Source organism: Ferrovibrio sp. GW821-FHT12F09 (assembly GCF_058806775.1).
This window is the reverse complement of the sequence record NZ_JBXAPZ010000001.1, coordinates 1,909,258-2,134,633: the sequence shown is the minus strand read 5'-3', so window position 1 is coordinate 2,134,633 and position 225,376 is coordinate 1,909,258. Positions and strand designations below refer to the sequence as shown.

The 225,376-nt window shown below is 64.2% G+C and carries 218 protein-coding genes, 1 tRNA gene, 1 other RNA gene and 1 riboswitch (2 of these 221 running past the window's edge); of the genes, 99 read left to right on the top strand and 121 right to left on the bottom strand.

Features of this window, described 5'->3' with window-relative positions:
* On the top strand, positions 1-467 hold the 3' portion of the coding sequence (locus AC1ROB_RS10550; protein WP_492971219.1) for a GNAT family N-acetyltransferase. The gene continues 55 nt to the left of window position 1, outside the view; 467 of the gene's 522 nt are visible here — the last part of the coding sequence; its start codon lies off the left edge, out of view; the stop codon is at positions 465-467.
* On the opposite strand, the gene AC1ROB_RS10545 is transcribed toward AC1ROB_RS10550, so the two are convergent.
* The 3 genes from AC1ROB_RS10545 to AC1ROB_RS10535 form a co-directional block, all read right to left on the bottom strand.
* A complete protein-coding gene (locus tag AC1ROB_RS10545; RefSeq protein WP_492971220.1) occupies positions 464-1,642 on the bottom strand; it encodes a DUF1501 domain-containing protein in 1,179 nt (392 codons plus the stop codon). The two genes, AC1ROB_RS10550 and AC1ROB_RS10545, sit on opposite strands and share 4 nt — an antisense overlap.
* Before the next feature lie 2 nt (positions 1,643-1,644).
* Entirely contained in the window at positions 1,645-2,997 is a 1,353-nt protein-coding gene (locus AC1ROB_RS10540) for a DUF1800 domain-containing protein (RefSeq protein WP_492971221.1), read from the bottom strand.
* A gap of 96 nt (positions 2,998-3,093) precedes the next feature.
* A complete protein-coding gene (locus tag AC1ROB_RS10535) occupies positions 3,094-3,327 on the bottom strand; it encodes a hypothetical protein (protein WP_492971222.1) in 234 nt (77 codons plus the stop codon).
* 146 nt (positions 3,328-3,473) lie between these two features.
* On the opposite strand from AC1ROB_RS10535, the gene AC1ROB_RS10530 reads away from it, so the two are divergent.
* The gene (locus AC1ROB_RS10530; protein WP_492971223.1) at positions 3,474-4,430 is read left to right on the top strand and encodes a M14 family metallopeptidase; all 957 of its coding nucleotides are present in this window, start codon (positions 3,474-3,476) and stop codon (positions 4,428-4,430) included.
* Positions 4,431-5,492: an AbrB family transcriptional regulator gene (locus AC1ROB_RS10525; RefSeq protein WP_492971224.1), complete on the top strand. Its 1,062-nt coding sequence runs from the start codon at positions 4,431-4,433 to the stop codon at positions 5,490-5,492. It abuts the gene before it with no gap.
* Positions 5,493-6,136: 644 nt separating this feature from the next.
* On the opposite strand, the gene AC1ROB_RS10520 is transcribed toward AC1ROB_RS10525, so the two are convergent.
* Positions 6,137-7,885: an IlvD/Edd family dehydratase gene (locus AC1ROB_RS10520; RefSeq protein ID WP_492971225.1), complete on the bottom strand. Its 1,749-nt coding sequence runs from the start codon at positions 7,883-7,885 to the stop codon at positions 6,137-6,139.
* Between the two features lie 302 nt (positions 7,886-8,187).
* Between AC1ROB_RS10520 and AC1ROB_RS10515 the strand changes: the two genes are divergently transcribed.
* Positions 8,188-8,877 carry an FkbM family methyltransferase gene (locus AC1ROB_RS10515; protein ID WP_492971226.1) on the top strand — a complete coding sequence of 230 codons (690 nt, stop codon included), beginning with the start codon at positions 8,188-8,190 and terminating at the stop codon, positions 8,875-8,877.
* A gap of 10 nt (positions 8,878-8,887) precedes the next feature.
* Here AC1ROB_RS10515 and AC1ROB_RS10510 read toward each other — a convergent pair whose 3' ends face one another.
* Positions 8,888-9,673, bottom strand: a complete 786-nt coding sequence (locus AC1ROB_RS10510) for a methyltransferase domain-containing protein (RefSeq protein ID WP_492971227.1) — start codon at positions 9,671-9,673, stop codon at positions 8,888-8,890.
* A 47-nt stretch (positions 9,674-9,720) separates the two neighbouring features.
* On the opposite strand from AC1ROB_RS10510, the gene AC1ROB_RS10505 reads away from it, so the two are divergent.
* Positions 9,721-10,242 carry a thioesterase family protein gene (locus AC1ROB_RS10505; protein WP_492971228.1) on the top strand — a complete coding sequence of 174 codons (522 nt, stop codon included), beginning with the start codon at positions 9,721-9,723 and terminating at the stop codon, positions 10,240-10,242.
* 102 nt (positions 10,243-10,344) lie between these two features.
* On the opposite strand, the gene AC1ROB_RS10500 is transcribed toward AC1ROB_RS10505, so the two are convergent.
* The 5 genes from AC1ROB_RS10500 to AC1ROB_RS10480 form a co-directional block, all read right to left on the bottom strand.
* On the bottom strand, positions 10,345-10,647 hold the full coding sequence (locus tag AC1ROB_RS10500) for a cupin domain-containing protein (RefSeq protein ID WP_492971229.1): 303 nt from the start codon (positions 10,645-10,647) through the stop codon (positions 10,345-10,347).
* A gap of 144 nt (positions 10,648-10,791) precedes the next feature.
* Positions 10,792-11,604 (bottom strand): RNA methyltransferase, encoded by an 813-nt coding sequence (locus AC1ROB_RS10495; protein ID WP_492971230.1) that lies wholly within the window; start codon positions 11,602-11,604, stop codon positions 10,792-10,794.
* Positions 11,604-13,211, bottom strand: coding sequence for a citramalate synthase (gene cimA, locus AC1ROB_RS10490; protein WP_492971232.1), 1,608 nt, complete (start codon positions 13,209-13,211; stop codon positions 11,604-11,606). Before cimA ends, AC1ROB_RS10495 begins: the two co-directional genes overlap by 1 nt.
* 1 nt (position 13,212) lies before the next feature.
* A complete protein-coding gene (gene gltX, locus AC1ROB_RS10485; RefSeq protein ID WP_492971233.1) occupies positions 13,213-14,538 on the bottom strand; it encodes a glutamate--tRNA ligase in 1,326 nt (441 codons plus the stop codon).
* Complete coding sequence (locus AC1ROB_RS10480) at positions 14,535-16,211, bottom strand: NAD+ synthase (RefSeq protein WP_492971234.1); 1,677 nt, start codon at positions 16,209-16,211, stop codon at positions 14,535-14,537. Before AC1ROB_RS10480 ends, gltX begins: the two co-directional genes overlap by 4 nt.
* 120 nt (positions 16,212-16,331) lie before the next feature.
* Here AC1ROB_RS10480 and curA point away from each other — a divergent pair, with 120 nt between their 5' ends.
* The 3 genes from curA (at position 16,332) to AC1ROB_RS10465 (ending at position 19,573) form a co-directional block, all read left to right on the top strand.
* A complete protein-coding gene (gene curA, locus AC1ROB_RS10475; RefSeq protein WP_492971235.1) occupies positions 16,332-17,342 on the top strand; it encodes an NADPH-dependent curcumin/dihydrocurcumin reductase in 1,011 nt (336 codons plus the stop codon).
* Positions 17,343-17,391: 49 nt separating this feature from the next.
* Entirely contained in the window at positions 17,392-18,378 is a 987-nt protein-coding gene (locus AC1ROB_RS10470) for a Bug family tripartite tricarboxylate transporter substrate binding protein (protein WP_492971236.1), read from the top strand.
* A gap of 118 nt (positions 18,379-18,496) precedes the next feature.
* Positions 18,497-19,573 (top strand): NAD(P)H-dependent flavin oxidoreductase, encoded by a 1,077-nt coding sequence (locus AC1ROB_RS10465; protein WP_492971237.1) that lies wholly within the window; start codon positions 18,497-18,499, stop codon positions 19,571-19,573.
* A gap of 128 nt (positions 19,574-19,701) precedes the next feature.
* On the opposite strand, the gene AC1ROB_RS10460 is transcribed toward AC1ROB_RS10465, so the two are convergent.
* From AC1ROB_RS10460 to AC1ROB_RS10435, 6 genes are all read right to left on the bottom strand, one after another.
* Entirely contained in the window at positions 19,702-20,880 is a 1,179-nt protein-coding gene (locus AC1ROB_RS10460; protein WP_492971238.1) for a nicotinate phosphoribosyltransferase, read from the bottom strand.
* The gene (locus AC1ROB_RS10455; RefSeq protein WP_492971239.1) at positions 20,864-22,252 is read right to left on the bottom strand and encodes a class II 3-deoxy-7-phosphoheptulonate synthase; all 1,389 of its coding nucleotides are present in this window, start codon (positions 22,250-22,252) and stop codon (positions 20,864-20,866) included. Before AC1ROB_RS10455 ends, AC1ROB_RS10460 begins: the two co-directional genes overlap by 17 nt.
* Before the next feature lie 184 nt (positions 22,253-22,436).
* Positions 22,437-23,114 carry an acetyltransferase gene (locus AC1ROB_RS10450; protein ID WP_492971240.1) on the bottom strand — a complete coding sequence of 226 codons (678 nt, stop codon included), beginning with the start codon at positions 23,112-23,114 and terminating at the stop codon, positions 22,437-22,439.
* Positions 23,111-24,625 carry a glycosyltransferase gene (locus tag AC1ROB_RS10445; protein WP_492971241.1) on the bottom strand — a complete coding sequence of 505 codons (1,515 nt, stop codon included), beginning with the start codon at positions 24,623-24,625 and terminating at the stop codon, positions 23,111-23,113. Before AC1ROB_RS10445 ends, AC1ROB_RS10450 begins: the two co-directional genes overlap by 4 nt.
* A 66-nt stretch (positions 24,626-24,691) precedes the next feature.
* Positions 24,692-25,456 carry a hypothetical protein gene (locus tag AC1ROB_RS10440; RefSeq protein WP_492971242.1) on the bottom strand — a complete coding sequence of 255 codons (765 nt, stop codon included), beginning with the start codon at positions 25,454-25,456 and terminating at the stop codon, positions 24,692-24,694.
* A gap of 12 nt (positions 25,457-25,468) precedes the next feature.
* Positions 25,469-26,878: an FAD-binding oxidoreductase gene (locus AC1ROB_RS10435; protein WP_492971243.1), complete on the bottom strand. Its 1,410-nt coding sequence runs from the start codon at positions 26,876-26,878 to the stop codon at positions 25,469-25,471.
* Between the two features lie 156 nt (positions 26,879-27,034).
* Here AC1ROB_RS10435 and AC1ROB_RS10430 point away from each other — a divergent pair, with 156 nt between their 5' ends.
* On the top strand, positions 27,035-29,380 hold the full coding sequence (locus AC1ROB_RS10430) for an ATP-dependent helicase (protein ID WP_492971244.1): 2,346 nt from the start codon (positions 27,035-27,037) through the stop codon (positions 29,378-29,380).
* Positions 29,381-29,388: 8 nt separating this feature from the next.
* On the top strand, positions 29,389-30,285 hold the full coding sequence (locus tag AC1ROB_RS10425; RefSeq protein WP_492971245.1) for a 50S ribosomal protein L11 methyltransferase: 897 nt from the start codon (positions 29,389-29,391) through the stop codon (positions 30,283-30,285).
* Positions 30,286-30,344: 59 nt separating this feature from the next.
* On the opposite strand, the gene AC1ROB_RS10420 is transcribed toward AC1ROB_RS10425, so the two are convergent.
* Together AC1ROB_RS10420 and AC1ROB_RS10415 are read right to left on the bottom strand one after the other, a co-directional pair.
* Positions 30,345-30,845, bottom strand: a complete 501-nt coding sequence (locus AC1ROB_RS10420; protein WP_492971246.1) for a DUF1127 domain-containing protein — start codon at positions 30,843-30,845, stop codon at positions 30,345-30,347.
* A gap of 382 nt (positions 30,846-31,227) precedes the next feature.
* On the bottom strand, positions 31,228-31,581 hold the full coding sequence (locus tag AC1ROB_RS10415; protein ID WP_492971247.1) for a DUF1127 domain-containing protein: 354 nt from the start codon (positions 31,579-31,581) through the stop codon (positions 31,228-31,230).
* A 197-nt stretch (positions 31,582-31,778) separates the two neighbouring features.
* Between AC1ROB_RS10415 and AC1ROB_RS10410 the strand changes: the two genes are divergently transcribed.
* Together AC1ROB_RS10410 and AC1ROB_RS10405 are read left to right on the top strand one after the other, a co-directional pair.
* Positions 31,779-33,782 (top strand): M24 family metallopeptidase, encoded by a 2,004-nt coding sequence (locus tag AC1ROB_RS10410; RefSeq protein ID WP_492971248.1) that lies wholly within the window; start codon positions 31,779-31,781, stop codon positions 33,780-33,782.
* 52 nt (positions 33,783-33,834) lie between these two features.
* On the top strand, positions 33,835-34,536 hold the full coding sequence (locus AC1ROB_RS10405; RefSeq protein ID WP_492971249.1) for a ribonuclease activity regulator RraA: 702 nt from the start codon (positions 33,835-33,837) through the stop codon (positions 34,534-34,536).
* On the opposite strand, the gene AC1ROB_RS10400 is transcribed toward AC1ROB_RS10405, so the two are convergent.
* Genes AC1ROB_RS10400 through AC1ROB_RS10385 form a run of 4 tightly spaced genes read right to left on the bottom strand, consistent with a single transcriptional unit; the run spans position 34,533 to position 39,861 of the window.
* A complete protein-coding gene (locus AC1ROB_RS10400) occupies positions 34,533-35,219 on the bottom strand; it encodes a 3'-5' exonuclease (protein ID WP_492971250.1) in 687 nt (228 codons plus the stop codon). The two genes, AC1ROB_RS10405 and AC1ROB_RS10400, sit on opposite strands and share 4 nt — an antisense overlap.
* Positions 35,220-35,223: 4 nt before the next feature.
* Positions 35,224-37,329: an NAD-dependent DNA ligase LigA gene (gene ligA / locus AC1ROB_RS10395; protein WP_492971251.1), complete on the bottom strand. Its 2,106-nt coding sequence runs from the start codon at positions 37,327-37,329 to the stop codon at positions 35,224-35,226.
* Between the two features lie 2 nt (positions 37,330-37,331).
* Positions 37,332-39,014: a DNA repair protein RecN gene (gene recN / locus AC1ROB_RS10390; RefSeq protein WP_492971252.1), complete on the bottom strand. Its 1,683-nt coding sequence runs from the start codon at positions 39,012-39,014 to the stop codon at positions 37,332-37,334.
* A 19-nt stretch (positions 39,015-39,033) separates the two neighbouring features.
* Positions 39,034-39,861: an outer membrane protein assembly factor BamD gene (locus AC1ROB_RS10385; RefSeq protein ID WP_492972205.1), complete on the bottom strand. Its 828-nt coding sequence runs from the start codon at positions 39,859-39,861 to the stop codon at positions 39,034-39,036.
* 456 nt (positions 39,862-40,317) lie between these two features.
* Here AC1ROB_RS10385 and AC1ROB_RS10380 point away from each other — a divergent pair, with 456 nt between their 5' ends.
* Positions 40,318-40,713, top strand: coding sequence for a helix-turn-helix domain-containing protein (locus AC1ROB_RS10380; RefSeq protein WP_492971253.1), 396 nt, complete (start codon positions 40,318-40,320; stop codon positions 40,711-40,713).
* Between the two features lie 78 nt (positions 40,714-40,791).
* Here the strand turns inward: AC1ROB_RS10380 and lpxC are convergent, their stop codons facing one another.
* The 17 genes from lpxC to AC1ROB_RS10295 all read right to left on the bottom strand — a co-directional run bounded on the left by lpxC (position 40,792) and on the right by AC1ROB_RS10295 (position 60,829).
* Positions 40,792-41,754, bottom strand: a complete 963-nt coding sequence (lpxC, locus tag AC1ROB_RS10375) for a UDP-3-O-acyl-N-acetylglucosamine deacetylase (RefSeq protein WP_492971254.1) — start codon at positions 41,752-41,754, stop codon at positions 40,792-40,794.
* Between the two features lie 165 nt (positions 41,755-41,919).
* Positions 41,920-43,704, bottom strand: coding sequence for a cell division protein FtsZ (gene ftsZ, locus AC1ROB_RS10370; RefSeq protein ID WP_492971255.1), 1,785 nt, complete (start codon positions 43,702-43,704; stop codon positions 41,920-41,922).
* Positions 43,705-43,825: 121 nt separating this feature from the next.
* Positions 43,826-45,067 carry a cell division protein FtsA gene (gene ftsA / locus AC1ROB_RS10365; protein ID WP_492971256.1) on the bottom strand — a complete coding sequence of 414 codons (1,242 nt, stop codon included), beginning with the start codon at positions 45,065-45,067 and terminating at the stop codon, positions 43,826-43,828.
* A 33-nt stretch (positions 45,068-45,100) separates the two neighbouring features.
* Positions 45,101-46,024 (bottom strand): cell division protein FtsQ/DivIB, encoded by a 924-nt coding sequence (locus AC1ROB_RS10360; protein ID WP_492971257.1) that lies wholly within the window; start codon positions 46,022-46,024, stop codon positions 45,101-45,103.
* Complete coding sequence (locus tag AC1ROB_RS10355; protein WP_492971258.1) at positions 46,012-46,926, bottom strand: D-alanine--D-alanine ligase; 915 nt, start codon at positions 46,924-46,926, stop codon at positions 46,012-46,014. Before AC1ROB_RS10355 ends, AC1ROB_RS10360 begins: the two co-directional genes overlap by 13 nt.
* On the bottom strand, positions 46,923-47,849 hold the full coding sequence (murB, locus tag AC1ROB_RS10350) for a UDP-N-acetylmuramate dehydrogenase (protein ID WP_492972206.1): 927 nt from the start codon (positions 47,847-47,849) through the stop codon (positions 46,923-46,925). Before murB ends, AC1ROB_RS10355 begins: the two co-directional genes overlap by 4 nt.
* A complete protein-coding gene (gene murC, locus AC1ROB_RS10345) occupies positions 47,849-49,285 on the bottom strand; it encodes a UDP-N-acetylmuramate--L-alanine ligase (protein ID WP_492971259.1) in 1,437 nt (478 codons plus the stop codon). The genes murB and murC overlap by 1 nt, the downstream gene beginning before the upstream one ends.
* The gene (gene murG / locus AC1ROB_RS10340) at positions 49,282-50,439 is read right to left on the bottom strand and encodes an undecaprenyldiphospho-muramoylpentapeptide beta-N-acetylglucosaminyltransferase (protein ID WP_492971260.1); all 1,158 of its coding nucleotides are present in this window, start codon (positions 50,437-50,439) and stop codon (positions 49,282-49,284) included. The genes murC and murG overlap by 4 nt, the downstream gene beginning before the upstream one ends.
* A complete protein-coding gene (gene ftsW / locus AC1ROB_RS10335; protein WP_492971261.1) occupies positions 50,436-51,560 on the bottom strand; it encodes a putative lipid II flippase FtsW in 1,125 nt (374 codons plus the stop codon). Before ftsW ends, murG begins: the two co-directional genes overlap by 4 nt.
* Positions 51,557-52,945: a UDP-N-acetylmuramoyl-L-alanine--D-glutamate ligase gene (gene murD, locus AC1ROB_RS10330; protein ID WP_492971262.1), complete on the bottom strand. Its 1,389-nt coding sequence runs from the start codon at positions 52,943-52,945 to the stop codon at positions 51,557-51,559. Before murD ends, ftsW begins: the two co-directional genes overlap by 4 nt.
* 7 nt (positions 52,946-52,952) lie before the next feature.
* Positions 52,953-54,038, bottom strand: a complete 1,086-nt coding sequence (gene mraY, locus AC1ROB_RS10325) for a phospho-N-acetylmuramoyl-pentapeptide-transferase (protein WP_492971263.1) — start codon at positions 54,036-54,038, stop codon at positions 52,953-52,955.
* Between the two features lie 15 nt (positions 54,039-54,053).
* Positions 54,054-55,484 (bottom strand): UDP-N-acetylmuramoylalanyl-D-glutamyl-2,6-diaminopimelate--D-alanyl-D-alanine ligase, encoded by a 1,431-nt coding sequence (locus tag AC1ROB_RS10320; protein WP_492971264.1) that lies wholly within the window; start codon positions 55,482-55,484, stop codon positions 54,054-54,056.
* On the bottom strand, positions 55,484-56,974 hold the full coding sequence (locus tag AC1ROB_RS10315; RefSeq protein ID WP_492971265.1) for a UDP-N-acetylmuramoyl-L-alanyl-D-glutamate--2,6-diaminopimelate ligase: 1,491 nt from the start codon (positions 56,972-56,974) through the stop codon (positions 55,484-55,486). The genes AC1ROB_RS10320 and AC1ROB_RS10315 overlap by 1 nt, the downstream gene beginning before the upstream one ends.
* Positions 56,961-58,826, bottom strand: coding sequence for a peptidoglycan D,D-transpeptidase FtsI family protein (locus tag AC1ROB_RS10310; protein ID WP_492971266.1), 1,866 nt, complete (start codon positions 58,824-58,826; stop codon positions 56,961-56,963). Before AC1ROB_RS10310 ends, AC1ROB_RS10315 begins: the two co-directional genes overlap by 14 nt.
* A gap of 1 nt (position 58,827) precedes the next feature.
* Entirely contained in the window at positions 58,828-59,355 is a 528-nt protein-coding gene (gene ftsL, locus AC1ROB_RS10305; protein ID WP_492971268.1) for a cell division protein FtsL, read from the bottom strand.
* Positions 59,352-60,371, bottom strand: coding sequence for a 16S rRNA (cytosine(1402)-N(4))-methyltransferase RsmH (gene rsmH, locus AC1ROB_RS10300; protein WP_492971269.1), 1,020 nt, complete (start codon positions 60,369-60,371; stop codon positions 59,352-59,354). Before rsmH ends, ftsL begins: the two co-directional genes overlap by 4 nt.
* Positions 60,368-60,829, bottom strand: coding sequence for a division/cell wall cluster transcriptional repressor MraZ (locus AC1ROB_RS10295; RefSeq protein ID WP_492971270.1), 462 nt, complete (start codon positions 60,827-60,829; stop codon positions 60,368-60,370). Before AC1ROB_RS10295 ends, rsmH begins: the two co-directional genes overlap by 4 nt.
* A 306-nt stretch (positions 60,830-61,135) precedes the next feature.
* Between AC1ROB_RS10295 and AC1ROB_RS10290 the strand changes: the two genes are divergently transcribed.
* A complete protein-coding gene (locus AC1ROB_RS10290; protein WP_493000524.1) occupies positions 61,136-61,684 on the top strand; it encodes a hypothetical protein in 549 nt (182 codons plus the stop codon).
* A gap of 15 nt (positions 61,685-61,699) precedes the next feature.
* Here AC1ROB_RS10290 and AC1ROB_RS10285 read toward each other — a convergent pair whose 3' ends face one another.
* The 5 genes from AC1ROB_RS10285 to AC1ROB_RS10265 all read right to left on the bottom strand — a co-directional run bounded on the left by AC1ROB_RS10285 (position 61,700) and on the right by AC1ROB_RS10265 (position 67,776).
* Complete coding sequence (locus tag AC1ROB_RS10285) at positions 61,700-63,130, bottom strand: PepSY domain-containing protein (RefSeq protein ID WP_492971272.1); 1,431 nt, start codon at positions 63,128-63,130, stop codon at positions 61,700-61,702.
* A gap of 4 nt (positions 63,131-63,134) precedes the next feature.
* A complete protein-coding gene (locus tag AC1ROB_RS10280) occupies positions 63,135-65,282 on the bottom strand; it encodes a TonB-dependent receptor (RefSeq protein ID WP_492971273.1) in 2,148 nt (715 codons plus the stop codon).
* Positions 65,283-65,405: 123 nt separating this feature from the next.
* A riboswitch (cobalamin riboswitch) is annotated at positions 65,406-65,591 on the bottom strand.
* Between the two features lie 31 nt (positions 65,592-65,622).
* Positions 65,623-66,021: RNase P RNA component class A (gene rnpB, locus AC1ROB_RS10275), an RNA gene on the bottom strand.
* Between the two features lie 70 nt (positions 66,022-66,091).
* Positions 66,092-66,865 (bottom strand): peptidoglycan recognition protein family protein, encoded by a 774-nt coding sequence (locus AC1ROB_RS10270; RefSeq protein ID WP_492971274.1) that lies wholly within the window; start codon positions 66,863-66,865, stop codon positions 66,092-66,094.
* The gene (locus tag AC1ROB_RS10265; RefSeq protein WP_492971275.1) at positions 66,862-67,776 is read right to left on the bottom strand and encodes a DMT family transporter; all 915 of its coding nucleotides are present in this window, start codon (positions 67,774-67,776) and stop codon (positions 66,862-66,864) included. Before AC1ROB_RS10265 ends, AC1ROB_RS10270 begins: the two co-directional genes overlap by 4 nt.
* Positions 67,777-67,920: 144 nt before the next feature.
* Between AC1ROB_RS10265 and AC1ROB_RS10260 the strand changes: the two genes are divergently transcribed.
* Entirely contained in the window at positions 67,921-68,478 is a 558-nt protein-coding gene (locus AC1ROB_RS10260) for a winged helix DNA-binding protein (protein WP_492971277.1), read from the top strand.
* 76 nt (positions 68,479-68,554) lie between these two features.
* Positions 68,555-72,223, top strand: coding sequence for a hydantoinase B/oxoprolinase family protein (locus AC1ROB_RS10255; RefSeq protein WP_492971278.1), 3,669 nt, complete (start codon positions 68,555-68,557; stop codon positions 72,221-72,223).
* A 13-nt stretch (positions 72,224-72,236) separates the two neighbouring features.
* Here the strand turns inward: AC1ROB_RS10255 and AC1ROB_RS10250 are convergent, their stop codons facing one another.
* Entirely contained in the window at positions 72,237-72,776 is a 540-nt protein-coding gene (locus AC1ROB_RS10250; RefSeq protein ID WP_492971279.1) for an AAA family ATPase, read from the bottom strand.
* 175 nt (positions 72,777-72,951) lie between these two features.
* Between AC1ROB_RS10250 and AC1ROB_RS10245 the strand changes: the two genes are divergently transcribed.
* Both AC1ROB_RS10245 and AC1ROB_RS10240 read left to right on the top strand, forming a co-directional pair.
* Positions 72,952-74,031, top strand: coding sequence for a hypothetical protein (locus tag AC1ROB_RS10245; RefSeq protein WP_492971280.1), 1,080 nt, complete (start codon positions 72,952-72,954; stop codon positions 74,029-74,031).
* 75 nt (positions 74,032-74,106) lie between these two features.
* Entirely contained in the window at positions 74,107-75,768 is a 1,662-nt protein-coding gene (locus AC1ROB_RS10240; RefSeq protein ID WP_492971281.1) for an isovaleryl-CoA dehydrogenase, read from the top strand.
* On the opposite strand, the gene AC1ROB_RS10235 is transcribed toward AC1ROB_RS10240, so the two are convergent.
* From AC1ROB_RS10235 to AC1ROB_RS10220, 4 genes are all read right to left on the bottom strand, one after another.
* Positions 75,765-76,676: a diacylglycerol/lipid kinase family protein gene (locus tag AC1ROB_RS10235; RefSeq protein WP_492971282.1), complete on the bottom strand. Its 912-nt coding sequence runs from the start codon at positions 76,674-76,676 to the stop codon at positions 75,765-75,767. The two genes, AC1ROB_RS10240 and AC1ROB_RS10235, sit on opposite strands and share 4 nt — an antisense overlap.
* Before the next feature lie 192 nt (positions 76,677-76,868).
* Positions 76,869-77,666 (bottom strand): TerC family protein, encoded by a 798-nt coding sequence (locus tag AC1ROB_RS10230; RefSeq protein ID WP_492971283.1) that lies wholly within the window; start codon positions 77,664-77,666, stop codon positions 76,869-76,871.
* Between the two features lie 130 nt (positions 77,667-77,796).
* Positions 77,797-78,483 (bottom strand): cation efflux transmembrane domain-containing protein, encoded by a 687-nt coding sequence (locus tag AC1ROB_RS10225; protein ID WP_492971284.1) that lies wholly within the window; start codon positions 78,481-78,483, stop codon positions 77,797-77,799.
* A 3-nt stretch (positions 78,484-78,486) separates the two neighbouring features.
* Positions 78,487-78,813 (bottom strand): ArsR/SmtB family transcription factor, encoded by a 327-nt coding sequence (locus AC1ROB_RS10220; protein WP_492971285.1) that lies wholly within the window; start codon positions 78,811-78,813, stop codon positions 78,487-78,489.
* A 207-nt stretch (positions 78,814-79,020) separates the two neighbouring features.
* Between AC1ROB_RS10220 and AC1ROB_RS10215 the strand changes: the two genes are divergently transcribed.
* Genes AC1ROB_RS10215 through AC1ROB_RS10205 form a run of 3 tightly spaced genes read left to right on the top strand, consistent with a single transcriptional unit; the run spans position 79,021 to position 81,423 of the window.
* Entirely contained in the window at positions 79,021-79,980 is a 960-nt protein-coding gene (locus tag AC1ROB_RS10215) for a hypothetical protein (RefSeq protein ID WP_492971286.1), read from the top strand.
* A 13-nt stretch (positions 79,981-79,993) separates the two neighbouring features.
* Complete coding sequence (locus AC1ROB_RS10210) at positions 79,994-80,674, top strand: SDR family oxidoreductase (protein WP_492971287.1); 681 nt, start codon at positions 79,994-79,996, stop codon at positions 80,672-80,674.
* Positions 80,668-81,423 carry an SDR family oxidoreductase gene (locus AC1ROB_RS10205; protein WP_492971288.1) on the top strand — a complete coding sequence of 252 codons (756 nt, stop codon included), beginning with the start codon at positions 80,668-80,670 and terminating at the stop codon, positions 81,421-81,423. Before AC1ROB_RS10210 ends, AC1ROB_RS10205 begins: the two co-directional genes overlap by 7 nt.
* A gap of 6 nt (positions 81,424-81,429) precedes the next feature.
* On the opposite strand, the gene AC1ROB_RS10200 is transcribed toward AC1ROB_RS10205, so the two are convergent.
* Genes AC1ROB_RS10200 through AC1ROB_RS10175 form a run of 6 tightly spaced genes read right to left on the bottom strand, consistent with a single transcriptional unit; the run spans position 81,430 to position 88,221 of the window.
* Positions 81,430-82,071, bottom strand: a complete 642-nt coding sequence (locus tag AC1ROB_RS10200; protein ID WP_492971289.1) for a class I SAM-dependent methyltransferase — start codon at positions 82,069-82,071, stop codon at positions 81,430-81,432.
* 4 nt (positions 82,072-82,075) lie between these two features.
* A complete protein-coding gene (locus AC1ROB_RS10195) occupies positions 82,076-82,534 on the bottom strand; it encodes a GNAT family N-acetyltransferase (protein ID WP_492971290.1) in 459 nt (152 codons plus the stop codon).
* Positions 82,531-85,245 (bottom strand): methionine synthase, encoded by a 2,715-nt coding sequence (gene metH, locus AC1ROB_RS10190; protein WP_492971291.1) that lies wholly within the window; start codon positions 85,243-85,245, stop codon positions 82,531-82,533. The genes AC1ROB_RS10195 and metH overlap by 4 nt, the downstream gene beginning before the upstream one ends.
* Positions 85,242-86,324, bottom strand: coding sequence for a homocysteine S-methyltransferase family protein (locus AC1ROB_RS10185; RefSeq protein WP_492971292.1), 1,083 nt, complete (start codon positions 86,322-86,324; stop codon positions 85,242-85,244). Before AC1ROB_RS10185 ends, metH begins: the two co-directional genes overlap by 4 nt.
* Entirely contained in the window at positions 86,324-87,238 is a 915-nt protein-coding gene (metF, locus tag AC1ROB_RS10180; protein WP_492971293.1) for a methylenetetrahydrofolate reductase [NAD(P)H], read from the bottom strand. The genes AC1ROB_RS10185 and metF overlap by 1 nt, the downstream gene beginning before the upstream one ends.
* Complete coding sequence (locus AC1ROB_RS10175) at positions 87,235-88,221, bottom strand: ArsR/SmtB family transcription factor (protein ID WP_492971294.1); 987 nt, start codon at positions 88,219-88,221, stop codon at positions 87,235-87,237. Before AC1ROB_RS10175 ends, metF begins: the two co-directional genes overlap by 4 nt.
* 169 nt (positions 88,222-88,390) lie before the next feature.
* Between AC1ROB_RS10175 and AC1ROB_RS10170 the strand changes: the two genes are divergently transcribed.
* A complete protein-coding gene (locus AC1ROB_RS10170) occupies positions 88,391-89,008 on the top strand; it encodes an MlaC/ttg2D family ABC transporter substrate-binding protein (RefSeq protein WP_492971295.1) in 618 nt (205 codons plus the stop codon).
* Positions 89,009-89,081: 73 nt separating this feature from the next.
* On the opposite strand, the gene phoB is transcribed toward AC1ROB_RS10170, so the two are convergent.
* The 8 genes from phoB to hutG form a co-directional block, all read right to left on the bottom strand.
* Positions 89,082-89,804 carry a phosphate regulon transcriptional regulator PhoB gene (gene phoB / locus AC1ROB_RS10165; RefSeq protein ID WP_492971296.1) on the bottom strand — a complete coding sequence of 241 codons (723 nt, stop codon included), beginning with the start codon at positions 89,802-89,804 and terminating at the stop codon, positions 89,082-89,084.
* On the bottom strand, positions 89,801-90,520 hold the full coding sequence (gene phoU, locus AC1ROB_RS10160) for a phosphate signaling complex protein PhoU (RefSeq protein WP_492971297.1): 720 nt from the start codon (positions 90,518-90,520) through the stop codon (positions 89,801-89,803). Before phoU ends, phoB begins: the two co-directional genes overlap by 4 nt.
* 20 nt (positions 90,521-90,540) lie before the next feature.
* Positions 90,541-91,338: a phosphate ABC transporter ATP-binding protein PstB gene (gene pstB, locus AC1ROB_RS10155; protein WP_492971298.1), complete on the bottom strand. Its 798-nt coding sequence runs from the start codon at positions 91,336-91,338 to the stop codon at positions 90,541-90,543.
* A 48-nt stretch (positions 91,339-91,386) separates the two neighbouring features.
* Positions 91,387-92,721, bottom strand: coding sequence for a phosphate ABC transporter permease PstA (pstA, locus tag AC1ROB_RS10150; protein WP_492971299.1), 1,335 nt, complete (start codon positions 92,719-92,721; stop codon positions 91,387-91,389).
* Positions 92,714-94,096, bottom strand: a complete 1,383-nt coding sequence (gene pstC / locus AC1ROB_RS10145; RefSeq protein WP_492971300.1) for a phosphate ABC transporter permease subunit PstC — start codon at positions 94,094-94,096, stop codon at positions 92,714-92,716. The genes pstA and pstC overlap by 8 nt, the downstream gene beginning before the upstream one ends.
* A 92-nt stretch (positions 94,097-94,188) precedes the next feature.
* The gene (locus AC1ROB_RS10140) at positions 94,189-95,232 is read right to left on the bottom strand and encodes a PstS family phosphate ABC transporter substrate-binding protein (RefSeq protein ID WP_492971301.1); all 1,044 of its coding nucleotides are present in this window, start codon (positions 95,230-95,232) and stop codon (positions 94,189-94,191) included.
* A 149-nt stretch (positions 95,233-95,381) separates the two neighbouring features.
* A complete protein-coding gene (locus tag AC1ROB_RS10135; RefSeq protein ID WP_492971302.1) occupies positions 95,382-96,800 on the bottom strand; it encodes an ATP-binding protein in 1,419 nt (472 codons plus the stop codon).
* The gene (hutG, locus tag AC1ROB_RS10130; protein WP_492971303.1) at positions 96,797-97,603 is read right to left on the bottom strand and encodes an N-formylglutamate deformylase; all 807 of its coding nucleotides are present in this window, start codon (positions 97,601-97,603) and stop codon (positions 96,797-96,799) included. Before hutG ends, AC1ROB_RS10135 begins: the two co-directional genes overlap by 4 nt.
* A gap of 160 nt (positions 97,604-97,763) precedes the next feature.
* Between hutG and AC1ROB_RS10125 the strand changes: the two genes are divergently transcribed.
* The 3 genes from AC1ROB_RS10125 (at position 97,764) to soxZ (ending at position 99,293) form a co-directional block, all read left to right on the top strand.
* Positions 97,764-98,414, top strand: a complete 651-nt coding sequence (locus AC1ROB_RS10125) for a TerC family protein (RefSeq protein WP_492971304.1) — start codon at positions 97,764-97,766, stop codon at positions 98,412-98,414.
* 88 nt (positions 98,415-98,502) lie between these two features.
* On the top strand, positions 98,503-98,961 hold the full coding sequence (locus AC1ROB_RS10120) for a thiosulfate oxidation carrier protein SoxY (protein ID WP_492971305.1): 459 nt from the start codon (positions 98,503-98,505) through the stop codon (positions 98,959-98,961).
* Positions 98,962-98,963: 2 nt separating this feature from the next.
* On the top strand, positions 98,964-99,293 hold the full coding sequence (gene soxZ / locus AC1ROB_RS10115; protein WP_492971306.1) for a thiosulfate oxidation carrier complex protein SoxZ: 330 nt from the start codon (positions 98,964-98,966) through the stop codon (positions 99,291-99,293).
* Here soxZ and AC1ROB_RS10110 read toward each other — a convergent pair whose 3' ends face one another.
* Both AC1ROB_RS10110 and hrpB read right to left on the bottom strand, forming a co-directional pair.
* Entirely contained in the window at positions 99,294-100,286 is a 993-nt protein-coding gene (locus tag AC1ROB_RS10110; RefSeq protein ID WP_492971307.1) for a response regulator transcription factor, read from the bottom strand.
* A gap of 56 nt (positions 100,287-100,342) precedes the next feature.
* Positions 100,343-102,877, bottom strand: a complete 2,535-nt coding sequence (gene hrpB / locus AC1ROB_RS10105) for an ATP-dependent helicase HrpB (protein WP_493031418.1) — start codon at positions 102,875-102,877, stop codon at positions 100,343-100,345.
* Positions 102,878-102,931: 54 nt separating this feature from the next.
* Here hrpB and AC1ROB_RS10100 point away from each other — a divergent pair, with 54 nt between their 5' ends.
* The 6 genes from AC1ROB_RS10100 to AC1ROB_RS10075 all read left to right on the top strand — a co-directional run bounded on the left by AC1ROB_RS10100 (position 102,932) and on the right by AC1ROB_RS10075 (position 108,653).
* Entirely contained in the window at positions 102,932-103,879 is a 948-nt protein-coding gene (locus tag AC1ROB_RS10100) for a DMT family transporter (protein WP_492971309.1), read from the top strand.
* A 136-nt stretch (positions 103,880-104,015) separates the two neighbouring features.
* Positions 104,016-104,771: an ABC transporter ATP-binding protein gene (locus AC1ROB_RS10095; RefSeq protein ID WP_492971310.1), complete on the top strand. Its 756-nt coding sequence runs from the start codon at positions 104,016-104,018 to the stop codon at positions 104,769-104,771.
* Entirely contained in the window at positions 104,764-105,474 is a 711-nt protein-coding gene (locus AC1ROB_RS10090) for an ABC transporter ATP-binding protein (RefSeq protein ID WP_492971311.1), read from the top strand. The genes AC1ROB_RS10095 and AC1ROB_RS10090 overlap by 8 nt, the downstream gene beginning before the upstream one ends.
* 27 nt (positions 105,475-105,501) lie before the next feature.
* On the top strand, positions 105,502-106,713 hold the full coding sequence (locus tag AC1ROB_RS10085; protein WP_492971312.1) for an ABC transporter substrate-binding protein: 1,212 nt from the start codon (positions 105,502-105,504) through the stop codon (positions 106,711-106,713).
* Positions 106,714-106,777: 64 nt separating this feature from the next.
* Positions 106,778-107,659 carry a branched-chain amino acid ABC transporter permease gene (locus tag AC1ROB_RS10080; protein ID WP_492971313.1) on the top strand — a complete coding sequence of 294 codons (882 nt, stop codon included), beginning with the start codon at positions 106,778-106,780 and terminating at the stop codon, positions 107,657-107,659.
* A gap of 10 nt (positions 107,660-107,669) precedes the next feature.
* On the top strand, positions 107,670-108,653 hold the full coding sequence (locus AC1ROB_RS10075) for a branched-chain amino acid ABC transporter permease (protein WP_492971314.1): 984 nt from the start codon (positions 107,670-107,672) through the stop codon (positions 108,651-108,653).
* 66 nt (positions 108,654-108,719) lie between these two features.
* Here AC1ROB_RS10075 and rfbA read toward each other — a convergent pair whose 3' ends face one another.
* Both rfbA and rfbB read right to left on the bottom strand, forming a co-directional pair.
* Positions 108,720-109,589: a glucose-1-phosphate thymidylyltransferase RfbA gene (gene rfbA / locus AC1ROB_RS10070; RefSeq protein WP_492971315.1), complete on the bottom strand. Its 870-nt coding sequence runs from the start codon at positions 109,587-109,589 to the stop codon at positions 108,720-108,722.
* Positions 109,586-110,656 (bottom strand): dTDP-glucose 4,6-dehydratase, encoded by a 1,071-nt coding sequence (gene rfbB, locus AC1ROB_RS10065; RefSeq protein ID WP_492971316.1) that lies wholly within the window; start codon positions 110,654-110,656, stop codon positions 109,586-109,588. The genes rfbA and rfbB overlap by 4 nt, the downstream gene beginning before the upstream one ends.
* A 123-nt stretch (positions 110,657-110,779) precedes the next feature.
* On the opposite strand from rfbB, the gene uvrB reads away from it, so the two are divergent.
* The 8 genes from uvrB (at position 110,780) to AC1ROB_RS10025 (ending at position 118,570) form a co-directional block, all read left to right on the top strand.
* Positions 110,780-113,017, top strand: coding sequence for an excinuclease ABC subunit UvrB (uvrB, locus tag AC1ROB_RS10060; protein ID WP_492971317.1), 2,238 nt, complete (start codon positions 110,780-110,782; stop codon positions 113,015-113,017).
* Positions 113,017-113,808 (top strand): SDR family oxidoreductase, encoded by a 792-nt coding sequence (locus AC1ROB_RS10055; RefSeq protein ID WP_492971318.1) that lies wholly within the window; start codon positions 113,017-113,019, stop codon positions 113,806-113,808. Before uvrB ends, AC1ROB_RS10055 begins: the two co-directional genes overlap by 1 nt.
* 1 nt (position 113,809) lies before the next feature.
* Positions 113,810-114,238 carry a dihydroneopterin aldolase gene (gene folB, locus AC1ROB_RS10050; RefSeq protein ID WP_492971319.1) on the top strand — a complete coding sequence of 143 codons (429 nt, stop codon included), beginning with the start codon at positions 113,810-113,812 and terminating at the stop codon, positions 114,236-114,238.
* 333 nt (positions 114,239-114,571) lie between these two features.
* Positions 114,572-116,467 carry an excinuclease ABC subunit UvrC gene (gene uvrC, locus AC1ROB_RS10045; protein WP_492971320.1) on the top strand — a complete coding sequence of 632 codons (1,896 nt, stop codon included), beginning with the start codon at positions 114,572-114,574 and terminating at the stop codon, positions 116,465-116,467.
* 63 nt (positions 116,468-116,530) lie between these two features.
* Positions 116,531-117,112 (top strand): CDP-diacylglycerol--glycerol-3-phosphate 3-phosphatidyltransferase, encoded by a 582-nt coding sequence (pgsA, locus tag AC1ROB_RS10040; protein WP_492971321.1) that lies wholly within the window; start codon positions 116,531-116,533, stop codon positions 117,110-117,112.
* A 1-nt stretch (position 117,113) separates the two neighbouring features.
* Positions 117,114-117,365, top strand: coding sequence for a molybdopterin converting factor subunit 1 (gene moaD, locus AC1ROB_RS10035; RefSeq protein WP_492971322.1), 252 nt, complete (start codon positions 117,114-117,116; stop codon positions 117,363-117,365).
* Between the two features lie 4 nt (positions 117,366-117,369).
* Positions 117,370-117,834 (top strand): molybdenum cofactor biosynthesis protein MoaE, encoded by a 465-nt coding sequence (locus AC1ROB_RS10030; RefSeq protein ID WP_492971323.1) that lies wholly within the window; start codon positions 117,370-117,372, stop codon positions 117,832-117,834.
* 109 nt (positions 117,835-117,943) lie between these two features.
* Positions 117,944-118,570 (top strand): PAS domain-containing protein, encoded by a 627-nt coding sequence (locus tag AC1ROB_RS10025; RefSeq protein WP_493031415.1) that lies wholly within the window; start codon positions 117,944-117,946, stop codon positions 118,568-118,570.
* A 73-nt stretch (positions 118,571-118,643) separates the two neighbouring features.
* On the opposite strand, the gene AC1ROB_RS10020 is transcribed toward AC1ROB_RS10025, so the two are convergent.
* Positions 118,644-119,528, bottom strand: coding sequence for a branched-chain amino acid aminotransferase (locus AC1ROB_RS10020; protein ID WP_492971325.1), 885 nt, complete (start codon positions 119,526-119,528; stop codon positions 118,644-118,646).
* Between the two features lie 175 nt (positions 119,529-119,703).
* On the opposite strand from AC1ROB_RS10020, the gene AC1ROB_RS10015 reads away from it, so the two are divergent.
* Genes AC1ROB_RS10015 through AC1ROB_RS10005 form a run of 3 tightly spaced genes read left to right on the top strand, consistent with a single transcriptional unit; the run spans position 119,704 to position 122,226 of the window.
* Positions 119,704-120,198: a MarR family winged helix-turn-helix transcriptional regulator gene (locus AC1ROB_RS10015; RefSeq protein WP_492971326.1), complete on the top strand. Its 495-nt coding sequence runs from the start codon at positions 119,704-119,706 to the stop codon at positions 120,196-120,198.
* Between the two features lie 14 nt (positions 120,199-120,212).
* Positions 120,213-120,896, top strand: a complete 684-nt coding sequence (locus tag AC1ROB_RS10010; RefSeq protein ID WP_492971327.1) for a response regulator — start codon at positions 120,213-120,215, stop codon at positions 120,894-120,896.
* A gap of 16 nt (positions 120,897-120,912) precedes the next feature.
* Positions 120,913-122,226, top strand: a complete 1,314-nt coding sequence (locus AC1ROB_RS10005) for an ATP-binding protein (protein WP_492971328.1) — start codon at positions 120,913-120,915, stop codon at positions 122,224-122,226.
* 11 nt (positions 122,227-122,237) lie between these two features.
* Here AC1ROB_RS10005 and AC1ROB_RS10000 read toward each other — a convergent pair whose 3' ends face one another.
* From AC1ROB_RS10000 to proC, 5 genes are all read right to left on the bottom strand, one after another.
* A complete protein-coding gene (locus AC1ROB_RS10000; protein WP_492971329.1) occupies positions 122,238-122,672 on the bottom strand; it encodes a DUF2914 domain-containing protein in 435 nt (144 codons plus the stop codon).
* 44 nt (positions 122,673-122,716) lie between these two features.
* Complete coding sequence (locus AC1ROB_RS09995) at positions 122,717-123,055, bottom strand: tRNA-binding protein (RefSeq protein ID WP_492971330.1); 339 nt, start codon at positions 123,053-123,055, stop codon at positions 122,717-122,719.
* A gap of 87 nt (positions 123,056-123,142) precedes the next feature.
* Entirely contained in the window at positions 123,143-123,568 is a 426-nt protein-coding gene (locus AC1ROB_RS09990) for a phasin family protein (RefSeq protein WP_492971331.1), read from the bottom strand.
* Positions 123,569-123,684: 116 nt separating this feature from the next.
* Positions 123,685-124,341 (bottom strand): TetR family transcriptional regulator, encoded by a 657-nt coding sequence (locus tag AC1ROB_RS09985; RefSeq protein WP_492971332.1) that lies wholly within the window; start codon positions 124,339-124,341, stop codon positions 123,685-123,687.
* 56 nt (positions 124,342-124,397) lie between these two features.
* Complete coding sequence (gene proC, locus AC1ROB_RS09980; protein WP_492971333.1) at positions 124,398-125,201, bottom strand: pyrroline-5-carboxylate reductase; 804 nt, start codon at positions 125,199-125,201, stop codon at positions 124,398-124,400.
* Positions 125,202-125,330: 129 nt separating this feature from the next.
* Between proC and AC1ROB_RS09975 the strand changes: the two genes are divergently transcribed.
* Positions 125,331-126,845 carry a glycosyltransferase family 39 protein gene (locus tag AC1ROB_RS09975; RefSeq protein WP_492971334.1) on the top strand — a complete coding sequence of 505 codons (1,515 nt, stop codon included), beginning with the start codon at positions 125,331-125,333 and terminating at the stop codon, positions 126,843-126,845.
* A 33-nt stretch (positions 126,846-126,878) separates the two neighbouring features.
* Here the strand turns inward: AC1ROB_RS09975 and AC1ROB_RS09970 are convergent, their stop codons facing one another.
* Positions 126,879-127,382: a type III secretion system chaperone family protein gene (locus tag AC1ROB_RS09970; RefSeq protein WP_492971335.1), complete on the bottom strand. Its 504-nt coding sequence runs from the start codon at positions 127,380-127,382 to the stop codon at positions 126,879-126,881.
* 278 nt (positions 127,383-127,660) lie between these two features.
* A complete protein-coding gene (locus tag AC1ROB_RS09965) occupies positions 127,661-127,927 on the bottom strand; it encodes an accessory factor UbiK family protein (RefSeq protein WP_492971336.1) in 267 nt (88 codons plus the stop codon).
* A 192-nt stretch (positions 127,928-128,119) separates the two neighbouring features.
* Here AC1ROB_RS09965 and lysS point away from each other — a divergent pair, with 192 nt between their 5' ends.
* The 12 genes from lysS (at position 128,120) to AC1ROB_RS09905 (ending at position 138,540) form a co-directional block, all read left to right on the top strand.
* Positions 128,120-129,640 (top strand): lysine--tRNA ligase, encoded by a 1,521-nt coding sequence (lysS, locus tag AC1ROB_RS09960; protein ID WP_492971337.1) that lies wholly within the window; start codon positions 128,120-128,122, stop codon positions 129,638-129,640.
* A complete protein-coding gene (gene lgt / locus AC1ROB_RS09955) occupies positions 129,640-130,443 on the top strand; it encodes a prolipoprotein diacylglyceryl transferase (RefSeq protein ID WP_492971338.1) in 804 nt (267 codons plus the stop codon). The genes lysS and lgt overlap by 1 nt, the downstream gene beginning before the upstream one ends.
* Positions 130,440-131,528 (top strand): class I SAM-dependent methyltransferase, encoded by a 1,089-nt coding sequence (locus tag AC1ROB_RS09950; RefSeq protein WP_492971339.1) that lies wholly within the window; start codon positions 130,440-130,442, stop codon positions 131,526-131,528. Before lgt ends, AC1ROB_RS09950 begins: the two co-directional genes overlap by 4 nt.
* Positions 131,525-132,316, top strand: coding sequence for a peptidoglycan editing factor PgeF (pgeF, locus tag AC1ROB_RS09945; protein ID WP_492971340.1), 792 nt, complete (start codon positions 131,525-131,527; stop codon positions 132,314-132,316). The genes AC1ROB_RS09950 and pgeF overlap by 4 nt, the downstream gene beginning before the upstream one ends.
* Before the next feature lie 63 nt (positions 132,317-132,379).
* Complete coding sequence (locus AC1ROB_RS09940) at positions 132,380-133,255, top strand: hypothetical protein (protein ID WP_492971341.1); 876 nt, start codon at positions 132,380-132,382, stop codon at positions 133,253-133,255.
* 97 nt (positions 133,256-133,352) lie between these two features.
* Positions 133,353-134,285 (top strand): ribose-phosphate pyrophosphokinase, encoded by a 933-nt coding sequence (locus AC1ROB_RS09935; protein ID WP_492971342.1) that lies wholly within the window; start codon positions 133,353-133,355, stop codon positions 134,283-134,285.
* Between the two features lie 93 nt (positions 134,286-134,378).
* On the top strand, positions 134,379-135,092 hold the full coding sequence (locus tag AC1ROB_RS09930) for a 50S ribosomal protein L25/general stress protein Ctc (protein WP_492971343.1): 714 nt from the start codon (positions 134,379-134,381) through the stop codon (positions 135,090-135,092).
* Between the two features lie 73 nt (positions 135,093-135,165).
* A complete protein-coding gene (gene pth, locus AC1ROB_RS09925) occupies positions 135,166-135,819 on the top strand; it encodes an aminoacyl-tRNA hydrolase (RefSeq protein ID WP_492971344.1) in 654 nt (217 codons plus the stop codon).
* A 1-nt stretch (position 135,820) separates the two neighbouring features.
* On the top strand, positions 135,821-136,921 hold the full coding sequence (gene ychF, locus AC1ROB_RS09920; RefSeq protein WP_492971345.1) for a redox-regulated ATPase YchF: 1,101 nt from the start codon (positions 135,821-135,823) through the stop codon (positions 136,919-136,921).
* A gap of 20 nt (positions 136,922-136,941) precedes the next feature.
* Positions 136,942-137,406, top strand: a complete 465-nt coding sequence (locus AC1ROB_RS09915; RefSeq protein ID WP_492971346.1) for a MaoC family dehydratase — start codon at positions 136,942-136,944, stop codon at positions 137,404-137,406.
* 8 nt (positions 137,407-137,414) lie between these two features.
* Complete coding sequence (locus AC1ROB_RS09910; protein WP_492971347.1) at positions 137,415-137,861, top strand: MaoC family dehydratase; 447 nt, start codon at positions 137,415-137,417, stop codon at positions 137,859-137,861.
* A gap of 13 nt (positions 137,862-137,874) precedes the next feature.
* Positions 137,875-138,540, top strand: coding sequence for a dienelactone hydrolase family protein (locus AC1ROB_RS09905; RefSeq protein WP_492971348.1), 666 nt, complete (start codon positions 137,875-137,877; stop codon positions 138,538-138,540).
* Between the two features lie 7 nt (positions 138,541-138,547).
* Here AC1ROB_RS09905 and AC1ROB_RS09900 read toward each other — a convergent pair whose 3' ends face one another.
* The 6 genes from AC1ROB_RS09900 to petA form a co-directional block, all read right to left on the bottom strand.
* Entirely contained in the window at positions 138,548-139,402 is an 855-nt protein-coding gene (locus AC1ROB_RS09900) for a VOC family protein (RefSeq protein WP_492971349.1), read from the bottom strand.
* A 21-nt stretch (positions 139,403-139,423) separates the two neighbouring features.
* A complete protein-coding gene (locus AC1ROB_RS09895; RefSeq protein ID WP_492971350.1) occupies positions 139,424-139,954 on the bottom strand; it encodes an adenine phosphoribosyltransferase in 531 nt (176 codons plus the stop codon).
* Positions 139,955-139,976: 22 nt separating this feature from the next.
* Positions 139,977-141,041 (bottom strand): S-methyl-5'-thioadenosine phosphorylase, encoded by a 1,065-nt coding sequence (locus AC1ROB_RS09890; protein ID WP_492971351.1) that lies wholly within the window; start codon positions 141,039-141,041, stop codon positions 139,977-139,979.
* 122 nt (positions 141,042-141,163) lie between these two features.
* Positions 141,164-141,940, bottom strand: coding sequence for a cytochrome c1 (locus AC1ROB_RS09885; RefSeq protein ID WP_492971352.1), 777 nt, complete (start codon positions 141,938-141,940; stop codon positions 141,164-141,166).
* Between the two features lie 13 nt (positions 141,941-141,953).
* Positions 141,954-143,207, bottom strand: a complete 1,254-nt coding sequence (locus AC1ROB_RS09880; RefSeq protein WP_492971353.1) for a cytochrome b — start codon at positions 143,205-143,207, stop codon at positions 141,954-141,956.
* A 12-nt stretch (positions 143,208-143,219) separates the two neighbouring features.
* The gene (gene petA / locus AC1ROB_RS09875) at positions 143,220-143,753 is read right to left on the bottom strand and encodes a ubiquinol-cytochrome c reductase iron-sulfur subunit (RefSeq protein ID WP_492971354.1); all 534 of its coding nucleotides are present in this window, start codon (positions 143,751-143,753) and stop codon (positions 143,220-143,222) included.
* 200 nt (positions 143,754-143,953) lie between these two features.
* On the opposite strand from petA, the gene AC1ROB_RS09870 reads away from it, so the two are divergent.
* Both AC1ROB_RS09870 and hemF read left to right on the top strand, forming a co-directional pair.
* Positions 143,954-144,442, top strand: coding sequence for a tRNA (cytidine(34)-2'-O)-methyltransferase (locus AC1ROB_RS09870; RefSeq protein ID WP_492971355.1), 489 nt, complete (start codon positions 143,954-143,956; stop codon positions 144,440-144,442).
* A complete protein-coding gene (gene hemF, locus AC1ROB_RS09865; RefSeq protein WP_492971356.1) occupies positions 144,439-145,308 on the top strand; it encodes an oxygen-dependent coproporphyrinogen oxidase in 870 nt (289 codons plus the stop codon). The genes AC1ROB_RS09870 and hemF overlap by 4 nt, the downstream gene beginning before the upstream one ends.
* A gap of 576 nt (positions 145,309-145,884) precedes the next feature.
* Here hemF and AC1ROB_RS09860 read toward each other — a convergent pair.
* From AC1ROB_RS09860 to AC1ROB_RS09845, 4 genes are read right to left on the bottom strand one after another with little or no spacing between them, the layout of a single operon-like run.
* A complete protein-coding gene (locus tag AC1ROB_RS09860; protein WP_492971357.1) occupies positions 145,885-147,150 on the bottom strand; it encodes a CCA tRNA nucleotidyltransferase in 1,266 nt (421 codons plus the stop codon).
* Positions 147,151-147,156: 6 nt separating this feature from the next.
* Positions 147,157-147,411: a DUF6111 family protein gene (locus AC1ROB_RS09855; protein ID WP_492971358.1), complete on the bottom strand. Its 255-nt coding sequence runs from the start codon at positions 147,409-147,411 to the stop codon at positions 147,157-147,159.
* Positions 147,408-148,118 carry a CoA pyrophosphatase gene (locus tag AC1ROB_RS09850; RefSeq protein ID WP_492971359.1) on the bottom strand — a complete coding sequence of 237 codons (711 nt, stop codon included), beginning with the start codon at positions 148,116-148,118 and terminating at the stop codon, positions 147,408-147,410. Before AC1ROB_RS09850 ends, AC1ROB_RS09855 begins: the two co-directional genes overlap by 4 nt.
* Entirely contained in the window at positions 148,115-148,699 is a 585-nt protein-coding gene (locus tag AC1ROB_RS09845; RefSeq protein WP_492971360.1) for a DUF1285 domain-containing protein, read from the bottom strand. Before AC1ROB_RS09845 ends, AC1ROB_RS09850 begins: the two co-directional genes overlap by 4 nt.
* 47 nt (positions 148,700-148,746) lie before the next feature.
* Here AC1ROB_RS09845 and AC1ROB_RS09840 point away from each other — a divergent pair, with 47 nt between their 5' ends.
* Genes AC1ROB_RS09840 through AC1ROB_RS09825 form a run of 4 tightly spaced genes read left to right on the top strand, consistent with a single transcriptional unit; the run spans position 148,747 to position 155,544 of the window.
* On the top strand, positions 148,747-149,745 hold the full coding sequence (locus AC1ROB_RS09840; RefSeq protein WP_492971361.1) for an AAA family ATPase: 999 nt from the start codon (positions 148,747-148,749) through the stop codon (positions 149,743-149,745).
* Positions 149,742-150,662, top strand: coding sequence for a DUF58 domain-containing protein (locus AC1ROB_RS09835; protein WP_492971362.1), 921 nt, complete (start codon positions 149,742-149,744; stop codon positions 150,660-150,662). The genes AC1ROB_RS09840 and AC1ROB_RS09835 overlap by 4 nt, the downstream gene beginning before the upstream one ends.
* 3 nt (positions 150,663-150,665) lie before the next feature.
* Entirely contained in the window at positions 150,666-153,431 is a 2,766-nt protein-coding gene (locus AC1ROB_RS09830; protein WP_492971363.1) for a DUF4159 domain-containing protein, read from the top strand.
* A gap of 10 nt (positions 153,432-153,441) precedes the next feature.
* Complete coding sequence (locus AC1ROB_RS09825; RefSeq protein ID WP_492971364.1) at positions 153,442-155,544, top strand: hypothetical protein; 2,103 nt, start codon at positions 153,442-153,444, stop codon at positions 155,542-155,544.
* 4 nt (positions 155,545-155,548) lie between these two features.
* Here the strand turns inward: AC1ROB_RS09825 and AC1ROB_RS09820 are convergent, their stop codons facing one another.
* On the bottom strand, positions 155,549-156,070 hold the full coding sequence (locus tag AC1ROB_RS09820) for a GNAT family N-acetyltransferase (RefSeq protein WP_492971365.1): 522 nt from the start codon (positions 156,068-156,070) through the stop codon (positions 155,549-155,551).
* A 285-nt stretch (positions 156,071-156,355) separates the two neighbouring features.
* Positions 156,356-157,300: a LysR family transcriptional regulator gene (locus tag AC1ROB_RS09815; RefSeq protein ID WP_492971366.1), complete on the bottom strand. Its 945-nt coding sequence runs from the start codon at positions 157,298-157,300 to the stop codon at positions 156,356-156,358.
* Positions 157,301-157,414: 114 nt separating this feature from the next.
* Here AC1ROB_RS09815 and wrbA point away from each other — a divergent pair, with 114 nt between their 5' ends.
* Both wrbA and AC1ROB_RS09805 read left to right on the top strand, forming a co-directional pair.
* The gene (gene wrbA / locus AC1ROB_RS09810; protein WP_492971367.1) at positions 157,415-158,014 is read left to right on the top strand and encodes an NAD(P)H:quinone oxidoreductase; all 600 of its coding nucleotides are present in this window, start codon (positions 157,415-157,417) and stop codon (positions 158,012-158,014) included.
* 55 nt (positions 158,015-158,069) lie between these two features.
* A complete protein-coding gene (locus AC1ROB_RS09805) occupies positions 158,070-158,801 on the top strand; it encodes a pirin family protein (protein ID WP_492971368.1) in 732 nt (243 codons plus the stop codon).
* On the opposite strand, the gene AC1ROB_RS09800 is transcribed toward AC1ROB_RS09805, so the two are convergent.
* On the bottom strand, positions 158,802-161,231 hold the full coding sequence (locus AC1ROB_RS09800; RefSeq protein ID WP_492971369.1) for a DUF3772 domain-containing protein: 2,430 nt from the start codon (positions 161,229-161,231) through the stop codon (positions 158,802-158,804). It lies immediately after the preceding gene.
* A gap of 179 nt (positions 161,232-161,410) precedes the next feature.
* On the opposite strand from AC1ROB_RS09800, the gene AC1ROB_RS09795 reads away from it, so the two are divergent.
* The 4 genes from AC1ROB_RS09795 (at position 161,411) to AC1ROB_RS09780 (ending at position 166,909) form a co-directional block, all read left to right on the top strand.
* Positions 161,411-162,844: a dihydrolipoyl dehydrogenase family protein gene (locus AC1ROB_RS09795; protein ID WP_492971370.1), complete on the top strand. Its 1,434-nt coding sequence runs from the start codon at positions 161,411-161,413 to the stop codon at positions 162,842-162,844.
* An 18-nt stretch (positions 162,845-162,862) separates the two neighbouring features.
* Positions 162,863-164,287, top strand: a complete 1,425-nt coding sequence (locus AC1ROB_RS09790) for a sensor histidine kinase (RefSeq protein ID WP_492971371.1) — start codon at positions 162,863-162,865, stop codon at positions 164,285-164,287.
* 148 nt (positions 164,288-164,435) lie between these two features.
* Positions 164,436-164,996, top strand: a complete 561-nt coding sequence (locus tag AC1ROB_RS09785) for a hypothetical protein (protein WP_492971372.1) — start codon at positions 164,436-164,438, stop codon at positions 164,994-164,996.
* Positions 164,997-165,067: 71 nt separating this feature from the next.
* Positions 165,068-166,909: an adenylate/guanylate cyclase domain-containing protein gene (locus tag AC1ROB_RS09780; RefSeq protein ID WP_492971373.1), complete on the top strand. Its 1,842-nt coding sequence runs from the start codon at positions 165,068-165,070 to the stop codon at positions 166,907-166,909.
* 3 nt (positions 166,910-166,912) lie between these two features.
* Here AC1ROB_RS09780 and AC1ROB_RS09775 read toward each other — a convergent pair whose 3' ends face one another.
* Positions 166,913-168,421 carry a 3-hydroxyacyl-CoA dehydrogenase gene (locus AC1ROB_RS09775; protein ID WP_492971374.1) on the bottom strand — a complete coding sequence of 503 codons (1,509 nt, stop codon included), beginning with the start codon at positions 168,419-168,421 and terminating at the stop codon, positions 166,913-166,915.
* A 137-nt stretch (positions 168,422-168,558) separates the two neighbouring features.
* Here AC1ROB_RS09775 and AC1ROB_RS09770 point away from each other — a divergent pair, with 137 nt between their 5' ends.
* On the top strand, positions 168,559-169,023 hold the full coding sequence (locus tag AC1ROB_RS09770; RefSeq protein ID WP_492971375.1) for an Hsp20 family protein: 465 nt from the start codon (positions 168,559-168,561) through the stop codon (positions 169,021-169,023).
* Positions 169,024-169,046: 23 nt separating this feature from the next.
* Positions 169,047-169,292 carry a DUF1150 family protein gene (locus AC1ROB_RS09765; RefSeq protein WP_492971376.1) on the top strand — a complete coding sequence of 82 codons (246 nt, stop codon included), beginning with the start codon at positions 169,047-169,049 and terminating at the stop codon, positions 169,290-169,292.
* Positions 169,293-169,339: 47 nt separating this feature from the next.
* On the opposite strand, the gene ptsN is transcribed toward AC1ROB_RS09765, so the two are convergent.
* The 10 genes from ptsN to AC1ROB_RS09715 all read right to left on the bottom strand — a co-directional run bounded on the left by ptsN (position 169,340) and on the right by AC1ROB_RS09715 (position 176,717).
* On the bottom strand, positions 169,340-169,804 hold the full coding sequence (ptsN, locus tag AC1ROB_RS09760; RefSeq protein ID WP_492971377.1) for a PTS IIA-like nitrogen regulatory protein PtsN: 465 nt from the start codon (positions 169,802-169,804) through the stop codon (positions 169,340-169,342).
* 54 nt (positions 169,805-169,858) lie between these two features.
* Positions 169,859-170,188 carry a ribosome hibernation-promoting factor, HPF/YfiA family gene (hpf, locus tag AC1ROB_RS09755; RefSeq protein ID WP_492971378.1) on the bottom strand — a complete coding sequence of 110 codons (330 nt, stop codon included), beginning with the start codon at positions 170,186-170,188 and terminating at the stop codon, positions 169,859-169,861.
* A gap of 197 nt (positions 170,189-170,385) precedes the next feature.
* Positions 170,386-171,033, bottom strand: coding sequence for a carbonate dehydratase (can, locus tag AC1ROB_RS09750; protein ID WP_492971379.1), 648 nt, complete (start codon positions 171,031-171,033; stop codon positions 170,386-170,388).
* A gap of 10 nt (positions 171,034-171,043) precedes the next feature.
* Entirely contained in the window at positions 171,044-172,597 is a 1,554-nt protein-coding gene (gene rpoN, locus AC1ROB_RS09745; RefSeq protein WP_492971380.1) for an RNA polymerase factor sigma-54, read from the bottom strand.
* 13 nt (positions 172,598-172,610) lie between these two features.
* The gene (gene lptB, locus AC1ROB_RS09740) at positions 172,611-173,399 is read right to left on the bottom strand and encodes an LPS export ABC transporter ATP-binding protein (protein WP_492971381.1); all 789 of its coding nucleotides are present in this window, start codon (positions 173,397-173,399) and stop codon (positions 172,611-172,613) included.
* Positions 173,396-174,007 (bottom strand): LptA/OstA family protein, encoded by a 612-nt coding sequence (locus tag AC1ROB_RS09735; RefSeq protein WP_492971382.1) that lies wholly within the window; start codon positions 174,005-174,007, stop codon positions 173,396-173,398. The genes lptB and AC1ROB_RS09735 overlap by 4 nt, the downstream gene beginning before the upstream one ends.
* A gap of 5 nt (positions 174,008-174,012) precedes the next feature.
* Positions 174,013-174,696, bottom strand: coding sequence for an LPS export ABC transporter periplasmic protein LptC (gene lptC, locus AC1ROB_RS09730; RefSeq protein ID WP_492971383.1), 684 nt, complete (start codon positions 174,694-174,696; stop codon positions 174,013-174,015).
* 8 nt (positions 174,697-174,704) lie between these two features.
* Entirely contained in the window at positions 174,705-175,814 is a 1,110-nt protein-coding gene (locus AC1ROB_RS09725; RefSeq protein ID WP_492971384.1) for a KpsF/GutQ family sugar-phosphate isomerase, read from the bottom strand.
* A gap of 142 nt (positions 175,815-175,956) precedes the next feature.
* Positions 175,957-176,571, bottom strand: coding sequence for a ribonuclease D (locus AC1ROB_RS09720; protein WP_492971385.1), 615 nt, complete (start codon positions 176,569-176,571; stop codon positions 175,957-175,959).
* 59 nt (positions 176,572-176,630) lie between these two features.
* Positions 176,631-176,717, bottom strand: a tRNA-Leu gene (locus tag AC1ROB_RS09715).
* Positions 176,718-176,897: 180 nt separating this feature from the next.
* Between AC1ROB_RS09715 and AC1ROB_RS09710 the strand changes: the two genes are divergently transcribed.
* Together AC1ROB_RS09710 and AC1ROB_RS09705 are read left to right on the top strand one after the other, a co-directional pair.
* The gene (locus AC1ROB_RS09710) at positions 176,898-178,013 is read left to right on the top strand and encodes an NAD(P)/FAD-dependent oxidoreductase (protein ID WP_492971386.1); all 1,116 of its coding nucleotides are present in this window, start codon (positions 176,898-176,900) and stop codon (positions 178,011-178,013) included.
* Positions 178,013-178,879: an SMP-30/gluconolactonase/LRE family protein gene (locus AC1ROB_RS09705; protein WP_492971387.1), complete on the top strand. Its 867-nt coding sequence runs from the start codon at positions 178,013-178,015 to the stop codon at positions 178,877-178,879. Before AC1ROB_RS09710 ends, AC1ROB_RS09705 begins: the two co-directional genes overlap by 1 nt.
* On the opposite strand, the gene AC1ROB_RS09700 is transcribed toward AC1ROB_RS09705, so the two are convergent.
* Positions 178,866-179,801 (bottom strand): fumarylacetoacetate hydrolase family protein, encoded by a 936-nt coding sequence (locus tag AC1ROB_RS09700; RefSeq protein WP_492971388.1) that lies wholly within the window; start codon positions 179,799-179,801, stop codon positions 178,866-178,868. The genes AC1ROB_RS09705 and AC1ROB_RS09700 overlap by 14 nt on opposite strands.
* Before the next feature lie 6 nt (positions 179,802-179,807).
* Positions 179,808-180,584 (bottom strand): cyclase family protein, encoded by a 777-nt coding sequence (locus AC1ROB_RS09695; protein ID WP_144069049.1) that lies wholly within the window; start codon positions 180,582-180,584, stop codon positions 179,808-179,810.
* A gap of 137 nt (positions 180,585-180,721) precedes the next feature.
* On the opposite strand from AC1ROB_RS09695, the gene AC1ROB_RS09690 reads away from it, so the two are divergent.
* The 7 genes from AC1ROB_RS09690 to AC1ROB_RS09660 are packed head-to-tail and all read left to right on the top strand — an operon-like array spanning position 180,722 to position 187,364.
* Entirely contained in the window at positions 180,722-181,456 is a 735-nt protein-coding gene (locus tag AC1ROB_RS09690) for a GntR family transcriptional regulator (RefSeq protein WP_492971389.1), read from the top strand.
* A 51-nt stretch (positions 181,457-181,507) separates the two neighbouring features.
* A complete protein-coding gene (locus AC1ROB_RS09685; RefSeq protein WP_492971390.1) occupies positions 181,508-182,455 on the top strand; it encodes an ABC transporter substrate-binding protein in 948 nt (315 codons plus the stop codon).
* On the top strand, positions 182,452-183,261 hold the full coding sequence (locus AC1ROB_RS09680; RefSeq protein ID WP_492971391.1) for an ABC transporter ATP-binding protein: 810 nt from the start codon (positions 182,452-182,454) through the stop codon (positions 183,259-183,261). Before AC1ROB_RS09685 ends, AC1ROB_RS09680 begins: the two co-directional genes overlap by 4 nt.
* The gene (locus tag AC1ROB_RS09675; RefSeq protein ID WP_492971392.1) at positions 183,258-184,019 is read left to right on the top strand and encodes an ABC transporter permease; all 762 of its coding nucleotides are present in this window, start codon (positions 183,258-183,260) and stop codon (positions 184,017-184,019) included. Before AC1ROB_RS09680 ends, AC1ROB_RS09675 begins: the two co-directional genes overlap by 4 nt.
* On the top strand, positions 184,016-184,789 hold the full coding sequence (locus AC1ROB_RS09670) for an ABC transporter permease (protein WP_492971393.1): 774 nt from the start codon (positions 184,016-184,018) through the stop codon (positions 184,787-184,789). The genes AC1ROB_RS09675 and AC1ROB_RS09670 overlap by 4 nt, the downstream gene beginning before the upstream one ends.
* A gap of 8 nt (positions 184,790-184,797) precedes the next feature.
* Positions 184,798-185,373, top strand: coding sequence for a cupin domain-containing protein (locus AC1ROB_RS09665; protein WP_492971394.1), 576 nt, complete (start codon positions 184,798-184,800; stop codon positions 185,371-185,373).
* 17 nt (positions 185,374-185,390) lie between these two features.
* A complete protein-coding gene (locus tag AC1ROB_RS09660; protein ID WP_492971395.1) occupies positions 185,391-187,364 on the top strand; it encodes an acetoacetate--CoA ligase in 1,974 nt (657 codons plus the stop codon).
* On the opposite strand, the gene AC1ROB_RS09655 is transcribed toward AC1ROB_RS09660, so the two are convergent.
* Entirely contained in the window at positions 187,361-188,260 is a 900-nt protein-coding gene (locus AC1ROB_RS09655) for a DMT family transporter (RefSeq protein ID WP_492971396.1), read from the bottom strand. The two genes, AC1ROB_RS09660 and AC1ROB_RS09655, sit on opposite strands and share 4 nt — an antisense overlap.
* Before the next feature lie 222 nt (positions 188,261-188,482).
* Here AC1ROB_RS09655 and AC1ROB_RS09650 point away from each other — a divergent pair, with 222 nt between their 5' ends.
* Together AC1ROB_RS09650 and AC1ROB_RS09645 are read left to right on the top strand one after the other, a co-directional pair.
* Complete coding sequence (locus AC1ROB_RS09650; protein ID WP_492971397.1) at positions 188,483-189,478, top strand: TAXI family TRAP transporter solute-binding subunit; 996 nt, start codon at positions 188,483-188,485, stop codon at positions 189,476-189,478.
* A 141-nt stretch (positions 189,479-189,619) separates the two neighbouring features.
* Positions 189,620-191,644, top strand: a complete 2,025-nt coding sequence (locus AC1ROB_RS09645) for a TRAP transporter permease (RefSeq protein ID WP_492971398.1) — start codon at positions 189,620-189,622, stop codon at positions 191,642-191,644.
* A gap of 4 nt (positions 191,645-191,648) precedes the next feature.
* Here the strand turns inward: AC1ROB_RS09645 and AC1ROB_RS09640 are convergent, their stop codons facing one another.
* The 3 genes from AC1ROB_RS09640 to AC1ROB_RS09630 form a co-directional block, all read right to left on the bottom strand.
* Positions 191,649-193,430: a glycoside hydrolase family 17 protein gene (locus AC1ROB_RS09640; protein WP_492971399.1), complete on the bottom strand. Its 1,782-nt coding sequence runs from the start codon at positions 193,428-193,430 to the stop codon at positions 191,649-191,651.
* A gap of 38 nt (positions 193,431-193,468) precedes the next feature.
* Positions 193,469-196,123, bottom strand: a complete 2,655-nt coding sequence (locus AC1ROB_RS09635; RefSeq protein ID WP_492971400.1) for a glycosyltransferase — start codon at positions 196,121-196,123, stop codon at positions 193,469-193,471.
* A 193-nt stretch (positions 196,124-196,316) separates the two neighbouring features.
* On the bottom strand, positions 196,317-196,790 hold the full coding sequence (locus tag AC1ROB_RS09630) for an Lrp/AsnC family transcriptional regulator (protein WP_492971401.1): 474 nt from the start codon (positions 196,788-196,790) through the stop codon (positions 196,317-196,319).
* Positions 196,791-196,927: 137 nt separating this feature from the next.
* Here AC1ROB_RS09630 and AC1ROB_RS09625 point away from each other — a divergent pair, with 137 nt between their 5' ends.
* The 3 genes from AC1ROB_RS09625 to AC1ROB_RS09615 are packed head-to-tail and all read left to right on the top strand — an operon-like array spanning position 196,928 to position 199,505.
* The gene (locus AC1ROB_RS09625; RefSeq protein ID WP_492971402.1) at positions 196,928-197,896 is read left to right on the top strand and encodes a DMT family transporter; all 969 of its coding nucleotides are present in this window, start codon (positions 196,928-196,930) and stop codon (positions 197,894-197,896) included.
* A gap of 11 nt (positions 197,897-197,907) precedes the next feature.
* Positions 197,908-198,285, top strand: coding sequence for a VOC family protein (locus AC1ROB_RS09620; protein ID WP_492971403.1), 378 nt, complete (start codon positions 197,908-197,910; stop codon positions 198,283-198,285).
* A gap of 17 nt (positions 198,286-198,302) precedes the next feature.
* Entirely contained in the window at positions 198,303-199,505 is a 1,203-nt protein-coding gene (locus tag AC1ROB_RS09615; RefSeq protein ID WP_492971404.1) for a pyridoxal phosphate-dependent aminotransferase, read from the top strand.
* Here the strand turns inward: AC1ROB_RS09615 and AC1ROB_RS09610 are convergent.
* On the bottom strand, positions 199,486-199,860 hold the full coding sequence (locus AC1ROB_RS09610; protein ID WP_492971405.1) for a hypothetical protein: 375 nt from the start codon (positions 199,858-199,860) through the stop codon (positions 199,486-199,488). The genes AC1ROB_RS09615 and AC1ROB_RS09610 overlap by 20 nt on opposite strands.
* A 155-nt stretch (positions 199,861-200,015) precedes the next feature.
* Positions 200,016-201,209, bottom strand: coding sequence for a class I SAM-dependent rRNA methyltransferase (locus tag AC1ROB_RS09605; protein WP_492971406.1), 1,194 nt, complete (start codon positions 201,207-201,209; stop codon positions 200,016-200,018).
* A 77-nt stretch (positions 201,210-201,286) separates the two neighbouring features.
* On the opposite strand from AC1ROB_RS09605, the gene AC1ROB_RS09600 reads away from it, so the two are divergent.
* Genes AC1ROB_RS09600 through AC1ROB_RS09590 form a run of 3 tightly spaced genes read left to right on the top strand, consistent with a single transcriptional unit; the run spans position 201,287 to position 203,080 of the window.
* Entirely contained in the window at positions 201,287-201,697 is a 411-nt protein-coding gene (locus tag AC1ROB_RS09600) for an HIT domain-containing protein (protein WP_492971407.1), read from the top strand.
* Positions 201,698-201,714: 17 nt separating this feature from the next.
* The gene (locus tag AC1ROB_RS09595; protein WP_492971408.1) at positions 201,715-202,020 is read left to right on the top strand and encodes a SemiSWEET family sugar transporter; all 306 of its coding nucleotides are present in this window, start codon (positions 201,715-201,717) and stop codon (positions 202,018-202,020) included.
* Positions 202,021-202,063: 43 nt separating this feature from the next.
* Positions 202,064-203,080 (top strand): TAXI family TRAP transporter solute-binding subunit, encoded by a 1,017-nt coding sequence (locus tag AC1ROB_RS09590; RefSeq protein ID WP_492971409.1) that lies wholly within the window; start codon positions 202,064-202,066, stop codon positions 203,078-203,080.
* A gap of 104 nt (positions 203,081-203,184) precedes the next feature.
* Here the strand turns inward: AC1ROB_RS09590 and AC1ROB_RS09585 are convergent, their stop codons facing one another.
* Positions 203,185-203,847, bottom strand: a complete 663-nt coding sequence (locus AC1ROB_RS09585; protein WP_492971410.1) for a glutathione S-transferase family protein — start codon at positions 203,845-203,847, stop codon at positions 203,185-203,187.
* 122 nt (positions 203,848-203,969) lie between these two features.
* Here AC1ROB_RS09585 and AC1ROB_RS09580 point away from each other — a divergent pair, with 122 nt between their 5' ends.
* The 3 genes from AC1ROB_RS09580 to AC1ROB_RS09570 all read left to right on the top strand — a co-directional run bounded on the left by AC1ROB_RS09580 (position 203,970) and on the right by AC1ROB_RS09570 (position 207,047).
* Positions 203,970-205,343, top strand: a complete 1,374-nt coding sequence (locus tag AC1ROB_RS09580; protein ID WP_492971411.1) for a leucyl aminopeptidase family protein — start codon at positions 203,970-203,972, stop codon at positions 205,341-205,343.
* A 198-nt stretch (positions 205,344-205,541) separates the two neighbouring features.
* A complete protein-coding gene (locus AC1ROB_RS09575; protein WP_492971412.1) occupies positions 205,542-205,742 on the top strand; it encodes a hypothetical protein in 201 nt (66 codons plus the stop codon).
* A gap of 624 nt (positions 205,743-206,366) precedes the next feature.
* Positions 206,367-207,047 carry a LuxR C-terminal-related transcriptional regulator gene (locus tag AC1ROB_RS09570; RefSeq protein WP_492971413.1) on the top strand — a complete coding sequence of 227 codons (681 nt, stop codon included), beginning with the start codon at positions 206,367-206,369 and terminating at the stop codon, positions 207,045-207,047.
* A gap of 5 nt (positions 207,048-207,052) precedes the next feature.
* Here AC1ROB_RS09570 and AC1ROB_RS09565 read toward each other — a convergent pair whose 3' ends face one another.
* Both AC1ROB_RS09565 and AC1ROB_RS09560 read right to left on the bottom strand, forming a co-directional pair.
* Positions 207,053-207,583: a hypothetical protein gene (locus tag AC1ROB_RS09565; protein WP_492971414.1), complete on the bottom strand. Its 531-nt coding sequence runs from the start codon at positions 207,581-207,583 to the stop codon at positions 207,053-207,055.
* Between the two features lie 109 nt (positions 207,584-207,692).
* Positions 207,693-208,358 (bottom strand): LuxR C-terminal-related transcriptional regulator, encoded by a 666-nt coding sequence (locus AC1ROB_RS09560; protein ID WP_492971415.1) that lies wholly within the window; start codon positions 208,356-208,358, stop codon positions 207,693-207,695.
* Positions 208,359-208,715: 357 nt separating this feature from the next.
* Here AC1ROB_RS09560 and AC1ROB_RS09555 point away from each other — a divergent pair, with 357 nt between their 5' ends.
* The 5 genes from AC1ROB_RS09555 to AC1ROB_RS09535 all read left to right on the top strand — a co-directional run bounded on the left by AC1ROB_RS09555 (position 208,716) and on the right by AC1ROB_RS09535 (position 212,475).
* The gene (locus tag AC1ROB_RS09555; protein WP_492971416.1) at positions 208,716-209,513 is read left to right on the top strand and encodes a CsgG/HfaB family protein; all 798 of its coding nucleotides are present in this window, start codon (positions 208,716-208,718) and stop codon (positions 209,511-209,513) included.
* Positions 209,510-210,526, top strand: a complete 1,017-nt coding sequence (locus AC1ROB_RS09550) for a hypothetical protein (protein ID WP_492971417.1) — start codon at positions 209,510-209,512, stop codon at positions 210,524-210,526. Before AC1ROB_RS09555 ends, AC1ROB_RS09550 begins: the two co-directional genes overlap by 4 nt.
* Before the next feature lie 84 nt (positions 210,527-210,610).
* A complete protein-coding gene (locus AC1ROB_RS09545; RefSeq protein WP_492971418.1) occupies positions 210,611-211,018 on the top strand; it encodes a hypothetical protein in 408 nt (135 codons plus the stop codon).
* Between the two features lie 24 nt (positions 211,019-211,042).
* Positions 211,043-212,002 (top strand): tetratricopeptide repeat protein, encoded by a 960-nt coding sequence (locus tag AC1ROB_RS09540; RefSeq protein ID WP_492971419.1) that lies wholly within the window; start codon positions 211,043-211,045, stop codon positions 212,000-212,002.
* Complete coding sequence (locus AC1ROB_RS09535) at positions 211,999-212,475, top strand: hypothetical protein (protein ID WP_492971420.1); 477 nt, start codon at positions 211,999-212,001, stop codon at positions 212,473-212,475. The genes AC1ROB_RS09540 and AC1ROB_RS09535 overlap by 4 nt, the downstream gene beginning before the upstream one ends.
* Positions 212,476-212,526: 51 nt before the next feature.
* On the opposite strand, the gene AC1ROB_RS09530 is transcribed toward AC1ROB_RS09535, so the two are convergent.
* Complete coding sequence (locus tag AC1ROB_RS09530; protein ID WP_492971421.1) at positions 212,527-212,973, bottom strand: TfoX/Sxy family protein; 447 nt, start codon at positions 212,971-212,973, stop codon at positions 212,527-212,529.
* A gap of 278 nt (positions 212,974-213,251) precedes the next feature.
* A complete protein-coding gene (locus AC1ROB_RS09525) occupies positions 213,252-214,022 on the bottom strand; it encodes a GGDEF domain-containing protein (protein WP_492971422.1) in 771 nt (256 codons plus the stop codon).
* A gap of 182 nt (positions 214,023-214,204) precedes the next feature.
* Here AC1ROB_RS09525 and purE point away from each other — a divergent pair, with 182 nt between their 5' ends.
* The 3 genes from purE (at position 214,205) to AC1ROB_RS09510 (ending at position 216,371) form a co-directional block, all read left to right on the top strand.
* Positions 214,205-214,756, top strand: a complete 552-nt coding sequence (gene purE / locus AC1ROB_RS09520) for a 5-(carboxyamino)imidazole ribonucleotide mutase (RefSeq protein ID WP_492971423.1) — start codon at positions 214,205-214,207, stop codon at positions 214,754-214,756.
* The gene (locus tag AC1ROB_RS09515) at positions 214,753-215,850 is read left to right on the top strand and encodes a 5-(carboxyamino)imidazole ribonucleotide synthase (protein WP_492971424.1); all 1,098 of its coding nucleotides are present in this window, start codon (positions 214,753-214,755) and stop codon (positions 215,848-215,850) included. The genes purE and AC1ROB_RS09515 overlap by 4 nt, the downstream gene beginning before the upstream one ends.
* 146 nt (positions 215,851-215,996) lie before the next feature.
* Entirely contained in the window at positions 215,997-216,371 is a 375-nt protein-coding gene (locus AC1ROB_RS09510; protein WP_492971426.1) for a hypothetical protein, read from the top strand.
* Between the two features lie 22 nt (positions 216,372-216,393).
* On the opposite strand, the gene AC1ROB_RS09505 is transcribed toward AC1ROB_RS09510, so the two are convergent.
* Both AC1ROB_RS09505 and def read right to left on the bottom strand, forming a co-directional pair.
* Positions 216,394-217,044, bottom strand: a complete 651-nt coding sequence (locus AC1ROB_RS09505; RefSeq protein WP_492971427.1) for a COQ9 family protein — start codon at positions 217,042-217,044, stop codon at positions 216,394-216,396.
* The gene (gene def, locus AC1ROB_RS09500; RefSeq protein ID WP_492971428.1) at positions 217,041-217,574 is read right to left on the bottom strand and encodes a peptide deformylase; all 534 of its coding nucleotides are present in this window, start codon (positions 217,572-217,574) and stop codon (positions 217,041-217,043) included. Before def ends, AC1ROB_RS09505 begins: the two co-directional genes overlap by 4 nt.
* A gap of 207 nt (positions 217,575-217,781) precedes the next feature.
* Between def and rpsU the strand changes: the two genes are divergently transcribed.
* Positions 217,782-217,988, top strand: a complete 207-nt coding sequence (rpsU, locus tag AC1ROB_RS09495; protein ID WP_492971429.1) for a 30S ribosomal protein S21 — start codon at positions 217,782-217,784, stop codon at positions 217,986-217,988.
* A 116-nt stretch (positions 217,989-218,104) separates the two neighbouring features.
* On the top strand, positions 218,105-219,769 hold the full coding sequence (locus AC1ROB_RS09490) for a sensor histidine kinase (protein ID WP_492971430.1): 1,665 nt from the start codon (positions 218,105-218,107) through the stop codon (positions 219,767-219,769).
* Between the two features lie 3 nt (positions 219,770-219,772).
* Here AC1ROB_RS09490 and AC1ROB_RS09485 read toward each other — a convergent pair whose 3' ends face one another.
* From AC1ROB_RS09485 to AC1ROB_RS09455, 7 genes are all read right to left on the bottom strand, one after another.
* On the bottom strand, positions 219,773-220,978 hold the full coding sequence (locus AC1ROB_RS09485) for a cytochrome-c peroxidase (protein ID WP_492971431.1): 1,206 nt from the start codon (positions 220,976-220,978) through the stop codon (positions 219,773-219,775).
* Positions 220,975-221,379 carry a hypothetical protein gene (locus tag AC1ROB_RS09480; protein ID WP_492971432.1) on the bottom strand — a complete coding sequence of 135 codons (405 nt, stop codon included), beginning with the start codon at positions 221,377-221,379 and terminating at the stop codon, positions 220,975-220,977. Before AC1ROB_RS09480 ends, AC1ROB_RS09485 begins: the two co-directional genes overlap by 4 nt.
* 5 nt (positions 221,380-221,384) lie before the next feature.
* Complete coding sequence (locus AC1ROB_RS09475; protein ID WP_492971433.1) at positions 221,385-222,218, bottom strand: amidohydrolase family protein; 834 nt, start codon at positions 222,216-222,218, stop codon at positions 221,385-221,387.
* Between the two features lie 122 nt (positions 222,219-222,340).
* A complete protein-coding gene (locus AC1ROB_RS09470; protein WP_492971434.1) occupies positions 222,341-223,450 on the bottom strand; it encodes a 5-methyltetrahydropteroyltriglutamate--homocysteine S-methyltransferase in 1,110 nt (369 codons plus the stop codon).
* Between the two features lie 23 nt (positions 223,451-223,473).
* Positions 223,474-224,187 (bottom strand): ABC transporter ATP-binding protein, encoded by a 714-nt coding sequence (locus AC1ROB_RS09465; RefSeq protein WP_492971435.1) that lies wholly within the window; start codon positions 224,185-224,187, stop codon positions 223,474-223,476.
* Complete coding sequence (locus AC1ROB_RS09460; protein ID WP_492971436.1) at positions 224,180-224,935, bottom strand: ABC transporter ATP-binding protein; 756 nt, start codon at positions 224,933-224,935, stop codon at positions 224,180-224,182. Before AC1ROB_RS09460 ends, AC1ROB_RS09465 begins: the two co-directional genes overlap by 8 nt.
* Positions 224,932-225,376, bottom strand: partial view of a branched-chain amino acid ABC transporter permease gene (locus AC1ROB_RS09455; protein WP_492971437.1) — the 3' portion only. The gene runs 581 nt beyond the window's last position; the window shows 445 of its 1,026 coding nt (coding positions 582-1,026); its start codon lies beyond the right edge, outside the window — the gene reads right to left on this strand; it ends in the stop codon at positions 224,932-224,934. The genes AC1ROB_RS09460 and AC1ROB_RS09455 overlap by 4 nt, the downstream gene beginning before the upstream one ends.

Genomic DNA, 225,376 nt, shown 5'->3' with positions numbered 1-225,376 from the left:
TCGAACGCGCCGCCGCCCAGGCTTTCATCGCCGTCGGCTATCCGGCCATTGCCAGTTATGAACCGACCCATGGCGACGACCTGCGCGAGGCGGTTGAAGACGGCACGCTGTTCGTCGCCGCCGATATTGCCGACCGGCCAGTGGGCTTCCTGCTCTGCAGCGAGCTGGATCACGGCCTCTATGTCCAGGAAATCAACGTCCACCCTGACCATGCCGGCCATCGCCTGGCCGTGCCGCTGCTGACGGCAGCCGAGACGCTGGCGCAGACCCTGGACCTGCGGCTACTGACCTTGACCACCTTCCGCCATGTGCCGTGGAACGCGCCCTATTATACGAGGCTCGGCTTCGCCGCGATCCCGAACGACATGATCGGGCCGAACCTGCGCATTGTGATTGCGCGCCAGCACAAGGCCGGTCTCGACAGCGCCGACCGCGTGGCCATGCAGCGTGCCGTCCCGGCGCCCTAGCCGCGGATGATATCCGCCGTCGGCACCAGCGCGCTGTCGGGGAACAGCCGCGCCATGGTGGCGGCGCCGTCGAGGCCGAAATGCGCCGCAGCGATACCCTTGTACAGTGCGGTGAGATGCGTGGTCGGCGCGACGTCGCGGCCCTGATAGAGCTGCGGCTGCTTCAGCCCCGGCCAGTCGGCCAGCACGCGCCCGCCCCTCACCGCACCGCCGAGCAGGAAGCCGGCGCCGCCGGTGCCATGATCGGTGCCACCCGAACCGTTCGGCATCGCCGTGCGGCCGAATTCGCTGACCGCGAGGATCGCTGTGTCGCGCCACACCGGGCGCAGGCCATCGGCGAGCGCGGCCAATGCCTGCGACAGCACGGTGAACTGTTGCGCCAGGCGATTGGCTTCGGCGCTGTGGGTGTCGAAGCCGTTCATTTCGATCACGGCGATGCGCGGGCCATCGGGTCGCGCCAGCCGCGCCGCCGCCAGTTGCGCCAGGCCGACCACCGCCTGCAGGCTGCCGGGCCGTGTCATCTCGCGCGGCGCATCGGCTTCCATCTGCGCCGCCGCCATGGCGGGACCGAGCACGGTGTCTTCCGACCACAGCGCCATCATGCGGTCGACGAACACCGCCGGCGCGCCGGGCAGTTTGTCGGGCGCAGCAGAGTCGATGCCGACCGGACCGCGCAGCGCAAAGGGTACGGTGGGGCCGACCGCGAGGCCGAGACGGCGACGACCGGCGGCTTTCTCATGTTCGGCGAGCAGGCGGTTGAGCCAGCCCGCCGTGCCGGAGGTCGGGCGCTCCAGCCCGGCTTCGAGTTCGTCCTGGGCGGAGAAATGCGAGCGGTCGCGATGGCTGCTGGCCACGGCATGGATCGGCAGCAGATCGCCGGCGTCAAAGAAGGATTTCAGCGGCGCCAGATTGGCATGCAGCGCGAAGACATGATCCAGCGGCACCGGCGTCTGCTGGTCGAGGAATTCGCCGCGCAGCCTTGCAAAGCCCGGATCGCCAATCGGCATGATCGCCGCCAGCCCATCCATGCCGCCGCGCAGGATGAAAAACACGAAACGTTTTTCCGTCGCCGCCGACGCAAAGGCGATGCGCGGCATGGCCATGGTGGCCGCGCTGCCGAGCGTGAGCAGGCGGAGGGCATCGCGGCGGGTGGCGGAGGATGCTGTGCGATCCATGCTCACCGCCACTGGAATTCCGGCGCCGCCAGCACGGTGGCGAGCGCGGCGGGGCGGCTTTCGGCCCGCTGCACCGCCTGCCGCGTATCGGGCCGGGCCCGTGCACCGATGGCGAGATCGAGCAGCGTCATCGGCTCAGTGCTGTTGCGCGCGCGCTGGGCCAGTACGAAGGCCAGTTCGATGCGCTGGCGCAGCGCGTCGGGCGCCATCCATTCATTGGCGCGATCGGACCAGCCAGCGGGAGACGGCGGCTGGAACGGTGCCTGGCCGAATTGCCGCAGTAGGCCGATGAAGCGCTGCGGCGGCAGATCGGCATTGCTGAGCCGCACGGCGGCCAGCATGAAGTCGCGCGGATTGCGCAGCTTGCGGTATTGCGGATCCCAGGCTTCGGGCAGGTCGATCAGCGTCAGCGCCAGCTGCCGCAGGTCGCCCTGCGTGTCGCGGAAGGTTTTCGCCAGGGTGGCAACAGCACCCGGCGGCGGATCGTCGGCGATGAAATGACGGGCCAGCTTCAGCGCCAGATGCTGCGCCGTCTCGGGCTGGGCGGCCAGCATCTGCAGGGCGGCGATGCCCTGGTCGGAACTCTGCTGGCTGAAATTGTAGCCCAGCAGCGCCTGCGGGCCGGGCTCGTGGATATTGGGGCGGAAGCAGGCGGCGCCCAGCGTGCAGCCCTCCTGCGGATTGCGGCCGACCGACCAGCCGGTGAGGATCTTCGCCAGCGCGATCACATCGGCCTGGGTGTAATGCGCCGCCGGGCTGATGGTGTGCAGCTCCAGGATCTCGCGCGCATGATTCTCGTTGAGGCCGACCTGGCGGCGCGCGCCGGCCTTCGACGATGGCCCCAGCGATGAGGCATTGTCGAGATAGAGCAGCATCGCCGGATGGCCGGTGACGGCGAGCAGCATGTCGGAGAAGCGGCCGAAGGCATGGGGCCTGATCGCCTCGCGTTCATAGGCGCCAACCAGCGCCATAACGATCTGGTCGCGGCCGGCGACGGTGAAATGGTTGGCCCAGAACTGCACCCAGCGTTCGGCAAAGGGCGCGTCGCTCTGCGCCTGCGCCTGGAACAGCGTCGTCAGTTCGGTCTGGATATTCTGCTGCAGCACCTGGCGCGCGGCCTTCTCGGCCTCGGCCAGATCCTTCTGCTTCGCCTGGCGATAGGCATAGAAGGCGCTGGCCTGGCTCTGGGCCGAGGGCAGGCTGGCGAGCGCCGCCGGCATGACCGCCGCACTGCCCTTCGCCGGCACCTGGCCCTTCAGCCAGCCGCGCGGATCGGACTCCAGCGCCGCCGCATCGGCGGGGCGGATGCCGAGGCCGAAGCGGTTGGCGGCGTGGATGGCACTGGCAGACAGCATGGACACCTGTTCATGCAAGGATACCGCAGTTCACGTCCCGGCGGCGGCAATCCTGCGCCGTCCGCTGTGACAAATGCCCTGTGACAAATCCCGAAGTCAGGCCAGCAGGTCGATGAACAGGCCCTGCTGGTCAAGCTGCGCCTTGAGCGCGATGGCCGAGGCCCCCTCCTGGCCCTGCGCACCCTGCAGCAGGGCGGCGGCCTGGGCCATCACATCGGCATTGAGGCTGCCGCTGCTCACCGCCTTCAGCGCGACAAGCTGCGCCTGTTCGGCGCGGGCCAGGCCCGCCAGAGCAACGGAAATACCGGATGCACCCGTAATCGTCGTCATGCCGCAACCCTAGCGGAGGGTGGAATATTCCTCAACCGGGGACTCAACCCCACCCTGCCGCTGGGCTGGCCCGGACGATGGCGCTACACTGCCTGCTATCGATTCTCATCGCATAATCTCCCCATAAATCGACATTGAACGGACCGATGACCGCTCTGCCTCCCAATCCCCTGCTGCCCATCCCGATCGCCCAGTACCGCGAGGGCAATACCGGCGTCCCCTATGCGCACCAGTTCGATTCCGGCCTGCCCGGTCCGCATGTGGCGATCACCGCGCTGGTGCATGGCAACGAGGTCTGCGGCGCCCATGTGCTGGACCTTTTGCTGCGCGAGAAATTCCGCCCGGCCCAAGGCAAGCTGACGCTGATCTTCTGCAACGTCGCCGCCTATACCCGTTTCGATCCCGACGAGCCGGCCGCCTCGCGCTTCATCGACGAGGACATGAACCGCGTCTGGGGCGCCAATGCGCTGGACGGCGACCGCCGCTCCATCGAGCTGGACCGCGCCCGCGAGATCGAGCCGCTGATTGCCGAGGTCGATCTGCTGCTGGACGTGCATTCGATGCAGCAGCCCTCGCCGCCGCTGATGCTGTCGGGTCCGCTGGCCAAGGGCCGCACACTGGCCGCCCAGGTCGGCGTGCCAGCCACCGTGGTGGCCGACCAGGGCCACAAGGCGGGCCTGCGCATGCGCGACTATGGCGGCTTCGGCGATCCCGACAGCGCCAAGAATGCCCTGCTGGTGGAATGCGGCCAGCACTGGGACCAGGCCAGCAAAACCGTGGCGATCGAAACCGTGTTCCGTTTCCTGAAAAGCACCGGCCTGGCCACCGATGCCGACCTGGCCCGCCATGGCGTGACGCCGCGGCCGGCGCAGCCGCAGAAATTCGTCGAGGTGACCGAGGCCGTCACCATCGCCACCGAGAGCTTCGCCTTTGCGCAAGCCTTTACCGGACTGGAAGCGATTCCCGCCGCTGGTACAGTGATCGCCCATGACGGCACGCAGCCCATCGCCACGCCCTATGACGACTGCGTGCTGATCATGCCGACCAAGCGGCTGAAACCGGGCCAGACCGCCGTGCGGCTCGGCCGCTACATCACCGCGTAAATGTTCAGACAGCTCGGCTTCAGCCTGCCTGCTCTGTGCATCGGCGCAGTGGGCGGCGCGGCCTTTCTGTACCTGCGCATGCCGCTGGCCTGGATGCTGGGCAGCATGTTCCTGGTCGGGCTCTGCGCGCTGGCCGGGCTGGACAAGAAAATCCGCATCACCGTCAACCCACTGCTGCGCGCCATCATGATCACGGTGATCGGCGTCATGCTGGGCAGCACCTTCAAGCCCGAAATGATCGAGCGCGCCCGCGAATGGATCGGGCTGATCGTGCTGATGCTGGTCTATATCCCGATCGTCACCGCGATCTGCTACGTGATGTTCCGTCGGCTGGCGCGGCTCGATCCGGTGACCGCCTATTTCTCGGCGGCGCCCGGCGGCCTGCAGGAAATGACCCTGGTGGGGGAACATTACGGCGGCGACGGCCGCAGCATCATCCTGACCCATGCGCTGCGCGTCTTCATCACCGTGATGACCGTGCCGGTGTATTTCCGCTTCGTGGAAAACCTCAACGTGCCGCCGATGGCGCAGGGCCCGCATATGTGGCAGCTGCCATGGCATGAAGGCGCGCTGCTGGTGGCCTGCGGCGTGGTCGGCTGGTATGCGGCGCGCTTCCTGCGCATCCCCGCCGCCCAGCTGGTCGGGCCGATGGTGGTCTCGGCCATCGTGCACCTGTTCGGCTGGTCGCATGCGGCGCCGCCGCCGGAACTGGTCGCCACCGCGCAGGTGGTGATGGGCGCGGCGCTCGGCTGCCGCTTCGTCGGCACGCCGCTAAAAGAGGTCGGCCGCATCGCCACCTATGCCGTGCTCGCCACCTTTGCCATGTTGGCGGTGGCGGTGGTGATGACGGTGTGGTTCGCCGACTGGGCCGGCATCAAGAGCGAGGCGCTGATGCTGGTGCTGTCGCCCGGCGGCATGGCCGAGATGAGCCTGGTGGCGCTCGGCCTCGGCGTCGAGGTCGCCATCGTGGCATCGATGCATATTTTCCGCATCGCCGTGGTGGTGATCGCCGTGCCCTTCGCCTTCCGGCTGCTGGGCCTGAAGGCGAAACCGACGGACTGAGAGCCGGCTTTATCCGGGCTTATCCGAGTCTTATTCGACTCTTATTTGCGCTTATTCGATCCTTATTTGCGCTTATTGGAGTCTTATTCCGGCGTATTCGATCCTTATGCCGGCTTATCCGGTCCTTATGCCGATGAAACGGACCGCCGAGCGTCCTGCCGCACGGCAATGAGGGTTTTCAGACCTAACCCGCTGATCTGTCAGGACCGGCCGGCTGCACAGCGCGCCAAACCGAACCAAGCATTGCCAATCTGAGCCATCCTAGAGCCAAACTTGGCCAAGCCTGGCCATCTGGAACCATCTGCGGCCTTTGCAAGCCAGTCTGAGCTCAGCCTTTTCATACCGGTGTATGGCAATCGCGGGCTGGCGGAGGCTTATGCGAGTCTTATTCCGGCTTATTCGAGTCTTATTCGACTCTGTTCGCGCCGCTTCGTTTGCGTTCTCGGGTGTTCGTTTGGCTTCGCTGGCGTTCGTTTGGCTTCCGGCGCGCCATGCCGACCGATCCGCACAGGACCAAGCCATGACGACCCGGTCGCGCGTACCGGGTTATGCGGGAGCAGATTCACGATGGGCAAGAACGGCAGAGTCTGCTGTCAGGTAAGACTCCGCCCTGCGGCGTCAATGAGATTAAAGAGATTTAATCTTCACGGCACCTTTTTCGTAATCGCCGGCAGGGCGAAATCGAAGTCGCAGCCCTGTTCGGCCTGGGTCACCGTATCGAAATAGAGCCGCTCGTAACCGCGGCGGCCTTCGCCTGAGGGCAGCGGCGGCAGCGCGACGCGGCGCTTTAGTAGCTCGGCCTCGTCCACCAGCAGATCGATGCGGCGGCCTTCGGTGTCGAGCCTGATGCGGTCGCCCGTCTTCACCAGCGCCAGCGGACCGCCGGCGGCAGATTCCGGCGCGATATGCAGCACGATGGTGCCGTAAGCCGTGCCGCTCATGCGCGCGTCCGAGATGCGCACCATGTCTTTCACGCCCTGCTGCGCCAGCTTTTTCGGGATCGGGATATAGCCGGCCTCGGGCATGCCCGGCGCGCCCTTGGGGCCGGCGTTGCGCAGCACCAGGATGTCATCGGGTTTCACATCGAGATCGGCAGAGTCCAGACGCGCGGCCATGTCGGGCAGGCTGTCGAAGACCACGGCGCGGCCTTCATGCTGCAAGAGGCTTTGCGTCGCTGCCGCCTGCTTGATGATGGCGCCGTCGGGCGCGAGGTTGCCGCGCAGCACCGCCATCGCGCCGTTTTTGTACACGGGCGCGGCCATGGTACGGATCACGTCCTGTTTCCAATTGGGCGGCATGGCGTCGATATTCTGGCCCAGCGTCCTGCCGGTGACGGTGAGGCAGTCGCGCTCGATCAGGCTACCCAGCTCGCGCAGGATCGGCGTCAGACCGCCGGCCTTGTGCAGGTCTTCCATGTAATGCTGACCGGTGGGTTTCAGATCGACCAGCACCGGCGTCTCGCGGCCCATTTTGTCGTAGCCTTCGAGGTCGACGGCAATGCCGCTGCGGCCTGCCATGGCCGTCAGATGAATCAGCGCATTGGTGCTGCCGCCGACCGCGAGCAGCACGCGCAGCGCGTTGCGATAGGCCGCCGGCGTCAGGATCTTGTCCGGCGTCAGGCCTTCGGCCGCCATCGCCACGGCGCGCGTGCCGGTCTGTTCAGCCAGACGGCGACGTTCGGCATGCACCGCCGGCACAGCGGCGCCACCGGGCAGCATCATGCCGAGCGCTTCCACCGTGAGCGCCATGGTGGACGCCGTGCCCATCACGCCGCAGGTGCCGATGGTGGGCGCCAGTTCGGAATTGACCTCGTTGATCTCCTGGTCGTTGACCTCGCCGGCGCGGTAGCGCGCCCAGAAGCGGCGGCAGTCCGTGCAGGCGCCGAGCTTCTCGCCGCGCCACGATCCTGCCAGCATAGGTCCTGTCACCAGCATAATGGCCGGCACATTGGCGCTGGCGGCGCCCATGAGAAGCGCCGGCACGGTCTTGTCGCAGCCGCCCATCAGGATCACCGCGTCCATCGGCTGGGCGCGGATCATCTCTTCCGCATCCATCGCCATCAGGTTGCGCAGATACATGCTGGTGGGATTGGCGAAGCTTTCCTGGATCGAGATCACCGGAAACGGCACCGGGATGCCGCCGGCCAGCATGACGCCGCGCGAGGCCGCCTCGATCAGGTCGGGCACATTGCGGTGACAGGCATTGTAGCCCGAGTCCGTATCGACGATGCCGATGATCGGCCGCTCCAGCGCCTCGTCGGTATAGCCCAGCGCCTTGATGAAGGCCTTGCGCAGGAAGACGGAGAAGCCGGCATCGCCGTAATTGGCGAGGTTGCGCTTCATGCCCCGGGCCTGGGCGGCGGCGGGTTTGGCGGCGGGCTTCTTGTCGGACATAGAGTTCACTCCCAGGGACGAGGCTTTTTTGTATCGCGCCGGTAGCCGCTACACCAGCCCTCCCCGTGGCATGATCGCATCCCACAAAGATCGAAAAGATCGTCACCCTCGGGCTTGTCCCGAGGGTCCATCCCATGGCCGTGGCGCGCGGGTTAGCGCCGATGGATCCTCGGAATAAATCCGAGGATGACGGCCTGTGGTGTCCTGTCGAACCGGGCCTGTAGTGACCTTCCTGCCGCGGCTGGAGTTGGCGCCCGGCCCTGCCTATACTCGCGCCGGACACAGCGGGAGATGCGGGCGTTATGGGAGTTCCGGCGGATGCGTGGCGGGCCAGACCGTCGCTGCGCGAGAAATTACGGCTGCTGCGCAAACGCTGGTGGCGCAAATCCTGGTCGCAGTATGGCGAGGATATCAGCCTGCTGACCCTGTTCGACGGCCGCCGCGACGGCATCTATGTCGATGTCGGCTGTTTCCATCCGCGCCGCTATTCCAATACCCGCGCGCTGTACGAGCGCGGCTGGCACGGCGTCAATATCGACATCTCGCCGCGCAAGATCGCGCTGTTCGATTTCGACCGCCCGCGCGACCGCAATGTCTGCTGCGCCGTGACCAAGGAGCCCGGCGAGATCACCGCCTATGTCTTCGGCGACGGCAGCGCGCTCGACACCACCGACAAGGCCGTGGCCGATGAATGGGCCCGGCGGTTCAAGACCAGCTATATCGCCGCCACTGTGCCCTGCCGGCCCTTGCGCGATATCCTGCATGACGCCGGCATCACCCGCGTCGATTACCTGAATATCGATGTGGAAGGCGCCGAGATGGGCGTGCTGGGCGGGCTGGATTTCGACCGCATCGCGCCGGGCTGCATTTCGGTGGAAATCCATGGCGAGATCGCGGCGGCGCTGCAAAGCCCGGTCTATCGTTTCCTTACCGAACGCGGCTATGCGCTGCACTCCTGGGTGCGGCCGACGTTCATTTTCCTGAAGGCGTGAACGCGCCGGCCTAAAGCGGCTTCTGGGCCAGGATGAACAGGCGGCGGAAGGGAAACAGCGTGCGGCCGTCCTCTTCGCGCGGATAGGCCTGGGCAATGCGGGCGCGATAGTCGGCCTCGAAGACGCTGCGCTCGGGTTCCTCCAGGCGATCGAGGAAGGGCTTGAGCGCGCTGCCCTTGGTGAATTCGGCCACCGGATTGGCGCCCGACATCACTTGCAGATATTCGCTCTCCCAGATCTCGAGCGTGGCGCAGTGCTGCTGCAGGATGCGCCAGTAAACCGCCGGCTCGGCCACCGGATAACGCCGCAGATGCGGCTCCAGCCGCGACCGCCAGGGCCCGAGCTCAATCGTGTCGGTGATGCAGGTATGGGATTTGGCGCCGTGGTTGCGCGGCATCTGCACCGCCAGCCAGCCGCCGGGTTTCAGCCCCTGCAGCAGGCCGGGGAACAGCGTCTCGTGATCGCCGAGCCATTGCAGTGCCGCGTTGCTGTAGATCAGGTCGACCGGCGCGTCGGGCTGCCAGGCGGCGATATCGGCTTCAATGAAGCGCGCGGTCGGATAATCGGCCTGCGCCTTGGCCAGCATGGTGGCTGAAGCATCGACGCCGGTGAGCTGGGCCTGCGGCCAGCGCTGCCGCAGCAGCGGCGTCAGGTTGCCGGGACCGCAGCCGAGATCGACCACCCGCATTTCCGCATGGAGGTCAGGCGCCGCCAGCGGCACGCGGGCCAGCAGGTCGAGTGCGGGGCGCAGCCGCTCGCCGGCGAATTTCAGGTATTGCGTCGGGTCCCAGGACATGATTACCAAGGCTACCCGAGGAAACGAAACCGGCAAGGCGATTTGTTATGAATTCTTCTCAAGACCGGCGCGATTACGCTCAACAGGCCTTCGACGCGCCGCTGGAGCTGACCGGCATGGCTGTCCAGCCTGAGCACATAGATGCCAACGGCCATATGAATGTCGGCTATTACAACGTGATCTTCGACCAGGCGCTGGACAGGTTCTTCACGCCCTTCGATCTCGACTGGTCCTATGTGCAGCGCACCAATCTCTCCACCTTCGTGCTGGAGACCCATGTCTGTTACCTGCAGGAGGTGCTGGAGGGCGATCGTTTACGCTTCACCTTCCAGCTGCTGGATTTCGACGCCAAGCGCATCCATTACTTCATGCAGATGCATCACGCCGAGAAGGGCTATCTGGCGGCGACGAGCGAGCAGATCCTGGTGCATGTGGATCTGGCGACGCGGCGCTCCAGTCCCTTCCTGCCCGAACACCAGACCTTGTTCGCCAACATGCTGGCCGGCCATGCCAAACTGCCGAAACCGCGCCAGGCCGGCAAAAGCATCGGCATGACGAAGAAACCATAAATCGTCATCCCGGCCGCAGCGAAGCGGAGAGCCGGGATCCCATTTTTGAAGGCCAAAACAAATGGGACCCCGGGTCATGCCCAGGGTGACGGCTTTGGCGTCTTACGCCCCGATCTTGATCTCGACTTCCACGAAGGCCATCGCGGCCTTGCCGGCGTTGATCACGTCATGGGCCACGCCCTTGGGGCGCGAATAGCTGCCGCCGGCCTGCATCTCGATCAGGCTTTCGCTGCCATCCTGGGCAATGATCTTCATCATGGCGTCGGTCAGGTAGGTCACCGTGTAGGGATACTGGTGCACATGGAAACCGGTGGCAGCGCCGGGCGCGAAATCCCAGCGCGTGATGCGCACGCGCTCGTCGTCGGCCTGCTGGGTCGGGGTGGCTGATCCGGTCGCCTGGCACATGGGGGCTCTCCTGTTTTCGCTGCGCCGATCCTAGGCCGTGGCGGCAGAACCGGACAAGCGCGGAATTGTCACGCTGCAATCCGCAGCAAACAGAAAAGCCGTCACTCTCGGAATAAACCCAAGGATGACGGTCTATTGTGAGGCCTAGTCCTGCTGTTTCTTGCGCAGGGCCGCGCGCAGCGGCCGCCCCTGCGCGATCGCCTTCAGCATGCCGCGGAAGGTATGGACCTCCTGGCTGGCCAGCGGCACGCGCTGCAAAGCCGAGCGCAGGTTGCGCAGGATGGCGCCACGCTTGGGCTCGACATTGTGGAAGAAGGCGGATTTGTCCAGCTCGTCGGCCAGATGGTCGAACAGGCCCTGCAGCTCTTCCTGGGTGGCGAAACCGCCGCGCACGGTGTCGAGCCGGCTCGGCGCGGTGTCGTCGTTTGCCGTGAACCATTCATAGCCGAGCAGCAGCACGGCCTGGGCGAGGTTCAATGACGAGAAGCCGGGATTGAGCGGCACGCTGATGCCGACATGAGCCAACGCCACATCCTCGTTATCCAGTCCGGTGCGTTCGCGGCCGAACAGAATCCCGACGCGGAAGCCATCACGCTCCTCGGCGCGCATGCGGGCGGCGGCCTCGCGCGGCGTGACCACCTCTTTCATCATGTCGCGATGGCGCGCCGTGGTGGCATAGATGCGATGAAGATCGGCCACCGCCTCGGCGGTGCTTTTGAACACGCTGACCGCATCCAGCACCGGATCGGCCTTGCTGGCCAGCACATAGGCGGCCGGGTTGGGCCAGCCGTCGCGCGGATTGACCAGGCGCAGTTCGGTGATGCCGCAGTTCAGCATGGCACGGGCGGCGGCGCCGATATTCTCACCGAGCTGCGGCTCGACCAGCACCACCACCGGTCCGCGCCGTAGCGGCCCCGGCGGCGCGAATTTCCCGAGCTTGGGTCTGTTGGTCGGCATTACTTGGAAGGCTGGGCGCCGTCGCGCAGCAGCTTCCACTGGATCGAATCCATCAGCGCCACAAAGGCCGCGTCGATGATGTTGGGCGAGACGCCGACGGTGAACCAGCGATTGCCCTGGCCATCGGTGCTTTCGATCATCACCCGCGTGGTCGCATCGGTGCCGCCATTGAGGATACGCACCTTGAAATCGGCCAGCCGCAGGTCGTCGATATAGCTCTGGTAGCGGCCAAGGTCCTTGCGCAGCGCCTGGTCGAGCGCATTGACCGGGCCGTTGCCTTCGGCCACCGAGAACAGCGTCTGGCCATCGACATCCAGCTTCACCGTGGCTTCCGAGATGGTCACCAGTTCGGCGCGGGCATTGAAGCGGCGCTCGACCTGGACGCGGAAGCTGCGGATCTTGAAAAAGTCAGGCATCTGGCCGAGCGTGCGGCGCGCCAGGATTTCGAAACTCGCCTCGGCGCCGTCGTAGGAATAGCCCTGGGCCTCGCGCTGCTTCACATCCTCCAGCAGCGCATTCAGCCGGCTGTCATTCGGATCGTAGGCGATGCCGGCCTCGGTCAGCCGCACCAGCAGATTCGAGCGGCCGGCCTGGTCGGAGATCAGGATCTGGCGCTTGTTGCCCACGCTTTCCGGCGGCACATGCTCGTAGGTGCGCGGGTCTTTCATCACCGCCGAGACATGCAGGCCGCCTTTATGCGCGAAGGCCGAGGCGCCCACGTAAGCCGCATGGCGGTTCGGCGCGCGGTTGAGCAGCTCGTCCAGCGTGCGCGAGGTGGCGGTCAGATGGGTCAGGTCCTGTTCGCTCAGGCCGATATCGACATGGTCGGCGAACCAGGGCTTGAGCATCAGCGAGGGAATCAGCGCGATGAGGTTGGCATTGCCGCAGCGCTCGCCCAGGCCGTTCAGCGTGCCCTGCACCTGGCGCACGCCGGCTTTCACGGCGGCCAGCGTGTTGGCCACGGCATTTTCGGTGTCGTTATGGGTATGCACGCCAAGGCGCGAGCCGTCGCCGAGTTTCTGCACGACTTCACTGACGATGCGTTCGACTTCCCAGGGCATGGTGCCGCCATTGGTGTCGCAGAGCACGGCCCAGCGCGCACCGGCGTCCAGCGCCGCCTTCAGGCAGTCAAAGGCGAACTTTGGATTGGCCTTGTAACCATCGAAGAAATGCTCGGCATCGAACATCGCCTCGCCGAATTTCTTATGCGCCGCCGCGATGCTGTCGGAGATCAGTTCGATATTCTCGGAAAGCGGAATGCCGAGCGCCACATCGACCTGGAAATCCCAGCTCTTGCCCACCAGGCAGGCGGAATCGGCGCTGGCATTGAGGATCGCAGCGAGGCCGGGATCGTTGTCGGTCGAGCGGCCCGGCCGCCGGGTCATGCCGAAGGCGACGAATTTGGCGCGCTTCAGTTCCGGCTTGGTGGCGAAGAATTCGGAATCGGTGGGATTGGCGCCGGGCCAGCCGCCCTCGATATAGGCGACGCCGAGCCGGTCCAGCGCCCTGGCGATGACGCGCTTGTCCTCGACCGAGAAGTCGACGCCCTGCGTCTGCGCCCCGTCGCGCAGCGTCGTGTCGAAGAGATAAACCCGGTCCTTGCTCACGTCAGACTCCCGTCAGCCGCTTGACGACGCGATCCCGTCCGATCAGCGGCAGCAGCGGCGCCATTTCAGGCCCCTTGTCGCGCCCGGTCAAGGCCAGGCGCAGCGGATGGAACAGACCCTTACCCTTGGCGCCGGTCTTGGCGGAAATTGCAGCCGTCCAGGCCTTCCAGGTGGCGGCGTCCCAGGGCTCGGCCGGCAGGGTCTCGGCGGCGGCAGCGATCACGGCCGCATCCTCGATCACCGGACTGATCTCGCCAGCGACGACGGGCCACCAGTCGGCGGCCTCGGCCAGCCGGCCGATATTACCACGGATGGCGAGCCAGAAGCTTTCCGTGGCGCCAGGCGGCAGGCGGTCGCGCAGGGCGGCGAAATCCATCGCATGCAGGATTTTCGCGTTCAGCAGGTCGAGTTCATGGGGATCGAGCCGGGCCGGTGCGCGGCTGAAGCGCGTCAGGTCGAAGTCCGCGACCAAGGCCTGGTTGTCGTGCTGCGGCTCCACCGGATCGGCCGAGCCCAGACGGGCCAGCAGGGAATTCAGCGCCATCGGTTCGTAGCCCTGCTCGCGCAGGTCGGCCAGCGACAGCGAACCGATGCGTTTGGACAGGCCGCCGCCTTCGGCATCGAGCAGCAGCGAGAAATGCCCGAAGACCGGCACGGCATAGCCCAGCGCCTCGAACAACTGGATCTGCGACGCCGAGTTGGTGACGTGATCCTCGCCGCGGATGATATGGGTGATGCCAAGGTCGCCGTCATCGACCACCGAGGAGAGCGTGTAGAGCGGATAGCCGTCCGAGCGCACCAGCACCGGATCGCTCAAGCTCGCCGTATCGATCTCGACGCGGCCATGGATCAGGTCGTCCCAGCCGGTGACGCGATGCTCCAGCTTGAAGCGCCAGTGCGGCTTGCGGCCCTCGGCTTCCAGCTTCGCGCGGTCGTCGTCGGTGAGTTTCAATGCGGCGCGGTTATAGACCGGCGGCTTCTTCTGGCTGAGCTGCACCTTGCGGCGCAGGTCGAGTTCTTCCGCCGTCTCATAGCAGGGATAGAGCCGGCCGCTGCTTTTCAGTTTTTCCGTCGCCGCCGTGTACAGCGCGAAACGGTCCGACTGTTTCGCATAACGGTCCCAGTCGAGCCCAAGCCAGCGCAGGTCGGTCTCGATACCTTTGGCAAACTCATCGGTCGAGCGCGCGGTGTCGGTATCGTCCAGCCGCAGCAGGAAGCTGCCGCCGGATTTCCGCGCGAACAGCCAGTTCAGCAGCGCGCCGCGCGCGTTGCCGACATGCAGCCGGCCCGTGGGGCTCGGCGCGAAACGGACGGCAACCGGGCTCATTTATTCTGATCCCGGAAGGCGTTGGTAATCGGATAGCGGCGGCCGCGGCCGAAATTGCGCGCGGTCAGGTTGACGCCGGGCGGTGCCTGCCGGCGCTTGTATTCGGCGATATACAGCAGATGCTGGATGCGGCGCACGACGTCTTCGGGCTGGCCTTTGGCGACGATCTCGCGGACCGGCATCTCCTTTTCCACCAGCATTTCCAGGATGGCGTCGAGCTGCTCATACGGCGGCAGGCTGTCCTGGTCGAGCTGGTTGTCGCGCAGTTCCGCCGTCGGCGGCCGCTCGATGATCGCCGGCGGAATCACCACGCCGGCCGGGCCCAGGCTGTTCAGCGGCCGGTTGGCGTTGCGCCAGTGCGACAGCTCGTAGACCGTCATCTTGTAGACGTCTTTTAGCACGCTGTAGCCGCCGCACATGTCACCATAGAGCGTGGCATAGCCGACCGACATCTCGGACTTGTTGCCGGTGGTCAGCACCATATGGCCGAACTTGTTCGACAGCGCCATCAGCGTGACGCCGCGGATGCGCGACTGCAGGTTCTCTTCGGTAATATCGGGCTTGGTGCCCTTGAAGGCCGGGCCGAGCATGCATTCGAAAGCGCCGAAGGCCGGCTCGATCGGGATGGTCTCGTAGGGCACGCCCAAAGCTTTGGCGCAATCGGCGGCATCGTCCAGGCTGCGCTGCGAGGTGTATTTCGACGGCAGCATCACGCAGCGCACACGATCCGGCCCCAGCGCATCGACGGCGACGGCGGCCGAGATGGCGGAATCGATGCCGCCCGAGAGGCCGAGCACCACGCCGGGGAAACGGTTGCGGTTCACATAGTCGCGCAGGCCTTCCACCATGGCCTGGTAGATGCTGGGCAGGCGCTCCATCGGCTTTTCGACCCTGCCCGGTTCGCAGACCCAGCCGTCGTTGCCGCGATGCCATTCGCTGACCGTAAAGTCGTCGATGAATTCCGGCTGGCGGATGGGCAGGCTGTGATCGGCATTGACGACAAAGCCGCCGCCATCGAAGACCAGTTCGTCCTGGCCGCCGGTGCGGTTGACATAGAGCAGCGGCAGGCCGGTCTCGACCACGCGCGCCACCACCAGCGGCAGGCGCTGGTTCCATTTGTCGGTCTCAAACGGCGAGCCGTTCGGCACGACGAGAATCTCGGCGCCGGTCTCGGCCAGGCATTCCGACACATCGGGCAGCCACATGTCTTCGCAGATCATCACGCCCAGCCGCACGCCACGGAAGACGATGGGACCCGGCAGAGGCCCGGCGGTGAAATGGCGCTTCTCGTCGAAGACGCCGTAATTGGGCAGTTCGTGCTTGTGCCGCACGGCGGCGATCTGGCCGCCCTCGAGCAACAGGGCGGAATTGTAGAGATTGCCGTTCTCGCGCCAGGGCGAGGTGACCAGCACGGCCGGGCCGCCATCGGCGGTCTGCACGGCCAGCTCGCGCACGGCGGCCTCGCAGGCCTCCTGCACCGAGGGACGCAGCACCAGGTCTTCCGGCGGATAGCCGATGATCACCAGCTCGGGCAGGACGACCAGATCGGCCCGGGCCTCGGCGGCGCGCGCACGCGCCTGCTCGACCAGCCTGCGGTTGCCGGGAATGTCGCCCACGGCCGGATTGACCTGGGCCATGGCGATGCGGAGACGGTCTAGCGGGGCGGCGGACATGGTGTTTATGGCTTTCAGGACCGATACTTAACCCTACGGCAGGCTTATCTCAAGCCGGGCGCCAGTTTACAGTGGCCGCCAAGGGATTAGATAGCCCGTACAGACGCCAGGGAGGCCTCAATGTCCGCGAAAAATACTCAAGTTCTGATGAAACAGCACCCCAAGGGCGCCGTCACCGAGGCCGATTTCGAGATCGTCCAGCGCGACATCCCGAAACCCGGTCTGGACCAGGTTCTGATCCGCAACGTCTATCTCTCGCTCGACCCCTATATGCGCGGCCGCATGGATGCCGTGCGCAGTTACGCGGCGCATCTCAATCCGGGCGACATGATGGGCGGCGGCACGGTCGGCCAGGTGATCGAGAGCAATGTCGAGAAGCTGCCGGTTGGCACCTATGTGAACGGCATGCTGGGCTGGCAGGGCTATGCGGTGGCCAAGGCCAACGAACTGCGCGTGCTCGATCCCAAGGTGGCGCCAATCTCGACCGCGCTGGGCGTGCTGGGCATGCCGGGCTGCACGGCGCATTACGGCCTGATGGAAATCGGCGCGCCCAAGGCGGGCGAGACCGTCGTCGTCTCGGCCGCTTCCGGCGCGGTCGGCGCCGTGGTCGGCCAGGTCGCCAAGATCAAGGGCTGCCGCGTGGTCGGCATCGCCGGCGGCAAGGACAAATGCGATTACGTGGTCAAGGAACTCGGCTTCGACGCCTGCATCGACTACAAGGCGCCCGACATGCAGGCCGCCTTCAAGGCCGCCACGCCGGATCGCGTCGATGTGTATTTCGAGAATGTCGGCGGTGAAATCATGGAAATGGTGTTCAACCGCCTGAACGGCTTTGCCCGCGTCGCCATCTGCGGCCTGATCTCGCAGTATAACGGCCAGCCCTACCCCTTCACCGGCATGCGCCACATTCTCGTAAACCGTGCAAAGGTGCAGGGCTTCATCATCTCCGAGCATATGCCCTACTGGCCCGGCGCGATCACGGAGATGGCCGGCTGGATCAAGCAGGGCAAGCTGAAATACAAGGAAGACATCGCCGAAGGGCTGGAGAATGCGCCCAAGGCTTTCATCGGGCTGCTCTCGGGCAAGAATTTCGGCAAGCAGCTGGTGCGCATCGCCCCGGAATCCCTGTAATCTTGCTGCCAAGCGTTTTTGAAAAAAGCCGTTTCGCGGAGGAAAATCCATGTTCAATCGTCGCCAGTTCATCGAACTCGCGGGTAGCGCCGCCGCCGTTGCGCTGCTGCCGCGGTTTGCGTTTGGTCAGGTCTGGAATCCGGGCAAGCCGGTCACCGTCGTCGTGCCCTATCCGGCCGGCGGACCGACCGACAGCCTCGCCCGCCTGGTCAGCCAGGAAATGGCCAAGGAGCTGGGCCAGACCATCGTGGTGGAAAACGTGCCCGGCGGCGCTGGCGCCATAGGATCTTTGCGCGTGGCGCGCGGCCCGGCCGACGGCAGCGTGCTGATTGCCACCACCAACCAGACCCATGCCACCAATATCTCGCTGCTGCCCAATGGCGGCGGCTACGATCCGGTGAAGGACTTCGCCCCCATCGCCCTGCTGGCCGACCTACAACATATCCTGGTAGTGAAGAACGACCTGCCGGTGAAGTCCGTGGCCGAGCTGCTGGCGCTGGCGAAGAAAGACCCCGGCAAGATCAACTGCGGCTCGACCGGTCAGGGTTCGGCCTCGCATCTGACGCTCGAGCTGTTCAAGTCCAAGGCTGGCGTCAACATGACCCATGTGCCTTACAAGGGTTCGGCGCCGCTACTGCAGGACCTGCTGGGTGGCCATGTGGATTGCAGCTTCGCGACGACTCCCACGGTGCTGGGCCAGATCCAGGCCGGCAAGCTGCGCGCGATTGCAGTCGCCTCGCCCAAGCGCTCGCCGCATCTTCCTGAATTGCCGACCATTGCGGAAGCCGGCGTGAAGGGCGTGGAGGCCGATGCCTGGCTCGGCTTCTTCGCGCCCGCCGGCGTGCCGGAAGCCGGCCTCGCCCGCTATCGCCAACTGGTGCTCAACGTCATGAAGAGCGATGCGGTGCGCGCCACCTTCATGAGCCAGGGCATGGCGGTGAATGTGAAGGACCACACCGCCTTTGCCGCCTTCCTGCAGGACGACATCAAGCGCTGGGCGGAAGTTATCAAGACCGCAGATGTGAAGCCGGAATAACCGGCTCACCCTGCAGAACCGACAGCGCCGCCGGGAGCAATTCCGGCGGCGTTTTTCATAGGCGGGCCGACCGGCTTGCGCCTAGGATGGCGGCAAGAAACTGCCCCGGAGGAAACCCATGACCGTCTGGCCCGACCGACGCATTCTGGATCTATTCGGCATCGACCTGCCGATCCTGCAGGCGCCGATGGCCGGCGCCAGCACGCCGCAGATGGCGATTGCCGTCTGCGAGGCCGGCGGGCTGGGCGCGATGCCCTGCGCCATGCTGAGCCATGAGCAGGCGCGCACGGCGCTCGACATCATCCGCCAGGCCACGAGCAAACCGCTCAACCTGAATTTCTTCTGCCACACGCCGGCGGCACCGGACCCGGCGCGGCTGCAGGCCTGGCGCGCCAGGCTGGCGCCCTATTACCGCGAATTCGGTCTGGATACGGAAGCACCGCTGCCGGCGACCGGGCGCGCGCCGTTCGACGATGCCTTCTGCCAGCTGGTCGAACGCTACAGGCCGGAAGTCGTGAGTTTCCATTTCGGCCTGCCGCCGCAGCCGCTGCTGGACCGCGTGAAGGCCACCGGCGCGAAAGTGATCGCCTCGGCGACCACGGTGGAGGAAGCCGTCTGGCTGGAACAGCAGGGCTGCGACGCGATCATCGCCATGGGACTGGAAGCCGGCGGCCATCGCGGCAATTTCCTCTCCATGGACATGTCGCAGCAGATCGGGCTGTTCGCGCTGCTGCCGCAGGTGGTGGATGCCGTGCGGGTGCCGGTGATCGCCGCCGGCGGCATCAGCGATGCGCGCGGCATCGTCGCCGCCCTGGCGCTGGGCGCATCGGCCGTGCAGATCGGCACGGCCTACCTGCTCAGCCCGGAAGCCACCATCGCGCCCTATCACAAGGCCGCGCTGAAGAGTGCGCCGAGCGACGCCACCGCGCTGACCAACCTGTTCACCGGCCGGCCGGCGCGCGGCATCATGAACCGGCTGATGCGCGAACAGGGTCCGCTGTCGCCCGATGCACCGGCCTTCCCCACCGCCGGCAGCGCGCTGGCGCCGATCCGGGCCAAGCTGGAGCCGGCCGGCAATGGCGAGTTCAGCAACCAGTGGTCGGGCCAGGCGGCGCGGCTGGCCGTGGAACTGCCGGCCGGCGAGCTGACCCGCAGGCTGGCAGCAGAAGCGCTGGCGAAACTGGGACGCAGGTGACTGGCAAGGCCGTCATTTCTATTTATCCCGTCATCCCCGCGAAAGCGGGAATCCAGAGCTACAAGCTCAGGCGGTTGCCCTGGGTTCCCGCTTACGCGGGATCGACGATTGATGAATGACCTGTGGTCTCAGCGCCGCAGCAGGAACTCGCGGCCGACCTTGACGCTGGGCGCGCCGTCATAGGCGACGATATCGGCGGTGGCATAGGTCTCCACCCAGCTATCGGGCAGATACGAGCCGGTGCCGACAATATCGATCGGTGCCGAGACGCTGGCCATCACCTTGCACTTCGCCGCGTTGAAACCGCTTGAGGCCACGATCTTCACGTTGAAGAAGCCGGCGCGGTCGAGCGTCGAGCGCATGTGATAGATGGCCGCAGCCGAGACGCCGGTGCCGACCAGCCAGCGCAGCTCATGCTCGGTGCGGTACTGGCGGATGGCGTTGGGCACATGGCGTTCCAGCACGGCGTAAGACGCCTGCGGATCGAGGCCTTCGATATAGCGGCCGCCATGGGTATCAAGGCGAACAGCAAGGCGGCCTTCATTGGCAGCCTCGGGGAAGCGGTTGCACACCGCCAGCGCGTCGGTGACTTCCTGGCCGTAATAGTCGACCAGCACGGTCATCTGCTCGCCGGGGAAAGTCTCGGCATAAAGCTCGGCAGCGCGCAGGGTCGAGCCGGCATAGCCGATCAGGGCATGCGGCATGGTGCCGAAGCCCTTCTCGTTGCCGAAATAATGCGCCGTCGCATCGGTGGCATTGCCGATGAAGCCGGCGGCGCCGACATCGCGCCGCGCCGCCTTGCCGCCGACCGAGGCGGCATAGGCCATCATCTCGGCCATCTCGGCGCCGGCGCAATGGCGCGCATCCATGGCGAGGAAGCGCACATTGGGCAGATCGCAGCACATGGAATAGGCGTTGTAGGCGGCGACGCAGGTGGCGCCCAGCTTCTGCAGGTAGATGGTTTCCAGATCGACCAGCTGCGCCATCGCGCCAGTCAGATACAGCAGCGGCTCGCCGGCGCCGACCCAGGTGCCTTCCTCATGCAGCAGCTCGATGCCGAATTTCACGCCGCGGGCCGCCGCCACCTTCTCAAGCCATTCGACAACCAGTCTCGGGCAGAAGATGACAGGCCTGCGCATGAAGACCGCATAGGTGACGGTCTTGTCGCCGGTCTGCTGGACGATTTCCTTGGTCTTCTTGAAATAGGTGTCGGTATGCGCCGCGATCTGGCGCTCCAGCTCGGCCGCCTGGGCCGGCGGCACGAGCTGGGTCACATCAGAGGCCTTGGTCTCAGGCTTGTGCGGCATGGCGCTGGCTGCCCCGGTTCATGCGTTCGAGCTTCAGCATCTCGGCAATCAGGAAAGCCAGTTCCAGCGACTGCGAGGCATTGAGCCGCGGGTCGCAATGGGTGTGGTAGCGGCTGGACAGGTCGTCGTCGCCGATCGCCTGGGCACCGCCCATGCATTCGGTGACGTCCTGTCCGGTCAGCTCCAGATGGATGCCGCCGGCATGGGTGCCTTCGGCGAGATGGACTTCGAAGAACTGGCGCACTTCCGACAGGATGCGGTCGAACGGCCGCGTCTTGTAGCCCGAGGTGGAGGTGAGCGTGTTGCCGTGCATCGGGTCGCAGGACCAGACCACGCTGCGGCCTTCCTGCGCGACCTTGCGCACCAGCGCCGGCAGATGCTTCTGCACCTTCTCATGGCCCATACGGGCGATGAGGGTGAGACGGCCGGGCCGGTTCTGCGGGTTCAGGATATCGATCAGGCGGATCAGCTCGTCCGGATCGGACGTCGGGCCGCATTTCAGGCCGATGGGATTCAGCACGCCGCGCAGGAATTCCACATGGGCGCCATCGAGCTGGCGGGTGCGGTCGCCGATCCACAGCATATGCGCCGAGGTATCGACCCATTCGCCCGAGGTCGAGTCCACGCGGGTCATCGCCTGCTCGTAGCCGAGCAGCAGGGCCTCGTGGCTGGTGTAGAAATCGACGGTGCGCATTTCCGGCGTGCGCTCCGGCGTGATGCCGCAGGCTTCCATGAAATCCAGCGTCTCGGTGATGCGGGCCGCCACATCCTGCCAGCGTTCGGCTTCCGGGCTTTTCGCCACGAAGCCGAGATTCCAGCCGTGCACGCGATGCAGGTCGGCATAGCCGCCCGAGGCGAAGGCGCGCAGCAGGTTCAGGGTCGCGGCGGCCTGGCTGTAGGCCTGCACCTGACGCATCGGATCCGGCACGCGGTTGGCGGTGTCGAAATCCATGCCGTTGATGATGTCGCCGCGATAGCTCGGCAGCTCGACATCGCCGCGCTTCTCGGTGTCGGACGAACGTGGCTTGGCGAACTGGCCGGCCAGACGGCCGACCTTCACCACCGGCAGCGCCGCGCCGAAGGTGAGGACGACAGCCATCTGCAACAGGACGCGGAAGGTGTCGCGGATATTGTTGGCGCTGAATTCGGCAAAGCTCTCGGCGCAGTCGCCGCCCTGCAGCAGGAAGGCGCGGCCCTCGGCCACCTTGGCCAGGCCGGCGGTCAGATTGCGTGCCTCGCCGGCGAAGACCAGCGGCGGATATTTCGACAGCTTCTCCTCAGCAGCGGCCAAAGCGGCTGCATCGGGGTAATCCGGCACCTGCCGGATCGGTTTGCTGCGCCAGCTATCCGGCGACCATTTCCGCGCACTCATGGGGTCCTCAGGGGCTAACTGCTTCGTAGGCTTACAACTTTTGGATCAGGCTAGAATAGAGCCCGGGGCGACGCTTTTCCAGCCGCCCGCGCGAAGACCGGGTATTTCACAGCCAAAGCAAGGCCATCCGGGCGGAAAGCCCAGATGCGGCAAGCCTTTGCCGGGCCGGATTCAGGCCCGGAGATCAGGCCGGCTGCGGGTCCCTGGGCTTGAGCGGCCTGGCCGGATTGCCGGCCACGGTGCTGTGGGCGGCCACATCCTTGACCACCACGGAGGCCATGCCGACCAGGGCGCTCTCACCGATCTTGATATAGGGCCGGATCGCCGCGGCGCCGCCAATGAAGGCGTTGCGGCCGATCTTGACGAAGCCCAGCACGGTGATGCCCGACGACAGCGTGGCGAAATCGCCCACCGAGGAGTGATGGTTGATGACGGTGTTCTGCAGGATGATGACATGGTCGCCGATGGTGGCCTCGGCGCAGATCACGCTGTTGGCCATGATCGCAGTGCCGGCGCCGACCTTGCAGTTCGGCGAGACGGTGGCGGTCGGGTGGATGATGGTCTCGTATTTCGCCGCCGGAATCTTGGCGCGCTTGTTCACATCGGGCTTCTTGGTGTAGCTCGCGGCGCTGGCGATGCCGTTGATGAACTGGCAGTCGCCGAACTTGTGCGCATCGGCGATCTTGCCCAGCACCGGATAGCCCAGCACCTTTTTGCCCTTGTTGGCCGGAATGTCGTCGAGGAAGCCGCGCAGGTCGTAGACCTGGCCGCGGAGTGAACGACGGTTGATCTCATCGACGGCGTCGAGGATCGACAGCGAATTGCCGCCGGCGCCCAGGATGACTAACGGAATCGGTTTCATGCTGCGCCCGCCTCGGGTTTTTTCAGGTCTGTCAGAATCTGCATGAAGCGCCGCCCCATGCCATCGGAATCGGTGAGGTAGCGGCGATAATACGCATTGCCCGCCGCCCCCACCGCCTTGCGGAAATCAGGCTCGCGCGCCAGCCGGCCGGCGGTGGCGACATAGTCGTCGGCATCCTGCGCATAAAGCAAGGGCGCGCGGCCGTCATCGCCCGGTGACAGCAGCCGGCGAATCTCGTCGGCCGCTGCGCCGCCCTGCTGCAGGGGGCGCAGGAAATGCATGCCATACTGGGTTTCCGGCGCGGCATAGGACAGGAAGGCCGTCCCCGCCTCCAGCGCCTGGATGCCGGTGAGGCCGCAGCCGAAAGGAAAGCTTTCAAGAAAGACATCGAGCACGCGGGCGTACATGGGTGTATCGACCCAGCCGACGAAATGGCAGCGGTCGGCCACGCCGGCCTGGTCGAAATGACCCTGGATGGCCTGCAGCCGCTCGCGCCCGGTCCACAGGAAGCCGGCCTGCGGATTCTCACGCAGGATGCGCACCACCGCATCGAGGAAGGGCACGGCATTCATCTTCTCGGTGCGCGCCAGCGTGCCGAACAGCACATCATGCTGGGCGAAGCGTGCCCGTGTTGTCGCCACCTTGGCCGGATCGACCGCGCCCGACGGCTTCGACATCATGAAGGGCACGACATCCCAAGTTTCGCCGTGCTGCACACGCGTTTGCTCCGACCAGGCGCCATAGGTGATGAAGCCGTCGATTTCGGGAATCTGGAAGGGATGGAATTTCAGCGTCCAGAACACCTGCACCGGCGCCAGCTTCATTGCCATCGCATAGGGCGCCGTGGCCGGCGCCGAGACCCAGACGAAATGGCTGACGCCTTCGGCGTCCATATGCCGCCGCAACCACTGCATCTTGGCGGCAAAGCCTTTCGGCGCATCCGGCTGGCGGTCGATATTGACGATCTGCGCGCCGGTCTGCTGCACCAGCGCATCCAGTTTGTCGGCGCCGCCTTCGAGGACATAAACGATGGGCGCGTCATGCCAGGGCAGGCCCTGGGGGCGATGCTTCAGCAGTTCGAGCATCGCCTCGGTATGACCCAGCACATGTTCGGCATAAAGCAGGAAGGCAGTGCGCCAGGGCTTTGCCGCGCTCGGCGCCCAGAGCGGACGCGGCAGGGCAGCATCCTGCTGGCGGCGGCCGAAGTCTGCCGTCGGACCGAGCCAGGACTGGAAGCAGGCCCGCGCATGGGCCTCGGTCTCGATCTTCTTGACGAAGCGGTTGTAGAGCATGAGCTGCAGGCTGGCGACCAGATCGGGCGTGGCACGGCCGAGCTGGATTCCCTGCGCCATCAGCTGCACCAGATGGTCGCGCACCTTGGCCGCCTGCTCATGTTCGCCGTAATCATGCGCCAGCCCGCCGAGCGTGAGCAGCGCATCCAGATTGCCCGGCTGCCGGTTCACGGCATCGACGGCGGCAGCCAGATCGGGCGGCAGGTTTGGCTGGGTCATCGGCGGCAGGCGGAATCAGGGGACACTATCATCCGGCGACCATGCCCGGACGGCCTAAAAAAAGCCTTAACCCTGCGCCGGCTCTGTCGGTTTTGCGCTCATGATGCCGCGATACTTGCGCTGCACCGGCCAGACATGCGGCACCAGCTTCTGCCGCTCGGCCAGCAGCAGGATGGCGCTGTCGGGTGGCGGCGTGAAGCGGTTCACCGGTTCGAGCCTGGTGGTCTTGTAGCCGATGCGCGGATTGCCGGTCACGCCCAGCAAGGTGTCGATGCGGAAGCCGTTGTCGCCCAGATAATCGGGATAGACGGTGGGCGAGAAATTCCAGAAGCCGTGATTGGTGCGGGTCAGCGGTGCCGAATGCACCAGATAGCCGCCCGTGGCCACCGCATCGCAGACATTGCGGAAAGCCTGTCCGACATTGAAGCAATGCTCGCAGGTGCCCGGATCGATCACGATATCGAACCGGCCGCGCATGTCTTCGGGCAGCGGTTCGTTCAGGTCGACGATGCGTTCCATGCCGCGATGCACAGCCACATCGGAAACCACCACATCGACGCCGAGCGCGTTGAACAAACTGATCGAGTCATAGAACGGCCCGGTCCAGACATCTGACAGGCCGTGCCATTTGAGAATCCTGGCCGCATCGGTGCGCACGCCAAGGCCGGCCACCAGCACCGGATCGAACATCTTCTGCAGGATGTCCTGCGGCACCAGCAGGTCGGGATAGCCGAAGGTCAGCGCCTGCAGCCTTGCCTCCGCGCCAAGCCGGGCGCGGCGATGCTGCATGGCCTGGGTCGCCAGGGCGAGCGAGAGATAGGTCAGCGCCATGGTCGCAGCGGATCAGATGCTGAAGATCTTGCCCGGATTCATCAGGTTGTCGGGATCGAGCGCCTTCTTGATGGCGCGCATCACCGCCACCGCCTCGCCATGCTCGGCAGTCAGATACTTCATCTTACCGCGGCCGATGCCGTGCTCGCCGGTGCAGGTGCCTTCCATGCGGAGCGCGCGATGCACCAGGCGCTCGCTGAAGGCTTCGACGGTCTCGACTTCCTTGGCATTGCTGCGGTCGACCACCACCGAGAGATGGAAGTTGCCGTCGCCGACATGGCCGACCAGCGGCGCCGTCAGCCCGGTCTTCACCACGTCTTCCTTGGTTTCCAGAATGCATTCGGTCAGGCGCGAAATCGGCACGCAGACATCGGTGGCCATGATCTCGCAGCCCTTGCGCAGGGCCTTGCAGGCATAGGCCGCATTGTGGCGTGCCTCCCACATCTTGGCGCGCTCTTCCGCCTTGGTCGCCCACCGGAAGCCTTCGCCGCCATGTTCGGAGGCAATGCCCTGCACCATCTCGGCCTGCTCGGCCACACCGGCTTCGGAGCCGTGGAATTCCAGCATCAGCATATTCTGCACCGGCAGATCGAGCTTGGAATACTTGTTGATCGCATCGGCCTGCACGTCATCCAGCAGTTCGATGCGGGCGACCGGAATGCCGGCCTGGATGGTCTGGATCACGCTGTTGACCGCGCCTTCCAGGGTGGCGAACGAACAGGTGGCCGCCGCCATCGCCTCGGGGATACCGTACAGCTTCACGGTGATTTCGGTGATGATGCCGAGCGTACCTTCCGAGCCGACATACAGCCGCGTCAGGTCGTAGCCGGCGGCCGACTTCTTGGCGCGCTTCGATGTGCGGATGATGCGGCCATCGGCGGTCACCACCGTCAGCGCCAGCACATTCTCGCGCATGGTGCCGTAGCGCACGGCATTGGTGCCGCTGGCGCGGGTGGAGACCATGCCGCCGATCGAGGCATCGGCGCCCGGATCGATCGGGAAGAACAGGCCGGTGTCGCGCAGGTATTCGTTGAGCTGCTTGCGGCGCACGCCAGGCTGCACGACAACGTCCAGGTCTTCGGCATTGACCTTCAGCACCTGGTTCATCTGCATGAGGTCGACGGTGACGCCACCCTGCACAGCGGTGACATGGCCTTCCAGCGAGGTGCCGGCGCCATAGGGAATGATCGGCAGGCCATGGGCGGCGCAGATCTTCACGACCTCGGCCACCTCTTCGGTGTTGCGCGGGAACACCACCGCATCGGGTGGCAGCGGCGTCGCCCAGGACTCGTCGCGGCCATGCTGGTCGCGCACCGCCTGGGCCGTGCTGAACCGGTCGCCCAGAAGCTGCTTCAGCGCGGCAAGCGCCGCTTCAGTGGCGGCGGGGGTCAGACGAGGCTGGGCGGCAGCAACGGGGGCCATGGCGTATTCTCCTTGGAATACCAATAGAGGTAGCGCTTTGTCGCACCCATAGCAATTGGCGGACCATGGCCGGCGGGCCGCAGAATACGCAGGCTTATGCTGCACTGCATGGGCGGCGGGGTGGTCAGCCCTCCCCGCTTACGCTATGTAGGCGGCATGTCCGCCGACCCCTTCGATCTCTCCGGATTCGAGCCGGAAAATAGTCCTGAACCGAATGACCCGGTGACCGCCGCAGCGATGCCGGCGCCCGACTGGCTGACCAAGCTGAACGAAGCCCAGAGCGAGGCGGCCAATCATCTGGATGGGCCGTTACTGGTGCTGGCTGGCGCCGGCACCGGCAAAACCCGCGTGCTAGTCTCGCGGCTGGCGCATATCCTGTATCGCCGGCTGGCCTGGCCGAGCCAAATCCTGGCCGTCACCTTCACCAACAAGGCCGCCCGCGAAATGCGCGAGCGCGTGGAAAAGCTGGTCGGCAATGCGGTCGAGGGCCTGTGGCTCGGCACCTTCCACGGCATCTGCAACCGCATCCTGCGCCGCCATGCCGAGCTGGTGGGCCTGAAGCCGAATTTCACCATCCTGGACGACGACGACCAGCTGCGGCTGCTCAAGCAGCTGATCGAGGCAGAAGGCCTGGATGACAAGCAGCTGCCGCCGCGCATGCTGAAAGGCCAGTTCGACCGCTGGAAGGATCGCGGCTATGTGCCGGGCAAGATTCCCGAGAGCGAGACCGGGTTTGCCGAGGGCCGCGGCGCCAAGCTTTACGCCTTCTACTGCCAGCGCCTGCTGCAGCTCAATGCCTGCGACTTCGGCGACCTGCTGCTGCATAACCTGACGTTGTTCCGCGAGCATGCCGAGGTGCTGCAGAAATACCAGCACCAGTTCCGCTACATCCTGGTGGACGAATACCAGGACACCAACGTGGCGCAGTATCTGTGGCTGCGGCTGCTGGCGCAGACGCACAAGAATATCTGCTGCGTCGGCGACGACGACCAGTCGATCTATGGCTGGCGCGGCGCCGAGGTCGGCAACATCCTGCGCTTCGAGCAGGATTTCCCCGGCGCAAAAATCGTGCGGCTGGAACGCAACTACCGCTCGACGCCGCATATCCTCGGCGCCGCATCTGGCCTGATCGCCCATAACGAAAGCCGGCTGGGCAAGACGCTGTGGACCGACCTGAACGAGGGCGAGAAGGTCGTCGTGCAGGGCGTATGGGACGGCGACGAGGAAGCCCGGCTGGTGGGCGAGGAAATCGAAACGCTGGAACGTGCCAAGGTGTCGCTGAACCAGATGGCGATCCTGGTGCGCGCCGGCCACCAGACCCGCGCGTTTGAGGAACGCTTCCTCACCATCGGCGTGAAATACCGCGTGGTGGGCGGTCTGCGGTTTTACGAGCGCCGCGAAATCCGCGATGCCATCGCTTACCTGCGCGTGCTGATGCAGCCCGATGACGATCTGGCCTTCGAGCGCATCGTCAACCTGCCCAAGCGCGGCCTGGGCGAAAGCACCATGCAGACCCTGCACAAGCTGGCGCGCGCGGCGCAGAAATCCCTGACCGCCACGCTGCAGGACCTGCTGCAGACCGACGAGATCAAGCCCAAGCAGCGCAACACGCTGCGCAAGCTGCTGGAGGATTTCGAACGCTGGCGCCGGCAGGCCGCCGAGCTGCCCCATACGGAAGTGGCGCAGATCGTGCTGGAAGAATCCGGCTATATCCAGATGTGGCAGGACGACAAGTCGCCCGAGGCACCCGGCCGGCTGGAAAACCTGAAAGAGCTGATCGGCGCGCTCGGCGAATTCGAGAATTTTGCCGGCTTCCTCGATCACGTTGCGCTGGTGATGGACACCGAGAATAACGAAGACGCCGAGATGGTCAGTCTGATGACCCTGCATGCGGCGAAGGGCCTGGAATTCGACCATGTCTTCCTGCCCGGCTGGGAGGAAGAGCTGTTTCCCAGCCGCCGCTCGCTGGAAAACAACGGCGTCGCCGGCCTGGAGGAAGAACGTCGCCTCGCCTATGTCGGCCTGACCCGCGCCCGCAAGCGCGCGCAGATCACCTTTGCCGCCAACCGCCGCATCTACAATCAATGGACCAGTGCGATCCCGTCGCGCTTCCTGGATGAGCTGCCGCGCGAGCATGTCGATCAGCGTGCTCAGCCCGGCCTCTATCGCGGCGCCCAGGGCATTGGCTATATCGGCGGCGGCTTTAGCGAAGAGGCCGCGGCCACGCGCAGCAGCTACCAGGGCACCAGCTGGGATTTCTCGCGCAAGAAGACGCCCAACATGATCAAGGGCGGTGTGATCGAAGGCCGGGCCCGCCGCATCAGCGACGACGACGTGGTGCAGCGCAGCCCCGATGACACCGGCTTCAATGTTGGCGACCGCGTCTTCCATCTGAAATTCGGCTACGGCAAGATCCGCAGCATGGATGGCAACAAGCTGGTGGTCGGCTTCGAAAAGGCCGGCGAGAAGCGCGTCATCTCCTCCTTCGTCGAGAAAGCCTGACCGCCTGCATGCCTGTCTCCCCTGAATTCTGGTCGGCCGAACTGGATGTGCCGGTCGATCTGGTCGCCGCCGCCGAAGAGATGCTGGGCGAGGCCGGCCTGGCCGTGTCGTCCTATGAAGTGCCCAGGCCCGGCCTGGCGATGAGCCCGGACTGGCGCGTGCAGGTGCTGTTCGACGCACCGCCGGATCAGAAAGACTGGCGCCGCCGCCTGAAGGATATCGCCGCCGGACTGGGCATCGCCGCCGCCATCCGCTTCGGGCATCTGCCGGCCAATGACTGGGTGCGCCATACCAACAAGCTGAATGCGCCGATCCATGCCGGGCGGTTCTTCCTCTATGGCGCCTATGACGCGGATGCGATTCCGCCGGGCAGTTTGAGCATCCTGCTGGATGCCGGGCTGGCCTTTGGCACCGGGCGCGCGCCCTCCACCTTCGGCTGCCTGCTGGCCATCGCCGATCTCTGCCGCGTGCAGCCGCCGGCGCGCATGCTGGACATGGGCACCGGATCGGGCGTGCTGGCGATGGCTGCGGCGAAAGCCGGCGCCAAGCAGATCGTCGCCGCCGATATCGATCCGGTGGCGGTGGATGTGACGCGCGACAATGTGAAGCTGAACGGGCTCAGCGCCCGTATCGCGGCGCTGACGGCGAGCCGTCCGGAGGATCCGCGGCTGACGACGCGCGGGCCTTACGATCTGGTGGTGGCGAATATCCTGGCCGAGCCGTTGTGCCATATGGCGACGGGCCTGAGCCGGCTGGTGGCCGCAGGCGGCCAGCTGGTGCTCTCCGGCCTGCTGGCCAGGGAAGAGCGCCTGATCGTCGCCCGTTACCGGGCAACGGGTCTTACTCTTGCGCGGCGAATCCCGCGCGAAGGCTGGCACACACTCGTCTTCAAGCGCCGCGCTTAACACGCGGGCGGCCGCCTTCAAGCGCCGCGCCTGATCGCGCGGCGCCGCATCGTCGCCGCTTAGGCGGCGACGACCTGCTTCTGCTTCAGCACCTGGACCTTGGCTTCGCCGGCATTCTCGTTCGACGGCTCGCCACGATACATCTCGCCGGCAACCGCCGCCGGAATATCCGAACGGCTCAGACCCATGTCATGCAGGGTGCGATCGTCCAGGCCGCGCAGTTCGGCTTCGGCGGCAGCACGCTGCCACAGGGCCGAAATCTGCTCCGAGACCGAAGCGATCAGATTGCCGAGCGACTGGCCGACCAGCGCGAGGCGAACGTCTTTCGCCGGCACGCCAAGCGCCAGCAGGTCGGCGCGGCTGAAATCGGACAGGGTGCTGACCGGCTTGGGCGGGCCGAACACGGCCTTCCAGGCCCGCGTCAGGCCAAGCGCGATGATACGGGCGCGGGCGCGACGGGCCTCACGCTCGAGCTGCACATAGTCCGTCAGGCCGAGATACAGATGCGGCAGGCTGTTGATGGTGGTGGGGGTAATCTGTGTAGCGCGCGGGGTTTGCATGGCTATCTCCTTCACGTTGGAAAAGCCGCCCCGGGTGTTCCTCAGCCAGACCTTGCATTCTTAAAGTACGTCAGTGTGGCTGACCCAAATATTGCACTGCGTCATTTACTTTGCAAGTGCAATATTGTTAAATTTTTGAACAAAATCAATTATGTATATTTTTTGATCCGCTGCCTAATATTTCCGCCTGCTGATTAATCAGTCCGAAAAACCAGATTCTGTTGCAGCTATGCATCAGTGGAATGACGGCAGACAATAAAAAGGCGCGGCCGAAGCCGCGCCTTTTGCCTGATCGATACCGGGTCGCGTCATCCCCACGGGGGGGGGAGGAGGACTTCGGGGACGGACTGCGCCCCGGCTCGATCAGAAAACGTTGAAAACCTTAGGCGGCTTCGCGCGGCACCAGGCGGGTCACGGTCGCGGTGTTTTCGTTCACCGCGGCGACCAGCGGGCGCTCGATCAGACCGGCCACGGCGGCCGGAATCTGCGAGCGGTTGAGGCCGATGTCACGCAGCATGGCGTCGTCGAGGCCGTTCAGCTCGTGCATCGCGCGCTGCTGGGCCAGATGGGCCTTCACGCGGCTGCTGGTGCCCTTCAGGGCGGTCCAGGCACGATAAACGAGGTCGGCAATGGCTTCGGCGCGAATACGACGCGCGTAAGCTTCAACCTCGGCCTGAGTCAGCGGGCTCAGGTTAGCGGGATAGCCGAAAGCGGTCTGGTTGCGCAGGGTGGTCATGGTAGTCTCTCCGTTCTGGTGGTCCGGGCAGTCATTGCATCGCGGCCACGTCGAGAATATTGCACTGCATCCTTTAAAAATCAATGACTTAGCTATGTATTGTTTGCCTACGCAGTATTGCAGAAAACGCATAGCTCGATCTGGACTCCGGGCCCGGAGGGCTCCATAATTCCAATGACACAGCAACGGGTTAGACCATGACGCTGCACCAGCCTGCCCCGCTTTCCACCCTCCTCGCGGGCCTGCCCGAATCACTGGCCGGCTGGCTGCGCGGCATCGCCGCCGCCCCGGTCGTCTTCGGCGGCTTTCCCGGTCTGACCCTGCTGCCGGCCGATGCCGCCCTGCCCCGCGACAAGGCCGCCGGCCTGGTGGCCGAACTGGCCGCGCGCTATGCCGCCGCAATCGAGGACCGCGCCGCCGTGGCCGCACGCCTGGCCAGCTTACGCGCCGAACTGGCCCACCGAGGCCTCGCCGGCCTGATCGTGCCGCTGACCGACGAATACCAGAGCGAATATGTGCCGCTGCGCGCCCGGCGCCTGAGCTGGCTCAGCGGATTCACCGGTTCGGCCGGCCTGGCCATCGTGCTGACCGACAAAGCCGCCGTCTGGAGCGATGGTCGCTACACCCTGCAGCTGGCTGCCCAAGTGGATGGCGCGCTGTTCGAGCGCCTGCATGTCACCGACGAGCCCGCCAGCGCCTGGCTGAAGGCCAACCTGAAGGCCGGCGACAAGCTGGCCTATGATCCCTGGCTGCATACCGAAGGCAGCGTGAAGGGCTTTGCCGCCGCCTGCGAGGCCATTGGCGCCGCGCTGGTGCCGGCCGAGAGCAATCCCATCGATACGGTCTGGACCGACCAGCCGCCGCCGCCGCTGGGTCCCGTCCGCGTGCAGGACCTGACGCTGGCCGGCCGCAGCCCGCAGGACAAGCGCAGCGAGATCGCCGCCGGCGTGAAACAGCGCAAGGCCGATGCCGTGGTGCTGACCCTGCCGGAATCGATTGCCTGGCTGCTCAATATCCGTGGCAGCGATGTGCCGCATACGCCCCTTCCGCTTTCCATGGCGATCCTGCACAACGATGGCACCGTCGATCTTTATATCGACAGCCGCAAGCTGGATGGCGACGTGCGCAAACACCTGGGCGATGTGCGGCTGCATGATGCCTCGGCCTTTGCGCCGGCGCTGACCGCGCTGGGCGAAGCCCGCAAGACCGTGCAGGTCGATCCGGCCACCAGTGGCAGTTATGTGCTGCAGCGCCTGGAAACCGCCGGCGCGACGCTGCTGCGTGCCGACGATCCCTGCCTGCTGCCGAAAGCCTGCAAGACCGACGCCGAGCTGGAGGGCACCCGGGCCGCCCATCGCCGCGACGGCGCCGCGGTGAGCAAGTTCCTCGCCTGGCTGGATGCGGAATCGATGAAGGGCGAGCTCGATGAACTGAAGGCCGCCGACAAGCTGCAGAGCTTCCGCCGCCTGTCGAACGAGCTGCGCGACCTCTCTTTCTCCACCATTTCGGGCGCCGGCCCGAATGGCGCCATCGTGCATTACCGGGTGACGGCGGCGACCAACAAACCGTTCGTACGCAACAGCCTCTACCTGGTCGATTCCGGCGGCCAGTATCCCGACGGCACCACCGACATCACCCGCACGGTGGCGGTGGGCGAACCAACCGAAGAGATGCGCGACCGCTTCACCCGCGTGCTGCGCGGCCATATCGCACTGGCGACCGCGAAATTCCCCGATGGCACTTCGGGCCAGCAGCTGGATGCGCTGGCGCGCAAGCCGCTGTGGGAGATCGGGCTGGATTACGACCATGGCACCGGCCATGGCGTCGGCAGCTATCTCTCGGTGCATGAAGGTCCGCAGCGCATCGCCAAGCTTGGCACTGCCGTGCCTCTCCAGCCAGGGATGATCGTCTCCAACGAGCCGGGCTATTACAAGACCGGCGCCTATGGCATCCGCATCGAGAACCTGGTCGCCGTGCGCGTGGAGACCGAGAAGGCCGAGAACGGCAAGCGCTGGCTCGGCTTCGAGACCCTGACGCGCGCCCCGCTGGACCGCCGCCTGATCCTGCTCGATCTGCTGACGCCGGCCGAGGTCGGCTGGATCGATGCCTATCACGCCCTGGTCTGGCAGGAGATCGCGCCGCTGGTGGACGATGCCACGCGCGCCTGGATGAAGCAGGCGACGGCGCCGTTAGGCGCGTAAAAAACAGATGGGCCGTTAGGCGCATAAAAACGATAACCGGGAGAGAAACACGATGCTGGATGCACGGATCAAGGCGGCGCTGGAACTGGTGACCACCGCAACGCTCACCACGGTGCTGCTGAAAAAGGGCCTGCGCAATGTCTGGCTGCGTGGCGCCAAGCCGCTCACGCCGCAAAGCAAGCGCATTGTCGGCGAGGCCTTTACGCTGCGCTTCGTGCCGGCGCGCGAGGATCTGGCGACGCCGGCCAGCTGGGCCTCGTCGCGCTCGACCCGCGGCGCCATCGAGGACATGCCGGAGGGCTGCATTGCCGTGGTGGATGCCATGGGCATCACCGATGCCGGCATCTTCGGCGACATCCTCTGCGCCAGAATGCAGAAGCGTGGTGTGGCTGCATTGGTGACCGACGGCGTGGTGCGCGATGCCGCCGGCGTGATTGGCACCGGCCTGCCTGTCTGGTGCGACGGTGTCGCCGCACCGCCGTCCGTGGCCGGCCTGACCTTTGTGAACTGGCAGGAACCGATCGGCTGCGGCGGCGTCGCCGTCTATCCCGGCGATGTGATCGTGCTGGATGCCGATGGCGCCGTGCTGATCCCGCAGGCGCTGGTCACCGAGGTGACGGCGGAATCGGTGGAGCAAGAGAAACTTGAGACATGGATCATGGGCGAAGTCGACAAGGGCCTCGCCCTGCCCGGCCTCTATCCGCCCAATGCCGAAACCAAGGCGCGCTACGAAGCCGACATGAAGAAGGGCTAGAGCCGCCGCAGCCAGGCCGGCCCGCGCTGGCGCCGGAAACCGGCACGGTCGCTCAGCGTCGAGCAGGCTTCGTGATAGCCCGGCTCAAGCCGGCCGGCGCGGATGCTCCAGCGCGACAGCGCATCGGTCAGGCTGGGAGCTTCGGCTTCTGCTGTGGCGCGGATGGCGATGCCGGCGCAGGCGGCGGCGTCGCTGTCGGCGGCATGATGGACCAGCTCCAGCCCCAGATGCCCGGCCACGGTCGGCAGCTTGTGATTCTCCAGCTGCGGCCAGGCGGCGCGCGCGATCTTCACCGTGCAGAGATAGGACAGCGTCGGCTGCGCCAGGCCGTAATGCCGGAGCGCGCCGCGCAGCACGCCGATATCGAAGGGCGCGTTATGGGCCAGCAGCAGCGGCGTGGCTTCCAGATGCGGCAGCAGTTCGTCCCAGATGGCGGGGAATTCCGGCTCGTCTTCCACCTGATGCGGCTCGATGCCATGGATGGCGACATGCCAGGGATTGAAGCGCATGTCATGGGGCCGCACCAGGCGATGCGCCGTATGGCTCACCTGCCCTTCGCTGATCCAGGCCAGGCCGATGGAACAGATGCTGCCGGCCGATGCGTTGGCCGTCTCGAAATCCAGCGCGATAGCACTGGCGCCTGCGGTGTCGGCAAGCGGTGGAATCTGCCGCTGTTGCAGCATCGGCTCAGCCGCCGATCAGGTTGAGCCAGTCGTCTTCGCTCAAGACGGCGACGCCATGCTTCTGCGCCTCGGCCAGCTTGCTGCCGGCGCCCGGCCCGGCCACCAGATAGTCGGTCTTCTTCGAGACCGAACCGGCGACCTTGGCGCCGAGCGCCAGCGCCCGCGCCTTGGCTTCGTCGCGGGTGAATTTTTCGAGCGAGCCGGTAAACACCACCGTCTTGCCGGCCACGGCGGAATCCGTCGCCGGTTTCTCGGGCGGCACCACCTCGGTCAGTTCCTGCAGCAGGTGATCGATCACCTGCCGGCTCTGCTTGCGGGTGGCAAAGGCAAGGATGGCCTCGGCCACCACATCGCCCATCTTGTCGATGCTGTTGAGGTCGCTCCAGGCTTCGCCATGGCGATCCTGCGCGGCGTCCATAGCCTCCAGCCATTTCTGCGGTGTTTCGTAATGCATGGCCACCAGACGGGCGCGTTCCTGACCGACATGACGGATGCCGAGCGCAAACAGGAAACGGTCAAACCCGATGATGCGGCGCTGGTCGATCGACCGTATCAGGTTATCGACCGAGGTATCGCCATAACCTTCCTTCTTGCGCAACTCGGCGGCGTGCTTCTTCGGCAACCTGAAAATATCGGACGGTTCCTTGACCCAGCCCCATTCATAGAAGGCGGCGATCTGCTTTTCGCCGATGCCTTCGATATCGAAGGCATTGCGCGAGACGAAATGGCGCAGGCCTTCCGTCGCCTGGGCCGGGCAGCTGATGCCGCCGGTGCAGCGGCGGCGCACATCCTCGGCGCCGGCGGCATCGACTTCGCGTTCGGCCGGCTGCTTGCAGACGGGACAGATTTTGGGGAAATCGAATTCCTTTGCGCCCTTCGGGCGTTTCTCCAGCACAACGCTGACGACCTGCGGGATGACGTCGCCGGCACGCTGGATAATCACCGTGTCGCCGACGCGCACATCCTTGCGCTGGATTTCGTCCTCGTTATGCAACGTGGCATTCGAGACCAGAACGCCGCCGACATTCACCGGCTTCAGCTTGGCCACCGGGGTGAGCGTGCCGGTGCGGCCGACCTGGATGTCGATATTTTCCAGAATCGTCTGCGCCTGCTCGGCGGGGAATTTATGGGCGATGGCCCAACGCGGGCTACGGCTGACAAAGCCGAGCCGCTCCTGCCAGTCGAGGCGGTCTACCTTGTAGACCACGCCATCGATATCGAAGGCGAGTTTGGCACGCCTCGCCGCGATGTCGTTGTAATAGGCCATCAGGTCGGCAACGCTGTGACAGGCCACGACATGGGGATTGAGCGTGAAGCCCCAGCCGTCGAGCTTCTTGCGCACATCGCCGAGCGTCCCGGTGAAGGGCTCGGAGACCTCGCCCCAGGAATAGCCGAAGAAACGCAGCGGGCGTTTTTCCGTGATTTTCGGATCGAGCTGGCGCAGAGAGCCGGCGGCGGCATTGCGCGGATTGGCGAAGATCTTCTGGCCCGCCGCTTCCTGAGCTTCGTTCAGCTTCAGAAAATCGGTGCGCGTCATATAGACCTCGCCGCGTACCTCCAGCACATCGGGCCAGCCCTTGCCACTCAGCTTATGCGGCACGTCCTGCTTCAGCGTACGGATATTGGCGGTGATATCCTCGCCTTCCTGGCCATCGCCGCGGGTGGCGGCGCGTACCAGTTCGCCACCCTCGTAACGCAGGGACGCGGAAAGGCCGTCGATCTTGGGTTCGGCGATCAGGGTGAGATCGTCGCCCTCTTTCAGGTTGAGGAAGCGGCGGATGCGGCCGAGGAAATCGGCGACATCCTCTTCGGCAAAGGCATTGTCGAGCGACAGCATCGGTTTGCTGTGCCGCACCTTGGCAAACCCCGCTGCCGGCGCCGCGCCGACGCGACTGGAGACGCCCAGCATGGTCTTCAGATCGGGGAACTGCGCCTCGATCTCCAGCAGGCGCTTTTTCAGCGCGTCGTATTCGGCATCGGTGATGCTGGGCGCATCCTGCTGGTGGTAGCGCGTGTCATGGGCGGCGATCTCTTCTTCCAGCCGGGCGTGTTCCAGCTTGGCCTGACGCGGGCTGAGGTCCGTCACAGGCTTTTCGCGCTGCCGACTCATGCTTAGGCGTCCTGGCCGGCCAGCAGACTGTCGGCAGCGGCGCGGGCCGCATCGGTGATGGTGGCGCCGGCCAGCATGCGGGCGATTTCCTCGCGGCGGTCGCCGGCATTGAGCGGCGCCACTTCGGTGAGCGTGGTGCGGTTCTTGGCATTGCCGGCCTCGCGCTTGGCGATACGCCAGTGCTGGTCGCCCCGCGCCGCTACCTGTGGCGAATGGGTGACGACGAGCACCTGCACCTTTTCCGCCAGCATGGCCAGCCGCTGGCCTACGGCGGCAGCCGTGGCGCCGCCGACACCGCGATCGACCTCGTCGAAGATCAGCGTGCCGGCCGAGCCGCGACCGGCAAGCACGACGCGCAACGCCAGCATGAAACGGCTGAGTTCGCCGCCCGATGCGATCTTGGCCAGCGAGCCCGGCGCGGTGCCGGGATTGGTGGCGGCCAGGAACTGCACGCGGTCGGCGCCCTCCGGGCTCCAGTGTTCAGGCGGCAGGGCTTCGACCGCGATGGAGAATTTCGCCGCGCCGAGTTTGAGCGGGCTGAGTTCCGCCGCCACGGCCTTGTCGAGTTTGGTGGCCGCCTTGCGCCGCGCCGCCGAGATCGCCTCGGCTTTCGTCTGGTAGGCGGCCTTCGCCGCCGTGGCGGCTTTTTCCAGCTTGCCCAGCGAAGCGGCGGTATTGTCGATCAGGTTCAGCCGCTCGACATACTGTTCGGTCAGCGCCGGCAGCGCATCGACGGCGACATTATGCTTGCGCGCGGCGGCGCGCAGCGCGAACAGCCGCTCTTCCACGCGCTCCAGCTTCTGCGGATCAAGGTCGAGGTCGCGCGCGGTCTGGTCCAGCAGCGCGGCCAGCTCGCCGGCCTGCACCAGAACCTGGTCGGCCAGCGTCACCACCGGATCGAGCTTGCCCGCCGCCTTGTCGGCGACGCGCTCCAGCGCACGCAGGCAGGCGCGCAGGCGGGCATCGACGCCACCGCCCTGTTCTAATGCGCTTTGCGCTTCCTGCATTGCCACCGCGAGCTTCTCGCCCGACTGCATCAGGCTGCGCTGGGCCGCCAGTTCGGCATCCTCGCCCGGCTGTGGCTTCAGGCCTTCCAGCTCGGCCACCACGTGACGCAGGAAATCTTCCTCGCGGCGTGCCTGCTCGGCGGTCTGGCGCGCCGTCGCCAGCGCGGCCTCGGCTTCGCGCATGGCCTGATGCGCCTCGCGCAGGCCGGCCACGTCCTTTTCCAGCCCGGCATAGTCATCCAGCAGGGCGCGATGGATGGTGACATCGGTCAGGCCCTGCTCGTCATTCTGGCCGTGGATTTCCACCAGCGTGTCGCCGATGCGGCGCAGCAGCGCGACGCTGACCGCCTGGTCGTTGACGAAGGCGCGGCTCTTGCCGTCCTGGCCGACCACGCGGCGCAGCACCAGCTCCTCGGCGCCTTCCAGCGCCTGTTCCGAGAGGATGCCATGCACAGGATGTTTCGCCGGCAGGTCGAAGCTGGCCGTCACCACGCCCTGGGCGGCGCCGCTGCGCACCAGTGCCGCATCGGCGCGGCGGCCGAGCGCCAGCCCCAGCGCATCGAGCAGGATCGACTTGCCGGCACCGGTTTCGCCGGTGAGCACGCCAAGCCCGGACTCGCAGGCGAGATCAAGTTTCTCGATCAGGACAATGTCGCGGACGCCGAGACTGGTCAGCATGAATGAGCCCGCGGTTAAGTCAGAAAATATTCCACCAGGACTTCTTGTCCGCGGTCTTGGTGGTGCCCGGGACAGCCTCGCCGGTCACCAGCGTATAGGTGTCGACATACCATTCGCTGCCCGGATAGTTGTAGCCGAGCACGGCGGCGACATTCTGCGCTTCCTCGACGATGCCGAGCGACATATAGGCCTCGGCCAGGCGATGCAGCGCTTCCGGCACATGGCTGGTGGTCTGGAATTTCTCGATCACCACCTTGAAGCGGTTGATCGCGGCAATCTGCTGCTTCTGCCGCAGGTAATAGCGGCCGATGGTCATTTCCTTGCCGGCGAGATGGTCGCGGGTCAGATCGATCTTCAGGCGCGCGTCACGGGCGTATTCGCTGGTCGGATAGCGGCGCACCACTTCCTCAAGCGAGGACAACGCCTGCTGGGTGATCTTCTGGTCGCGGCCCACATCGGTGATCTGCTCGTAATAGCTGATGGCCACCAGATAATAGGCGTAGGGCGTCTCGCGGCTGCCCGGATGCAACTGGATGAACCGCTCGGCCGACGAGATCGCTTCGGAATAGTTGTTCTGCTGATAGTAGGCATAGGCCGCCATCAGCTGAGCCTTGTTGGCCCAGACCGAATAGGGATGCTGACGCTCGACCTCGTCAAAACCCTTGGCCGCCGCTTCCCATTCCTGGTTGGCGGTCGCATCCATGGCGATGTTGTAGAGGTCCTCCACCGGCCGCTCGACATAGGGCTTTTCCTTGGCGCCACAGGCGGCAAGGCCCAGCAATAGCAGGGCGGCAGCGGCGTGGCGCGCGACGGCAAACAGCCGCGACGAATCCGGGCGTGGATACATAGGCATGGCGGGATTCTGTCGCATGGCCCCCGGCCAAAATCAAGAACGCCGCCAGCCCCGGCATAGCCCTGATTCGGCCCCCATACCCCGGATGGGGGCCCGGCTGTCGCCGCAACTGACCGGGAGGCCTACGCCTTTCGTACAGCCCTTGCGAGTGGAAATGCCTATGTATTCATTATTGCTGCGCTTTTTCTGATTACACACAACCTATACTTCTGAACGATTTCCACCCGGGCCAAATTCGCCTATTACATGTATCGTTACTCGGTTTCGGACGGTTTCCGCTTGGGTTCAATCCCGCGTCACGAGTAAGTGGCGGTTTTGAGCGGTCAGAATGGTCCTCCGATGGCTGATCCGCAGGCTGACTGGCTGATGCCGGAATTGCCTGCGCTGACCCGCCCGGGTTGAACAGTGAGATGGCCGGGATGATCCGGCCGCGCCATGAGGTGACATCAGATGGGTAAAATCGCAACGCGCGTCGACGAGTATGTGGGTGAACGCATCCGGGCTCGCCGTACCGAACTCGGGCTGACCCAAGAAGAACTGGCAAACTCGCTGAAGATTTCCTACCAGCAGGTCCAGAAATACGAGACGGGCGCCAATCGCGTCAGCGCCGGCCGCCTGTTCGAGGTGGCCCAGCGCCTGCAGGTCGACATGTCCTTCTTCTTCGATGGCCTGGAAGCCCGCCTGGAAAGCAAGCCGATGGAACATGGCGGCAAGAACCGCTCCACCATCGAGCTGGTCCGCAATTTCAGCGATATCGAAGACACCACCATCCGCTCCGCGGTGGCCGGCCTGATCAAGAGCATCGCCAGCCGTTACAAGGATGAGGAAGTCGGCACCGCCGACTGATCCCGCCCGGATCTGGAATTAAAAAAAGCCCCGCAGTGAAAGCTGCGGGGCTTTTTCTTTGTCTGAAGCGCAGGCGGCTTAGAGCGCAGCCTCGGCGGCGATGGCCGGACGCTGGCGCGCGCCGCCCATCTCTGCAGCCGGCATGAGACGGGCGGTCTCGCGGGCCTTGGTATGGGTGGTCCAGGCATAGGCGCTCTGGTCGGCGAACAGCGTCTTGAGCAGTTTGTTGTTCAGGGCATGGCCCGAACGACGGCCTTCGTAGCGGCCGATGATCGGCGCAGCGGCCAGATACAGGTCGCCCAGGGCGTCGAGAATCTTGTGGCGGACGAACTCGTCGTCGTAGCGCAGGCCGTCGTCGTTGAGGATGCGGTCATGGCCGAGGACTACGGCATTCTCCAGCGAACCGCCACGGGCCAGGCCCATGGCGCGCAGCTGTTCCACTTCCTGCACGAAGCCGAAGGTGCGGGCGCGCGCAATATCGGCCTTGAAGCGGCCCGGTTCCAGCTGGAACTCGGCGCTCTGGCGGCCGATCATCTTGTTGGCGAACTCGATCTCGAAATCGATGCTGAAGCCTTCGGCCGGCACCAGCGAGGCGCTGGCGGCGCCATCGCGCACTTCCACGGCCTTGAGAACCTTGAGATAGCGGCGCGGGGCGACCTGCTCGATCACATCGGCGCATTCGATCAGGAAGACGAAGGGCGCGCTTGAGCCGTCCATCACCGGCACTTCCGGACCATCGATGTCGATCAGGACATTGTCGACGCCCAGGCCGGCCAGCGCGGCCATCAGATGCTCGACCGTACCGATCGAGACGCCTTCACCGGCAGCAACCGTGGTGCACATGCGCAGATCGGTGACCTGGTCGAAGCGGGCGCTCACCAGCGGACGGCCCGGCAGATCGACTCGGCGGAACACCACACCCGTGTCGGGCGCAGCCGGATTCAGCACCATATGGACCTTGGCACCGCTGTGCAGGCCGATGCCCGAGCACTTGATGCGGTTCTTCAGCGTCTTCTGGGCAATCTTACCGGTGTTCAGCACACGGGAACTCCTTGAACCAGATCGCGAATCGGACAGATGCGCGCACAAACGAAACCGGGGATGGTTGTAACAACCACCCCCGGGAACAACAAATCACTCTATGTAACCAGATGTAACGCTGCCGGACCTAGTCAAACCATTGATCCGGCAGTGTTTTTCGGCCGCCTAATTGGCCTGTCGGCGCAGGAAAGCGGGGATGTCCAGCAGGTCGTCCTGCTGGCGAGTCGGGGCCGGCCGTTCCGTGGTTGTCAGACCCAGATCGGCCTGCCGCGGCGCCGGCTGAACCGGGGCCTGCGCGACGGCATCCTGCTGCGGCTGCGGCATCGGCGCCACGGGCGCAGCCGGACGGCTGAACTGCGGCTCGGCCTGACGCATGACCGTCTGCGGTTCGGCCTCGGCGCGGCGCGCCGCACCGGTGATGCGATCGAACAGGCTGGCCTTCTTCTTCGGCTCGGCCGGCTTGTTGACCATGTCGGCTTCGGCGAAGGGATCGGGCTGGCGGAGCATCTCCGGCGCACGCGCCGGCATCTGCTGGGCAGCCGGTGGCACGAAGGCCTGGGCTGCCTGGGTTTCGGCCAACTGCGCCGCGAAGGGACGCGCCTGCTGCAACTCCATCGCCGGCGCAGCGGCGACGGCGACAGAGGCATCGGCCAGCGGATGAGCCAGCGGTGCAATCGCCGCGTCCGGCAGCGGCGCCGGCGGCGGCAGTTCGAAGTTCACTTCCGGCCGCACGGCGGGCGCAAGCTCAGGCTCCGGCATCGCCAGGGCGGTGGCACCGGCCGTCATCGGCTGCGGCGCCGCCATGACCGGGGCCTGCATGACGGCAGCCTGCTGAGCCACGACCGGCTGGGTCTGCGGCATTGCAGGCTGCGGCATCGCAGGCTGGGCCGGGCGCGGCATGCCGCCGAAGGCGATCGGCTTGGCCTGCGGCGGCGTCACCAGACGCAGGCTCGGCGAGGTCTGCGGCTGACCGGCCTGCTGGGCCACAACATCGATGCCGGTGGCGACCACGGAAACCCGCATGCGGCCTTCCATATGGGCGTCCAGCGTCGAACCGACGATGATATTGGCTTCCGGATCCACTTCCTCGCGGATGCGGTTGGCGGCTTCGTCAACCTCGAAGAGCGTCAGGTCCGGACCGCCGGTGATATTGATGAGCACGCCGCGGGCGCCCTTCATCGAGATATCGTCCAGCAGCGGGTTGGCGATGGCGCGCTCGGCGGCCTCGATGGCGCGATGCTCGCCCTCGGCCTCGCCGGTGCCCATCATGGCCTTGCCCATCTCGCTCATCACCGAACGGACGTCGGCGAAGTCGAGGTTGATCAGGCCGGGCATCACCATCAGGTCGGTGATGCCGCGCACGCCCGACTGCAGGACGTTGTCGGCCATCTTGAAGGCGTCGGCGAAGGTGGTCTTTTCGTTCGCCACCCGGAACAGGTTCTGGTTCGGGATGATGATGAGCGTGTCGACATACTGCTGCAGCTCGCGGATGCCGGCCTCGGCCAGCTTCATGCGCTGGCTGCCTTCAAACGAGAACGGCTTGGTGACCACGCCCACGGTCAGGATGCCCATTTCCTTGGCAGCCCGGGCGATGACCGGGGCGGCGCCGGTGCCGGTGCCGCCGCCCATGCCCGCGGCCACGAAGGCCATGTGGCTGCCCTGCATGTGCTCGAGGATCTGTTCGATCGATTCTTCCGCCGAGCCGCGGCCGACCTCCGGCCGGGCGCCGCAGCCCAGACCCTGGGTCAGGGCGGTGCCCAGCTGGATGCGCCGATCGGTGAGCGACATGTTCAGCGACTGGGCGTCGGTATTGGCAGCCACGAACTCGACGCCCTCAAGCTGGGCGGCGATCATGTTGTTCACTGCATTGCCGCCGGCACCGCCGACGCCAAAGACGACGATGCGGGGCTTCAGCTCTCGCGTAGTCGGCATGGTCAGATTAATCCCCATGTTCTCCTCCAAGGGTTCAACTGTTGCAATTACCAATGTCACCGCGCGATGCAAGTGACATCGTAAAAACCGCGTGGATGCTGAGTATTTTGATCATCATCTTGGCCACGCGATTCACGGCTCAGAAATTTGTACGCAACCAGCGGCCGATTCGTGACATCGCGCCGTTGGGTGCAGGTTCAGGTTCGGGCAGGCGAATGACTCGTTCAGCCGTCTGCTGCTGTGCGTACGAAAGGAGTCCGGCGCAGGCCGAGAAGGCCGGGCCGCCGGTCGCTTCAGCCAGGCCGCCGACCCGGATCGGGCGGCCCAGACGCACCTGTTTGTCGAGCGTGCGGGCGGCGAGCTCGCGCACGCCCTGCAACTGGCTGGCCCCGCCGGTGAGCACCACACGGCGGCCGGCCAGCTTCTCGAATCCGGACTGCACGAGTCGCTCGCGCACCTGTTCCAGAGTCTCTTCGAGTCGGGGTTTGATGATGCCGGTCAGAATGGAGCGCGGCACCTGGTTATGGGCATGGTCGTCGGTCTCGCCCACCTGGGGGACATCGATGGTCTCGGTGTCATCCGACGGGCTCGGCAGGACCGTGCCATAGAGGGTCTTGAGGCGTTCGGCATGGGCCAGCGGGGTCGACAGGCCGCGGGCGATATCGTTGGTCACGTGGTGGCCGCCCAGCGGCACGACATCCACATGTACCAGCTGGCCGTCGTAGAAGACCGCCAGGCTGGTGGTGCCACCGCCCATGTCGAGCAGGGTGACGCCGAGGTCCATCTCGTCCTCGACCAGGCAGGCCAGGCCGGCCGCAAAGGGCGAGACGATCCGCCCGGCGATGCGCAGATGGCCGCGGGCGACGCAGGTGGACAGGTTGCGCAACGGGCCGGAGCCGGCCGTGATCACATGCATGTTCACGCCGAGCCGTTCGCAGGCCATGCCGCGCGGGTCCTTGATGCCGCGCGAACCGTCGATGGTGTAGCCGACCGGGATCGAATGGACGATCTCGCGGTCGCCGGCATGTTCGTGGCGGCGGCCCTGGTCCAGCACCAGGCCGACATCATGATCGGTGACCTCGTGGCCGTCGATGGCGACTTCGACGCCGACGCTGTGCGACTGCGGATTACCGGCATTGACGCTGACAAAGACGTCGCGGATGGTTTCGCCGCACATGCGCTCGGCAGTTTCCACCGCGGCGCGGATCGACTGTTCGGCGCCGTCCATATCGATCACATTGCCGTTGCGCAGGCCGCGCGACAGCTGATGCCCGATCCCGATGACCCGCAATGCGCCGCCATCGGACCGGGCGATGAAGCAGCAGACCTTGGACGAGCCAATGTCAAGAGCGGCAATCAATCCATTGCGCGATACAGCCATGGTCCTACTTCCCCTCGCATCCAATGCGGTTCGTCATGTGCGCTTTCCGGTCTTCTTATGGGTCGTCACCGGTACCGGCGCATCGGCTTCCGGGTTCATCTGTACGATCAGGCGATCATCGAGACGCAGATCGACCACCTTGATGTCGCGGCGCAACAGCCCGTGGCTGCGCTCCAGATCGATCAGTCGTGCCCATGCAGCGGCAGGGTTGTCTTCCGGCAGCCGCGCGACAACACCGTTGTCGAATTCGATATCCCAGCGGCGATTGCGTACGCGGATGGCGTTCACCACGCGGCTGGCCAGAACCGGCTCGCTCTGCAGCATCTCCAGCAGGTCATGCGCCTTGTCGGAAGCGCCGGCCCCGACCAGCAGGAACAGGTGATGGAAATCGGGCCGGTCGCCCTCCTCCAGCACCTTGCCATCGGTGTCGATCAGGTAGACGCGGCCATCGATCTGCCAGCGGGCAAAGGCCTCGCGCTCGACGATCTCGATATGCAGGGTATCCGGCAGCTGGCGCCAGACGGTGGCCTGCTTCACCCAGCCGAGGGTCTCGACGCGGCGGCGCACGGCGTCCAGATCGAGGCTGAGGATCGGCTCGTCGCGCTCGACGCCAACCGCTTCGGCCAGCGCATTGATCGGCGTGTGCACGCGGCCCTGCAGATTGACCTCGCCCAGCCGCATGTCGATGGTGGCGCCGGCTTCTCCAATGATGTCCTGAGCAGCAAGACGCGCCTGTGCCGGCAGATCGGTCCTGAACCAGACATAACTGCCGCCACCGACCAGGCCAGTCAGCAGCAGAACCGCCAGAGTTTGTTTGATGCGACGCCACAGCACCGACTTGGGCCTGCGCCGCGCCGGCGGCAGCGGCCGGCAATAGCCCTTCGGGCGCGCCGGCGGCAGCATCGGCGCACAAGGGGCGCAGGGGCGATCTTCGGGTAGGACGACTAGCGATCGCATGAGGCGTCCTCCACCATCCAACGCACCAGCTTGCCAAACGTGACCCCGCTATGGGCAGCGATTTCCGGCACCAGCGACAGCGGCGTCATGCCCGGCTGGGTGTTGATTTCCAGCAGATAGAACTTGCCAGTGCCGCCATCGATATCGTCGTAGCGCCAGTCGGAGCGTGTGACGCCGCGGCAGCCCAGCGTCTGGTGCGCCTTCAGCGCCAGCGCGCAGATATAGTCGTAGGTGTCCTGGGGCAGCGGCGCCGGCATCAGATGCGTCGCCTTGCCATCGGTGTATTTCGCTTCGTAATCGTAGAAGCGGCCATGGGCCTTGATCTCGATGGCGCCGAGCACGCGGTCGCCCATCACCGCGATCTGGATTTCGCGGCCGGGAATATACTGTTCGACCAGCACATGCTCGCCGAAATGCCAGGTGGCATCGTCCTGCGGCTGGTAGTTGTCGCCGTTGAAGACGATATGCACGCCGACCGACGAGCCCTCGTTCAGCGGCTTGATCACATAGGGGAACGGCATGACCGGTCCGGCCGTGAAGGCCGAGCGGTGCACCACCTTGCCATCGGCCATCGGCAGGCCGTGATTGCGCCAGACGTCTTTCGCCATCGGCTTGTTCATCGCCAGAGCCGAAGCCAGCACGCCGGAATGGGTATAGGGAATGGCCAGCAGTTCCAGCAGGCCCTGCACGGTGCCGTCCTCGCCGTAAGGGCCGTGCAGCGCGTTGAAGGCCACATCGGGCTTCAACGCCGCCAGCCTGGTGGCCACATCGCGGTCGACATCGACTTCGCTGACCTTGAAGCCCTCTTCATGCAGGGCTTTCGCGACAGCGCGACCAGACGTGAGCGACACTTCGCGCTCCGACGACCAGCCACCCATCAGGACCGCCACATGGTTTTTCATGCGCGGGACTCCTTGCCTATACGCTTGATTTCCCAGCGCAGCTCGATGCCGCTCTGCGCTTTCACTTTTTCCCGCACGGTCTCGCCCAGAGTTTCCAGATCGGCGGCCGTGGCATTGCCGCGGTTGATCAGGAAGTTGCAATGCTGCTCAGAGACCTGCGCATCGCCCACCACCAGGCCACGGCCGCCGGCGGCGTCGATCAGTTGCCAGGCCTTGTGTCCTTCCGGATTGGCAAAGGTGCTGCCGCCGGTGCGCGAACGGATCGGCTGGCTGCCTTCGCGGGCGGCCTGAATCTCGTCCATGCGGGTCTGGATTTCGGCCTTGTCGCCGGCACGGCCTTTCAGACGGGCGGCGGTGAATATCCAGTCGTCCGGCACATCGCAATGGCGATAGCTGAACCCCATCTCGGCGGCCGAAAGGCGATGCAGGTTGCCGTGATCGTCGATGGCCTCGGCCCAGAGCAGCACATCCTTGAACTCTGTGCCGTAGGCGCCGGCATTCATGCGCAGGCCGCCGCCGACCGTGCCGGGGATACCCCGCAGGAATTCCAGGCCGGCGATACCATGCATCTGCGCCGTCTGCGCCACATTGACATCCAGCGCACCGGCACCGGCGGTGATCTCATCGCCTTCGGCTTCGATCTCGACGAAGCCGCGGCCGAGCCGTATCACCACGCCATCGATGCCGCCATCGCGCACCAGCGTGTTGGAACCGACGCCCAGCACGGTGACGGCCACATCCTGCGGCCGGTTCTTCAGGAAGCCGATCAGATCGTCGCGGTCGGCGGGACGGAACATCACTTCCGCCGGGCCGCCGACGCGGAACCAGGTGATATCGGCCAGCGACGCAGCCGCCGACAGCCGACCGCGCACGGCCGGCAGCCGGGCGATCAGGTCGTCGTGACGGATCTGCGCTGCAGCCATCATGCCGCCCCCTTGTCGTAGAGGGCCTGCAGCTCGCCGGGCAGCGCATTGGCCCAGCTGGTGATATTGCCCGCACCCAGGCAGACCACGAGGTCGCCAGCGGAAGCCTCCTGCTTCGCCAGTTCGGCCAGCTGCTCGGGCGACTGCAGCGCCAGCACGCGGCGATGGCCACGGTTGCGCAGGCCTTCGACCAGGGCGTCACGGCTGACGCCGTCGATCGGCGCTTCGCCAGCGGCATAGACATCGGCGACGATCACCGTGTCGGCGTCGTTGAAGCAGCTGCAGAAATCCTCGAACAGGTCGCGCAGGCGGGTGTAGCGGTGCGGCTGTACAACGGCCACCACCTTGGCCTCGGGGCGTTCGCCGATGGCCAGGCGCGCGGCGGAAAGGACCGCGGAGATTTCTACCGGATGATGGCCGTAATCGTCCACCACGGTGATGCCGCCAGCCTCGCCGGTGATGGTGAAGCGACGCTTGACGCCGCCGAAGCTGCCTAGCGCCTTTTTCACCACCTCGCCGTCGAAGCCCATCTCGCGGGCGATGGCCACCACGACCAGAGAATTCTGGACGTTATGACGGCCGAACATCGGCAGACGGATATCCGAAATGCTGCTGGGATCGCCGCCGCGGTTACGGTCGGTGATCTGCACATCAAAAATGGCACCGCGTGCATCGAAGCGCACATTCAGCGCGCGCACATCGGCCTGCGGCGAGAAACCGTAGGTCACCACGCGGCGGTCGGTGATGCGGCCGATCATCGCCTGCACTTCCGGATGGTCGATGCAGAGCGTGGCGAAGCCGTAGAAGGGAATGCTCTCGACGAACTGCTTGAAGCCGTCGCGCACCTTGTCGAAGGTGCCGTAGTGGTCGAGATGCTCGGGATCGATATTGGTGACCACGGCAATAGTGGCGGGCAGCTTGAGGAAGGTGCCGTCACTCTCGTCGGCCTCCACCACCATCCACTCGCCTGCGCCCAGGCGGGCGTTGGTGCCATAGGCATTGATGATGCCGCCGTTGATGACGGTGGGATCGATGCCGGCGGCTTCCAGCAGGGCAGCGACCAGCGAGGTGGTGGTGGTCTTGCCATGGGTGCCGGCGATGGCGATGGCCCATTTGAGCCGCATCAGTTCGCCCAACATCTCGGCGCGACGCACCACCGGGATCAGGCGCGCGCGGGCCGCCTTCACTTCCGGATTGTCGGCCTTCACGGCGGATGAAATCACCAGCACTTCGGCGGCGGCGACATTCTCTTCGCGATGGCCTTCGAAGACGGTGATACCGAGATCGCGCAGGCGCTTGACGTTATAGTTCGCCGAGATATCCGAGCCCTGCACCTGGTAACCCAGATTGTGCATGACCTCGGCAATGCCCGACATGCCGATGCCGCCAATGCCGACGAAATGGATGATCCCGATATCGAGCGGCAACGCTCTCATGCCGCGGTCCTCTTCATGCTGTGATCTTTACTGGCGTCGGCGGCCTTGACGGCCTGCTGGCGCTGCTCGGTAACAGTGCGCTCGACCAGATCGGCCAGCGCCTGGGCGGCCAGCGGCCGGCCGACGCTGCGCGAGGCCGACGCCATTGCGGCCAGCGTTGCCGGATCGCCAAACAGCTCGACAAAGGCGGCAGCGGCGCGCTCGGCGGTGAATTTGTCCTGCGCGATCACCATGGCACCGCCGGCTTGGGCCAGCGCCTGGGCATTGGCGGTCTGGTGGTCGTCCATAGCATGGGCATACGGCACCAGCAGCGCCGGACGACCGACCACGGCGATCTCGGCGGTGCTGCCGGCGCCCGAGCGGCTGACCACCAGGTGCGCTGTGGCAAGGCGCTTGTCGATATCGGCGAAGAAAGCCGCGGTCTCGGCGGCGATGCCGGCAGCGTCATACGCTGCGCGCACGCCTGCCAGATCTTCCGGCCGGCATTGCTGCTGCAGCTTCAGGCGGCGGCGCAGATCGGCCGGCAGGCTGGCCAAGGCAGCCGGCACCACATCGGACAGCACGCGCGCGCCCTGGCTGCCGCCCATCACCAGGATGCGGATATTCTGCTCTGGCGCATGATAGGGAATATCGGCGGCTGCCAGGATGGCCGGCCGCACCGGATTGCCGGTGACAGTCGCGGCCGCATCTGCGGGCAGGAAATGCGTGGCCGGGAAGGACGTGGCGATGCGGGCGGCAAAGCGCGCCACCAGCCGGTTGACGCGGCCGAGCACGGCATTCTGCTCGTGGATCAGAATGGGAATTTTCTTCAGCTTGGCGGCGAGCAGCAGCGGCAGCGCCGGATAACCACCGAAGCCGACCACGGCGACCGGCCGCGTCAGCGCCAACAGGCTGAAGGCGGCGATGACGCCGCGTGCGATCTCGACCACGCTGAGCAGCTTACCGATCACGGAGCGACCGCTCGGCGTGCCTGCGGGAATGCGATAGAGCGGTAGTTCGGGCAGAGTCTTGCCAAAGCCGGTGCCGCGCGTATCCGTCACCAGGCCCACGCGATGGCCGCGGCGCAGCAATTCGGCGGCCAGCGCCTCGGCCGGGAAGACATGGCCGCCGGTACCGCCGGCCGCAAGCAGGATCGGATTTTCGGCAGCGCTCATCGCACCACCCCGTTATCCGGGCGCCAGCGCGTCAGCGCCAGCAGCATGCCCATCGCAAAAGCGAGCGCCAGCAATGACGAACCGCCATAGGAAATGAATGGCAGGGTCATGCCCTTGGTCGGCAGCAGATGCAGGTTCACGCCGATATTGATCACGGCTTGTAAGCCAAACTGCGTTGTGAGACCCGCAGCCGCCAGCAGCACGAACAGGTTATTCTCGGTCATCAGGCGCGAGAAGCAGCGCAGCACGATGAAGGCGAAGACGCCGACGATGAACAGGCAGGCCAGCAGGCCAAATTCCTCACCGGCAACGGCGAAGATGAAATCGGTATGGGCGTCGGGCAGCACGCTCTTCACGGCGCCCTCACCCGGGCCGCGGCCCCAGATGCCGCCGCTGGAGAAGGCCTCCATGGCGCGTTCGATCTGGTAATTCTCCTTGCCGGCTGGATCGAGGAAGCGATCGATGCGGCTGGCCACATGCGGGAAGATCAGGTAGGCGCCGAAGATGCCGGCCAGACCCATGGCACCGAGGCCGAGCACCAGCACAATCGGAAGTCCGGCGATGAAGAATTGCGCCATCCATACGGCGCAGACCACCACGGCCATGCCGAGATCGGGCTGCAGCAGCAGCACGCCGACGACCAGGCCGCAGAGCGCGGTCGAGATCGCCCAGCCGGGGAAGCCCGTGCCCTTGCGCCATTCGGCGAACAGCCAGGCCGCAACCACGGCGAAGGCCGGCTTGACGAATTCCGACGGCTGGATCGACAGGCCGCCGAAGGAAATCCAGCGATGGGCGCCCTTGACCTCGATACCCATGACAAAGGTGAGGCACATGCCGACCAGGGCGCCGAGGAAGACCACCATGGCGACGCGGCGGATGCCGACCGGATCGAGCAGCGATGTGCCGATCATGATCAGCATGGCCGGCACCAGGAAGACCAGCTGACGCTGCACGAAATGGAAGTTGGTCAGGCCGATGCGGTTGGCCACCGCCGGCGAAGCCGCAAGCGTGAGCACCGTGCCGATGGCAATCAGCACGGCGATGGCGATCAGCAGCCAGCGGTCGACGGTCCACCACCAGCGGCCGAGAATGGAGGTATCGGTGCGCGAAAAGGTCATCATGCCGCGGCCCCCTGTTCGAAACCGCTGCGGGCCTGCACCAGGCGGATGAATTCGTCGCCGCGATGCTCGAAACTCTTGAACTGGTCATAGGATGCACAGGCCGGCGACAGCAGCACCACGGCATCCGTCGCCTTGTCGCGCTTCGCCGCAGCCAGCGCGTCGTCGAGCGCCTTGTCGAGCGTACCGCAGAGCGCATGCGGCACCGCAGATCCCAGCGTGGCGGCAAAGGCCGGCGCCGCCTCGCCGATCAGGCTGGCATGACGGATGCGCGGGAACAGCGGCTTCAGGCCGGTGATGCCGCCTTCCTTGGCCTTGCCGCCGGCGATCCAGTAGATCGCGGCAAAGGAAGACAGCGCCTTCTCGGTGGAATCCGAATTCGTAGCTTTAGAATCGTTGATGCAGGGAATGCCATCGATGCTGCCGACGCGCTGCAGGCGATGTTTCAGGCCGGGGAAGCTGGCGATACCGGCGCGGATGGCATCGGCATCGAGGCCGGCAGCGCGGGCCGCGGCATACGCGCAGGCGATGTTCTGGCCGTTATGGGCACCGGGCAGGTTCAAGAAGTCGAGGGCAAAGACCGGCTTGCCGTTATCGTAGAGCTGCCCGTTCACGGCGCTGACGCCATCGTCCAGCACGCGCTGAATCGAGACCGGCACGATCCGGCGGCCGGACTGCTCGGCAACAAGGCTGGCGTGAATCGCGCGGCAATGTGCGTCATCGATGCCGATCACGGCGGTGTCGCCGGCTTTCTGACCCGCGAAGACGCGCGCCTTGATGGCCGCGTAACGCTCCATGCTGCCATGGCGGTCGAGATGGTCGGGCGTGATGTTGAGCAGGATGGCGATCTGCGCCTGCCAGCCGGGCGTCAGGTCCATCTGGAAGGACGACATTTCCACCACATAGACGCCGTCCTGCGCCGTCTCGAAGCGCGGCAGATCCAGCACCGGCAAGCCGATATTGCCGCCCATCGCGATGCTGCGGCCAGCCGTCTTCAGCACATGTGCCAGCAAGGCCGTGGTGGTCGATTTGCCATTGGTGCCGGTGACGCCATAAACCACCGGATGCAGTTCGCGCAGCAGCAGCTCGATATCGCCGATGACGGCCAGACCGGCGCGCTGCGCTGCGGCGGCCACCTGGTTGGGCACCGGATGGGTCAGCGGCACGCCCGGCGCCAGCGCCAGACCGGCGCAGCCGACCAGCGCGCCTTCATGCAGCTGCATCGGCTGGAAACCGGCGGCGGCGGCGGCGGCCCGCGAGGCTTCGTTGTCGTCCCACAGGCGCACCTCCGCACCGCCGGCAATCAGCGCCCGCGCCGTGGCCAGCCCGCTGCGCGCGAGGCCGAACACTGCCCAGGTCTGCTTTGCCGTATGGGTGAGCGCGATCATATGTGGCTTACCGCAGTTTCAGGGTAGAGAGGCCAGCCAGCGCCAGGATCACCGCGACGATCCAGAACCGAATCACGATGGTCGGCTCTTTCCAGCCCTTCTTTTCGTAGTGGTGATGCAGCGGCGCCATGCGGAAGACGCGCTTGCCGGTCAATTTGAAAGATGCGACCTGCACCATCACCGACACTGTTTCCAGCACGAAGAGTCCGCCGATGATGGCCAGCACCAGTTCGTGCTTGACGATGACGCTGACCGTGCCGAGCGCGCCGCCCAGGCTCAGCGAACCGGTATCGCCCATGAAGACCATGGCCGGCGGCGCGTTAAACCAGAGGAAGCCGATACCGGCGCCGACCAGGGCGCCACAGAAGACCGCCAGTTCACCGGCGCCGGCGACATTGTGGATCTGCAGGTAATTGGCGAAGACGGTATTGCCGACCAGGTAGCAGATCAGACCGAAGCTGGCAGCCGCGATCATCACCGGCACGATGGCCAGGCCATCCAGACCGTCGGTCAGGTTCACGGCATTCGATGCACCGATCATCACGAAGGCGGCGAAGGGGACCATGAACCAGCCGAGGTTCAGCAGCACATCCTTCAGGAACGGCACAGCCAAGCTGGTGTTGAGCGGCGCGGCGGCGATCTGGTTGATCCAGACGGCGGCGATGCCGGCAATAACGACCTGCAGGGCCAGTTTCAGCTTGCCCGGCACGCCCTTGGGGTTCTGCTTGGAGACCTTCAGGTAATCGTCATAGAAACCGATCAGGCCGAAGCCAAACGTGACCAGCAGTACGACCCAGACATAGCGGTTGGTGAGATCGGCCCAGAGCAACGTGCCGACGCCGATGCCCAGCAGCATCAGGAAGCCACCCATGGTGGGCGTGCCGCGCTTCTCCAGATGGCCCTGCGGACCGTCCTCGCGGATCGGCTGGCCCTTGCCCTGCTTGGCGCGCAGCCAGTCGATCAGCGGCTGGCCGATCACGAAGGACAGCACCATGGCGGTGAGGATCGCGCCGCCGGTGCGGAAGGTGATGTACCGGAACAGGTTGAGGATGTTGAAGTCCTCGGCCAGCGGATACAGCAGGTGATACAGCATACGTACAGACTTTCCTTACCAGCCGTTGGCGGCGCGCGGCTGCGGCGCCGGATTCAACAGGTCTTCAACAATCTTGCCCATGCGGCTGCCGAGCGAGCCCTTCACCAGCAGCACGTCGCCGCTGCGGATAGCGCGGCGCAGCGGCTGGATCAGTTCGATGGAATTGGCGGCATGATGGCCGCGCATCTGGGCCGGCAGCCGGTCGTACAGTGCGCGCATCAGCGGGCCGGAAGCAAAAACCAGGTCGATCTGCTCGCGCACCAGATCGTCGGCCAGCGCGGCATGGGCAGCTTCGGCATCGGGGCCAAGCTCCAGCATGTCGCCCAGCACGGCGATGCGGCGGCCGCGCGTGTTGCTGGGTTTGGCCATGGCGAGGACGGCATAGGCCGCACGCATGCTCGGCGGGCTGGCGTTATAGCTGTCGTCGATCAGTTCGATGCTGCCGCCGTCGCGCCAGTCCAGCATATGGCGCTCGCCGCGCCCCTTCGGGGCGGTAACGCCGGCCAGCGCAATGCCGGCCTCGGCCAGATCGGCGCCGGCCAGATGGGCCGCCGCCAGCACACCGAGCGCGTTCAGCACCCAGTGCCGGCCCGGCGCACCGATCTTGAAGGTCATCTGGTGACCGAGGATATCGGCGGCAACGCAGGAGCAGGCACTGTTGGGGGCATATTTCACCAGGCGCGCCTGCGCTTCCGGATGTTCGCCGAAACCGATGACTTCGGCGGCGCCGGCAGCACGGGCCGCCGCAGCCACGCGCTCATACTGGGCATTGTCGCGATTGATGATGGCGATGCCGCCCGGCTCCAGGCCGGCGAAGATTTCCGACTTGGCGTCGGCAATGCCTTCGATGCTGGCGAAATTCTCCAGATGCACCGCTTCGACGGCCGTGATGATGGCGATATGCGGCCGCGTCAGATTCGACAGCGGCGCGATCTCACCCGCATGGTTCATGCCCAGTTCGATGACGGCAAAGCGACTGTCGATGGGCATGCGGGCCAGCGTGAGCGGCGCGCCCCAATGATTGTTCAGGTTGCCCAGCGTGGCATGGGTGGCGCCCTGCTCGGCCAGCACGTGACGCAGCATTTCCTTGGTCGAGGTCTTGCCGACGCTGCCGGTGATCGCAATCACCTTGGCACCGCTGCGCTGACGCGCGGCCGCCGCCAGTTCGTTCAGCCCCTGCAGCGTGTCTTTCACCTTCAGCAGATTGGCGCCGGGCAGCAACGTTTCCGGCCCCTTGTCGACCATTGCGGCAGCGGCACCTTTCGCCAGCGCATCGGCGACGAAGACATGTCCATCGAAATTCGGACCACGGATGGCGACGAAGAGATCGCCGAAGGCCACCGTGCGGCTGTCGATGGACACACCGGTGGCCGTCCAGAAGCCGTCGCTGTTGCCCTGCGTGGCAGACGCGGCTTCGGCGGAGGTCCAGAGCGCGAAAGCTTCCATTAATCTTTACCCCCGTATGGTGCGCTGCCCGAACCAGACCCTGCATCGATCGCAGACACGGCTTCGCGGGCAACCAGCAGGTCGTCGAAGGGACGGATTTCCGCACCAACGATCTGACCCTGTTCATGGCCCTTGCCGGCCAGCAGCAGCAGATCGCCCGGCTGCAGATCCTTCACCGCGGTGAAAATTGCGTTGCGGCGATCGCCGATCTCGATGGCGCGCGGCGCGGCGGCCATGATCGCGGCGCGGATGCCGGCGGCATCTTCGCTGCGCGGATTGTCGTCGGTGACATAAACCCGGTCGGCGAGTTTCGTGGCCACTTCGCCCATCAGCGGGCGCTTGCCGCGATCGCGGTCGCCGCCGCAACCGAAGACAACGACCAGACGTTGCATGGTATGCGGACGGGCCGCCTTCAGTACGGTTTCCAGCGCATCGGGCGTATGGGCATAATCGACAAAGACGCTGGCGCCGTTCCTGCGCTGCGCCGCCTTCTGCATCCGGCCCGGCACGCCGTCGAGCTTTGCGAGCACATCCCAGGTCTCGGCGCTATGACCGCCGCAACCGATCACGAGACCGAGCGCCGCCAGCACATTGCCGGCCTGGAAACTGCCGACCAGCGGCAGATCGACCGTGCGGCGCACGCCGAAAGCCTCGACTTCCATATCCAGGCCACCGGTATGGGGCACGGCGGCCAGCAATTTCAGTTCCGTCCCGAGCTGGCCATAGCGGATCAGGCGCTGGCCACGGCGGCGGCACAGGTTTTCCACCTGCACGCCCAGGGCGGAATCCATATTGATCACCGCCGTGCCCTTGGGCGGCAGCAGCGTGTCGAACAGCCGCAGTTTGGCAGCGAAATAGGCCTCGACCGTCGGATGGTAATCCATATGGTCGCGGGTCAGGTTGGTGAATGCGGCGGCCTGCGGCTGGATGCCGTCGAGACGATACTGGTCGAGGCCGTGACTGGAGGCTTCGAGGGCCAGATGCTCGATACCGGCGGTCTTGGCAAGATTCAGCAACTCGTGCAGGCGCACCGGATCTGGTGTGGTATGCGCCACCGGCTCGTCGATGCCGGCGCCATGCAGACCCAGTGTGCCGAGGCTGGCGCTCTTGATGCCAAGATGTCGCCAGAGCTGCGCGGTGAAATGCGCCACCGAGGTTTTGCCATTGGTGCCGGTAACGGCGGCGATATGCTTCGGCTGCGCATTGAAAAAGGCGGCTGCCATCAGCGCCAGACGCCGGCGCGGATTGCTGTCGGTCACGAAGGCGATCTGATCGGCAAAAGCCGGATCGACATGATCGCTCAGCACCGCCACGGCGCCCTTGGCGCGCGCATCGGGGATGAAGCGATGGCCATCGGCCTGGGTGCCCTTCAGCGCCGCGAAGACATAGCCCGGGCGCACGGCGCGACTGTCGGCCGTCAGGCCGGCAATATCCAGCCCGGCAGTACGGGGATCGAGCGACAGATCGGCGCAGAGATCACTGAGACGCAAGTTTCTTCTCCTGCGTCTTCGGCGTCACGGCTGTCGCGGGTACGGCAGCGGGCGCGGCGTTGAAATTCGGCACCGGATGACCCGGGATCGGCACATACATGGCCTGCTTCAGCGCCGGTGAATTCTCGTCCACCGGCGGCACGCCCAGCATCGGCGCGATGCGGTTGATAATGCGGCCGGCGGCCGGCGCGGCGGTCCAGCCGGCGGTGGCGAAACCGAAGCTGCTCTTGTTGCCCTTCGGCTCATCGACCATGATCTGTACGATGTAGCGCGGGTTATGCATCGGGAAGCCGGCGACGAAGGTGTTGAAGTTCGCTTTCTTGTTATAGCCGCCGCGCGCGTTGACCTTTTCCGACGAGCCGGTCTTGCCGCCGACCAGATAGCCATTCACGGCCGCCTTGCTGCCGGTGCCTTCGTCCACCACCAGCAGCATAAGCTTGCGCATGGTGTCGCTGACATCGCGGCGGATCACCTGGCGGCCGGGCGCCGGCAGGCCCGGCGGGCGCTTGATGAGGGTCGGCGGATGCAGCACGCCGCCATTGGCGATGGCCGCCGTGGCGGTTGCCAGCTGCAACGGCGTCACCGACATGCCATGGCCGAAGGCAATCGTCATGGTCTCGACGGTCTTCCAGTTGCGCGGCACCAGCGGCGCACCGACTTCCGGCAGCTCGATGGCCGGCTTATTCAGCATGCCGAAGCGGGTCATGAATTCGCGCTGGCGATCCGGACCGACATCGACGGCCATCTTGGCCGAGCCGATGTTGGACGAGTACATGAAGATTTCCGGTACGCTGAGCCAGCGGTTCTTAGCGTGATCGTCCTTGATGGTGAAGCGCGAAATCTGGATCGGCCGGCTGGCATCGTAGCCGCCGTTCAGCTTGACCGTGCCGAAATCCAGCGCCATCGCCGTATTCAGCGTCTTCATGGTCGAGCCCATTTCATAGACGCCGAGCGTGATGCGGTTGAACCGCGACTCCGTGCTGGCCGTGCCGGGCTCGGCCGGATCGAAATCCGGCAGGCTGACCATGGCGATCACTTCGCCGGTATGGATATCCAGGACGATGCCGCCGCCGCCGATGGCATTGAACTGCTCGACGACCTTGGCCACCTCGTCGCGCACCACATGCTGCACGCGCACATCGATGCTGAGCTCCAGCGGATCGCCGGTGCGCGAGGGATCTTTCAGCTGCTCATCGAAATACTGCTCGATGCCGGAGATGCCCTTGCCGTCGATATCGGTGTAGCCGAGCACATGCACGGCCAGCGAACCCTGAGGATAGACGCGGCGCTGTTCGTTGTGGAAATACAGGCCCGGCAGACCCAGACGGTTGACCTCATACTGCTCGCGCGGCGTGAGGCCGCGCTTGAGCCAGACGAAGCTCTTGCCCGACGCCAGCTTGTTGGCCATATCGCCGGCCGACAACTCGGGCAGCACCTGGGCCAGCCGCAACGCGGCCTGCTGCGGATTCTGCACCTTGCGCGGATCGGCATAAAGCGAAGCGATCTTCAGGTTGGTCGCCAGCATATTGCCGCTGCGGTCGACAATCGGCTGGCGCTCCATCAGCGCCGTCCTGGCGATCAGTTCCGGATTGACGCCGCGCGCCACAGCCGGCTCGGTCGCACCACGGATGACAGTCAGTTCGACCAGACGACCGGCCAGCAGCACGAAGGCCAGCGAGAACAGGCCGATGCCGATCACCAGACGGCCGCGGCTGGAATCCAGCGCCTGCTTGGCGGCGCCATCCAGGCGCACCAGCGCCGGATTGCCCGGCATGTCGGCGGGCGTACAGGGCGAGCGCATGGGACGCTGCGGCGGCTTGGCATTTTTCGGCGAACGACGGAACAGCGCCATGTTACTGGGCCCTCCGCGTATCTTTGCCGGTGCCGCGCTGCATCGCGCCGAGCACGGCCGCCACTTCGGAATCGAAACCGACCGCAGCTTCGGCAGCAGGCCTGGCGACAACCTGCACAGGCGGGGCGGGCTGAAGGCCGGCCTGCGCGGCGGCCGGCTGGGCAGGCGGCCCGACCGGCAGGGCCGCCATCGGCGGCAGAGCCGGCGGTTTTGCCGGCGCCGGCTGGCCGCCGGTCATTGGCTGGCCACGATCCTGGCGCCAGGGCAGCGCCTCGAGGCCGACAATGTCTTTGGCGGTGGCCGAGCGCATATCGAGCAGGCGCTGCGCCTTGCTCTGCAGATATTCCGGGCGGCTGAGATAGCTCCACTCGGCCTGCAGCACGCCAATGGTCTCGCGCTCCTGGCTGAGCGCACGATTCATCTCGATCAGTTCGTCTTCCAGACGCTGCACTTCATAGGATAGCTGGTAGAGGCCGAACGACACCACGGCCAGCAGCAACAGGGCGATCAGGGACAGGCCGCGGCTCATGCAGCCTCCCGCAGATCGTCGTCGGGCCAGACCGGCGCGGCCGTGCGCCGGGCGGCGCGCAGCTTGGCCGAGCGGGCCCGCGGATTGGCGGCAACTTCAGCCTCGCCCGGCGCCATGGCGCCTTTGTGGATGGCGACGAAAGATGGCGCACGCTCGGTGGCGGTCGCCTGCGGCAGATGGCGCGAGGCGCCGACAGTCTTGCCGCTGCGGCGATCCAGAAAACGCTTCACCACCCGGTCTTCCAGCGAATGGAAGGATACGACTGCCAGCCGGCCTTCCGGCTTGAGCAGTTTTTCGGCAGCGGCCAGGCCGCGCTTCAGTTCGCCCAGTTCGTCATTCACCACGATGCGCAGCGCCTGGAAGGTGCGGGTCGCCGGATTGATGCCGGGCGTGGCGCGCACGACGCGGGCGACGACCTCGACCAGCTGCTTGGTGCGGGTGATTGGCTGTTCCGCACGGGCGGCGACGATGGCGCGGGCCACCGCACGGGCGCGGCGCTCCTCGCCATAGAGATAGATGATATCGGCCAGCTCGGCTTCGTCGCGGGTGTTGACGATATCGGCGGCCGTCTCGCCGCGATCCGACATCCGCATGTCGAGCGGGCCGTCATGCTGGAAGGAAAAGCCGCGCTCGGCCTGGTCGAGCTGCATGGAGGACACGCCGATATCCAGCGCCACGCCGTCCACGGCCTCGATGCCGATCGCCGACAGCAATGCGGCCATGTCGCCGAAGCGACCTTCGAGCAGACGGAAACGGTTTGGGAAAGCGGCATCGATGCGGTCGGCATGGACGCGCACGGTGGGGTCGCGGTCGATGCCGATCACCTGGCACTCCGCCGCAGCCAGCAAGGCCGAACTGTAACCACCCGCACCAAAAGTACCATCCACAAGCACGTCGCCGGCGCGCGGGCCAAGCGCCGAAACCACTTCCGCCCGCATCACCGAGAGATGAACCTGTCCTGCGGCTTTTTCATGGCCGTTTTTGCTGTCGGGGCGAAAACGGTCCGCCGGGCTCACGATGCCGCCCCCGCTCCGCCGCGCAGGTAAGCCGCGGCCTGGGCGCGCGCCTCGGCGGCGCGGGCCTCCCAGGCTTTCGGTTCCCAGATCTGGAAGCTGTGGCGGCGCCCGACAAAGACCGCCTCACCCGGCGCAGCAAGGCCGGCATGGTCGAGGAACTGAGGCGCGAGCTGGACGCGGCCTTCCTGGTCGAGATTCAGCTCGTTCAGAAACGGCAGCAGGCCGTCGATCAGCATCTCACGCTCGGGATGCAGGTCGGGCAGCTCGTCGATGCGGCGGTTGACACCATCGAGATAGTCGCGCCCGCCGGCAACCAGCGCCGGGGCAGCGATATCGGGGCCCAGAATCAGACCGCCATCGGGATGTTTGCGGGTCAGCAGGGCGCGATACGGCGCCGGTACGGAAACCCGTCCCTTGGCGTCAATCCGGTTTCGAAAGGTTGAGAGGAAGAATTCCACTCAGCCGCCCCTGCTGGTCAATCCCGGACGAAACACCCCCCTTGGGTGGCCATAACCTGGGATGAGATGGGGTAGCATGGGATAATATGGGCGTCAATGGAAATTAACGGTCTGTTATGGTGAGTCGGGCCAATGTTCTCCGCAACTTGCGCCATGATCGATCCTATTATTTTCGCTTAATGTTCTCTTTTGTTCTCAAGAGATCTCTTGTCTCTTGCTGCGTCGCGCATTACACCGGACGGCGTTACGGGGATGGCATGAGAGCGTGTGACAATGGTCAAAACAGGCCGCAACCTTACGGATAGGTTGGCTTCGGCGTTCCTTGCCGCACTGGTAGCGCTGCTGGTTCCACTGGCGGCGATCGCCGCCGTCAACGAATTCCTGCCGCGCGATGCGCCGCAGCTGAAGCGGTTCGCCGTCGTCGCCAGCACGGCCAACAACCAGTGCATCACCGCCCAGCTGATGAACAACGATGTGCGCCGCTTGCGCGCCACCGCCCTGCTGTCGCCCTGCGAATTCAATATCGACAACCTGACGCAGGGCTTTTTCATCAGCCGGCCGCTGCAGCCCGATGGCTACCAGATCTTTTTCGCCGCCAATCCGTCCTACTGCCTGGCGATGGAGCCGCGCGCCAAGCTGCTGGTGATCTCCGCCTGTGCACTCAACAACGAGATGCTGGAACAGCTGCCGCAGCTCTGGGACATCAAGAACGGCGGCCTGGCGCTGAAAAGCGAAGGCAAGAAATTCTGCCTCGATACCCGCGCGAAGCAGGGGTTCTCGGCGATCTTCGAGCCGCATTTCAGCGAATGCCCGGAACAGGTGCCGGATGCCTTCCTGCTGCGGGTGAGCCGCTGACCTGACGGCGTTTGCCTAGTGGCGTCTGGCCGCTTTGCGACGGAGATGCCGCCAGCCAATGACAATACCGGTCACTGACATCGCCAGCCCAACCAGCGACGTGATCCATATCACCAGCTTCCAGGCCGGCGGCACATGCCGCAGCCCTGCGAAATCGAAACTGTGCAGCGCGTTGAACAACCAGCGGTAGCTGCGTCGACTGTCGTCCACCCGCGTCAGGATATCGCCGGTGAGCGGATCGATATGGAACCAGGTGCTGTCAGGATCGTCGAAGCCGATCCGCAGCACGGGCAGCAGGCGCCGCGTGTGATGCGAATACCAGTATTCGTCCTCCTGGGTGAGCACCGCCTGCAGCACGGGCTTTGACTGCGGCATCAACTGCGCCGCGGCTGCGAAAACCTCCCCGGTCGCAAATGCTGTGCCGATGGCCTTGCCGTCGCCGCGATACTGCACGACCAATGACCGGCCGCCGATCCAGAGAAACCGCATCTCGACGACACCCTCAGCCGGCACCACGGCCAGCGGGAAATCCGTCGCTCCATGACCGGCATAGCGCTGCAGTGCGGCAACATCCGTATTGCGCCCGGAGAACCAGTAGTTCGGATTCATCGAAATCCAGCCACTGAATATCCAGGCCAGCAGAAACAGGCTGCCGATCACGCCAGCCCAATGATGCCACAGCATCCAGCCGCGATAGGGCGACATGGCGCCGTTTTTGTAACGGCGCTGGGGCCGCAGACGCTGGATGCCGATCCAGATTCCCGTCACCGCCACGACAATGCTGATGCCGGAAATCCACAGCACGACATCGCGCCACAGCGGCGCATCGGCGCGCAGCGCGGTGGGGTAGATCCAGTGCGGCACACTGCCGAGCCAGTTCCAGAAGCGCTCGCTGCGCCGGGTATCCAGCGCGATCTCGCCATTGCGCGCCGAAACGTAAAGCTGTGTGCCGGCAGCATCGTTGAGCGAGACCAGATGGAACGGTCGCAGCGGATCGTAGCGCGCCGTGACGCTCCACTGGTCGCGATCCTCCAGCTCGACCGTGGCCTGCGGCGCCGGTCTTACACTCTGCACGATTGCAAGGGCGGCAACCGCGTCGATGACCTCGATGCGCCGTCCGTCGCGCGCCGATACGGTCAGCCGCGCATTGTCCCAGGCAGTGACCCGGTAAACCGGCTCATCCCCCAGCATTTCCAGCCGCAGCGCGCGTGGCCAGCCGCCCTGCCCGGCCGCGGCGAGCGCCGCGCTGGGCGAGAGGCGAACCTGCTGCCCGTCGAGTACGGGCAGCAGAGCGCGACGTTCGGTCTCCGTCAGGGCCGGGAATCCGACATAGATCATCACCACGCCGGAAAAGAACCACATGGCGAAGAGCAGGCAGGTGGCAATCCCGATCCAGCGATGGATCAGATACAGCCAGCGCTGCACCTGACGGAGGGTGCGCTTCATCGCATCAGAACCTGATCGTGGTGGTGAGCAGCGCTGTGCGCGGCGCCCCCAGCAGCCATTGGGTGGTGCCCGACGAAGATACCGCATAAACCTCGTCGAACAGGTTGAAAATACGCAGCCCCACGCTGGCATGCGGCACCGGCTGCCAGGTCACGCCGAGATCGACCACCATGTAGTCCGGCCGTGTCTGGGTGTTGGCATTGTCGCTGTAAGTTTCCCCGACCCAGCGGACGCCACCGAGCGCTTTCCATTCCGGAGCAAACTTCCAGGTCAGCCAGAAATTGGCAAGCTGTTCGGGCACCTGCGGCGGTGTTTTGCCGGCCCGCGATACGGCAACACCACCGACCGATTCCACGAAATCGTCAAAGCGGGCATCCAGCAGTGCAGCATTGGCCTCAACCCGCAGGGCCGAGGTCAGGTCGAAACCGAGCGTAGCCTCGACACCGCGCGAGGATTGTTCGCCGACCTGCTGGGTAACCGCAGGATTGGTAGGCGACCGCGACAGGATATCCGTCTTGACGATGTGATAGCCGGCGAAAGTCCATTCGCCGCGCCCCTGCATGAAGGTCTGTTTGATGCCGGCTTCATACTGTTCGCCGGTCGCCAGTTTGAAATTCGTGTTGGCGGAGCTCAGGCTGATGATGCCGCCGACCGGGTCGGCAGCCGTGGCGTATTGACCATAAAGCGCCGTATTGGGGAAAATGTCGTATACGGTGCCGGCACGCCAGCTGATGGAGGTGAAGTCCTTCTGGAAACTGGCTCCCGGCGTGACCAGATCGGTGCGTTGCATGTCGATATTGTCGTAGCGCAGTCCACCGATCAGCGACCATTTATCGGTGACCGACAAACGGTCCTCGGCAAACATCGCATACTGGTCGGTGCGTGTATCATAGCGCGGAATGAAATTGCCCTGACCATAAAACCCCGGATTAAAACCGAAAGGATTGACCTGACTGCTGAAACCATTCGTACCGTCATTCACGTGACGAAAATCGATACGGTTCACGTCGAAACCGACCACAGTCTGGTTCTTCATCCCCAGCACGCTGTAATCGACAGCGAGATCGCTGCGATTGCCGTATTGCTGCTGGTCATGCAGGATTTCGAGATAGCTGGTACGCCCGATATTCCCGGTCGCGGCGTTATAGGTGTAACCTTCCGCATTGCGCCAATGGCGGTCGCTGGTCAGCATGTAGGTGGTATTATTGACCTTGATATTGTCAGCCGCCTGCCACTCCATGTTCAGACGCGTCCAGTTGTCGCGATACTCGATCAGGCTGTCGCTAACATTGAAATTCTTCTTGCGCAGGCTTTCATCCAGCCGCCCGTTAATCAGTGGCGTTCCGAAGTAGCGCTGCGGCTGCTGATAGCCATAATCATGCGACAGGGTGATGGCGAAATTTTCGGAAGCTTCAGCCCGTAGCGCCATCGACAGCGCCAGGCTTTCATTTTCGCCACGATCAACCCAGCCGTCCGATTTCTTGCCGCTGATATTGGCACGATAGAACAGTTTGCCGCCGAGCGGACCCCCACTGCCGGCGGCGGCGCGACGCGTCATGTCGGAACCGAATTCCAGCAGGGCTTCATTCTCAAAGGTCTTGCTCGGCTTTTTCGGGATCACGTTGAGCACACCACCGATGGCACCTTCGCCATACATCACCGAAGCCGGGCCGCGCAGCACCTCGATGCGATCGACCGACCAGGTGTCGAAAGGGAACGTCACCGTGCCGGCGCCGACATAAAGCTGGGTGCCGTCATACAACTGCATCACCGAACTGTGGCCGGTGAAACCGCGCACGCCGAGGCTGGTGCCGCCGTTGCCCGGCGCGGCCAGGGAATTGAAGCCGGTCGCGCGCGCGGCCGCATCATTGATGCTGGTATAACCACGCTCGCGGATGGTTTCGCCGGGTATCACTTCGACGCTCGCCGGCGTCTCCAGCGCGGTAAGGCCGAGCCGGCTGCCGGTGGCGGTCGGCACGGTCAGGTCCAGGCCGACCGGCTCCTCGATCAGCTGGCCACCCACGGTCAGCGGTGGCAGGACGGTGTCCTGGGCCTGCGCCAGTGGCGCAGCAATCAGCAGAGCAGCGGTGAAACCGGAAAACGAGCGGAAAAAGCGGACAGATTGCGTCCGGCGTGACGGGAAGCGGGCCATGGAAAAACCTCATGCGGTCGGCCTTGTGGCACGTCACCGCGAACGAGGTTTTCCGCCGATGCCCTGAGGATAAACAGGCGACCGATGGATTACCCACCGGAACACCCTGCCCGATGTGATCGCGTGTGACCACGGATGACGGCAGGTCTCCTGGCTCGCGGGTCGCTGTCTTTCGCCGCCTTCCCAGGACCGTGCGGCCCCAGTGGCTCTGTGACGAAAGACTCTCCGCTTACAGTTGCAGGGGCAGCCACGGCATCAAACCGCGTTCCCAGTTAGGCCCTTGCGGGCACCGTCGCCGGGCAACCTGCACGGCGATACTTTGCTTGTCAATTGGATGAATGGTGCCAGACGGCCTGTAAGCCGGGTTCTGTCCCCCCACTTTCGTGGGATGGACGGCCATTCCTCTGGGATGCCCGTTACCGGACACCTCGCGCGACCGACCCGGATAGCGGACCGAAAACAGTCCTGCAGACTTGCGCCTGCCGCCATCCCTATTTGGTCTTGCTCCCGGTGGGGTTTGCCGTGCCGCTTCCGTTACCGGTCGCGCGGTGCGCTCTTACCGCACCCTTTCACCCTTACCATCAGGCTCCAACCCGAAAAGATTGGCGCGTGATGGCGGTCTGCTCTCTGTGGCACTGTCCCTGGGGTCGCCCCCGCCGGGCGTTACCCGGCACCGTGTTTCCGTGGAGCCCGGACTTTCCTCGACGCTTTGACACGCCGCGGCCGTCCAGCCGTCTGGCACCGGGCGCAGAGGTAGGCCCAGACGGAGACGGCGTCAAGCAAAAGGGCGGATCAGCGTGCTGCGCGCCCTAACTGGCCGCACGGTCGGCGCTGGCGCGCCGCATGGTGACCTGTTCCGAGATATGGTGGATCAGGCTGGTGGTTTCTGCGTCGCTGACGCCATCGACTTTGTCCTGGCGCCAGTGCCGCTGGAAAGCCCTCACGGCGGCTTCGGTGAGCGGATCGTAGATGCCGCTGCCCTCGATGGCATAGCCGATGCGGTCGAGCGCCACCTGCAGTTCCAGCACCGCGCCGTTGCGCTCGCCCGGGCCCATGACCGGTGCATTCGCCGCAACCCGGAAATCGCCGCTCCACCAACGGCCAAAGCCGGCCGCCGCCAGGCGGTGCCAGGGGAACAACTCACCCGGATCTTCCTTGCGGCTGGGCGCGATATCGGAATGGGCGACATAATTGCCCGGCATCACATGATGCCGCGTGGCGATATCGGCCAGCAGAGCCAGCAGGGCGTCGATCTGTTCCACCGGGAACTGGCGATAGCCGAATTCGTGACCGGGATTGACCAGCTCGATGCCGATGGAACGCGCATTGACGTCGCGCACGCCGCGCCAGAAGGCCACGCCGGCATGCCAGGCACGCTTGTCCTCCGGCACCAGGCGATAAATCGTGCCGTCTTCATCGATCATGTAATGGGCGCTGACCTTGGCATCCGGGTCGGCCAGGCGCTGCAACGCCGCAGCCGCAGTCTGCATGCCGGTATAATGCAGCACGATCATATCGACCGGGCGGCGGCCGCTGCGGTCGTCAAAATTCGGCGAGGGATGGTCAATCAACGGAAGCGTCATTCGCCAGCCGCCTTGGTTTCCAGCGCCACCTTTTCCGGCGTCACGCCACGCGCGTCAGCCGCTTTGCTCTCGCGCATGGCGACAATCAGAACACCCAGAAGGGTAATAACCGAACCGATAATCACACGACCACTCAGTTGCTCGTTGAGGAAAAACACGCCGGCCAGCACGCCGAAGATCGGCGACAGCGTGAAGCCCGGATTGACGATGCTGACCGGATAGCGCCGCAACAGATAGTAGGCGCCGCCATGCCCGATCAGGGATACCAGTGTCGCGGCATAGACAATTGCACTCCAGTGCCAGACGCTGGCCGACACAACCTGTTCAACATGGCCATCTTCCAGCGCCAGGGAAATCAGCAGCAGGCTGGGCGCGCTCAGGATGCCAACCCAGGCCTGCATGGTGAAAGTATGCACGTCGTGTATGCGGCGCACCATGATCTGGCCGACCGAGAAGATGATCACGGCCACCAGGATCAGCCCGATGGCGACCTGGTAGTTCATCACTTTCGGGTCGAAACTGATGACGACTGCACCAATGAAGGCCAGGGCGATGCCGAGACTGCGTTTCCAGCGCACCCGCTCGCCGAGGAACAGGATCGCCATGAGGGTCGAAATCGGCACGCCCAACTGGGTCACCACCGCCACCACCGAGACGTCGTCCGCCTTGGCAATGCCGATGATGATCAGCACGAAATGCAGGGTTCCCATGCACAGGGCGGCAATCACAACATTGCGCATCTGGCCGGGACACCAGCGCAGCCAGGGGAGCATCAGGACAGCGACCAGGCCAAAGCGCAGGGCGGTGAAAAGGACCGGCGGGAAGTGGTTGACCGCGAGTTTGGTGACGACAAAATTGCCGCCCCAGATGGCGCAGATCAGCAACATCAGGGCAAGGTGCTGGGGCTTCATGGGCGGGGACCCTAGCAAAGCCGGCCGGTCGCGGGCTACGGTTCTTTCTGTCCCGGCCATGCACTGCCTGCATGGGCGGTATGCGGGGGTTTGCGGAACCATATCCCTGCCCGCTTTCGAGGCATCCCAGACAGGCAACCGGCCATGGCAAAAGCAAAGATACCCGCATCGAAAAAGCCGGCCAAAGCAAAGCCGGCGGCACGGCGGCCGATTGTGTCCTCGGCGCATCTGGCCAGCGAAAAGCTGGAAGGCCTGAGCGAGTTCGAATTCGCCCTGATGATGACCGGCAATGCCTTCAGCCGCTGGATCGTGCGCTGCATGACGGCGGCAGGTCAGGGCGACCTGGCGGCCCTGGACGTGATGGTGCTGCATGGCGTCAATCACCGCGAGCGGCCCAAGCGACTGGCCGACCTCTGTCTGGTGCTGAATGTGGAAGATTCCCACACCGTCAATTACGGCCTGAAGAAGATGGTGCGGCTGGGCCTGATCGCCGGCACCCGGCGCGGCAAGGAAATCTTCTACAGCACCACGCCCAAAGGCCGCGCGCTCTGCCTGGAATACCGTAAAATCCGCGAACAGCTGCTGGGTCAGGCCTTTGCCCTGATCGGGCAGCCGCAAGGTGATCTGTCCCGAGTGGCCGACCTGATGCGAGCGTTGTCGGGCAGCTACGATCAGGCTGCCCGCGCCGCCGCCTCACTGTAGCCGTCTTCCGACGTTGACAAATTGTCAACGTTTCGTCACCGTCAGCGCCGCCTTCCCTTGAGCTTCCGGAGCCGCCATGACCCAGTCCCAGACCTCTGCCTCGTTGACCGACCAGTGGGAATTCTGGATCGACCGCGGCGGCACCTTCACCGACATCGTCGGGCGCCAGCCGGATGGCGGTATCGTCACCCATAAGCTGCTGTCGGAAAACCCCGAGCGCTACAAGGATGCCGCCGTGCAGGGCATCCGCGACCTGCTCGGCCTGAAGGCCGGCGACGCCCTGCCCAAGGGCAAGATCGCCGCCGTGAAGATGGGCACGACTGTTGCCACCAATGCGCTGCTCGAGCGCAAGGGTGACCGCGTGCTCCTGCTGGTCTCGGAAGGCTTCGGCGACCAGCTCCGCATCGGCTACCAGACCCGGCCGAATCTTTTTGCCCTGCATATCCAACTTCCCGAGATGCTGTATGAGCGCGTGGTGGAAATCCCCGAGCGCGTGCGCAACGACGGCAGTATCGAGACGCCGCTGGATCTCGCCGCCGCCAAGGCGGCCCTGAAGGCCGCCCATGCCGACGGCATCCGCAGCGTCGCCATCCTGTTCATGCACGGCTACCGCTATACCGAGCATGAGGCCAAGATCGCGGCCCTGGCGAAGCAGCTCGGCTTCAGCCAGGTCTCGGCCAGCCACCATGTTTCGCCGCTGATCAAGTTCGTCAGCCGCGGCGACACAACGGTCGTCGATGCCTACGTCTCCCCCATCCTGCGACGGTACGTGGATCAGGTCGGCAGCGAACTGGATGCCGCCAACACTGCGCTGCGCCTGATGTTCATGCAGTCCAACGGCGGTCTGGCCGATGCCAACTTCTTCCAGGGTAAGGACAGCATCCTGTCCGGCCCGGCCGGCGGCGTCGTCGGCCTGGTCGAGACCTCGACGCGGGCCGGCTTCACCAAAGTGATCGGCTTCGACATGGGCGGCACGTCGACCGATGTCAGCCACTATGCCGGCGAATACGAACGTGCCTTCGAGACCATGGTGGCCGGCGTGCGCATGCGCGCGCCGATGATGATGATCAACACAGTGGCCGCCGGCGGCGGCTCGATCCTGCATTTCGACGGCGCGCGCTATCGTGTGGGGCCGGACTCGGCCGGCGCCAATCCCGGCCCGGCCTGCTATCGTCGCGGCGGGCCTCTCGCCGTCACCGACTGCAACGTGGTGCTGGGCAAGCTGCAGCCCGATTTCTTCCCCGCCGTCTTCGGCCCCAATGGCGACCAACCGCTGGACGATGCCGTGGTGAAGACTAAGTTCGCCGCGCTGCAGGCGCAGGTGAAGGCCGAGAGCGGCGACACCCGCAGCATCGAGGAGATGGCGGAAGGGTTTCTCGCCATCGCGGTCGAGAACATGGCCAATGCGATCAAGAAGATCTCGGTGGCGCGCGGCTATGACGTGACCAAATACGTGCTGTCCAGCTTCGGCGGCGCCGGTGGCCAGCATGCCTGCCTGGTGGCCGATGCGCTCGGCATGACCGAGGTGCTGTTGCATCCGCTGGCCGGCGTGCTCTCGGCCTATGGCATGGGCCTGGCCGACCAGCGCGTGCTGAAGGAAAAATCGGCGGAAGTGACCTTGCAGGAAAGCGCCCTGCCCGGTCTGTCGAAGGAACTCGACATCCTGGCCGAGGGTTCGCGCGCCGAAATGCTGAAGCAGGGCGTGGCGCCCGAGAAGATCACGGTGATCCGCAAGCTGCATGTGCGCTATGGCGGCTCGGACTCTGCTTTGGAAGTCGAGTTCGGCTCTCTGACGGAGATTAAAACTGCGTTTGAAACCGCGCATCGGCAGCGCTTCGGCTTCATCAGCCCTGAAAAAACACTGATCGCCGGCAGTGTCGCCGTCGAAGTGGTCGGCCAGGGCGAACGCGCGCCGGATGCGGTGGAACAGATCGTCGATCCGCGCAGCCAGGATGCCATCCCGGTGCTGGCCAAGCGCAAGGCCTATATGGCCGGCAGCTGGCGCGACACGCCGGTCTACGACCGCGCCACCCTGCGGCCGGGCGAAACCATCAAGGGCCCCGCCATCGTGATCGAGCCGACCAGCACCATCGTGCTGGAGCCCGGCTGGCAGGCGAAGCTGACCGAACGCTGCGACCTGGTGCTCAAACGCGTGGAGGCCCTGCCCGAGCGCCGCGCCATCGGCACCTCGGTCGATCCGGTGATGCTGGAAATCTTCAACAACCTGTTCATGTCGATCGCCGAGCAGATGGGCAGCGTGCTGGAGAAGACCGCCTATTCGGTCAATATCAAGGAGCGCCTCGATTTCTCCTGCGCCATCTTCGATCTGGACGGCGAGCTGATCGCCAATGCGCCCCATATGCCGGTGCATCTGGGCTCGATGTCGGAAAGCATCAAGACCGTGATGCGCAAGCGTGCCGGCCAGATGAAGCCCGGCGATGTCTATGTGCTGAACGCGCCCTATGCCGGCGGCACCCATCTGCCCGACGTCACCGTGATCACGCCGGTGTTCGACAAGGCCGGCCAGGAGGTGCTGTTCTATCTGGGCAGCCGCGGCCACCATGCCGATATCGGCGGCACCACGCCGGGCTCAATGCCGCCGGATTCCCGCACCGTCGAAGATGAAGGCGTTCTGCTCGACAACGTGCTGCTGGTCGATGGCGGCCGCATGCTGGAAGACGAGATGGTGGCGCTGCTCAAGGGCGGCAAGTATCCCTCGCGCAATCCGGCGCAGAATATCGCCGACCTGAAGGCGCAGATCGCCTCCTGCGAGAAGGGCGCGCAGGAGCTGCGCAAGATGGTCGACCAGTTCGGCCTCGACGTCGTGCGTGCCTATATGAACCACGTGCAGGACAATGCCGAGGAATCCGTGCGCCGGGTGATCAGTCGCCTCAAGGACGGCGAATTCACCTATCCGATGGATGACGGCTACGAGATCAAGGTGAAGGTGACGGTCAACCACAAGGACCGCACCGCCAAGATCGACTTCACCGGCACATCCGGCGTGCACCCGACCAACTACAACGCGCCGACCGCCGTCTGCGTCGCTGCCGTGCTCTATGCCTTCCGCTGCCTGGTGGACAGCGACATCCCGTTGAACGGCGGCTGCCTGAAACCGCTGGAGATCATCATCCCGAAGAACTCGATGCTGGATCCGGTCTATCCGGCTGCCACGGTGGCCGGCAATGTCGAGACCAGCCAGTGCATCACCGACACCATCTTCGGTGCGCTCGGCGTGATGTCGGCGGCCCAGGGCACGATGAACAATTTCACCTTCGGCAATAACGAATACCAGTATTACGAGACGATCTGCGGCGGCAGCGGCGCCGGTGCGGATTTCGACGGCTGCGACGCCGTGCATACCCATATGACCAATGCCCGCCTCACCGACCCCGAGGTGCTGGAATTCCGCTTCCCCGTGCTGCTGGAGAGTTTCCGCATCCGGCGCGGCTCGGGCGGCAAGGGCCGGCACAAGGGCGGCGACGGTACTATTCGCCGCATGCGCTTCCTCACGCCGATGACCGCGACATTGCTGTCCTCGCACCGCACCGTGCCGCCCTTCGGTCTCGAAGGCGGCGCGAATGGCGAGACAGGCCACCAGTGGGTGGAGCGCACGTCGGGCGAGAAGACCGAACTGGAAGGCCGCTGCTCGACACCGATGCAGCCGGGCGATGTCTTCGTCATCTCCACACCCTCGGCCGGCGGCTTCGGCAGGGCGGTGGACCTGAAGCAGGCGGCGGAGTAATCCGCCGCCACCTTCAAAGCCGTTTCAGCCCCAGCGCCTTCACGATCAGCGCCGCCGCCTCCGACGGTGTATGCCTGCCTGTATCCACGCTGACAGCCGCTTTCGGCATATGCGAGGTGGCGAAGACATGGGCGGCATCCAGCTTCTCGTAGACCTCATGCGAGGTCAGCTTGCCGGTCTGGCGGCGCGACTGGCTGTCGATGCGGCGGTAGATCTCCTCCGTCGGGCAGGTCAACTCGATGAACTGCACCCGGCCCGCGCCGGCCTGCACCGTGGCCACAGCCTTTTCGACGAAATCCGGCTGCACCGTGGTTTCCGGTGCGAAGGTAAAGATCATGCCCGGCAGTTTCTCCATGCCGGCGCGGGTGAAAACCGAGAGCCAGATCTCCTCACGCAGGGCCACGAACGGCGCGCTGCCGAATTCGAACACCGACAGCAGCAGATCGACGGTCAGGTGGTTGTGGAACAGCCGGTAGCCGGTGAGCGCCGCCAGCTCGCGCGCCACGGTGAGCTTGCCGACCGCCGGTTTGCCATAGAGAAACAGCAGATGCATAGCCGCAGCTTAAGGCCAAGCTGCGCGGCGTGAAACCGCATCCGCGCCGTTTGCCGCAAAAAACGACCCCGCATTGCCTCAATTCGGCCACACCTCCTGCGGTAAAGATGCAGTAAGGACTCTGTGGCAGTCTCGTGCTGCCACTGGTCCGACCATGCCGGGGGAAGCCAATATCGTGTTTCGCCGCGCCCGATCCCGCGCCGCCCTGTTCGCAGTCCTCGCCGGACTCGCGACAGCCCTGCCGGCTGCCGCCCAGGATGCACCACCGCTCTGCCCCGTTTTCGTCAGCGCTGCCGATCCCGCCTATTGCCACGCCGCTGTTTCACTGCCGTCTGCGGCCGCTGACGGGGAACCGGAAATCGTGCCGCTGGCCTACGACCCCGAGACCGGCATGCGTATGCTCAGTCGCCGGCCCTTATTCGGACCGAACGAGATCAGCCTGCTGACCCGCAGCCGCGAGGCCAGTTCCGACTATGCCGGCGACAGCGACAAGATCGGCATCGCCAGCGATGCTGCCGCGCTGCAGCCGCGCACGGTCAATGCCGCCTATGACCTGCCCTTCTTCGACGGACTGGCGCTGGACAACACCAGCGGCGTGAGTCAGCGCGAAGGCGAAGCCGGCGCCGATGACCCGGCAAAATCGGTCAACAGCAAGTTCGGCCTCGCCTACGAGGAATATGGCGTCACCTTCCGGGTCAATCCGGATGCGGCGATCAACTGGGGCGATCTGGCCGGCAGCGGCAACCGGCGCCTTGGCATCGACAACCAGATTTCCACCACGCTGGCGCGCGACCTGACGCTGACACTGTCGTCGGGTTACGATTCGATGGCCTATGCCGGCAATGCCCTGGCCAACACCGATACCCAGCGCCACCGGATTGCACTGGCGCAGCATTTCCAGAGCGGCTACAGGCTCGGTGTCTCGGGCCAGCGCCGCAACGAAACCACCTCCCTGCAGGAACGCGATCTCAATATCCTCGGCCTGATGATCGGCGTGCCGCTGGGCCAGAGCCTGAACCTGACCGCCAACCACGAATTTGGCCTGACACAGAAATACGACCTGCAGCGCGGCAATACCGTGCCACTGCCCGGCAGCCAGCAGATGCTGGACCTGCAGCTGCACTGGACGCCGATGGCCCTGGCCAGCCGGGCGATGACGCTGATGGCCGGCTATACGGTGAACCAGCAGAGCGAGGCCGGCATCGCCGACCCCTATACCAGCCAGGCCCGGCTCAACCTGGCGATGCGCTTCTGAGAACGGCCCTGCCGCAACGGCAGACTTCCCAAACCGCCGCAGCTTGCTAGACTCCTCTGCAAAGGGAGACATGCCATGAGCGCGCAGCCAGCCGATGCCGCCGAGACCCATGAGGTCCTGAACCAGCCGCCGGCGCTGGAGGATTACAACCTCTTCACCACCGACAAGGCGCTGCTGAATGCCGCCGAGGTGCATGGCGCCGGCTGGGCCCATGACCGCCTCACCGTCTATGGCAGCCGCCTGGGCGATGCCGCCACCATCGAGATGGGCCGGCAGGCGCATAAATTCCCGCCCCAGGCCAAGCTGTTCGACCGCTTTGGCCATCGCGTCGACGACGTGGAATTCCATCCGGCCTGGCATGGCATCATGGACCTGATCATCGGCGAGGGCCTGCATAGCGCGCCCTGGGCCGAACCCAAGCCCGGCGCCCATGTCGCCCGCGCCGCTGCCTATATCATGCATGCGCAGATCGAGCCGGGCAGCCAATGCCCGACCACCATGACCTATGGCAGCGTGCCGGCGATCAAGCGCGATGCAGCCCTGGCCGAGACCTGGCTGCCGAAAATCTATTCGCGCCAGTATGACGGCAGCAACAAACCGATCGCGCAGAAGACCGGTGCCCTGATCGGCATGGGCATGACCGAGAAGCAGGGCGGCTCGGACGTACGCACCAATTCCACGGTGGCGCAGCCCGTCAATGGGGGCGGTTCGGGCGGCGAATATGTCATCACGGGCCACAAATGGTTTTTCTCCTGCCCGCAGAATGACGCGCATCTGGTGCTGGCCCAGGCGCCGGGGGGCTTAAGCTGCTTCTTCGTGCCGCGCTGGCTGCCCGACGGAACCAAGAACCCGGTGCTGATCCAGCGCCTGAAGGACAAGGTCGGCAACAAGTCGAATGCCTCGTCGGAAGTGGAATTCCGCAATGCCCATGGCTGGCTGCTGGGCGAGGAGGGCCGCGGCGTGCCGACCATCATTGAGATGGGCACCTATACGCGACTGGATTGCGCGCTGGGCTCGACCGGCCTCTTACGCGGCGCTGTCGCGCAAGCCTTGCATCATGTGGCGCATCGGCGCGCTTTCCAACGTCACCTGATCGACCAGCCGCTGATGGCCAATGTGGTGGCCGACCTCGCCATTGAATCCGAGGCTGCGACGCAGCTCGCCTTGAGACTGGCCCACGCCTTCGACCGTGCCGACAGCGATCCGGCCGAAGCCGCCTTCCGTCGGCTCTGCACCCCGGCGGTGAAATACTGGATCTGCAAACGCGCGCCCAATGCCGTGGTGGAAGCCATGGAGGTGCATGGCGGCAACGGCTATGTCGACGAGGGCCCGCTCGGCATGCTGTACAAGGAAATCCCGCTCAATTCGATCTGGGAAGGTTCAGGCAATGTGATGTGCCTGGACGTGCTGCGCGCCCTGCAGAAAAGCCCGGACGGGCTGGAGGCCTATTTTGCCGAGCTGAAGCCGGCGCGCGGCAGCGACAAGCATCTGGATGCGGCAATCAGCGATCTGAAAACCGAATTCGCCGACCAGACCGAGATCGAACATCGCGCACGCCGCGTGGTGGAAAAGATGATGGCGGTTCTGCAGGGCGCACTGCTCGTGCGCCACTCTACGCCTGTCGTCGCCGATGCCTTCTGCGCCTCGCGGCTGGGCGGCGACTGGGGCCATGCCTTCGGCACGCTGCCCAAGGGCGTCGACACCCATGCCATCGCCCTGCGGGCACAGCCAGCCTAGACGGAGTCAGCCTTCTCTTCCACCGGCACCCGCACCTTGAGCGCCTGTGGCGCGACCGCGTAGCGGATCGGGCCTTTCAGCATGTCGATCTCGCCGTCATTGGCCACCGGCTTGGTGCGGCTGAAATCGATCTTCAGGTGATGCGCCTTGATCACTTCCAAAGCCGGATCGTTTTCCAGAGTGCCGAGAAACAACTTGGCCAGCTGACTAGCCGAGCCGAGCCAGGTCTTCTCGTGGCTGACATAGACGGTGAGTTCGCCGCTCTGCAGATCGGCGCGGCTGAACAGACGGCCGGCATTGAATTCATAGGCCCCGACCGCGACCACGATGGCAGGTGAGAGAATCTCGCGACGCTGGCCCTGGTGTTCGATGGTGATTTCCATCATCCGGTGCCGCTTCACCGCGCGCCAGGCCGAACGGATCATCGCCGGCCATTTGTTAAGACCGAACAGGCGACGCCGCCGTTCGCGGTCGACCACCATTTCGGGATAGAGCCCGAGCGCCGATTTGTTGAGGAAGAGGCTCTGGTTGACCCGGCCGACATCGATGGCGGCAACCTTCGCACCGCATATGGCCGCAACCGCCTGCTCGATCTGCAGGGGAATGTTCAGGTCGCGCGCCAGCAGGTTCATGGTGCCAAGCGGCAGCACACCCAGAACGATATCGCGCTTCATGGCCAGTTCGGCGGCCGAACGCAGCGTGCCGTCGCCACCGCCGACCCAGACTTCGGCGCTGCCCTGGGCGGCACTGATCAAGGCCTTGGGCAGCTGTTGCGGCGCCACCACCTGCACATCGACATCCGGATGGCCGGCCGCCGTGACGCTCTTGTGGATCAGGTCACGCAGGGCCGCCGCACCATACTGGCGCGCGGTGCCGGATTCGGCATTGATCACAACGGTAACGGACATCGGAGCTTACCAGGGCAGGAAGAGGCCAGATCTGCGCCGGCCCGAATCAGGCCGAGGCCAAGCATAACGATCACACCCGCGCTAACGATCCCGACAATATGCCCTAACAAACAGGGTGGCCTCGGTTGAGAGGCCACCCTGCCCGGCGAATGCGGCGGAATGACGGTGCGAAACGGCGCCGCCGGGTGGCGATTACTCGCCGGCCGCCTTGTCGTTATTGCGGATATCGCGGAAGGGCTGGCTCAGCTTGGCCCGACGCGAGGCCATATTGAGTAGCTCGACCGTCACCGAGAAGGCCATGGCACCGTAGATCATGATCTTCGGGATCTCGACATCGAAGCCCTCGGCCACCAGGGCCATGCCGATCATGACGAGGAAGGACAGCGCCAGCATGACGATGTTGGGATTCTTCTTCACGAAACGGGCCAGCGGTTCGGCCAGCGCCACCATGATGGCAACCGAGATCAGCACGGCGGCCACCATGATTTCGATCTGGCGGGCCAGGCCGATGGCGGTGATCACGCTGTCGAGCGAGAAGACGATATCCAACACGGCGATCTGACCGATGATGGCCCAGAAGGCCGGGTACTTTTTCTGCACCGGCTTGCCGTCGCTCGCGGGTCCCGCCTCGCCCAGTTCGTCGCTCTCCTTCGGCGTGACGCGCTCATGAATTTCCATGGTCGCCTTCCAGATCAGGAACAGACCGCCGAGGATCAGCACCAGATCGCGGCCGGAGATTTCCTGCTCGAAGACCGTGAACCACGGCGCGGTGAGCGTGATCAGCCAGGCGGCCGAGAGCAGCAGCATGACGCGGGTGATGACGGCGCCGAGCAGGCCGAGCTTGCGGCCCAGCGGCTGCTGCGCTTCCGGCAGGCGGCTGGTGAGAATGGTGATGAAAATCAGGTTGTCGACGGCAAGAACGAGTTCGAGCGCGATGAGGCCGACCAGCGCGAGCAGGGCAGCGGGATCGAGAAAGACAGAGAGGTCCATGGAATAGTCATCCTGGGCTGGGGCTTTTGCGAAAAGCCGTCCGACATCGCTGCCATCCCGTATATGGCAACCAGAGGGGCCCGGACGTGGGTGGGAATGTACGGTGAATTACGGCAATTTCAAGGCCACATCAGTCGGCATGGCCGATTTCTGCCGTGGCGGACCGGGTTTCACGCAATTCCTGCCGGGCATGGGCGATTACCTGGGCCGCCCCCCAGAGCGCCAGGCCAGCCATCAGCGCGGCCACGGCCAGATCGGGCCAGGCACTGCCGGTGGCAAAGACGCCGCTGGCCGCGAGCAACACGGCGACATTGCCCAGGGCATCGTTACGGCTGCAGATCCACACCGCGCGCATATTGCTGTCGCCCTTACGGAAGCGGAACAGCAGCACGGTGACCAGCACATTGACCGCCAGTGCGGCAACGCCGACCACGCCCATGGTGGCCGGTTCAGGCACCGTGCCATCGATCAGATGACGGATCGTCATCGCGGCAACCCAAAGACCGAACAGCCCCATGGTGACGCCCTTCAGCAATGCGGCGCGGGCGCGCCAGACCAGCGCCATGGACAGCACTGCCAGCGCCAGGCCGTAATTGGCGGCGTCACCCAGGAAATCGGCGGAGTCAGCCAGCAGCGAGGTGGAATTTGCACTCAGACCGGCGCCCAGTTCCACGATAAACATGCCGGCATTCAGCAGCAGCGCGATCCACAGCACAGGACGCGCGGCGCCGGCACTGTGATCGTGACCGCCCGGGCCGTGATGATGATCGTGGTCATGGCCGTGATCGTGACTGGGACCGCAGCAGCTCGCACCCATGTCTCACTCCTTCTCCGCCGGGTGACCATGGGGTTCGGTCACATGGGCGATCATGTCGTCGAGCATGTGCCGCACATGGTCGTCGGCCAGCTCATAGTGAATCTCGCGGCCCTTGCGCACGGCCTGCACCAACCGCGCCGCCTTCAGCAATCGCAGGTGATGGCTGGCGAGTTGCGGCGACAGGCCGGCGGCGGCGGCGGCCATGCTGGCCGGGGTGCCGCCCTTCTGCAGCATCAACACCAGCTTCAGACGGCTGTGATCGCCCAGCAGCCGGAACATGTCGGCGAGCTGAACCGTGTGATGATCTTCGATGGCGCGAGCATTAAACATTTAAACAGGTATTTAACTGTTTTATCGATGAGTGTCAAGCAGGACAATTGCGGCCTCGCCAGGGTCCCGGCAACGGGTCTATGCTACTCTGACAAAACAATAAAACCACAGCCGTCGCGTGATGATCCGTATGCCTCGCCCCCTCAGCCGCACCGCCTCATGTTCTGGGTATGTTTCACGTGAAACACCCCCCCAGGAGCCCAGCCGATGATCCGGACCCTCGTCTGGTGGCCGCTGGACTACATGGGCCGCCATGCCACCAAGTTCCTGTTCGGCGGCGTACTGGTCGGCCTGCTGATCCCGCCGCTGGCCAGCCTGCTGCGCCCGGGCCTCGTGATCTTCCTGCTGCTGCCGCTGACCCTGGCACTGATGCGGCTCGACTGGAGTGCCTTCCAGGCCTATGCCCGGCGCCCCTGGCTATTCCTGCCGGTGATCGTCTTCCTGCTGCTGGTCTGCCCGCTGCTGATGTTCGCGGTGCTGACGCCGCTGGGCCTGCCGCGACCGCTGATGGAGGCCATCGTGCTGATGTCGGCGGCGCCGCCGATCACCGGCACGGTCGCCATCGCCCTGATCCTTGGCCTTGATGCCGCCTTTGCCGTGATCGCCATGGTGATCGCCACCGCCCTGGTGCCCTTCACCCTGCCGCCGCTGGCCTTGCTGCTGCTCAATATCGAGGTGCAGATGTCACTCGTGGAATTTATGGGGCGCCTGGCCGTGATGGTGGGCGTTGCCTTCGGTGCAGCGCTGCTCGCGCACTGGAAACTGCCGCCGGGCTGGCTGCAGAAGAACAAGCAGCTGATGGATGGCAGCTCCGTACTGGCCCTGGTGCTGTTCGCCATCGCCATCATGGATGGCGTCCTGGTCAAACTGATGGCGCAGCCGGGTTATGTGTTGCTGGCCACAGCCTCCGCCTTCATCGCCAATCTGGCGCTGCAGGCGCTGGGCTATGCGGTCGGCCGCACCGTGTTTCGCCTTGGCCAGCCGGCAGCGTTGACGCTCGGCATCCTCACCGGCAACTGCAACATGGGACTGGTGATGGTGTCGCTGGCCGACCGCGCCGTCTTTGACATGGTGGTCTTCTTCGCCATGGGGCAGTTGCCCATGTATATGCTGCCCGGCCTGCTGCAGCCGCTGTATCGTCGCGTCGCCACACGCGCGTCCTCATAAGGAGAGAGAGCCAATGCCCACATTGCTGATCACCGGCGCCAATCGCGGCATCGGCCTGGAACTGACCAAGCGTTACGCAGCAGCCGGCTGGACGGTGATCGCCGCCTGCCGCGATCCGCAGGCGGCGACCGCGCTGAAGGCCGTGCCGGGCGTGACCGTCGAGGCACTGGATGTGACCGATTACAAGGCAGTGGATGCGGTGGCGCAGAAATACGCCGGCACCGCCATCGACCTGCTGCTCAACAATGCCGGCATCTACGGCCATCGCGACGGTGCCCTGACGGTGAGCGACTTCGACACCTATCTTCAGGTGCTGCAGGTCAACAGCGTGGCGCCGCTGAAAACCGCGCTGGCCTTCCTGCCGCATCTGAAAGCCGCGAAAGGCGGCGCGAAGATCGCCACGATTTCCAGCCGCATGGGCTCAATTTCACAGGCCCGCGGCGGTTCCTATGCCTATCGTGCGTCCAAGGCGGCAGTCAATGCCGGCATGCACAGCCTGGCGATGGACCTGAAATCGGCCGGCATCACCGTGATCGTGCTGCATCCCGGCTGGGTGAAGACCGACATGGGCGGCGCCGGCGCCGATATCGACGTAACAACCAGCGCCACCGGCCTGCAAAAAACCATCGACGGCGCAGCTCTGAAAGACACCGGAAAATTCCTCAACTACGACGGCAGCGAAATCCCATGGTAAGTCCAGCAAAAAACATCCTGGTCACCGGCGGCAGTCGCGGCATCGGTCGCGCGGTCGCCATTCTGGCCGGCAAACGCGGCTGGTCGGTCGGCGTGAATTATGCCGGCAATGCGGCTGCGGCACAGGAAACGGTCAAAGCCGTGCAGGCTGCCGGCGGCAAGGCCGTGGCGATCCAGGGTGATGTTTCCCGTGAAACCGATGCCATCGCCATGGTGCAGGCCACGGTGAAGGCGTTTGGCCGGCTGGACGGGCTGGTGAACAATGCCGGCGTGGTGGCGCCGACTGCCGACCTGATGGACATGAGTGTTGAGCGCCTGCAGCGCGTCTTCGACATCAACATCCTGGGCAGCTTCATGGTCGCCCGTGAGGCTGCCAGGACGATGGCGAAAAGCAAGGGTGGCAAAGGCGGCGCCATCGTCAATCTCTCGTCGGTCGCAGCCCGGCTTGGTTCGCCCAACCTGTTCCTCGATTATGCGGCCTCGAAAGGCGCCATCGACACCTTCACGCTCGGACTGTCCAGGGAACTGGCGCCCGAAGGCATTCGCGTGAACGCGGTGCGGCCCGGCATCATCGAAACCGAAATCCATGCCAGCGCCGGCGAACCCGATCGTGCCGAACGTCTGGGCAAGACCGTACCGCTGGGCCGTGCCGGCACGGCGGAGGAAGTGGCAGAGTCGATCATCTGGCTGCTGGACGATGCCTCGTCCTATGTCACGGGTGCGCTGCTGGATGTCGCCGGCGGACGCTGAGCCGCGTCAGCCGAAGGAGACGGCGCGCTCCGGGTTTTCGTCGCCGTAGATACGTTCGACGATCACCACGAATTCGGCTGGCGACTGACGCTGCGCGCGAACGCGGCGGAACAGCGCATCCCACCAGGCGGTCGGCCGCAGGGTGACATGGGCGTTCATGCCATTGGGCAGGGTTTTGCCGGCGGGATAGGTGGCGACGCCGGCATAGACAAAGTGACGGGCGTAATCGAACAGCTCGCCCACTACCCAGTCCATATCCTCTTCCGGGATATGCTCAAGCACATCGGTGCAGATCACCGCATCGAATGTCCCCTCCGGCAGCGCCGCATAGGGCGCATAACCCGGATCGTAGAGCCGCACCGCGTCCAGGCCCCACAAGGCCTTCAGCCCCTTTACCTCGCGGCTCGGCAGCTTGAACACCGTGTCCTCGTAATGCTTGGCCTTGCCGGCCCCGTAATCGAGCAGCGTTTTCGATCCGAACTTTTTGACCAGCGAGCGTATGGTGCTGATATGCACCGACAGGCTGCGGCCATCGAACATTTCATCCGCATCCACATCCAGCTTGGCATCGCCTTCGTCATGCAGCTGGCCGTAATAACCGAGAAGTTCGGTAAAGCGCGGGCTGGGCGACTGGCGGCTGTAGGTCATGCGGTCAGGCCAGGTACAGTTTCATGCCGACATGGCTGGCCTTGAAGCCGAGCCGCTCATAAAGCCGATGGGCACCCTGGCGGCTGTTGTCAGAGGTCAGCTGCACCATCTTGCACCCCTTCTCTTTTGCGCGTGCAACGGCATAGCCGATCAGCTCCGAGCCGAGCCCCTTGCCGCGCAGCTTGGATTCGATGCGGACCGCCTCGATCTGGGCGCGCTGCTTGCCCAGGCTGCCGAGGCCGGGAAGAATCAATAACTGAAGACAGCCGATCACCGCGCCGCCTTCATCCAGCGCCAGGATCACTTCGGCGCCGATCTTCTGCAGTCCGGCAAAGGCAATGCCATACTCCGCTGGCAGCGGATCGGTATAACGCTCACGGCCGCCGCCCAGATGGTCGTCGGCCAGCAGGCGCACGATCTCGGGGAGGTCAGCCGCGTTGGCAAGGCGAAAGCCGAGGCTCACTCCGCCGCCTCGGCCGCATCGCGCGCCGGATCATAGGCGAGATTGGGCGCCAGCCAGCGCTCCATCCGGGCCAGGTCCATGCCCTTGCGTTTGGCATAATCGGCCACCTGGTCGCGTTCGATGCGACCGACGCCGAAGTAGCGCGCCTCGGGGTGGCTGAAATACCAGCCGCTGACCGCTGCCGAAGGCCACATGGCAAAGCTTTCGGTCAGCGTGATGCCGATGGTCTCGGTCGGCTTGAGCAGACCGAACAGCGTGGCCTTCTCGGTATGGTCGGGACAGGCCGGATAGCCGGGCGCCGGACGGATGCCGCGATACTTCTCGGCGATCATGTCTTCGTTGCTCAAGGCTTCATCGCCGGCATAGCCCCAGAATTCCTTGCGCACGCGCTCGTGCATATGCTCGGCAAAGGCTTCGGCCAGACGGTCGGCCAGGGCCTGGGCCAGGATACCGGAATAATCGTCCTGCTTGGCCGTGAACTCGCGCTTGATCCAGTCATCCAGCCCGATGCCGGCAGTGACGGCGAAGGCGCCGACATAATCGGTGATGCCGCTGCCCTGCGGTGCGACAAAATCGGCCAGGCAATGATTGGCGCGATCACGGTCGCGCTTCATCTGCTGGCGCAGCATATGCAGCCGCGCCACCTCGGCGGGTTGCCCGGGTTCCGCATAGAGCGCGATGTCGTCGTCATCGACCTGGTTGGCCGGCCAGAAACCGATCACGGCGCTGGCCTTGATCGGCTTTTCCTCAACGATGCGCTTCAGCATGGCCCGCGCATCTTTGAACAGATTGGTGGCCGCTTCGCCCACCACCGGGTCTTTCAGGATATCAGGATACTTGCCGCGCAATTCCCAGGACGCGAAGAACGGCGACCAGTCGATGCGGTCGATCAGCGTCGCAATCGGATAATCCTCGAATACGCGGGTGCCGAGGAATTTCGGCTGCGGCGGCTGGTAGCCGGCCCAGTCGATCTTTGCCTTGTTGCGACGGACATCGGCGATCTTCTGGCGCGGACCGGTATTGCGTTCGCGCGCGTGAATCTCGCGGATCTTTTCGTATTCGCTGGAAATCTCGCCGGCATAGACCGGACTGTCATTGGCCGAAACCAGACGGCCGGCGACGCCCACCGCGCGCGAGGCATCGGTGACATAGACCACCGGACCCTTGTAATTCGGTGCGATCTTGACGGCCGTGTGGACCTTCGACGTCGTTGCGCCGCCGATCAGCAGCGGCAGGGCAAAGCCCTCGCGCTGCATCTCACTGGCGACATAGCACATCTCGTCCAGGCTCGGCGTGATCAGCCCGCTGAGGCCGATAATGTCGACCTTCTGCTTCTTCGCCTCTTCCAGGATGCGGGCGCAGGACACCATGACGCCAAGGTCGATGACTTCATAATTGTTGCACTGGAGCACGACGCCAACGATGTTCTTGCCGATATCGTGCACGTCGCCCTTCACCGTGGCCATCAGCACCTTGCCATTGGTCTTGACCGGGCCGCTGTTCTTCTCGGCCTCGATGAACGGCAGCAGATAGGCCACGGCCTTTTTCATCACGCGGGCGGATTTCACCACCTGGGGCAGAAACATCTTGCCGGCACCGAACAGGTCGCCGACCACGTTCATGCCGTCCATCAGCGGGCCTTCGATCACCTCTAGCGGCTTGGACACCGTATGGCGGGCTTCCTCGGTGTCTTCATCGATGAAATCGGCGATGCCATGCACCAGGGCATGGGTCAGGCGGGCGCGCACATCCTTCTGGCGCCAGGACATGTCAATTTCCTGGGTCCGGCCGCCGCCCTTGAAGCGCTCGGCGATTTCCAGCATGCGTTCGGTCGCATCGGGCCGGCGGTTGAGCAGCACGTCTTCCACGCGCTCGCGCAGTTCGGCGGGGATGTCTTCATAAACCGGCAACTGGCCAGCATTGACAATACCCATGTCCATGCCGTTCTGCATGCCGTAATACAGGAACACGGCGTGCATTGCCTCGCGCACCTGCTCGTTGCCGCGGAAGGAGAAGGACACGTTCGAGACGCCGCCCGAGATATGGCAATGCGGCAGGTTCTCGCGAATGCGCCTGGCGCCCTCGAAGAATTCGACCGCATAGTTGTTGTGCTCCTCGATGCCGGTGGCAACCGCGAAGATATTCGGATCGAAAATGATGTCTTCCGGCGGGAATCCGATCTCTTCCGTCAGCAGCTTGTAGGCCCGGGCACAGATTTCGTATTTGCGATCGGCCGTATCGGCCTGGCCCTGTTCGTCGAAAGCCATGACCACGACGGCGGCGCCATAACGCCGCACCTTGCGGGCATGCATCAGGAAAGCCTCTTCGCCCTCCTTCATGCTGATCGAATTGACGATGGCCTTGCCCTGCACGCATTTCAGGCCAGCCTCGATCACATCCCATTTGGAACTGTCGATCATGATCGGCACGCGCGAGATATCGGGTTCGGAGGCGATCAGGTTCAGGTATTTGATCATCGCCGCCTTGGAGTCGAGCATGCCCTCGTCCATGTTGATGTCGATGATCTGGGCGCCATTCTCGACCTGCTGACGCGCAACCGTCAGCGCCGCATCGTAATCGTCGCTCAGGATCAGCTTGCGGAATTTCGCCGATCCGGTGACGTTGGTGCGTTCGCCGATATTGATGAAGACCGGGCCATTGAAGCCACGGTTTTCAGACTCGGGGGAAAAAGACTCGTCGATATCGGTCATGCGGCAGGCACGGCAAAGGGTTCAAGGCCGCTGAGGCGAAGCTGCGGCGGGATGGTCGGGATGCGGCGCGGCTTCACGCCCTTCACACTGTCGGCGATCGCCTTGATATGGTCCGGCGTGGTGCCACAGCACCCACCGACGATGTTCACCAGGCCATGCTCGGCCCATTCGCGCAGATGCTCGGCCGTCTCATGCGGCGGCTCGTCATATTCGCCAAACTGGTTGGGCAAGCCGGCATTGGGATAGGCGCTGACCGGCACATCGGCGACACGGCTCAACTCGGCGATATAGGCGCGCATCTGCTGGGCGCCGAAAGCACAGTTGAGGCCGACCGAAAACGGCTTGGTATGCCGTAACGAATTCCAGAAGGCTTCCGTGGTCTGGCCCGAGAGCGTGCGACCGGAAAGATCCGTAATGGTGCCCGAGATCATGATGGGCCATTCCTCGCCCAACTCGTCGAAAAGCTCATAGACGCCAAAGGCCGCGGCCTTGGCATTCAGCGTGTCGAATACCGTTTCGATCAACAGCAGATCGGCGCCGCCTTCGACCAGGCCACGCGCCTGTTCCTTATAGGCGTCCTTCAGTTCATCAAACGAGATATTACGGAAATCCGGACGGTTCACGTCGGGCGACAGCGAGGCCGTGCGGTTGGTCGGCCCGATTGCGCCGGCGACAAAACGCGGCTTCGAAGGATCCTTCGCCGTATATTCATCGGCGGCCTGGCGCGCCAGCCGCGCGCCTTCCAGGTTGATGTCGTGGACAGCAGCCTCCAGGTGGTAATCGCCCTGGCTGATCCAGGTGCCGCTGAAGGTATTGGTCTCGATGAGGTCAGCACCGGCGTCCAGGTATTCCCTGTGTACGGCCAGGATCACATCGGGCCGCGTGATGTTCAGCACATCGTGATTGCCCTTGAGGTCGCTGTTCGAACCCTTGAAGCGATCGCCGCGATAATCCTCCTCGGTCAGCTTGCGCCGCTGCAGCATGGTGCCCATGGCGCCATCCAGCACCAGGATACGCTCCTTGGCGGTCTTGCTCAGCAGGGCGCGGCGGGCCTTGCGGATTTCGGCGGTGTCGAACATCAGGCGGCCGCCTCTCCGGCAATGGCCGGCTTCGGCCGCACGCCAAGCACATGGCAGATCGCATAGGTGAGATCGGCGCGGTTCAGCGTATAGAAATGGAATTCGTCGATGCCGGCTGTCAGCAGGCGGCGGCACTGTTCGGCGGCCAGATGCGCCGCCACCATGCGGCGGGTCTCCGGGTCTTCGTCCAGGCCATCGAACTGGTCGGCCATCCAGGCCGGGACGCTGGCGCCACAGGCGGCCGAGAATTTCACCACCTGGCGGAAATTGGTGACCGGCAGGATGCCCGGCACGATCGGCACGGTGATGCCGGCCGAGCGCGCCCGGTCGAGAAAGCGGAAATACACATCCGTGTCGAAGAAATACTGCGTGATGCAGCGGGTGGCACCGGCATCGACCTTGCGCTTGAGATGCTCCAACTCGACGCGCGGCGAGGCGGTATCGGGATGGCCTTCCGGATAACAGCCGACGCTGATCTCGAAATCGCCGATCTTCTTCAGGCCGGCAATCAGGTCAGTGGAATTGGCATAGCCCTGCGGATGCGGTGCAAAACCGCCGGTGCCCTCCTGCGGATCGCCGCGCAACGCCACAATATGGCGGATGCCAGCCTGCCAGTAGTGCTGAGCGACTTCATCGACCTCGCCCTTGGAAGCGCCGACACAGGTGAGATGTGCCGCCGGCCTGAGGCCGGTTTCCTTCAGGATACGCACGACGGTGTTATGGGTGCGCTCGCGCGTGGAACCACCAGCGCCATAGGTGACCGAGACGAAGCGCGGATCAAGCGGCGCCAGGCGAGTGACACTGCGCCACAGACTCTCTTCCATCTCCGCGGTCTTCGGCGGGAAGAATTCGAACGAGACCTTCAGCGGACCAGACCGGCGGGCGGCATGAGCGTTGGGTTCCGGGAGCGTCATTCTGCGGCACTCTTCTGCGAGGGAGACAGGGCGGCACTACGCTTGACCGCGTGCCAGACATGAACGGTGAGCGATTGTCCGGGCAAGGCGATGGCCGGCTCGACATCGAGGCCGGCATGGACGCACCAGCCGCGCAATTCGGCATCGGCAAAACCCAGCCGGCGATGCGCATGGCGGTTGCGCAGGTCTTCCAGATCGTGCGGCGCAAAATCGACGATCACCAGACGGCCGCCGGGACGCAGCACTCGCACGGCCTCCTGGATCGCCTTTTGCGGCTCATCGGCGAAATGCAGCACCTGATGGATCACGGCGGCATCCACGCTGGCATTGTCCAGCGGCAGGGCATACATGTCGGCCTGGCGCACCTGGCAGTTTTTGATCCCGGCGCGCTCCAGATTGGCACGAGCAATGCTCAGCATGTCGCGGCTCAGATCGACGCCCAGGCCGCGCTTGACCTTGTGGCCGAGAATTTCCAGCAGACGGCCGGTGCCGGTGCCGATATCCAGCAGGTCTTCTATGGCTCCGCCCTGGGCCAGCAGACGCAGCACGGCGGCCTCGACCTGGGCTTCATCCACATGCAGCGAACGGATCGCCGACCACTGCGCGGCGTTGTCGCGGAAATAGCGCTCGGCAGCCTCGGCACGGGCCCGCTTCACGGCAGCAAGACGTTCGGCATCGCGCGCCAGCGTGGCATCATACGGCGGCAACAGGCCACTCACCGCACGCACCAGCGGCGCACCGGGCAGCCGGTCGCCAACACGGTAGAAGGCCCAGGTGCCTTCCGGCACGCGTTCCAGCAAGCCCGCCTCGCAAAGCAGCTTCAGATGGCGCGAGACACGCGGCTGGCTCTGGCCCAGAATCTGGGTCAGTTCGGAAACGGTGAGTTCGCCCTGGGCGCAAAGCGCCAGCAGGCGCAGGCGTGTGGGTTCGGCCGCGGCGCGCAACGCGGCCATCAGAATATCGAGGGTCAGGGGCGACTCCATGGTCATGTAAATGATATAAACATATCTTTATGTATTTGTGTAGAGCTAACTACCCTGTAAAAAAAGAATCATCGCCTTCCCGCCGCCGTCAGGCTATGGTTCGGCCGCTTTAATGCCGCATTTGCCAGCGAAAAAACTATTCCCTTCCGCCTCTTAGCCGGGATTCCCCATGCCGACCGCCCTGCTTTCCCGTCGTTTCGCGATCCTTGCCGGTGCCATCCTGGCGCTGGCCACCCTCCTGCCCTCCGGCTCAGCCCGGGCAGCAGCGGCCGATCAATTCATTCGCGAGACCGGCGGCGACACCATGAAGGCGCTGGGCGATCGCTCTTTAACAACGGAAAAGCGTGAAGCGCTGGTTCGCACCCTGCTGAGCACCCATCTCGATCTTGAGGCGGTCGGCCAGTTCTGCCTCGGCCGCTACAACCGCGGCCTGACCGATGCGCAGCGCCAAGAATACAACAGCCTGTTCGAAGATTACCTGGTGAAGGTCTATTCCCAGCTGCTGTCGCAATATAACGGCGAGACCCTCGATGTCCGCGATGGTGTCAAATCTGCCGGCAGTGAACAGGTGGTGGAGTCCGTGATCGTCCGCCCGAACGGCCCGCCGATCCGTGTCGAATGGAAGACGCATGAGAAGAACGGCAAACCGCTGGTGACCGATGTGGTGGTGGAAGGCGTGTCAATGGCCTTCACCCAGCGCCAGCAGTTCGAATCCGTCATCCAGAATAACGGCGGCAAGGTGGATGCCCTGTTCGCCGCCATGAAGAAACAGATCGGCCGCCGCTAAAGCGCACTGCGGCAGAGACAAAAAGAGCCGGCCGTTGCGAAACGGCCGGCTTTTTCTTTGCCATGAGATCCTGTCAGGCCATGGCGGCCGCGGTGGCAGAGGATAGTTCAAGCGCATAGCCGGCCGACCGCACGGTGCGGATCACATCGCTTTCGCCATTCCCGTTCAACGCCTTGCGCAGTCGGCGGATATGCACGTCGACGGTACGCTGTTCGACATAGATGTCGCGCCCCCAGACCGCATCCAGCAGCTGGTCGCGCGACAGCACGCGGCCGGGATGCTCCAGGAAATAGCGCAGCAGGCGGAATTCCGTCGGGCCAAGATGCACATCGCGGCTGTTGCGCGTGACCTTGTGGGTGGCGATATCCATCACCAGGCCACCATAGGTCAGCACCTCCTCTGCCAGCGCCGGCCGGATGCGACGCAGCACTGCGCGGATACGGGCCAGCAACTCGCTCGGCGAGAATGGCTTGGCGATATAATCGTCGGCCCCGGCATCCAGGCCCCGCACGCGGTCGGCCTCCTCGCCCCGCGCCGTCAGCATGATGATCGGTACGTTGCGGGCATTGGGATCGCGGCGCAGCTGGCGGCAGACTTCCAGGCCGGACAGACGCGGCAGCATCCAGTCCAGCAGGATCAGGTCCGGCATATGCTCGGCCACCTTCAGCAGAGCCTGTTCGCCGTCCATCGCCTCGTCGACGGTGTAATTTTCCTTTTCGAGGTTATAGCGCAGCAGTGCTAGCAGCGCGGCTTCATCCTCGATGACAAGGACGCGCGGCTTGATTGCAATATTCATCGCTGGCCTCCCGGCGCATTCACCACGGCATAAGCCGTATCGTCGCCCTTCGGACGGTCTTCCTTCTGCATTTCGCCCGTCACCGTATAATGGATCAGCTCCGCGATATTGGTGGCGTGATCACCGATGCGCTCGATATTCTTGGCAATAAACAGAAGATGCGTGCTGCTGGTGATCGAACGCGGATCTTCCATCATATAGGTCAGCAACTCGCGGAACAGGCTGGTGTAAAGCTCGTCCACCTCCTCATCACGGGCCCAGACCGCATCGGCCTTGGCTGCATCCGCCGTGATATAGGCGTCGAGCACGTCCTTGATCAGCGCCTGGACCAGCGCCGCCATGCGCGGGATGGCGTGTACCGGACGCACCAGGGGCGCCTGGTTCAGCGCCACAGCGCGTTTGGCGACATTCTTGGCATAGTCGCCGATACGCTCGATCTCCGAGGAAATCCGCAGCGCAGAAACAATCACCCGCAGGTCATTGGCCAGGGGCTGACGCCGGGCCAGCAGCTCAACGGCGAAATCGTCGACCTGGTTGCGCAGAAGATCGATCTTGGCGTCATTGAGCACAACGGCGTTGGCCAGTTCGCTGTCGCGTTTCACCACAGCCTCGACGGCGCCGGACAGCTGCGACTCAGCCTGCCCACCCATCTGCACGATGAGGGTGGAGAGCTTTTTCAGCTCTTCGTCATAGCTCTGGACGATATGTTGCGGCATTGGACTGTCCTCTTTCGCGATCAGCCGAAGCGGCCGGTAATATACCCCTGGGTGCGTTCATCCTTGGGGTTCGTGAAAATCACTTTGGTATCGTCGGTCTCGACCAGATTGCCCAGATGGAAGAAGGCAGTCTTCTGCGAGACGCGGGCTGCCTGCTGCATCGAATGGGTCACGATGACGATGGTGTACTGCTCACGCAGTTCGTCCATCAGCTCTTCGATATGTGCGGTAGCGATCGGATCCAGCGCCGAACAGGGCTCATCCATCAGGATCACCTCTGGCGCCACGGCAATGGCACGCGCGATGCACAGACGCTGCTGCTGGCCGCCCGACAGGCCGGTACCAGATTCCTGCAGGCGATTGCCGACTTCCTTCCACAGGCCGGCCTGTTTCAGCGAAGTCTCGACGATATGATCGAGATGTTCGTTGCTTTCAGCCAGGCCGTGAATGCGCGGCCCGTAGGCGACGTTTTCATAGATCGTCTTCGGGAAAGGGTTCGGCTTCTGGAAGACCATGCCGACCCGGGCGCGCAGCTGTACCACATCGACTTTGTTGTCGTAGACATCCAGCCTGTCGAGGCGGATATCGCCGACCACGCGGCAGTCGCGGATGGTGTCGTTCATACGGTTGAGGCAACGCAGGAAGGTCGACTTGCCGCAGCCCGACGGGCCGATCAGCGCCGTGACGGCGCGGGCCGGGATATTGAGGTCGACGTCGCGCAGCGCCTGCTTCTCGCCATAGAAGACGCCGACTTTCTGCGCCACCATCTTGATTTCGATCTCGGACTGGCGGAGATCGACGCCGTTACCGTTCTGCATGAAAAATCCTTATGGCTCCGAATTGGGGTGTGGCTTCACGCGTCAGGCCTACCAGCGGCGTTCGAATTTCTTGCGCAGCAGAATGGCGGCAAGGTTCATCAGCAACAGGAAGACCAGCAGGACGATGATGGCTGCCGAAGTCTTTTCGACAAAGCCACGCTCCGAACTGTCAGCCCACATGAAAATCTGCACCGGCAGCACGGTGGCGGCATCGACCGGTGTAGCCGGGATATCGACGATGAAGGCGACCATGCCGATCATCAGCAGCGGCGCGGTCTCGCCCAGCGCATGAGCCATGGCAATGATCGTGCCGGTGAGAATGCCCGGCATGGCCAGCGGCAGCACATGATGCAGCACCACCTGCAGCGGCGAGGCACCAAGGCCCATGGCGGCCTGGCGGATCGAGGGCGGCACGGCACGCAGGGCGGCACGGGAGGCGATGATGATCACCGGCAGGCTCATCAGCGCCAGCACCAGGCCACCGACCAGCGGCGCCGATCGCGGCATACCGAAGAACCCGATGAAGACGGCCAGGCCAAGCAGGCCATAAACGATGGATGGTACGGCAGCCAGGTTATTGATGTTGACCTCGATGACTTCGGTCCAACGGTTCTTCGGGGCAAATTCTTCCAGATAGATCGCCGCCATGATGCCCAGCGGGAAAGCGACAACCAGGGTTACGATCAGGGTGAAGAACGATCCCACCACGCCGCCCCAGACACCGACCAGTTCAGGTTCGCGACTGTCGGCGCCGGTGAAGAAGCGGGTGTTGAACTGCAATTCCAGATCGCCGGTCGACCGCAGGGTTTCGATCCAGCGGACCTGGTTGTCCTTGACCCGGCGCTGGTCTTCCGGTGCGTTGACATCGACCTGCTTCTTGACGAAGACATCGATATCCGAAGATGTGGGCAGCCAGACCTTGATGGTCTGACCGATCAGGGTCGGATCGGCAACCACCATGCGGGCAACCTGCGACTCTGCACCGGAGCTGACCAAGGCCTGCAGACGGCGGCGGTCGCCGCGAGACTGTGCCTCAGGGAACTTCTTCTGCAGCGTCTCCAGGATGATGCCGCCGTAATTACCCTGCATGATCTTGCGGGTATCGGTGGTACCAACCGGCGCGATCTGTTCGGCACTCAGCTGCAGATCCAGCCGGATATGGGTCTGCTGGAACGCGGTGAAGCCGTTCGAGGCGATGGTGACGAGCAGGATCACCAGCGCCGCCAGCGAGAACAGGATGGCGGCCAGACCGATCAGCTTGAAGCGGCGCTCAGAGGCATAACGGGCCTTGAGGCGGTTTCTGGCCTCTTCGGTCATGTGTATGCCGGGCGACACGGCAGTCGGCGCCGTATTCGGAACAGTATCGGCGAGAATATCAGTCATATTGTTCCCGGTATTTCTTGACGATGCGCAGGGCAACGATGTTCAGGCTGAGCGTGACGATGAACAGCACGAGGCCCAGGGCGAAGGCGGCCAGCGTCTTGGGGCTGTCGAATTCCTGGTCGCCGACCAGCAGCGAGGCGATATGCACGGTTACTGTGGTGACGGCTGCCAGCGGATTGGCCGTCAGGTTGGCAGCCAGGCCGGCCGCCATCACCACGATCATGGTTTCGCCGAGCGCACGGCTGAAGGCGAGGATGACCGACGCCGCGATGCCCGGCAGTGCGGCAGGCAGAATAACCCGCTTGATCGTTTCCGACTGCGTGGCGCCAAGTCCGTAAGAACCATCGCGCAGGCTCTGCGGCACGGCGTTGATGACGTCGTCCGACAGCGAGGAAACGAACGGGATAATCATGATGCCCATGACGAGGCCGGCGGCGAGCGCCGACTGCGAGGCGACCGCCAGGCCGATATTCTCGCCTATATCCCGAATGAACGGCGCCACCGTGAGGGCGGCGAAGAAGCCGTAGACCACGGTGGGAATGCCGGCCAGCACTTCCAGGGCAGGCTTAGCAAAGGCGCGCACCCTAGGTGCAGCATATTCCGCCATATAGACGGCAGCCATCAGGCCGACCGGCACCGCGACGATCATGGCGATGGCGGCGATCAACAGGGTACCGGCAAACAGCGGCACCGCGCCGAAAGCACCCGACGAACCGACCTGGTCAGCACGGATCGCCATCTGCGGCGACCAGGTGAGACCGAACAGGAATTCGAAAGGATTAACCGCCGCGAAGAACCGCATCGCTTCGAAGACCAGCGAGAGCACAATGCCCACCGTGGTCATGACCGCCAGGGTCGAGCTGACGATCAGCAGCACATTGGCCACCTGCTCGACGCGGTTGCGTGCCCGGAAATCGGCCGCGATACGGCTGCGGCCGAACAGCAGGCCGGCAATGCCCAATGCGAGAACAATCACCCATAGAGCCGTAGTGCCGATCTGGCGCAGGCCGATGTAATGCTCCACCACGGGACGGATCGTTGCATCGGCCTTGTCCAGCGGAATGTTGCCATAGGCCATGTTGCGAATGTCGGAGATCACCAGGCCGAGCTGGTCGGCCGGCAGGCGGCGAACCGCCTCGGGCAGTTCGGCCACCACCAGCTGGCGTACCAGTGTATCTTCGAACGAAATCCAGATGCCGAACAGCAGCAGCGCCGGCAGGCCGCACCAGATCACGACATACCAGCCGTAGAACATCGGCAGGGAGTGCAGGTTGCGGATTTTACCGCCGGCCGCAGCCAGCGCGCGGGACTTGCCCAGGTAATAGCCGGCGACAGTGAGGCCGATGAGAACCACGAACAGCAACGACAGCGACATCGTATTCCCCGGCAAAAAATTCAGTAAATGCGATAAGAAATTCAGTCGATCGAAAGAACCGGCGGCCGGAAACCCGGCCGCCGGAGCCGTCTTTACATGGACAGGTTGGTCAGGCCGGTCACCTGCGAGCGGACACTGTCCAGCTCCTTCTTCGGCATGGCGACAAGGCCCTTCTTCTCCAGGTAGCCGCCCTGCGCCATGGCGCGGTCGCTGACATACTCGGCGAGGAATTCCTTGATGCCCGGCACGACGCCGATATGGGCCTTCTTCGCATAGACGAAGAGCGGGCGTGACACCGGATACTTGCCATCCGAAATGGTGTCGAAGGTCGGGTCAATACCGTCGACCTTGGCGCCATGCAGCTTGTCCATGTTCTCTTCCAGGAAGGAGAAGCCGAACACACCCATCAGGCCCGGCTGACCCGAGGCCAGACGCTGCACGATCAGGTTGTCATTCTCGCCAGCCTCGATGAAGGCGCCGTCTTCACGGATCTTGCCGCAGGCCGTAGCCTTCGCCTTCGCATCGGCGATGGCATTCACTTCCGGGAACTTCTTGCAGCCGACATCCAGAACCAGTTCGACGAAGCTGTCGCGGGTGCCGGAGGTGGGCGGCGGGCCCATTACTTCGATCTTCCAATCCGGCAGGCTGGCATTGACCTGCTTCCAGGTCTTGTAGGGGTTCGGCGCCATCTGGCCGTTCACCGGTACCTGGGCGGCGAGCGCCAGCCAGATGTCTTCGCGCTTCAGGTTGATGTCCGGCGTGCCCTTCTTCAGGGCGACGGCGATGCCGTCAAAGCCGACCTTCATTTCCACGATGTCCTTCACGCCGTTGGTGGCGCAGGCATCGAACTCGGCCTTGGTCATGCGGCGCGAGGCATTGGTCATGTCGGGATGCTGGGTGCCGACGCCGCCGCAGAACAGCTTCATACCGCCGCCGGTGCCGGTGCTTTCCACGATCGGGGCCTTGAAGCCGCCCGACTGGGCAAAGCGCTCGGCCACCGTGGTGGTGAAGGGATAAACGGTCGAGGAGCCGACAACACGGATTTGATCGCGCGCCTGCTGCGCAGCGGCCGGTTCGGCGAGGCCGAGAGACGCCAGTGCGGCGAGCCCGGCGAGAAGGAGAGCCTTGTTGGTCACGGTATACCTCATCGTGGTTGGCATGGCGCAGGTCTGCGCCGCGGATCACCGAATGAGGGGCCTCAGAACGTGTCTCATCCGGTGGCCGCGACTCCTAAGGCGACCGGGTGACATGGTTATTTCAGTTATATTGCACTCGTGTGACAGTGCTAGACCGGTTTGGCGCTTGTCTCAGATGAATAGGGAACAGATGGTAGACGAATGATGAATTCACTGCCTTTCCCGAGTTCGGATTCAATGACAAGCCGGCCCCGATGACGGTTCACAATGTGCTTCACGATCGCCAGCCCGAGGCCGGTTCCGCCAAGATCCCGGCTGCGGGCCGAGTCGACCCGGTAGAATCGCTCGGTCAGGCGCGGCAGATGTTCGCGCGGGATGCCCTCACCCTCGTCGCGGATTCCCGCCTCGATCCCTTCACCACTCGCCGCCCGGGCCAGACGAACCGTCACGGCGCTGTCGGGTCGGCCGTATTTGATCGCGTTGTCGATCAGATTCTGGAACACCTGCATCAGCTCGTCGCGCGCGCCCCGCACAGGCGGCAGGCCATCGTCCAGCTGCAGGGCGATACGGATATTCTTCGCCCTGGCCTGCGGCTCCAGTGCGGCCGCGGCATCGCGCAGCAACGGCGCCAGGGCAACCGGTTCGGATGGATGATCGTGTTCGCGCATCTCGATCTGCGACAGCGACAGCAGATCCTGAATCAGGCGCGACATGCGGCCGGCCTGGTCGCGCATGATTCCGAGGAAGCGGACGCGCGCCGGCTCGTCATCCCTGGCCGGGCCCTGCAGGGTTTCGATGAAACCGACCAGCGAGGCCAGCGGCGTGCGCAACTCGTGGCTGGCATTGGCGACGAAATCGGCCCGCATCTTCTCGGCTTTGCGCAGGGCCGTCAGGTCATGCATCACCAGCACGGCCACCGCATCCTCGCGCGCTGCCGGCAGGGCCACGACGCGCAGCGAGAAACTGCGGCCATCCGGCACCGGCAGCGTCAGGTCGGCCGATGCCATGCCCGCCTCGCCACCCAGCACCGCATCGGCAGCCTGCAGCACCATCGGATGACGCAGGGCCACGGTGAGGTCGTTCCCCACGATATCGTTGCCAAAGAATTTGCGGGCAGCGAAGTTGGCGCGTGCAATGCTGCGGCTGCCGTCAAGCAACAGCACCGGATCGGGCAGCGCGTTGAGGATGGCATCGGCAGTGGTACTCTGCAGCGCCACCTGGCCCTGTTCGTCAAGCAGCGTGTGGCGCAGGCGTTCGACGGTGACGCCGAGTTCACCGATCATGGTCAGCGCGCCCCAGTCGCTGCCGGTACGGGTCTCCACGCCGACAATCTCGTCGGTGCTGCGCAGCACCCGCCAGGCAGCAATGGTATGCCAGCCGGCAAAGATCGCCATGATGCCGAGCAGCGCCAGCAGCAGAGCCCAGAAGCCCAGCGGCGAGACGGCATCGTTCAGCCAGCCAAGCAGGAGCACCGCCGTCACTGGCACGCCGAGCATCAGGAACAGGCTGAGCCAGCGCATCAGCGGATAGCGCATCTTCGGCAGTTGCTTGTCGCCGCTTCCACTCATGCTGCGGGCCGCCAGGCGAGCAGGCGTTCGACCAGTTGCTGCAGCACGGCCATCAACGGCGCGGCGCGCTGCGGTTCCCAACGTTCCAGATCGGCCTCGTCCATATAGCAGCTCTGTGCCATCTCCAGCTGCAACGCATGCAGTCCATCGGCGGGCCGGCCGTAATGGCGTGTGATATAGCCGCCCTTGAAGCGGCCGTTATGGATATGCGTGAAACCGGCGGCATCGCTCAACACGCCATAGGCGGCAGCGGCGAGGTCGGGCGCACAGCTGTGGCCTTCGTTGGTGCCGAGATTGAGGTCGGGCAGCTTACCCTGGAAGAAGCGCGGCGCTTCGCTGACGATGCTGTGGCCATCGAGCAGGATGGCGTAACCGTGACGCGTCCGGATCGCCGCCAGCTCGGCCGCAAGCCGGGCATGGTAGGGCCGCCAGTAGGCATCGGCGCGTTCTGCGATCTCGGCCGCGGCCGGCGCCTGGCCGTCCTGGTAAAGCGGCGCGCCATCGAAACCGCCGGTCGGGCAGAGTTCCGTATTGTCGGCACCGGGATACAACGCCCGCCCATCCGGGTCTCGATTGAGATCGACCACGTAGCGCGAATGGGTCGCCACCATCAGCCCTGCCCCTGCTGCAGCTGCGAAGGCATACAGTTTCTCCACATGCCAGTCGGTGTCGGCCAGACGACGGGCCGATGGCGTCAGACGTCCGGCCAGACCGGGGCTGAGCTGCAGCCCGGCATGGGGAATATTGACCAGTAACGGGGTCTGGCCGGGGATCATATCGTACAGAGCGCTGTTTTCGGTCATAGCAGGACTGGAAATGAGGGGCAGACATAGGTAACAAAGCGCCACGGGCGCGCCAAGGCACCATCCGGCTGACATGGAGAATTCATGTTTGAGCCGGACATGGGATTCCCCTAGAGTGCGCCGCTTCGTTCTTACCCGCCAGGCAAATCAAGGCAGTTCGATGGATATCACCCTCCTGGGCTTCACGATCACGGCAGCCGAAATCAGCGCCTTCGCGCAAGTCATCCTGATCGACGTCATCCTGTCCGGCGATAACGCCATCGTCATCGGCATGGCTGTCGCCGGCCTACCGGCCGAGCTGCGCAACAAGATCATCGTTTACGGCATTCTCGCCGCCACCCTGCTGCGCATCCTGTTCGCCAGCGTGGCCGTGCAGCTGCTGCAGATCATCGGCCTCACTCTGGCCGGCGGCATCCTGCTGCTCTGGGTCGCCTGGAAGATGTGGCGCGAGCTGCGCGCCCAGGCCAAGGCCGCCAAGGAAGGCAGCCACGAGGAGAAAGCCGAGAAGCCGGCGCCGAAGACCCAGCGCGAGGCGGTCATCCAGATCATCGTCGCCGATCTGTCGATGTCGATCGACAACGTGCTGGCGGTGGCCGGTGCGGCGCGCGAGCATCCCTACATCCTCGGCTTCGGCCTGGTCCTGTCGATCGCGCTGATGGCCGTGGCGTCCAAGTTCATTGCCCGTCTGCTCGACCGGTACCACTGGATCGCCTATGTCGGCCTGATCATCATCGCCTATGTGGCGCTCAAGATGATCTGGGACGGCGGTTTGCAGGTCGCGCCTTTCGTTCCCGGCCTGACTGGCGGCTGAGGCAGCACCAGCCGTTTCACACACAATCCGCACCGTTTAACGACGGTGCGGATTTTTTTATGCATGATTGGCGCTATATACTGAAGCCATGACCGATCCGCAGACCCTCAGCCGGCGTCAGGCCGTCACCACTCTCGGCCTCGGCACCCTGGGCATCACCATGTTGCCGCTGGAAGCCGCCGCCACACCGGACAGCGCCCGCAAGCTGCTGTCCGACCTGGTGAAGACCGAGCCCAAACCCGGCCGCGTGCGTATCAGCACGCCCGAGGTGGCCGAGAACGGCAATACCGTGCCGCTGACGGTGAGCATCGACAGCCCGATGACCGAGACTGATCATGTCACGGCTATTCATGTGCTGGCTGATCGCAATCCACTACCGGGCGTGATCAGTATGGCGCTCAGCCCCCTGAGCGGCAAGGCGGAGGTGTATCTGCGCATCAGGCTGTCGGAAAGCCAGACGGTGATTGCGGTGGCACAGATGAGCGATGGCAGCGCCTGGATTGCGACGCGCCAGGTGATCGTCACCATCGGCGGCTGCGGGAGCTGAGCATGGCCACCGATATCAAACCGCGCATCCGCGTGCCGCAGACGGCAAAGAAGGGCGAGATCATCGAGATCAAGACTCTGGTCTCGCATCCGATGGAATCCGGCCAGCGCAAGGACGAGCAGAGCCGCCTGGTCCCGCGCAATATCGTCAACCGCATGATCGTCACTTTCAACGGCAAGCCGGTATTTGATGCCAGGCTGGAGGGCGCTGTGGCCGCCAATCCGGCAATCAATTTCCATCTGCGCTGCACGGAAAGCGGCCGGCTGGACTTTGCCTGGATCGATGACGACGGCGCCACGCACCGCGCCAGCCAGACCATCACCGTCGGCTGATTATTGCGCCGATGGCGCTTCGCCGACCTCCCGGGCCGCCTTGCGGGCACGGAAGCGGTCGATGGCAATGGCCACTTCGCCCGCCAGTGCCGACGCATCCTGATCGGGATTGAAGAAGGCCAGCACCGCATCAGCCAGCGTCTTCAGCAGGTCGAAAGATTTCTGCCACTCGAACGAAAACACGAAATCTTCGCCCTGCTGCAGCATCTGGCGCGACGGCAGCAACAGGCGATCACAGATTTGCGCCACATGGGCATATTCGGTATCGGCGACACGGCGTCGGATCTCCTCGGCCGAGACGATGAGATCCGCCAGCATGGTCAGTGTGGCGTCATCGGGCATCACCTGCTGCTTGTATAGCGGCACGATCTGCTCCGCGACGAAGGAGATGCGGAAAGCCGAGGCGCGCAGGCGCTGATGATTGACCTGATTGTTGGTCGCCATGATCGCCTGCTGCAGCAATCGCGCATCGATCGGTTCGCCACGCAGCTTGGCGCGAATCGGATTGGGCACCTCGATCAGCGGCACTGTGCTGTCGCGGGCCGCCGCCTTGCGCCGGTCCGGCCCGATGTAATCGGAGGTCACGACGAAGGGCTTGCGGTTCATGCCCACCGTCTCGATGCGCTCGAGCAGCGCGCGGATCGACAGCGGCTTGATCAGCAGGTCGTCGGCGCCTGAATCGACGATCTTCCGCACGATCGACTGCTCGGCTTCCCAGGTCGTCAGGATCACCGGCATGTAGGGATTTACGCCCAGGCGGCCGAGCCGCAGGTCGCGCACAAGCTGTATGGGATTACCGCCCGGCAGAGCGATATCCATGAAAATGAGATCGGGATGCGCCACCGCCAGCAGGTCGGTGAAGCCTTCGAGGCTGTCGAATTCGCGCATATTGTTATAGCCGGCGCTGAACAGCGCCTGACGGTACAGCGACCGCGTGCCCGGGGCGGGATCGCCATATAGTATACGTACCTCGTTGCGCGGATCCGCAGGCATGGCGCGATCCTACGGAGAGGTTGTGACAACAACAAGCGTCTGCCTGCGTGCGAGGATCAGCGCGGCCTGGGCTTGGCCCGCGCTGTCGGCTGGGCCGCCAGCGGATTTTCCGGCCAGTCATGTTTGGGGTATTGGCCGCGCATCTCTGCCCGCACAGCGCGATAGCTCGACTGCCAGAAACCGGCGAGGTCGCTGGTCACCTGCAATGGCCGCCGCGCGGGCGACAACAGATGCAGCAACAGCTTCACCTTGCCCCCGGCAATCGCCGGCGTATCGGCATGGCCGAACATTTCCTGCAGACGCACGGCCAGGACCGGCACCGCGCCCGATGTATAGTCCAGCGGGATATTCGAGCCGGACGGCACGCGCCAGTGGGTAGGCGCCTCGGCATCCAGCCGTTTCTGCTGCGTGTAATCCAGTTGTGCGGTCAGGGCCGCGTGCAGATCGATCCCGGACAGCTGGGACAGCTTGGTCAGGCCTTCGATATACGGCGCCAGCCAGCCATCCAACCGTTCGGCCAGGGCTTCGTCGCTCATATCGGGCCAGTCGGCCGCCGTTGCCAGGGACTGGCGCAGCAAAGCAATGCGGGCCTGCCACTGCCGCAGGCCATCAGTCCACGGCAATGTCGCGGCAAGGCCTTTGCGACGGATCGCCTCCAGCAGGGCTGCACGAATCGCCTCGGCCGGAGGATCGCGCAGCGGCTTTTCGCGTAGCACCAGTGCACCCAGCCGGCGTTGCTGTCGCGCCAGCACTGCTTCGCTGCGCTCATCCCAGTCCACGGTTTCCCGCGTGACGATGGCGGCGCCCAGCTGACCCTCGATTTCGGCCTCGCTCAGCGGCGCGGCCAGGAAAACGCGCGCATCGGCCTGGGCACCATCGACCTCGGCAATCGCGAGATAGTCCTGGCTGCTCAGGCCATCCAGCGGATCGAGCCTGGCGCCACGGCCGCCGCTGAGCAGAAAGCTGCCGGGCGCACGACGCTTGGCAATACGATCCGGATAAGCCAGCGCAACCAGCAGACCCGCCTCTTCCGTTGATCCGGTATGGGCCGGCGCCTTGATCTGACGGCGCCAGTCCGATGCCAGCCGGCGGATCTGACGCACGGCATTCATATCGACGCGCAAACCATGCGGCGTCGTATCGCGCTCGGACTCGCCGGCAATAATCTCCAGCCGCCAGCGCAGGTCCGCATCGCGCGGCGCACCCTTCGGGACCTTGGCGATGTCACGTTCGCCGAGCAGGGCCGCCAGCGCGCAGGCCAGACCGCCCAGCCCCATCTCGTGACCGCGGATCACCATATGCGCCAGGCGCGGATGCAGGGGCAACTCGGCCATCGCCTTGCCATGAGGCGTGATCGCACCGGCCGTATCCAGCGCACCCAGATCGCGCAGCAGGGCCTGGGCATACTGCATGGCCGCGGCCGGCGGTGCATCCAGCCAGGGCAAGGCATTGGCGTCGCGCACACCCCAGGCCGCCAGATCGAGTGCCAGTGGCGTCAGGTCGGTGACGGCGATTTCCGGGGCGGTGAATTTGGCCAGCCCGCCATGGGCTGCCTCGGCCCAGAGACGATAGGCAATGCCGGGGCCCAGGCGGCCGGCACGGCCACGGCGCTGGTCTGCCGAGGCCTGGCTGACGCGCAGGGTTTCCAGCTTCGCCATGCCGGTGCTGGGCGAGAACCGCGGTTGCCGCATATAGCCGCCATCGACCACCACCCGCACGCCTTCGATGGTCAGTGAACTTTCGGCAATCGAGGTCGAGAGCACGATCTTGCGCTGACCCGAAGGGCTGGGCAGCAGGGCCCGGTCCTGCTGCTCGCCCGGCAGATCGCCATACAGCGGCTGTACCTGGACGTTGGCCGGCAGGCGCGCCTCTGTCAGCAGGGTTTCGACCCGCCGGATTTCAGCGACGCCCGGCAGGAAGACCAGCATGTCGCCATCGGTCTCATCCAGCGCCTGGCGCACCGTATCGGCCACAGCGAAGTCCTGGCGGGCCTGCGGTGCCGGCGGCCGCCAGCGGGTCTCGACCGGGAAGCTCTGGCCTTCGCCGGTCACCACCGGGCAGCCGCCCATCAGTTTGGCAAATGGCGCAGCATCAAGGGTCGCCGACATGGCGATCAGTTTGAGATCGGGTCGCAACACCGCCTGCGCTTCCAGGCAGAGTGCCAGGGCCACATCGGATTCCAGGCCGCGCTCGTGACATTCGTCGAACAGCACGGCCGCCACGCCCTGCAGTTCCGGATCGCGCTGCAGCCGGCGCAGGAACACGCCGTCGGTGTTCAGCTCCAGGCGAGTATTCGGCCCGACCTTGCTGTCCAGCCGCACACGATAGCCGACCGTCTCGCCCACAGCTTCGCCCAGCAGATCCGCCATGCGCTTCGCCGCCATGCGAGCGGCCAGGCGGCGCGGCTCCAGCACGATGATGCGGCCGGCCTGCGCCCAACCCTCCTCCAGCAGGGCGAGCGGCAGCACTGTCGTCTTGCCCGACCCTGGTGGCGCCTGCACGACCAGATTGGCCGATTTCGCCAAAGCCGCGGAAACAGCGGGCAAAACCGCATGAATCGGCAGCGCATGGGAGAGTTGCGTTTTTTGCAATGTTCGCGTGTCCAACAACCTGAAATGTTAATGCTTTAGAGCTACACCGAGCTGATGTCCGAAGTTCCCCTCGCCGCCACGCCGACCACCGCATCCCCCCTGATCAAGGCGATGGCGATGATGATCGGCTCAACGCTGTGCTTTACCGCCATGCATGCCTTGGTCGCCAAGGTGTCGCAAGGCCTGCCACCCATCGAAGTGGCGTTTTTCCGCAACCTGTTTGGCTTCGTGGTCCTGTTCCCGGCCATCGTCAGCAGCCGCTTCCAGGCCTTCAGGACCACAAAGATTCACCTGCATGCCATCCGCGGGGCGCTGAACAGCACATCGATGATGATGTTCTTCACCGCCCTGGCAATTACGCCGCTGGCTGAAGCCACGGCATTGTCCTACACGGCGCCGCTGTTCATGACCATCGGCGCCGTGCTGGTACTGCGCGAGAAGCTGCATGCCCGCCGCATTGCCGCTCTGGCGATCGGCTTCCTCGGCGCCCTGGTCGTGCTGCGCCCCGGCGTCGTGCCGATCGGACTAGGCCCCCTGCTGGTCATTGGCTCGACCGTGCTCTGGGCCGGATCGATGATCGACATCAAGATCCTGGCCCGTACCGATTCCAGCCTGACCATTGCCACCTACATGGTGGTCTTCCTCATACCGATCACTTTCGTGGCCGCGCTGTTTGTCTGGCAGTGGCCGACCTGGGAACAACTGCTCCTGCTGTTCATCCTGGGCGCCTGCGGCTCGGCCGGCCATATGCTGTTCACCGAGGCCTTCAAGCATGGGGACACGACCATGCTTATGCCTCTCGATTTCACCAAGCTGATCTGGGCCGCCATGCTCGGCTTCTTCTTCTTCGGCCAGGTGCCCGATCTCTGGACCTGGATCGGCGGCTCAGTGATTTTCGCCTGCGCCACCTATATTACCTATCGCGAGCACCAACTCGCCCGCCGGGCTGCCCGGGAAGCGGCCACCACTCCCCCGGCGGAAACTGTCCTGCCGCGAAGTTAGGCACAATATTCCTTAATTCCCGACACAACGCTTTGTAGCCCCGAGGCTATTTACAAGTACGGTCGAATCCCGTTTGATTTGCGCCGCGTCCGGAATACCGGCGCCAGGGAGCAAAAATCAAACAGCGTCTGGGATAATGACCGACGATTACATTCTCGCGACTTCAGGTCTGACCAAGGAATTCGCCGGCTTCATTGCGGTGAAGGACGTCAACCTGAATGTAAAACGCCACACCATCCATGCGCTGATCGGTCCGAACGGGGCCGGCAAGACGACGTTTTTCAACCTTCTGACCAAGTTCCTGAGCCCGAGCCGCGGGACGATCACCTATAACGGGCGAGATATCACTAGCCAGAAGCCGGCAGATATCGCGCGCAGCGGGATGGTGCGGTCGTTCCAGATCTCGGCGGTGTTTCCGCATCTGAGCCTGCTGGAAAACGTGCGCGTGGCACTGCAGCGTCCGCTGGGGACGAGCTTCCATTTCTGGAAGTCGGAAAGCAGCCTGAACGCGCTGAACGACCGCGCGGAAGAACTGCTGGAAGCTGTCGGTCTGATCGAGTATCGCAAGCACACCGCTGTCGAACTGCCCTACGGGCGCAAGCGGGCTCTGGAAATCGCCACGACGCTGGCGCTCGAGCCAGAGATGATGCTGCTGGACGAACCGATGGCCGGCATGGGCCACGAGGATATCAACAAGATTTCCGACCTGATCAAGAAAGTGGCGCAGAACCGTACGGTTCTGATGGTCGAGCACAATCTCAGTGTCGTCGCCAGGCTCAGCGACACCATCACGGTGCTGCGCCGGGGCGAGATCTTGGCAGAAGGCAACTACGACACCGTGTCGAAGAACCCGGAAGTGATCGAGGCGTATATGGGGACCGGCCATGCATAACGGTAAGGCAGAGCTGGCAGTATCCGGTCTGAACGCTTGGTACGGCGAGAGCCATATCCTGCATGGCATGCAGTTCGAGGTGAACAAGGGCGAGGTCGTGACCCTGCTGGGCCGCAATGGCGCCGGCAAGACCACGACCATGAAGGCCGTGATGGGGATGATCCCGGCGCGCAAGGGCTCGGTAAGCTTCGAGGGGCAGGAACTGATCCAGCTGCCGTCGAACAAGATCGCCAAGCTCGGGCTGGCCTTCTGTCCGGAAGAGCGCGGCATCTTCTCGAGCCTGAACGTCTACGAGAACCTGACGCTGCCGCCGGTGGTCAAGGCTGGCGGCATGAGCCTGGAGGAGATTTACCAGATCTTCCCCAACCTCAAGGAACGGCTGAAAAGCCAGGGCACCAAGCTCAGTGGCGGCGAGCAGCAGATGCTGGCGATCGGCCGCATCCTGCGCACCGGCGCGAATCTGTTGCTGCTGGACGAGCCGACCGAAGGTCTGGCGCCCGTCATCGTGCAGCAGATCGGCGCGATGATCCGTCTGCTGAAATCCAAGGGCTACACGATTTTGCTGGTCGAGCAGAACTTCCGCTTCGCCAGCACGGTGGCCGACCGCCACTACGTCGTCGAACACGGCAAGGTCATCGACATGATCCCGAACGACCAGGTCGCAACATCAACCAAGAAGCTTGAAACATATCTCGGTGTTTAACAGGCAGGTTTAACCAAGGAGGAAACGATGCGTTTAAAGACTTTGGCTGTTTCTGCGGCAGCTTTGCTCGCCGCCGGCAGTGCCAACGCCCAGTTTAGCGATGGCGTCATCAAGATCGGCGTGCTGAACGACCAGTCGGGCCTCTATGCCGATCTGTCGGGTCAGGGTTCGGTCTGGGCCGCCCGCAAGGCGGTGGAAGATTTCGGTGCCGCCGCCAAGGGCCTGAAGGTCGAGGTGGTCTTCGCCGATCACCAGAACAAGCCTGATATCGGCTCGAACATCGTCCGCCAGTGGTATGATGTCGACAAGGTCGATGTTGTCGCCGACGTTCCCACCTCCTCGGTGGCGCTCGCCGTCAACCAGATCAGCCGCGAGAAGAACAAGGTCTTCCTCGGTTCGGGCCCGGCAACGTCTGATCTGACCGGCAAGGTCTGCTCGCCCAACACCGTGCACTGGACCTATGACACCTGGGCTCTGGCCAACGGCACCGGCAAGGCGCTGGTGAAGACCGGCGGCGACAGCTGGTTCTTCCTCACCGCCGACTATGCCTTCGGCCATGCGCTGGAGCGCGATACCAGCGAGTTGGTGAAGAACACTGGCGGCAAAGTGCTTGGCGCCGTGCGTCATCCCTTCCCGGGCACCGACTTCTCGTCCTTCCTGCTGCAGGCGCAGGCATCGAAGGCGAAGGTCATCGGCCTGGCCAATGCCGGCGGCGATACCATCAACTCGATCAAGCAGGCGGCTGAATTCGGCATCACCGAAGGCGGTCAGAAGCTGGCGGCAATGCTGATGTTCATCACCGACGTTCATGCGCTGGGTCTGAAGACCGCTCAGGGCCTGACCTTCACCGAAGCCTGGTACTGGGATCTGAACGACTCCAACCGCGCCTTCGCCAAGGAATTCGCCGCCGCCAACAAGGGGCTCTACCCCTCGATGGTGCAGGCCGGTGTGTATTCCTCGGTGTTCCATTACCTGAAGGCCGTGGAAGCGCTGAAGAGCGATGCCGATGGTGTCAAGGTTGTGGAGAAGATGAAGGAACTGCCGACCGACGATAAACTGTTCGGCAAGGGCAGCATCCGTGTCGACGGCCGCCACGTCCATCCGATGTATCTCTTTGAAGCCAAGAAGCCGTCGGAGTCGAAGGGTCCGTGGGATTACGTGCATCTGCGCGCCACGATCCCCGCCGAAGAAGCCTTCCGTCCGCTTAAGGACGGCGGCTGCGAGCTGGTAAAGAGCTAAGTCTGCTAGCGGCGCCGGTAGCATCGACTACCGGCGCCGTACTTTTTCTCCCGGGGGACTTTCGATGTTCGAGTTGTTGGGCATTGCGCCGCAAATGCTGTTCGGCCAGCTGCTGCTGGGCCTGATCAATGGCGCCTTCTACGCCATGATGAGCCTGGGCCTGGCCGTGATCTTCGGCCTGCTCAACGTGATCAATTTCACCCACGGCGCCCAGTATATGATGGGCGCCTTCGTGGCCTGGATGCTGCTCAACTGGCTTGGCATTCCCTACTGGGGTGCGCTGGTCCTGGCGCCGGTGATCGTCGCCGCCAGCGGCATCCTGCTGGAAAAGCTGTTCCTGAAGCGCCTATATCACCTAGACCATCTGTATGGCCTGCTGCTGACCTTCGGCCTCGCCCTGATGATCGAGGGCTTTTTCCGCAAGCAGTTCGGCTCAAGCGGCCTGCCTTACGCCAACCCGCTGCCCGGCGGCATGCGGCTCGACTTCATGTTCCTGCCCAACTACCGCGCCTGGGTCGTGGTGGCGTCTCTCGTGATCTGCTTCGGCACCTGGTTCATGATCGAGCGCACCAAGCTGGGCTCCTACCTGCGCGCCGCCACCGAGCGTCCCGACTTGGTCCAGGCCTTCGGCATCAACGTGCCGCGCATGATCACGCTCACCTACGGTTTCGGCGTCGGTCTGGCCGCCCTGGCTGGCGTGCTGGCCGCGCCGGCCTATAACGTCAGCCCGGTGATGGGGTCCAACCTCATCATCATCGTCTTCGCCGTGGTCGTCATCGGCGGCATGGGCTCCATCTTGGGCGCCATTATCACCGGCTTCGCGCTCGGCATCATCGAGGGCCTGACCAAGGTCTTCTACCCCGAAGCCTCCAACACCGTGATCTTCATCATCATGGCCATCGTGCTGATGGTGAAGCCCGCCGGCCTGTTCGGCACCCAGAAGTAAGGGACCAGCCATGACTGCTGCCGCATCCGTCGCCCCCACTACCGCCAAGCCCGGCACCGCCCGCAAGAACCGCGACCTCGCGATCTTCGCCGGCTTCATCGCGCTCGCCCTGGTCGCTCCGGCCATGGTCTACCCGGTCTTCCTGATGAAGGTGCTGTGCTTTGCGCTCTTCGCGCTCGCCTTCAACCTGCTCATCGGCTATGTCGGCCTGCTGTCGTTCGGGCACGCCATGTTCTTCGGCTTCGCCGCCTATATCAGCGGCCATACCGTCAAGACGCTGGGCTGGTCGCCAGAACTCGGCATTCTGGCCGCCACCGCCTGTGCCGCTATCCTCGGCCTGGTCACCGGGCTGCTCGCCATTCGCCGCCAGGGCATTTATTTCGCCATGGTGACGCTAGCCCTCTCGCAGATGGTGTTCTTCTACTGCGTGCAGGCCAAGTTCACCGGCGGCGAAGACGGCATCCAGGCCATTCCGCGCCGCGCCCTCTTTGGCCTGATCGACACCAAGAACGACCTCGCCTTCTACTATATCGTGCTGGCGATCTTCGCCTTCGGTTTCCTGGTGATCTGGCGCACCATCCATTCGCCGTTTGGCCAGGTGCTGAAAGCCATCCGCGAGAACGAGCCGCGTGCCATCTCGCTGGGCTATCGCGTCGATCATTACAAGCTGGTCGCCTTCGTGCTCTCGGCCGCCCTCGCCGGCCTTGCCGGTGCGACCAAAGCGCTGGTCTTCCAGCTCGCTTCACTCACCGACGTCACCTGGCAGATGTCGGGTGAGGTCGTGCTGATGACGCTGGTCGGCGGCATGGGCACCGTCTTCGGGCCGATCGTTGGCGCCGGCATCATCATCACCATGCAGAACTATCTCGCCGGCTTCGGCGAGTGGGTGCTGGTCATCCAGGGCTTCATCTTCGTCGTCGTCGTGCTGGCCTTCCGCAAAGGCATCGTCGGTGAAATCGCAGCCTGGTGGCAGCGCCGCGAGGATCGCGCCTGATCGCAAAGCGCAGCTGAATCGAAAAGGCCCGGGTTTCCCCGGGCCTTTTTCTTTCTGCGGGTCTGTTCAACCCTGCTTGAGGATCAGCCGCAGATACTGGCCGTAGGCATTCTTGCCATAAGCCGCCGCGATCTTTTCCACCTGGGCGGCATCGATATAGCCCTGCCGCCAAGCGATCTCTTCGGGTGCGGCGATCTTCAGGCCCTGGCGTTTTTCCACTGTGGCGATGAAATTGCCGGCATCCAGCAGGCTGTCGGGCGTACCGGTATCCAGCCATGCAAAACCGCGGCCGAACAGCTCGACGCTCAGATCCCCACGCTGCAAGTAGACATTGTTGAGATCGGTGATCTCCAGCTCGCCGCGCTTCGACGGCTTGAGATCGGCCGCGATATCGCAGACCGTGCGGTCGTAGAAATACAACCCCGTCACCGCCCAGTTGCTGGGCGCCGGATCGGGCTTTTCGATGATGGCTTTCACGCTTTTATCGGCGCCGAGTTCCAGGACGCCGTAGCGTTCCGGATCGGCAACCCAGTAGCCGAACACGGTGGCGCCGGTCTCGCGTTCAGCAGCCCGCTGCAGGATGGCGCCGAAGCCTTCGCCGTAGAAGATATTGTCGCCCAGCACCAGGGCGCAGCGGTCGCCGGCGATGAAATCGCGGCCGATGATGAAGGCCTGCGAGATGCCCTTGGGTTCGGGCTGCACGGCATAGGAGATCGACAGGCCCCACTGGCTGCCATCATGCAGCAGGCTGCTGAAGGCTTCGGCGTCGCGCGGCGTGGTGATCACCAGGATATCGCGAATGCCAGCCAGCATCAGGGTGCTGAGCGGGTAGTAGATCATCGGCTTGTCATAGACCGGCAGCAGCTGTTTGCTGGTCACCGTGGTTGCCGGATGCAGCCGGCTGCCGGTGCCGCCGGCGAGAATGATGCCCTTCATGCCTTCGCTCCCGCCTTGTCCGATCCCAGGCCGATACGGCCGCGGTCATAGGCCTGGCCGGCATTGCGGCACCAGGCCAAATTGTCGAGATACCACTGCACCGTCGCCGTCAGGCCTGCCTGCAGGTCATAAGACGGTTTCCAGCCCAGCTCGCGCTCGGCCTTGCTCGGATCGATGGCATAGCGCGCATCATGGCCCGGCCGGTCGGTGACATAGGTGATCAGCGAGGCGTAGCCCTTGCGATCCTGCCGCGGCACCAGCGTGTCGAGGATGGCACAGAGCCGGTTGACCAGGTCGATGTTGCGCTGCTCGCCCTTGGCGCCGACCAGATAGGTCTCGCCCGGGCGGCCTTTTTCCACGGCCAGTTGCAGGGCGGCAGCATGGTCCTCGGCATGGATCCAGTCGCGCACCTGCTGGCCCTTGCCATAGATCGGCAGCGGCTTGCCTTCCAGAGCATTCAGCACGGTGAGCGGGATCAGTTTTTCCGGGAATTGATACGGGCCGTAATTGTTGCCGCAATTGGTGATCAGGATCGGCAGGCCATAGGTGCGGCCGAAGGCGCGCACCAGATGGTCAGCGGCCGCCTTGCTCGCCGCATAAGGCGAGTTCGGCTGGTAGGGGCTGTGTTCGTCGAACAGGCCGGTTTCGCCCAGCTCGCCATAGACCTCGTCGGTGGACACCTGCAGGTGACGGAACTGGTGCTTCGCCGTACCGTCCAGTCCACGCCAGTGTTCCAGCCCGGCTTCCAGCAGCACCAGGCTGCCGGTCACATTGGTTTCGATAAACGGCGCCGGACTGTCGATCGAACGGTCGACATGGCTTTCGGCCGCCAGGTGATAAACCGCCTGCGGCTTTACCTCGGCGTAGATGCGCCGGATCGCCGCGCGATCGCAGATATCGACTTGCTCGAAACGGTGCAGGTCCGGATGCGGCAGGCCCGTCAGATTGTCCGGGTTGCCGGCATAGGTCAGCTTGTCGATGGTGACGACAGGACGCTTCTGGGCGTTCAGGCGGCGGACAAGGGCGGAGCCGATAAACCCGGCGCCGCCGGTAACGATCACGGTCATGACAGGTCTCCCTGTGGAAATGTATACCGGAGCCCCTTCCGGGCTGAAAGACTTGGCCGGAATACCTGACAGTTTCTGACCTGCGGGTTGGCGACAGGCGGCAGACGCACCATATTGGCAGCCATGAGCCAGACCTCCAGCACCCCGTCCCAGAGCATGGAACGCGAAATCGAGGATCCGGACCGTTTCGCCGATGCGAACTTCCCGGATTTCGTGCCGCACCGGCCGCCGCGCCCCGACAAGAGCGAGGGCGGCATTGCCTATGACCTGCAGGCCCCCTACGAGCCCAAAGGCGACCAGCCGACCGCCATCGCGGAACTGACCGACGGCATCCTGAAGGATGAACGCGACCAGGTACTGCTTGGCGTCACCGGTTCGGGCAAGACCTTCACCATGGCGCAGATCATTGCCCGCACCGGCCGGCCGGCCCTGATCCTGGCGCCGAACAAGACATTAGCCGCACAGCTTTATGGCGAGATGAAGGCCTTCTTCCCCAACAACGCGGTGGAATACTTCGTTTCCTATTACGACTATTACCAGCCGGAAGCCTATGTCGCCCGCAGCGACACCTATATCGAAAAGGATTCTTCCGTAAACGAGCAGATCGACCGCATGCGCCACTCGGCCACGCGCGCCCTGCTCGAGCGGGACGACGTCATCATCGTGGCCTCGGTCTCCTGCATCTACGGTATCGGCTCGGTCGAAACCTATTCGGAGATGACGCTGAACCTGAAGGCCGGCGACCGTCTCGATCGCGATACGCTGCTGCGCCGTCTGGTCGACCTGCAGTATCGGCGCAACGACACCGCTTTTGCCCGTGGTGCCTTCCGCGTGCGGGGCGATGGCGTGGAGATCTTCCCGTCCCATATGGAGGACCGTGCCTGGCGTCTGTCGTTGTTCGGCGACGAACTGGAAAGCATCGTCGAGTTCGATCCGCTGACCGGCCACAAGACCGGCAGCATGGACGCCGTGAAACTCTACGCCAACAGCCACTATGTGACGCCGAAGCCGACGCTCAATCAGGCCATCGAGCAGATCAAGATCGACCTGCGCCTGCGGCTGGACCAGCTCAATAAAATGGGCCGCCTGGTGGAAGCGCAGCGGCTGGAGCAGCGCACCAGCTTCGACCTGGAAATGATGGTGGCCACCGGCGCCTGCGCCGGCATCGAAAACTATTCCCGCTACCTCACCGGCCGCGGCCCCGGCGCGCCGCCGCCCACGCTGTTCGAATACCTGCCCGACAACGCCCTGCTGTTCGTCGACGAAAGCCATGTCACCGTGCCGCAGATCGGCGGCATGTTCCGCGGCGACTTCCGGCGCAAGGCAACACTGGCCGAATACGGCTTCCGCCTGCCCTCCTGCATCGACAACCGGCCGCTGCGTTTCCGCGAATGGGAACAGTTGCGGCCCCAGAGCGTATTCGTCTCGGCCACACCGGGCAAATGGGAGATGGAACGCACTGGCGGCGCCTTCTCCGAGCAGGTGATCCGCCCCACCGGCCTGATCGATCCGGTGACCGAAATCCGCCCCGTCGAGCATCAGGTCGATGACCTGCTGGCCGAATGCAAGGAGATGGTTCGCAAAGGCCATCGCGTGCTGGTCACCACCCTGACCAAACGCATGTCGGAAGACCTGACCGAATACATGACCGAAGTCGGCCTGAAGGTGCGCTACCTGCATTCGGACATCGAAACGCTGGAGCGTATCGAAATCCTGCGCGACCTGCGGCTCGGCGTCTTCGATATCCTGATCGGCATCAACCTGCTGCGCGAGGGCCTGGATATTCCCGAATGCGCCTTGGTCGCTATCCTGGATGCCGACAAGGAAGGCTTCCTGCGCTCGGAAACCTCACTGGTGCAGACCATCGGCCGCGCCGCCCGCAACGTCGAGGGCCGCGCCATCCTCTATGCCGACAAGATCACCAACAGCATGAAGCGCGCGCTGGACGAGACCGCCCGGCGCCGCGCCAAGCAGCAGGCCTATAACGAAGCCAATGGCATCACCCCGGAAAGCATCCGCAAGCAGATCGGCGATATCCTGCAGTCGGTCTACGAACAGGACCACTTCACTGTCGATGCCGGTGACGCGGCCGGCGGCCATCTGGTGGGCAACAACCTGAAGGCCCATCTGGCTGAACTGGAAAAGCGCATGCAGGATGCGGCCGGCAACCTGGAATTCGAGGAAGCCGCCCGCCTGCGCGACGAAATCAAGCGGCTGGAAATGAACGAGCTGGAAATCGGCATCCTGAACCGCAAGCCGCTCGGCCTGTCCGAGGAAGCCGCTGCCGCGCCACGCCCTGCCGGTCGCTCGACGGCCGGCCGCGCCGGCTCGCGGCGCGCCTATCGCGGCAGCAAACGCTGATGGCCGCCGTTTCCCCTCTGGCGCCCACCGCGCTGGTCACCGGCGCCGGCCGCCGCATCGGCCGGGCTATCGCCCTGTATCTGGCCGGGCGCGGCTATCACCTTGCCGTTCACTGCAACGCCTCGCGCGACGAAGCCGAAACGCTGGTTGCCGAGATAATGCGGTCCGGTAGCAAGGCTGCCGTCGTGCAGGCCGATCTGGCAGACCATCAGGCGGTTGCCGGTCTGACAGACCAGGCGGCCATGGCCCTGGGTCCGCTGTCGCTGCTGGTCAACAATGCCTCGGTCTTCGATTACGACCATGTCGAGACGGCCACGGAAGCCGGCTGGGACAGCCATCTCGATATCAACCTGAAAGCCCCTTTCTTCCTGGCGCAGGCCTTCGCCCGCCAGCTGCCGGATGGCGTTGCCGGGAATATCGTCAATCTGGTCGATATGCGGGTCTGGCGCCTGACGCCGCACTTTGCCTCCTACACCGTCTCCAAGGCCGGTCTGTGGAGCCTGACCCAGACCCTGGCCATGGCCCTGGCTCCCCGAATCCGGGTCAATGCCATCGGTCCGGGCCCGGTGCTGCCCAGTCCGCGCCAGTCGGATGCGCAGTTCCGCAAGCAATGGGACGCCACGCCGCTGAAACGGGGTGCCGAACCGGGCGAGATTGCCGCAGCCGTCGGATTCCTGCTTGACGCCCCGGCCGTCACGGGCCAGATGATCGCCTTGGATGGCGGCCAGCATCTGCCTTGGCAACAGGGCGGGGCGCCGCTCACAGGAAGTCCCGGCGAGCCGGAGGAATGAGATGACGATCCATGCTCGTGCCCGGGCTGCCTGGGCCGAAATCCCGGTCCCCGCGATTGCCGAAGCCAGCCAGCCGGCGCGACGCGTCTTCGTCCGTGATCTGCTGCTGGACGCCCTGATCGGGATTTACCCGGAAGAACGGACCAAGCCTCAGAAACTGTTGGTCAATCTCGAGCTGTGGGTGGCCGAGACCCCGGGCGAGCCGCCGCGCTCCTACGCCGAGGTCGTCTGCTACGAGCAGCTGGTCAAGCGCACCAAGGCATTGCTGGCCGAGGGCCATGTCGATCTTGTCGAAACCCTGGCCGAGCGGCTGGCGGCGATCTGCCTGGAAGACGAGCGGGTCTTTCGCACACGCGTGAGGGTGGAAAAGCCTGACGCCATTACGGAAGCCGCCGGTGTCGGCGTCGAGATCGAACGCCGCCGTGCCTGACGCAAAATAAACTGCGCATAACAGACTGGTGTTAGAGCTTGACTCTGCGCGGCATTTCATATCCCAGGCTGTCTTATACACAGGCCCTTTGGGGTTATTACTGACGGATCGGTCAGCCTCCTGCGATTCGGGTTGCATGTGGATAACTGACAATAGATACGGCACTACAATAATTTAGGGGAGATGCCTGCAACGCCTTCCCAACGGCACTGGTGCATTGGTATCGCGGGAATTGAAAAACCAGGCAACTTTCCCCACAAATTTATCCACAGGCTTGGGACGATTTCGTCAACGCTGTGTAATCATTGGGTTTTTGGCATTATGGTAACGGGTATGACTGAGCCAGAGCCCGTGTCCCCGCCGCAACCGGAGGCTTTGCTGCCGGCAGAGATCGGCGCCACAGTGATCGCGCGGCATCTGCCGCTGCTGCCGACCGGGCCCGGCATTTACCGCATGCTGGATGCCAGGGGCGAGGTCCTCTACGTCGGCAAGGCACGCTCGCTCAAGAAGCGTGTTGCCAACTATACCAAGCTGCCGACCCTCAGCATCCGTATCCAGCGCATGGTCCGGCAGGTCCATGCCGTCGAGGTGACCAGCACCCATACCGAGGCCGAAGCCCTGCTGCTTGAGGCCAATATGGTCAAACAGCTGCAGCCCCCCTTCAATGTGCTGCTGAAGGACGACAAATCCTTCCCATATATTCTGGTCGCCCGCGACCATCCCTATCCGAGCATCAACAAGCATCGGGGATCGCGCGATATCAAAGGCGACTATTTCGGCCCCTTTGCCTCCACCGGCGCCGTCCATGTCACCCTGAACGCCATTTCGCGCGCCTTTCCGCTGCGCAGTTGCACCGACAGCGAGTTCGCCGGTCGCACCCGCCCCTGCCTGCAGTACCAGATCAAACGCTGCACCGCGCCCTGCGTGAACCGCATCAGCGAGGTGGATTACGGCGCCATCGTGAACGAAGCCCGTGATTTCCTTGGCGGCCGGAACCGCAACATCCTGGACAAATGGCAGGCCCGCATGCAGCAGGCCGCCGACGAGCGGGATTACGAGACCGCTGCCGAACTGCGCGACCGCATCCGTGCCCTGGCCCATATCAGCCAAAAGCAGGATATCAATCTCGTCGATGTCGAGAATGCCGATGTGATCGCCGTGCATGCCGAGGGCGGCTTGGTTTGCATCCAGATCTTCTTCTTCCGTGCCGGTCAGAATTTCGGCAACCGCGCCTATTTCCCCGCCCATACCCGCGATGTGGAAATCAGCGAGGTGCTGGACGCCTTCATCGGGCAGTTCTATGCCCAGCGCGACGCGCCCCGCCTGATCCTGCTCAGCGACCCGGTCGAGAACGCCCCGCTCATCGAGGAAGCCCTGAGCCAGCATAGCGGCCACAAGGTCGAGCTGCTGGTCCCGCAGCGCGGCACCAAGCGCGACCTGGTGCAGGGCGCCATCACCAATGCCCGCGATGCGCTGCACCGACGCCTGGCCGAGGCCGCGTCGCAGCAGAAGCTGCTGGCTGGCGTCGCCGAGCTGTTCGGACTGGATGCTCCGCCGCAGCGAATCGAGGTTTACGACAACAGCCACATCATGGGCCGTCATGCGGTCGGCGCCATGATCGTCGCTGGCCCCGAAGGCATGCGCAAGAATGCCTACCGCAAGTTCAACATCAAGGGCGAAGAGATCGAGCCGGGCGACGACTATGCGATGATGAAGGAAGTGCTCGGCCGTCGATTCAAACGCCTGCTAAAGGAAGACAGCGAAGAGGACAATGCCGCCGACTGGCCGGACTTGCTGCTGATCGACGGCGGCAAAGGTCAGTTGAGCGCCGTGATGCAGGTGATGGAGGAACTGGGCGTCTCTGACGTGCCGGTGGTCGGCATCGCCAAGGGACCGGATCGCAATGCCGGGCGCGAGCAGTTCTTCCTGCCCGGCCGCGACCCCTTCATGCTGGAGCCGCGCCATCCTGTGCTGTTTTTCCTTCAGCGCCTGCGCGACGAGGCGCATCGCTTTGCCATCGGCACCCATCGCGCCAAACGTGCCAAGGACCAGGTGAAATCCCCGCTGGACGAGATTGCCGGCATCGGGGCAGCGCGCAAGAAGGCGTTGCTCCTGCATTTCGGTTCGGCCAAAGCCGTTTCCCGGGCCGGCCTTGCCGATCTTGAAGCTGTGCCGGGCGTCAGCAAAGCCGTGGCCAAACGTGTCTACGATCACTTCCATGGTGCCTGACGCCGGGCCTGCGGCCGGGCCGGCACTGGCCCCGTTTGGCCACCCATGCGATACTGCGGCGTCATGCTGAACAGCCTGCCCAATATCCTGACCGTCTCGCGCATCCTGGCGATTCCGGCGATCTGCGCGGCCTTCTTCCTGCCCGGCGCCTGGAGCGCCTGGGTGCCCCTTGGCCTCTTCGCGGCTGCCGGCATCACCGACTGGTTCGACGGTTATCTGGCCCGCAAATGGGGCCAGATGTCAGACCTCGGCCGCTTCCTCGATCCGGTCGCCGACAAGCTGCTGGTCGCCGCCGTCATCATGATGCTGATCGCCTTCGATCGCATCGACCGCATTACATGCGTGGCCGCCGTGGTCATCATGTGCCGCGAGATCACTGTGACCGGCCTGCGCGAATTTCTTGCCGAACTGCGCGTGAAGGTGCCTGTCTCACGCCTGGCAAAATGGAAAACCACCGTGCAGCTCATCGCACTCGGATTCCTGATCGTCGGCGATCATGGACCTGACATTCTGCATGTACGCTTCACTGGTGAGGTCGGTCTGTGGATCGCTGCCGTGCTGACGCTCTATACCGGCTGGGATTACCTGCAGACCGGTCTGCGGCATATGGCGCTCGAACCCGATGAATCCAAAGGCTCGGACTGAGATGCGGGTCCTGTATTTTGCCCTGCTGCGTGAGCGGGTCGGTGTCGCAGAAGAAACCATCTCTCCACCCGACAGCGTGCGCACGGTCGCCGATCTGCTCGTCTGGCTGCGTGGACAAAGCGCTGGCCATGAAGCCGCGCTGTCCAACCCCGCCCTCGTGCGCGTTGCGGTGAACCAGGATTATGCCGGACCAGAGCAGGCCGTCGCGGCTGGCGACGAGATCGCCATCTTCCCGCCGGTAACCGGAGGCTGACGCCATGACGGTGCGGGTCCAGCGCGAGGATTTCGATACGGCCGCGGAACTGGAGCGCATGACCGCCGGGCGAACGCATATCGGCGCTGCCGTCACCTTCAGCGGCCTGGTCCGGGATTTCAGTCCAGCCGGCAGTGATGCCCCCGGTCCCCAGACCATGACCCTGGAGCACTATCCGGGCATGACCGAGCGGCAACTGGAGGCCATCGTCAGTGAAGCCGAGCAACGCTGGCCGCTGGACGGCTGTCTGGTCGTCCACCGGTATGGTGAACTCGCCCCTGGGGACCGGATAGTCCTGGTCATCACAACCTCCGCGCACCGCCAGGCCGCTTTTGAAGCCAGCGCCTTCCTGGTCGACTGGCTGAAAACCCGGGCTCCGTTCTGGAAACTGGAAGAAACCGGCGCCGGCCGCCGCTGGGTCGAGGCCAAGACAAGCGACGACGAGGCGGCCGCGCGCTGGCGCCGCTGACATACAGTCGTACTATTTTCCCCATGTGAAATTGCGGTTTACTGAGGCCCGCTCCTATGGCATGTCCTAGGCATACGGACGGCAACTTTACCGTTCCGCAGCGACCCGCATGCGTCATATGCTGGCAGTCGCGCAGGCGCTTTCACAGCTCAAGAGTTATTACCCGCTCATGTCTTCAACAGATCCGAATGTGCCAAAAACCGAAGTGATCGCTTCGGTGACTGCGGATCGCATTCGAAGCAAATCGCTGCGCAATCTGCTGAACTACTGGGAAGCCAAGGAGGGCTATCTGGGCCGGCTGCCGGCCCGAGCCGACCTGCAGCCCGACGAAATGGTGCCGTTCCTGCCCTTCGTTGCCCTGATCAATGTGCAGCACAGCGCCACTCCCCGTTTCCAGTTCCGTCTCGTCGGCACCGGCATTGTCGGGTCGATGGGCCGCGAGACCACCAACCGCACCGTTGACGAAACCCTGTTCGGGGCCAACGCCGTGGTGGTGGAAGCCTTCTTCAATATTCCGCTCGAAACCCACGGGCCGGCCTATGCCGCCGGCAAATATACTGTTGCGCCAAGCGGCCGCATGCTGGGCTTCGAGACGCTGCTGCTGCCGCTCTCTGGCGATGGCCAGGCGATCGACATGCTACTGGGTGGCCTGGTCGGCGAACGCATCCAGCGCGATGAACAGATCTGCGGGTTCCAGTACGATTATTATTGTCCGGTGTTGCAGACCGCCCGCTGATACCAGCAGCCCGCCCGAAAACGAAAACGGCCGCGTATCGCTACGCGGCCGTTCGTTGTTTCAGCGCAGCCAATCAGGCCGCAGCCTTGCCGCGCGTGGCGAGGTCGAATTCGCCCAGCAGAGTCTGGCAGATCTTGCCCGGCGTGAACTTGTAGGGCCCGATCTCGCTGACCGGTGTCACTTCAGCCGCCGTGCCGGTGAGGAAACACTCATCGAAGCCAGCCATTTCTTCCGGCTGGATGGGGCGCTCAATCACTTCGATCCCGCGGCCCTTAGCCATGGCGATCACCGCACGACGCGTGATGCCATCCAGGAAGCAGTCCGGCGTCGGCGTATGCAGTTTGCCGTCCTTGGCAAAGAAGACATTGGCCCCCGTCGCTTCAGCGACCTGACCACGCCAATCGAGCATCAGGGCATCCTGATAACCGTCGCGCTCGGCCTTATGCTTGGACAGGGTGCAGATCATATACAGGCCGGCCGCCTTCGCCTGGGTCGGCGCGGTGTTGGGGGCCGGGCGACGCCAGTCGCTGATCTGCAGACGCAGTCCCTTCATCTTGGCTTCCGGCGAGAAGTAGCTCGGCCACTCCCACACCGCGATGGCGACATGAATCTTGTTCTGCTGGGCGGCAACACCCATCATTTCAGAACCGCGCCAGGCGACCGGGCGTACATAGCAGTTCGGCATCTTGTTGGCGGCGATGGTCTCGCGGGTGGCGCGGTCAATCTCTTCGACCGAATAGGGCAGCGTGAAATCCATCAGCTTGGCCGAATCGATCAGGCGCTGGCTGTGCTCCGTCAGGTGAAACACATTGCCATCATAGGCCCGCTCGCCTTCGAAGACGCAGGACGCATAATGCAGGCCATGGCTGAGGACATGCAGCTTGGCGTCCCGGAACGGGATCAGCTTGCCGTCGAACCAGATCGAACCATCGCGATCATCATACGGAATAAGAGACATAGGACTGCTCCTTGGCGAAACCGGTGAGTATTATTATTACGCTGTTCTGGTCCCAAAAGTAACAATCTAAGCAAATTACGTCAACACTGCTGACATAATTTTCCTCCAGGTAGTTTAATCTACCCCCGCACGGCCACCTTGTGGCCAGCTATGTCTTTGCGCCATATAGAAGATCATGACTGATTTGAAATCGCTGGCCAACCCCTTGTTCCTGCGCGAAGACGAGCTTCGCCAGGCGGTGGAGCTGCTGTTCTACGCCTACCGGGATTTCACCCGCGGACCGGATGAAATTCTGGAACGCTATGGTTTCGGCCGCGCGCATCACCGCGCGTTGCATTTCATCAGCGGCAACCCGGGCATCACCGTGGCAGAGCTGCTGGCCATTCTGCGCATCACCAAACAGAGCCTGTCGCGGGTCCTCTCCGCCCTGATCGAAGGCGGCTTCGTCCGTCAACAGCAGGGTACGCGGGACCGCCGGCAGCGCCAGCTATTCCTGACCGATCAGGGCAAGCATCTGGAACGCCAGATCAGCACGGTTCAGCAGGCCAAGGTGGCCCAGGCCTATCGCGAGGCGGGCGCCGAAGCCGTAGCCGGCTATCGCAAGGTTCTGGCAGGCCTGATCGACGAGGCCGAGCGCGCCGGCATCCTGCGCGCCATCCAGCGTCGCTGACCGCTGCGATGGAGATGGCTGAACCGCATATCCTGGTTGTTGATGACGACGAGCGCATCCGCACCCTGCTGTCGCGTTACCTCGCGGGCCAGAATTTTCGCGTCACCAGCGCCGAGGATGCCGCCGACGCCGCCGCCAAGCTGGCCTCGGTCAGCTTCGACCTGCTAATCGTCGATGTGATGATGCCCGGGCAGAACGGGTTTGAATTCGTCCGCGAATTGCGCAGCCGCAATAACACGGTTCCCGTCATTCTGCTCACAGCCCGGGGCGAAGCCGAAGACCGTATCCAGGGTCTGGAAACCGGGGCCGACGACTATCTGCCCAAACCCTTCGAGCCCCGCGAGTTGACCCTGAGAATCAATGCCATTCTCAAACGCGCGGTACGGCCGACGGCTGTCGCGGCCACTGCGCCGGTGCGGTTCGGCGACTTTGCCTTCGACGCCGTACGCGGCGACCTGAAACGTGGCGAGGAAACCGTGCCGCTGACCACGGGCGAGGCCCAGTTGCTCCGCATCCTTGCTCGCGCCCCGGGGCAAACCGTGCCACGCGCCGCGCTGGCCGATCCCAGCACGCCGGGCGAAAGCCGGGCGGTGGATGTGCAGATCACCCGCCTGCGCCGCAAGATCGAGGCCGATCCGCGCAATCCGCGTTTCCTCCAGACGGTGTGGGGCGAAGGCTATGTGCTCTGGACCGAATAGTCCGCGGTAGGTCGGCATGATGCTGCTCAAGCGCCTGTTGCCCCGCAGCCTGTTCGGTCGCTGGCTGCTGCTGCTGGTTGCCCCCATTGTCGTATTGCAGGCGCTGCTGACCTATATCTTCTACGAACGCCACTGGGACAGCGTGACGCGCCGGCTCGGACTGGCCGTCGCCGGCGAAATCGCCGTGCTGATCGATACCCGTGAAAACCAGGCGAATCCAGCCGTTCTGAGTGCCCTGATGGAGCGACTGAACACCTCGCTCGATATACATGTCGTCTTTCAGGTCGGCGCGGATTTTCCACTCAACATTCCGGCGCCGCGGCGGTACTCGATCCTGGACCGCATGCTGATCCAGGCACTCAGCGAGCGCGTGCAGCAGCCCTATCACATCGATACCCAGCGCAACGACCGCACCATCGTGATCTACGTCAAGCTGCCTGATGCGCTGCTCGTCGCCACCATTCCGGAAAGCCGGGTCTTTTCCACCAGCACGTATGCTTTCGTGATCTGGATGGCAGCTGCTTCAGTGGTGCTGCTCGGGATTGCGGTGCTGTTCCTGCGCAACCAGATCAAGCCGATCCGACGCCTGGCAGAAGCCGCCGACGCTTTCGGCAAAGGGCGCGAGATCACCGAATTCCGGCCTGCCGGCGCCGAGGAAGTGCGCGCCGCCGCGCGCGCCTTCCTGGCTATGCGCGATCGCATTCGCCGTCATATCCGCGAGCGTACCGACATGCTGGCTGGCGTCAGCCACGATCTGCGTACGCCACTGACCCGCATGAAACTGCAGCTTTCGCTGATGCCGGCCGATTCTGAAGTCGACGAATTGCGGCGCGACGTCGACGAGATGGAAAAGATGGTCGGAGCCTATCTGGCCTTTGCTCGCGGCCAGAGCGAGCAACCGGCCGAACCCACCGATCTGGGCAACCTGATCAGCGAACTGGCCGACGATGTACGGCGGCGCGGCCGGGAATTACAGGTCGAGATGCCGCAAGGCCTGACGCTGCCGCTGCGGCGCCTGAGCTTCAAGCGCGCGCTTTCCAATCTGGTGGAGAATGCCCTGCGGTTCGGGCGCAACGTGCGGCTCAGCGTGTCGCATCACGCCAAGGGGGTCGAACTTCGCATAGAGGACGATGGCCCGGGTCTGCCGGAGAAGGAACGTCACAAGGTTTTCCGCCCGTTCTACCGACTGGATCAGGCTCGCCATGGCAGCGGCAATGTTGGCCTCGGCCTGACCATCGCGCGGGATGCCGTGCTTGCTCATGGCGGTGAAATCACGCTGGGCCAGTCTGCGCTGGGCGGCCTGCTTGTAACGATCCGCTTGCCAATCTGACCGCCGGAAATTCAGTCTGCCGGCTTGGGCTCCGGCTCGGCAACCGTGAAGCGGCGCTCGGCCTGCAGGCGGCCATCGCTATCCTTCAGCAGCACGGCCCATTCACCCGGGAAAATGCGCGATTGCGACCAGATGCGCCAGTTCCGGCTGACATCGACGCGCGCCTTCGAGCGGCCGACCTCCTGGTCATTGCGCATCCAGTAAAACCAGAAGGTTTCTCCCGAGCCCACTTGCGTGCAGTCGAGGCGGGCGAAGGCATAGCCGCGCTCGGTACCGGGCGGATAATTCGCTTCGATCACGCCCTGCGGCTCCAGATTCTGGACATTGCGTGTGAGCGCAAACTGACGCACGACGCAATCGTGATCCTGCGCGGCAGCGGGCCGGCCAAGAACAACGAGCGTGGCAATCAGGGCAAGGGCGAAGGTCAGACTGGTCTTTTTTAACATTGGGCTGTCCGTAGACCGGATTGTCGGTCGAGGCCTGATTCGGGTCAATACATCCGTCCGCCATTCGGCACCGGATGGCCCGGCCCGATCAGCACGACTTCATTATCAGGATCAGGCAGGCCGAGCACCAGAATCTCAGACATGAACGCGCCGATCTGGCGGGGCGGAAAATTCACCACAGCGAGGACCTGACGGCCGACTAGCCCATCAGGCTTATAATGGCGGGCGATCTGGGCAGAAGACTTCTTCACGCCAATCGGCTCACCGAAATCGACCCAGACCTTGATCGCCGGCTTGCGGGCCTCGGGAAAGGCCTCGGCCCGGACAATGGTACCGACACGGATATCGACCTTCTGGAAGTCGTCGGAGCTGATGATGCTCATCGCGGTTCTCGCGGCCCAGAAACAGGAACGGGCGGGATTTGTACCCCGCCCGTCGACTGTCTGGCAAATCGCCCGGCCGCGAGGCCGTTACTTCTTCGGCTTGGCAAAAGCCTTCTTGAACTCTTCGAGGTTTTCATTCATGCGCTGATTGATCAGCTCGAACGCTTCGGTGTTGGTCTTCGACAGCATGTCGGCCAGCTCACGCAGATTGCCGACCGCTTTGTCCACGGCGGCCTTGGCCGTGGCTGCATCCGGAACCGAGGCAACGCCGCCCTTCAGGGTGGTGGTGGCATCGGCAACGGCTTCCTGGAAAATTTCGGCCTGGCGCTTGGCCAGGGCCTGATAGCCTTCATAGGCACGCTTGTTCGCCGCCGTCAGGGCTTCGATATTCTTTTGCTGTGCGGCCGCCAGAGCGGTCGGATCGACCCCCGGCACCTTCAGCTCGGAAAACATCTTGCTGACATCGAAACTGGCGAACGGATTGGCAAAAAGATTGTCTGTGGGCTTGGTCATTTTTCGCTCCCGGGCGTTTGGCGCAACATTAGGCCGCGCCGAAAATATAGGCAGGCGACTCGGCGGTCAATGGAATATTGTGCACTGCACAATATTATTTGCAGCAGTATAACCAGCTAGTTACCGAGTTTATCTCGCAACCGCGAGGTAAAGGATCGCCCCGTCAGCCAGCTCAGGGTCTGCCCCAGCCGCTTGTCGAGATGGGCCATGGTGGCCGCCAGATCATGGCTGTCATCCTTAAGCCAAACCCGCAGCGTGTCGAGATAGATTCCGCCCAGCAGCTTGCGCCGCATCGACCCGGCCAAACCGCCAGAATCGAGGCCGGCAGCCGCCAGGGTCCAGTCCAGCCCGCGCCGCAGGCCGCCATGCAGAAAGATCGCCAGGGCCGCCGGGTCGCTGGGCAGTTCGCGCGCCAGGATACGGATCGCCGGCTTATGGGGCGCCAGGGCATCAAACCGGGCCATAACCGCTTCAAACAGCCGGTCCTTGGCCCCATCGGTGTCGCCCGGGGCCATCGTAGAGCCATCCACAGCAGCCAGCATGGCTGCGTCGATACGCCGGGCATATGCCACCAGTAGATCCGTCTTGGTGCCGTGATGACGATACAGATCGCCCAGCGACACGCCGCTGGCTTCTGCCACCTGGGCCAGCGTCACACTGCGCCAGCCATGGTCGGCAACCAGAGCCAGCAGGGTATCGACCGGATCTTTGCTGCCGATGCCCGTGCTCTTGCGCTTTCCAGCGGTTTTCGCTGCCTTCGCCGACTGGGCCATCGCCGCCTCCTTCGTTGACTGTCTTTATCTGGTAGGCGCCCGGGCCAGCGGCAAGCTCAGCCCGCCAGTTCTTTCGAGCGCCGGGTCGCGGCTGCGACCGCCCGCCGCATCATCGGCTCAAGCCCGTCTGGCGCCATCAGCACATCTAGCGCCGCCTGGGTGGTGCCGTTCGGGCTGGTGACGTTCTTTCGCAACTGATCTGGCGTCTCGCTGCTTTGCCGCATCAGCAGACCGGCACCGCAGACCGTTGCCTTTGCCAGCCGGGCAGCCAGATCTGCCGGAATACCGGCGGCTTTCCCGGCTTCCGCCATGCATTCGGTCAGCCAGAAGACATAGGCGGGACCGGAGCCGGATACGGCTGTCACCGCATCGATCAGGTCTTCATCCTCCACCCAGCCGACCTCACCTACCGCCGACAACAGAGCTTCGCAGAAGTTACGTTGCGTCTCGCTGACAGACGGATTGGCGCTGCAAACCGTGATTCCGGCACCAACAGCCGCCGGCGTATTGGGAATACTGCGCACGATCGCCGCAGCACCGCCGAGCAGCTGGTTCAGCCCGGCAATCGTCTTGCCGGCCGCAATCGAAAGAAAACAGGCGCCTTGCCCAGCATAAGTGGCATAAGCCGGGGCCACATCATCCATGACCTGCGGCTTTACCGCGAGGATCACTAGTGCCGGCTGAAAATCTGCGGGAACCGTAGCGGCAGACTGCACTCTGCGTATCCCAGCAGGTAAATCCGCAACCGCAGTCGGTTCCACAACCACAACATCGTTTGCAGCGATGCCTTGGCGCAACCAGCCGGCGAGCAACGCGCCGCCCATTTTTCCACAGCCAACCAGAAGTATGCGCTTCGACATGCTGTTCTCCGGACCTATCCGTTTATTTATTTACAATTGAAACATTTTAGTTGCCGTGCAGTTTAAGACCCGCCAATAGTCCGCAGCCCAATAATAATCAGCCCTGCACCCAGAAAGTATACGGACGCCGTGGACGATAAAAAATACACAGGGCTTTTTGTCGGCGTCCTATTCTTGCAGGCCCTGGCTTGGATTTTAGTGCCCTATCTGACCCTGCCCAACCCGCCATTGGACGTGCTGGAAGGCGTGGCCTGGAGCCGGCATCTAGATTGGGGCTACCATAAGGGGCCGCCGCTCTTTGCCTGGCTGCTTGGCCTCGGCACGACGCTGATGCCTGGCAGCATGTTGCCGCCTCTGATCCTGAGCCAGCTATCGATTGCCGTAACCTACTGGGCGATCTGGCGACTGGCGAAATACCTTCTGGGCCCGCGCGACGCCCTGGTCACCATTTGCCTCACCACACTGATCTATTACTTCAATTACCCCTCGCCGGAATTCAACCCGATCATCCTCCAGCTCGCGTTCTCGGCTCTGGCCGGATCGTTCTTTTATACCGCTCTGATCGAGAACCGGTTGCGAGACTGGGTTATTGTCGGACTCGCTGTCGGCTTCGGCCTCTTGGCACGCTATTCCATCCTGCTGCATCTGGCGCCGATGGCTGTGTTTGCCTTCCTGAACAAGGAGACCCGCGGATTCATGCTGCGGCCCGGTTTCATGCTTGGCTCGGCAATCGGGCTGATCATTATCGCGCCGCATGTTTACTGGGTTTTGGACAACGACTTCTCGCCGTTGCACTATATCGACCGGCGTGCCGGCGTGACCGAAGGCTTTGAACGCATTTCCCAGCCGATCCGCTTTCTCGGCGCACAATTCACCGCCGTGGCGCTCTCCCTGATCGTGCTTGGCTTTGCCGTGCTGCCATTCGGCCGCAACTACGAACCGATGGTCGGGCTACTGCGCCATGGAGCGCTGTCACGCAACTATCTGATTGCCATCGGCCTGACGCCGGCTCTGATCGTTGTGGTCGTCGCTATCGTGATTGGCCGCGGCCCGCGCGCCATGTGGGGCGCTCCGCTCTGGGTCTTTACCCCGCTGATGGCGGTCGCGTTGCTGCGCGACTTCGCCTTGCCACTCTATCGGCGACGCCTTGTGACGATGTGGGCCGTCACCTTTACGCTGCCGGTCATCATTTTTGCCTTCTCCATGACACTGTGGCCAACCATGCCGCAGTTGAAGGGGCGCAATAAACGCACGCATTTCCCAGGTCACGAATTGTCCATGCGGGTGACCGAGGGCTGGCGCAGCCAGACCGATAATCGACGCCTCAACTATGTGATCGGCTCAATGTGGACGGCCGGCAGCGTGGGCTACTACTCGCCCGATCGACCCAAGGTTTTCCAGGATGGCGATGTGAACCAGACCCCATGGATCAACCTGCAGGACGTCCGGCACTGCGGCGCAGTCGTAATCTGGCAAACGCAGGAAGAGGAAGACGGCTTGTCAGCCGTGGTTGCCAACCTGAAGCGGCCGCTGCTCGTACAGTCCGAACTCAAACTGGCCGCACCGCGCTTCGCCCAGCCGACCTCGCGCTTTACCCTCGGTTGGGGAATTATGCCGCCCGAGCCCGATACCGAATGTATCTGACTGTCGGCTGCTGATGCGACGGCAGCAAATCGCTCAGGCTTCGCCGACGCACTCGAACATGGCTGCCGCCACGGCGTCTTCCGGCGTACGCCCGCCCCAGACCAGGAACTGGAAAGCCGGGTAGAAGCGCTCGCATTCCGACAGGCCGATTTCCATCAGGTCCTCGATCTGCTCGGTCGTCGCGCCCAGGCCGCCGCGCAGCAACAAGGCCTGGCGGAAGACCACCATGCCTTCCTCGACCCAGTAATCGAAATGGCCGATCAGGGCCTTCTCGTTCACATAGGCGAGCAGGGAATGCAGATCGCGCCGGCGGTTGGCCGGCACTTTCATGTCGAACGCGCAGGTGAAACTGAGGGCGCCCAACTCGTCGCGCCAGGAGAACCACATCTGATGTTCGCAGTAGCGGCCGGACACCCCGACGGTCAGCTCGTCCTGACCCTGACGGTCGAACGGCCATTCGTGCTCGCCAACGATCTGCTCGACCAGATCGAGCGGATTGAGACGGCTGGAGGTTTCGGTTTCGATCAGAGTCCGCATGCGCTAGCGCTCCCCCTGTGCGGCGGGCCGGTTCTCGGCAAAAAGTCCGGAATGGCTCATCGATATTGACTGGCGGCTGAGAGTGGAAATGATGGGATTTTGGCCCCATCCGGAGACGGCTTCAGCCTTTGCCGAGTATGCCCCCATACCCTCGGCTGACCATAGATATAGGTGTCGCGACACAGAACACACCATAGATTTAGAATATGCGGGGCAAGGAGGGGGTGCAACAGCAGATTTACGAAAAATTCATGAAATTCGCCTGATCCGGACTGAGGTTAGGCAGGATCGACGAATCCGACATTCTGCTTGGATTCGAGCGCGGCAAGACGCTCCGACAGCCGGATATTTTCTTCCCGGGCCGCCGCCGCCATGGCCTTCACGGCCTCGAATTCCTCGCGGGAGACCAGATCCATTTCGGTCAGGGCGCGTTCCAGCCGCTGACGGAACGCCTGTTCCACCTCGCCTTTTACGCCCTGCAGCGTACCGAGCGCGCCAGTGGCGATACGGCTGAGATCATCGAGCAGGCGATTATCGGTCTGCATGGCGCGACTCCGAAGGGGAAACCCTCATTCCGATATGGCCGCCCCGGCCCGGCATCGCAAGCGCCCGGCCTGTGCATTACTTGGTTTTCCACAGCTATTCTGTCCCCGATTCCACTCTGGCCGAGCGGTTGGAAAGACAGGGGGCGGGTGGTAGTTTCGCCGCCCACGCCAAGACTTACCGGCAGATTCATCGTGACCGAGCAGACCACCACCGATACCGCCGTTTCCGGCGAGCGCGCCAACCGCGAAGCCAAGCTGCAGCAGCTGCGCCAGCTTGGCCTCGACCCGTATCTGGCGCCGAAATTCCCGAAATCGCACAAGAACGCGGCGGTACATGAGGCCTTTGCGCAGCTTCAGCCCGATGAACGGGCCGATGAGAGCGTTGCAGTGGCCGGGCGCGTGATGGCGATCCGCAACAGCGGCATGTTCATCGATCTGGTCGACGATACCGTGAAGCTGCAGATTTATACGGGCAAGGAGGATGTGCAGGGTCGCTTTGCCCCCGTCATGAAGGCGCTGGATCTCGGCGACATCATCGGCGTGCGTGGCAAGGTCCGCCGCACCAAGCGCGGCGAGATCACGGTCGACACCGACGAGATCGTGGTGCTGGCCAAGGCGCTGGAACCGCCGCCGGAGAAGTGGCACGGCCTGAAGAATGTCGAGCAGCGTTATCGCCACCGCGAATATGACCTGATCGGCAACGAGGAAAGCCGCGCCACGCTGCGCACCCGTTTCCGTGTGATCCAGACGGTGCGCCAGTTTCTGAACGGCGAAGGCTTCCTGGAAGTCGAGACGCCGATGCTGCACAGCATCCCCGGCGGCGCCATTGCCAAGCCGTTCGAGACCCATCACAACGCGCTGGATATCCCGCTCTACATGCGCATCGCGCCCGAACTGCATCTCAAGCGCCTGGTAATCGGCGGCCTGAGCGAGAAGGTGTTCGAGATCAACCGATGCTTCCGCAACGAAGGCATCTCGCCGCGCCACAATCCCGAATTCACCACCATGGAACTCTATCAGGCCTACGCCGATTACGAGGACATGATGGATATCGCTGAGCGTACCATCGCGCAGGCGGCGATCACGGCCACCGGCAGCACCAAGGTGAAATTCGGCGAGCATGAGATCGATTTCACTCCGCCGTTCCGCCGTGGCACCATGCTCGGTCTGATCGAAGAGCACGGCAAGGTGAAACTCGACGGCCTGGACGATGCCCAGGCGCGCGACGCGGCGAAGCAGGCCGGCGTCGAGATCGCGCCGACGGCCAGCTGGGGCAAGGTGGTGGAAGCCTGCTTCGAGCATTTCGTCGAGCCCAACCTGATCCAGCCGACCCATGTGGTGGCCCTGCCCAAGGCGATCTCGCCCCTGGCCAAGGCCAATCACGCCAATCCGACGATCGCCGAGCGTTTCGAGACCTACTGCAACACCTGGGAAATCGCCAACGCGTTTTCCGAGCTGGCCGACCCGCAGGAACAGCGCGCCCGCTTCGAGGACCAGCAGAGCCAGCGCGATGGCGGCGACGACGAAGCGCATCGTATCGACGAGGATTTCCTGAAAGCCCAGTCCGCCGGCATGATGCCGATGGGCGGCCTTGGCATCGGCATCGACCGCCTGGTCATGCTGCTGACCAATTCGCAAACGATCCGCGAAGTGATCGCCTTCCCGACGCTGCGCCCGCGCACTGAAGGCGCCGGCGAAACCCCGGACGAGTGATGCTGTTCACGCTGGCCTTCCCGGTCATCGACCCGGTGATCTTCTCCATCGGGCCGTTTGCCGTGCGTTGGTATGCCCTCTCCTACATCGTTGGCCTGATTGCCGGCTGGCGCATCGCCATGCGCCTCGCTGCCAAGCCCGAAAGTGAAGTAACGCCGGAACAGATCGACGGCTTCCTGCTTTGGGCCACGCTGGGCGTCGTGCTCGGCGGTCGCCTGGGCTACGTGCTGTTCTACAATCTCGGGTATTACCTTCAGAATCCGGCCGAGATTTTCGCGGTCTGGCAAGGCGGCATGTCTTTCCATGGCGGCATGCTGGGTGTCATCGGCGCAATGGCTGTTTATTGCCGCCTCGCCAAAGTGCCATTCCTCGCCTTCACCGACATCATCGCCTGCGTGGCACCGATCGGGCTGTTCTTCGGCCGCATCGCCAATTTTATCAACGGCGAACTCTGGGGTCGCGTGGCGCCTGATTTTGCCTGGGCCATGGTGTTTCCCACCGGCGGAGATCTGCCGCGCCATCCGAGCCAGCTGTACCAGGCCGTGATGGAGGGCCTGATCCTGTGGATCGTGATCAACGGCCTGCGGTGGAAGACCGATGCGATGAAGCATCCGGGCCAACTATCGGGCGTGTTCCTGATCGGTTATGGCATGGCGCGCATCATCGGCGAGTTGTTCCGTGAACCGGATCGGCAGATCGGCTATCTGATCGCCGGCACAACCATGGGCCAGTGGCTGTCGCTGCCGATGGTACTGTTTGGCATAGGCGTCGTGTGGTGGGCGCGGCGACGGCCGACGGCGTGAGCTCCGCACCGCTTCACGATATCCTGCGCCGCCGCATCGCTGCGGAAGGGCCGATCACCGTTGCGGCCTGGATGGCCGACTGCCTGCTGCATCCCGACCATGGCTATTACCGGAGCCAGGAGGCGATCGGGGTAAGCGGCGATTTCACCACGGCACCGGAAATCAGCCAGATGTTCGGCGAATTGCTCGGCCTGTGGGCCGCCGACTGCTGGCAGAAGCTCGGTACACCGGAACGCTGCTATCTGGTCGAACTCGGCCCCGGCCGCGGCACGCTGATGCGCGATGCCCTGCGGGCGGCGCGCACCCTGCCCGCCTTCCGCGCCGCCATCACACCGGTCCTGATCGAGGCTTCGGCTCGCATGCGCGGTCAGCAGGAAGCCACCCTCACCGCAGAGCAGGCCATCTGGCATGAACAGATCGGCGCAATTCCCAGGGATGCGCCAATCATCCTGCTGGCCAATGAATTTCTCGACGCCCTGCCGGTACGACAGTTCCAGCGCGGTGACGATCGCACATGGCACGAGCGATGCGTCGGTCTGGACGATGATGGCGGCTTCCGGTTCCTGCTCGATCCGCGCGCCCTGCCGTTCGACGATCTGTTGCCGGCGGTGCTGCGCGAAGCACCGCCTGGCGCCCTGCTGGAATCGAGCCCGCCGGTTCGTGCCGTGGCTGTCGAAACCGCGGCGCGGCTGAAGCAACAGGGGGGAGCGGCCCTGTTCATCGATTACGGCTATGCCAAACCTGATTTCGGGGAAACCCTGCAGGCCGTCTATCGCCATACCTATGCCGATCCCTTGCAGAATCCCGGCCTGGCCGACCTGACCGCCCATGTCGATTTCGCCTCATTCGCGCTCGCAGCCAGCCGTGCCGGCGCCGTGGCGCATGGACCGCTGGGCCAGGGCGATTTCCTGCTGCGTCTGGGGATTACAACCCGCGCCGACAAACTCAAGCAATCCAATCCTTCGCAGGCCGGCGATCTGGATCGTGCCGTGCACCGGTTGACCGCGCCCGAAGCGATGGGCACCCTGTTCAAGGTGGTGGCGCTGAGCGCCCCGGATTCGTTCATTCCGGCAGGATTTGCATGACTGTCGCCCATTTAGATATCTCGGCCGATATTGCGCCCGTTACGGCTCCGCTGCTGGCCGGTGTTGCCCATGGCTTTTTCACCCGCCGTGGCGGCGTTTCGCAGGGCCTATATGCTTCGCTGAACTGCGGCCCGGGGTCTTCGGACGCCCCGGATAATGTGATCGCCAATCGCAGCCGCGTGGCAAAAATCCTGCAGGCCCCGCATGGCCTGGCTTCGCTGTATCAGGTCCATGGGCGCGAGGTCGTCGTGGTCGATGGCAGCTACGATCCTGCGGCACGTCCCAAGGCCGATGGCCTGGTGACGGCGCGACGCGGCGTGGCGCTGGGCGTGCTGTCGGCCGATTGTGCGCCGGTATTGTTTTCCGATGCAGACGCCGGCGTGATCGGCGCCTGTCATGCCGGATGGCGCGGCGCACTGGCCGGCATCACTGATGCCACCATCGAGGCGATGGAAAAATTGGGGGCTGCACGTGCACGCATCCGCGCCGCCATCGGCCCCTGCATCGGTCAGAGATCCTATGAAGTCAGCGATCCCTTCCGTACCGAATTCCTGAACGCGGATACCGGGAATGCCGTCTTTTTCGGCGAGGGCCGGCGCCCCGGGCATTGGCAGTTCGATCTGCCGCGCTATTTGCTGCAACGGCTGCAGCGCAGCCGTGTGACAGCCGAAGATCTTGGCCTCGATACCTGCAGCGATCCGGCACGCTTTTACAGTTATCGCCGCATGACCCTGGCCGGTGAAGCCGATTACGGGCGGCAAGTCTCGGCGATTGCCTTGCCGGTGTGATCCCGGCCATGCCGCATCTGTTTTTCTTTATGGTCCTGTGTCTTCTCGGTCTGATGGTGAGCTGTGTTATCGGTTAGGTCTCTTTCCCTTCTGCTCGTTGTCGCCAGCCTGGCGGCCTGCCAGCCACTGCCGCAGCCGTTCCAGGCGGACCGCCGCGCCAAGGCCGCCAATACCCTGCTGCGCCCTGTTGGCGAGACCAGCGTCTTTGTCACGCCGGTTGCCGGCCTGCCCGAACCCGACGGCCGGGCCATGGCCGAGGCGCTGGCGACAGCTCTGGCGGAAAAGGACATCCCGGCCAGCGCCACGGCCCGCAACCGCCTGTCATCTGTGCTCAGTGTGACCCTGGAGCCACGCGGCAACGATACGGCCTGGCGCTGGAGCGAACGCCTGTCCGACAACAGCGAGGTGAGCGAGCCGGCCCAGCCGCTCGGCATCGGCCTGGCCCGATTGAACGATCCGGCCGCAATCAAACAGGCGGCGAAGACCATGGCGACCGGCATTGCCGGCCGCCTGAACGAGGCGCTGGCCGCTACGGCCCCGGTCGACACCGGGCCGGCTAAGTTAGCCGTGAAGGATTGCACCGGTGCGCCCGGCGACGGCAACCGCGCCCTGCGCCAGGCGATGCGCGAGCTGTTGATCCTGGGCGGCCAGGCGCCCCTGCCGGGACCGGAAGGTGCCGACTACGTCATCAGTTGCGACGTGAAAGTCTGGGAAGACAGCCCGGGTTCCGAACGTGTGGCCATTGAATGGGTGCTGCAGGCTGCCGATGGCAGCCGTCTGGGCGAGGTGAAACAGGGGAATCGCATCCCCCGCGGCCAGCTGGCCCAGGCCTGGGGCAACACCGCCCATATCATCGCCCAGGGCGGCTGGCAGGGCCTGAGCGAGATCATCGAGACCCAGCGTCGCGGAAAACCGGCCCTTCGCCCCTTAAAATCCTGAAATATCTGGATTTTTGCCGGTTTACAGGCTGCCCCACGGCGGGTATAGTCCGCGCGATTTTTCCCCCCGGATTCCGGTCCATCCACAGAGCGCAGTCATGAAGGTTTTGGCGGGTAACTCCAATCGTCCGCTTGCGGAAGCCATTGCGGCGTATCTGTCGGTCCCGCTTGCCAAGGCCAGCGTCCGCCGGTTCTCCGACATGGAGGTGTTTGTCGAGATTCACGAGAATGTCCGCGGCGAGGATGTCTTCGTGATCCAGTCGACCTCGTATCCGGCGAACGACCATCTGATGGAACTGCTGGTCTGCATCGATGCGCTCAAGCGCTCGTCGGCCCGCCGCATCACCGCCGTGCTGCCCTATTTCGGCTATGCCCGCCAGGATCGCAAGCCCGGCCCGCGCACCCCGATCTCGGCCAAGCTGGTGGCCAACCTGATCACCGCTGCCGGCGCCAACCGCGTGCTGACGCTGGATCTCCATGCCGGCCAGATCCAGGGTTTCTTCGATATCCCGACCGACAACCTGATGGGCGGTCCGGTCCTGACCGCCGACATCAAGCAGCATCTGCAGGGCGATGACCTTATGGTCGTATCACCCGACGTGGGCGGCGTGGTGCGTGCGCGCAATATCGCCAAGCGCCTGGATGCCGACCTCGCCATCGTCGACAAGCGCCGCGAAAAGGCCGGCGTTTCAGAAGTGATGAACATCATCGGCGACGTCGAAGGCCGCCGCTGCATCCTAGTCGACGACATCGTCGACTCCGCCGGCACGCTCTGCAACGCCGCCGAGGCGCTGAAGAAGCATGGCGCCAAGTCGGTCTTCGCCTATGTGACCCACGGCGTGCTGTCGGGCGGTGCGGTTGCCCGCGTCACCGCCAGCCAGCTAGAAGGCCTGGTCATCACCGATTCCATTCTGGCCACCGAAGCGGTGCGCTTGGCCCGCAATATCCGTCAGGTCTCGATCGCGCCGCTGATCGGCGAGGCGATGCGACGGATCAGCGAGGAGACTTCGGTCTCCAGCCTGTTCGATTAAAGTTTCAGAGTTTCGGCGCGCGGCACCCCTGGAGGCCGGCGTCGGAAACGGACCGGCATGGTGCCGGCGCCGTATCTAAGCAAGGAGCGCATTATGCGTGACGTAACCACCATCGCCGCCGAGGCGAGGTCGAGGGCCGGCAAGGGGACCGCCCGTGCAACGCGACTGAAGGGTCGTGTGCCGGGGGTCATCTATGGCGAAAAGCAGACCCCGGAGCTCATCTCGGTTGAAAGTCGTGAACTGCTGAAGGAGCTGCACAAAGGCAACTTCTTCTCGCGTCTGTTCACTGTTGATATTGCTGGCAAGACCGAACGGGTCCTCGCCCGCGACGTGCAGCTCGACCCGGTCACCGACCGGCCGATCCATGTCGACTTCCAGCGCATTGGCAAGGACTCGAAGGTCCGCATCTTCATCCCGGTGCACTTCGAGAACCAGGACCAGTCCCCGGGCATCAAGAAGGGCGGCGTGCTGAACATCGTGCGCCACGAAGTCGAGTTCTTCGTCCAGCCCGACAACATCCCCGAGAGCCTGACGATCAGCCTGGCGGGCATGGATATCGGTCATTCGATCCATATCTCGGCCTTCACCCTGCCTGCCGGCGTCAAGGCGGTGATCCAGGATCGCGACTTCACCGTTGCGACCATCGCCGCCCCGACCAAGGAAGAAGAAGCTGCGCCGAAGGCGGAAGCTGTTGCTGCCGCTCCGGCCGCGGCTGCGGGCGCCAAGGCCGCTGCTCCGGCTGCCGGCGCCAAGGCCGCTCCGGCTGCTGCCGCCAAGCCGGCAGCGAAGCCGGCTGCCAAGAAGTAAGTCTGACGCAGGCGGCGCATCACTGGTGCGCCGCCTGCTCCTCTCTCTTTTCTCTGCCGGACGCTGAACCGCCATGCTGCTTCTCGTCGGACTGGGCAACCCGGGCAGCGAACACAAGCGGCAGCGCCACAATGTTGGCTTCATGGCCGTCGATGCCATCGCCGAACGCCATAATTTTCAGCCCTTCAGAAAGCGTTTTCAGGGCGAGATCGCCGAGGGCGTCCTGAACGGCACCAAGACCCTGCTGCTGAAACCGCAGACCTATATGAACCTTTCGGGCAAGTCGGTCGGCGAAGCGGCGCATTTCTACAAGATTCCGCCGCAACAGGTGGTGGTCGCCCATGACGAGCTGGATCTCGCCGCGGGCAAGATCCGAATGAAGATCGGCGGCGGTCATGCCGGGCATAACGGCCTGCGCTCCATCGACGCGGCGATCGGCCCCGACTACCGCCGCCTGCGCATCGGCATCGGTCATCCCGGCAAGGACCGCGTGCTGGGCTACGTGCTGCAGAATTTCCATACGGACGAGCATGTTTGGCTCGATCCATTGCTGGGGGCCATGGCTGCAGAGGCCGGTTATCTGGCGAAGAATGACGATGCCGGCTTCATGACCAAGGTGGCGCTGTTGCTACAGCCGCCCAAGGCCGAAAAGCCCCAGACCGAAAAGCCGAAGGCCGAGAAGCCGAAAGCGAACAAGACCAACAAGACAGACTCGAAGGACGCGTAACATGGGTTTCAAATGCGGCATCGTCGGCCTCCCCAATGTCGGCAAGTCGACGCTGTTCAATGCGCTGACGCAGACGGCAGCGGCGCAGGCGGCCAATTATCCTTTCTGCACCATCGAGCCGAATACCGGCCTTGTCGGTGTGCCCGATGAACGTCTCGACGTGCTGGCGCAGATCGCCAGCTCGCAGAAGATCATCCCGACGCAGCTCACCTTCGTCGACATCGCCGGCCTGGTGCGCGGCGCCTCGAAAGGCGAAGGCCTGGGCAACCAGTTCCTCGCGCATATCCGCGAGGTCGATGCGATCTGCCATGTGCTGCGCTGCTTCGAAGACGGCGACATCACCCATGTGGAAGGCAAAGTCGATCCCGTCGCCGATGCCGACACCGTCGAGACCGAACTGATGCTGTCGGACCTCGAAAGCCTGGAGCGTCGCACCGAGCAGACCGCCAAGCGCGCCAAGCAGGGCAACGAGGAAGAAAAGGCCCGCCTCGCCGTCATGGAAAAGGTGCTGGTGGCCCTGCGCGCAGGCAAACCGGCCCGCACCGTGGTGCCGACCGAGGACGAGAAGAAGCTCTACAAGGAGCTGATGCTGATCACCGCCAAGCCGGTGCTGTATGTCTGCAATGTGGAGGAAGCCTCGGCCGCCGAGGGCAATGCCTTCTCGGCCCGGGTAAAGGCCAAGGCCGATGCCGAGGGCGCCGCCATGGTAGTGATCTCGGCTGCCATCGAGTCCGAAGTCGCCCAGCTCGACAGCGACGAGGAAAAGACCGCCTTCCTGGCCGATCTGGGCCTGAAGGAAACCGGCCTGACCCGGGTGATCCGTGCCGGCTACGGCCTGCTCGAGCTGCTCACCTTCTTCACCGTCGGTCCCAAGGAAGCCCGGGCCTGGACCGTGCGCAAAGGCGCCAAGGCGCCGGAAGCGGCCGGCGTCATCCACACCGATTTCGAGAAGGGCTTCATCCGCTCTGAAACCATTGCCTATACCGACTATGTAGCCGGCAAGGGCGAAGCCGGCGCCCGCGACGCCGGGAAATTGCGGCTGGAAGGCAAGGAGTACATCGTGCAGGATGGCGACGTCCTGCATTTCCGCTTCAACACCTAAGAGCTGCCCAAAGAGCCACCATGAAATACCTAGAGGATTTCACCGTCGGGCAGACGATGACCTATCCGCCCCACACGGTGAGCGAAGACGAAATCATCGCCTTCGCGCGCGCCTACGACCCGCAACCCTTCCATCTCGACAAGGAGGCCGCCAAGCAATCGCTGTTTGGCGGCCTTTGCGCATCAGGCTGGCACACCGCCGGCCTGATGATGCGCATGCTGGTCGATAACATGATCGGCAAATACGCCAGCATGGGATCGCCCGGCGTGGACCAGCTGCGCTGGGTCAAACCGGTTTTTCCCGGCGACACGCTGCAGCTGAGCGGTGAAATCCTTGATGTCAAATTCTCCCAGTCCAAACCGGATCGCGGCGTCATCACCTCGCGCTACGAAATGCGCAACCAGAACGGCGATGTGGTGCTGACCATGCAGGCCAAGGGCATGTATGCCCGCCGGCCGCCGCAGTCCCAATCCTCTGGGGCCTGAGGCGCGCCATGCAGTATTACGAAGATATCCAGCCCGGTACGGTGCGCGAGATCGGCAGCCACACCTTCACCGAAGCGGCCATCGTTGAATTCGCCCGGCAGTTCGACCCCCAGTCCTTCCATATCGATCCGGTCGCGGCAAAGCAGTCGGCATTCGGCGGCATCATCGCCTCGGGCTGGCATACTGCCTCCACCGTGATGCGCATGATCGTCGATTCCGCCATCGAGGTGGAAGCCAGCCTCGGTTCGCCCGGCTTCGACGACCTCGCCTGGCTCAAGCCCGTGCGCCCCGGCGACACCATCCGGGGGCGCATGACCTGCATCGACAAGACGCCGTCGCGCAGCCGGCCGGGCATCGGCTCTGCCCGTTTCCTGATCGAAGCCTTCAACCAGAATAACGAGCTGGTCATGCGCTATACCAGCATCGGCATCATGCGTTTCCGCAACCCCACCTGATCCGGAGATCGTTATGGGTACGATGACCAGCCTGACTGCCGCCGATGGCCACCGTTTCGGCGCCTATATCGCCGAGCCGAAAGGCACGCCCAAGGGCGGCATCGTGGTGATCCAGGAAATCTTTGGCGTGAACAGCCATATCCGGGCCGTCAGCGATGGCTACGCCGCCGACGGCTATTACGTAATCGCCCCGGCGATCTTCGACCGCATCCAGCCTGGAGTCGATCTGGGCTATACCGGCGACGACATGACCAAAGCGCGCGAAATCCGTGGCAAGATGACCTGGGATGGCGTGTTGAAAGACGTCACGGTTGCTGTCGCGGCTGCGGCCCAGGCCGGACGCGTCGGCACCGTGGGTTATTGCTATGGCGGTGGCGTCACCTGGAAGATGGCCTATGCCGTGTCCGGCGTTGCCGCCGCTGTGGGCTATTATGGCGGCCCCTGGGGCGAACTGAAGGACGAGGCGCCGAAAGCCCCGTCCCTGCTGCATTTCGGCGCACTCGACAAGATGATTCCGCTCAGCCTGGCCGAGGAGCTGAAGGTGAAACATCCCTTCATCACCACCCATGTCTATGACGCCGACCATGGCTTCAACTGCGACCAGCGCGCAACTTACAATGCCGCCGCTGCCGTGACGGCGCGACGTCGCACCCTAGCCTTCTTCGACGCCCTGCTCTGAAGTTTCCTCAGCCGCGACTGGAAAACTCCAGGAAGCAGCCATTCGCGGCCTCGGCGGGCACCAGCACGGTACCATCCAGGCTGCGTTCATGGGCAATGCCGGCAGCCTTGAAATAGGCCGCCGCCGCTTCCGTGTTGTGGACGCGGAAACGCATGCCGGCCACAAAGGGCGTCGGGCGCGGCTGATGTGTCAGGTCCGGGAACAGCGTATCGAGATCGTCGGGTGTGACGAACAGCAGCGTCTCGCGGCCAGTACGCACCGCAACCATACGGTCGGTTCGTACTGCTGCGCCGGCACCGACCAGCTTTTCATACGCCAGTTCCAGCGCCACCGGATTCTCGGTCACAATAATGACGCCGCTGATATGTTCCGCGCCATTGGGATGCACCAGCCATTCCGGTTTGCGCAGCATCTCCGGCGTCAGGTGCTGGCACAGGAACAGCGAGAGGTCCGGCGTGGCCTCAGTCGGCAGATGTATCAGGCTGAAGGCCGGCAGCACGGTCCCCTCGGGCAGTTCCAGCTCGCGCTTCAGATCCTGTGGCGCCGAAGGCTTGAAGCCCGAGGCGGTCAGCTCCGCCACAGCTGCGGCAGAGTCATCGATGCCCAGCGCCACCTTGTGCACGCCCTCGCCCCTGGTCTGCAGTGCCTCTTCCATGCCGGCGGTGTAGCCACCCGCCTCGGCAATGCCGAGCAGCTCATGGTAGTTGGTGGGGAACATCACGCAGTAATTGCCTGTGGCCCAGCCGATATGGCGGCCACGTGGCGTCACCGTGAAGCCGAGCCGCTGCCAGGTCTTACGGGCGGCTTCCAGATCGGCCACCGCCAGCACGGTGTGATCGAGGCCGATGATGTGATGCGCCACGGCGATACTCCGGGAAAAAACTCAGTGTCCGTCGAATTCGCAGAGCGACAGGACCTCGACATTGAGCGCTTCCAGCCGTTTGCGGCCACCCAGTTCGGGCAGGTCGATGATGAAGGAGCAGCCGACCACATTACCCTTGTGCGCGCGGATCAGCTTGATCGCCGCCTCGGCCGTGCCGCCGGTGGCGATCAGGTCATCGACAATCAGCACATTCTCGCCCGGCTGGATGGCATCGACATGGATTTCCATCGAATCGGTGCCGTATTCCAGCTGGTATTCCTGCGACATGGTCTTCCAGGGCAGCTTGCCGCGCTTGCGCACCGGCACAAAGCCGACTGAAAGCTGATGGGCGATGGCGCCGCCGAGAATGAAGCCGCGCGCCTCGATGCCCACCACCTTGTCGATCCGGGTGCCGGCCAGCGGCTGCACCATTTCGTCAACGGTCTTGCGGAAGCCGCGAGCGTCCTGCAGCAGCGTGGTGATGTCGCGGAACATGATGCCCGGCTTCGGATAGTCGGGAATGGCGCGAATCTTGTCCTTAATACCCTGCATGATTGCGGGTTCCTTCCTATGGTCAGGCCTTGAGGATACGGCCGGCGACCGCATCGAGTTTTTTCAGTACCTTGGGGTCGCGCTTTTCTGGCGCAGTGATCAATGCCGTGTCCAGAACCCGGTCGCAACCCTGCGGGCAATGATCGGGGCGTTCGCGCAGATAAGGCACCGTCTTTGCCACCAGCGACTGGCCCTTCTCGGCATTGCCAAGCAGCACGCGGATAACGGCGGCGACGTCCACATGATCGTGATCCGGATGCCAGCAGTCATAATCGGTGACCATGGCAACCGAGGCGTAGCAAAGCTCGGCTTCGCGGGCCAGCTTGGCCTCTGGTGCATTGGTCATGCCGATCACGTCGCAGCCCCAGCTCTTGTACAGGAAGCTTTCGGCCTGGGTGGAGAATTGCGGCCCTTCCATGCACAGATAGGTGCCACCGCGCTGCGCCGTGATGCCGGCGTCCTTCGCGGCCGCCTCCAGCGCATCGCCCAGGCGCGAGCAGACCGGATGAGCCGCCGAGACATGGGCCACCATACCGGTGCTGAAAAAACTCTTCTGCCGCATGAAGGTGCGGTCGATGAACTGATCGACGATCACGAAACTGCCCGGCGGCAGATGTTCCTTGAACGAGCCGCAGGCCGAAACCGAGATCACATCATGACAGCCAACACGCTTGAGCGCATCGATATTGGCGCGATAATTCACTTCGGACGGTGAATGGACATGGCCACGGCCATGGCGCGGCAGGAAGACCAGCTCGGCACCATCCAGCTCCCCGAACAGCAATTCGTCGGACGGGTCGCCCCAGGGCGTGGAAACCTTGCGCCACTTCGTCTTCTTCAGGCCGGCCATGCCATAGAGGCCGCTGCCGCCCAGCACCCCGATGCGGACCAGGTCGCCCTTCTTGGCGATATGCGGCTTCGGGATGCCGGCCGATTTGTTGCCGCCCGCCACCGACTTCGCGGCAGCCCTGGCCACGGCGGCGGCAGACGTCGTCACTTTGCGAACCAGCGTTTTGGCCTTGGCTTTCGCAGCGGGTTTTTTCGCCGGCTTGCGGGCCGGCGCCGCTTTCTTCTTCGCTTTTGCCATGGCTGAAAATCTCCGTCTAGACCGGCCGAACGCCGCGCGAGACTTAAGCAAACCGCCCCTTGCGGCGCAACAAAAAAGGCCGCCGTTTCCGGCGGCCTTTTCCTAACTTGATTGAGATCCGATCAGTGCAGCTTGGCCCAGATGCGCTTCTTGGCGAAGAAGAACAGGCCGGTCAGCACCACCAGGAACACCATCACCTTGAAGCCCAGGCGCTTGCGATCTTCCAGCTTGGGCTCGGCGGCCCACATCAGGAAGGCCGATACGTCATGCGCCATCTGCTCGACACTGGCCTTGGTGCCATCGGCATAGGTCACCTGGTCGTCGTTGAGCGGCTTGGGCATCGCGATCTGATGGCCCGGGAAATACTCGTTGTAATGCAGGCCTTCGCCCAACGTGGTGCCGGCCGGAGCCGTCTTGTAGCCCACCATGAGGGCATGGATGTAATCCGGACCCTGCGCGCGAGCCTTGGCGATCAGCGACAGATCGAGCGGATAGGCGCCACCGTTGGAAGCACGCGCCGCCTTCTCGTTCGGGAAGGGTGACGGGAACTTGTCGGAGGCCAGCCCCGGGCGCTTGAACATCTCGCCCTGGTCGTTCGGGCCGTCATTGACCTCGAAGGTGGCCGCCAGAGCCTTCACTTCGGCATCGTTGAAACCGATGTCCTTCAGATTGCGGAACGCGACATACTTCATCGCGTGGCAGGCCGAACAGACTTCCTTATAGACCTGATAGCCGCGCTGCAGCTCGCCACGGTCGAACGTGCCGAACGGGCCGTTGAAGCTCCAGTTCTGCTTAGGTGCCACCGTTTCGTTGCCCGCGGCAAAGGCCGGGGCCGTCAGACCCAGAGGCAGGGCCAGGGTCAGGGCGGCGAGGATCGCACGCATGGTCATCGTCTTCATGGTTCGATCCCCCTTACGCTTTGCTGCCGGCGGCGCCAGTGGCGTCGCCTTTAAGCACAGCCTCGCTAATCGAGGCAGGCAGCTTCAGCGGCTTCTCGAACCAGCCGACCAGCGGCATCAGGATGAGGAAGTGCGCGAAGTAATACACGGTGCAGACGCGGCCAATCACCAGGGCCATGCCTTCCGGCGGCAGGCCGCCAGCATAGGTCAGACCGACGCAGGCGATCAGGAAGACCCAGAACAGCTGCTTGTAGATCGGGCGGAACTTGGCCGACCGCACCTTACTGGTGTCGAGCCAAGGCAGCAGGAACAGGATCAGGATCGCGCCGAACATCAGCAGCACGCCGCCCAGCTTGTCGGGCACCGAACGCAGGATCGCGTAGAACGGCAGGAAGTACCATTCCGGCACGATATGCTCCGGCGTCACCAGCGGGTTCGCCGGGATGTAATTGTCCGGGTGGCCCATGAAGTTCGGGGCATAGAACAGGAAGAAGCTGAAGAAGATCAGGAACACGCCCACGCCGAACGCATCCTTGATCGTGTAGTACGGATGGAACGGGATGCGGTCCTGCGGGCCCTTGGTATCGATGCCCAGCGGGTTGTTGGACCCATGCTGATGCAGCGCCAGCACGTGCAGGATCACGATGCCGACGATCACGAACGGCAGCAGGTAGTGCAGCGAGAAGAAACGGTTCAGCGTCGGGTTGTCGACGGCGAAGCCGCCCCACAGCCAGGTCACGATCGGCTCGCCGACCAGCGGGATGGCCGAGAACAGGTTGGTGATCACGGTGGCGCCCCAGAAGCTCATCTGGCCCCAGGGAAGCACGTAGCCCATGAAAGCGGTCGCCATCATCAGCAGGAAGATGATCAGGCCGAGGAACCACAGAATTTCGCGCGGCGCCTTGTACGATCCGTAGTACAGACCGCGGAAAATGTGGATGTAAACCACGATGAAGAACATCGAGGCGCCGTTGGCGTGCATGTAGCGCAGCAGCCAGCCATAGTTCACGTCGCGCATGATGTGCTCGACCGAGTCGAAGGCCATCAGGGTATGCGGCGTATAATGCATGACCAACACGATGCCGGTGAGGATCTGGACCACCAGGCAGAGGCCGGCAAGCGAGCCGAAATTCCACCAGTAGCTCAGATTCTTCGGCGTCGGGTACTGGGTGCCGACCATGTGGTCGAGCGTGGAGAAGACCGGCAAGCGGTATTCGATCCACTTGACGAGCGGGTTGGCAAAGAAGCCGGAATTGTTGTCAGCCATCGGTTGGGGTCCTTAGCCGATGCGGATGCGGGTATCGTTGAGGAAGGCGTACTGCGGCACGGGCAGGTTCGCCGGCGCAGGGCCTTTGCGGATGCGGCCCGAGGTATCGTAGTGCGAGCCGTGGCAGGGGCAGAACCAGCCGCCGAAATCGCCCTTCTGGCCGAGCGGCACGCAGCCCAGATGGGTGCACACGCCCATCATGACCAGCCATTCGGGCTTCTTCACGCGGTCGGCGTCCTTGGCCGGATCCGGCAGGGCAGCCGTGTCGTCCTTCTGCGCCTGCTCGATCTCCGCAGGCGTACGATGCCGCACGAAGACCGGCTTGCCACGCCACAGCAGGGTGACGCTCTGGCCGGCGGCGATCTGGCTGAGATCAACTTCGGTGCTGGACAGCGCCAGCACGTCGGCCGACGGGTTCATCTGATGCACGAACGGCCAGATGGCTGCTGCCGCACCCACCGCACCGAACGCCCCCGCAGCGATGACAATAAAGTCCCGCCGGGTCGGCTCGGTCGTCCCGGCCGTCTGGGTCCCTGTCCCTGCCATAGATCCCTCGAAGATAATAAGACTTGGAAACGTGACGCGATATTTCTCACTATATGTTGGCGAAGTCCAGCACTTAGCCGGACGGATGCGACAGGTTGCCGCAGGGGTCTTGAGGTTGGAATCACGCCGGCAAACCGCCAAAAAACCGATAGCGCTTCGCAGCGTCCCGAAGCCCGATTCAGAACCCCCTTTGGAAGGCCATGCGGCTCGCCCTTTTTGAACCCGATCTGCCGCCCAATCTGGGCACGATTCTGCGCTTGGGTGCCTGCCTGGCAATACCGGTGCATGTCATCGAACCCTGCGGCTTCCCCTTTTCCGTCCAGACCGTGCGGCGCAGCGCCCTGGACTATCTGGAGCATGCCGAGATCCACCAGCATCTCAGCTGGCAGCATTTCCTGGCCGAGAAACCGCCCGGCCGCCTGCTGCTGATGACCACCAAGGCAGCCGTACCTTATACGGAGTTCCGGTTTGCCGCCGACGACATCCTGCTGATGGGTCGGGAAACCAAGGGCGCGCCCGATTATGTGCACGAGGCCGCCGATGCCCGGCTGGTCATCCCGATCCGCGCCGGTTTGCGCTCGATCAATGTCGCAACCGCAGCCGCCATGGTACTGGGCGAGGCCCTGCGGCAATGCGATGCCTTTCCGTCGCGTCCCGCCGGGATGCAGCAAGGAGACCCGCAATCATGAGTGACGCCCTGCACGCCGATCCTGCCATTGCCGAACGCCAGCAGCGCGCGCGGACCTGGTTCGAGGAATTGCGCAACCGCATCTGCTCCGCCTTCGAAAAACTGGAAGACGACCTGACCGGCCCCCTCAGCAGCCGTCCCGCCGGGCGCTTCGAGCGCCAGCCGTGGGACCGCCCGGGCGGCGGCGGCGGCGTGATGAGCGTCATGCGGGGCCGGGTCTTCGAAAAAGTCGGCGTCAACATTTCCACCGTGCATGGCGAATTCAGCGAAGAGTTCCGCAAGCAGATACACGGTGCGGGTACGGATGGACGCTTCTGGGCATCCGGCATCTCTCTGGTGGCGCATATGCAGTCGCCGAAAGTGCCCGCCGTGCACATGAACACCCGCTTCCTGGTCACCAGCAAGGCCTGGTTCGGCGGCGGCGCCGATCTCACACCCATGGTTCCCGACGAAACCGACACCGCCAGCTTCCATGCGGCGCTCAAGAGCGCCTGCGACCGCGCCGATCCGGGCTACTACCCGCGATTCAAACAGTGGTGCGACGATTATTTCTACCTGCCCCACCGTAACGAGCCACGCGGCGTCGGCGGAATCTTCTTTGATCAACTCGACAGCGGCGACTGGGAACGCGATTTCGCATTCACAAAATCGGTCGGCGAATCGTTCCTCGAATCATATCCAAAAATCGTGCGCCGAAGCCTGAACGATTCGTGGTCGGCGGCCGAAAGAGAGCACCAACTGGTCCGTCGCGGACGCTATGTCGAGTTTAATTTGCTCTACGATCGCGGCACCACATTCGGTCTGAAAACCGGTGGCAACACAGAAGCGATTCTAATGTCGATGCCGCCGGAAGTGAAATGGCTGTGATTAAAAAAGACCAGATTTCATGCGGCTTTTTTGCACGTCGTAATTCTCGCAAGTCATCGCGCGCGTTTTACTTGAGCAATGCTTTTTCGTTCGCGCGACATGCCGTCGAGTGTTGCGGATTAGATACGCGCTTAACCATTTTTTAAGCGCGCGCAAGATTTAGTGGTTAATACTGCAGCGTTGTGCTACAGATATACCTGTTCGGGAAACATTTCCCGAAAACTTCGTTGCGGTGAAAACCGCACTCTAATCCATGGAGGAGAAACTCATGGCTGCGAAGAAAAAGGCCGCTAAGAAGAAAGTGGCGAAGAAGGTTGTGAAGGCTAAGAAGGCCCCCAAGGCCAAGAAGAAGGCTGCCAAGAAGAAGGCTGCCAAGAAGAAGTAAAGTTAGTACCTGAGTTTGTGGTCTCGAGCTCCACATCGACGTCCGGGTTTGCGGCGCCGACGTGGAGCTCGAGTTCTTTTAGGGACCTGGCCATCTTTACTTGATGCGCCGCTGACAACAGTCCCATCGGCCGGAAAATCGGCCAATATTCTTTGAAAATCAAAAATTTAGCCTAGGATCGACTAGCTTCGCTATTGCTGAGCCGTCATTTGCACGCGCTGCAGCAATCGCTGCATGCAGGCCTCGCGGTTCGGCCGGAAACCTTCCCCTGCCCACCATTCCTCCAGTTCCTTGAGCAGGGCGCTGACCGTCGGTCCGGGCGTGAAGCCCACCGCGAGGACATCGGCCCCGCGCAGGGGAAAAACCGGGCGGCGCCAGGTGGTGCTGGCCACGGCAAGCCGGATCGCCAGGTCTTCATCCAGAAGACCGGCGCTTGCTGCCAGCAGGGCGTGATCGCGGCAGCGCTCGACGCCGGCCCGATAGAACGCAACCTGATGGGACGATTCGTCCGCCACAGCGGCCGGATCGAATGGCGGCGGTGCCAGCAGACCCTCCATACGAAGGCGCTGGGCATTCGACAGCTTCAGCCGGTCAGCGATCCGACCGGCACAGACTGCATCATCGGCAGGGAGCAGCACGGCCATGCGCGGCCAGACCTCGGGCTGCACCTCGCTCTGCATCGCCAGTGTCTGCTGCAGGGCAACCAGGCGGCCGAAGCGGATCGCATCGAACTGCGCCTCAGGCAACAACGCCGGTAGCACCCCGCTGTCCTGCATCAGCAGCAGGGCATCCCCTGCATTGGGCAGGGCCAGGATTTTCAGAAGCTCGTCGCGCACCCGCTCGCCCGACAGGCGCTCCAGCTGATCCGCCGCCGCCGCACAGGCCGCCAGGGACGCCACATCCGGTGCCCCTTTGGCAAAACGGGCGTGGAAACGGAAAAACCGCAGCACCCGCAGATAATCCTCTGCCACGCGGGCTGCCGGGTCGCCGATAAAGCGCACGATACCTGCCGCCAGATCAGCGCGGCCGTCGGTGAAATCATGCAGCCTGCCGTCGGCATCGGCATACAGCGCATTGATGGTGAAATCGCGCCGGGCCGCATCCTCGGCCCAGTCGCTGCCGAAAGAGACGACCGCATGGCGGCCATCGGTGGCAACATCGCGGCGCAGGGTCGTGACCTGGAAGGTCGCCGGGGGCACAACGGCGGTAACAGTGCCATGGGCAAGGCCGGTGGGCACCGCCTTCAGCCTGGCCTTCTCCAGCCGCTTGATGACAGTGTCCGGCATTTCGGTGGTTGCCAGATCAATATCCTCGGGCTGCAGGCCCAGGATGGCATCTCGCACGCAGCCGCCGACGAAACGCACCGTGGCGCCGCCGGCAGACAGGGCCTGCAACAGGGCAAGCGTGGGGGCCGCCGTCATCCAGCCGGGCGCGGAGATGCGGTCGGGCAGAGCCATGGCGGCTTACTGACCGATGCGGCCGGGCACCACCCGGCCATCCTCGAAGCGGGCCGGCGCATAAGAGCCCAGCTCTTCGTCGAAGAAGGCGCCCCAGATCACGAAGCTGAGGATCATGAGCAGCAGGCCGATAGCGGCGAGCCAGTACCAGGGCGTGACCTCGGGGCCATCCTTGCCGCTGCGCTTCACATGCCAGATGTAGACGCCGTAGAGAAGGAACGGCAGCAGCAGCGGCAGGATGTGGACGATAATGCGGCTCACAGCCCGCCCCCAGTCTGTATATCGGCCTGTATATCGGCGGTCTGGGCGTCGCCATGCAGCAGGTCATGCAGATTACGCAACATGCCGGCGGTGGCGCCCCAGATGTAATAGTCGCCATAGGGCATGGCCCACCAGTGGCGTTCCACGCCGTTGAATACGCCTTTATGGCGCTGGTGGTTGCGCTGGTCCATGAGGAAGGCCAGCGGCACCTCGAAGACCTCGGCCACCTCGTCACGGGCCAGCGTCAACGCAAAACCCGGTCGCACCAGGCCGACCACCGGCACCACCACGAAGCCAGTGCCCGTCACATAGGGGTCCAGTGCACCCAGAATGGTGACATGGCCGCGATCCAGTCCGATCTCCTCCTCGGTCTCACGCAGCGCCGTGGCAATCACATCGGGATCTTCCTGGTCGACGCGGCCGCCGGGAAAGCTCACCTGGCCGGCATGGTTGGAAAGATGCGCGGTGCGCTTGGTCAGGATGACCCGCTCGCTGTCATCATAGGCGACCAGCGGCACCAGCACGGCAGCCGGCATCAGCGGGCCTTTGCGCGCCGGCTGAAAGCCGGGATTGAGCTGGAAGTCGCCTTTGCCGGCCGCATGATAGTCGCGCGGAATCGCGTCGAAGGCCGGCACCGGCTGCAGCTTGCTGCGCAGGCGTTCGACAGCAGGCGTGCTGTCGATGATCAGCGGTGCGGCGGAATTCATGCCGCGTCTCCCATGACGAAAAACTGTCCCGCACTCTGCAGGCCCAGCACGGCCCGGCCATCCAGCATGCGCTCTTCCGCCATCTCGACCAGTTGATAGTAAACCGGCCGGGCGATCAGGGCCTCAAGCCGGTCCCGCACAAGGATATAAGGAGATGGCTCGCCGCTCTGCGGGTTGATCTCGATATGCAATGGATGCGTGGCATCCAGCGGCACCACATCGTCGACATTGGTCCGGAAAGCGACCAGGCGATCCTCGCCCGCCCCGGCGACGGTTAACTCAACCGCGAGGAAGGGTGCATCGTCGACTCGGATCTGACATTTCTCGGCCGGGGTCACCAGAACGAAGCTGTCATCGGGCTCCCGGCGCAGGATGCTGGCAAACAGCTTGACCATGGCGGGACGCGGAATCGGGGTGCCCATATAGTGCCAGCTCCCGTCCCGCGCGATCCGCATGTCAATCTGACCGCAAAATGGCGGATTCCAAAGGTGCACTGGCGGTTTTTTACGCAAACCGTCCTCACCCCCGAACCGGGCGATCACATCCTGGAGAGTAGGTACCTTGGTGGTGGCGGCGGACATATGAGACATCTGGGCTTTCGTTTCGCTTCTACTATATACTCATTCCCATGCACAATTTGAGCGATACGGCCGAACATATCGTCCCCGAGATCGAACGGATCGGAGGCAGGCTTGGAACAGCCCGCGACGCCGTCGGCCGGGTCATCTTCGGACAGGGCGATGTGGTGGAGGAAACCCTCATCACTTTGCTAGCCGGAGGCCATGCCCTGCTGGTTGGCGTGCCCGGCCTCGCCAAGACCAAGCTGGTGGAAACCCTGGCCAAGGTTCTGGGCCTGGATGCCCGCCGCGTGCAGTTCACACCCGATCTGATGCCGGCCGATATCGTCGGTTCGGAAGTGCTGGAAGAAAGTGAAACGGGCCGCCGCTCGTTCCGTTTCATTCCCGGCCCGGTCTTCTGCCAGTTGCTGATGGCAGACGAAATCAACCGCGCCAGCCCGCGCACCCAGTCAGCCCTGCTGCAGGCCATGCAGGAACGCCAGGTTTCGGTGGCCGGTCAGCGCCATGAACTGCCGGCACCCTTCCATGTGCTGGCAACGCAGAATCCCCTGGAGCAGGAAGGCACCTATCCGTTGCCCGAAGCCCAGCTCGACCGCTTCCTGCTGCAGATCGATGTGCGCTATCCCGACCGCGAGGCCGAGCGGCGCATGCTGTTCGCCACCACCGGCGCCGCCGAAGACCCTATCCCGACCGTGCTGAATGCCGCCGACCTGATGGCTGCCCAGCGCCTGGTGCGCCGCATCCCGGTGGGTGAGAGCGTGGTGGAAGCCATTCTCAACCTGGTCCGCAACGGCCGCCCGGAGGAAACCACCATCGACGGCCTGCGCGAGCAGATCGCCTGGGGCCCCGGCCCGCGCGCCAGCCAGGCACTGATGCTGGCGGTGCGCGCCCGCGCCCTGCTGCAGGGCCGCCTCGCTCCATCCATCGAGGATGTGCTGGCGCTGGCCGCTCCGGTCTTGCGCCATCGCATGGCGCTCACCTTTGCCGCCCGCGCCGAAGGCGTCACCGTCACCGATGTCATCAACCGCCTGACCGCACCGTTGCGATGAGTGAAGCGGCGGCGGCCGGGTTAACAACAGCCAATGCCCGGCGCCAGCGCGCCGAACACTTTGCCGCATTCCTGCCGCCGCTGCTGGTTGCGGCGGAACGCGTCGCCGCCACGGTCGAGCAGGGCGTCCATGGCCGCCGCCGCGTCGGACCCGGCGATGCCTTCTGGCAATTCCGCCGCTACAGTCCTGGCGATGCCCTGACCCGCATCGACTGGCGCCAGACCGCCAAGCGCCAGACCGCCTTTATCCGCGAAAATGAATGGGAAGCCGCCGAAAGCGTCTGGCTGTGGCGCGATCCTTCGCCCTCCATGCGCTGGAAATCGCCGCAGGGGCAGGAACAGAAAGACGAACGTGGCGACCTGTTGCTGCTTGCCCTTGCCCACCTGCTCCTGCGTGGTGGCGAACGCATCGCCCTGCTCGGCCATCCGCAACGCCCTTCATCCGGGCGCCTGGTGCTGGAGCGCATCGCCGAGCGCCTGATCCGTTCGCGGTTCGAGACCGCCGAGGCCAGCCTGCCGCCGACCCAGCCGTTGCCACGCTATGCCCATGTGGTGCTGCTTGGTGACTTCCTGTATCCGGTTGCCGAGATCGCCAGTCGCCTGCGCGGCTTGGCCGATATGGGCGTGAAGGGCACCGTGCTGCGCATTGTCGATCCGGCGGAAGAAGATTTCCCCTATCGCGGTCGCACCCGCTTCCTGGGACTGGAAGGCGAAAACCCGCTGCTGGTGCCGCGCGCCGAAACCATGACCCAGGACTGGCGCGCCACCTTTGCCGCGCATCAGCAGGAGCTGGCCGAGATCTGCCGCCGGCTCGGCTGGCGCCATATCAAGCATCGCACCGACCGTCCGGCCCAGACCGCGCTGCTGTCGCTCTATCAGGCCCTGCAGGGCGAACGCGCTCTGGCGATGGGACGCTGAACCATGTTCTCGCTCGGCGCCCTTGCCTTCGCCACCCCCTGGGCCCTCGCCGCCCTTGTCGGCCTGCCCGTGCTGTGGTGGCTGCTGCGCATCACCCCGCCGCAGCCCAAGCTGGTCACCTTCCCGCCGTTGCGCCTGCTGCTGTTGCTGCGGCCCAAGGAAGAGACCCCTGCACATACACCGCTATGGCTGCTGATCCTGCGGCTGCTGATCGCTGCCCTGGCGATCCTGGCCCTCGCTGAACCGATCCTGAATCCGCAGGTGGCACAGCGCGACGGCAATGCCCTGGTTCTGGTGATCGATGATGGCTGGACGGCGGCACCGCGCTGGCGTGAAAAGCTGGCCCGCGCCAGCGATATCCTGGATGCCGCCGAACGCGACGGCCGCCCCGCCCTGCTGATTACCACCGCCGCACCGGTCAATGGCGAACCCCTGCAGCCCGGACAACTGGTACCCGCGGCCGAACTGAAGCCCGTGCTGGCAGCGCTGCAGCCGAAAGCCTGGCCGAGCGACCGCGCCGCGCTCGTGCAGACGCTGCAGCAGTCCCGCCTGCCCGACTCTGCCGACGTCGTCTGGCTCGCCGATGGCCTGCGCGACGATGAAAACGGCGAAGCGGCCTATACGCTGGCCGAATGGCTGCGCCGTCTGGGGCCGCTCAGCGTAATAACGACAGCGTCGGATGACGGTCCGCTGGCGCTGCTGCCACCCACAACCAGTACCCAGGGCGACACGGTCACCCTCCGCCGGCCGGGCGGCGCCACGGCCGAACTCGGTGTCACGCTGCGGGCCGTCACCGATCAGGGCCGTGTGCTGTCGCGCGAGACCATCAGCTTTGCCAGCCGTGCCGATACGGCGACGCTGAAACTCGACCTGCCGACCGAGCTGCGCAACCAGCTGGCGCGCCTGGAAATCGAGCAGCAGCCCAGTGCCGGCAGCGTGCAGCTGCTGGATGACCGCTGGCGCCGCCGCCCCGTCGGTCTGGTGTCCGGTGGCGCAGTCGAAACCCGCCAGCCGCTGCTGGGCGATCTGTTCTATCTCGAACGCGCGCTCACCCCGTATGCCGAGCTGCGCATTGCCACCATTGCCGAACTGCTGCAGCGTGAAATCGCCATGATCGTGTTGGCCGATGTCGCCCAGGTGGTGGCGAGCGAAGGCCGTCAGCTCGACGACTGGATCGACAAGGGCGGTGTGTTGCTGCGCTTTGCCGGCCCGCGCATGGCCGAAGCCAATGACAGCCTGCTGCCGGTGAAACTGCGTCAGGGTTCGCGACAGCTGGGCGGAGCGCTCTCCTGGTCGCAGCCGCAGCGACTGGGCAACACGCCGGAAAGCAGCCCCTTCTACGGCCTCAGCGGCAGTAACGAAGTCACCGTCAGCCGCCAGGTGCTGGCCGAACCCGAGCCGCAGCTGGGCGACAAGACCTGGCTGCGCCTGGAAGACGGCACGCCGCTGGTCACCGCCATCCAGCGCGGCAAGGGCTGGATGATCCTGGTGCATACCAGTGCCAATACGCTGTGGTCCGATCTGGCGCTTAGCGGCTTCTATGTCGACATGCTGCGCAAGGTGATCGACCTGTCGCAGGGCGTGGCCGTCACCGGCGAAGCCGCCGATGTGCCGTTGCCGCCGCTCAGCGTGCTGGATGGCTTCGGCCGCACGGTCGAGCCGGGCCCGGCCGTGCAACCGTTGCCCGCGCGCGGTCTCGCGACCGCCAAACCCGGTCCGCGCCATCCGCCGGGCTGGTATGGTCGCCTCGACAGCCGGCAGGCGCTGAACGCCGCCAATGCCGATACGGCTTTACGCCGCATCGACCGCTGGCCGTCCGAGGTCAGTCTGATCAATCTCGACAACACCGCGCGCGAGATTCACCTGCTGCCCTGGCTGCTGGGCGCCGCCCTGCTGCTCTTCCTGGCCGACTGGCTGATCGGTCTGGGCCTGCGCGGCCTGCTGCCGCGCCTGCGCCGCCCCGCGGCGGCCATGCTTGCCGTCGCCCTCCTGGCTGCTGCTGCCACTAGTGCCGATGCGCAGCCGCGCCGCAGCACTCTCTCGGCCAATGACGAATTCGCCCTCAAGGCCTCGCTCGACCTGCGGCTTGCCTATGTGGTGACCGGCCAGGCCGATATCGACCAGATGAGCCGCTCCGGCCTCTATGGCCTTACCGAGACCCTGTTCCGCCGCACCTCTATCGAGGCGGGCGAGCCGATCGGCGTCAATCTGGAGGCCGACGACATCTCGCTGGTGCCCTTCCTCTACTGGCCGGTGACGCCGCAGCACCCGCAGCTCTCCGATGCAGCGCTGCGCCGACTCGACCACTACATGAAGACCGGCGGCATGATCCTGTTCGATACCCGCGACCAGGCCATGGGCCTGAGCGGCACGGCAGCCAGCCCGAATACCGAAAAGCTGCGCCAGCTGCTCGCGCGCCTCGATATCCCGCCGCTGATGCCGGTGCCCGACGATCACGTACTGACCAAGGCATTCTACCTGCTGCAGGATTTCCCCGGCCGCTACAGCGGCGGCACGCTCTGGGTGGAGCGCAATCCCGGCGGCGACAAGGACGGCGTCACCTCTATCGTCATCGGCAGCCATGATTTTGCCGCCGCCTGGGCGATGGACACCAACGGCCGGCCGCTGGCCGTCACCGTGCCCAACATTCCGCGCCAGCGCGAATATTCGTATCGCTTCGGCGTGAACCTGCTGATCTACACTCTCACCGGCAACTACAAGGCCGATCAGGTGCATGTGCCGGCGCTGCTCGAGCGTCTGGGCAACTGAGTAGAGCAGCATGAACAGTGCATTGACCTTCGAATTCGCCCCGCTGGTTCCCTGGCCGCTGCTGCTGGCCTGCATTGTCGCAGCGCTGTTGCTGACCGTCCTCGGCCTGTGGCGCCGCGCCCGCGGCACGCTGCTGCGCGCCCTGGTCGCCGTGCTGGCCATCGGCACACTGGCCAATCCGGTGGCGCGCAAGGAAGAGCGCAGCACCCTGCCCGATATCGCCGTGGTGGTGGTGGACGAAAGCCCCAGCCAGGGCATTGGCGACCGCCAGAAGCAGGCGGAGGAAGCCGAAGCCGTGCTGCGCGAGAAACTTGGCGCGGTCGAGAACCTGGAAGTGCGCGTGGTGCGCGGCGGCAAAGCCGCAGCCGAGACCGCCGACCGCGATGAAGGCACCCGCCTGTTCTCAGCCCTCACCCTGGCACTCAGCGACCTGCCGCGACACCGTCTGGCCGGCAGCATCCTGATCACCGATGGCCAGGTGCATGATCTGCCGGGCGATGTGGCGGCCGCCCAGGACGTCACCGGCGCGCCGGTACATGTGCTGCTGACCGGTCAGCCCAACGAACGCGACCGCCGCCTGGTGGTGCGCAATGCGCCGACCTTCGGCATGGTCAACCAGGACCTCAATGTCACGCTGCGCATTGATGATACCGGCGCGGCGCCGAATGAAATGGCGCAACTGCGTTTCCGCCAGCAGGATGCCGGTGAACAGACCCTGTCGGTGCCGGTCGGCCGCGATGTGACCGTGCCGTTCAAGCTGCCGCGCGCCGGGCGCAGCCTGCTGGAATTTGAAGTCGCCCCGATCCCGAACGAGCTGACGCCGCTGAACAACCGCGCGGCGCTGTCGGTCAACGGTGTGCGCGACCGCCTGCGCGTCATGCTGGTCACCGGCGAGGCCCATGCCGGCGAGCGCGTCTGGCGCAACCTGCTGAAAGCCGACCCCAATGTCGATCTGGTGCATTTCACCATTCTCCGGCCGCCGGACAAGCAGGACGGCACGCCGATCCGCGAGCTATCGCTGATCGCCTTCCCGATCCGCGAGCTGTTCGAGATCAAGCTCAATGAGTTCGACCTGATCATCTTCGACCGCTACCGGCGGCGCGGCATCCTGCCGACCGCGTATTACGAGAATATCGCCAAGTATGTCGAACGCGGCGGCGCCTTCCTCGAGGTCTCCGGTCCAGCCTATGCCACGCCGCTCAGCATCTACCGCACGCCGCTGGCCGATAGCTTCCCCGGCCGGCCGACCGGCACCGTGCGCACCGAGCCCTTCACGCCGCAGCTGAGCGCTATCGGCAAGCGCCATCCGGTGACGGCCGGCCTGCCCGGTTCGGTCGGTGAAAGTGGCGCACCGTCGTGGAGCCGCTGGTTCCGCGTCATCAGTGTCGACGTCACACGCGGCTACAGCGTGATGGAAACGCCGAACCGCGAGCCGCTGCTGATGCTCGACCGCATCGGCAAGGGCCGCATCGCGCAATTCTACTCTGACCATATCTGGCTGTGGTCGCGCGGTTACGAAGGCGGCGGCCCGCAGGCGGAACTGCTGCGCCGGCTGTCGCACTGGCTGATGAAGGAACCCGATCTGGAGGAAGAGGCGTTGCGCGCCGAGGCCAAGGGCGGTCGTCTGGAAATCGAGCGACGCAGTCTGACCGAAAGCCGCGAGCCGGTGACGATCACAAGGCCCGACGGATCCGAAGCCAGGATCAGCCTGCAGGAGCGCGGCAACGGTATCGCCGGCGGCGTTCTCCCGGTCGAGATGCCAGGCATCTACCGCGTGAAGGACGGCGACAAGGAAACCGTGGCCACTGTGGGCGCCATCAATCCGCGTGAATTCGCCGATGCCCGCGCGACCCCTGCGCTGCTCAAGCCGCTGGCCGATGCAAGCCAGGGCAGCGTGCGCTGGTTGCGCGACGGGCTGCCCGAGGTGCGTATGGTCGAGAAGCCGAGCCGCATCGTTGCTCGCGAACAGGGCGGCCGCAACTGGATCGGGCTGTATCGCCAGAACGACTATACCGTCACCGGCCTGACGCTGACGCCGCTGGCGCTGCCGCTCGGTGTACTGACCGCGATGCTGCTGGCCCTGCTGCTGATGTGGCGGCGCGAAAGCCGCTAGCGGCTCACGCTGCGACCTTGCGGCGGCCGCGCGGCGGCTTGCCCACCAGACCGTTCACGCCGTTCAGCGCTCCGGCCGCCAGCTCCATCACCTGGAACCGCTCGCGTTCGACCCAGCCTGGCATCTCCAGTCCGCGCTCGGCGGCGCCGGTGAAACCAAAGGGCTCGTAGTAGGGCTTATCGCCGACCAGAATGCACAGGGCATGGCCCAGCCGCGTGGCGGTGTAGAGGCTGTGACGGATCAGCGCCCGGCCGATGCCCTGCCCCTGGCAATCAGGATGCACAGCGACGGGGCCGAGCATAACGGCCGGTGTGGCCGCGTCGCCGATGGCCACCGGCCAGTAGCGGATCGAGCCCAGTACCTTGCCGTCTTCGTCGCGCACGACGAAAGCCAGCGGCTTCATATGAGTTACGCCCTCGCGCAGCCGGTAGACGGTCTTGCGCGTGCGCTCCGAACCGAAAGTGAGGTCGAGCAGGGCGTCGATCTGGGCGGCGTCAGCGGGCCGCTCCGGCAGAATGGGATACATGAGTTTGCTTCCAGCAACGAAATCGGAGACCAGAGGCGGTCGGTCGGCCTTAGCCTTCCGTCCGGTTGGCCGGTTCGTGCTCATGTCGGAAGCAAATGTCTGTCGGGAATCAGATAGCGACGATGACCTGGCTTCAGTGGGCACGACCAGCCGTAACGCACCGCTTTCGCATTTGCGGTGCGCCAATACGGGCTCGTCGATGTCGCCACTGGCGGGTCATGACACAAAATCCTGTTTGTCGCGAAACGTCGATTAGCATAGCCGGCCGGGGGCGTAAACCCGGTTTCACGCGGATTTCATATTCCCATGCCGGCCTGTGTCCGCCAGAACACACTCCCAGGGCGGCTCCGGTCCGAACTTGGCAGCGTAAAAATCAATGAAGGCCCGCACTTTCGGCGTCAGGTAGCGCTGCGCCGGATAGACGGCATGGATATGCAGCGGCGCCGGCTCATAGGCCTCCAGCAGCGGCACCAGCCGACCGGCAGCGATGTCCGGACCGACGATGAAACTGGGCAGACGGGCGATGCCATGGCCGGCCATGGCGGCATCGCGTAGCGAGTCGCCGTTATTGGTCGTCAACCGGCCGGAAACCTTCACCGCATAGGGGCCGCCGGGCCCTTCGTAATGCCAAGTGTCCGGCTCGGGCAGGTATTTGTATAGCAGGCATTCATGCTGGCGCAGGTCATCAGGCTTCAGCGGCACGCCAGCCTTGCGCAGATAAGATTCGGAGACGCAGGTGATCGGCCGTACCGGCGCCAGACGCCGGGCATTCAGGGTCGAATCGGCCAGCTTGCCGATGCGGATGGCGACATCCACCTCTTCTTCCAGCAGGTCGACCGTGCGGTCGTTGAAGGTCAGATCCACCTTCAGCTCGGGGCACAGCGCCAGCAGTTCGGGCAGCAGCGGCGCCACATAACCGAGGCCAAAACTCATCGGCAGGTTGACCCGCAACAGGCCACGCGGCAGGGCCTGCAGATTCTGTACGGCGGTTTCGGCCGCTTCCGCTTCCTGTATTACGCGCTGGGCATGCTCCAGCACGATGCGTCCGGTTTCGGTCAGCGACAGCCGGCGCGTGGTCCGCTGCAGCAACTGCGCACCCAGACGCTGTTCCAGCCGCGAGATCTGTTTGGAAACAGCGGATTTGGAGAGCTTCAGCGCCTCGGCGGCAGCGCTGAAGCTCTCCAACTCCACAACCCGGGCAAAAACGGCGAGATCGGCCAGATGGTCCATACGACTGTTTCCTTATAGAAACAATCATATTCCAAACGAGTTATTGTTTCAATATGAGAAAAGCCTACTTTGGCTCTCGAACCAAACACCACCCCAGACCGCCAGGAGGCGACAATGACCAAGGTTCTCGTGCTTTATCATTCGATGTACGGCCATGTTGAGAAGATGGCCGAGGCCGTTGCCGCCGGCGCCAAGGAAGTCCCCGGCACCCAGGTGACGATCAAGCGCGTGCCCGAGACCATGCCGGAAGAGGCCTTCAAGAAGGCTGGCGGCAAGTGGGACCAGGCCGCCCCGATCGCCGATCCGGCCGAACTGGCCGACTATGACGCCATCATCTTCGGCACCGGCACCCGCTTCGGCAACATGACCAGCCAGATGCGCAGCTTCCTCGACCAGACCGGTGGTCTGTGGGTCAAGGGCGCGCTGGTCGGCAAGGTCGGCAGCGTCTTCGTCTCCACCGGTACCGGTGGCGGCAACGAAACCACGGTCAGTAGCTTCCATACCACCCTGCTGCATCATGGCCTGGTGATCGTCGGCCTGCCCTACGCGATCCCGGAAACGATGGATATCAGCGCGGTCAAGGGCGGTTCGCCGCTTGGCGCCGGCACCATCGCTGGCCCGGATGGTAGCCGCCAGCCGAGCGAGACCGAACTCAAGACCGCCCGTTTCCAGGGCAAGCATGTGGCGGGCATCGCCGCAAAGCTGAAGGCTTAACTCTACAGACTCCGGCGACGGCTGATATGATCGGCCGTCGCCGATGGAGGACCCCATGATCCATGTTGTTCCCTTCGACAAACTCGGTCGCATGAATATCGACTGGCTGAACAGCCGGTTTCACTTCAACTTCTCGGGCGTTGCCGCGCCGATGGGCTATGGCTTCGGGCCGCTACGCGTCTGGAACGATGACGAGATCGCCGCGCAATCGGGCTTCCCGATGCATGGCCATCGCGACATGGAGATCATCACCTATGTCACCAAGGGTGCGATCAGCCATGAAGACAGTCTGGGCAACAAAGGCCGCACCCCGGCCGGCGACGTTCAGGTGATGTCTGCAGGCACCGGCATCATGCATTCGGAATACAATGCCGAAGACGAGATGACGCATCTGTTCCAGATCTGGATCGAACCGCGTCAGGCCAAGCTGAAGCCGCGCTGGGATCAGGCCCAGTTCCCCAAGAGCGACCGCGCCAACCGTCTGGTGCCGCTGGCATCTGGCGAAGAGGCGGTGCTCTCGGCCAATACCGGCACGCTGCTGATCCACCAGGATGCCACGCTCTATGGCGCCCTGATCGAAAAGGGCGCCGTTGCGACCTATGAGCAGAAAGCCGATCGCATGGGCTATCTGGTCGTGGCCGACGGCAGCGTGGACGTGAATGGCACCGTGATCGAGACCCGCGGCGGCGCGGCTCTGGCTGGCGATGGCCCGCTGGAGATCAAGGCCGCCGATGGCGCCGAGATCCTGCTGTTCGATCTGCCGCGCCCGCAGCAGCAGCCGAACTGACTAGTCCGGCTTACGATCATCATCAGGCCCTGGACGGCGCAAGCCGCCCAGGGCTTTTTCTATGCGCTCTATATCCGCCAGATGCAGCGTATTCGGGCCGCCATAAGGCAGGCCGATGCCGGATTCCTTCAGGCATTTATGGATTGAAAAGCGCAAATCGCTTTCAATCAGCTGCCGCCGTTCCACATCGGCAATATGCCCCCGCAAGGCAAACAGCAGTGTGCCGGCGGCAAAGTCGCGGAAGATCACCTGTGGCGCCGGCATGCTGAGGACCTCGTCATGGTTCTTCAGGCAATCGAGCAGCACATCGCGCGCTTTTTCCACATCCACGGCATAAGACAGGTTGATGTTTATATCGACCCGGCCAAGGCGGTTGCGATGCGTCCAGTTCATCACTGGACTGGAAATCAGCTCTGAATTCGGAATGATCACCGAGGCGCGCGGAAAGGTTTCGATTTCCGTGGAACGCACGTTGATGCGGCGGACATAGCCTTCCTTGCCGCCGACCACCACCCAGTCGCCAACCTTGACCGGCCGCTCGATCAGCAGGATCAGGCCAGAGACAAAATTGTTGACGATATTCTGCAGGCCGAAACCGATACCGACAGACAGCGCACCGGCGATGATGGCAAGATTTGAAAGATCGAGACCGACAGCCCCCACACCGGCGACGATGGCCAGAAGATACCCGACATAGGTCAGACCGGTGACCATGGAATTGCGCACACCGGGATCGATGCCGCTCTGCTGCTCCAGTCGTGCATTCAGCCCGCCGCTCAGCAGACGCGTTACGCCAATGCCGATGACCAGGATCACCAGGGCCGCCAGGATGTTGCCCAGCGATATGGTGACCGGTCCGATGCTGACGCCATAGAACAGCTCAAGGGTATAGCTGATCAGGGTGGCGCGGTTCATGCCCCAGGCTAGCGCCAGGAAAATCAGCAACAGCAGGAACAGCACGATATCGGCCAGCAGGCCCAGCATCAGGCGCGTGGTGGTGCTCAGCGGGCCGCTGAGCCCCAGGCCCTGACGCCAGGCGCGGAACCGGCTCTCCGGATTCTCGGCCAGGTTGGCGAGCCCGTCCCGGATGGCATTACGGACCAGGACATAGGCTGCCAGGGTCAATGCCGAGCCGAGCAGACCATAAGAGAGGAAAGCGGCAAAGCTGTAGAACCCGAGCAGGATGGCGGCGAAGGACACGAGGTTGAGGCCGAAATTCAGGCCGGCCAGCAAGCGCAGCGGACGCCATTCATCGGGCAGGCCACGCCACAGGCGCGGATCGGCAAATCCGAGATTGGCCAGCACCAGGAACAGCGCCACGGCCGCGATCACCAGATCGCGACCTGCCGTGCCAAAGTCCGGCACGCGCGAGGGGGCCACCAGCAGGGCCAGAAGCACGATGCCAACGGCGAAACCAAGCGTACGACGCAGCAGGCTTTCCCGCCCTTCCTTCGCCAGCGGGATCAGAGCCCAGGCGGGCTGTCGTGGTGCCAGCGCGGCCTGCGCCAGACCATAGGCAAGCAGAGCGATACTGAAAGCCAGCATCAAGGCGTAGATGATGTCGCCCAGCAGACCGGTCACCCAAGCATTGCCGGCAAGGACGCCATAGGCGACCCACAGCATTGCCAGCGGCATGGCGGTGCGGCCGACAAGTTCGGTGAAGGCCGCGATGGTTCGCCTCACCTGCGAGGGATCCTCGGCATCGGCATGGGCGCCATACTGACGGCGCAGCCAACGCTGCACCGGGATCAGCAGCACAGCGGCCACCAGCACGACAAGCACCATCTGCAGCAGTGTGGTGGAAACCGGCCGGCGCTGGTCACTGCCCGCCCACCATTGTTCGGGTGCCGCCAGCACCTGGGCGGAAACCGCCTGCACTTCGGCAAAACCTTCGCGCCAGAACGCCGGATTGAATGGCGACGGACCGCGATAGATCAGCTGACGGGTAAACTGCCGGCGTGCCTGGTCGGCCACTTCGTCCTGCAGGGCGACAATGCGGGCCAAGGCCAGGTCGGTCTGCTTGACGCTGTCCTGGCTGGCCTGCAGCCGTGCGTTCAACTGTCGGCGCGAATCGACAACCGCCTGCGATTCACGCGGCTGGCCGGTCGCCGGCGGCGGCCCGAGCGCATCGAGCTGGGTCTGGTTGGCCGTCACCGCCTGCTTTGACAGGTCGCGTTCCTGCGTCGCCGTCACACGCAGGCGATCCAGACCACTCCGCATGGCGGCAAAGTCATCGTCATTCAAGCGCGGATCGCGCAGCGTCCGTTCCACACCACCCAGCACAGCCGGCCAGTCTGTCGGCGCCGGTCGGTCTGTGGTCGTGGGCGCAGGCGTCTGACCGCCAGCCGACGCAATGCCCAGCGGCGCAATGAGCAGGGCCAGCAGGAGAACAATAATCCGCAAGGGTGAGGCGAGCATGGCTGTGAGCATCAGGAGAAATCGATCTGGTTTGCGGTCCGGATGCAGGACCATGGTTCTGTCAGGACGGGCACGGCCCGCCTTGTGCCAATTTACCCTCTTTGCCGCCGGATTGGGGCAAAAACTGGGCATTCGCACCGGTTCGGGGAGGATAGCTTGACTTCGGGGGGACTGCTGTCTTTGCTGGTCTCATGAGCGAACAGATGGATTGCGATATCGCCGTGATTGGCGCCGGTGCCGGCGGCACAGCCGTGGCCACCGGCGCCGCCGTTCTGGGGGCGCGCACGATCCTGATCGAACGCGGTCGCATGGGCGGCAATCGCCTGAATAGCGGCGACCTGCCGATGGCTGCACTGGCCGCAGCCGGACGCCATGCCGTGGCCTGGCGCAGCGCCGCTGCCTTCGGCATCCGCCAGGACGAACCCGAGATCGATTTCGCCGCTGCGATGCGCCGCGTGCAGGCCACGGTCACGGCCAGTGCGCCCAATGATTCGACTGAGCGGCTCTCGGCCTTTGGCGCCATCGTGTTACAGGGCGAGGCCCGCTTCACGGCGCCCGATCGCCTCCGTGTCGGCGACCGGATCATCCGGCCGCGCCATGTGGTGATCGCCACCGGCGCGCAACCCATCGTTCCGCCCATCGAAGGCCTGGTCACCATTCCCTATCTCACGACAAACACCGTGTTCAGCGCGCTGAGCGAGCGGCCGCTGCATCTGCTGATCCTCGGCGGCGGTTCCAGTGGTGTCGAAATGGCGCAGGCCTTCCGCCGCCTGGGCACACGCGTCACCCTGATCGAACGCCTGCGTTGCCTGAACGACTGCGATCCGGAGCTGAGCAGCCTGCTGGTGGACGCCCTGCGCGATGATGGCGTCATTCTGCATGAACAGACGGAAGTGACCCTGGCGGAGAACACTGTCTCCGGTATCGTCCTGACGCTGCGTCATGCCGATGGCAGCAGCACGCGCATCGCCGGTTCGCATCTGCTGCTGACGGCGGGACGCACAGCCGCCGTGGAGGATCTCGATCTCACCGCTGCCGGCGTCACAGCGGATACGCGCGGCGTTGTTACCAATGCGCGCCTGCGCACCGCCAACCGACGCATCTGGGCTGTCGGCGATGCTGCCGGTCGACCGGGCGGCACCGCTGCCGCCCAGCATCAGGCTACCGTGGTGCTGAAAAACATCCTGTTCCGCCTGCCCGTCAGCAGTGCGGCGGCGGCGATTCCTCAAGTGGTCTATGGCGATCCGGAACTGGCCAGCGTCGGCCTCTCGGAAGCCGAGGCCCGCGCCCGTCATGGCCGCATCCATATCCTGCGGAGTCCGTTCGCCACCAATGACCGCGCCCAGGCCGAAGGCCGTGGCGATGGTCTGGTCAAGGTGATCGCCAGCGCAGCCGGCGGCCGTATTCTGGGTGCTGCCATTGCCGGACCACAGGCCGCAGACCTGATTCAGCCCTGGCTGCTGGCCCTTGGCAAAGGCATGAGCCTGGATGCCCTGCAGGCGATGGCGGTGCCGCATCCGACCCGTGGCGAAGCCGGCAAGCGGGCAGCCGGCGATTTCTACCGGCCCAGACTGCTGAGCCCGATGACGCGCCGGATCGTGCAGTTTCTCGCCCGCTTCGACTAACGGACTATAATAACCATCATGGACGGGGAAGCAGAAGCCAGGCAGACGACGCCGCCGGCGCGCCAGATCAGTGCCGCGAGCCTGTCCGGCCGCCTGCTGCTGCTCACCATCGTCTTCACCATGATCCTGGAAGTCCTGATCTACCTGCCGGCGATGGCCCGATTCCGCATCAGCTTTCTGGAAGCCCGTATCGAACTGGCGGATCAGGCCGCACTCGCCCTTCTGGCAGCGCCCGATGGCATGGTCAGCGCGGAACTGGAAGCCGAGCTGCTGCGCAATGTCGGCGGCAAGCTGGTGGCGATGCGGCGCAAGGAGTCCAACGCCCTGATCCTCAGCGACCGCCAGGATCTGCCGATGCTCGGCCGCCCGATGGATCTGGTCAACTGGCAATGGTGGGAAGCTATCATGGATGCCGGCATGACCCTGGTCGGTCGGGCCGATCCTTATCTGCGTGTACTCGGTCCCTCGCCGCGCGATCCGCAGACCCGTATCGAGGTGGTGCTGTCCACCGAGCCACTGGCCGAGGCGCTGCGTGACTTCTCCTGGCGGGTCTTCTGGGTCTCGCTGGTCATTTCGGTCTTCACCGGCGTCCTGGTCTATATCAGCCTGCAATGGCTGCTGGTGCGGCCGATCCGGCGTCTGATCGACAGCATCGTCGGTTTCCGCGCCGCACCGGAAGACGCGCGCCAGATCATCCGTCCCTCGCAGCGCCGTGACGAGCTTGGCCTGGCCGAGCGCGAATTACGTGCGATGCAGCAGGACCTGCGCCAGGCGCTGACCCAACGCATCCGCCTGGCCCAGCTCGGCATCGCGGTCAGCAAGATCAGCCACGATCTCCGCAACATGCTGGCGGCTGCACAACTGGTATCGGATCGCCTGGAATCCTCCGCCGATCCGACTGTGCGCCAGGTGGCGCCGCGACTGGTGGGATCGATCGACCGTGCCATTGCGCTCTGCGCCCAGACCCTGCGCTATGGCAAGGCCGAAGAGCGCGCTCCCGAGCTGCAGCGCATTGCCCTGCGCGACATGGTCGAAGAGCTGGCGGCCACGCTTGGTCTGGCCGATTGCGGCGAGGTGCGCTGGCACAACGCCGTGCCTGCCGACCTGCTGGTCCTGGCCGACCCCGATCATATGCACCGCATCCTGAACAACCTGACGCGCAATGCCGCGCAGGCAATGCCCGATGGCGGCGACATCCGTATTGCCGCTGCCGTCAGCGGCACCGAAGTTGTCATCGAGATCGCCGATAGCGGCGGCGGCCTGAGCATGGCGGCACAGGACCATCTGTTCGAGCCTTTCCGCGGCGGTCGCAGCGGCGGCACCGGCCTGGGACTGGCGATTGCCCGTGAACTCAGCCGCGCCCATGGCGGCGATCTTGAACTGGCACGCACCGGACCTCTCGGGACGACCTTCCGGATTCGCCTGCCGAATCCGGCTGGATAACCGGCAAAAACACCCGGCAAGATGTTGGGTATGGCTAACCGGTTTTAACCATATCACTTAACTGTATCTTCAAAGGATTGAAGACGATAATGCACGCACGGCCAGAACGGCCGGGCAGGCCAGATGGCGCTGCGCAGGAGAGAAGCCCATGCGTGCGATGCTGACGATCCGAACCCTTCTTCTACCGGTCTTGCTGATCGGCCTGCTGGCCGGCTGCTCGGACGAGCGCAAGCATCTCACGCCGACGGCGCAGGCGACGGCGCTGGGTCTGGGCTACGAAATCATCAAGACCAAGATCGAGCGACGCCTCGAAGTGACCTGCAATCCGCTGAACCTGATCAGCGACGGGACCTATTGCGTCAGCAACTACAAGCCGACCGACCGGCAGGAAGTGTTCTGCTTCAAGACCCTGGCCGGAGTCGACTGCTATGCCGAACCCGATCCCTATTCTCTCGAAGGCCGTCAGCTGCCGGGCCCGCCGCGCGTACTGGCCGATCCGCCGATGCCGATGCTGCCGCCGGGCCGCCGCCCCCATCCGCCGCAGGTGGCCACCGCGCCGATCGGGGCTGAACCCACGACCATCGTTCTGCCTGCCGATCAGCCCGGCCCTGCCGTCATCATGACGGCTCCGGCGACCGAGACTCAGGCCCAACCGGCCGACCGCCCTGCGGCCGGACCCACCGAAATGAAACCGGCGAAAACCATGTAACAAGACAGTGAGGGCTGTGGCCATTCGGGCCGACCCTCTTGTCTGTCGGCGTGGCGTGCTAGGTTCTGGCCATGTCGCGCGATCACAGCCGTGAATGGATCTGGGACCTGCCGGTCCCACCCGATGCCCTCTGGCCCTATCTTTCCGACACGGCCCGCTTCAACGAAGCTGCCGGCACGCCGCGTTATGCGGTCGAGGAAATCCCGCAAGCCGATGGCTCGGTGACCCGCCGCGCCAGCGCCAGCTACAAGGGTGTTGCCGTCGAATGGGACGACCCGCCCTATGAATGGATGGTCAACCGCGCTTTCTGCCAGATGCGGGTGTTCCGGCGCGGCCCGCTTTCCCATCTCGGCCTCGACTTCCGGCTGGAGCCCGGCCCGCACGGCGGCAGCCGGCTGACCTATCAGCTGCGCGGTGCACCGCGCGGGATTGTCGGCAGGCTGCTGTTCGCTACCGGTCTGCTCGACCGTATCGGCGGTGGACTGGAAACAATGGTCCGCCAGGCCGCTGCCTACAGCACCGGCATGGCGGTACAGCCCTTCGAATACACCCCACCGCCGCCGGCGCCTGAACAGCAGGCCCGTCTGCAGGCCCTGACCCGGCAACTGGCGGCCAGCCCCTATCATCACGACATGGCTCAGCGTCTGGCCGATCATGTAGCCACCGCACAGGAAGTCGACCTCGTGCGCATCCGCCCGCGCAAACTGGCGCGTGACTGGCAGCAGCCGGTACGCCCGGTCACCGAACTCTGCCTCGAAGCCACGCGACTGGGCCTGCTGAATCTTTCGTGGAACCTGCTCTGTCCGCGCTGCGGCGGCGCCAAAGCCTCTGCCGCCAGTCTCGACCAGTTGCCCAAGGCCGCCCATTGCCCGTCCTGCAACATCGCCTATGACGGCAACTTCACCCAGAACGTGGAAATCAGTTTCCGGCCCGCTCCGGTCATCCGCAGCATCGGTGAAGGCGAGTTCTGCATGGGTGGCCCCCATGTCTCGCGCCATATCCTGGTGCAGCAGATTCTGCAGCCGGGCGAGACGCGCCAGATCGGCGGCATCCTGCCGGCAGGCGAATACCGGCTCCGTGCGCTGGAGCCGGGCGGCGAATGCGTGATCCGCCATGAGAGCGGGATTTTCCCCATGGCGGTTGCGGTTGATCGCGAGGCACCGGACTTCGCCATCGAAGCACAACCCGGCCCGGCCATCGGCGTCATCGCCTTCCGCAACGCCAGTTCGCGCTCACTGACCTTCGTGGTCGAGGATCGCGGCTGGCGCAGCGACGCGCTGACGGCTCATGAAGTCACCACCCTGCAGGCCTTCCGGGACCTGATGCCGATGCAGGTGCTGCGGCCGGGTGAGGATGTCGGCATCGACAGCATTACCTTGCTGTTTACCGACCTAGAGGGATCGACCGCGCTGTACGAACGGCTGGGCGATGCAGCGGCTTATCGCCTAGTCCGGCGGCATTTCGGCTTCCTGGCCGCTACCATCCGTGAACACGATGGCGCCTTGATTAAAACCATCGGCGATGCCGTGATGGCGGCTTTCGCCACGCCGGAACAGGCCGTGCAGGCCGGCCTTGAAATTCGCGATCGCATCGGCGCCTTCAATGAAGAATACCGCGCGGAGACTCTGCGCGAGGGCGAGAGCATCGATGCCGCCATCGTACTGAAGATGGGCCTGCATGGCGGCCGCTGTATTGCCGTCAATCTGAACGACCGGCTGGATTATTTCGGCAGCACGGTGAACATGGCCGCCCGCCTGCAGGGCCGCAGCCGCGGTGGCGAAGTCATCCTGTCCGCGCCGCTGGCTGCCGATCCGGCCGTGGCGCCGCTGCTGGCAGATCGCCGTCTGCAGCATGAAAGCGCCGCCCTGAAGGGCTTCGACAATCCGGTGCCCTTCGTGCGTGTTCTGGCCTAAGCCTCAGTCATCTGTCAGGGCCGACAGGCCGAGCAGCGCGCGGCGACGCAGCCACAGGCTGGGGCGATAACGGTCGTCGCCGGTGATCGCCTGCAGCTGGGTCAGGATAGTGTGCACCGTTTCAAGCCCCATGGCATCGGCCAGCGCCAGCGGACCGAACGGATAGTTCAGCCCCATGGTCATCGCCTTGTCGATATCGGCCGGTTTGGCGATCCGGATCTGCGCCATCTCGCATCCCAGGTTGGCCACCATGGCAGCGATACGCTGGCCGATGAAACCGGGGCTGTCATGGATCGTGGTTACGGCGCGGCCCGCGGCATGCAGCTTGGCCACCAGGCCATCCAGCAGGTCGCGGCGCGCGCCCGGCGCGCGCATCAGGGTCAGCCGCTTGTCCAGCTTGCCGGCAATATCGAGGGCGAACAGCCGACGATGGTCGAAGCCGCGACGGGCCGCATAGCCCGAACAATCCTCGCCCAGCGGCGCACAGAGAATCGGACTGTCGCCGTCATCAAACCCGCTGACCTCGAAGCCGAAACTGCGCAGCAGTTCGCCCAGTGCCTCATCGTCTTCCGCCAGCGCCACCCGGGTAATCGGGGGCGCGCTGGCAGGCGCATCGGGGGAATCCGGCATCGCCTTGCCATCGGCGTCATAGGCAAAGAAACCCTGTTTGGTCTTGCGGCCGAGCTGACCACTCTCCCGCAGGAGCTGATGCAGCGGCGAGGTCGCCAGCCGGCGATCATAGAAATAGCCTTCGTGAATGATCTGGCTGACTGGGAAATTCACGTCGATGCCGGTCAGGTCCATCAGCTCGAAGGGCCCCATCTTGAAGCCCCAGTTGTCGCGCATCACGGCATCGACCTGGGCCGGTGTCGCAACGCCTTCCGACACGATGCGCAAGGCTTCCTGCGTGTAGGCGCGGCCGCCCAGATTGACCAGGAAGCCGGGGCTGTCCTGCACCACCACCGGCACACGGCCCATACGCTCGCCAGCCTCGACCAGAGCGGCAATAGTGCTGTCGCTGCTGCCCGGCGCCCGGATCACTTCCACCAGCTTCATCAGCGGTACGGGATTGAAGAAATGCAGGCCGGCAATCCGGTCGCGATGCTGGCAGGCGGCAGCAATAGAGGCGATGCGCAGCGATGAGGTGTTGGAAGCCAGCAGACAGTCGGGCCGCACCACGGCTTCCAGCTGACGGAAAACCTCCTGCTTGATGGCCAGATTCTCGACAATGGCTTCCACCACCAGATCGGCAGGCGCGAAAGCCGCCACATCCTCCACCACACTGAGGCGCTGCTTGGCGGCTTCGGCGGCGGCAGCCTCCATGCGGCCCTTCACCACCATCTGATCGAGCTGCAGCAGCACGGCGTCGCGCGCCTTGGCGGCGGCGCCGGGCGCGGCATCGAACAGCAGCACGGTCATGCCGCCGGTCATGCCCACCTGGGCAATGCCGCGGCCCATCGCGCCGGCGCCAACAACGCCCAGGGTTCCGATTTTCTGCCTAGATTCGGCCACAATTACCTCCGGATTTCCGGTCACATCCTGCCCACAAGGCACTTGATCCGCAAGCCGGGCCACCCCACATCTTCTTTCGTTGGAGTGCCTGTGAGGGCTCCGACGGACCTCGCTTAAGATGTAAGGAGTCCGCAACTATGACCACACGCGTTTCCCTGTTCTCCAGTCCGCTGCTGCTCGGTTTCGACCATGTGGAGCGGATGATCGAGCGTGCCACCAAGGCAGGCTCCGAGGGCTATCCCCCCTATAATATCGAACAGATTGCCGAAGACGGCCTGCGTATCACGCTGGCGGTTGCCGGCTTTGCTGCCGGCGATCTGTCGATCACGCTGGAAGACAACCAGCTTGTCATTCGCGGCAAGCAGGTGGACGAAAAAGAGCGCATTTATCTGCATCGCGGCATTGCCGCGCGACAGTTCCAGCGCAGCTTCGTCCTCGCCGATGGCATCGAAGTGACCGGGGCCGAACTGAGCAATGGCCTGCTGCATATCCTGCTGCGCCGCCCCCGGCCGGAACCACAGGTCCGCAATATCGCTATTACTACAACTGACGGCGGACGATCCGATGCAGTCGGCGTCACCGGTAAGCCCCGCGGCGCCTGAACCGTCGCCGGAAGGAGAAAAACATGGCCACCCCGAACGATCACGACACCTACGTCAATAACCGGCGCATGCAGGATGCCATGACGCCCGAAACCTTCGCCAATCTCGGCGCGCCGGACCTGGCCTATGTCAGGCCGGTGCAAACCGAGGAGGGTCTGGTGTGGGGCGTCTATGCCGCCAACGGCAACCAGCTGGGCTGGGCGCCGGATCGCGACCTGGCATTTGCCGCCGCCCTGCAGAACGAACTGCTGGCCGTCAGTGTGCACTGACTGCGGCATGGCCCGATGATTGGCCGCGCCGCCTGGGTATCTTTGCCTCAGGCGGCGTGGCTGGTCGGGCTGTCGGTGAGCAGCGCGTAAATCGCGTCGGCGCTTTCGGCACCACGCAGCTTCTCGCAAACGCCCTTGTCACGCAGAAGGCGCGATACACGCGCCAGGGCTTTCAGATGATCGGCGCCGGCCGCTTCCGGCGCCAGCAGCAGAAAAATCAGATCGACGGGCATCTCGTCGATCGAGTCGAAGTCGATCGGCCGCTCCACGCGGGCGAACAGCCCGTAGAGCTTGTCCAGACCGGCCAGGCGGCCATGAGGAATGGCAATGCCATTGCCCACGCCGGTGGTGCCCAGCCGTTCGCGCTCCAGCAGCGTGTCGAAAATCGCCCGCTCATGTTGACCGGTGATCCGCGCAGCACGCGCTGCCAGCTCCTGCAGAGACTGTTTCTTACTGTTGGCTTTGAGATTGGCGACGACGCCGTCAGGACTCAAAAGCTGAAAGATTTCCATGGGGAGAGATGCCTCTGCCTCTGATGCCGTGTCATGCCCTGCCGCCCACGCGGCTCAGGCAATGTCTCCGGCAACAGGCTGTTGACGCGGATGGTGGTTGCGTCGCTTGCGCTTGTCGCGCCGAACCTGCTTTGCCAGCTTCTCCAGAGCCTGGTCGAAGCTGAGATAGATTTCCGTACCCTCGGCCTCTGCCTGCATGGCAATGCCCGAACCGACATGCACCGCGCAATGGCAATGATACATCGAGCCATCGCGCTTGAAGACAACCTCGGCCTTAATGGCATTGTCCATATACTTGGACACAGCGTTGGTCAGATTTTCCTCGACGTATTCCCGCAGGGATTCGCCAAGGTCGAGTTGCTGTCCGGACGTCAGGATTTTCATGATGCGTTGAAACCCGAGTTCAATCGGTCAGAGCATGATTGTAGTACGGCGGCACGCGCCCGTCATGCGGCGCGGACCATAGACAAGGCCACTACCCCTGTCAACCGCATCCACCCTCCCTAACCTGTTGATATTGTTAATACCCACAGGCATTCGTGGCTGTGGATATCGGCGAGCAGAAGCGGTTTGGACCCGCTTTAGGGTCTGTCCGATTCCGGCGCAGTCCGGAATATTTCGGCCAAGCCCTCAGGACTCGATATGGTAACGCCAAGATCGCGTATCAAGCCATTGGAAATACCATAAACCCAGCCATGCAGGCTGAGATCCTGACCGCGATGCCAGGCGTTCTGCACGATGGTGGTCTTGGCCAGATTGAAAACCTGTTCGCGTACGTTCAGTTCGCAGAGCGCGTTGACGCGCTTGTACTCGTCAACAATGGCGACAAGATCGTCCTTGTTCTTGTCGAACACATCGCGGATCGGTCGCAGCCAATGATCGATCAGGCCGAGCTGTTGGGGCTGCATCGCCGCACGCACACCACCGCAGCCATAATGGCCGGTGACGATCACATGCTTCACCTTCAGGAATTCGGTGGCGTATTGCAGCACGGCCAGGCAGTTCATGTCGGCCGGATGCACCAGATTGGCGACATTGCGGTGCACGAAGAGTTCGCCCGGATCGAGGCCGACGATTTCGTTGGCCGGCACGCGGCTGTCGGCGCAACCGATCCACAGGTAAGACGGGTTCTGCTGATGCGCCAGCCGGCCGAAAAAACCGGGATCGGCGCGCAGCTTCGACATCGCCCAAGCGCGGTTGCTTTCAAAAAGCGGTGCAATATCGGCCATCGGTGATCCTTCACCCTACCTTCAGCAGGCCGGCCTTCTTAAGGCGCCGGCGCTCGACCGAAGACGGAATATTCATAGCCTCGCGATATTTCGCCACGGTGCGGCGGGCAATGTCGACACCCTTGCCGGCCAGCATCTCGACGATCTTGTCGTCCGAGAGCACATCCTCGGTCGGCTCGCCGTCGATCAGGATCTTGATGCGATGGCGGATCGATTCCGCCGAGAAAGCTTCGCCGCCATCGGTGGCTGCAATGCTGGCTGTGAAGAAATACTTCATCTCGAAAATGCCGCGCGGCGTCGCCATCGTCTTGTTCGAGGTCACGCGACTGACCGTGCTTTCGTGCATTTCGATGGCTTCCGCCACCGCGCGCAGGTTCAGCGGCTTGAGATGCGAGACACCATGGCGCAGGAACGCATCCTGCTGGCGCACGATCTCGCTTGCCACCTTCAGGATGGTCTGGGCGCGCTGGTCCAGAGACTTGACCAACCAGTTCGCCGAATTCAGGCAGTCCGACATATAGGTCTTGGTCTGTTTGAGCTGACCATTGTTGCGGTCAACCGCCTTCTCCGCCTTGGCGACGCGGGCGTAGTAGCGGCTGTTGACCAGCACGCGCGGCAGGGTGTCGCTGTTCAGCTCGACCAGCCAGGCGCCGTCGTTGCCGCGCCGCACATAGACATCGGGCACCAGCGTCTGCACCGGTTCGCCACCGAACAGCAGGCCGGGCTTGGGATTCAGGGCGCGGATTTCCTGCACCATGTCGGCGATATCTTCCTGGTCGACGCCGCAGATGCGCATCAGACCGGCGAGGTCGCGTTTGGCCAGCAGTTCCAGATTGTCGAGCATGGCCTGCATCGCCGGATCGAGGCGATCGCGCTCGCGCAGCTGCAAGGCCAGGCATTCCTTCAGCGATCGGGCGAACAGGCCGGCCGGCTCGATGGTCTGCAGGTCCAGCAGCACCGCTTCAACTTCATCGGCCTCGATCCCCAGCCGGTCGGCGATCTCTTCCAGCGGCTCGGCCAGGTAGCCAGCATCGTCCAGCGCATCGATCAGGGTCTGGCCGATCAGACGGTCGGTCGCATTAGCCGGCATCAGCAGCCATTGCTCCTGCACATGCTCGCGCAGATTCTGCGCCTCGGTCAGCGTCTGCTCCAGACCGCCGCCTTCGTCCTCGAACCGGGAGTCGCCCCCGCGCCCGCTGATATGGTTGCTGCTCAGACCCTGCTCGGGGCCAGCCGCATCGTAGCCGCTGTCGTTGTTGAAGGTGTTGTCCCCATCGGCATCGACATCGAGCGACTCACGCGCCCGATCCGAGATGCCATCGGAATTCAGATCCAGCCGCTCCGGCGCGGTTTCACCGTCACTAACCTCGAAGGCATCGCGGGTATCTTCGCCCGGCCCCTCGCCATCAATGCGCTCGAGCAGCGGATTGCGCTCCAGTTCCTGCTCGACATAGGCGATCAGTTCCAGATTGGACAGTTGCAGCAGCTTGATCGCCTGCTGCAACTGCGGCGTCATAACAAGGGCCTGACCCTGCCTAAGCTCAAGACGAGGCCCCAATGCCATGCTTACGGGCCCGTCACCAGCTGAACCGCTCGCCGAGATAGACTCGGCGGACGTTTTCGTCGGCTACGATCTCGGTCGGGCTGCCTTCCATCAGAACCTTGCCATCATGCAGGATGTAGGCACGATCGATGATGTCGAGGGTCTCGCGCACATTGTGGTCGGTGATCAGCACGCCGATGCCGCGATCCTTCAGATGCGACACCAGTTCGCGGATTTCGCCCACCGCAATCGGATCGATACCGGCCAGCGGTTCATCCAGCAGCATGAAAGAGGGCTGGGTTGCGAGCGCGCGGGCGATTTCGCAACGGCGGCGCTCGCCGCCCGACAGCGCCAGTGCCGGCGTACGCCGCAGATGGGTGATCGAGAATTCGGCCAGCAGATCTTCCAGCATGGCCTCGCGGCGGTCGGTTTCCGGTTCCACCAGTTCCAGCACGGCGCGGATATTCTGCTCGACCGTCAGGCCGCGGAAAATCGAGGCTTCCTGCGGCAGATAGCCCATGCCGAGCCGGGCGCGGCGATACATCGGCAGGCCGGTGATCTCATGCCCATCCAGCGTGATGGCGCCATGATCGGGCGCGATCAGGCCGGTCATGATGTAGAAGGTGGTGGTCTTGCCGGCGCCGTTCGGCCCGAGCAGGCCGACGGCCTCGCCACGCTGTACATACAGCGAAACATCACGCAGCACCGGGCGCTTCTTGAAGCTCTTGCCCAGACGGTGCGCGGCCAGGCCGGGACTGGGGTTTTCCGCCACCAGTCGCAGGCCGTCACTGGCCGTTTCGGATTTTGGGCCCGCAATATTCATCGGCGCGGCCCGGGAGTCGGCGCCGGCTGCGGCTCGGCATTGTTCGGAATGATCACGGCCTGCACACGCCCGCCGGGGATGGGGTCGCAGACGCTGCGGCCGCTGTCCTGATACATCACAGCACGCGCGCAGCGCACGGTGTTCTGGTCGCTGGTCATCAGCACATTGCCGGTCAGCGTGATGGTCTTCTTCTCGACATCGTAGATACCGAGTTCACCCTGGGCGCGTTCTTTCGGCGTCGAGACAAAGACATTGCCCTTGGCCTCGATCTTGGTGATCGAACTGGCATCCGGCCCGCCGGGGGCGATGGAGGGACCGGCGGCCTTCTGCGGCTGGGCCGGCCGTCCCGGCGTCGCAGCGGCCGGTTGAGTGTCACGATTACGATAATGCACGAACAGCTCGTCCGAACGCAGGCGGCTGTCGCCCTGCACCACGTCGACCTTGCCGCGGAAAATCGCCAACTGCTTGTCTTGCTGCACTTCCAGCGTGTCGGAGCCAATATTGATCGGCTGGTTGTTGTTGGCGGCGCCCATAGCGAACTGCGCCTGTGCCGGTGCGGCACCAGCCAGCACACAGGCCATGACGATCAGCGTCGAAGATATCCGCATCGCGATCAGCCCCGTTTGTCCTGCTGGAAAATCTTGGTCTTCACGCCATTGATGAACAGTATGACCTTGCCGCCTTCGTAGACGCGCAAGCCATTGGCATTGATCGTGCCCATATCCGTCTGGCCCCAGACCTTCTCGTCACTGGCGATCACCTTGGTCTGCAGATTGACCTCGGCGGAATGCCCATGCATCTCATAGCCCTTGTCGCCGAACACGGCGACATTGCCGAACAGGTGCAGCAACTGGCCAGTACCATTGTAGATGCCTGTGTCGGAGGTCAGAGACCACCACTGGCCGTCGTTCATCGAGAAGTCTGCCTGAACGCGATCCAGCGTCACCTGCTTGTCATCCTGCGGATCCTGGATGGCGCGATCGGCGGTGACCACATAAGGCTGGCCGCTGGAGTCCGAACCGCGATAGCGCGGGTTGTTCATGACCAGTGCGCCGGTATCCGTATCGACCCGGGTCGCCCAGATCGACATCAATGCGGAGCGTTTGTTCAGTTGCGGCCACGCGAAAACCGCAATCAGCATACCGAACGCGATGGTCGGCAGGATGAATTTCATGAACCGCACGAAACGACGGCGGCGCGGCAACTGCGACAGAACGCTGGCGGCGTCGCGCGGCGTGAAGCCGGCGTTGCGCTGGCGCGCGTCCGCTTTGATCTGGTCGAGGCCGGTCGCCATCATGCCGGTCCTCACGTGATGCCGGCTCGCACGCAATCGTGCATGTGAAGGATGCCGATCGGCCGATTGTTCTCAACCACGAAGAAGGCCGTGATGCGCCGACTGTTCATTTCGCGCAAGGCCTCAACGGCCAGAAGATCCTGGCGGATCGTCATCGGCGACTTGGTCATCACCGTTTCGACCTTCTGCGACAGGAGATCGCCTTCGATGTGGCGCCGCAGATCGCCGTCGGTGATGATGCCAACCAGCCTGTCCTTGTCACGGCCGGATTTGCCGACGATGCCGATGCAGCCGAAACTGCGCCCGGCCATGGTGACCAGCGCCTCACGCATCGGCGTGCCCGTCGAGACCAGAGGAATCTCCGCCTCGACATGCATCAGGCTTTTCACCTTGATCAGTTGTTTGCCCAGGCGGCCACCCGGATGGAAGACGCGATAATGGTCGCGGGTGAAACCCTTGCGCTCCATCAGACCGACGGCCAGCGCATCGCCCAGTGCCAGCATCATGGTCGTCGAGGTGGTGGGCGCGAGCCCCATCGGGCAGGCCTCTTCCACCGGCGGCAGTACCAGAACAACATCCGAGGCCTGGCCCAGAGCCGATTTGGCCTTGCTGGTCATGCCGATCAGCGGAATCCCGAACCGCTTGGCATGGGCGATCAGGTCCGCCATTTCCGGGACGTCGCCGGAATTCGACAGACAGAGCAAGACGTCTCCGTTGGTCACCATGCCCAAGTCGCCATGACTGGCTTCCGCCGGATGGACGAACATGGCGGGCGTACCGGTCGATGCCATGGTGGCAGCGATCTTGCGCGCGACATGACCGCTCTTGCCCATGCCCGATACGATGACGCGGAAATGGCTGCCTTCCCGGCTGACATTCATCAGGATGTCGAGAGCTTTGCTGAATCTATCATCCAGGCCGGCGGCGAGTGCGGCCAGGCCATTGGATTCCATCAGCAGGACGCGGCGACCGACCTCGATATCGGGACTGCCCGGACGGCGGCGACTGCCAACCTGCACGACCTTGGCCGAAGCGGCTTTGGTCGCGGCAGTCGCGGACGAGGCTTTCGCACGTTTTTTTCCGGCGCGCTTGACGCGCGCGACGGAGGGTGCGGATGTCATGATCTACCCACTGCTGGCAATACACTAACAAGAATCGTGCCAAGTATGGAGAATCAGGGCCGGAATTGCAAACCAGATGACCGGATCGCAGCCAATTTCAGCAACTTGTGGAAAAAATCGGCTTTTGGGCTAAACGCCGGGATCAATGGGCGAAAATATCGTCCTCAGGCCAGCCGGCCAGATCGAGGTCGGCCCGCGCGGGCAGGAAGCGGAAGCAGGCCTCAGCCAATGCCATGCGGCCTTCGCGCATCAGCATGCCATCCAGCACCGTCTTGAGCTGATGCAGGTTCAGCACATCCGACGCCGCGTAACGCTGCTGCGCTTCGGTCAGGTCGTGGGCGCCCCAGTCCGAAGACTGCTCCTGCTTGGAAATCTCCACCCCGATCAGGTCGCGGCAGAGATCCTTCAGGCCATGGCGGTCGGTGAAGGTGCGCACCAGCTTCGAAGCCGTGCGCGTGCAGTAGACCGGCGCGGTTTCAGCGCCGACATACTGTTTCAGCGCCGCCAGATCGAAACGGGCGAAGTGAAACAGCTTCAGGATTTTCGGGTTTTCCAGCAGTCGCTTGAGATTGGGCGCGGCATAGCCGGTGCCGGAGCGGAACTGCACCAGATGGGCATTGCCATCGCCAGAGGAAAGCTGAACGACGCAGAGCCGGTCGCGGAGCGTCCGCAGCCCCATCGTCTCGGTATCCACAGCTACCATCGGGCCGAGATCGAGGCCGTCCGGCAGGTCGTTCTGATATACGGTGATGGCCATTCTGCGATGCTCTCTCTCATGCGGGCGCATCGGAAATCACGATGCGGCAATCGAGGAATTGGTGCCCAGGATAAGACTCGAACTTACACGACCTTTCGGTCACTAGCACCTGAAGCTAGCGCGTCTACCAATTCCGCCACCTGGGCAATGGTTCGAAACGACCCGAAGGCGTCCCGACCGAGGCGAGTGTTTACGGCCCCGGCCTGGAGAAGTCAAGCGCCGCCCCGCAGCATTTCGGAGCTATTAATGACAGGGGTTGCAAGGACTTGCTCCCCTGCGGATAACTGGGCGGCAGACGGGTGAACACGGGCGAATGGCTGGGCGGAATGGATAGCGTCGAGTGTCTGGTGATCGGGGCGGGCGTGGTCGGCCTGGGCGTGGCCCGGGCCCTGGCCAGACGGGGTCGCGAAGTGGTGATCGCGGAGGCCGCCAGCCTGATCGGCAGCGAAACCTCGTCGCGCAATTCCGAGGTGATCCATGCCGGCATCTATTATCCGGCCGGCAGCCTGAAGGCCCGGCTCTGCGTTGAAGGCAAACAGGCGCTTTACGCCTACTGCGCCGAGCGCGGCGTCGCCCATAACCGCTGCGGCAAACTGATCGTCGCCGCCGATGACAGCCAGATCCCCGATCTGGAGGCGCTGAAGAAAAAGGCTGAGGCCAACGGCGTCGATGACCTGCAATGGCTGACCCGCGACCAGGCCGTGGCGCTGGAACCGCAGTTGCATTGCGTCGCTGCCCTGCTCTCACCTTCCACCGGCATCATCGACAGCCATGGCCTGATGCTGGCCTATCAGGGCGAGGCCGAAGACCACGGCGCCATGCTGGCGCTGAACGCGCCGGTCATCCGCGGCGACGTTGCCAATGACGGCATCGTCATCGAAACCGGCGGCCCGGATGCGATGGTGCTGAAGGCAAAACTGGTGATCAACGCCGCCGGTTTTGCCGCGCAGGGCATCGCCGCCAGGATTAACGGCATCCGGCCCGACAGCGTGCCCGGCTGCTACTATGCCAAGGGCAACTACTTCGTGTTGTCCGGTGTGAAGCCGCCGTTCTCGCGACTGATCTACCCGATCCCCACACCCGGCGGGCTCGGCACCCATGTCACCATCGACATGGGCGGCCAGATGCGCTTCGGCCCCGATGTCGAATGGATCGACAGGGTCGACTACAATGTCGATCCGGCGCGCGGCGAACTGTTTTATGCCGCCGTGCGGGAGTACTGGCCCGGCCTGCCCGATGGCGCGATCCAGCCGGGCTATGCCGGCATCCGGCCCAAACTCAGTCGCGGCGGTGGCAAGACGGGCGACGACTTCCTGATTCAGGGACCGGACCAGAATGGCGTGCCGGGCCTGATCAATCTCTATGGCATCGAAAGTCCGGGTCTCACGGCTTCGCTCAGTATCGGCGAGATGGTCGCCGATATGGCAGAGGGAATAAACTGATGGACGCGACCTGCATTCTGGACGGTAAATTCGCCTTGGCGGAATCGCCGGTCTGGTCGGCAGGCGATCAGAAGCTCTGGTTCGCCGACATCCATGCACCGAACCTGCATCGCTTCGATCCGGCGACGCAGACCCTGGAAACCTGGGGAATGCCGAGCGCGCTGGGCAGCCTTGCGCCGACCCCCGGCCAAGAATTGTTGCTGGCGCGGCGCGACGGCATCTGGCTGTTCGATCCGGCCACCGAACATGAAACCCTGCTGGCCGCCTCGCCGCTGGAAAATGCACGCTTCAACGATGGCCGTTGCGACCGTCAGGGCCGCTTCTGGGTCGGCGGCATGACCGATGACCGCCAGCCCGATACCGCGCTCTATCGTCTGGAGGGCGACCGCGTGCTGCGGCAGGGCCTGGTCGGCGCCATCGCGATTTCGAACGGCCTGGCGTGGAGTCCGGATGGGACAACCATGTATCACGCCGATACGCCGACGATGCGCGTCTGGGCTTACGACTACGACGTGAAGACGGCGGCGATCTCGAACCGCCGGCTGTTCCTCGATCTGCGCGAAACGGCTGAGCGCCCGGATGGCGCAACGGTGGATTCTGCCGGCAACTACTGGGTGGCGCTCTATGGCGCCGGCAAGGTGGCGCAGGTCTCGCCAGACGGCAAACGCCTGCGCGATGTGCGCCTGCCGGCCAATGCGACAACCATGCCCTGCTTCGGCGGGCCCGATCTGAAGACGCTGTTTATTACGACAGCGCGGCAGCGGCACACGGCCGAGGACCTGGCGAAAACGCCGCTGGCCGGCGGCATTTTCGCGATCCCCGTCGAGATTCCGGGCTTGCCGGAAGTGGCGTTTATTTCTGCCTGATCACGCGGTTGCGCAGGATGCCGATCTTCTCGACCTCCAGCTCCACCACATCGCCGTCCTTCAGATAGCGGCCATGCTCCAGGCCGCAACCGTCACCCACCGTACCCGAACCGAAGAACTCGCCCGGATACACGGTCTCATCCGATGACACGCGCGCCAGCAGATCCTCGAACTTGTGATGGATGGTGCTGGAATTGCTGTCGCACCAGGTTTCGCCGTTGACGCGCGCCTGCATGCGCAGGCTGTAGGGATCGCCGATCTCGTCCAGGGTCACCAGGAACGGGCCCATCGAATTGCCGGTATCGAAATCCTTGCCCTTGCAGGGACCCAGCATGCTCTGCATCTCGATCGACTGCGCGTCGCGGGCCGAGAAATCGTTGAAGATGGTGAAGCCGAAGATGTGGTTGCGGGCCTCGGAAGCCTTGATGTTCTTGCCGGTCTTGCCAAGGAAGAAGCCGAATTCCAGCTCGAAATCCATCACCTGGCTGTAGCGCGGCCAGATTACATCGCCTTCGGGGCCGTTCACCGAAAAGCGGTTGGACTTGTAGTAGATGGGAATCTGGTACCAGGTCGGCGGCACCTTCACCTTGCCCATCTTGATCAGCAGCGGACCGAGCAGCGGCTTGCGCATGATGGTCATGCGCTCCATCGCCTGCTGCACATGCTTCTCGAACAGCATGCTGTCGCGGATCTGCTCCGGCACCAGCACCGGCGCATGCAGCCTGGCCTCGCCCAGCGTCACGCGCGTCTCGGCGCGATCCTGCAGGCTTTTCGCCCTCGCCTTGGCCTCGTCGCCGCCCTTGATGATGGCCAGCGTGCTGTCAAAGCTGCCGCCGAGATCGACAATCGTCGCGCCGTCAGCAGTGAGCACGCCGGGACGCTTCTCGCCATGCGCCGCATGGCTGTAGGTGCAGAATTTCATCTGTGATTATTCCTCGAAGATGGCGACGGCGCGGGTCCAGCCGGCGGAAGCGCCGCGGATCTTGTGCGGGAAGCAGGAAATGGTGAAGCCGAACGGCGGCAGCACTTCCAGGTTATGCAGCTTCTCCAGATGGCAGTAGCCGATATGGCGGCCGGCCTTGTGGCCTTCCCAGATCAGCGAGGCATCCTGGCTCTCCTTGAACTTCTCGGCGGTATGCACAAAGGGGGCATCCCAGCTCCAGGCATCCGTGCCGGTGACGCGCACGCCGCGTTCCAGCAGATACATGGTGGCCTTGTAGCCCATGCCGGCGCCGGTGCTGACGTAGTTCGGCTTGCCATAGGCTTTGCCGGCCGCTGTATTGACCACGACGATGTCGTGTTCCTTCAGCGTATAGCCGATGCGCTTGAGCTCGTTCTCGACATCCTTGTCAGTCACGACATAGCCGTCGGGCAGCTTGGTGAAGTCGAGTTTCACACCGTCGCCGAAGCACCATTCCAGCGGCACTTCATCGATGGTCCAGGCGCGCTCGCCGTGGTTCATCGTCGAATGGAAATGATACGGCGCATCCAGATGCGTGCCGTTATGGGTGTTGAGCTGCACATTCTCCACCGCCCAGCCCTCGGCCTCGGGCAGGTCTTCCTCCTTCAGGCCGGGGAAGAACTTCACCACGTCCGACGCGCTGTCCTTGTGACGGATGTAATCGATCTTCGGGCCGAAGCCCGGCGGATCGGACTGGACGTCATTTTCGAGAAAGATGGAGAGGTCGACGAAGCGACGGGGCATAATTCCTCCCAAGGAATCAATTAGGGGACCGGCTCTGGTGGGCGGTTGCCGGCCACAATAACGACCATGGAGAATTTTGTCGATTTTTTTCTTTTTTGTCGTTGACAGCTTCCGCGTCCCGTCGTCACAGTGACCCCATGGGAGACGAGAAGAGCAAAGCCGATATCCGCGACCTGGCCGCCGAAGCCGGCAGCCTGACGGAATCGGCATACCGGAATATTCGCGCCGACATCATCGCCGGCCGCCTCCCCCCCGGCACCAAGCTGCAGATCGACGACCTGAAATCCCGCTACGGCCTCAGCGCCAGTCCGCTGCGCGAAGGCCTCGCCCGGCTGATCAGCCAGGGCTTCGTCTCAGCCGAAAGCCAGCGCGGTTTCCGCGTTGCCGCCATGAGCGCCGAGGACCTGGCCGATATCACGCTGGCCCGCCAGGTGGTGGAGCCCGCCGCACTGAAACGCGCTATCGAGCGCGGCGACGACGCCTGGGAAGGCGCCATTCTCGCGGCTTATCACCGGCTCGACCGCTATGTCGCCCGCATGGAAGGCCAAACGCTGGAGAATTTCACCGAGTTCAGCGACCTGCACAAAGGCTTCCATGTCGCGCTGATCGCCGCCTGCGGCTCGCCGCGCCTGCTGGACGAACAAAGCCGCCTCTACGATCAGGCCGAACGCTATCGCCAGGGCATGATGCAGAATTTCATGGTGATCGGCCATGGCGTGCTGATGCGCGAACACAAGCAGCTTATGGACATGGTGCTGGCGCGCGACGCCGACAGCGCCTGTACCAGCCTGCAACACCATCTCGGCCACACTTACGAATTCTGCTACGGCGAAGACGCCGCAGCGAATGCCAGGCAGGCGGCGCCGCCGTGATTGCCTGACAAAAAAAGAACAACAACGCGGATACATCCTCGGGAGGAAACCATGACCGCAAGAAAAACCACAGCGCTGGCAATGATCGGCGCCCTGATTGCCGCCGGACTGTCGATGACAGCCATGGCGCAGACCAAGGTCAGCGTCGGCTATACCGCCGTCACCGACTTCTCCACGCTGTTCGTCGCCAAGGAGCGTGGCATCTTCGCCAAGCATGGCCTGGATGTCGAACCGGTATTCATCGCCATCAATTCCAACATCCCCGCCGCGATCCAGTCGAATTCCGTGCAGATCGGCGGCCCGACCCCGTCGGTCTTCCTGCAGGCGGTGGATGGCGGCCTCGATCTCGTCACTGTCGCCGGCACCGGCGTCACCTCGCCCGAGGCCGTGAAGGGCGTCGGCGTGGTCGCGCGCCCGGAAGCCAATATCAAGAATCCGCAGGACTTCGTCGGCAAGAAGGTCGGCGCGCCCGGCATCGGCGCCTTCCTGCATGTGCTGTTCCGTCAATGGCTGGTGGAAAAGGGCGTCGACCCCAAGAAGGTCAACTTCGTCGAAGTTTCCTTCCCCACCATGGGCGACATCCTCAAGGCCGGCACGGTGGATGCCGTGGTGACCGCCGATCCCTTCATGGCCCGCATCGTTGGCGCCGGCACCGGCACGGTGGTGGCGAATTACCTGGCCGATCTACCGTTCGACAAGCCCAGCATCATCTACACCACGACGCGAGACTGGGCGGCCAAGAACCCCAAGGCGGTGAAGGCCTATCAGGACTCGATCACCGAAGCGGCCGCCTTCATCAAGGCCGATGAGGGCAAGCTGAAGACCCGGGAGGATATCGGCAAGCATATCAAGCTGCCGCCCGAGATCCTGGCCAGCATCAACATCTCCAATCCGAACCCGGTAGTCTCGGTCGATCAGCTCAACTGGTGGATCAAAGTGATGCAGGGCCAGGACATGCTGCAAGGCAAGCTGGACGCCGCCAAGCTGATCGTGAAATGACCCTGTCCTCCAGCAAAGTGGTCGCCATGCCGCGCAGCGTGAGCCAGGATGACCTGATCACGTTCCGCGGCGTCGATCTCGATCTCGCCGGCCGCCGGATTCTGGAGGGCATCGACCTCCAGATCCGGCGCGGCGAATTCGTCTGCGTCATCGGCCCGTCGGGCTGCGGCAAGACCACCATGCTGCGCCTGATCGCCGGCCTGTTCACGCCGACCAGCGGCACCGTCGATTATGACGGCAAGCCGGTGACCGGGCCGCGCCGCGACATCGCCATCGTCTTCCAGGATTACGGCAAGGCGCTGCTGCCCTGGCGCACGGTCAGCGGCAATGTGGCGCTGGCGCTGGAAGCCATCAACATGCCGCGCGCCGAACGGCCGGCGCGCATCCGGGCTCTGCTGGAAAAGGTGGGCCTCGGCAAGCACGCCGACAAATTCCCCAACCAGCTGTCCGGCGGCATGCAGCAGCGTCTCCAGATCGCCCGCTGTCTGGCTCAGAATCCCAGCGTCCTGCTGATGGACGAGCCTTTCGGCGCCCTCGATGCCATGACCCGCCAGGGGTTGCAGGACGAGATCCTGCAGATCGTGCGCTCGACCGGCACCACCGCTTTCTTTGTCACCCACGATCTGGAAGAAGCGCTGTATCTCGGCGATCGCGTGGTCGCGCTGCATCCCAATCCCGGCCGCATCGGCCAGATTTACGATGTGTCGCTGCCGTATCCACGCGACCAGTTGACCACTCGCGAGCATCCCGAGTTCCTGCGCCTGCGCCGTTCCCTGTTCGACTTCATCAAGGACGCCGAAGCTTGAAGAACTGGCGCGGACTTGTGGTGCCACTCGGCCTGCTGCTGCTGGCCGAGATCGCGGCGCTGATCGCACCGGTCAAAAGTGACACGCTGGCCCCGCCGAGCCAGATTTTCGGTGCCGGCCTGATCGGTATCGGTGACGGCACCATCCTGAAAGCCACCGGCCAGACCTTGCTGGCGACCTTGGGCGGGCTGGGCATCGGCGTCGGGCTAGGCCTCGTCTTCGGCATTCTGCTCGGCCTGTTCCTGATTCTCGATCGCCTGTTCGAATTCCCCGTCGAAGCCTTCCGCCCCATCCCCTCGGTGGCGCTGCTGCCAATTGCCATGATCGGCTTCGGCTTCGGCTACAGCATGGAAATCGCCATCGTCGCCTTCGCCAGCTTCTGGCCGGTGCTGATCCTGACCAAGGCGGCCATTGCCGGCATCGAGCCGCGCCTCCTGGAGGTCAGCCGTGCGCTGGGCTTCAACCTCTTGCAGCGGGTCTGGAAAATCGTTCTGCCGGCGGCCCTGCCGCGCATTTTCGTCGCCTTCCGTCTGGCGGCTGGCGTGGCGCTGATCGTCGCCGTCACTGTCGAGATCGCCATCAATCCCCTGGGTCTTGGCTATGCCATGATGGCGGCGCAGCAGTCGCTCAATCCCGCGCTGATGCTGGCGCTGCTGCTGTGGATTGGCGTAGTCGGTTGGGGCTTCAATGCCCTGCTGCTGGTGCTGCAGCAGCGGCTGTTCCGCAATATCGGCGGCGCCGTGGAGATGCATCCATGAAGCGCTTCGGCACGTTCCGCATCCTGTGGATGATCGCCAGCATCGGCGTCGGCCTTGCCATCGTCTGGCTCTGGCAGGTCGCCGCCGACAATCGCTGGGTCTCGCCTGTTTTCCTGCCCGGCCCCGACCGCGCCTGGGCGGCGCTGGTGCGCGGCTTCAGCCGTGGCGAACTGCTCGTCAGCCTGACCGGCACGATCGAACGCATGGTCTATGGCTGGCTGCTGGCCTCGCTGGTCGGCGTGGCGCTCGGCGCCCTGATCGGCATCTCGGCGCGCGCGCGGGCCTATCTCGGCCCCATGCTGGAATTCCTGCGCCCGCTGCCCGCATCGGCCATCATTCCGGTGGCCATCGCCCTGCTCGGCCTGTCGGACGGCATGGTGTTGGCGGTGATCGCCTTCGGTGCGCTCTGGCCCATGCTGCTCGCCACCATCCACGGCTTCGTCGCCGTCGAGCCGCGGCTTTATGAAGTGAGCCGCGCGCTGGGGCTCAGCCGCCTGGAAGTGATCTGGAAAATCGCCCTACCCAATGCCATGCCCGACATTCTCTCCGGCATGCGGCTCGGCCTTACCATTGCGCTGATCCTCGCCGTGGTGGGCGAGATGCTGGCTGGCCGCCAGGGCCTGGGCCAGTGGATTCTGCTCGCCGCCCGCGCCTTCCGCGCGCCTGACTTGTTTGCCGGCGTCATCCTGCTCGGCCTGCTCGGCTTTGCCAGCGCATTGGTGCTATCGGCCGTCGAACAGCACCTGCTGCGCTGGCGCAAATCCCACTAGGAGATCGCATGAGAAAGCCCCGCCGCATCGTTACCGGCCATAACGCCGCCGGCAAATCCGTGGTCGCCATCGACACGGTGATGGCGCCGACCCTGGAAAAGCCCGAGATCGGCGTCGCTTTCTTCGAGGTCTGGAATACCGCCGGCAGCCCGGTGACCGTCGATAATGGCAAGGACCCGACGGACCGCAAACTGCAGATCGAGCCGCCGAAGCAGGGCAGCATCATCCGCTTTGTCGATTTCGGTCCCAAGCGGCCGGATGCACCGGCCATGACCAAGGAACTGGCGCAGGCCGCCTTCGCCCTGGTCGGTTCGGCCCATGCCTCGACCTGGAAGCCGGACAGTCCGCATCCGATGATGCATCGCACGGAATCCATCGATTACGGCATCGTCGTCTTCGGCGAGATCACGCTGGTGCTGGACGACGGCTCGGAAACCCATCTGCAGGCCGGCGATGTGGTGGTGCAGCGCGGCACCGACCATGCCTGGGAAAACCGCTCGCCCGTCAATCCGGCCCGCATGGCCTTCATCCTGCTGGATGGTGCATTTTCTCCGGAAGTGCGTAAGCTGATCGAAAAGGCTTGAAGCTTCCGGGAGAGAGTATGATCGAGACCGAGACCCCCGCCCTGCTGTGGACTCCGACGGCCGAACGTATCCGCCGCAGCCAGCTGCATAAATACATGCAGTGGCTGCGCAGCGAGCGCGCCCGCGACTTCAAGGATTACGATAGTCTGTGGCGCTGGTCGGTCAGCGATCTGGAGGGCTTCTGGGCCTCATTGTGGGATTATATCCAGATCAAGGCATACAAGCCCTACGACAAAGTGCTGGCGAAACGCGAGATGCCGGGCGCGCAGTGGTTTACCGGCGCCGAATTGAATTTCGTCGACCAGGTCTTCCGGCACGCCACCGATACCAAGCCGGCGATCCTGTATTCTTCCGAGACCCAGCCGCTGCAGCAGATGTCCTGGCGCAGCCTGCAGGATCAGGTCGCCTCCGTCGCCGCGCATCTGCGCAGCATTGGCGTGAAACGTGGCGACCGCGTGGTCGCCTACGCGCCCAACACGCCGGAAACCATCATCGCCTTCCTCGCTGTTGCCAGCATCGGCGCGGTCTGGTCGGTCTGCTCGCCCGATATGGGGCTGAATGCCGTGCTCGACCGCTTCCGCCAGATCGAGCCAGTTGCACTGTTTGCCGTGCCGTCGAGCCACTACAACGGCAAGCACCTCGACAAGGGCGACGTGCTGACCGCGCTGATCGCCGAGCTGCCCACGGTGCGGAACCTGATCCTGCTGCCGGGCCGGAGCGACCACCCCCTGCCGGCCCGCGTACAGACCACCGGCTGGGCCGACGTGATCGCAAAGCCTGCAGAAATGACGGTGGAACCGGTGCCATTCGACCATCCGCTCTGGGTGGTCTATTCCTCGGGCACCACCGGCCTGCCCAAGCCGATCGTGCATGGCCATGGCGGCGTGGTCATCGTCATCATGGTGATGACGGCCCTCCATAACGATCTCGGGCCCGACGATATCTTCCACTGGTATTCGAGCACCGGCTGGATCATGTGGAATGCCCAGGTCGCCGGCCTGCTGGTCGGGTCGACCATCGCCATCTATGACGGCAGCCCGAGCTGGCCCGACTGGAACCGGTTGTGGCAGTTTGCCGGCGAAGTAAAAGCCACCTTCTTCGGCGCCGGCGCTGCTTTCTATGCCAACTGCCAGAAGGCCGGCGTGGAGCCGCGCAAGGTCGCCGACCTGTCCAGCCTGCGCACGATCGGATCGACAGGTTCACCGCTCTCGGAAGATTCATACGCCTGGATTTATGGCCAGCTCGGCAAGGACATCTGGCTGGCGCCCATCTCCGGCGGCACCGATTTCGCCGGCGGCTTCGTCGGTGGATGCGTGCTCAAGCCGGTCTATGCCGGCGAGATGCAGGTGCGCTGCCTCGGCGCCGACATCCAGGCTTTCGACGACCACGGCAAGCCGCTGACCGACGAGGTGGGTGAACTGGTCTGTGCGTCGCCACTGCCCTCCATGCCGCTGTTCCTGTGGAACGACAAGGACGGCAAACGCTATCACGACAGCTATTTCGACGTGTATCCGGGCATCTGGCGCCATGGCGACTGGCTGCGCATCACGCCGCGCGGCGGCGCCATCATCTATGGCCGCTCGGATGCCACCATCAACCGCTACGGCCTGCGGCTCGGCACATCCGAAATCTACCGCGCGGTGGAAGAACTGCCCGAGGTGCTCGACAGCCTGGTGGTCGACCTCGAATTCCTGGGGCGCGACAGCTACATGCCGTTGTTCGTGGTGCTGCGCGAGGGCATCGTGTTGGATGCCGCCCTGAAGGAGCGCATCAACCAGGCGATCCGCAAGGCTGTATCAGCCCGCTTCATCCCGAACGATATTTTCCAGGTGGCCGAAGTGCCGCGCACGCTGTCAGGCAAGAAGCTGGAAGTGCCAGTGAAGAAAATCCTGCTTGGCCAGCTGGCCGACAAGGTTTCCAATCCCGGCACCATGGCCAATCCCGGCAGCCTCGCCTGGTTCGTCGATTTCGCGAAACAGCGTGCGGCCTAGGTGCCCGGCCTGAGCTGCGCGCGCCGCGCGAGCAGGATGCCGCCCAGCACCACGATGCCGCCGGCGATCTGCAGCGGCGCCAGGCCCTCGCCCAGCCACAGCCAGCCGAAGAAGGCCGCCGCCACCGGCTGGATCAGTACCACCAGCGAGGAAAACGATGCCGGCAGGTGGCCGAGCGCGTAGGCGATCAGGCTCTGCCCCAACGCATGGCTGATCCAGGCCAGGCCGAACAGGATCGCCCAGCCGTTCAGGCTGGCCGGCCACAACCCCTCGCCCATCAGCCAGGTGGCCGGCAGCAGCACGAGGCCCGAGACCAGGCTCGACCACAGCATGATCTCCTGGCTGCTGTGGCGGCCGCGCAGTTTGGCCACCGCAATCATATAGGCGCCATAGAACATCGCCGTGGTCAGCGCCAGCAGATCGCCGAAGACATTGTCGCCGCCGATCTGGAAGCTGGCGCCAACCAGCATCATGGCGCCGCAGATCGAAACCAGCAGAGCCACCAGGAAGGCGCGCGAGATTTTCTCGCGCAGCACCAGCCAGGCCCCCAGCGTCACCACAACAGGCGCAAAATTGGATAACAGCGTCGAATTGGCCACCGAGGTGTATTTCACCGCCAGGTGCCAGAAGAACAGATCGCCCGCAAACAGCAGGCCGGGGATCAGCAACACGCCCCAGGGCGGCATCCCCGGCAGCGATGGCCGGCTTTCATCCGCCGGCCGCAGATGCCAGACCAGCCAGAGCGGCGGCACGGCCAGCATCGTCCGGTAGAACCCCGTGGCGGTCGGGCCGACTTCCGAGATGCGCACAAAAATCGGCGAAAAAGCGATGGCGATGGCGCCCAGAATGAGGGCGCCAAGCGCGAGACGGCTGGCAGAGACGGGGGACGACGACATGGAGAGGCAACACGCTGTTTTTATATCGCCAAGGGCTTAGCCCCTGGGGCGGGGAAACACAACGGCGCGATTGCCGCGTTTTTACGCAAATCACTGAGAGCACACATTCTTGTGCGCTGCAGTAACGGCGATTAAGGGTTGATTTGCAGGGCTGCCGTTCCGTATCGTCTGGACGCTGATTTCAAGAACGCCGTCGATGACGGCATCCAGGAGGAAACAACAATGAAACGCCTTATGTTTGGCGCGGCTCAGCTCCGCAATGTCGCCTTGGCCGGCCTGCTCATCGCCGCGCTCGGCGCCCCGGAAAGCGCCGTGGCGCAGGCCAAGAACCTGTCGATCGTCACCGGCGGCACCGGCGGCGTTTATTATCCCCTCGGCGGCGGCCTCGCCAATCTGCTGACCAAGCATGTGCCGGGCTGGCAGGCGACCGCCGAAGTCACCGGCGGCTCGGTCGACAACCTGAAACTCGTCGGCGCCAAGCGCGCCGATATCGGCTTCAGCATGGCCGATGCCTCGCTCGACGCCTCCCGCGGCGAAGACAAGTTCAAGGGCGCTGCCGTAAGCCATCGCACGCTCGCCGTGCTGTACCCGAACGTCATGCATGTGGTGACGACGGCTGCCAGCGGCATCAACACGATGGCCGATCTGAAGGGCAAGCGCGTTTCCACCGGTTCGGCCGGTTCGGCCACCGAGGTGATGGCCTTCCGCGTGCTGGAAGCCGCCAATCTCGACAAGGACAAGGACATCAAACGCGAGCGTCTCGGCGCCGCTGAGTCGACCAACGCGGTCAAGGACGGCAAGATCGACGCCTACTTCTGGGTAGGTGGCGTGCCGACTTCGGCCGTCACCGATTTGGGCGCCACCCCTGGCACCAAGCTCAAGCTGATCGACCATTCGGAAGTCGTTGCCAAGATGAACGCCAAGTACGGCCCGCTCTATGCCACCGGCAAGATTCCGTCGGGCACCTATCCGGGCCAGGACAAGGACAATGCGATGTCCAGCGTCTGGAACATCCTGTTCGTGGCCGACAGCATGCCCGATGATGTGGCCTACAACATCACCAAGACCATCTTCGAGAAGCGCGACGAATGGGCTCAGGTTCATGCCGAGGCCAAGAACGTCAAGCTGGAGAGCCAGCTGAAGGATAATACGCCGGTGCCGTTCCATCCGGGCGCACTGAAGTATTTCGCCGAAAAGGGTGTCAAGACCGGCAGCTGAGCCGAACGCGCTTCACCATAAACTTCGCGTAAAACTACAAGAGCCCCGCCCCGGCATTGGCCGCGGCGGGGCTCACTGTTAAAAGACAGGTCAGTTCAGACAGGGTAAGCCGCAACCGAAGCGGTATCGGGGGAACCGGGTATGACGCAGGAAACAACCAAGAGCAGCACCGAGGCGATGATTGAGCCCGGCGCCCTTGATAGGGAAACCCAGCGCAAGGTCGAGGAATATATCGAGCAGGAAGAAGGCGCCGCCAATCGCCTGTCCGGCTGGACCGGCCACCTGATCACCGCCATCGCCGTCATCATGACCCTCTTCCACATGTATGCGGCCTACGACATCGTACCCACGCAGGAACTGCGGCCGATCCATGTCGGCTTCGTCATGCTGCTGATCTTCCTGCTCTACCCGGTCGCCCTGCGCTTCCGCGACCGCATCCGCTGGTGGGATGTGCTCACGGCCCTGATCGGCATCGCCACCATGGCCTATCTGGTGATGGGCGGCGACGACCTGACCGATCGCGCCAGCCTGCCGAACCAGACCGACGTGATGGTCGGCGCGGTCTTCATCGTGCTGATCCTGGAAGCCACGCGGCGCACCACCGGCCCGATCATGCCCGTGGTCGGCATCCTGTTCATTCTCTACGCGATGTTCGGACCTTATCTGCCGGCACCCTGGACCCACCGCGGCTACGATGCCGAACGCCTGGTCGGCCATCTCTACATGACCCTGGAAGGCATCTTCGGCTCGGCCGTCGATGTCTCCTCCAGCCTGATCATCCTGTTCACCATCTTCGGCGCCATCCTGCAGTTCTCCGGTGCCGGCAAATTCTTCATCGACTTCTCCTTCTCCGCCATGGGCGGCAAGAGCACCAGCTCGGGTCGCGCCATCGTTCTGTCCTCCTTCCTGCTTGGCGGCCCGTCGGGCTCGGGCGTCGCCACCACGGTGACCATCGGCTCCGTCGCCTGGCCGATGCTGAAGAAATCGGGCTACGTTGCCTCGGCTGCCGGTGGTCTTCTGGCGGCCGGTGGTCTCGGCGCCATCATCTCGCCGCCGGTGCTGGGCGCCGCGGCCTTCCTGATCGCCGAGTTCCTCAAGATCTCCTATCTCGACGTCATCCGCATGGCGGCGATCCCCACCGTTCTCTACTACTTCTGCCTTCTGGCGATGGTCGAACTGGATGCCGGCAAGTACAACATCGCCGATGTCGACTTGGGCAAGCGCGACAGCCTGTGGACGCTGACCAAGCGCTACGGCTACCACTTCAGCTCGCTGTTCTCGATCGTCATCCTGATGCTGCTCGGCTTCTCGCCGGTGCTGTCGGTGTTCTGGGCGACGATTGCCGCCATCGTTGTGAGCTACTGCCGCCGCGAGAGCGCGTTGACGCCGAAGAAGCTGATCGAGGCGCTGGCCGCTGGCTCCATCGGCGTGCTGGGCACGGCGGCGACCTGCGCCGCGGCCGGTATTATCGTCGGCGTGGTGACGCTCACCGGCCTGGGGCTGAAGTTCAGCGCCATCGCCATCGCCTATGCCGGCGGCAGCCTGGTGCTGACCGCGATCTACACGGCGCTGATCGTGTGGATCGTCGGCCTCGCCGTCCCGGTTACCGCGTCCTACATCATCTGCGCGGTGATCGCCGCGCCGGCCCTGATCCAACTCGGCGTGCCCGACTACGCGGCCCATATGTTCATCTTCTATTACGCCGTGCTGTCGGAAGTCTCGCCGCCCACCGCGCTGTCGCCCTTTGCGGCGGCCGCCATCACCGGCGCCGACCCCTACCGCACCACGCTGCAGTCGTGGAAATACACCATGCCGGCTTTCCTGGTGCCCTTCGTTTTCGTGCTGGATCCGAACGGCGTCGGCCTGCTGCTGGTAACGCCCAAGGGCGGCGACTGGATGCAGATCGTAACTGTGACGCTGGCCACCGGCATCGGCATCTGGGCCTATGCCGGCGCCACCCAGGGCTGGCTGTTCGGCAAGACCGGCTGGCCGGTGCGCATCGCGCTGATCCTGGCAGGCACGCTGCTGCTCTTCCCGACGCTGATCGACGCCTTCTTCGACGTCATCACCATCGATCAGATCGGCCCGCTCAAGATCTCCGGTGTGGTGCTGGCCTTCGGTCTCGCCGCCTACCAGCGGCTGCGCGCCAAAGCCCTGGCAACCTGAAAACTTACGCGCTCGCCGGCACGGCCACGCCGTGCCGGCGGCGCAGCGCCAGAAACAGGTTGCCGAGCAACGGCAGCGCATAGACGGCGGTGAGCAGGCACCAGAGAACCGCCTCGCGGTTGTTCAGCTTCTCCAGCAGCAGCGCCAGCACCGGCAGGCTCAGCAGCAGGAAGACCAGCACCGCCTCGACGCCAAGCCGCAGACCCGGCGCGGCATCGCGGATATCGGCAAAGCCGGCCGCCAGGGCAAAGCGTCCCAGCCCGTCATCCTCACGGGCCGGTGACGGCGCCAGCCACAGCACCAGCAGGCGCAACACCAGGAAGCCGCCGACCGGCAGCAGGAAATAATCCATCGGGAAATCGCGGTAACGGCCGGCCGCCACCAGCATGACGCCGTGATAAATCACCCACAGCGCCAGCAGCGCGTACAGCCATTCGGCCTGGCGCAGGCGGCGCAATGCCGGCGGAGCATTCAGCAGGACACGCATCTGCCGCAACTCGCCCAGGCGCGCCCCCAGCGGCTGCAGCGTGAGCAGCGGCCGTGCCACACCGTGCAGACGGTCCAGCAGTTCCCGCAACAGCAAAACAGCGAAGATCGCCTGCAGGCTCACCAGGATGGCCGCTTCCGTCACATGCACCCAGGAATAGTTGTATTCCAGCCCGCGCTCAATGGCGGCAGCAAGCAGCGCGCCGATCCCCTGCACGAAGAAGACCGCGGCGGCGATGCCGGACGCCGGCAGCGCAATCACCGCCTGCGCATGCAGCACCAGCAGGATCAGGGCGATCAGCACCGACAAACCGGCAAAAAGCGGCCATTCCGGCAGGTTGGAAACCTTGCCGCCGACATCGAATTTCGGCTGGCGCAGTTCATCCAGCACGCCCCAGGCGCCGCCAATCGTGCCTTCCAGTTTCACCTTCCACGGCTGGTCGAAAGCCTCGACCAGGTTGTAGGACAGCCCCTCTTTCTGGGCCAGGCGCATGAAATCGGCGATGAAGCCGGCGGCCTCGGTGCGCGAGGGCACGGCATCGCGCCGTGAACGGCCTTCCGACGGCCAGCCGACCTCGCCAATCGTGATCGGCTTGCCCGGCAGCTTGGCCTGCACGGTGCGATAGACATCCATGATATGCGGCATCGAATGCGACGCCGCGATCGGCATGTCCTCCCAGTAGGGCAGGAAATGCACGGTGACGAAATCCACCTCGTTCAGCAACTGCGGGAACCGCAGCCAGAATTCCCAGACATCGGCATAGGTCACCGGTTGCTTCACGGCCGCCTTCACGCGACGGATATAGCCGATCAGCTGGTCCGCCGTGAGGTCCTTGCGCAGCAGAACCTCGTTGCCCACCACCAGCGACTTGATCGCATCCGGGTATTTGCTGGCGAGCGCGATGGCGGCTTCGACTTCCTTTTCGTTGATGGCGAGATCGGCCCCGAGCCAGACGCCCTGCATCACGTTGAGGCCGAGCTTCCGCGCCTCCGGCGGCACCACCTCAAGGCCTTCGCGTGAGGTATAGGTGCGGATGCCGCGTGCAATGCCCTTCAGGCTGTGCAGGTCTTCGATCACCTGTTCGGCGGAAGGGTAGACCATGTTGAGCGGCCCCTGGCCGCGACGGAATGGCGCAAAGGACACGCTTTCGATCATGCCGAGCTTCGGCCCCTTCGGATCCTGCCCCACCTGCACCGGATGATTGGGCAGCCACCAGCCAATCACGTTGACGGCGGCACCGATGGCAATGCAGATCAGCAGCCACAGAAAGCGGGAGGCCGGCTTGGGCGGCACAGTCATGGGAAGCGTCCGTCGGGCTGGAACTGGCGGGAAAAGGATTACTGGGCCGGGCTGCCCTGCGATTCCGGCGCCGTCACGGGCGCGGGAATGGCAGAGGTTTTGCTCGGCGGCTTCGGCGCGGTGCTGATGAAAGCCAGCAGCAGCGAGGCCCAGTAGGGCACCGACTGCGCCCACATCACCACCGCCCACAGCCGCGCTTCCGGGTCTTCACCGCCCTGGAAATTCCACATGCCAATGCCGGCCAGCAGCAGCAGCACGGCGATCAAGGTTTCTTCCTGGGCCATGATGAAGGCCTGCACCACGGCGGCCTGGTCCTCATGCTTGGGCGTGCGGATGAACGGCAGCTTCGACGTGAATAGGCCGTAGATCATCGCCTTGGCGATCGTATAGGTCAGCGCCAGACCGGCGAGGCCGGCGCCCAGTCGCTGCCGCAGGCTGCAGGGCACGCGGATTTTGTAGAGCCAGAGGAACTGCGCCAGCTTGGCGCCGAACACCGCCACCACCGGCAGCAGGAACAGCGCCAGCGGCAGTTCGAAATATTTCGGCAGCACCAGCACGCCGACGGTCCAGGCCAGCGAGGTGACGGCGAAGACCAGGCCCAGCGCATCGGCGAACCACGGCAGCCAGCCGGTGATGAAGTGATAGCGCTGCATCGGATCGAGCTTGCGCTCGTCGCCCGGCAGCATGTCGCGCCAGTGGCGCTTGATGATCTGCACGGCGCCATAGGCCCAACGGAAACGCTGGCTCTTGTAGCCGGAGAAGGTATCGGGCGTCAGGCCGTAGCCGTAGCGCTTGTCGGTGTAGACCGAGTGCCAGCCGCCGGCCAGCAGGCGCAGGCCCATCTCGGCATCCTCACAGATGCACCACTCAGCCCAGATGCCGACATGGTCGATGGCGGCGCGGCGCACCAGCGTCATGGTGCCATGCTGGATGATGGCGTCGCGTTCGTTGCGCTGGACCATGCCGATCTGGAAGAAGCCGGCATATTCCCAGTTGATGTATTCCTTGAAGCGGTCGTCGCGCCAGTCGTAATGGTCCTGCGGGGCCTGCACGAAGCCGACATCGGCACGGTCGAAATACGGCACCAGCGACTTCAGCCAGTCAGGCTCGACCAGATAGTCGGCATCGATCACGCCGACGATCTCGGCATCCTTGGCGGTGTTGCGCAGGGCAAAGTTCAGCGCGCCGGCCTTGAAGCCCTTGAGCGGCGAGACATGGAAGAAGCGGAACTTGTCGGCGCCAAGCTGCGCGCAATACTCCTGCACCGGCCGCCAGACCGCTTCGTCCTTGGTATTGTTGTCGATGATCAGCACCTCGAAATTCGGATAATCGAGGCGGTTGAGCGCATCCAGCGTGCGCTTCACCATTTCCGGCGGCTCGTTATAGGCCGGGATATGGATCGAGACCTTGGGCCAGGCGCGTTCGATATCGGTGCGGAACGGCAGGAAGTGGCGCTGGCGCCGGTTGGCCCAGATCACTTCGGAAAGCTCCAGCCCTTCCGCCAGCACCACCATGAACAGCAGCAGCAGCAACGGCAGCAGCATCGCCCACATCAGCGCGATGCCCGGACTCATATACGTGCGCAGGCCGGAATCGACCACCATCACCAGCGCACTGGTAATCACCTGGATCAGCGCGATGAAAAAGACCCGGCCGGAGAACCGCAGATCGGACCAGCGCGCCAGGAACCAGGCCATCAGCGGCAGCGCCAGCAGGATCGAGGCGGCGGCCAGTTGCGGCCAGTGCGGCCGATCGCTGACCGGGCCCACCATGGGGAATTTCGGCGTGCGGTCGGCATTGAAGACGCCCCAGTAGGCGCCGACGGAGCCTTCGATATTGCGCTTCCACGGCTGGTCGAAGGCTTCCTGGATGTAATAGTCGAGGCCGCGCTGGTTGGCGATGTTGAGGAAGGCGCGCAGGAATGCGGCCTGCGTGGTCGGGCTGGGGACGGCGTCGCGGCGCGTGCGGCCTTCCGATGGCCAGCCGATTTCGGTGATCACCACCTTCTTGGTCGGGAAGGCGTCTTTCACCTGCTGATAGCGGCTGAGCGCGTATTCCACCGCCTTTTCCGGCGACTGGCCTTCCCAGTAGGGCAGCAGATGGATGGCGATGAAATCGACCTCGCGGCCGAGCTGCGGGTAACGCAGCCAGATGTCCCAGGTTTCCGGCGTCGAGACTTCCACATGGCGGCCGCGATTGTTCAGGCCGGTACGCACGCGGCGGATATAGTCGACCAGGTCCTGGATCGGCATGTCGGCGCGCAGCAGCGTCTCGTTCCCGACCAGCACGCGCGTGATGTTCTGCTGCGTGGCCACGGTGTCGATCAGCTTGGTGATTTCTTCCTCGTTGCGCTCGAGGCGGCCATCGAGCCAGCTGCCCTGCATCACCTCGAAGCCGTAGCGGCCGGCGATCTCCGCGATCTTGCCCTGGCCGTCGAGCGTCGAGTAGGTGCGGATACGCTTCACCTGGCCCGACAGCACCTGCATGTCGTTTTCGATTTCGGCGTCGCTGGGGAAACGGTTGTTGCGCGGATCCTGGTCGCCGCGGAACGGCGAATAGTCGATGCCCGCGATTACTTCGCCCCAGGGCCGCGGCTCGATCGGCCGGTTCATATAGGCCCAGCCGGCGAGGTTGAGCACAGCAACGATGAGAAGGACGAACAGTCCCGAATAGCGCATGGCGGACTTGGACACGGATGCCCCGGAGCAAGAAGGAAACAAAAACTGGCCGACGGCACCGGAGCAACCGTACCGGCCCGGACCGCCATCACCGGAGGCTCCGGCTGGCCGTCTGAATAGGCAGGCAATATGGCGGCTTTACGGCGGTCGCCGGACTATACGGGCGGGCCTGAAAAGAGTCGAGAGGACGGCGGTTTACCGCCCATGGTCAGGCTTTGGCAGGGTCCAGCGGCAACGGTCCGTCGGTCTTGGCCGCCCGCAGCGCGAAATTGGACCGCACATCCTTCACCATCGGCAGGGTGATCAGGCGGTGACTGAGCCATTGTTCATAGGCCGCAAGGTCCGGCACCACGACTTCGGCCAGGAAGTCGGCCTCGCCCGAGACCATATGGGCCGCCACCACCTCCGGCATGGCGACCAGCGCCGCCTGCAACGCGGCGGCATTGCCGGCCGAATGCTTCTCCACGGTGATGCCGACGAATACTGTGAGCCCAAGGCCCAGTCTCGGCCGGTCCAGCAGCGCGCGATAACTGCGGATATAGCCCTCGTCCTCCAGCCGCTTGACCCGGCGCAGGCAGGGCGACGGCGACAGCCCGACCTTCTCGGCGAGATCGACATTGCTGAGACGGGCATCCGCCTGCAGGGCGGTCAGGATTTTCCGGTCCAGGCTATCCAGGTTCATATTTGGCACTATCTGCCTCATATCCTGACATATATTGACATATATTGCTGAGATAATGACAACCCGAGCAGAATTAGCAAGGACATGCCGCCGGATTTGCGGCGATCCTGCGCCTGCGACCGTTCCGGAGTCCCGCCATGTCCGCCGACAGCAGCCTTGCCGCGCCGCCCCCATCCACCACCGTCGAACCCGGCCGGCTGCTGGGGGCCGCCGCCGCGCTGGCCACCATCCTGCTCTGGGCCATTGGCCTCGTGATCACCCGCTTCGGCCTCACCTCGGGCACGCTGTCACTGTGGGACGTGATCTTCCTGCGCATGGTGCTGCCTGCCGTGTTGCTGCTGCCGCTGCTGTGGCGCCTGCCCGCCCCACCTGCAGGCCGGCGGCGCAGCCGGCATGTTCTGCTGCTGGGGATCATTGCGGCCGGCGCCGGCCTGCCCTTCATGCTGTCCGGCAGCACTGGAATGTTCTTTGCCCCTGCCGCCCATGCCGGCGCGCTGATGCCCGGCAGCATGCCGCTGTTCGCCGCCTTGCTGGCTGTGCTGTTCCTGGGCGAACGCTTCACCACCCAGCGCCGCATCGGCACCGTGCTGATGCTGCTCGGCGCCATCGCCGTCGGCGGCTGGCAGGTCATCGCCGGCCAAACAAGCGAAACGGGGGGAAGCACCTGGCGCGGCGACCTGCTGTTCGTGTTGGCCGGCGCGATGTGGGCCTGCTACACCGTGGCGTTGCGCAAAAGCGGCATCGGCGCCTGGCAGGCCGCTGCGCTGGCCTATACCAGCGCCTTCGCCCTCTACACGTCGGTCTATCTGCTCTGGCTCGACAGCCGGCTGCTCACTGCACCGGTCTTCGATATCGGCCTCCAGATCGTGCAGTCGGTCGCCTCCGGCCTGCTCAGCATGGCGCTCTACGGCTATGCCGTTCGTCGCCTCGGCGCCGCACCGGCCGCCGCCTTCGCCGCCCTGACGCCGGCGCTCACCGCTCTGCTGGCCGTACCGCTGCTCGGGGAATGGCCCGAACCGGTCACCTGGGCCGGAATCGTGGCGGTCAGCCTGGGCGTTGCGCTGGCCAATGGCGCGTTCGCCCGCTATGCTCGGACTAACCGATAAGGAGGTTAGGTATGTTCGATCACATTTCCATCGGCGTGCGCGACATCGCCCGCTCCGGTGCCTTCTACGACGCGGCCTTGCAGCCGCTCGGCTATACCCGGCTCTATCAGGGCGATTACGGCGTGGCCTATGGTGCCAAACAGCCGCAATTCTGGATCGACCGCACCGACAGCCCGGTGCCCGCCGATCCGAAACACTGCTTCCATCTCTGCTTCAGGGCGGAAAGCCGTGCTGCGGTGGATGCCTTCCATGCCGTCGCCCTGGCGCATGGCGGCACCGATAACGGCGCGCCGGGCCTTCGCCCGCAATACACGCCCACCTATTATGCCGGCTTCATCATCGATCCGGACGGGTACCGGATCGAAGCCGTGTGCTACGCCCCAGACTGATCCGTAAACCAGGCGCCATGCTCGACCATATCGACAAAGTCTTCAGCCCCGCCGCCTCGCCCCGCAGCGATGTCGAAATCTACCAGATGTGGGAAGTCTTCAAGGCGGTGAATGCCCGGGTGAAGGCCGGCGGCAAGGTGGTCAGCCTGCTGGCGGGCGAACCGACCCTGCCGCCGCCGCAGGCTGCCGTTCAGGCCGCGCAGGACGCGCTCTCCAGCGGCAGGCCACTGGGCTATACCGAGGCGCTGGGCATTCCGGCCCTGCGCGAAGGCATCGCGCAGCTGTATCGCCGCCGCCACGGCCTCGATGTGCCGGCCAGGCGCGTCGCTGTCACCGTCGGCACCTCGGCGGGGCTCATGATGGCCTTCATGGCCGCCTTTTCGGCAGGCGACACAGTGGCCGTAGTGGAGCCCAGCTACCCGGCCTATCGCGGCACGCTGAAAGCCATCGACCTGATCCCGCATCGCCTGAGCACCGACGCCGCCACCGGCTATCGCGTGACGCCGGCGATGATCGACGCCCTGCCGCCGGAAGTGAAAGGCGTAGTGATCGCCAGCCCGGCCAACCCGACCGGCACCATGCTGTCGGCCGACGAACTGCGCGCGATCTATGACCTGTGCCAGCGCAAGGGCCTGTGGCTGATCGTCGACGAGCTGTATCACGGCGTCACCTATGACAAGCCCGCCGATACCGTGCTGGCGGCCGGCGACGACGTCATCGTCATCAACGGCTTCTCCAAATACTGGGGCATGACCGGCTGGCGTCTCGGCTGGCTGGTGCTGCCCGACCGGCTGGTGCAGCGGATCGAGGGGCTGCATGGCTCCCTGCAGATTTCCGCGCCCACGCTCTCGCAGCTCGCCGGCATCGCGGCGCTGGATGCCGAGGCCGACCTGCTGGCCCGCGTCGACTCCTACCGCCGCAACCGCGCTGCCCTGTTGGCCGCCCTGCCGCGCTTCGGCATCACGCGGTTCGCCCCACCCGACGGCGCCTTCTATCTCTATGCCGATGTTGGCGACTTCACCGATGACAGCGTCGGCTTCTGCAAGCGTATCCTGGAGGAAACCGGCGTCGCGCTGGCGCCCGGCGTCGATTTCGACACCGCCGACGGGCGACACTTCCTGCGCTTCAGCTTCTGTATGGACTCCGCCATCGTCGACGAGGCCATCGCGCGTCTGGAACCGTGGTTCAAGAGCCTGAATCTCAGAACAGCGGCCGGTTGAAGTAGATATCGTAATTGGCCAGGCCCTGCTGCCGCATGCATTGCGACACGCCGATATTGTAGTCGCGATAGTCGTAGATCGGTTCGCGGCGGGTGTCGCAGGTCTCATAGCCGCCGTAGCATCGGCCCTTCTTGTTGCAGTGGCGCGGCTCCTGGCGGCAGGTGGTGTGGATTTTCTCGCCCACCTGGCGGATCAGCCAGCGGTTCCGGGCCTTGCAGCCGCCCCATTCCTCATAGGCGGCATAACATTGCTCACGGTTGGGCAGGCTGTCACAGTGATAGGCGGCGCAGGCAGGCAACACCACGGTCAGCGCCAGCAGCACCACCATGCGGGACAGGTATCGGGGGGCGGACATGACAGTCCTCGGCCAGGCGCGGGCTTCCGCTGGTCAGCCGATCTTGCTTGGGCGACGCGCCCGCCATGGGACACGCCGGTCTTTTTCCGGAAGCCTGCCTCAGGCGAAACGATGCTGCGCCATGGTGGCGGAATTGCGGCGCAAGGTTTCCGACTTTAGTCGATCTGCAGCAGCTGCCATTTCAGATAGGCGCTTTCCGGCAGATGCGGATGCACCGGATGGTCGGCATTGGCGCCGCCGCTATACAGGATGCGGCCCGAACGGCCGGCGGCATTGAGTCCGATGGCGATCTCCTTGGCGAAGACCTCACCCGGCAGCAGATGCGCACAGCAGGCAACGAACCAGATGCCACCCGGCCGCACCAGCGGGGCCGCCAGTTTCGCCAGCTTGCGATAGGCGCGGCTGCCCGGTCCGAGATCCTTGCGGCTTTTGACGAAGTTCGGCGGGTCGGTGACGACAACGCCATACTGCGCCTTGTCCGTGTTCAGCTTTTCCAGCGCGAGGAAGGCTTCCGCCTTCTCGAAACGCGCCAGCTTGGCCAGGCCATTGTCCTTCGCCGCCTGCGTCGCCTGTTCGATGGCCAGCTCCGACCGGTCGATACCATGCACGCTCTTGGCGCCGGCCTTGGCAGCCGTGAGCGCGAAGGCACCGGAGTTGCAGTAGAGATCGAGCACATCCTGGCCCTTCGCCAGCGCCGCCAGCTTGCCGCGCGCCTCGGCCAGATCGAAATACCAGCCGGTCTTCTGGCCTTCCAGCAGGTCGAGGGCAAAACGCGCGCCGCCCTCTTCCACCACGGCGCCGCCATCCAGCTTGCCGGCTGCCAGCCGGATTTCCTGCTCCAGGCCTTCCAGCGCACGCACCGGCGCGTCGTTGCGCAGCACCACCGCGCGCGGCTTGAGTAACGCCTGCAGAACATCGAGCAGCAGCGGCAGCAGGGCTTCGGCGCCGGCCGTATTGGCCTGCACGCTCAGCACGTCGTCATAGCGGTCGATCACGAAACCGGGCATGCCATCGGCTTCGGCATGCACCAGGCGGTAATACGGGCGAGCGAAGCAGCGTTCCCGCAACTTCAGTGCGGTCTGCAACCGGGCGGTGAGAAAGGCCGCATCTACTTTCGCGTCGACATCACCGCTCCATAAACGCGCGGCAATCAGCGAATGCGGATTGAAACTCGCGATTCCGAGACCGCCGCCATGCGAGTCGTACAGCCGCACAAGGCTGCCGGGTGGAAGTTTCTTGGCTTCGGCATCGAGTTCTATCTCGTTGGAATAGACCCACGGATGGCCACCCCTAACACGGCGGTCTTCGCGCGCTTTCACGCGCAGAACGGGCAACGCCTTGATTGTCATGGACAAATCCTCATCGAATGGTCTATCAGCGCAGGGCAGTCATCGCGCTGCAAAATTTTGAGAGCGAACCTTAATCGATGTTCACCCTGCACGACCAGTTGCGCCGCGATACTTTCGCCGTCTGTCGCATGAAGCTTTGTCTGGTCCAGTTGATGAACGACAGCCAGTATCCCTGGCTTATCCTGGTACCCGCCGTCGCCAACATCACCGAAATCGCCGAGCTGAACGAAAAGCAGCGCAAGCTGCTGATCAACGAGATCGCCCAGGCCCAGCGCGTGCTGCAGCATTGCTACAGCCCGTTCAAACTCAATGTCGCCGCCCTGGGCAACGCCGTGCCGCAGCTGCATGTACATGTGATCGCCCGCTTCAAGGAAGACCCGGCCTGGCCGAATCCGATCTGGGGCAAACAGCCGCCGGTGCCTTACGACGATGCCGGCCTGCGCGCCGCCATCGCCAAGCTGCAGAACGCCTTCATTACCCGGGTCTGACTCCCTATACTGCCAGCATGACACCGGAAACCATTGAAGTGATCGGCATGATTGCCGGCGGTATCACCACGCTGGCCTATGTGCCGCAGGTGGTGAAGGTCTGGCGCAGCCGTTCGGCGCGCGACATCTCGCTGGGCATGTTCCTGCTGATGAATGTCGGCATCGCGCTCTGGCTGGTCTACGGTTTCCTGATCGGCTCGCCCGGCCTGATCGGCGCCAATACGGTCACGCTCTGCCTCACCGCCGCCGTCCTGGTGGCCAAGCTGAGATTCGACCGGGAGCCGGCCGCCGGTTCTGCGTCTGCCGGTCCGGCTGGTCAGTAGCGCCGACTAGCCAGTCAGACTGGCCCATCGTATAACCGGCGACATGCGCCGCCGGGATTTCCTGCACTCGTCTCTGGCTCTGGGCACTGCCGCCGCAGTCGCCCCGCTGTTCCCCGTGCAGGCCCGCGATACCGGCGGCTTTTTCCGCATCCTCACCGGCTCGGCCCATACCACCGCTTTCCCGGTCGGCGTCACGGTTGCGTCCGCCATCTCCAATCCGCCGGGCAGCCGCGCCTGCGACAAGGGCGGCTCCTGCGGGGTGCCCGGCCTGATCGCCGTGGCGCTCACCAGCCAGGGCTCTGTCGCCAACCTCGCCGCCATCGGCAACGACAGCATCGAAAGCGGCTTTGCCCAGGCCGATCTGGTTGCCAGCGCCTATCAGGGCGAAGGTCTGTATTTCCGCCGGGCCAAGCAGGGCAACCTGCGCGCGCTGGCCAGCCTGTATCCCGAAACCATTCATCTGGTGGTGCGCCGCGGCAGCAACATCACCGATATCCGCGAACTGGCGGGCAAGCGCGTCTCCATCGACCGCACCGGCTCCGGCATCCGCTTCAACGCCGAGATCATCCTGACCGCCTATGGCGTGCGGCTGAACCAGCTGAAGCTGCTGGAGGTCGATCCGGGCGAAGCCGCCGACCTGATGGCGAAAGACCAGCTCGACGCCTTCTTCCTGGTCTCCGGCCAGCCGGCGCCGACGGTGGGCGATCTCACCGACCGCGCGATTGCCACCCTGGTGCCGCTGTCGGGTCCGCAGATCGCCGGCGCCCTGCGCCGCCATCCCTTCTTCAGCCGCGACGTGATCCCCGCCGGCACCTATAACAACGTGCCCGAGACCGAGACACTCGGTATCGGCATGCAGTGGATCGGGCCGGAAAGCCTCGACCCGTATCTGGTTTACGAGATTCTGCGTTCGCTCTGGCATCCGCGCAATCGCAAGATGCTGGATGCCGGCCATGCAATGGCCCAGCGCATCCGGCTCGGCACCGCCCTGCTCGGCGTCTCGATTCCGCTGCATGCGGGCGCCGAGCGCTATTACCGCGAAATGAAGCTGATCACCTGAGGCTCAGACGCCCATGAAAGCCAGAGAGCATCCACTGCTTTGAGGCTGCCGCTCTGGGTCCCCGCTTTCGCGGGGACGACGGGGGAAATTCATCTCTCCCGTTTTCAGTTCTCCGGCAGCGGCGCTTCTTTGGCCGAGGCCGCGATCCACTCCTGCATCGCCGGCAGCGCATAGATCGCGTTCACATAGGCCTCGGAGATCGGGTCCATGGTGACGCCATAGCTGCGCAGGCGCGTCGCCACCGGGGCATACATCGCATCCGCGATGGTGAAGCGGCCGAACAGGAACTCGCCGCCGCCATTCACCCCGAACCGGCCGCGGCAGTCCTGCCAGATCTGCTGCACGCGCGCGATGTCCAGCCTGGCCTCGTCGCCGGGGCTGACGCCCTGCTGGGCCAGCGGGCTGAGTTTGCAGATATCCATCGGCAGTTCACGGCGCAGCGCCACGAATCCGGCATGCATCTCGCTCATCACGCTGCGCGCCACCGCGCGGGCGCGCGGATCGTCGGGCAGCAGCTTCGCCTCGGGCCATGTCTCGGCGATATAGTCGCAGATCGCCAGGCTCTCCCACACCGTCAGGTCGCCGTGCTTGAGGATTGGCAGCTTGCCCGCCGGCGAATGCAGCAGGATTTCGGCCTTGGTCTCGGGCCGGCGCAGCACGATCATCGCCTCGTCAAAGCTCTGGCCGGCCGCCTTCAAGGCCAGCCAGGGCCGCAGGCTCCAGCTCGAGTAGTTCTTGTTGCCGATGACAAGGGTCAGATCGCTCACAGATTGCTCCTGCAGATAACTTCGTATTGCCCCGTATTTCACAAAACAGGCCGAGACCTTATAAACGAGGCTCCGGTTTCCGCCCATCTCCATATTGAGCCATACTTCCTGAGGACGCGCCCGTGCCTGCCACCCTGATTGCCAAGTCTGCCGCCGCCCTGCCTGTCGAGATCTGCACGCCGAAGCAGTGGGCGGCCCGCCTGCCGAAGGAAAAGGGCCTGGTCGCCGGCCTCGCCGCCGCGCAGGCCTTTGGCGCCAAGGCCGGCCAGGTGCTGGTGGTGCCCGACGCGAAGACCGGCAAACCGGCCCGCGTGATCGCCGGCATCGCCGAGACGCCGGATCTGTGGTCCTGGGCCGCCATCGCGCAGGCGCTGCCGGCCGGCGACTACAGGCTGACCGATACCAAGGCCGGCGACGCGGCGGCGCTGGGCTGGGCGCTCAACGCCTATCGCTTCGACCGCTACAAGAAGATCGAAAGAAAGACCGTGCGCCTGGTCTGGCCGGCGAAAGCCAACCAGCAGCGCGTGACGGCGCTGCATGACGGCATCGTGCTGGCGCGCGACCTGATCAACACGCCATCTGGTGACATGGGCCCGGCCGAGCTGGCGGAAGCCGCGCGCGGCGTGGCCCTGCTCGGCGGCGCCGAGTTCAGCACCATCATCGGCGACGAACTGCTGGAGCAGAATTACCCGATGATCCATGCGGTCGGCCGCGCCAGCGTGCGCCTGCCGCGCCTGATCGACCTGCGCTGGGGCAACCCGAAGCATCCGAAACTGACCCTGGTCGGCAAGGGCGTCTGCTTCGACACCGGCGGTCTCGATCTCAAGCCCTCGGCCGGCATGCTGCTGATGAAAAAGGACATGGGCGGGGCTGCCGTGATGCTCGGCCTGGCCGCCACCATCATGGCGATGAAGCTGCCGGTGCGGCTGCGCCTGCTGATCGCCGCGGTGGAGAACAGCGTCTCGGGCAACGCCTTCCGGCCCGGCGATGTGCTGACCAGCCGCAAGGGCATCACGGTCGAGATCGGCAACACCGATGCCGAAGGCCGCCTGGTGCTCGGCGATGCGCTGGCCGAAGCCGATACCGAAAAGCCCGACTGGCTGATCGATGCCGCCACGCTGACGGGCGCTGCCCGCGTCGCCGTCGGCCCCGACCTGCCGGCGCTCTATGCCGATGAGGATGCGATGGCGCAGGCCCTGCTCGATGCGGGCCTGAGCGTGGCCGATCCGCTGTGGCGCATGCCGCTGCACAAGGGCTATCGCGAGTATATCGAGGGCAAGGTGGCCGATATCAGCAACTCGGGCGACACGCCCTTTGCCGGTTCGATCACCGCGGCGCTGTTCCTCAAGGAATTCGTGGCCAAGACGAAGTCCTACGCCCATCTCGACATGTTCGCCTGGAACCCGAAGCCGCGCGCCGGCCGGCCCTGGGGCGCCGAGGCCACCGGCCTGCGCGCGCTCTATGCGGCCATCGAGAAGCGCTACGGGAAGACGTGAAGTAAAGGCCCTCCCCCCCCGGAAACCGCCCCGAACCTGTCACCAATCGCGGTTTTCTCACAACCGCAGAGCCCGGAAGGCATCTGGTCACAGCCGGGTCACAGGCGTCACAGCCTTATCGGCAGCGCCAAGCCAGGCGTCGCCGTAGTCTCCTCCCAACATCAGTCGAGACGTAAAAACTCAAAAACGGAGACAGCCATGATCATCCCCGGTGCCGCCTTCTTCCTCGTTCTCGCTGTGCTGCAGTTCTTCATCATCGCCGACGGCCTGGTGTCCTGGTTCCATATGGACTGGACCATCGCCGCCAACTTCGCCGCCATGCTCAGCGGCCTGCCGCTGTTCGCCGCCTTCAACCTGATGCGGCCGCGCCGCCAGCCCCATCGTCACGAACGCGCCTGATTTCTGAAGCCGCCTGATTTTCTAAAGCCGAGCATTTCCAACGAAGCGATATTTCCGCTCCGATAGCCCTCCCCGTCCGACCTGACCTGGAGCCCACCCTCCAGGTCAGGTTTTTTTATGGGCGACGATAAAAAACACTCCGTACACGCGCTTGCAGCGTCTCTGCAATTTCGAGGTAGATCGGGCATTTTCTGCAAGAGGCCTCGCCTCGGGCGTGCCAGACCAGCGCCGTCAACGGGAACCTACGATGCGGAGTTCCGCGCATCGGATACGCAGTGCGAGAATAGAGTCCGTGCTATTCGGCTTGGATCGTGAGCAGTTAGCGCCACTCGCCAAACACCATTTGAATACGATTGAACGCTATACTCTGCATCGGCAGGGGCGCCGCATCCGGCGTAGGCAGAGGATATGGCGTCGATCGCGGCGCACTCGACGAATAGCAGGGTAGTCATCCGAAAGAGGTACTCAGTCCGGAGACAGCACCCTGAATGGCGGCGCTTCTGCGTGTTCGTCCGTCCGAACGTTCCTTAGAAAAGCAACCGGGATTTCGCTAGGCTCGTTTGCATCACTTCGAACGCAATATTGCACACCACGGGTTACATCTCTTCTGCTAGGAGGGGACGAATGGACGGCACGTCAGTATTGCACATCGATCGCAACCAGCTATTCCGCGAGGGGCTGCGCCGCATCCTGGATGACTCACCCTTCTTTGTCTGTCACGAAGCCGTCGGCTTCTCCGATGGCCTCAAGGAAGTCGCGGCGCAAAAGCCCGGGATCGTCATCATCGATACCAGCGGCTATGGCGAAGTCCTGCCCGAACTGATGCTTACCGCCCGCTCGGTTGTCGTCCCGCCCCGCGTCGTCGTGCTCACCGACAGCGTCGGTATCCCGCGCCTGGCCAGCGCGCTGAGCGCCGGCGTGGATGGCTATCTGCTGAAGGACATGTCGGCCGATGCGCTCAAGCAGTCGCTGCGCCTGGTCCAGATGGGCGAAAAGGTGTTTCCCACCGATCTGGCCCATCTTCTGATCAACAACCGGTTTGTCTCCCAGAGCAACGGCCATGCCGAGCGCAGCAGCGGACTGTCGGAGCGCGAAACCGAAATCCTCTCCTGTCTGGTCAACGGCCATTCCAACAAGGCCATCGCCAACCGGCTGCAGATCACCGAAGGCACCGTCAAGGTGCACCTGAAAGGCGTGCTGAAGAAAATCCACGTCAGCAACCGCACACAGGCAGCGATCTGGGCCCTGCAGAACGGCATCGTGGCCGATGTCGTGCCGGATAATACCCTGATCTCGCGGGCCTGAGCCGCTCAGCTCAGATCGTTAAGCCCGATCCACAGATCGATCGGGGTCGCCGCGCCGCCGGACGGCGACAGGACGCCGCTGGCCGACAGGCCGAAACCCGGATCGAGCAGGCCAATCCACTGCATCATGCTGTCGGCCGCAGAGCCGCTGCGCCCGTAAGGGTGGGTCGCCGCACCGCCAAAGCCGCCCATATTGCCCCAGCCCAGTCCGGTGCCGAGGCCGGTGGGCCAGCCGCGACCAGCCCGCGCACTCGATGTCACCGCCTCACCGCTGGGCAGGCGCAGGAAGGCCTGACCATTGCGGCGCGAAACATCCAGCAGACTGCCATCAGCGCCACGCACCAGGTTGCGCGGCCGGCTGCCCAGCAACTGGGCATTCAGAATCACCTGACGGGCGTCGAAGCTGATGCCGGGGCCGCCGCCGGATCCATAGGGCATATTGCCGGCCTGGGCCCGGGCGCCGCCGCCGGAGACCGCAAGCACTGCCGCCAGAACGAAGGCTCCAAGCAGCGCACGATGGGTAAAAGCAGGCGTCATGGCATGTCTCCCTATCTGGAAAAGGACAGTAAGGCCTTTGCAGGGCGACGTAAGGCCGGATGACGGCCCTGCCTCCTCTGCGCCACCGCTGGGCTTTAATTGCAAATTTTCATGCGCTCGAAAGAGGTATATCTACCTCTGATTTTGTCGTGGTCAGGCCATGGGCCGCGGCAAAAACCGCAACCGCCGTCCGATTCTGCATGCGCAATTTATGCGTCACCAGGTGAACCAGCGTCTTAACCCGGCTCTCGGCCAGGCCGCTGACCATGGCGATTTTCCGGTTCGATAATGCCGATCCGACATAAGACAGCATCTGTAATTCTTCCGGCGTCAGGTGCCCCACCACATCAAGGCGCAGGCGATCGGTCTTCAGGCTGTGCAGCAGTGTGTCCGAGACCGACATGTAACCCTTGATCGCCAGCTCGAGCATATCGACCGGGACATCGCCGTATTCTTCGCGCAGCAGCAGGCCGCAATTATTCTGCGCCCGGCTCACCACATCCAGCATCTGACTGTTCGACAGAATCACCACGGCACGCACGCCAGACAGCGTTTTCTGCGTCGATTCGAGCCGATGATCCCACAGCCAGATCAGATCGTCGGCTTCGATCAGAACGACATCGGCCAGCGCGCAGGTGCGATCGAAGGCATCGCCGATCCGGGGATCGATGATGCCGACCAACTCCCACTGCGTGAGCCGCGTCACTTCGTGATGCAGCGCCCATGCGAGATCGGACTTCCGTGAGGCGACGAGAACGCGTCGACCGGTGGACATTTTACTTCCCTGTTTTTGCCGATGTTTGCTGCGGAGGATCGAAGCGATCCTCCAGACACCACTCTTATATAGGGCGGCACAGCACTGATATCGCTTAGTACGCATGCTGCTGCAAAACAAACAAGGCATCGGCGGTAGCGCTCTACCCAGAGAGCGAAACAGCATCGCAGGCAGCATACCCCCTTTGCGCAGAAATCCGCCCGCCTGATTTCTTTCGTCGCCTGCCGCAGTCCCTATTGTGGCGAAACGAGATCACGGCGTTGGCGCAGACCACGAAATGCAAATTCGGTCGGGCGCCAATACCACAACAGGCGGGAGATAACGGTGCGCTCTTTACCTCTGATAGCCATAGCTGCCTTGTCGCTGAGCGCCTGCTCCGCCCAGGGCGTCTATTCCAAGCAAGGCGTGCGGCCGGCCTACGGGTTGCCTGTCACCAACAACGACACGCCGTATTCGCAGTGCCTGACGGCGCTGGCCAGGCTGCCGGGCAACAACCTGCCGGTGTTCACGGTGGGCGAAGTGGCCGACAAGACCGGCCAGGTCGACCGCTCCAACAACGGCGCCGTGGTCAGCCAGGGCATCACCGAGATGATGATCAGCGCGTTCTACAAGACGCGCCGGGTCTACCTGGTCGAGCGCTTCGACCTGCGCATCCCGCTGGCCGAGGCCCGCATGGTCGAGCAGAAGCTCGCCGTCGCACCGGCCCAGACCGCGGCTCCGATCCGCGCCAGCAACTTCGTCGTCATGGGGGCGCTGACCGAGCTGAACTACAACATCGTCAGCGAAGGCGCGCGGCTCTCGGTCAGCGGCATCGGCGGCGGTGCGCGCACGGTGGTGATCAATGTCGGCCTCGATATCCGGGTCGTCAATTCGCAGAGCTTTGACGTCCGTTATGTCAGCTCGCTGCAAAAACAGATTTTTGGTTATGAGGTCGAAGCAAACGTCTTCCGTTTCTTCGGCTCAAGGCTCGTCGAGTTCGACGCGGGACGTATTCAAAACGAACCGCTGCAGCTCGGTGTGAGGTCCGTCGTCGAAATGGCCGTGTACCAGATCATGACGGATTATATGGGTCTGCCGACCTCGGCCGAGTGCCAGCTCGAACGGACTAGCTACGCAGAAGAGTCCCTGTCGAAACCCAAAGGAGAGACCAAATGAAGCGCACTCTGAAAGCTGGCCTTCTGGCCAGTGCATCCCTGGCCGCCATCACGCTGATGATCGCCAGCCCCGCCCAGGCCTTCGACGATGTCGATTGGAAATGGGATCTCAGGATCAATGAGCACATCAATACCAATGTGAGCGTTGATGTGAACATCGACCCGACCGGTCTGGTCCTGGTGGAAAGCCAGCAGATCAACATCGGCGATGTGAGCTCGAAGTCGATCGTCAGCGGCATCTACAACTACCAGCCGTCGACCGGCGGGACCGTGGATCTCGGCACGACCGACATCCAGTTCCATTATGGCATTGGCGGCGTCCTGATCGAGGACGGCTTCAAGAGCCCGAACGTGACGGCTGCCGGCGTCAACGAAACCGACCAGCCGCCGAATATCAACGGCACTGTGACGGCGACCGTTGACCTGGGCACTGTCGAAGTGCCTGCCGTTACCGCCCTGAATGCCGAAGCCAATCTGCCTTCGGTCATCAGTGCTGCCACGGCCGTCGGCAACAACCTGAGCGTGGCGTCCGAAGTCGGCGTGCAGCTGCATGTCGGCCAGTTCGCCTTCGGTGATGGCAACAGCAGCCCGAGCATCAATGGCTTTGGCGGCGGCGGCAACCACCACCACAACAGCAGCGACAATTCCAACCTGACCCTGTCCGACACCCTGACCAATCTGGTCATGGGCGGCGATCTGGTGAAGGCGAATATCTCTGCCAAGTCGAAGGTGACGGACATCCTGAACGCCACTGTCGACAGCTCGGCCACTGCGGTCGGCAATAACCTCAGCGTCTCGGTCGAGCCCATCTCGCCCCAGAACGCCATGGTCATCGCCGACATCACCCAGTTCGCCTACGCCGATGTGACGGCGAAGTCGAAGGTGTCCGGTGTGTCGATCAATAACTACACCGGCCTGGGCAGTCTGACTCGCCCGGTCGTGAACTCGGTTGCGACTGCGGTTGGCAACAATGCCTCCGTCTCGGTCAAGACCCCGGTGGTTGCGGCTCCGTAACCATCGTTGGTGGCGGGAGAGAGGGTGGTCCCCCTGCCTTCTCTCCCCCTGCCGATACCGTTCCTCTTATCCATGGAGACTGTCATGTTCTGGACCAATCTCTCGTCCCTTGCCGTACTCACCGTACTGGCATTCGCAAGCCAGCCCGCCACGGCCCAGCAGATGGGTCGCGAGGGTTACAACTTCCCTGTCCGCGCCCCCAGCATGTCCGCGCAGTTCGAATTCCAGGAGCGTATGCAGGCCAGCAGCAGCTCGTCCAGCACCGCTGCCGGCATGGGCGCGCTGAACCAGTATGTCACCCAGTACAATTCCAGCTCGACCGCCATCGCCAACATGAATCAGGTCAACCAGACCGTGAATGGCGGAACGGCGACGGCGACCGTATCGGCCGATCAGTCGAGCACCGGCAACCAGGATTCTTCGGCCAGCACCAAGGCCAAGATCGACAATTCGGTTGTCATCAACAAGACCACCAACAACACCCAGCCGTAAGACAGCGCGGCAGGGAGATCGGTCATGCACGGGCGCTGGATGCAGGCCATGGCGCTTTATGCGATCTCCCGCCGCTGCCTGGGTGTCGACGGGGCGCCGGCGGAAATCCGCCAGGCGAATGCCAGGCCGGTCTCGCCAGCGCGGGTCACGATGCTGGCGCAGGCCGCCAATGTCGGCGATGCCCGCGCGCAGTATATGCTCGGCGTCCTGGGTCTGGTGGGGAAACTGGGCGCGACCGGCCGGCGCAAAGCGCATGCCCTGCTGGCCGCCGCCGCCATGCAGAACCATGCCGGCGCCTGCTTCGTGCTCGGCATCCTGCACCAGAAGGGCGCGCTGATCCCGGTCAATCCGGTGAAAGCCGTCCATCTGTTCCAGAAGGCCGCGCGCCATGGCCATGCCCGGGCGCAGAATGCGCTGGCCCAGCTCATGCTGGCCGGCAGCGGCACCCCGCGCGATGTTGCCGGTGCCATCGCCCTGTTCGAAGTCGCCATCGCGCAGGATCTGCCCGAGGCCAAGGCCAATCTCGGCGCGCTCTACATCCACGGCTATGGCACGACGGAAAAACTGGAACGCGGCATTGAACTGCTGCGGGCAGCCGCCACCAGCGGCGTAACCGAAGCCCAGCATTATCTGGCCTGGCTGTATCAGACGGGACTGCGCCTGCCGCAGGATACCGATGCGGCACGCCTGTGGTATGGCATGGCGGCCGACCAGGGCAAGATCAAGTCGCAATACTATCTCGCCATTCTGCTGCTGCGGCAGAGCAATGAATGCTACGACCCCGTGACCGCGCTGAAATGGCTGCTGGTCGTGGCCACCGGGCTCGATCCGGTGCTGAAGGAAGCCGCAGGCAAAGCCATCAACACTCTGACGCCGCAGCTCTCGGCCGATGCCGTCGCCAGCGCCACCGATGCCGCCCTGCAATGGCTGCATCGCCACAAGGCCCAGGAGAAGGCGGCGTGGACGCCGGTAAAGCAGCAATGACGGACGCCCCCGGTCCTGCATCGCGCGCATCGCGGGCCCGCATCGCCACGGGCAGCCGGCTTGCCGGACTGGTTCTGATCGGTCTGGTGGCCGGCTGCTCGCCCCTGCTGCCGCTGCTGGGCGCGGCGCTCGGCGGGTCTGACGGCAATGCATCGCGGCTGAGCGGGCCGTTTGCCGGCGCGCCTTCGGCGGCCCAGAACCGGCGCCCGGCGGAGTCTTCCGTCGGCGACGGGGTGGCCAATATCGACGACCGGGTGAAACAGGTCTGCCTGGCGCAGCTGCCGCCGCCCGAGCCGGCGCCGACCAGCGGCTGCAGTCCGCGCGATGTCTGCCTACCGGGCAGCGAGCGGCCGTTGCGCATGCGGGTCTGCGCTGCCGTTGTCGCCAGCGACGCCGCGCTCTTGGTGCCGACCCCGCCCAATCGCGACTGGCACTGGTCCGGCGAGGCCGCAGTGCCGTCCGGAAATCTCTGAAGCCGGCCATCGTCATCCCCGTGAAAGCGGGGATGGCCGGACCAGTCGTGCTTATCGCGCCTTGCGTTTGACCTTGGCGCCTGTCGCCGCTTTCTTCATGGCTGGTTTCTTCGGCACAGCTTTCTTCACAGCTTTCGTCTTGACTGAAGACTTCACCGGCTTCGCGGTGCGCCGCACCGCGGCCAGCGCGTCGCGCATCCAGTCGCGCAGCTCGTCGGCATCCATCAGCACGTCTTCGGGCAGTTCGTACCAGCGCGGGATCGCGCGCTGCTCGCTCTTGCGCGTATAGGTGAACGGTCCCATCCCCGCCGCCGTGAAACGCGGCCGGGTCTGGTCGTCGACCACGAAATACAGCGTGTTGCGCAGGATCACGGCGAACAGCTCGCCGTCGATGCGCAGGCCGCTGCCGCCGAACAGCCGTTCGCGCTGGACCGCGCCCATGCCGGTCGCCCGCATGCCGTCGAGCACGTATTCGACAAAGCCGCTGTCCGATGCCACCGGCACCTCCTTGAATTCAGGCTACTGTTCATTATATGTTCTGTTTTCGCTGTTGACCATTGTGAATCGCAGGGCGGGAAGCACGAAACGTCTGTCGCGTCAGAAACCGGGACAGAATGGGACGGAATTGGCTCTCCATGGGCCGCAATTGGCCTCCAATGGGACGCGATCGGCTCCGAACGGGACCGAATGGGCCCTGCACGGGCCCCACTTGGCCCGCAATCGGCCCTGGCAGGCGCCAACCGGTCCTTGCAGATCAACAGCTTGTCGGGAAAATGTCAGCCGCGGGCGGTGCGACGGGCCAGTTTGTGGCTGTACATCATCTGGTCGGCGGCGGCCAAAGCGGCGCCGGGGTCCTCGCCGGGCTTGAGCGGATAGACGCCATAGGCGGCATCCAGCGGCAGCGACTTGCCCTCCCAGTGCAGCGGCCGGCGGCGGATCGCATCGGCCAGCTGGTCGGCCTTCTCGCGGCCCTGCTGGGCATCGGTCTCGCTCAGGATCACGCCGTATTCGTCGCCGCCCAGGCGCGCGACGCTGTCGACCTCGCGGGTGTTGTCGATCAGCACCTGGCCGACCTGGATCAGGGCGGCATCGCCGGCGGAATGGCCATGCTTGTCGTTGATCTCCTTCAGGCCGTTGAGGTCGAAGTAGATCAGGCAGGACGGCCGGTTGTAGCGTTCGACATGGGCCATGGCGCGGCTCAGCTCGCGCACGAAAGCCCGGCGGTTATACAGCGGCGTCAGCGTATCGCGGTCGGCCAGGCGCTCCAGTTCGGCCAGGCGGTGACGCGTACGGTTGAGTTCGGTGCGCAGTTGGTCCACCTCGCCCATCAGCCGCATGATGGCGTCGCGCACGCGCGGCGTCAGTTCGACTTCGGGGATGCCCATGACGGTGGCGGTGGCGCCGGGATCGGCCACCGGCTTGACGCTCGCGGTGACCGCGCCGCCCTGCGGCGTCACCGGGCGCATGGCTCCGCCCGACGATCCCACAGGAGTCGTCGTCAGAGGCGAGCTCAGCCCGATCGGTCGGCGGTCTTCGATTTTCGCCATGCCTGCTTTCTCCGCCGCCCCTTCTGGTGCGGCAGCCTGCGCTATTTCTGCCGCAGGCAGCGTTAACAAACCATGGATCGGCCGGGCTGACCACCATGGCCGCACCCGGGGCGGCAACCGCCGCTTTACAGCCCGACCCCGCTCCCTATAATCCGCCGCTTTCCGCGACATGGAGTAAAACGATGGCGCCGCGTCAGGGTTCGCCGGCCACCCGGAAGTCTTCCGGGAAATCCCAGCAGAAGCCGCTGGTGGGCATCATCATGGGCAGCCAGTCCGACTGGGCCACGATGGAACATGCCGCCCAGGTGCTGGCCGCGCTGGGCGTGCCGGCCGAGCATCGTATCGTTTCGGCCCATCGCACCCCGCAGCGCCTCTATGATTATGCCCATGCGGCGGCCGGTCGCGGCATCCAGGTGATTATCGCCGGGGCCGGCGGTGCCGCCCATCTGCCGGGCATGGCCGCTGCCATGACGCATCTGCCGGTGCTGGGCGTGCCGGTGGAAAGCAAGGCGCTCAAGGGCCTCGACTCGCTGCTCTCGATCCAGCAGATGCCGGGCGGCATCCCGGTCGGCGCGCTGGCGGTCGGCAAGGCCGGCGCCATCAATGCCGGGCTTCTCGCGGCCGCGATCCTGGCGCTGAACGACGCGGCGCTGTCGAAGCGCCTGCAGGCCTGGCGCGCCAAGCAAACCAAGGCGATCAAGATCGCGCCGGTATCGGAGAAGAAAAAGAAGTGAGCCATATCGCGCCGAGTATTGCTCCTGGCAGCACCATCGGCATTCTCGGCGGCGGCCAGCTCGGCCGCATGCTGGCGATTGCTGCCGCCCGGCTGGGTTATCACTGCCATGTCTTTGCGCCGGAGGCCGATCCGCCGGCCGCCGAAGTGGCGGCGAAGATCACACGCGCCGATTACACCGATGACGCAGCGATGGCCGCCTTCGCCATGGCCTGCGCCGTCGTGACCTATGAATTCGAGAATATCCCGCTCGATCCGGTGGCAAAGATCGCCAAGCTCGTGCCGGTGCGGCCCGGCACCGAAGCGTTGCGCATCACCCAGGATCGCATCTTCGAGAAAGAGTTCTGCAACGGCCGCGGTATTGCCACCGCGCCCTGGCGCAAGGTGACCAGCGTCGCCGAGCTGGAATCCGCCATCGATGCACTGGGCCTGCCGCTGGTGCTGAAGACCTGCCGCATGGGTTATGACGGCAAGGGCCAGGTGAAAGTGGCAAAGCGCGAAGAGGCCGCGGCCGCTTTCGCCGCGCTGAAATCAGATCACCTGATCGCCGAAGGCTTCGTGTCCTTCCGGCGCGAACTGTCCGTCGTGCTGGCGCGCGGCCTGGATGGCAGTATCGTCTCCTGGGGTCCGGTGGAGAATATCCACCGCAACCATATTCTCTGGCGCACCCATGTCCCGGCCGTCATCAGCCCCGACCTCGCCGCCCAGGCCGAGCGCATTGCCGCCAGCCTGGCCGAGGGGCTGGATTACGTCGGCGTGCTGGCGGTCGAGCTGTTCGACTGCGGCGACCGGATCCTGGTCAACGAGATGGCGCCGCGCGTCCACAATTCCGGCCACTGGACCCTGGACGCCGCCACCACCTCGCAGTTCGAGCAGCATATCCGGGCCGTCTGTGGCCTGCCGCTGGGCTCGGGCGAGCGGCTCTGCGACGCCGTCATGGAGAACCTGATCGGCGACGAAATCGATGCCTGGCCCCGCCTGCTGGCCGAACCGGACACAAAACTGCACCTTTACGGCAAGGCCGAGGCCCGTCCGGGCCGGAAAATGGGCCATATTAACCGCCTTTACCCCAAGGGCCGGGCCCCACAACCATAAGTCTGGCGGAAAGCAGCCAATTCCCCTTGGCGGCGGGCGTCCCAACGTCTATAGTAAGGTTAATAGGAATTAACCAAGACCGCCGAGAACGGTGGTCTTGCCGGCCCCGCGCCAGAATGCGCCACGGTCCGGTGAGGTAGACGATCATGGCGATCGAGAGTGCAGTTTCCGGCGTAGGCTCCTTCCAGCCCCGGACCCAGAGCAGTTCAAGCAGCGGCACCGATAACCGGGCCGTGCAGTTCTCGCTGGACAGCGCACCGGCTACGGAAGCTGCTGCGCCGCAGATCATTCTGCCCAATTCGACCGCCGCGAAGATCAACTCCTACCAGCAGGCCAGCGCGCTCGCTAACGAGACTTCGAGCAGCTTCAGCGCGTCGGATACCAGCAGCGAAACCGTTTCTGCCCCGCGCTCTGAGCCCGGCCAGAACAATGTCTCGGCGCTGAACTACAGCGCCAGCGGTGCTGCCAATTCGCCCAGCAGCGCCAGCCAGGCCGGTCGCCTGGTCAGCCTCTCGGTCTGATCCCGCCTGACAATTTGAGCCTTTAGGCCCGCCGCAGGTTGCGGAACGGGTTCGGCAGTCTGTCGACCAGCTTGCCGAGCTTGCCCTTGGCCTGCTGGATTTTCATGACATCGCCCAAGCGGCGGTCGAGAAACGCCGCCGTGGCGGCAAAGCCTTCCGACTTGTCGTCCAGCCAGTGCAGCAGGGTTGCACCATAGACGCCGGCCAGCAGCATGCGCTTGGTGTAGAAGTTGAAGTCTGTGGCGGTGTCGCCGGCCGCATACCAGATCGCATCTACCGTGCGGTAAAGTTGCCGCAGCGCGCGCGGCGCATGGGTTGGCAGGACTTCCAGGGCCAGTGCACGCCGCACCGCCTCGCGGTGAGCGGCCACCAGTTCCAGCCGCACCAGCACCGCCGTCTTGACCCGGTCGCGCACCTTCATCGCCGCGAGGTCGCGGCTTTCCAAGGCATGCAGCATGGCCCGGTCGGTCTCCGCCACCCAGAAATCCAGCGCCTCAGCCGCGCCGCCGGGAAAGGCCCGCGCCACCATCGCCGCATCCTGGCCGCTGTCGCTGGCCGCCTGCATCAGGGCCCTGGCAGTCCAGCCATCGAAGGCGATATGCGGCAGCAGCGCCGCCAGCAGGGCGCGTTTTTCGGTCAGAAGATGCCCAGAAAGATTTTCAGTTTCGCTCATTCTTCCTGCTCCTCGGCTCGCAGGCTGGCACGGTGGCGCAGCTCGCTCTCGAATACCAGATCCTTCAGGTCGTCCATGCGCTGGGGATAGAGAATGCCGTCCAGATGATCCAGCTCGTGCTGCACCACCCGGGCATGCCAGCCGCCCACCTCGCGCGCCAGCTGCTGGCCGTCGGGCAGCGTGCCCTCGTAGCGGATGCGCGTATAGCGCGGCACCAGGCCGCGCAGCCCCGGCACCGACAGACAGCCCTCCCAGGCCATGTCCTGCTCCTCGCCCAGCGGCTTCCAGCGTGGATTGACCAGGGTGACCAGCTCGCGCTCGCCATTACCCTCGTCCGGGGTCAGGAAAACCGCCACCCGGAGCGGCACATGCACCTGTGGCGCCGCCAGCCCCTGACCGGGGGCATCGATCATGGTATCCACCATGTCGGCGATCAGCTGGCGGATTTCCGGGGCCGTCGGGTCGGGGACCGAGTCGGCGGGCCGGGCCAGAACCGGATGCCCCATCTTCGCGATCTTCAGAATAGCCATGACCCGAGCCTAGGCCAGCCGGACGGGCCGGCCAAGCCGCCAGAAGACTTATTTCCATCAAAGGCTTAACACTGGGCAAGATTCCCGCCGGCTTATCCACAAAGCCGCTTCACAAAGCCCTGCCCCCATGCTAGAACCCGCCACCTGCCGGGGCTCGCGCCCCGCAACCGAATTTCTATTGCCACTCCCGAAAGGATGGGACCCGACGTGCAAGTCCTGGTTCGCGACAACAATGTCGATCAAGCCCTGAAGGCGCTGAAGAAGAAGATGCAGCGCGAAGGCATTTTCCGCGAGATGAAGCTGCGCGGCCATTACGAGAAGCCGTCCGAGCGCCGGGCCCGTGAAAAGGCTGAAGCGATCCGTCGCGCCCGCAAGCTGGCGCGCAAGCGCGCCCAGCGCGAAGGCTCGGTCTGAGACCACGTCTCTAGACACGCATCGAACGAAGCCGCCGCAAGGCGGCTTTTTTCATGGCGGTTTTTCAATCTCTTTTGGCCTAGACTACGCCATCAACAGCAAGGGAGCTCGGCGGCTTGCATCAGAATGAGCTGCTCCTGCAGGGCCTCGACCACCTCGACCAGGGTATCAGCGTCTTCGACAGCGCCCTGAAGCTGGTGGCCTGCAATCGCCGTTATCTCGAACTGCTCGACTTCCCACCGCATTTCGGCACGCCGGGTACATCGGTCGAGACCTTTTACCGCTTCAATGCCCAGCGCGGCGAATACGGCCCCGGCGACCCGGAAACCCAAGTGCAGGACCGCATCGCGCTGGCTGCGCAATTCCACCCGCATCAGATCGAGCGGGTGCGCCCCAACGGCGTGGTGCTCGACATCCGCGGCACACCCTTGCCCGGCGGCGGCTGGGTCACGGTCTACAGCGACATCACCGAACGCAAACAGGCTGAAGCGGCACTGCTGCGCGCCCAGAGCGATCTGGAGCGCGCTGTCCAGAATCGTACGGCTGAGCTGCGCGACAAGAACCAGCTGATGGATGTGGTGGTGGCCAATGTCAGCCACGGCATCAGCCTGTTCGATACCGAACTGCGGCTGCTGGTCAGCAACGATCTTTTCCTCAGGCTTTTCGACCTGCCGCCGGAACTGGGCCAGCCCGGAACGCCCTTCGAGGCGTTGATGCGCTGGAATGCCGAGCATGGCGAATATGGCCCCGGCGATGTGGAAGAGATGGTTGCCGAACGTGTGGAACGCGCACGGGAAATGACGCCGCACCGCATGCAGCGCACGCGCCCGAACGGCCGGATTATCGAAGTGATCGGCACGCCGGTCCCCGGTGTCGGCTTTGTCACATCGTATTCCGACATCACCGAACTGCGTCGTGTGCAAGACCAGCTGCGCGACCTGGCCCATACGCTGGAAGCGCGTGTCGACGAGCGCACGGTGGCGCTGACCAAATACATCGCCGAACGCGAAGCCACCGAGCGCGAACTGCTGCATGCCAAGGAAATGGCCGAAGTGGCCAATCGCTCGAAAAGCGCCTTCCTGGCCAATATGAGCCACGAATTCCGCACGCCGCTCAATGCCATTATCGGCTTCTCAGAATCGCTGCTGGCTGGCTATTTCGGCCAGATGACACCGAAACAGCGCGAGTATGTCGACGATATCCACAAGTCCGGCGAACATCTGCTGCAGCTGATCAACGACGTTCTGGATCTTGCCAAGGTGGAAGCCGGTCGCATGGAGCCGCATATCGAGGCGCTCGATCCCCGGCATGTGGTGATCGACAGCCTGGAAATGATGCGCCTGCAGGCCGAGCGCGCCAATGTCGACCTCAGCACCACCGTGCCCGATGGCCTGCCGCTGCTGCATGCAGACGAACGCATGCTGCGCCAGATGCTGCTGAACCTGCTGAGCAATGCGGTCAAGTTCACGTCGGCCGGCGGCAAAGCCTGGGTCGCCGTCACGTTGCGCGACCAGGTGCTGCATATCGCCGTGCATGATACCGGCGTTGGCATGGCGCCACAGGATATCCCCAAGGCCCTGGCGCCGTTCGGTCAGGTCCGCGGCGTGCTGAGCCGCGATCACCAGGGCACGGGCCTGGGGCTGCCACTGGTAAAATCCCTCGCTGAACTGCATGGCGGCCACCTGACTCTGCAATCAGAGCCCGGGAAGGGCACCGTGGCGACCATCAGTCTGCCGCTGCGGCGGGTAGACAGCGCCAGGTCGGAGCAGAAAAGCGCCTGATCGTCAGGGACAGGCCGCACGCGCCGCGCGCTGCAGGCTGGCATAATGCTGCGGCGTCTCGTCCCTGCCGCTGAGCGAGATGAGGAAAGCCAGCAGATCGTCGGCCTCGCCCGCGCTCAGGCGCAGCGGTTTCAGGATCGCCTCGCCATCGGCATGCAGCCGGTCTTCGTCCAGGTCGGAGTAATGCATCACCACATCGCGCAAGGCCGCCTTGCTGCCGTTATGCATGTAGGGCGCGGTGGCGGCCAACTGGCGCAGGCCCGGCACCTTGAACTCACCCCAGTTGCGATGGAATTGCGTCACATGCCGCACCGGCACGGCGGCAGCGCCATCGGGGTCGTCGTTATAGGATCCGAGTAGGTTGAAGCGATTGTCCTTCAGCCGGGCAATGCCCTGATGCCGGCCGGGATCGACGCGCTTCGTCGAACCGCTGCCGACGAAGAACGGCAGGCCGGTATCGTGGAACTCGCCATTGGTGAAGGCCGGCCCGACATGACAGGTGGCGCATTGGCCCCGCCCGATAAACAGTGCCAGGCCACGCTGGGCCGGCGGCGGATACAACGCCATGGCCGCACGGTCATTGGCCGCCAGCGCGTCGCGAAAATCGTCAAAGGCTGTGCGCGCGGTGACCAGGGTCTCCTGGAATGCAGCCAAAGCCTTGGCCGCCAGCACCAGCAGCGTCTCGTCATCGAGTGCAGCGGCATCGGATTGCACGGCCCGGGCCAGACAGGCCAGTGGCTTGTCCTCACGCAGCAGCCGGGCCGTCGCTGCGGCTGATCCTCCCATTTCCTCGGGTGCAAGAATGGGGCGAATGGCGGCAGCCCAGAGGCTGTCGCTGGCCCCGTCCCAGCCATGCCAGCGCTGCAGCCGCGCATTGAGCAGACCCGGTGCGTTGCGATCCAGCAACTGCATGCCCAGGCTCTGCGGCCGTCCGTCGCCCCAGCCTTTATCGGGCTGATGACAGCTCTGGCAGGAAATATCGCCGCGCGCCGACAGGCGCGGTTCGCCAAACAGCACAGCGCCGAAACGGATGGCTTCGGCATTGCCCGACAGGCGATTGGTGCGATCCGGCGGCAAGGCCAGCGGCCAGGGCCCATGAGACAGAATGCGGCGGACCAGCGGGGCGCTGTCGAAGGACGGCAGATCGGCAGCGATCGCCGCCATGCTGCCCAGCAGTATGCAGAGGCCAGCCAGAACCGCGCGGATCATTGCGCGTCGTAGCGGAAGGTCAGCCTTTCGGAAGCGCCGACACCGGCGAAGTCGAAGCTGAACTCCCATTCGCCCGGCATATGCAGCAGCAGACCTTCGGCGCGATAGACGCCCCAGTCCTTCTTGATGATCTTGGGCGTGTAATTCATGCCATGACGGTGCGCCGGCATCTGCGCATCGACCTGGGTCATCCGTGGCAATTCGGCCATGCGGGCATCACAGATCCAGATATCCAGCGCAAAGGGTGTGTTCAGCGGAATCGGCGCCGGATCGGACAGCGCGATCACCTTAAAGCGCGGCCCTTCGACGATCCGGGCGTTGATCGGGATATCGGCGCAGGCCAATGCCGGGCCGCCGGCCAGAACCAGCAGCACCGCCAGAGCCACTGGCCGCAGCAACATCGGACTCACTGCCCCTTGAATCCGGTGCGCGCGAACAGCGCCTCGGCATTGCGATAGGCGATCTTTTCCGCCAGCGGCACCGGCAGGTCGACCAGCCAGCCGCGCGACCATTTGGCGTGTTCCTCGATATAATGCCAGCGCTCGGGCGTGAAGGTATCAGTGCCGACCATGAAGCGGTCGGGGAAAGCCTCGAACAGGGCGCGCCAGGCGGCATCCACCTTGCCCTGGCTCGCATGATCGTTGCGGAAGGCCAGATCGGCCCAGAGATTGGGATGGCGTTCCAGCAGGGCACGCACCGCATCGGGGCGGTCGAAGCCGGAATGGGCCCAGAGGATCAGGGCATCCGGATCCTGCCTGAACATCCGTTCGACCGCATCGGCATCGCTATGGGCATGCAGGAACAGCCTGTTCTGCTTGGCCATCTGCACCATGCGGCGCGGCACCGGCAGATCGGCATCGGCACCATAGAGGTGGAATTCGCCGATCCCGACATAGCGGTACTGCGCCAGCCGTGCCTCCAGATGGGTGACGATGGTGTCGTCGCGGAACCAGGTGCTGAGTTCGCCACGGCTGCGATAGGGCCGCAGGACCGGCACGATCAGGTCGGGCGCCGCCTTGTAGAGCCGCTGGGTGCCCTCATCGCTGGAACTCGATACCGCCACCTTGCGCAGGTTGGAGCGACGGAGGATGGCAATAGCCTCCTCCGTGGGTACCGAGATCCAGGCATCGTGGCTGTAATGCACATGAGCATCGATCAGCGGCATCACGGCCGGCTGGGCCTGGACCGCCAGGCTGGCGGTCATGATCGCGGCAAAGGCAAGAAGGCTGGGTCGAATCATCGGTCGCTCCGGTTGGCCGGGGCAGTTTATGCCAGAACCGGGCCTTGGGCACGGTAACAAAAACGACAGCGGCCCCGCAGGTTAATGCGGGGCCGCCGGGTTTTTACTGCAGGATGCCGGGATTACTTGCCCCAGACTTCCTCGGCCAGCTCGACGATCATGCGCAACTTGGCCCACTGCTCCTCTTCGGCCAGCACATTGCCCTCTTCGGTGCTGGCAAAGCCGCATTGCGGGCTCAGGCAGAGCTGGTTGAGGTCGGCATATTTGGTCGCCAGCTCGATGCGCTTCCGGATGTTGTCCTTGGTCTCCAGCTGACCGGTCTTGGAGGTCACCAGGCCAAGGATGACCTGCTTGTCGCCCTTGGGCAGGAAGCGCAGCGGCTCGAAGCCGCCCGACCGCTCATTGTCATATTCCATGAAGTAACCGTTGACCTTGATCTTGTCGAGCAGCACTTCGGCCACCGGCTCGTAGCCACCCTTGGAAATGAAAGTGGAGCGGAAATTGCCACGGCAGAGATGCATGGTGATCTGCATGTCGGCGGGCCGGTCGGCGATGGCCGTATTGATCATCTCGGCGTATTTCATCGGCAGGCTTTCCGGATCGTCGCCGCGCTGGCGCGACAGCTCGATCTGTTCCGGATCGCAGAGATAGGCCAGGTTGGTTTCATCGAGCTGCAGGTAGCGGCAGCCGGCCGCGGCGAAATCCTGGACGGCCTTCTTGTAGGCCTGACCGAGGTCTTTGAAGAAATCATCCAGGTTCGGGTAGATGTCCTTGCTGATGGCGTTCCGGCCACTGCGGAAATGCAGCACGCTGGGCGACGGGATGGTCATCTTCGGCGTCGCCTTGGCATGCGCCTTGAGGAACTTGAAGTGATCGACCATCGGATGGCCGGAATAGCCGATCTTGCCGGTGACCCGCACACCTTCGGCACGGGTCTGCACGCCGGAGAACTGGATGCCCTTCTCGGCCGAGGTGTAATACTCCACGCCATCCAGACCACCGAGGAAGTCGAAATGCCACCAGGAGCGGCGGAATTCGCCGTCGGTGATGCTCTGCAGGCCGACATCCTGCTGTTTTTTAATGACCTGCTCGATGGCCTTGTCCTCGACCGCTTTGAGCTGGTCGGCGCTGATCTTGCCGTCCTTGCGCTGGGCGCGGGCTTCCTTCAGTTCCTGCGGGCGCAGCAGGCTGCCGACATGGTCGGCACGGAACGGCGGCTTCTGGCGTTGCATGTTTCTCTCCCTCTTCAATGAACTCAATGGGCAGTATCGGATACCGAGAGCCAGCCCTCAAGCCGCGACGGATCGGCCCGCAATTCGGCGCTGTCGGCGGCATGCACAATGCGGCCACGCTCCAGCACCACCACGCGGTCGGTGATGGCCAGCAGTTTCTTGGCATTCTGTTCGACGATGATCGCCGACAGCCCTTCTTCCCGTGTGATGCGACGCAGGGCCGCCAGCAGTTCCTCGACGATGATCGGTGCCAGGCCTTCCAGCGGCTCGTCCAGCAGAACCAGCTTCGGGTTCAGCATCAGGGCGCGGCCGACGGCCAGCATCTGCTGTTCGCCGCCCGAGAGCTGGTTGCCCATATTGCGGCGGCGCTCGGCCAGGCGCGGAAACATCTCGAAGACGCGATCCATGCCCCAGGGCCCCGGTCGCGCCACCGCGGTGAGGTTTTCCTCCACCGTCAGCGAGCGGAAGATATTGCGCTCCTGCGGCACCCAGCCCAGGCCGGCGACGGCACGGCGATCCGAGCGCAGGCTGGTGATATCCTGACCGCCCAGACCGATGCGACCGCCACGATAACGGGTGGCGCCGACCAGCGTGTTGATCAGCGTGGTCTTGCCGGCGCCGTTGCGACCCAGCAGGGCCAGCGACTGGCCGGCTGCCAGGCTGAACGTAACGCCATCCAGCACGATGGCTTCGCCATAGCCGGCGCGCAGGTCCTCGACCACCAGAAGCTCAGACATCGACCAGCTCCTCGCCGAGATAGACTTTCTTGACGCGCGGGTCGCGGGCGATCTCGGCGGCCGGACCTTCCACGAAAAGACCGCCATTCACCAGAACCGAGATCGTTTTGGCGAAGCGGAACACCAGCTGCATGTCATGCTCGATCAGCACCAGCGAGACCGCGGCCGGCAATGCCGCGATGACATCGAGAATCTGGTGCCGCTCGGTTTCCGGCACGCCGGCAGCGGGTTCATCCAGCAGCAGCACGGCCGGTTTGGCCGCCAGCGCCACGGCGATTTCCAGCAGGCGCTGCTTGCCATAGGCGATCGTCTCGGTGCGCTGGTCGCGCACATCGATCAGGTTCAGTTGCAGCAGGAGGGCTTCCGCCTCGTCGACCAGATCGCGGCGCTGCCCGACCGGGCGCCACCAGCCGGTCGCGGCACCCTCGCGCTCGGCGATTGCCAGCACGATATGCTGCAGCGGCGTGAGATCGGCGAACAGCTGGTTGATCTGGAAGGTCCGCGCCAGGCCGCGTTTGACCCGCTTGTAGGGCGGCAGTGCGGTGATGTCTTCGCCTTGCAGCAGGACGCGGCCCGAGGTGGGCTGCAGCACGCCGGTGAGCAGGTTCACAAACGTGGTCTTGCCGGCGCCATTCGGGCCGATGAGCGCATGGCGCGCCCCGGCCGGCAGCGAGAAGCTGACATCATTGGTGGCGACCAGGCCGCCGAAAGCCTTGCGCAGAGCCTGGGTTTCGAGGACGGCGCTCATTTTGCACCGCCTTTCCCGAACCGGGCAAACACCCATTCGCGGCCGGACTGCACGAAGCCGAGGATACCACCCTTGCCGAACAGCACGACGGCAACCAGCACAAGGCCAAGCCAGAACTGCCAGTATTGCGGCGTGATGGCAGCCAGGAAGTCATACATGAACTTGAAGATGATCGAACCGATAACAGCGCCCCAGAGCTGGCCGCTGCCGCCCAGCACGAGAATGAGCATGGCGTCGGCGGAGCGGTGGAAATCGAGAACATCGAGCGAGACGAACTGCGAGGTCTGCGCCAGCAATGCGCCGGCGATACCGGCATAGACGGCGGCGATGGTGTAGATGGTCACCAGCCGCAGGTTGGTCGGCACGCCCATCGCGCCGGTGCGCAGGTTATTGCCCTTGATGGCGCGCAGCAGCAGGCCGAAAGGCGAATTCACCAGCCGG

Bases quoted from the DNA above. Each gene is read 5' to 3' on its own strand.
- AC1ROB_RS10545 (WP_492971220.1), bottom strand. From the start codon at position 1,642: ATGGATCGCACAGCATCCTCCGCCACCCGCCGCGATGCCCTCCGCCTG.
- AC1ROB_RS10540 (WP_492971221.1), bottom strand. From the start codon at position 2,997: ATGCTGTCTGCCAGTGCCATCCACGCCGCCAACCGCTTCGGCCTCGGC.
- AC1ROB_RS10535 (WP_492971222.1), bottom strand. From the start codon at position 3,327: ATGACGACGATTACGGGTGCATCCGGTATTTCCGTTGCTCTGGCGGGC.
- AC1ROB_RS10530 (WP_492971223.1), top strand. From the start codon at position 3,474: ATGACCGCTCTGCCTCCCAATCCCCTGCTGCCCATCCCGATCGCCCAG.
- AC1ROB_RS10525 (WP_492971224.1), top strand. From the start codon at position 4,431: ATGTTCAGACAGCTCGGCTTCAGCCTGCCTGCTCTGTGCATCGGCGCA.
- AC1ROB_RS10520 (WP_492971225.1), bottom strand. From the start codon at position 7,885: ATGTCCGACAAGAAGCCCGCCGCCAAACCCGCCGCCGCCCAGGCCCGG.
- AC1ROB_RS10515 (WP_492971226.1), top strand. From the start codon at position 8,188: ATGGGAGTTCCGGCGGATGCGTGGCGGGCCAGACCGTCGCTGCGCGAG.
- AC1ROB_RS10510 (WP_492971227.1), bottom strand. From the start codon at position 9,673: ATGTCCTGGGACCCGACGCAATACCTGAAATTCGCCGGCGAGCGGCTG.
- AC1ROB_RS10505 (WP_492971228.1), top strand. From the start codon at position 9,721: ATGAATTCTTCTCAAGACCGGCGCGATTACGCTCAACAGGCCTTCGAC.
- AC1ROB_RS10500 (WP_492971229.1), bottom strand. From the start codon at position 10,647: ATGTGCCAGGCGACCGGATCAGCCACCCCGACCCAGCAGGCCGACGAC.
- AC1ROB_RS10495 (WP_492971230.1), bottom strand. From the start codon at position 11,604: ATGCCGACCAACAGACCCAAGCTCGGGAAATTCGCGCCGCCGGGGCCG.
- gltX (WP_492971233.1), bottom strand. From the start codon at position 14,538: ATGAGCCCGGTTGCCGTCCGTTTCGCGCCGAGCCCCACGGGCCGGCTG.
- AC1ROB_RS10480 (WP_492971234.1), bottom strand. From the start codon at position 16,211: ATGTCCGCCGCCCCGCTAGACCGTCTCCGCATCGCCATGGCCCAGGTC.
- curA (WP_492971235.1), top strand. From the start codon at position 16,332: ATGTCCGCGAAAAATACTCAAGTTCTGATGAAACAGCACCCCAAGGGC.
- AC1ROB_RS10470 (WP_492971236.1), top strand. From the start codon at position 17,392: ATGTTCAATCGTCGCCAGTTCATCGAACTCGCGGGTAGCGCCGCCGCC.
- AC1ROB_RS10465 (WP_492971237.1), top strand. From the start codon at position 18,497: ATGACCGTCTGGCCCGACCGACGCATTCTGGATCTATTCGGCATCGAC.
- AC1ROB_RS10460 (WP_492971238.1), bottom strand. From the start codon at position 20,880: ATGCCGCACAAGCCTGAGACCAAGGCCTCTGATGTGACCCAGCTCGTG.
- AC1ROB_RS10455 (WP_492971239.1), bottom strand. From the start codon at position 22,252: ATGAGTGCGCGGAAATGGTCGCCGGATAGCTGGCGCAGCAAACCGATC.
- AC1ROB_RS10450 (WP_492971240.1), bottom strand. From the start codon at position 23,114: ATGAAACCGATTCCGTTAGTCATCCTGGGCGCCGGCGGCAATTCGCTG.
- AC1ROB_RS10445 (WP_492971241.1), bottom strand. From the start codon at position 24,625: ATGACCCAGCCAAACCTGCCGCCCGATCTGGCTGCCGCCGTCGATGCC.
- AC1ROB_RS10440 (WP_492971242.1), bottom strand. From the start codon at position 25,456: ATGGCGCTGACCTATCTCTCGCTCGCCCTGGCGACCCAGGCCATGCAG.
- AC1ROB_RS10435 (WP_492971243.1), bottom strand. From the start codon at position 26,878: ATGGCCCCCGTTGCTGCCGCCCAGCCTCGTCTGACCCCCGCCGCCACT.
- AC1ROB_RS10430 (WP_492971244.1), top strand. From the start codon at position 27,035: ATGTCCGCCGACCCCTTCGATCTCTCCGGATTCGAGCCGGAAAATAGT.
- AC1ROB_RS10425 (WP_492971245.1), top strand. From the start codon at position 29,389: ATGCCTGTCTCCCCTGAATTCTGGTCGGCCGAACTGGATGTGCCGGTC.
- AC1ROB_RS10420 (WP_492971246.1), bottom strand. From the start codon at position 30,845: ATGCAAACCCCGCGCGCTACACAGATTACCCCCACCACCATCAACAGC.
- AC1ROB_RS10415 (WP_492971247.1), bottom strand. From the start codon at position 31,581: ATGACCACCCTGCGCAACCAGACCGCTTTCGGCTATCCCGCTAACCTG.
- AC1ROB_RS10410 (WP_492971248.1), top strand. From the start codon at position 31,779: ATGACGCTGCACCAGCCTGCCCCGCTTTCCACCCTCCTCGCGGGCCTG.
- AC1ROB_RS10405 (WP_492971249.1), top strand. From the start codon at position 33,835: ATGCTGGATGCACGGATCAAGGCGGCGCTGGAACTGGTGACCACCGCA.
- AC1ROB_RS10400 (WP_492971250.1), bottom strand. From the start codon at position 35,219: ATGCTGCAACAGCGGCAGATTCCACCGCTTGCCGACACCGCAGGCGCC.
- ligA (WP_492971251.1), bottom strand. From the start codon at position 37,329: ATGAGTCGGCAGCGCGAAAAGCCTGTGACGGACCTCAGCCCGCGTCAG.
- recN (WP_492971252.1), bottom strand. From the start codon at position 39,014: ATGCTGACCAGTCTCGGCGTCCGCGACATTGTCCTGATCGAGAAACTT.
- AC1ROB_RS10385 (WP_492972205.1), bottom strand. From the start codon at position 39,861: ATGTATCCACGCCCGGATTCGTCGCGGCTGTTTGCCGTCGCGCGCCAC.
- AC1ROB_RS10380 (WP_492971253.1), top strand. From the start codon at position 40,318: ATGGGTAAAATCGCAACGCGCGTCGACGAGTATGTGGGTGAACGCATC.
- ftsZ (WP_492971255.1), bottom strand. From the start codon at position 43,704: ATGGGGATTAATCTGACCATGCCGACTACGCGAGAGCTGAAGCCCCGC.
- ftsA (WP_492971256.1), bottom strand. From the start codon at position 45,067: ATGGCTGTATCGCGCAATGGATTGATTGCCGCTCTTGACATTGGCTCG.
- AC1ROB_RS10360 (WP_492971257.1), bottom strand. From the start codon at position 46,024: ATGCGATCGCTAGTCGTCCTACCCGAAGATCGCCCCTGCGCCCCTTGT.
- AC1ROB_RS10355 (WP_492971258.1), bottom strand. From the start codon at position 46,926: ATGAAAAACCATGTGGCGGTCCTGATGGGTGGCTGGTCGTCGGAGCGC.
- murB (WP_492972206.1), bottom strand. From the start codon at position 47,849: ATGGCTGCAGCGCAGATCCGTCACGACGACCTGATCGCCCGGCTGCCG.
- murC (WP_492971259.1), bottom strand. From the start codon at position 49,285: ATGAGAGCGTTGCCGCTCGATATCGGGATCATCCATTTCGTCGGCATT.
- murG (WP_492971260.1), bottom strand. From the start codon at position 50,439: ATGAGCGCTGCCGAAAATCCGATCCTGCTTGCGGCCGGCGGTACCGGC.
- ftsW (WP_492971261.1), bottom strand. From the start codon at position 51,560: ATGATGACCTTTTCGCGCACCGATACCTCCATTCTCGGCCGCTGGTGG.
- murD (WP_492971262.1), bottom strand. From the start codon at position 52,945: ATGATCGCGCTCACCCATACGGCAAAGCAGACCTGGGCAGTGTTCGGC.
- mraY (WP_492971263.1), bottom strand. From the start codon at position 54,038: ATGCTGTATCACCTGCTGTATCCGCTGGCCGAGGACTTCAACATCCTC.
- AC1ROB_RS10320 (WP_492971264.1), bottom strand. From the start codon at position 55,484: ATGGAAGCTTTCGCGCTCTGGACCTCCGCCGAAGCCGCGTCTGCCACG.
- AC1ROB_RS10310 (WP_492971266.1), bottom strand. From the start codon at position 58,826: ATGGCGCTGTTCCGTCGTTCGCCGAAAAATGCCAAGCCGCCGCAGCGT.
- ftsL (WP_492971268.1), bottom strand. From the start codon at position 59,355: ATGAGCCGCGGCCTGTCCCTGATCGCCCTGTTGCTGCTGGCCGTGGTG.
- AC1ROB_RS10285 (WP_492971272.1), bottom strand. From the start codon at position 63,130: ATGAAGCGCACCCTCCGTCAGGTGCAGCGCTGGCTGTATCTGATCCAT.
- AC1ROB_RS10280 (WP_492971273.1), bottom strand. From the start codon at position 65,282: ATGGCCCGCTTCCCGTCACGCCGGACGCAATCTGTCCGCTTTTTCCGC.
- AC1ROB_RS10270 (WP_492971274.1), bottom strand. From the start codon at position 66,865: ATGACGCTTCCGTTGATTGACCATCCCTCGCCGAATTTTGACGACCGC.
- AC1ROB_RS10265 (WP_492971275.1), bottom strand. From the start codon at position 67,776: ATGAAGCCCCAGCACCTTGCCCTGATGTTGCTGATCTGCGCCATCTGG.
- AC1ROB_RS10260 (WP_492971277.1), top strand. From the start codon at position 67,921: ATGGCAAAAGCAAAGATACCCGCATCGAAAAAGCCGGCCAAAGCAAAG.
- AC1ROB_RS10255 (WP_492971278.1), top strand. From the start codon at position 68,555: ATGACCCAGTCCCAGACCTCTGCCTCGTTGACCGACCAGTGGGAATTC.
- AC1ROB_RS10250 (WP_492971279.1), bottom strand. From the start codon at position 72,776: ATGCATCTGCTGTTTCTCTATGGCAAACCGGCGGTCGGCAAGCTCACC.
- AC1ROB_RS10240 (WP_492971281.1), top strand. From the start codon at position 74,107: ATGAGCGCGCAGCCAGCCGATGCCGCCGAGACCCATGAGGTCCTGAAC.
- AC1ROB_RS10235 (WP_492971282.1), bottom strand. From the start codon at position 76,676: ATGTCCGTTACCGTTGTGATCAATGCCGAATCCGGCACCGCGCGCCAG.
- AC1ROB_RS10230 (WP_492971283.1), bottom strand. From the start codon at position 77,666: ATGGACCTCTCTGTCTTTCTCGATCCCGCTGCCCTGCTCGCGCTGGTC.
- AC1ROB_RS10225 (WP_492971284.1), bottom strand. From the start codon at position 78,483: ATGGGTGCGAGCTGCTGCGGTCCCAGTCACGATCACGGCCATGACCAC.
- AC1ROB_RS10220 (WP_492971285.1), bottom strand. From the start codon at position 78,813: ATGTTTAATGCTCGCGCCATCGAAGATCATCACACGGTTCAGCTCGCC.
- AC1ROB_RS10215 (WP_492971286.1), top strand. From the start codon at position 79,021: ATGATCCGGACCCTCGTCTGGTGGCCGCTGGACTACATGGGCCGCCAT.
- AC1ROB_RS10210 (WP_492971287.1), top strand. From the start codon at position 79,994: ATGCCCACATTGCTGATCACCGGCGCCAATCGCGGCATCGGCCTGGAA.
- AC1ROB_RS10205 (WP_492971288.1), top strand. From the start codon at position 80,668: ATGGTAAGTCCAGCAAAAAACATCCTGGTCACCGGCGGCAGTCGCGGC.
- AC1ROB_RS10200 (WP_492971289.1), bottom strand. From the start codon at position 82,071: ATGACCTACAGCCGCCAGTCGCCCAGCCCGCGCTTTACCGAACTTCTC.
- metH (WP_492971291.1), bottom strand. From the start codon at position 85,245: ATGACCGATATCGACGAGTCTTTTTCCCCCGAGTCTGAAAACCGTGGC.
- AC1ROB_RS10185 (WP_492971292.1), bottom strand. From the start codon at position 86,324: ATGTTCGACACCGCCGAAATCCGCAAGGCCCGCCGCGCCCTGCTGAGC.
- metF (WP_492971293.1), bottom strand. From the start codon at position 87,238: ATGACGCTCCCGGAACCCAACGCTCATGCCGCCCGCCGGTCTGGTCCG.
- AC1ROB_RS10175 (WP_492971294.1), bottom strand. From the start codon at position 88,221: ATGGAGTCGCCCCTGACCCTCGATATTCTGATGGCCGCGTTGCGCGCC.
- AC1ROB_RS10170 (WP_492971295.1), top strand. From the start codon at position 88,391: ATGCCGACCGCCCTGCTTTCCCGTCGTTTCGCGATCCTTGCCGGTGCC.
- phoB (WP_492971296.1), bottom strand. From the start codon at position 89,804: ATGAATATTGCAATCAAGCCGCGCGTCCTTGTCATCGAGGATGAAGCC.
- phoU (WP_492971297.1), bottom strand. From the start codon at position 90,520: ATGCCGCAACATATCGTCCAGAGCTATGACGAAGAGCTGAAAAAGCTC.
- pstB (WP_492971298.1), bottom strand. From the start codon at position 91,338: ATGCAGAACGGTAACGGCGTCGATCTCCGCCAGTCCGAGATCGAAATC.
- pstA (WP_492971299.1), bottom strand. From the start codon at position 92,721: ATGACTGATATTCTCGCCGATACTGTTCCGAATACGGCGCCGACTGCC.
- pstC (WP_492971300.1), bottom strand. From the start codon at position 94,096: ATGTCGCTGTCGTTGCTGTTCGTGGTTCTCATCGGCCTCACTGTCGCC.
- AC1ROB_RS10135 (WP_492971302.1), bottom strand. From the start codon at position 96,800: ATGAGTGGAAGCGGCGACAAGCAACTGCCGAAGATGCGCTATCCGCTG.
- hutG (WP_492971303.1), bottom strand. From the start codon at position 97,603: ATGACCGAAAACAGCGCTCTGTACGATATGATCCCCGGCCAGACCCCG.
- AC1ROB_RS10125 (WP_492971304.1), top strand. From the start codon at position 97,764: ATGGATATCACCCTCCTGGGCTTCACGATCACGGCAGCCGAAATCAGC.
- AC1ROB_RS10120 (WP_492971305.1), top strand. From the start codon at position 98,503: ATGACCGATCCGCAGACCCTCAGCCGGCGTCAGGCCGTCACCACTCTC.
- soxZ (WP_492971306.1), top strand. From the start codon at position 98,964: ATGGCCACCGATATCAAACCGCGCATCCGCGTGCCGCAGACGGCAAAG.
- AC1ROB_RS10110 (WP_492971307.1), bottom strand. From the start codon at position 100,286: ATGCCTGCGGATCCGCGCAACGAGGTACGTATACTATATGGCGATCCC.
- AC1ROB_RS10100 (WP_492971309.1), top strand. From the start codon at position 102,932: ATGTCCGAAGTTCCCCTCGCCGCCACGCCGACCACCGCATCCCCCCTG.
- AC1ROB_RS10095 (WP_492971310.1), top strand. From the start codon at position 104,016: ATGACCGACGATTACATTCTCGCGACTTCAGGTCTGACCAAGGAATTC.
- AC1ROB_RS10090 (WP_492971311.1), top strand. From the start codon at position 104,764: ATGCATAACGGTAAGGCAGAGCTGGCAGTATCCGGTCTGAACGCTTGG.
- AC1ROB_RS10085 (WP_492971312.1), top strand. From the start codon at position 105,502: ATGCGTTTAAAGACTTTGGCTGTTTCTGCGGCAGCTTTGCTCGCCGCC.
- AC1ROB_RS10080 (WP_492971313.1), top strand. From the start codon at position 106,778: ATGTTCGAGTTGTTGGGCATTGCGCCGCAAATGCTGTTCGGCCAGCTG.
- AC1ROB_RS10075 (WP_492971314.1), top strand. From the start codon at position 107,670: ATGACTGCTGCCGCATCCGTCGCCCCCACTACCGCCAAGCCCGGCACC.
- rfbA (WP_492971315.1), bottom strand. From the start codon at position 109,589: ATGAAGGGCATCATTCTCGCCGGCGGCACCGGCAGCCGGCTGCATCCG.
- rfbB (WP_492971316.1), bottom strand. From the start codon at position 110,656: ATGACCGTGATCGTTACCGGCGGCGCCGGGTTTATCGGCTCCGCCCTT.
- uvrB (WP_492971317.1), top strand. From the start codon at position 110,780: ATGAGCCAGACCTCCAGCACCCCGTCCCAGAGCATGGAACGCGAAATC.
- AC1ROB_RS10055 (WP_492971318.1), top strand. From the start codon at position 113,017: ATGGCCGCCGTTTCCCCTCTGGCGCCCACCGCGCTGGTCACCGGCGCC.
- folB (WP_492971319.1), top strand. From the start codon at position 113,810: ATGACGATCCATGCTCGTGCCCGGGCTGCCTGGGCCGAAATCCCGGTC.
- uvrC (WP_492971320.1), top strand. From the start codon at position 114,572: ATGACTGAGCCAGAGCCCGTGTCCCCGCCGCAACCGGAGGCTTTGCTG.
- pgsA (WP_492971321.1), top strand. From the start codon at position 116,531: ATGCTGAACAGCCTGCCCAATATCCTGACCGTCTCGCGCATCCTGGCG.
- moaD (WP_492971322.1), top strand. From the start codon at position 117,114: ATGCGGGTCCTGTATTTTGCCCTGCTGCGTGAGCGGGTCGGTGTCGCA.
- AC1ROB_RS10030 (WP_492971323.1), top strand. From the start codon at position 117,370: ATGACGGTGCGGGTCCAGCGCGAGGATTTCGATACGGCCGCGGAACTG.
- AC1ROB_RS10025 (WP_493031415.1), top strand. From the start codon at position 117,944: ATGCGTCATATGCTGGCAGTCGCGCAGGCGCTTTCACAGCTCAAGAGT.
- AC1ROB_RS10020 (WP_492971325.1), bottom strand. From the start codon at position 119,528: ATGTCTCTTATTCCGTATGATGATCGCGATGGTTCGATCTGGTTCGAC.
- AC1ROB_RS10015 (WP_492971326.1), top strand. From the start codon at position 119,704: ATGACTGATTTGAAATCGCTGGCCAACCCCTTGTTCCTGCGCGAAGAC.
- AC1ROB_RS10010 (WP_492971327.1), top strand. From the start codon at position 120,213: ATGGCTGAACCGCATATCCTGGTTGTTGATGACGACGAGCGCATCCGC.
- AC1ROB_RS10005 (WP_492971328.1), top strand. From the start codon at position 120,913: ATGATGCTGCTCAAGCGCCTGTTGCCCCGCAGCCTGTTCGGTCGCTGG.
- AC1ROB_RS10000 (WP_492971329.1), bottom strand. From the start codon at position 122,672: ATGTTAAAAAAGACCAGTCTGACCTTCGCCCTTGCCCTGATTGCCACG.
- AC1ROB_RS09995 (WP_492971330.1), bottom strand. From the start codon at position 123,055: ATGAGCATCATCAGCTCCGACGACTTCCAGAAGGTCGATATCCGTGTC.
- AC1ROB_RS09990 (WP_492971331.1), bottom strand. From the start codon at position 123,568: ATGACCAAGCCCACAGACAATCTTTTTGCCAATCCGTTCGCCAGTTTC.
- AC1ROB_RS09985 (WP_492971332.1), bottom strand. From the start codon at position 124,341: ATGGCCCAGTCGGCGAAGGCAGCGAAAACCGCTGGAAAGCGCAAGAGC.
- proC (WP_492971333.1), bottom strand. From the start codon at position 125,201: ATGTCGAAGCGCATACTTCTGGTTGGCTGTGGAAAAATGGGCGGCGCG.
- AC1ROB_RS09970 (WP_492971335.1), bottom strand. From the start codon at position 127,382: ATGCGGACTCTGATCGAAACCGAAACCTCCAGCCGTCTCAATCCGCTC.
- AC1ROB_RS09965 (WP_492971336.1), bottom strand. From the start codon at position 127,927: ATGCAGACCGATAATCGCCTGCTCGATGATCTCAGCCGTATCGCCACT.
- lgt (WP_492971338.1), top strand. From the start codon at position 129,640: ATGCTGTTCACGCTGGCCTTCCCGGTCATCGACCCGGTGATCTTCTCC.
- pgeF (WP_492971340.1), top strand. From the start codon at position 131,525: ATGACTGTCGCCCATTTAGATATCTCGGCCGATATTGCGCCCGTTACG.
- AC1ROB_RS09935 (WP_492971342.1), top strand. From the start codon at position 133,353: ATGAAGGTTTTGGCGGGTAACTCCAATCGTCCGCTTGCGGAAGCCATT.
- AC1ROB_RS09930 (WP_492971343.1), top strand. From the start codon at position 134,379: ATGCGTGACGTAACCACCATCGCCGCCGAGGCGAGGTCGAGGGCCGGC.
- pth (WP_492971344.1), top strand. From the start codon at position 135,166: ATGCTGCTTCTCGTCGGACTGGGCAACCCGGGCAGCGAACACAAGCGG.
- ychF (WP_492971345.1), top strand. From the start codon at position 135,821: ATGGGTTTCAAATGCGGCATCGTCGGCCTCCCCAATGTCGGCAAGTCG.
- AC1ROB_RS09915 (WP_492971346.1), top strand. From the start codon at position 136,942: ATGAAATACCTAGAGGATTTCACCGTCGGGCAGACGATGACCTATCCG.
- AC1ROB_RS09910 (WP_492971347.1), top strand. From the start codon at position 137,415: ATGCAGTATTACGAAGATATCCAGCCCGGTACGGTGCGCGAGATCGGC.
- AC1ROB_RS09905 (WP_492971348.1), top strand. From the start codon at position 137,875: ATGGGTACGATGACCAGCCTGACTGCCGCCGATGGCCACCGTTTCGGC.
- AC1ROB_RS09895 (WP_492971350.1), bottom strand. From the start codon at position 139,954: ATGCAGGGTATTAAGGACAAGATTCGCGCCATTCCCGACTATCCGAAG.
- AC1ROB_RS09890 (WP_492971351.1), bottom strand. From the start codon at position 141,041: ATGGCAAAAGCGAAGAAGAAAGCGGCGCCGGCCCGCAAGCCGGCGAAA.
- AC1ROB_RS09885 (WP_492971352.1), bottom strand. From the start codon at position 141,940: ATGAAGACGATGACCATGCGTGCGATCCTCGCCGCCCTGACCCTGGCC.
- AC1ROB_RS09880 (WP_492971353.1), bottom strand. From the start codon at position 143,207: ATGGCTGACAACAATTCCGGCTTCTTTGCCAACCCGCTCGTCAAGTGG.
- petA (WP_492971354.1), bottom strand. From the start codon at position 143,753: ATGGCAGGGACAGGGACCCAGACGGCCGGGACGACCGAGCCGACCCGG.
- AC1ROB_RS09870 (WP_492971355.1), top strand. From the start codon at position 143,954: ATGCGGCTCGCCCTTTTTGAACCCGATCTGCCGCCCAATCTGGGCACG.
- hemF (WP_492971356.1), top strand. From the start codon at position 144,439: ATGAGTGACGCCCTGCACGCCGATCCTGCCATTGCCGAACGCCAGCAG.
- AC1ROB_RS09860 (WP_492971357.1), bottom strand. From the start codon at position 147,150: ATGGCTCTGCCCGACCGCATCTCCGCGCCCGGCTGGATGACGGCGGCC.
- AC1ROB_RS09850 (WP_492971359.1), bottom strand. From the start codon at position 148,118: ATGAATTCCGCCGCACCGCTGATCATCGACAGCACGCCTGCTGTCGAA.
- AC1ROB_RS09845 (WP_492971360.1), bottom strand. From the start codon at position 148,699: ATGTCCGCCGCCACCACCAAGGTACCTACTCTCCAGGATGTGATCGCC.
- AC1ROB_RS09840 (WP_492971361.1), top strand. From the start codon at position 148,747: ATGCACAATTTGAGCGATACGGCCGAACATATCGTCCCCGAGATCGAA.
- AC1ROB_RS09835 (WP_492971362.1), top strand. From the start codon at position 149,742: ATGAGTGAAGCGGCGGCGGCCGGGTTAACAACAGCCAATGCCCGGCGC.
- AC1ROB_RS09830 (WP_492971363.1), top strand. From the start codon at position 150,666: ATGTTCTCGCTCGGCGCCCTTGCCTTCGCCACCCCCTGGGCCCTCGCC.
- AC1ROB_RS09825 (WP_492971364.1), top strand. From the start codon at position 153,442: ATGAACAGTGCATTGACCTTCGAATTCGCCCCGCTGGTTCCCTGGCCG.
- AC1ROB_RS09820 (WP_492971365.1), bottom strand. From the start codon at position 156,070: ATGTATCCCATTCTGCCGGAGCGGCCCGCTGACGCCGCCCAGATCGAC.
- AC1ROB_RS09815 (WP_492971366.1), bottom strand. From the start codon at position 157,300: ATGGACCATCTGGCCGATCTCGCCGTTTTTGCCCGGGTTGTGGAGTTG.
- wrbA (WP_492971367.1), top strand. From the start codon at position 157,415: ATGACCAAGGTTCTCGTGCTTTATCATTCGATGTACGGCCATGTTGAG.
- AC1ROB_RS09805 (WP_492971368.1), top strand. From the start codon at position 158,070: ATGATCCATGTTGTTCCCTTCGACAAACTCGGTCGCATGAATATCGAC.
- AC1ROB_RS09800 (WP_492971369.1), bottom strand. From the start codon at position 161,231: ATGCTCACAGCCATGCTCGCCTCACCCTTGCGGATTATTGTTCTCCTG.
- AC1ROB_RS09795 (WP_492971370.1), top strand. From the start codon at position 161,411: ATGAGCGAACAGATGGATTGCGATATCGCCGTGATTGGCGCCGGTGCC.
- AC1ROB_RS09790 (WP_492971371.1), top strand. From the start codon at position 162,863: ATGGACGGGGAAGCAGAAGCCAGGCAGACGACGCCGCCGGCGCGCCAG.
- AC1ROB_RS09785 (WP_492971372.1), top strand. From the start codon at position 164,436: ATGCGTGCGATGCTGACGATCCGAACCCTTCTTCTACCGGTCTTGCTG.
- AC1ROB_RS09780 (WP_492971373.1), top strand. From the start codon at position 165,068: ATGTCGCGCGATCACAGCCGTGAATGGATCTGGGACCTGCCGGTCCCA.
- AC1ROB_RS09770 (WP_492971375.1), top strand. From the start codon at position 168,559: ATGACCACACGCGTTTCCCTGTTCTCCAGTCCGCTGCTGCTCGGTTTC.
- AC1ROB_RS09765 (WP_492971376.1), top strand. From the start codon at position 169,047: ATGGCCACCCCGAACGATCACGACACCTACGTCAATAACCGGCGCATG.
- ptsN (WP_492971377.1), bottom strand. From the start codon at position 169,804: ATGGAAATCTTTCAGCTTTTGAGTCCTGACGGCGTCGTCGCCAATCTC.
- hpf (WP_492971378.1), bottom strand. From the start codon at position 170,188: ATGAAAATCCTGACGTCCGGACAGCAACTCGACCTTGGCGAATCCCTG.
- can (WP_492971379.1), bottom strand. From the start codon at position 171,033: ATGGCCGATATTGCACCGCTTTTTGAAAGCAACCGCGCTTGGGCGATG.
- rpoN (WP_492971380.1), bottom strand. From the start codon at position 172,597: ATGGCATTGGGGCCTCGTCTTGAGCTTAGGCAGGGTCAGGCCCTTGTT.
- lptB (WP_492971381.1), bottom strand. From the start codon at position 173,399: ATGAATATTGCGGGCCCAAAATCCGAAACGGCCAGTGACGGCCTGCGA.
- AC1ROB_RS09735 (WP_492971382.1), bottom strand. From the start codon at position 174,007: ATGCGGATATCTTCGACGCTGATCGTCATGGCCTGTGTGCTGGCTGGT.
- lptC (WP_492971383.1), bottom strand. From the start codon at position 174,696: ATGATGGCGACCGGCCTCGACCAGATCAAAGCGGACGCGCGCCAGCGC.
- AC1ROB_RS09725 (WP_492971384.1), bottom strand. From the start codon at position 175,814: ATGACATCCGCACCCTCCGTCGCGCGCGTCAAGCGCGCCGGAAAAAAA.
- AC1ROB_RS09720 (WP_492971385.1), bottom strand. From the start codon at position 176,571: ATGGCCATCACCGTATATCAGAACGACCTGCCGGACGGCCTCGATCTC.
- AC1ROB_RS09710 (WP_492971386.1), top strand. From the start codon at position 176,898: ATGGATAGCGTCGAGTGTCTGGTGATCGGGGCGGGCGTGGTCGGCCTG.
- AC1ROB_RS09705 (WP_492971387.1), top strand. From the start codon at position 178,013: ATGGACGCGACCTGCATTCTGGACGGTAAATTCGCCTTGGCGGAATCG.
- AC1ROB_RS09700 (WP_492971388.1), bottom strand. From the start codon at position 179,801: ATGAAATTCTGCACCTACAGCCATGCGGCGCATGGCGAGAAGCGTCCC.
- AC1ROB_RS09695 (WP_144069049.1), bottom strand. From the start codon at position 180,584: ATGCCCCGTCGCTTCGTCGACCTCTCCATCTTTCTCGAAAATGACGTC.
- AC1ROB_RS09690 (WP_492971389.1), top strand. From the start codon at position 180,722: ATGGGAGACGAGAAGAGCAAAGCCGATATCCGCGACCTGGCCGCCGAA.
- AC1ROB_RS09685 (WP_492971390.1), top strand. From the start codon at position 181,508: ATGACCGCAAGAAAAACCACAGCGCTGGCAATGATCGGCGCCCTGATT.
- AC1ROB_RS09680 (WP_492971391.1), top strand. From the start codon at position 182,452: ATGACCCTGTCCTCCAGCAAAGTGGTCGCCATGCCGCGCAGCGTGAGC.
- AC1ROB_RS09670 (WP_492971393.1), top strand. From the start codon at position 184,016: ATGAAGCGCTTCGGCACGTTCCGCATCCTGTGGATGATCGCCAGCATC.
- AC1ROB_RS09665 (WP_492971394.1), top strand. From the start codon at position 184,798: ATGAGAAAGCCCCGCCGCATCGTTACCGGCCATAACGCCGCCGGCAAA.
- AC1ROB_RS09660 (WP_492971395.1), top strand. From the start codon at position 185,391: ATGATCGAGACCGAGACCCCCGCCCTGCTGTGGACTCCGACGGCCGAA.
- AC1ROB_RS09655 (WP_492971396.1), bottom strand. From the start codon at position 188,260: ATGTCGTCGTCCCCCGTCTCTGCCAGCCGTCTCGCGCTTGGCGCCCTC.
- AC1ROB_RS09650 (WP_492971397.1), top strand. From the start codon at position 188,483: ATGAAACGCCTTATGTTTGGCGCGGCTCAGCTCCGCAATGTCGCCTTG.
- AC1ROB_RS09645 (WP_492971398.1), top strand. From the start codon at position 189,620: ATGACGCAGGAAACAACCAAGAGCAGCACCGAGGCGATGATTGAGCCC.
- AC1ROB_RS09640 (WP_492971399.1), bottom strand. From the start codon at position 193,430: ATGACTGTGCCGCCCAAGCCGGCCTCCCGCTTTCTGTGGCTGCTGATC.
- AC1ROB_RS09630 (WP_492971401.1), bottom strand. From the start codon at position 196,790: ATGAACCTGGATAGCCTGGACCGGAAAATCCTGACCGCCCTGCAGGCG.
- AC1ROB_RS09625 (WP_492971402.1), top strand. From the start codon at position 196,928: ATGTCCGCCGACAGCAGCCTTGCCGCGCCGCCCCCATCCACCACCGTC.
- AC1ROB_RS09620 (WP_492971403.1), top strand. From the start codon at position 197,908: ATGTTCGATCACATTTCCATCGGCGTGCGCGACATCGCCCGCTCCGGT.
- AC1ROB_RS09615 (WP_492971404.1), top strand. From the start codon at position 198,303: ATGCTCGACCATATCGACAAAGTCTTCAGCCCCGCCGCCTCGCCCCGC.
- AC1ROB_RS09610 (WP_492971405.1), bottom strand. From the start codon at position 199,860: ATGTCCGCCCCCCGATACCTGTCCCGCATGGTGGTGCTGCTGGCGCTG.
- AC1ROB_RS09605 (WP_492971406.1), bottom strand. From the start codon at position 201,209: ATGACAATCAAGGCGTTGCCCGTTCTGCGCGTGAAAGCGCGCGAAGAC.
- AC1ROB_RS09600 (WP_492971407.1), top strand. From the start codon at position 201,287: ATGTTCACCCTGCACGACCAGTTGCGCCGCGATACTTTCGCCGTCTGT.
- AC1ROB_RS09595 (WP_492971408.1), top strand. From the start codon at position 201,715: ATGACACCGGAAACCATTGAAGTGATCGGCATGATTGCCGGCGGTATC.
- AC1ROB_RS09590 (WP_492971409.1), top strand. From the start codon at position 202,064: ATGCGCCGCCGGGATTTCCTGCACTCGTCTCTGGCTCTGGGCACTGCC.
- AC1ROB_RS09575 (WP_492971412.1), top strand. From the start codon at position 205,542: ATGATCATCCCCGGTGCCGCCTTCTTCCTCGTTCTCGCTGTGCTGCAG.
- AC1ROB_RS09570 (WP_492971413.1), top strand. From the start codon at position 206,367: ATGGACGGCACGTCAGTATTGCACATCGATCGCAACCAGCTATTCCGC.
- AC1ROB_RS09565 (WP_492971414.1), bottom strand. From the start codon at position 207,583: ATGACGCCTGCTTTTACCCATCGTGCGCTGCTTGGAGCCTTCGTTCTG.
- AC1ROB_RS09560 (WP_492971415.1), bottom strand. From the start codon at position 208,358: ATGTCCACCGGTCGACGCGTTCTCGTCGCCTCACGGAAGTCCGATCTC.
- AC1ROB_RS09550 (WP_492971417.1), top strand. From the start codon at position 209,510: ATGAAGCGCACTCTGAAAGCTGGCCTTCTGGCCAGTGCATCCCTGGCC.
- AC1ROB_RS09545 (WP_492971418.1), top strand. From the start codon at position 210,611: ATGTTCTGGACCAATCTCTCGTCCCTTGCCGTACTCACCGTACTGGCA.
- AC1ROB_RS09540 (WP_492971419.1), top strand. From the start codon at position 211,043: ATGCACGGGCGCTGGATGCAGGCCATGGCGCTTTATGCGATCTCCCGC.
- AC1ROB_RS09535 (WP_492971420.1), top strand. From the start codon at position 211,999: ATGACGGACGCCCCCGGTCCTGCATCGCGCGCATCGCGGGCCCGCATC.
- AC1ROB_RS09525 (WP_492971422.1), bottom strand. From the start codon at position 214,022: ATGGCGAAAATCGAAGACCGCCGACCGATCGGGCTGAGCTCGCCTCTG.
- purE (WP_492971423.1), top strand. From the start codon at position 214,205: ATGGCGCCGCGTCAGGGTTCGCCGGCCACCCGGAAGTCTTCCGGGAAA.
- AC1ROB_RS09510 (WP_492971426.1), top strand. From the start codon at position 215,997: ATGGCGATCGAGAGTGCAGTTTCCGGCGTAGGCTCCTTCCAGCCCCGG.
- AC1ROB_RS09505 (WP_492971427.1), bottom strand. From the start codon at position 217,044: ATGAGCGAAACTGAAAATCTTTCTGGGCATCTTCTGACCGAAAAACGC.
- def (WP_492971428.1), bottom strand. From the start codon at position 217,574: ATGGCTATTCTGAAGATCGCGAAGATGGGGCATCCGGTTCTGGCCCGG.
- AC1ROB_RS09485 (WP_492971431.1), bottom strand. From the start codon at position 220,978: ATGATCCGCGCGGTTCTGGCTGGCCTCTGCATACTGCTGGGCAGCATG.
- AC1ROB_RS09480 (WP_492971432.1), bottom strand. From the start codon at position 221,379: ATGTTGCTGCGGCCAGTGGCTCTGGCGGTGCTGCTGGTTCTGGCCGGC.
- AC1ROB_RS09475 (WP_492971433.1), bottom strand. From the start codon at position 222,218: ATGATTCGACCCAGCCTTCTTGCCTTTGCCGCGATCATGACCGCCAGC.
- AC1ROB_RS09470 (WP_492971434.1), bottom strand. From the start codon at position 223,450: ATGCAACGCCAGAAGCCGCCGTTCCGTGCCGACCATGTCGGCAGCCTG.
- AC1ROB_RS09465 (WP_492971435.1), bottom strand. From the start codon at position 224,187: ATGTCTGAGCTTCTGGTGGTCGAGGACCTGCGCGCCGGCTATGGCGAA.
- AC1ROB_RS09460 (WP_492971436.1), bottom strand. From the start codon at position 224,935: ATGAGCGCCGTCCTCGAAACCCAGGCTCTGCGCAAGGCTTTCGGCGGC.